This window comes from Pseudosulfitobacter koreensis, from assembly GCF_024733015.1.
Classification (GTDB): domain Bacteria; phylum Pseudomonadota; class Alphaproteobacteria; order Rhodobacterales; family Rhodobacteraceae; genus Pseudosulfitobacter; species Pseudosulfitobacter koreensis.
Genome location: NZ_JANKJG010000002.1, coordinates 168,207 through 393,347, shown reverse-complemented (window position 1 = coordinate 393,347; position 225,141 = coordinate 168,207). Strand labels below are relative to the sequence as shown.

Sequence of the window (225,141 nt, the reverse complement as noted above, 5' to 3'; positions counted from 1 at the left end):
ACCTCGCGGCCCATGCCCTTGAGCGTCACGTAATGCGGCACGGGGCCGTCCCTTTCGTATTTGGTCACCTGCGTCCAATAGCGGTTGCATTCCCATTCCTGGGTGTCGCCCTTGGGATTGGTGCGGGTCAGCTGCGCGGTGTCGCCCGACAGCGTCAGCACTTCGGTGATCTGGCGCATGCGGTGGTTGTGCTGGAGCGCGAAATACACACCCCAGAGCGCCAGCATGGTAAACGGAAGCAACCCCCAGAGCACCGGCGTTCCGAGCAGCGGCAGCGTCGGGATCAGCATCAGCGTGAACGTGCTGAGCACGAAGGCGGCCATACCGCGCGCGGGCAGCGATTGATGCGGCCACAGGTGCAGTTCCTGGGTCGGCGCGGTGGGGGCAGAGGTCCAGTTGTAAGGCATGGGGTGCGCCTTGAAGGTTGCGTGTCTGACCTACGATAGCACCACGGCGCGCCGGGGCAATGCGACATGCTGGTGTTGCGGGGTGGGGGATCAGAGGGGCGCTGCCCCTCGGCCTTGCGGCCTCACCCCGGAGTTTATCTGGCAAGATGAAGAGCGGGACGGCGGCACACGCAAAAAGGGCCCCTACCGCCGTAGGGGCCCCTTGATCTGTTGGTCTGGGACTGTCCGGTGCCTAGTGGCGCTGGTGATCCCATTCTTCCTGCTTGGGCAGGGTTTCGAACGTATGTTCTGGTGGCGGGCTGGGCAGTGTCCATTCCAGCGTGTCGGCATATTCGTTCCAGGGATTGTTTTCCGTGACGCGTGCGCCTCTGAACAGCGAGTAGAACACGATGCCGAAGAAGAACAGGAACGACGCGAAGGACAGGAAAGCGCCCCAGCTCGAGACATAGTTCCACAGCGAGAACGCCTCGGGGTAGTCGATGTAGCGGCGCGGCATGCCTTGACGACCCAGGAAGTGCTGCGGGAAGAAGGTGATATTCGCACCGATGAACATCATCCAGAAGTGCAGCTTGCCCGCCCATTCAGGATACATGCGGCCGGTCATCTTGGGGAAGTAGAAGTAGATCCCCGCAAAGATCGCGAACACGGCACCCAAGGACATCACGTAGTGGAAGTGTGCCACCACATAATACGTGTCGTGATAGGCGCGGTCGACGGCGGCCTGCGACAGCACGATGCCCGTGACGCCGCCCACAGTGAACAGGACCAGGAAGCCGAAGGCCCAGAGCATCGGTGTCTTGAACTCGATCGAGCCCATCCACATGGTCGCGATCCACGAGAACACCTTGACCCCAGTGGGCACCGCGATGACCATCGTCGCCAGCATGAAATAGGACTGCTGGTTCAGCGACATGCCGACCGTGTACATGTGGTGCGCCCACACGACAAAGCCCAGCACGCCGATCGCGATCAAGGCCCATACCATCGGCAGGTAACCGAAGATCGGCTTGCGCGAGAAGGTGGCGATGACGTGGCTGATGATGCCGAAGCCCGGCAGGATCACGATGTAGACCTCGGGGTGACCGAAGAACCACAGGATGTGCTGGTAGAGCACCGGATCGCCGCCGCCCGAAGGGTCGAAGAAGGTGAAGCCAAAGTTGCGGTCCATCAGCAGCATGGTGATCGCGCCCGCCAGAACCGGCAGGGACAGCAGGATCAGCCAGCTGGTGACAAAGATCGACCAGGCGAACAGCGGCACCTTGAACAGGGTCATGCCGGGGGCACGCATGTTCAGGAAGGTCGTGATCATGTTGATCGCACCCAGGATCGACGAGGCACCCGAGACGTGAACCGCGAAGATCGCGAGGTCCATGGCCATGCCGCCTTCGCGCACCGAGAGGGGCGGATAGAGCACCCAGCCCACGCCGGCACCCGTCTGTCCACCCTCGGAGGGGGCCAGAACCGAGCAGACCGCCAGCGTTGTACCGGCGACATACATCCAGAACGACAGGTTGTTCATCCGCGGGAACGCCATGTCGGGCGCGCCGATCTGCAACGGCATGAAGTAGTTGCCGAAGCCGCCGAAGAGGGCGGGAATCACCACGAAGAACATCATCAGGATGCCGTGGCCGGTGATCAGCACGTTCCACAGGTGTCCGTTGGGGGTGCACACGTCGGAGGATGCGATCAGACGCGCGCCTTCCTGACACATGAACTGAACACCGGGGTTCATCAGTTCGAGGCGCATGTAGACGGTGAATGCGACCGAGATGAAACCGGCAAGGGCCGATACGATAAGGTACAGAATACCGATATCTTTGTGGTTTGTGGACATGAACCAGCGGGTGAAGAACCCGCGTTCGTCGTGATGATCGTGCCCGTGAATGGCTGCGTCTGCCATGCGGTGCCTCCTGCTGAGATGTCTGCGGGCCATGCCATGAACGGCGGAAACCCGGATATGGAGGGGTTCTAATGTGTTGGTGCGGCTGCATCAATGGACGATGTTGCCGCAGGAGGGGAATAATTGTCGCGGGCGTGGCGTATCCGGGACCATCTGCGTCGAAAGTTTTGCATTCGGCGAGAATACCCTATTTCTTCGTCTTCTCTTGTGGACAGATGGGATTGATGTGGCTGAAGACTTGCAAAAGCGCCTGTACGGTGCGCTGACCGAAGGCGATGAACGAACAGGCTCGGGACAGGTGCGCGCCTTTGCCACGCATTTCACCGCTCTGACCGCGTCCAAGCTGGCGGGCGGTCTGGTCGATCCGAAACTGGTGCTGTCGTCGCTGCTGGTGGCGCTGGGGGCACCCGGCGCGCTGGTGGGCGCATTGGTGCCGGTGCGCGAGGCGGGCGCGCTGCTGCCGCAACTGGCGCTGGCCGCGTGGATCGAACGGTCGCGGCAGCGCAAGTGGTTCTGGGCCTTTGGCGCGGCGGGGCAGGGGGTTGCCGTTCTTGGCATGTCCGCGGCTGCACTGACGCTTGAAGGGGCCGCCGCGGGCTGGGCGATCCTGACCTTTCTCGCGGTGCTGGCCGTATGCCGGTCCGCAGGGTCCGCCAGTTACAAGGACGTTCTGGCGCGCACGCTCGACAAGGGCACGCGCGGCACGGTGTCGGGGCTGGCGGGCACCATCGGGGCCGTGGGCGTGCTGATCTTTGCGCTGCTGCTCAGCTTCGGGATCATTCCGGGCACGCCGCAGGCCATCGCTGTCGTGATCGCGCTGGCGGGGGCCCTGTTGATCCTGGCGGGGCTGGTGTTCAGCCTGCTGAACGAGCCGCAGGCCGATGTGCAGGACAAGCAACAGGGCCTGGGCGGTGTGCGCGCGGTCTTTGCCCCGCTGCGCGAGGATGGCCAGCTGCGCCGTTATATCGCGACGCGCACGCTGTTGATTTCGACCGCGCTTGCTCCGCCCTTCGTGGTGATGCTGTCGGCGTCGCAGGGCGACAGCGTGAGCCTGGGGCAGTTGGGGCTTCTGGTGCTGGCGTCCTCTGCGGCGGCGATCGTGTCGTCCTATGTCTGGGGGCGGCTGTCGGACCGGTCGTCGCGACGCACGCTGATGTTCGCAGGCATGGCGGCAGCGGCGGTGCTGGGGCTGGCGGCTGTGGTGGGGCTGGTGTCGGGCGGCCTGGGCGGTGCCTTCGGTGCTGCGGGTTTCGTCTTTGTGGCCAAGATTGCCTATGAGGGTGCGCGCGCCGGGCGCAAGACCTATCTGGCCGACATGGACGCGCATGGGCAAAAGGCGGTTTACACCGCGCTCAGCAATTCGATCCTGGGGGTGATGCTGCTGCTGGGTGGCGGTTTCGGGCTGCTGGCCGATCTGGTCGGACCTGCGCCGGTCCTGGGCATCTTTGCCGCGATGGCCGCAGGTGGTGCGCTGGTGGCGGCAGGGCTTCGCGAGGTTCAGGCAGGGGCGCAGGACCGCTGAGTGCCGAACACGCTGTCGAAACTGCGGCGCAGGGCGACGTCGACGTCGTCCATCGTGACCGGCAGGCCCAGATCTACCAGAGACGTCACCCCGTGGTCGGTGATGCCGCAGGGCACGATGCCGCTGAAATGATCCAGCTCCGGCTCGACGTTGATGCTGATCCCGTGAAAGCTGATCCATTTGCGCAGGCGGATGCCGATGGCGGCGATCTTGTCCTCCGCCTGTGACCCATCGGGCTGGCGCGGCTTTTCGGGCCGCGTGACCCAGACACCGACACGGCCATCGCGAATCTCGCCCCTGACGTTGAAACTGTCGAGCGTGTCGATCACCCAGGCCTCTAGGTCGCGCACGAAGCACCGCACGTCGCGGCCCCGTTCGCCCACGTTCAACAGCGTATAGGCGACGCGCTGGCCCGGCCCGTGATAGGTGTATTGCCCGCCGCGCTTGGTGGCATAGACCGGGAAACGTTCGGGATCGGTCAGATCGGCAGGCTTGGCCGAGGTTCCGGCGGTGTAGAGCGGGGGGTGTTCCAAGAGCCAGATACACTCATCCGCCGTGCCCGCCGCGATGCCGGCAGCGCGCTCTTCCATCCACGCCTCGGCGCTGCGGTAATCGGTCAGGCCGGGGGTGGTGATCCATTCAACCATCGGGTCATGCGGCCTCTTCAAGCGTCTGGCGCAGGATCTGCGCATAGTTTTCGGCACCTTGCGCGCCGGTGACCAGGTACTTACCGGCAAAGACCATCGAGGGCACGCCCGAAATTCCGCGCGATGTCCAGAATTGCTGTTTCTCGCGCACGCTCTCGACCAATGCGCCGCCCTCCAGCACCTCGCGGGCTGCGGCTTCGTCGAGACCCACGGAGGTCGCCACGTCGATCAGGACAGCCGGGTCGGACACATCGCGGTTGTCGGTGAAATGTGCCTGGAACAGCGCCATCTTCAGCGGGTGTTGCAGCCCCTGCGACAGGGCGAAGTCCAGCAGCTGATGCGCCTGGAACGAATTCACGATGCGGCTTTCGGGGGTAAAGTTGAAATCGAACCCCAGCGATTTGCCAAGGTCCTGCAACTGCTTGCGGTTCTGGGCGGATTGCTCGGGGCTGGCGCCGTATTTCTCGGCGATATGCTCGGCAGTGTTCTGACCTTCGGGCGGCATCTGCGGGTTCAGCTCGAACGGATGCCAGCGGATGCGCGCGCCGATGCCGGTGGCGGCCAGCGCCTGTTCCAACTGCTTGTAGCCGACGATGCACCACGGGCACATGACATCCGATACGATATCGACATCGACAACGGGCGGCTGATCTTGGGTTTCGGGGGGCGTGGACATGGAACGGGAACCTTTCTGCTTTGTCCATAGGTCGTATCTGCGGCGCCGAATTGCAACCCGCAGGCACATGTGCGCCCGCGTGGCGAAATTTCCACTTCACATCCGACCGGAGGCGGTCTATAGCCCGCTCACCAAGCGACTGGCGTGCGGCCGTGGCGGAATTGGTAGACGCGCAGCGTTGAGGTCGCTGTGGGGTAACACCCGTGGAAGTTCGAGTCTTCTCGGCCGCACCAATCGCCTGAGGGTCCGATGTGACCCCTGCCGCTGCCCCCCCCTGACATTGCACCGATAACCGCAGATCGCGCACCCGAGCCCGGTGTTTCATGTGGACAGGCCCGCCGTTCGCCATATCTGTGACGCGGCCTTGGGCATTTTCCCAAGACAGTGGTTGACGCAAAGCGCGTCACCGGGGTTGAGGGTCAGGCCGCGAAAAGGCATGGTGCCGCTATGTTTTATTAAATAGGTTACGGTTTGCCCCAGTCTGACACATCCGCCACCGAGCCAAAGCCCGGTGCATCGTTTTCACGCTGGGCCCAGTGGTGGCGCATCCTGACACGGGTTTGGTTCGATCTGGACGACAAGAACATGTTCCTGATCGCCGCAGGTGTCGCGTTCTACGGCATCCTGGCGGTGTTTCCCACGATTGCAGCCATCATCGCGATCTGGGGCATCGTCGCCGACCCCGAAGTCGTCGCGGTCGAGGTCGAGCGGTTTCGCCTGGTCCTGCCTGAAGAGGTCTACGACCTGATATCCCAGCAGATTTCGCAGCTGACCAGCGGGGACCGCACGACGCTGACCTGGGCGTCGACCCTGTCGCTGAGTGTGGCGCTCTGGACCTCGCGCGCCGGGGTGTCGGCGGTGATCCGGGGGCTGAACGCGATCTACGGGCAGTCCAACCGGCTGGGCCTGTCGCACTACGTGCGCGCGATGCTGCTGACGGTGACGCTGGTTGGCGTGGCGCTGGTGGCGCTGATCTGCGTGGTGGTGGTGCCCATCGTCATCCGGTTTGTGCCCTTTGGCATCGCCAACAGCGGGCTGATCGACCTTGTGCGTTGGCTGGTCATGGTGATCGTACTTTATACCGGGATTTCACTTCTGTACCGCATGGGCCCGGTCCCGCGCGAGGCGCGGATGAAGTGGTTCACCCCCGGTGCGCTCTTCGCGACGCTGGGCTGGACCGTGGCGTCCTACGGGTTTTCGATCTACCTGCAGAACTTTGGCAATTACAACGAGATCTACGGCTCGATCGGGGCGGTCATCGCCTTGTTGATGTGGCTGTTCATCAGCGCATTTCTGGTGCTGCTGGGCGGGTCGATCAACGCCCATTTTGAACGCGAGCGCTGGCACCGGCGGTCGCAGGACCCCGTCTAGCGTCAGATATGCGCGCCCAAGGCCACCAGCCACAGCCAGGCGGTGATCACCGACGCGCCCGTCGCCACCAGAACCGATGAGGCGGCGACGCGCCGCGCGCGCCCGTACATGTTGGCGAAGATATAGGCGTTGAACCCCGGTGCCATCGCCGCCGTCAGCACCGCAGAGCGGAAGAAGTCGGGCGAGATGTCCAAGGTTTTGCCCATCGTCCAGGTGATCGCGGGATGCACCCCCAGCGCCATCAGGCAGACCAATGCGATGGGCAGCTTGTCGCCCTCGGGCTTGTACTGGATCAGCACGCCGCCCAGGGCAAAGAGCGCTGCGGGCAGGGCGGCGCGCACGATCAGATCCAGCCCGTCGTTCAGCACGTTCGGGATCGGCACGTTCAGCAGGTTGACCGCAAAGCCCAGCATGATCCCGATCACCAGCGCGTTGCGAAACATCGCGCGGGTGACGGCGCGGGCCATCTTGACCGGGCTTTCGCCCCGGTTGCGGGCAATCTCCATCACCGTGATGCCCAGACCGTAGCAGAACGGCGAATGGATCGCGACGATGACAAAGTTGCCGGTCAGCGCCGCCGTGCCATAGGCGCGTTCGGTGATCGCGAGCCCCAAAAGGACCGAGTTCGAGAAGAGGCAACAAAAGCCGATGACGATGCTGTCTTCCAGATCGCGTTTCAGCAGGTAGAACGACACCAGCGTTCCAAGCGCAAAGCAGGCTCCGGCGCCGGAGTAGAAGGCGATCAGGATGCCGGGGTCGAAATTGGCCGACAGGTCCATGCGTGCGATGGCCTGAAACAGCAGGCAGGGGATCGCAAAGCTTTGGGTAAAGCGCATGACGCCGTCGATGCCCGAGACGGGAAAAGCCTTGGTCCAGACCGCGACATAGCCAAAGCCGATGACCAGAAAGACAGGCAGGATGACGTCGAGAAGCGTTTGCATGTGGCGGGCCTCGGCAGGGTCAGAGAGCGGCCCTTTGGTCTGGATGGTGAGAAGGCTTAGTCGGGAAAGCTGAGCGTCAGCCCGTCATAGGCCGGCTGGATGTGGTCGGGCGTCTCGTCGGCCAGCGTCTGGTAATCAAGGTCGATGTGCATGTTGGTCAGCACGGCCTGTTTGGGCTGCATTTGGTCGATCCATTCCAGCGTCTGCGCCAAGTGACTGTGCGTCGGGTGCGGGTCGCGGCGCAGGGCGTCGACGATCCAGCAGTCGAGCCCGCCCAGGTGCGCCCATGCCGCGTCGGGAATGGTCGCCACATCGGGCAGATAGGCGATATCGGCAATGCGAAAGCCCAAGGCGTCGATGGCCCCGTGGTTGACCGAGAACGGCGTAAAGGTGATGTCGCCACCGGCCCCCGTGACGGTGACGTCGCCGTCAATCGTGTTCATGTCCAGGATCGGCGGATACATCGACCCCTTGGGCTGCACGAACGCATAGTCAAAGCGTTGGACCAGTGCTGCCTGCGTGAAGGGATCGGCCCAGACGGGCAGGCGGGCGCGCATGTTGAACACGATCATTCGCAGATCGTCTATGCCATGAACGTGGTCGGCGTGGCTGTGGGTGTAAATCACCGCATCGAGGCGGCCTACGCCCGCGTCCAGCAACTGGCTGCGCAGATCGGGCGAGGTGTCGATCAGCACCGTCGTGGTGCCTGCGTCAGTGACACGCTCGACCAGCAGCGAACAGCGGCGGCGGCTGTTTTTTGGGTTTGCCGGATCGCAGGCCCCCCAGTGCCCGCCCAGACGCGGAACGCCGCCCGAAGAGCCGCAACCGAGGATGGTAAAGCGCAGCTCGGTCATCAGGCGGGGGCCTCGAAGCTTGCGACCTTGGTGAACAGGCGGTCGAAATTGCGTTGGGTTTGGGCGGCGAAATCTGCGTAGTCCATGCCGAACACTTCCGCACCGACCCGCGCGGTGTGCGCAGTATAGGCCGGCTGGTTGCGCCGCCCCCGGTGCGGTGGCGGGGCCAGATAGGGCGCATCGGTTTCGACCAGGATGCGCTCGACGGGGGCTGCGGCGAAGATGTCGCGCAACTCCTGGCTCTTGGGAAAAGCGGAAATTCCCGACATGCTGAGGTAGAACCCCAGGTCGAGTGCTGCGCGCGCCAATTCGGGTGAGGACGAGAAACAGTGCATCACGCAGGAATATGCGCCGTTTGCATGCTCTTGGGCCAGAATACGCGCCATGTCGTCGTCGGCATCGCGCGCGTGGATGATCAGGGGCAGGCCGGTTTGCCGCGCGGCGTCGATGTGGATGCGCAGGCTTTGCTGCTGCACCTCGGCGCTGTCGGCGGTGTAGTGGTAATCAAGCCCGGTCTCGCCGATGCCTACGAATTTGGGATGTTGTGCCAGTGCGACCAACGCGTCGACAGAGGCCAGCGGCTCGGTGGCCGCACTCATCGGGTGGGTGCCTGCAGCATAGAAGACCGAAGGGTATTTTTCAGCGATGGCGCGCACTTGCGGCTCATTCTTGAGCTTGGTGCAAATGGTGACCATGCGCGTGACCCCCGCCGCATGGGCGTCGGCCACGATCTGGTCGCGTTCGCCGTCGAAGTCGGGAAAGTCGAGATGGCAATGGCTGTCGGTGATCTGCGGTGTCTGCATTGGGCCCTTCAGGCGTTGGCCTGTTGTTGTAGCTTGAAAAACGTATCGAGCACCAGCGCGGCAGGGTCAAGGTTGACCGCCCGCCCGTGGGCTGCGCGTGCGCTGACGTGCTGTTGCGTGGTGGCCCAGCCGCGTGCGGCGCGGGCATCGGGGGCAAGGCGCGCCAGCACGGTGGATTCGTGTGGTGCCGCCTGCGTGGCGGGTGGCGCGCCGGTGGCCCCTGTGCGCGCCAGACGGCCAAGTGCAATGTCGAGCAGCACAAAGAGCAGGTCGAGTTTTTCGTCGGCCCCGCGCTGTGCTGCGGCCTCGGCCAGTTTCAGGGTGCGCGCACGGTCGAGATTGGGCAGCGAGCCGAGGATGCCGATAATCTCGGCATAGATTTGCAGGCCGCCCGACAGCGACAGGCGCAGCGCCTCGCCCACCGATCCGGCGGACAGCTCGGCCAGGGCTGCGGCGCTGTCTCCGGTCTCGATCCCCGCCTGCGACATTGCCTGCGCCATCTGGTCGGGGTCGAGCGTGCCCAGCCGCAGCGTGCGGCAGCGCGAGCGGATCGTCGGCAGCAGCCGCGACGGCTGGTGCGAGATCAGCAGGATGGTCGCGCGGGCAGGCGGCTCTTCCAGCATTTTCAGCAGGGCGTTGGCGGCCTGGGTGTTCATGTTGTCGGCGGCATCGACGATGACCACGCGGCGGCCGCCGTCAGTTGCCGACATCTGGAAAAATCCGGCCAGACGGCGGATGTCATCGACGACGATCTGATCGCGCATGCGCCCGGTTTTCTCGTTCACGGTGCGGGTGATGGATTTCAGCCCCGGCTCGGCGCGCGCGGCGATGCGGCGGGCAACAGGATGATCGGGGTCGATGCGCAAGGTTGCGGGCGGGGGCGGCGCGCCGAACATGCCGCCGTCTTCCGCAGGGTCAGGCGTGGCCAGCAGAAACCGCGCGATGGACCAGGCCAGCGTCGCCTTGCCCACGCCGCGCGGACCGGTGATCATCCACGCATGGTGCAGGCGCGCGCTGGCGAAGGCATCGAGAAAAGCGTGCTGCGCCGCGTCCTGGCCGATAAGATCGGTCGCCGCGCTGGGATGCGGGGCGCCCGTGACCTGATCGGCGGGCTGAATATCGGGTGTGGAAGTGGCCATGGCCTGTGGTCTAGCACTGTGTCGGGGCGGTTGGAATGGGGGTTGCGGCAACTGCCGGGTTTTGGGGGCTGTCTGCCCCCGACCGCCGCTGCGCGGCGCTCTCCCCCGAGGATCTTTTCAGCCAGAAGAAGCCAGGTGGTCCGACACGGTGCGGGTCACGTCGGCGGCGACGGCATCCATGGCGCGGTCACCGTCGATGGTGCGAAAGCGGTCGGGGAATTCGCGGGCCAGGCCAAGAAAGCCCGCGCGCATCTGCGCCTGCAGGTCGGTACCAAAATCCTCGAAGCGTTCTTCGGCGGTCTGGCGCGATTTGGCGCGGGCGAGCCCGGTGGCGGGGTCCATGTCGATCAGCACGGTCAGGTCGGGTTCGCGCCCGATCATGAGGGTGTGCAGCTGGTCGACGGTGGTGCGCAGATCGCCGCGCGACAGGCCTTGGTACATGCGGGTGCTGTCGGCGAAACGGTCGCAGATCACGATCTTGCCTGCGGCAATCGCAGGGTTGATTGTGCGCTCCAGATGGTCGCGTCGCGCGGCGGTGAAGAGCAGGATCTCGGTCTCGGCGGACCAGCGGTCAGGATCGCCCTGCAGAACCAGCGCGCGGATCTCCTCGGCGCCCGCAGAGCCGCCGGGCTCGCGGGTCAGGACCACATCGCGGCCTTCGCCGCGCAGATGATCGGCAAGCAGGCGGGCCTGGGTGGATTTGCCAGAGCCGTCGATGCCTTCGAAGGTGATGAATGTGCCGCGCGGCGGGCGCGGCTGGCTCAACTGGCGACCTCGGCTGCGGGGGCAGCTTCGGGCGCGTCCTCGGGGCCACGGTTGAGGCGATCCAGCAGGATCAGCGCCACGGCACTGACCTTGGCCACGAAGCCCGCAGGCGCCACCGAAGCCTCGGCCACCAGGGGCACTCGGATTTCGGGCAACCCTTCAGGCTTGAGGACGAGTTCGGCCAGCGTGTCGCCTTGGGTCACGGGGGCCTTGACGGGGCCGGTATAGACGACCTCGGCTGCGACTTCATCCCCGGCCAGGATCGGCAGCAGCACTGTCAGATCCGCGTCCAGCGTCAGGCCCACGGACGCGGCCTCGCCCATCCAGACATCGGCCTGCGCCACGCGCTGCCCTGCCTTGCCCAGAGGGCGCTGTGCGAATTGGCGAAAGGCCCAGTTCACGATTGCCTCGGCCTCTTCGGCGCGGGCGTTTGCGGTTTCCATGCCGGACAGCACGAAGATGATGCGGCGGTCGTCCTGAACGGCAGAGCCGGTGAGCCCATAGCCTGCCTCCTGGGTGTGACCGGTTTTCAGACCGTCCGCGCCGATGCCAAGACCCAGAAGCGGGTTGCGGTTATAGCGGTTCGACGCCTCGTTCGGGTCGAACAGATATTCCTTTTCGGCGAAGAGGGGATAGTATTGAGGGAAATCTGTGATCAGCCGGTTGGACAGCAGCGCCAGATCGCGCATCGACATCAGATGCCCCGCCTGCGGCCAGCCGTTCGAATTGGCGAAGGTGGAATTGGTCATGCCCATCTTAACCGCGCGTTGGGTCATCAATCGGGCAAAGCCCGCCTCGGTGCCATCGGGGCTGAGCGCTTCGGCGATGACTGCGCAGGCATCGTTGCCCGACAGCACGATGATGCCGCGGATCAGGCTTTCGACCGGAACGCGCTCGCCTGCCTTGAGAAACAGGGTGGAGCCCTTGTAGTCCATCGCATGCTGCGACACCGGCAGCTCTTCGTTCAGGGTCAGCCGCCCGTCGCCCAGGGCCTCGAACGCCATGTAAAGCGTCATCAGCTTAGACATCGAGGCAGGCGGCAGCGGCTGGTCCGCATTCTTGGCCAGCAGCACTGTGCCGGTGGTCTGGTCGATCACGAAGGCAGAGCTTGCCTTGGTGTCGAAGGCCTGCGCGGGCAGGGTCGTGAGGATCAGCGCGAAAGCGGCGGCGAGGGTGCGGATCATCATGTGGGGGAGTCCTCTAGTTGGTCACGGCATAGGCGTCGGAAAAGCCCTGCTCCTTGATCTTGGCAAGAAGCTGTCTGCGTTCGGATGCGGTTGCGGCGGGGCCTACGACCACGCGCCAGAAGGTTTTGCCATTGGCTTCGAATGTCTTGACGGTAGGCAGGACGCCCGCACCGCGCATCTGGTTGGCGGTGCGTTCGGCGTTGGCCTCGACCGAGAAGATGCCGATCTGGACATAGGGTTTGTCCAGCGACGATGTGCGCGGTTTTGGCGCCGGTGCAGGGGCTGCTGCGGGGGCAGGGGCTGCGGGTTCGTCCAGCGCGGTTTGCGCGACCGCAACCGGATCAAGCGATGTGGCCGCGATTTCCGAAGCCGGGGCAAGGGCGGCACCATCTGCGACTGCTGGCGCTGCTGCGGGGGCCTCCTCGGCGATCTCTTCCTTGCGCAGTGCCGTCACGTTCAGCTCGACCGGCGCGCCCGCCAGCATGCCGAGCGACGAGGCCGCGTCGGACGAGACCTGAAGCCTCGGGCCCGGGATGTCACGCTCGCGGCGGAACAAGGCACCGACGACGAACTGGCCATTGGACTGGTTGCGGATGATCACCCGTTCGGGGTCTTTCACATCCGGGTGTGCCACCCAGACGCCGCCCAGCGACGGGCGGCCGTCCCACAGGCCCGCTTCGGTGGCGGAAAACACGTCGGGGGCTTCGATGTCGCGCTCGACCGTCTTGCGGGTGCGCTTGGTGGCGCTGACCTGTTCGCTGCCCTGCGATTTGATGCCAAGACCCTGACCGAGGTTGAATTGCCCCCCGTCATCGCATCCCGCCAGCACTGCGGCTGCGCATGTGGCTGAGATCAAGCCCCTGGTGTGATTGGAAACATTTGTAAAGAAGACTGCCCAAGCCATCGTCATCAAGTCCTTGCCTGTCTCCGGCACCCCAATGGGCCGGCGCGTCCGGATTGCACGCAATTTGGCCCCTCTCGCGGGGGCGTTGCGCGCACAATAGCGCGGGATGGCCCCTGTGAAAAGCGCGCGCAGGGCGGATCGGCAATATTCCCCGCGCGCGCGGTGGAAATCGCGGTTTGCCGAATCGCGAAAGCCGCTCTATTCCACCCCGGTCGGAGGAGTGGCAGAGTGGTCGAATGCACCGGTCTTGAAAACCGACGAGGGTGTAAGTCCTCCGTGGGTTCGAATCCCACCTCCTCCGCCAGAACGGCAACCCTGATCAGGGTTTTGCGCCTGACGGGCTTTCACTCAGCCAGCAGCAACCGGCAGCACGATCAAATACGCATGTCCAGTCACGCCGACAGGGCAGTGACATAGGCTTCGCGGATCGAGGCATGCACGTCGCGGGATGCCACTGCGTCACCGATGAAATACAGTGCGCCGGAAAAGTCCGTGGACGCCTTCAGGTCGAGGTACAGTGTGTTCAGCGCCTTCGTTCCGCGTTCGACAACGATCTGGTCGGTCTCGATGCTGTGGGTGTGGCCGCTGAAGGTGTGGGTGAATGTCGCCACAAGTCGCGCGCCCGATTTCTCGACGCGGAGCAGGTCGAGGTCGCCTTGGATGCTGATGCCCTGTTCGGCAAACCGCTTCCGAAAGCCGGTCCCGTCCTGATAGGGCATTTCCTGACCGACAACGCCATCGCTGGTGGCAAAGGTCACCGTGCTGCCGGATTTGCGGGCCAAGAGCGCACAGGACGGCGCGGGCGCACGGCCGGTGCCGTCGTGGATCAGCACATCGGCAGCAGGGGGGACGGCGCCAGACAGAAAATCCCAGGTGTTCTGGCACAACTCGGCTCCATCGATCTGATCGAGATCGGGCAGGCCGCCCGTGGCCACAAAGACCGTATCGGGGTTTTCCGCCAGGATATCCTTCAGCTCGACATAGCAGTTGGTTCTGGTCTCGACACCCAGACGGGCCAGTTCGGCGATGCGCCAATCGACGATTCCGATCATGTTGGCCCGTTCGGGCGCGCGCGCGGCCAGACGCAACTGGCCGCCCAGTTGCGACGCCGCTTCCAGCAAGACGACATCGTGACCCCGAAGCGCTGCCACCCGCGCGGCCTCCAGCCCCGCGATACCGCCGCCGACCACCACGACGCGGCCCGGCGTGTCCGCCGGTGTCACGCTGTGCGGAATCGTCAATTCGTTACCGGTGGCGGCGTTGTGGATACAGGTTGCCTTTTTATACAGGCAATAAGACGACCCCACGCAGGGGCGAATGCGCTCTTCGGTGCCGTCCAGCAAGTGCTGCACCAGATGGGGATCGGTCAGATGGGCGCGGGTCATGCCGACCAGATCGACGATGCCTTCACGGACGGCATGGCGGGCGGTGGCGGTGTCGCGGATGCCGCCTGCGTGGATCAGCGGCAGGCGCACTTCCTTGCGGAACCGCGCGACGGAGGCAAGGTACGGCGCATCCGGCTGGAACATGCCGGGCATGTTGTCTTCGGACAACAGCAGGTCGCTGTCCATCCGCCCATAGATCGCATCGAAGAAGTCGACCAGCCCTTCACGCTGGAACATCTGCGCCAGTGCGATGCCGTCGTCTGCGCTCAATCCATCCGGTGTGCCTTCGTCGATGACCAGCCGGATGCCGACTGCAAAACCATCGCCCACCGTTTTGCGGATCGCTTCGTGTACCATCAGGCCAAAACGGGCGCGGTTTTCAAGAGAGCCGCCGAAAGCGTCGGTGCGGTGATTGGCCAGCGGCGACATGAACTGTCCGATCAGGTGGCCACCACAGAGGGTTTCCACACCATCCAGCCCGCCATCCTGCGCCCGTTTGGCAGCGCTTGCATAGTCGGCGATCACACGGTCGATGTCGCAGCGGTCCATCTCGCGCGGGAAACCACGGCTGCGCACCTCGCGGATGGGCGAGGGGGCAATGACAGGCGACCAGTCGCCGTGGAACGCGTTGGCGCGGCGACCAAGGTGGGAAATCTGGGTCATGACGGCGGCACCGTGGCTGTGCACGCGTTCCGAAAGCTCCTGAAGATAGGGAATCACGCGGTCGGTGCTGAAGTCGAGTTGCCCGCCGCCCCAACTGGAATCGCGTGACACCATCGCGCTGCCGCCGATCATCGTCATCGCCAGACCGCCGCGTGCCTTTTCCTCGTGATAGGCCTGATAGCGATCTGCCGGCATGCCCCCACTGTCGTTCATCGACGCGTGGCTGGTGCTGACGATCCGGTTGCGCAGGTTCAGTTTGCCCAGCTTGAAAGAGGTCAGAAGCGGGTCATTGGATACAGGTGAGGTCATGGCAGCGGTCCTTGCGTGGCTGCGGTATAGCATCAACCGTATGGGACATTTCACATAGCTTGAAAAATCGAGGGAAACCTATACGCTGAGCGTATGACAGAACTGGCGCGCAGCCTCACATCGCCCAAATCACTGCTGGTGTTCGAGGCCGCCGCGCGGCACGGCAGCTTTACCCGTGCGGCCAAGGATTTCAACATTTCGCAGCCCTCGATCAGCCGCAATATCGCGCAGCTGGAACAGGACATCGGACAACCTCTTTTTGTGCGGGGCGGCGGGGGCGCGCATCTGACGGATGCGGGGCGGCTGCTGTTTGCGGCCACAACGGACGGTCTGGGGCGCATCTCCGAGGCGGTCGATACCTTACGTGCGCAAAGCATGTCTTCGGACAGCGAGGTGGTCCTGTCGCTGTCCAACGCCTTTGTCACCAACTGGCTGGTGTCGCGTCTGGCGGCATTGTCCGAAGCGTTCCCCCAAGCGGTGCTGCGGTTCGATCTGGTGCCGGGCACGCGCACGTCCGTGGCGGGCGAGGTCGATCTGGCCACGTTGATCACCGATGCCGCACCGCATGGCATCGTTCTGGCCCCCGAAGTCATCGTGCCGGTGTGCAGCCCCGAGTACCTTGCCGCCCACGGTGGTGCGTTGTCGCCGGAGCCCGCAGGGGGGTGGGCCGGTCATACGTTCCTGCATTTGTCCGACCATCCGCGCACGATCTGGGACCCGATCCTTGGCGCAAGTTCCAAGGCGCGTGGCGAAGCCACCTGGCACGGGTTTTCCGATTATGCGGCGATCATTCAGGCCGCGACGGATGGGGCGGGCATCGCGCTGGGGTGGCTGAACGTGGTGGCGGACAGTCTGCGCAGCGGGCGTCTGGTGCCTGCGTGGCAGGGGCGGTGGATCGACACGGGGCGGGTTGTGCAACTGCTGTCGACACGACCCGGACCGATGCGCCCGGTGGCGCGCGAGATTGCCCAGTGGTTGTGCGAACGGATGGCCGAGGACCTGAATGCGGCCGCCCGTCTGGGTGCAGGGCCGGAAACCCTGCGCGGTCCTGCGGCAGAATGTGTCACGCAACGCGAGGATTCAGTAGAATAAACCATCGATTCCGGGCCATACTGGGGTTGGCACAGGTGATGGTGTTTGTGTCTTGGAGTTAAGATTCAGGAAGCGTTAAATGCAGCCCACAGGCAGCGACGCAAGCGTCGAGATAGCAAACACGTCTTTGGACGGGTCAGTCAGTGCCGCGCGGTATCAGACGTTTATGTCCCGTTCCACCCCTGCGGACGAGGAACGATTGCTGCTGGACACCTATGAGGCGACGATCCGGCCGATCACGCCCGCCGACCGACCCTTGCTGCACGAACTGACGGTTGCGGTGTTCTGGCCGCACCGGTCGCGTGATCTTGATACCTTTCTGGCGCTGGGGCAGGGCTATATCGCGCTGGACGAAATTGGCCGCCCGATCGGGTCTGCGATGTATTTCCTGATGGGGTCCGATTTTGCCATGTGCGGCATGATGGTGACCACGCCCCGCCTGCAGGCACTCGGCGCTGGGCGTCGGCTGTTGCGCCGTATTCTCAAGGATTGCGAAGGGCGTGATCTGAGACTTTCTGCCACGAAATCAGGCTTCTCGCTGTATGAATCCGCAGGGTTCGAGACTGTCTGCACGATCTGGCAGCAACAGGGCGTGGTACGTCCCATTCACCTTCCCGAGCCTGTTCCCGGTCTGACCCTGCGCGCGATGCAGGCGTCGGATCACGCGGCGGTTCTGGCGCTGGACAGTCAGGCATATGGTGCCAACCGGCACGAGGTTCTTGAGGTGGTGACCGACCTTTCCAAGCGCGGTGTCGTTGTGGAACGCGACGGTGCGGTCTGTGGGTTCGCGATGATGCGCCCCTTCGGCAAGGGCATCGTGATCGGGCCTGTCGTGGCAGAGGGTGACCAGATGGCGATGCAGCTGTGCGCCCCGCTGCTTCAGCACTGCGAGGGGTGCTTTGTGCGGCTGGACACGCCGCAACAAAGCGAACACTTCAAGGCGTTTCTATCGGCTGCCGGTCTGGGCGTTTTCGATACGGTGACCGAGATGCGCATCGGGCGGTTCCGCCGCGCGACCGAAGGCCCGCAGATCTACGGCATGGCCGCGCATTCGTTGGGATAACCGGGTGGGGGCCTTCGCAGGCCCTCGCGTGTTTCACGACAAACGGTCTTTCAGCCCGAACCACAGGCCCACCATCGGCAGGAACCACGGTTTGCCAGTGTGCAAGGGAATGGCGGGCCACTCCAGCCCGGCAAGCGGGTTGGTGTCCTGCCGTCCCATCGCCATGTCGGCCAGCGCCTGACCGATCAGCGTCGACATTTGCGCGCCGTGACCGGAATAGCCCATGCCGTAGATCATGCCATCAACCTCACCCGCGCGTGGAAAGCGGTCCTTGGTCATGCCGACAAGACCGCCCCAGCAATAATCGATCTGTATATCGGCCAGGTGCGGGAAGATCTGCGCCATGGATTTGCGCAGGATTTCACCCGATTTGGCATCCGATTGCTGGTCGGACACCGCCGAGAAGCGCGCGCGACCGCCAAAGATCAGGCGGTTGTCGGGGGACAGGCGGAAATAGTTCCCGATGTTCATCGACGTGACACATGTGCGGTTGCCGGGCAAGGTGGCCGCGATCTCGTCCTTGGTCAGCGGGCGCGTCGCGATGATGAACGAGCCGACCGAGATGATGCGGCGCCGGAAATGGGCCAGCGGCTTTTTCGCATAGGCGCCGGAATAGGCCCCGGTTGCGGCGATGACGCGGTCGGCGGTGATCTTGCCCTTGGGTGTGGTCAGTTCCCACCGCGTCCCGCTGCGTTTGCGCGCGGTGACCGGGGCGTGTTCCCAGATCATTGCGCCGTGGCGCTGCGCCGCAGAAGCCAGGCCATTCACATAGCGGCCCATGTGCATCATCGCGGACTTTTCGTAGATCATGGCACCATGGAAGGCGTCGCCGCCGATTTCGGCATTCAGATCGGCCTTGTCGACCCAGCGTGTCTCTGGATCGACCTCCTTGTGCAGCAGCTCGAAACTGGCGCGCAGGCCATCGACATGCGACGGCTTCGACGCCAGCTTCAGCTTGCCCGAGCGGCGAAAGTTGCAGTCGATGCCTTCTTCGGCAATGACATTCTCGATCATGTCTATCGAACGGTCGTAGGCTTTGTAGAGCGCATGGGCGCGTTCCGCACCGAAGTGGACCTTGGCGTCGGCATATCCATGGGCCATGCCATTGTTCAGGTGCCCGCCGTTGCGCCCTGACCCGCCCGCGCCGATGTGATCGGCTTCGAGCAGGGCGGTGCTGACACCTTCGCGGGCCAGTTTGCGTGCAGCGTTCAGCCCGGTAAAGCCGCCGCCGATGACGGCGACATCGACGTGTCCGGTGACCGGGCCGGTTTGCGCATCGGCGAAGGGCACAGCGCTGTCGTGCCAATATGACATGTATTTCATGATGTGCTCTGCCTTACAGGCCCACGACGGGGGCCAGCCCCGAGATGTCCTTGATTTCGGTATAGCCATAATAGGGGTTCGCGGGCTCGTGGCCCCGGTTTACCCAGACCTTGTTCTTGATGCCGAGGTCGTGCGCCGTCATCAGGTCATAGCGAAAGCTGGACGAGACGTGCAGCACGTCTTCGGGGCCGCAACCCAGCATGTCGAACATGTATTCGAACGCCTGCATCTGCGGCTTGTAGGCACCGGCGCTTTCGGCTGTGTAGACATGCGCGATGGGTGCGCCCAGCTTTTCGATGTTGTGGGGGATCTGATCGTTCATCGCATTGGTCAGCGCCACCAGGGGGATCTTGTCCGCAACTTTGGCCAGACCGGCGGGCACATCTGCGTGCGGGCCCCAGGTTGGAACGCGCGTGTAGATTTCGGCAGCAACCGCAGGGTCAAAGGTCACGTCATTGCGTTTGCAGGTCCGCTCCAGCGCATTGTGGACGATTTCGGCATAGGGCTTCCACGCGCCCAGCACTTCATCCAGCCGGTAGGCCGAGAAATCGGCGATGAACTTCTCCATCTTTTCCGGCGACAGCAGTTCGGCATAATGCGCGCGCGCAGCGCCGGCCATGTCAAAGAAAATCATGGTGCCGTGGCAGTCAAAGGTGATGAATTTGGGGCGAAAAGTCATTTTGGTCTCCGGACTTGGGTTCGGTCCATCCTCACCCGCATAACACCACAGCGCTTGCCGCGTTTGGGTTTTTCAAAGCACGAAATATCGAAAGTCACGGGAGTTGCGGCAGGTCCTGCCGCCGGGCGCGCATCTTTGGTCACGATGGTGGCAGCGTTGCGGGCACAGTGTCTGCAACACATCCAAACGCGCGTTTTCGCGCCCTATAAGAAAGCCTGACCCATGTCCCATATCGTTGCCATCGACAGCGCCCCCGATTTTGCCCCGCGCCGCGATACTGCCGCACCCGAGCGCCTGATTGAAGGGTCGCCTTCGTTCCAGACATGGGAATTGGACACGGCCCTGGCCGAAGCCGCCCAATGGGGCAAGGTGCGCACCGGCGTCTGGGAGGCAACCCCCGGAACCACAATTTCGATCAAGGGCGACACCTTCGAATTCTGCCACATCCTGTCGGGCCGTGTCGAAATCATCGAGGAGGGTGGCGATACATTTGCCTTTGGCGCAGGCGACAGCTTTGTCATGAAGCCGGGGTTTGTCGGGAAATGGAAAACCATCGAGACCGTGCGCAAGATCTATGTCATCGCGTCCTGAGCTGCGCCCGTGACACTGCAGCTTTCCCCCGTCGATCTTCTTGAGCGTCTTGTCGGTTTCCCCAGCGTCGTCGGCACCCCGAACGGCGCGCTGATGGACTTCGTCGTGGCCTATCTGTCGGCGCATGACGTGCCTTGTTCCCTGCTCAAAGGGCCGGAGGGCGACCGATACAATCTGTTTGCGACCATCGGTGATCCTTCGGTCCCCGGCTATGTCCTGTCGGGTCATGTCGATGTCGTGCCCGCGCAGGAGCCTGAGTGGAAAGCCGACCCGTTCACCATGCGGCGGGAGGACGGTCGGCTGATCGGGCGGGGATGCTGCGACATGAAGGGGTTTGTCGCGGCAGCCCTCGCGGCGGTTCCCGCATTGAAGCAGATGGACCTGCCCGCGCCGGTGCACATCGCCCTGTCCTATGACGAAGAGGCCGGATGCAAAGGCGTGCCGCACATGCTGTCGGCGCTGCCCGATCTGTGTGCAGCACCACTGGGGTGTATCGTGGGCGAACCGACAGGTCTGGTGCCGGTGCTGGCGCACAAGGGCAAGGCCGCGCTGCGGCTGCTGGCCGAGGGGCGTGCGGGCCACAGTTCGCGGCCCGATCTGGGGGCAAATGCGATCCATGCGCTGTTGCCCGCGCTGACGGCGGCCACCACGCAGGCCAGGGCGTTGCAGGCAGGCCCGCAAGACCCGCGCTTTGCGCCGCCCTATTCCAGCCTGCAGATCGGGACAATAAAGGGCGGGCAGGCGATCAACATCATCCCCGAGGCGGCGCAGGCCGAGATCGAAGCGCGCGCCATCGCGGGTGTCGATCCGCAGAGCCTGCTTGCCCCTGTTCTGGAGGCGTTGGGCGAAGGCGTGCGGGCCGAATGGATGTCGACATACCCTGCGCTTGCGCTGGATGCGGACCATCCGCTTGCGACGTTGGTGGCGGGCATCACAGGGCAAGAACCCCTGGGCGCTGTCAGCTTTGGCACCGAGGCCGGGTTGTTCCAGCAGGCGGGCGTGCCGTCGATCATCTGCGGCCCCGGCGACATTGCCCGCGCCCACCGCCCCGAAGAGTACCTGACAGAACACGAGTTGTCGGGGGCAGTCGACATGATCCTGGCGCTTGGCCGCGCACTGGCTGCCTGAACCCATGGGGGGGCGGCGGCATATCCTGCGGTGGCGCTGCGGGCGTTTGATTTAAACTGCCGCCTCTTCCCGGCAACAAGACGAAACTGCCTGCCGTATTTTTATAAGCTGAACCAGAACAAAACGGACAACCCTATGACTCTCGCCAAATCGGACAGCCTTTCGCTGTCGCGTGCCGACATCACTTTTGCGCCGTTCACGGCGGATCATCTGGCCGACGCGCTGCGCATGTCGCAGGCGGTCAGCTGGCCGCACCGTGCCGAAGACTGGGCGTTGACGCTGTCGGTGTCGAGTGGTGTCGTGGCCCTGGCCGAGGATCGGGTGGTGGGCACGGCGCTCTGTTCCAGTTTTGGCGGAGTTGCCACGCTGAACATGATTATCGTCGATGCCGCGCTGCGGGGCCGTGGTCTGGGGCGCGCCTTGATGGAGCGTGTCATTGCGATTGCCGGTGCGCGTGAACTGCGGCTGGTGGCGACGACGGACGGTTTGCCGCTCTATGAGAAGCTGGGCTTCGTGGCGACAGGGCAGATCCTGCAACACCAAGGCATTGCGCGTGCGGCGACGCCGGAGTTGCCCGTTGCCGTCGGCACGGTGGACGATATCGCGCGCGTCGTGGAGATGGACAGGGCGGCATCCGGCCTGTCACGCGACGCCTTGCTGGGCACCATCGTGAAGCAAGGCGCGCTTTTGACTGCAGATGCGGGATTTGCCGTGGTCCGCGACTTTGGGCGGGGCAAGGTTCTTGGCCCTGTCGTGGCCAGGGATGCCGCCATCGCGCGGGCATTGATGGCCGAGGCCGCCAGCCGCTGCGCGGGCCAGTTCCTGCGCGTCGACCTTGTGGAAGAGGGCGGGCTTGCCGAATACGCCGAAGCGCTTGGCATGGCCTCTGCCGGTGGTGGGGTGGTCATGCACTGCTGCGCCAAACCCGCCGTGCCATCTGAGTATAACACCTATGCCTTTGTGTCGCAGGCACTTGGCTGACCCAATCGGAGACTGACATGCTGACAAATTCCCTGGTCGAGCTGGACCGCCAGCACCTTGTTCACCCTGTATCATCGTTTCGTGGGCACGAAGCCCGCGGCGTGCGCGTTTTGCGCTCTGCCAAGGGCGCGACCGTGACTGACGTCGAAGGCCGCGAGTTGATCGACGGCTTCGCGGGGCTGTGGTGCGTGAACGCAGGTTACGGACACGAAAGCGTGGTCGAGGCCGCCGCCGAGCAGATGCGCCGACTGCCTTATGCCACCGGCTACTTCGATCTGGGGTCCGAAGCGCCGATCCGTCTGGCCGCCGCACTGGCCGAGCGCGCGCCGGGCGATATGAACCACATCTATTTCACCCTTGGCGGGTCGGACGCGGTCGACAGCACGATCCGCTTCGTGCGCTATTACTGGCACGCCAAGGGCCAGCCCGAGCGGGATCAGTTCATCTCGGTCGCGCAGGGCTATCACGGGTCGACGACGATGGGCGCGGGCCTCACGGCATTGCCGGGCTTTCACGACGGCTTTGGCGTGCCATATGCCTGGCAGCACAAGATTTCGTCGCATTACCTGTACCGCAACCCGCTGGGGGATGATCCGCAGATGGTCATCGACGCCTCGGTTGCCGAGTTGCGCGCGAAGGTGGCCGCGATCGGCGAAGACAAGGTTGCCGCCTTTTATGTCGAACCGATCCAGGGGTCGGGTGGCGTTCTGGTGCCGCCGAAGGGCTGGATCAAGGCGATGCGCGATGTCTGCAAGGAGCTGGGCATTCTCTTTGTCGCGGATGAAGTCATTACCGGTTTTGGCCGCACCGGCCCGATCTTTGCAAGCGCCGAGGAAGGCATTGTGCCCGACCTGATGACCTGCGCCAAGGGTCTGACCTCGGGTTATGTTCCGATGGGGGCTGTGTTCATGTCGGACCATGTCTATGACACCATCGCCGACGGGGCAGGGGCCAAGGCCGTTGGACACGGATTTACCTATTCGGCGCATCCGGTGTCTGCCGCTGTCGCGCTGGAGGTTCTGGCACTGTATGAAGGCGGGCTTTTCGACAACGGCATCAAGGCTGGCGCGCGTCTGATGGCGGGGCTGGAAAGCCTGCGCGATCACCCGCTGGTCGGGGATGTGCGCGGACGTGGGATGCTGGCGGCGGTCGAACTGGTGACCGACAAGGACAAGAAGACACCGCTGCCACCCGAGGTTCAGCCTGCCACGCGTTTGTTCGACCGCGCCTGGGATCAGGGTCTGATCGTGCGGTCGTTCGCCCAAGGCATCTTTGGCTATGCGCCGCCGCTGTGCTGCACCGATGCCGAGATCGACGCGATTGTCGAGCGGACCCGCGCGGTGCTGGATATCACGCTGGAAGACCCCGAAATCCGAGCGGCGATGCGCTGATGGCGCTGCTGTTTCTCTCAAGCCCCGAGCGGGCGGCAGTCTGGGGCCCGATGTTCGACGCGGCAGGCGAAGGGTTCGTCGTGGGCGAGGAGGCGGTGACCGATCCGGCGGAGATCACACATCTGATGTGCTGGTTGCCGCCAAAGGATCTGCGGCGCTATCCCAAACTGAAAGTCGTCATCGGCGCAGGCGCGGGTGTCGACCATATGCCACGAATGCCCGAAGGCGTCACCCTGGTGCGCACGCTTGCCCCCGGCATCGACGAGATGGTGCGCGACTGGGTGGTCATGGCCACGCTGATGGTGCACCGCGATATGCCGACCTACCTTCGGCAGGCACAGGCAGGCCAATGGACCGGACACGTGGTGCCCCGCGCGCGCGGCACGCGTGTGGGGATCATGGGCATGGGACGTATCGGCACCTTGGCCGCGCGGACGCTATCGCAGATGGAATTCGATTTGGTGGGCTGGTCGCGTTCGGGGCGGCCCGTCGACGGGTGCGACGTCTTCGGATCTGACAGGCTGGACGCGTTTCTGGCGCAATCCGAGATACTGATCTGCCTGCTGCCGCTGACCGATGAAACCCACGGCATCCTGAATGCCGATCTGTTCGCCAAGCTGCCGCAGGGCGCGCGTCTGGTCCAGGCGGGGCGCGGTGCGCAACTGGACATGGACGCGCTGAAACAGGCGCTGAATGACGGGAGGCTGACCTCGGCGATGCTGGACGTGACCAACCCCGAACCTTTGCCCGAGACGCATTGGGCGTGGCGTGATCCGCGCGTTGTCATCACGCCGCACGTCGCTGCGAACACCGACCATGCAGAGGGCGCACGTCATGCGCTGGAAGTGGTCCGCGCCAGCCGGGAAAACCGCGAACTGCCCGGTCGGGTGGATCAGGATCGCGGATATTAAGCGCAAAACAGCGGCACAGGGAAATGCCGCTGTTTTCGTGAATACAGTAGAATATGCCGAACCCCCGCCTGAATTCGGCGTTTTACAGACCCCGTTATGGGGGAGGCTGAGGTCAAGGAAAATCAAAGCCGGTCCCCCACCGTCTGCCCAAGCGCCGCAACGCCGTATCGCTGCGAACCGATTGGGCCAGATCGCAAGGCAGTGCCAGTGCAACGGCGCATTTGCGATGCTCAAGGGGCCTGCTTATGCGCATAAAGGACATCCGCGATGACGACGACCACCGATGTAAAACCGCTGACAGCGTTCAGCTACGTCAGCTTTGATGTGGTCGGCACGCTGATTGATTTTGAAGGTGCGATCACGGGCGGTCTTGCCGATATCGCGGCGAAAGAAGGCGTGGATCTGGACGGCGAAGCCGCGCTGGGCGTCTACCGCGATGCCCGCTATGCGCCGGACGCGGGCCTGTTTCCCGACGATCTGGGACGTTGCTATAGCCGGATTGCCGAAGCTTTCGGTCTGCCCGACACGCCGGAATATTGCCAGTACATGATTGACGCCGTGGGCGACGCCGAACCCTTTGCCGACAGCGCAGATGCGATGAAACGGCTCAAGGCGCGCTACAAGCTTATCGCGATGACCAATGCCCGCCGCTGGGCGTTTGACAAATACGCAGCCAAGCTGGGCCATCCATTCTGGGCCGGTTTCACCTGCGACGACACCGGCACGGAAAAGCCTGATCCGGCGTTTTTTCAGCACGTGTTTGACCACGTGGCCAAGGACGGCGGCACCAAGGCCGACATCCTGCACACGGCGCAAAGCCAGCACCACGACATCGGCATATCGCGCACGCTGGGCATGACCAACGCCTGGATCGAGCGCCGTCATGCGCAGGACGGATATGGTGGCACTATCGCGCCCGCGACGTTCACCGAACCGGATTACCACTTTCACGCGTTGATCGAACTGGCACTGGCGGCCGACGAAGCCTTCGACGCATGAGTTCACCCGCCCGAGGCGACGGCAAGATCGCCACGGCATCATTTTTCACAACCTCAGGGAAAATCAAAATGACCAAGACCCCAACAAACTGGACCAGCCGCGACGATGCAGCGGTCGAAGACATGATCCGCCGCGGCGCGTCGCGTCGCGAATTGCTCAAGATGCTGATGGCATCGGGCGTGGCCGTGGCCGCCGGAGGTTCTGTCCTGATGAACGCCACTGCCGCTGTTGCAGCGACCCCAACGGTCGGCGGCACGCTGAAAGCCGCAGGCTGGTCGTCATCGACCGCAGACACGCTCGACCCCGCCAAGGCGACACTCTCGACCGATTACGTGCGCTGCTGCGCCTATTACAACCGCCTGACATTCCTCAACGGCGAAGGTGTCGTGGAGATGGAGCTGGCCGATACCATCCAGTCCAGCGATGCCCAAACCTGGGAAATTAAGCTGAAGTCGGACGTGCTGTTCCACAACGGCAAGATGCTGAACGCGGATGATGTCGTTTATTCGATGAACCGTCACCTTGACCCGGCTGTCGGCTCCAAGGCGAACTCGCTGGCCAAGCAGATGACCGAGATCACCAAGGTCGATGACCTGACCGTCAAGATCGTGCTGGCAGAGCCCAACGCCGACCTGCCCACCATCCTGTCGCTGCATCACTTCATGATCGTGGCCGACGGCACCACGGATTTCAGCACGGCCAACGGCACCGGCGCGTTCATGAGCGAATCCTTCGAGCCGGGCGTGCGCTCCATTGGTGTCAGAAACCCCAACTATTTCAAGGCACAGGGCGCTTACCTCGACAGCTTCGAGTTCTTCGCCATTCCCGACAACAACGCGCGGGTGAACGCCTTGCTGTCCGGCGACATCCAACTGGCGGCGGCGGTGAACCCGCGTTCGCTGCGGATGCTGGAAGGCCACGATTCCGTGCGTACCGAGATTTCGACGGCAGGCAACTACACCAACCTGAACATCCGTCTCGACGTCCCCCCCGGCGAGCAGATGGAATTTGTCGAAGGCATGAAGTCGCTGATCAACCGCGAAGCGATCCAGCAGTCGGTGCTGCGCGGTCTGGCCGAGATCGGCAACGACCAGCCTGTGCCGCCCTCCAACCGCTATCACAACCCCAACCTGGCACCGCGGGCCTTTGATCCGGAAAAGGCCAAGTTCCACTTTGAAAAAGCGGGTCTTCTGGGCACCGAAATCCCGATGGTTGCATCCGATGCAGCCGGCTCTTCGGTCGATATGGCGACCATCGTCCAGCAGGCAGGTGCCCAGATCGGCATGAACCTGACGGTCGACCGCGTGCCGTCGGATGGCTACTGGTCGAACTATTGGCTGAAATCGCCGGTTCACTTCGGCAACATCAACCCGCGTCCGACGCCCGACATCCTGTTCTCGCTGCTTTACGCATCGCAAGCACCGTGGAACGAAAGCCACTACAAGTCCGAAAAGTTCGACAAGATGATGATCGAAGCGCGTGGCTCGCTGGACGAAGACAAGCGGACCGCGATGTATTGGGAAATGCAGGAAATGGTCGCCAACGAGGCGGGGACCATCATTCCCACGTACATCTCGAACGTGGACGGTGTCACCAACAAGCTGGGCGGCATGAAACCCAACCCGCTGGGCGGCATGATGGGCTATGCCTTTGCCGAGTATGTCTGGCTGGACGCCTGACCGCTCTGCAATTCACACCGGGGCCGTGCGCACGCCGCGCGGCCCTGACTGACGTTCCTTCACGGAAACGAGGTGCCTTTTGAACCGATCACTCCTGCCATACATCCTTGTCGCGCAACGGCTTGGTATCGCGTTGCTGACATTGATCATCGTGTCCTTCGCAGTCTTTTTCGCCACAGCCCTGCTGCCGGGTGATGTGGCCGAAATCCTGCTGGGTCAGGCCGCCACACCCGACGCCGTCGCCGGTTTGCGCGATGCAATGGGGCTGAACGAGCCGGCCCTGTCGCGTTTCGTGCACTGGCTGCTGGGACTTGCCCAGGGCGATATGGGCACGTCCTATGTCAACAACATGGAGGTCGCCGAACTGGTAGGCGGGCGTCTGCTCAACTCTCTGCGGCTGGCCGGCGTCGTCACGCTGGTGTCGGTGCCCGTTGCGCTGACGCTGGGGATCTGTGCGGCCATGTGGCAAGGGTCGATGTTCGACCGCGCGGTTTCCGTGTTGACGATTTCGGTCGTGTCGGTGCCGGAGTTCATGGTGGCGACGCTGGCCGTGCTGATCTTTGCCGTCTGGCTGGGATGGCTGCCGGCCCTGAGCTATGGCGTGGATCTCGACAGCTGGTCGGCCATGCTGCGGGCCTATGCGATGCCGGTGATTTCCCTGTCCATGGTGGTCTCGGCGCAGATGATCCGGATGACCCGCGCAGCGGTGATCGAAACGATCAATACCCCATATGTCGAGATGGCCCTGCTCAAGGGGGCGTCGTTGTCGCGGATGGTGCTGCGCCACGCGCTGCCCAACGCGCTGGGACCGATCGCCAACGCTGTCGCTTTGTCGCTCAGCTATTTGGTGGGCGGGGTGATCATCGTCGAGACGATCTTTAACTATCCCGGTGTTGCCAAACTGATGGTCGATGCGGTTTCGACCCGCGACCTGCCGCTGATCCAGTCCTGCGCCATGATCTTTTGCGTCAGCTACCTGTCGCTGATCACGCTGGCCGATCTGATTGCAATCCTGTCGAACCCGAGGCTTCGTTGAACATGACTGTTTCCGCTTCTTCCACCACTGCCGAAGAAACCGACGCGCCCGAGGGCCCGAAGTTCGTCTTTAACTGGGTGGGCCGCATCGGGCTGTCGGTGATCGTGTTCTGGGCCATCGTGGCGATCTTTGGTCCCGCGCTGGCCCCGCATCCGCCGGGCGAGATCGTCGACTGGGACTATTTCGGCCCCGTCACTTCTGAATTCTGGATGGGCACCGATTATCTGGGCCGCGATATCTTTTCGCGGATCATCATGGGCGCGCGCTATACCGTCGGCATCGCGCTGGCCGCGGTTACGCTGGCCTGTACCATCGGCGTGTTGCTGGGCATGGTCGCCGCCGTTGCCGGTGGCTGGTTCGACATGATCCTTTCGCGGTTCCTGGACGCTTATAACGGCATTCCGTCGTTGTTGTTCGGTCTGGTCGTCGTGGCGGCGGTGGGGTCGTCGATTCCAGTTCTGGTGCTGACGCTGACCGCGATCTACATGCCGGGGTCCTATCGCTTTGCGCGGGCGCTGGCGGTGAACATCAACACGATGGACTTTGTCACCGTCGCCCGCGCGCGCGGCGAGGCGACCCCCTATCTGATCCTGCGCGAGATTTTCCCCAACATCCTGGGGCCTGTCCTGGCCGACCTTGGCCTGCGCTTTGTCTTTATCGTGCTGGTGTTGTCGGGCCTGTCGTTCCTGGGACTTGGCGTGCAGCCGCCCAACGCGGACTGGGGCGCGCTGGTGCGCGAGAATATCGAAGGTCTGAGCCTTGGCGCGCCTGCGGTCCTGTTTCCGTCGGTCGCCATCGCATCGCTGACCATCTCGGTGAACATGTTCATCGACAACCTGCCAACCCGTATCCGCGACAGGAGCGAATGATGCCCCAGAAATCCAACGATACACCGCTTGTCACTGTCCGCGACCTCAAGATCGGCGCGGTCACCGATGCGAAACGCAAGGTCGAGATCATCAATGGCGTCGATTTCGACATTGCGCCGGGTGAAATTCTGGCGCTGATCGGGGAATCCGGTTCGGGCAAGACCACGATCGCGCTGTCGCTGATGGGGCATACGCGACCGGGCTGTTCGATCAACGGCGGCCAGATCCGTATCGGTGACAACGAAGTGACGGCGATGACCACCCGCCAGCGCGCGGCAATGCGCGGGACCGAGGTGTCCTATGTTCCGCAGTCGGCGGCGGCGGCGTTCAACCCGTCGCAGCGGATCATGGAGCAGGTGATCGAGATTTCGACAATCCACGGCCTGATGTCAAAGGCCAAGGCCCGCGAGAAGGCGGTCGAGTTGTTCCGCGCATTGGCGCTGCCGGACCCCGACACCATCGGCAATCGCTACCCGCACCAGGTGTCGGGCGGCCAGTTGCAGCGGCTGTCGGCGGCAATGGCGCTGATCGGTGACCCGCGTCTGGTGATCTTCGACGAGCCGACAACCGCGCTGGACGTGACCACGCAGATCGAAGTCTTGCGCGCGTTCAAGTCGGCAATGGCCGATGGTGGCTGCGCCGGTGTCTACGTCAGCCACGATCTAGCGGTGGTGGCACAGATCGCCGACCGTATCGTCGTGTTGCGGGGCGGCGAAGTGCAGGAGGTCGGCACCTGCGAACAGATCCTGAACGATCCGCAGCACCCCTATACAAGAGAGCTGATTGCGGCCTTTGAGCCTGCGGGCCGCACACCGCAACCGGTCTCGGCCGCGGATCAGAAGAAACCCATTCTCGAAGTTCTGGACCTGCACGCGGGTTACGGGACCATGCGCGACGGCGTGCCGTCGGCCAAGATCCTTGAGAACGTGAACTTTCGGCTGGAACACGGGCGCAATCTGGGCGTGATCGGTGAATCCGGCTCGGGCAAATCCACGCTGGCGCGCGCCATTGCCGGTATTCTGCCGCCCTACAGGGGCACCGTGCTGCTGGAGGGTCACGAGCTGAAACCCGACCTTGCCAGCCGCTCTAAGGAAGACCTGCGCCGCGTCCAGATCGTGTTTCAGCTGGCCGATACCGCGTTGAACCCCGGACATTCCATCGCCAACATCATCGGGCGTCCGCTGACCTTTTACCACGGGTTGCGGGGCAAGGCGCTGGAGGCGCGCGTGATCGAGCTTTTGGACATGGTTCACCTGCCTGCCAACATGCGCCACCGTCTGCCCAGCGAATTGTCCGGCGGGCAGAAGCAGCGGGTGAACCTGGCGCGTGCGTTGGCCGCCGAGCCTGAGTTGATCCTGTGCGACGAGATCACATCGGCGCTTGATACCGTGGTCGCGACGGCGATCCTTGAGTTGCTGAAAGAGCTGCAAAGCGAGCTGGGCCTGAGCTACATGTTCATCAGCCACGACCTGTCGACGGTCGAAGCGATCTGCGACGACGTTCTGGTGATGCACAAGGGCGTAGTCGTCGAGGCGCTGCCTGCAAGCCAGATGTCAGAGCACGCCACGCATCCCTATTCGCGTTTGCTGATCTCTTCGATCCCCAAGCTCGACACCGGCTGGCTGTCCTCGCTGGAACAGGACCCCGAGTTGGTCGCGCAATTCTCTGACCGCTGAGGCGGTCAGCAGGGCACTGTCAGATCCGGTCTGCGAACAGGTCGGTCAGGGGCAGCTGGGTCTTGACGAATGGCGTCTTCATCACGACGAAGCTGAAGTATTTGTCGATGCCGACATTGCGGTCGATCAACGCTTCGATCACGTTCTGATAGTCGGCGATCGACGAGGTGACGAATTTTGCCAGGTAGTCGTAACCGCCTGAAACAAGGTGACATTCGACGCAGGACGGGACCTTTTCCAGCACGTCCTGAAAGCGGGCGAAATCGGTCTGCCGATGGTTCTTGAGCGTGAATTCGGTGAAAACGGTCAGCGTATCGCCCAGTTTGGCCACGTCGATCTGGGCGGCGTATCCGATGATATATCCCGCCTTTTGCAGCTTTTTGACACGCATCAGACAGGGCGACGGCGACAGGCTGACCAGATCGGCCAGTTCGACGTTGGTGATGCGGCCATTGCGTTGAAGCTCGGCCAGAATCTTCAAGTCGATCCGGTCCAGCTTATAACGGGTTGTCATTTGCTATCCTTCGGAGTCTGAGCGCCTGATCTGTCAGTGTGAACGTGAGCCGCTCTTTATAGTCAACCGCATTCGATATGAAATGCTGTTTGCTGGGCAACATCCGGCACATGTGATCGGGCGAGGTGGCATAGGGTCTTGTTAAAATTCGGAGAATGACATGCCCGCGCCGTTGATGCAGATCGAGACAGACGAAACATTCCCCAAGGAGTCCGATTGCGTGGTGATCGGCGCAGGCATCGTGGGCGTCAGCACGGCCTATTGGCTGGCGCGCGGGGGCCTGCGCGTTGTGCTGCTGGAGAAGGGGCGCGTCGGGGCCGAGCAATCCAGCCGCAACTGGGGCTGGTGCCGCCAGCAGAACCGCGACGCCCGCGAACTGCCGCTGTCCACCAAGAGCCTCGCCTTGTGGGAGGATATGGCCGAAGACATCGGCGTCGATCTGGGCTTTCGCCGATGCGGCTTGCTCTATTTGTCCAACGATCAGGCCGAGCTGGACGGGTGGGCGAACTGGGGCAGGTTCGCGCGCGGTGAAGGGGTCGACACCCGGATGCTCGACAGGGCCGAGGCGACCGAACGCGGTGCCGCCACGGGCCAGAGCTGGGCCGGTGGCGTGTGGTCGCCAAGCGATGGTATCGCCGACCCTTCGCGTGCAGCCCCCCTGATTGCCCAAGGCGCAATCAAACATGGGGCAACCGTCGTGCAGGATTGCGCCGCGCGCGGGATCGAGACCACCGCCGGTGCGGTTTCGGCCGTGGTCACCGAACGGGGCACGATCAAGACATCGCGCGTCGTGCTGTCGGGCGGGGCCTGGGCGGGCAGTTTCCTGCACCAGTCGGGCATCTTTTTCCCGCAGGCGTCGATCCGCAGTTCGATCCTGTCGTTGAAGCCGGTGCCGAAAGATCTGCCCGACGCCCTGCACACGGCGGCGGCGTCGGTCACACGCCGACAGGACGGCGGGTACACCGTGGCCGTGTCGGGGCGCAGCCATTTCGATCCGACCCTGCGGATGATCGCGGGGGCCAAACACTTCCTGCCGATGTTTGCAAAACGCTGGAAATCGCTGTCCCCCGGCGGGCTTCAGGCATGGAAGGCCGCATTCGAGACACGTGCAATCTGGGCGCTGGACCAAGAGACCCCGATGGAGCGCACCCGAATCCTCGATCCGCGCCCGTCCAGGCGACATGTGGACGAAGCATTGCGTCGCGCCCGCGCGCTGCTGCCTGCGTTGAAAGACGTGCAGATGCAGCAAAGCTGGGCCGGGTACATCGACAGCACACCCGACGGTGTGCCGGTGATCGATTCCGATATCGGCATTCCGGGGCTTACGTTGGCGGCGGGCCTGTCCGGTCACGGCTTTGGCATCGGTCCGGGTGTGGGGCATATGGTGGCCGACATGTTGCTGGACCGCCAGCCCGTCACCGAAACCGCCCAGTACAAGCTGAGCCGGTTCGACGAATCCCAGTGGGGCAAGGTGTCGAAATTCTGATATCATGGCGCGAACCGTTTGATGTCGAAGGGGGCCAGCGGCGTCTCGCAGGTGCCCGTGGCGATCAGCTCGGCCATTGCATCGCCGACACCGGGTCCAAGCTGAAAGCCGTGGCCGCAAAAGCCGAAGGCGTGGAACAGACCGGGGGTGGTGCCCGACGGTCCCATGACGGGCAGATCGTCCGCAACATAGCCTTCGCAGCCCGACCATTGCCGGATCACCGCCACATCGCGCAAGGCGGGCAGCAGGCGGACAACCGTTTTCAATTGCGTGCGCAGCAGCTGCGGGTCTGCCTTGGCGTGGCCGGTCTGCGGATCGACCGGCGTGCGGGCGACCCCGCCGCCAAAGACGATATTGCCCCGCTCGACCTGACGCAGATAGGCCCCGATCTCTTGCGACCACATCCCGACAACCGGCAGCACGCGGTGCGGCAGCGGTTCGGTCACGCCCATCTGCGGGCCGTGCATGGTCAGCGGCACGTCTTCTCCGAATTGCGCGGCAATCGCCTTGCCCCAGGCGCCGACGCAATTCAGCAATACGGCGCTTTCCAGGGTGCCACGGCTGGTCTGCACGGCAAAGCCGCTGTCGGTCCTGGCGATCCCGTGAACCTTGGTGTGCGGCAGGATACGGGCCCCGATCCGCGCGGCAGCATCGGCAAAGGCGGGACCAACGAGGCGCGGGTTGGCCGATCCGTCCTGCGGCGAAAAGGACGCGCTGATGGCGTCCGCACCCAGACCCGGAAAGCGTCGGCGCAGGTCGGCCGCGTCCAGTTCCTCCAAGCTCAGGCCCCATGGGGCGGCGGCGTCGGCAAAGCGGCGCATGTCGGCGTGGCTTGCGGCATCGAAGATCAGGCGCAGGTGGCCGGTGGCGCGAAATTCCACGTCGCGGCCCAGCAGGTCTTTGGCTTGTCCCCACAGCGCACGGGACCGGTGGGCCAATGGCAGCTGCGGCAGAAACCGTCCTGTGCGGCGAATGTTGCCGAAGGACGCGGTTGTCGCCCCCGCACCGATCGCATTGGGGTCGATCAGCGTGACGGTGATCCCGCGACGGGCCAGGAAGAAGGCCGCGCTTGTGCCCATCAATCCTCCGCCCAATACGATCACATCCACGGCACGCCCCTTTTTGGTCTGATATTTCGAACACAAGACCGCACAGGGTGGCGTCGCGTCAAAGACCGGATACGCTATGGGTCATAAGTCAAGGTTATGGGGATGCCATGCGCGCACGACAGCTTGAAGTTTTTACCGCAGTGATGCGGGTGGGCACGGTGACCGGGGCCGCCCAGTCGCTGAACATCTCGCAGCCGGCGCTGAGCCAGATCCTGCTGCATTGCGAGGACGAGTTGGGGTTCAAACTGTTCTCGCGCGAAAAGGGGCGGCTGCGTCCGACCGCCGAGGCGCTGGAGATTCACGCCGAGGCCGAGCGCCTGTTCGCGGGGCTGGAGGGGTTGCGGCGCAAGACGCAGGATTTGCGGCTGGGGCAGGCAGGTCTGGTGCGGGTCGCGGCCTCGGTCCCGCCTGCGATGTCACTGCTGCCCGACATCCTGTCGCGCTATCGCAGCCGGTATCCGGATGTATTGCTGCGCTCGCACGTAGCTCCCATCGGGTCCCTCATCGCGCTTTTGCGCGCGGGCGACGCGGCGCTGGCGATGGCAATGGATGACCAGATGACGCCCGACATCGCGGTAGAGCGTCTGGGGGTCACGACCTTTTGCTGCCTGCTGCCCGAGGCGCATCCGCTTGCCGCCCAGGGCAGCGTGTCGTTCGCCGATCTTCAGGACGAAACCGTGATTTCCTACCGCGCGCCCACCCGCCCGCGCGAAGAGCTGGACAAGGCCGCCCGCCTGCAAGGGCTGGTGTTTTCCGCACAGCTTGAGATCGAGGTGTCGATTTCCGCAGTGGGCTTTGTGCAGGCCGGGCTGGGCGTGGCCGTGGTCGATGATCTGCTGCCCTGGCATCAGTTTCAGGGTGTCACGACCCGCCCGCTGGACAGCAGCCCGGACCTGCCGCTGTCGCTGTTGACACTGGCTGATAAAACCCTGTCGCGGGCCGAGGAAGGGATGCGCGACGAAATCCGCAAGCTTTGTGCCGTCAGGCTTGCCCCGAGGCCATAAGTTCGGCTTATGGATTGCCCCCGCATGGGTCTTGGACCCTTGCCGCGCTTTCTGATGGTTTGGGCAAGAACGCATCGAACCTGACGGAAGGACGTTAACATGGATGGTACAACGCAGCCCAAACCCGATTGGAAGATCGGGGTCGACATCGGCGGCACGTTCATGGATTTCTGTGCGCTGGAAACAGTGTCGGGCCGTGTGGCGTCGCTCAAGGTTCTGACGACGCCCGATGATCCCGGCGCGGAACTGCTGGACGGTATGCGCCTTTTGGCCGAACGCGAGGGGCTGGACCCCGAAGCGGTGACGCGGTTCGTCCACGGCACAACGGTCGGCATCAACACGATCATCCAGCGCAAAGGTGCCAAGCTGGCGCTGGTCACCAATGCGGGGTTCGAGGATGTGATCGAACTGGCGCGGTTGCGGATGCCGGACATGTATTCGCTGTTCTGCCACAGGCCCGATCCGCTGGTTTCGCGCGATATGGTCTTTGGCGTGCCGGTGCGGATGCGCGCCGACGGGTCGGAAACGCTGGCCCCTGATGCAGGGGCGGTGGCCGACGCCGCGCGTCAGGCCAAGGCCGCAGGCGCGGACGGCGTGATCGTGGCCCTGCTGCACAGCTGGCGCGACACGACCCAGGAGGCCGCCGTCAAGGCGATGATCGAAGCGGCCACGCCGGAAATGTTCGTCTTTACCTCCTCCGAAGTGTGGCCGGTGATCCGCGAATACGAGCGCACATCGACCGCGATCCTGAACGGATACGTGCACCCCCGCGTGGCGGGCTATCTGACAGCACTGGAAAGCCGCCTTGAAGCACAAGGCGTTCCGGCCAAGGCAATGCTGACACGGTCCAATGGCGGATTGATGAGCGCGGGCCAGGGGCGGCGCGACTGTGTGTCGATGCTGCTGTCGGGCACGGCGTCGGGCGTTATCGGCGCGTCGTGGCTGGCCCGTCAGGCGGGCGAAGCACGGGTGTTGACGCTGGATATCGGCGGCACCTCGGCGGACTTTGCGCTGATCGTCGACGGCGAGGTGCAATATGGCACCGATGAGCAGGTCGGAGAATTCCCGCTGCACATTCCGTCGGTTTCGGTCAGCTCGATCGGTATCGGCGGCGGGTCTATCGCGACGCTGGATGCACAGGGCGTGTTGCGGGTCGGCCCGGAGTCCGCCGGATCGAACCCCGGACCGGCCTGCTATGCGCGGGGCGGCACCCGTGCCACGGTGACGGATGCGCTGGCGGTCTGCGGATGGCTGGGCCACTCGGACATGGCGTATGGCCAATTGAAAATGGATGTGGGTCTGGCGCAAAAGGCTGTCGGCACGATTGCCGACCAGCTTGGCCGCAGCATCGAAGAGACGGCGCAGGCCATTCTGGACATCGCGGTGTCCGAAATGTTCGTAGAGGTCGAAAAGATGTGCTCGCGCGCCGGGGTCGATCTACGTGACTTTGCACTCATGCCCTTCGGCGGCGGTGGCCCGATGCTGGGGGCGTTTCTGGCGCATGAACTGGGCATGGCCCGCGTGATCGCGCCGCGTCGTCCCGGTGTGGTCTCGGCTCTGGGGGGGCTTGTCGCCGATCTGCGCGGCGATTTCATCCGCACGGTCTATGCGCCTCTCGCAGACGAGACGCTGCCGCAGCTGAGGGCCGAGTTCGACGCATTGGCCGAAGAGGGCCGCGATTGGCTGACGGCACAGGGGTTCAAGGGCACACCCGATCTGCGCCTTTCGGCCGACATGCGCTATGCCGGTCAAAGCTTTGAAATCGAGGTATCGCTCTCTCCCGACTGGCTGGATGCGACCGACGAGATCGCGGCGGCGTTCCACGAGACCCACAAGCGGATCTACGACTTTGAAGATCCGGACGGCAAGGTCGAGCTGGTCAACCTGCGCCTGTCCGCCCTTGGTGGCGGTCCAAAGCCGGAGTTTCCCGTGTCTCGGGCCGCCGAGGCCGAGGCCAAGGCGGTTCGTCATGTGCCGGTCTGGGTTGGCGACTGGTGCGACGTGCCGATCTATGACCGCGAGGACCTGGGGGGCGGTGCCGCCTTCGACGGCCCGGCGATTGTCGCGCAGGAGGATACGACCTTCGTGGTGCCTGCGGGCGCACGTGCGCAGGTCGACGCACATCTGAACATTCATCTTATTCTGGCGGAGTGACACCATGGCCGATCAAATGACCCTTCAGGTGCTGGCGAACCATGCCCGCGCCGCTGCCGAAAACATGGCACATACCCTGCACCGCACTGCGCATTCCGCCTTTGTGAAGGAAACGCAGGACTTTACCGTGCTGTTGATGGACAAGATCGGCGAGACCTTCGCCGTGCCGATGGATCTGGGGGCGACCTGGTATCCCGGTCTCAGCCATGGGTCGGCGATCGACATGGTAGACGACTATCGCCCCGGCGATGTGGCGTTCACCAATGATCCCTATTCTGGCAATGTCGCGACCCACACGCCAGACACGCATCTGTGGCGCCCTATCTTTGCGGGCGATGATATCGTGGCCTTTGCGGGCGGGCACATCCACAATACCGATATGGGCGGTGCCGTGCCTGCGTCGCTGTCCCGTTCGCTGACCGAAATTCACCAGGAGGGCATCCGCTTTCCCCCGATGAAGCTGGTGAACGAAGGCGTGTTCGATCAGCAGGTCTTGCGGATCATGGAAACCAACGTGCGCAAGCCTGCGCTGAACATCGGTGACATCAAGGCACTGGCCGGGGCGCTCAGCACCGGCGAGCGCAAGGTGCAGGCGATGATCTCGCGCTTTGGCAAGACCGGCTTTCTGCAAGGTGTCGCGGCGCTGAAAGACCAGTCCGAGGCACAGGCGCGCGATATCCTGTCGGCCATTCCGGACGGCGAATATGTCTTTGCCGATTATGCCGATGAGGACAGCGACGAGGCAAACCCCTGCCGCCTGAAGCTGACTTTGCGGATCACCGGAGACAGCGCCGTGCTGGACTTTACCGGGTCGGACCCGCAGCTGGCGTCGTCGCTGAACGTGCCCTCTGGCGGCAACCCGCGCCATACCATCCTGCTGGTGGGCGTCTACTACGTCCTTTACACGCTGAACCCGCGTTTGTTGCTGAACTCCGGCATGACGCGGCCCTTTACCTGCATTGCCCCCGAAGGCACCGTCTTGAACCCTGTGGAGCCGGCTGCGGTCGGTATGCGCTCGCTCACCTGCGCGCGGCTGCGCTCGGTGATCTTCGGTGCGTTTTCGCAGGCCATTCCCGACCGGATGCCCGCGGCACCGGCTGGCAACAACTGTATCGTCAACGTTATGACCCGCAATGAGCGGACGCAGAAGACCGTGATCGCCGCGGTCAACCCGGTGGTCGGCGGTGGCGGCGGGATGCCGCATCGCGATGGGTCGAACGGGTCGGGGGCCGATGCCGCCTATCTCAAGAACACGCCCATCGAGATCACCGAGACCGAGGTTCCGGTGGAGTTCGTCAAATACGGTCTGGCCCGCGACAGCGGCGGGGCAGGGTACTGGCGCGGGGGGCTTGCGACCGAAATGGCGTTCAGGGTTTTTGCGCCGGACACACGGATCACCGCCCGCAACCGCGACCGGTCGTTCTTTCGCCCCTGGGGGGTGCTGGGCGGCCATGCGGCGGGCCTGTCGGACATGATGATCAACCCCGGCACGCCGCAGGCGCGGCCCTTGGGCAATGTCGACACCGCGATCCTGGAACCCGGCGACGTTCTTGAAATACGCTCGGCGGGTGGCGGCGGGCGCGGCGATCCCTTGCTGCGCCCCACTGCGCGGGTCGCACGCGACGTGGTGGGCGGCTATGTCTCGGTCGAGGCCGCGCGCAGCGAATATGGCGTGGTGATCAGCGATGGCGAGGTCGACGAAGACGCGACCACTGCATTGCGCGCAACCATGACGCCCAATACCGAACACTTCCACTTCGGCCCCGAACGCGAGGGGTATGAGGCGCAATGGACGGATGCTGCCTATGATCTGCTGACGCAGATACTGGCAGGTCTGCCAATCCACTGGCGCTTTTTCACCAAGACCGAGATCTTTCGCCGGATGGACGGGCGCATGGGGCCCGAGGGTGTCACCGCCGCTTTTGCCGAGGTCTGCGCGCGTTTTCCCGCGCTGCCGCACGATACACCGCTTAAGGTTGCTGCGGAATGACAGCAAGGCTGGTCCGATTGGCAGAGGCGTCGCGCCTGGAGGTGCCTTTCACCTTCGACGGCGTGGCGCTGACGGGGTTGGAAGGAGACACCGTGCTGACTGCGGTGCTGCTGTCGCGCGGCGCTCTGCGACAGGCGGAATTCGGCCCCGAACAGCGGGCCGGTTTCTGTTTGATGGGAGCCTGCCAGGACTGCTGGATATGGCAGGAAGACGGTGCACGTCTGCGGGCGTGTTCGACCGAGTTGAAGCCGGGTATGCGGCTGCGGTCTGCCCCTGTCTCAAGCTGGCCTGCTATAGGTGATGCAACATGACACAGGTTCTGATCGTCGGCGCAGGCCCCGCAGGCATCCGCGCGGCAGAGCGGCTGGTCGCAGCCGGGGTGCATCCCGTGGTCGTCGACGAAGGCGCGCGCGCCGGTGGCCAGATCTATCGCCGCCCGCCCGCAGGATTCACCCGCACGCCGCGCGCGCTCTACGGGTCCGAGGCGGGCAAGGCGGTGGCGTTGCACCGATGTTTCGACATGATGCTGGAGGCGGGGCAGCTGACCTTTCATGCGCGCAGTTCTGTCATCAGCCTGAGCGGGCAGGTGGCGCAGGTTCTGTTGCCGGAGGGTGTGCACGGCATTGCCTATGACAGGCTGCTCCTTGCGACGGGGGCCACCGACCGGCTGGCCCCGGTGCCCGGCTGGCAAAGTGCGGGCGTCTATTCGCTGGGTGCGACGCAAGTTGCGCTGAAATCACAGGGTGTGGCGCTGGGGCAGCGTATCGTGCTTGCAGGCTCCGGTCCGTTGCTGACGCTGGTCGCGTCGCAACTGCTGAAAGCAGGCGCACGGGTCGAGGCGGTACTGGACACGGCACCGCTGACCACGCAGGCGAGGGGGGCGGTCGGCATGGCGCTGGCCCGTCCGTTCGTGACGGTGCGCGGGGCGCTGATGCGCGCGCAGTTGGGCCGCATCTATCATGCCGGGGTCAAGCTGGTCCGGATCGCGACCGATGACGCGGGGCCGACCGCGCTTTATTGGCAGGATGGCAGGGGGCGAGAGCAGTGCAGCACATGTGACATGGTGGGGTTGGGCTGGCACTTGCGCGCAGAGACACATCTTGCTGATCTTGCCGGAGTTTCAATGGTTTGGAACGACAGGTTTTGCCAATGGCTGCCTCACTCCGATGCGTTTGGCCGGGCCGGTGATGGCGTTTATCTGGCCGGTGACGGGCTGCAAATCCTGGGCGCGGAGGGTGCCGAGCTTGCGGGCAGGCTGGCTGCAAGCGCATGTCTGGAAGACGTCGGCCTGCCAACGCCCGACACGAAACCTGATTTGAAAAGACTGCGCCGGATGCAGCGCTTCGCCGCCGCCATGCAACGTGCCTTTCCCTGGCCTGCGCAGATGGTCCGCGATCTTCCCTCCGACACGGTCCTGTGCCGCTGCGAAGGCATCAGCGTGGGCGAGTTGCGCGAGACCTTGCCGCTGTCGGGTCCCGAGGCGAACCGGGCAAAATCGCTGTCGCGGGTTGGAATGGGCCGGTGTCAGGGGCGGTATTGCCAGTTGGCAGGGGCCGAAGTTCTGGCAGCCAAGGCAGGCGTTCCGGTGGCCCAGGTCGGCCACCTGCGCGGACAGCCGCCGGTGCGGCCTGCGCCCATCGGGGCCTATCTGGATGACTGGTCGGACTGACGCGCCAAATATTCTGCCGCTGATGCGGGCCCCGTGGCGTAAGATGCCGGGCAGCCGGAGCATTCAGTACCTTCTTGTACATATCCCGCGCGATTATGTACGCAACTCTTCCAAGTACGAGGTGTCCGATGTCCTTTGCCTATGACCGCAGTGGTTTGTCCCTTCCCGACGCGCATTATATCGGCGGCGCGTATGTCGCGGGCCCTGCGGCGATCCCGGTGGTGTCGCCGTCGACAGGTGCTGCCATCGGTGACATCCCCTGCGCTGACGCGGACATGGTCGACCAAGCAGTCCGATCCGCGCGCAAGGCGCTGGCTTCGTCGAACTGGGGCGGCATGCAGCCCCGCGACCGGACCCGTGCGCTGTGCGCCTGGGCTGACCTGATGGAGGCCGAAGCCGAGATGCTTGCGGCACTGGAAGCCATCTGCTCGTCGCGCCCCTACGCGCATGTTCTGACGGGCGACATCGTCGTGACCGCCGAGCAGATCCGGTTCTTTGCCGAATTCGCGGACAAGGAAGGCGGGGCGCTGGCACCGGTGTCCGACAATCACTTCGGCTATATCGCGGATGAACCTTATGGTGTGATCGGCGCGATTACGCCCTGGAACTTTCCGATCTCTATGGCGGGCTGGAAACTGGGGCCTGCGCTGGCGGCGGGCAATGCCGTGGTGTTGAAGCCGTCCGAGATGACGCCCTATTCGACGCTTTTCATGGCTGAACTGGCGGTGCGGGCGGGCATCCCTGCGGGTATCTTCAACGTCGTGCTGGGCGATGGTCCGACCACGGGCACCGCGATCACCGGCCATGCGGGCATCGACAAGGTATCGTTCACCGGATCGACCCGCGCTGGCGGCGCCATCATGGAGAACATCGCGCGCACCGGCATCAAGCCGATGACGCTGGAGCTGGGCGGCAAGAGCCCGATGGTGGTCTTTGCCGACGCCGATCTGGATCTGGCGACGGACTGTCTGGACCGTGGCATCATGTCCAACGCAGGCCAGGCCTGCGTTTCGGGGTCGCGCATGATCGTGGCGCAAGAGGTGGCCGATGCATTGGCGGACAAGCTGACGCAGCGGTTTGCGCGGTATCGCCCGGCCGATACATTCGCCACCGAGCCGGGGTTTTCCCCGATCATTTCAGAGACGCAGCTGGGCCGGATCGACAGCATCGTGCAAGCGTCCGCAGGGCAGGGCGCTCAGATGCTCTGCGGCGGCGCGCGGTTCGACTGCAAAGGCAGCTATTACCAACCTACGCTGATCGCGGGCGTGGATGACACCAACCCTGCGGTACGCGACGAAATCTTTGGCCCCGTCGCCACGTTCCAGACCTTTACCTCCGAGGACGAGGCAATGGCGCTGGCCAGCCATGCCACCTATGGCCTGTGCGCGGGCCTGTTCACCCGCGACCTGAGCCGGGCCATGCGCCTGACCCGCAAGCTTGAGGCGGGCACGGTCTGGGTCAACCGCTATGGCCGGTCGCGCGACCATATTCTGCCGACAACGGGGTGGAAATCCAGCGGGCTGGGCCATGATCTGGGGCGCGAAGCCTACCATGCCAACCGGCGCAAGAAATCGGTGCTGATCGACCTGTGACGGGGTCGCGCACCAGCAAGGAGAAAGACATGACCACTTACAAACTCGCGCTGATCCCCGGTGACGGCATCGGCGTTGACGTGACCGATGCGGCGATGCGCGTGCTGAACGTCGCCGCCGACCGCTTTGGTTTTGCGCTGGAACCGCAGAGCTTTCCTTGGTCGTGCGACTACTACGTCAAGACCGGTGCGATGATGCCCGCCGACGGGATCGACACGCTGCGCAGCTTTGACGCCATCTTTCTGGGCGCGGTCGGCTGGCCCGATACGGTGCCGGATGCAGTGTCGCTGCACGGGCTGTTGCTGCCGATCCGCAAGGCGTTCGACCAATATGCCAACATCCGTCCCCACCGCCTGCTGGCCGGGGTCGAAGGCCCGTTGAAAGCGTCGGAATTTGACATCCTGTGCATCCGCGAAAACACCGAAGGCGAATATTCCGGTGCAGGCGGGCGTGTGCATCAGGGCAAGGACAACGAGGTGGCGGTCGAGACGTCGGTCTTCACCCGCGTCGGCGTCGAGCGCATCCTGCGCTTTGGCTTTGAACAGGCGCAGGCGCGGCGCAAGCATCTGACGTCGGTGACCAAATCGAACGCGCAGAAATATTCGATGGTGTTCTGGGACGAGGTGACGCGCGAACTGGCCGCCGAATACCCCGACGTGACGGTCAGCCACATGCACATCGACGCGATGGCCGCCAAGATGGTGATGAACCCGCAGGATCTGGACGTGGTGGTGGCGTCGAACCTCTTTGGCGACATCCTGACCGATCTGGGGGCTGCCATTCAGGGGGGCCTTGGATTTGCCGCGTCGGCCAACATCTGCCCCGACCGGTCCGGCCCGTCGATGTTCGAACCCGTGCACGGATCGGCCCCCGACATCGCAGGCAAGAACATCGCCAACCCGATCGCCGCGATCTGGTCCGGCGCGCAGATGCTGGAACATCTGGGCGAGACGGACGCCGCCGCTGCCGTGTTGGCCGCGATCGAGGCCGCGACGGCCAAGGGCATCGGAACCCGACCGGGCCAGAACACCACGGATGACATCACAGCGGCTGTCTGCGCCGCGCTGGAGGATTGACCATGACCCTGCAAGACCAAATCACCGCCGATCTGCGCAGCACGTTGGCCGACCCCGATCTGTTCCGCGAAGCGGCGTTGATCAACGGGCAGTGGATTGCCCGCGCTGATATGCCCGTGACCAATCCTGCAAGCGGCGACGTCATGGGCCACATGCCCGACAGCACGGCGGAAGAAACCACAGCCGCCATCGACGCCGCCGACGCGGCGATGAAGGGTTGGCGCAAGCGCACCCATGCCGAGCGTGCGGACCTGCTGATGCGCTGGTATCAGTTGATGCTGGATCACGCCGACGATCTGGCGCAGATCCTGACCGCCGAGCAGGGCAAGCCGCTGGCCGAGGCCAAGGGCGAGGTCATGTACGGTGCCTCCTTCGTGCGCTGGTTCGCGGAAGAGGCGCGGCGGATCAACGGGCACATCATCCCCTCGCCGGTCGCGGGCAAGAAGCTGTTCGCGATGAAAGAGCCCGTGGGCGTCTGTGCCATCATCACCCCGTGGAACTTTCCCATCGCGATGATCACGCGCAAGGTGGCCCCCGGTCTGGCCGCAGGCTGCACGATGGTCATCAAGCCGTCGGACTTCACCCCCTATTCTGCGCTGGCGCTGGGTGTACTGGCCGAACGGGCCGGTATTCCCGCAGGTGTTCTGAACATCCTGACAGGCCGTCCCGAAGTGATCGGGGCGACGCTGACCGCCTCGCCGGTGGTGCGCAAATTGTCGTTCACCGGCTCGACCCGCGTGGGTGCGCTGCTGGCTGAACAATGTGCGCCGACGCTGAAGAATATGTCGCTGGAACTTGGCGGCAACGCGCCGTTCATCGTCTTTGACGATGCCGATCTGGACGCGGCAGTCGAAGGGGCGATGCAGTCGAAGTTCCGCAATGGCGGGCAGACGTGCGTTTGTGCCAACCGCATCCTGGTGCAGTCGGGCATTCACGACGCTTTTGTCAGCGCGCTGGCGGCACGTGTCGACGCGCTGACAGTTGGGCCCGGCACGGCAGAGGGCACGATGATCGGCCCGATGATCAATGCCGCCGCGATCGAAAAGATCAACGCGCATGTCGCGGATGCGTTGTCCAAGGGCGCGCACCGCGCGACGGCGACGCGCGATCTGGGCGCGCATTATGCCGATCCGGTCGTGCTGGTCGGTGCCACGACCGAGATGCAGCTGGCGGGCGAGGAAACCTTTGGGCCCGTCGCCCCGATCTTCAAGTTCGAGACCGAGGCCGAGGCGCTGGACATTGCCAATGGCACGCCCTTCGGTCTGGCGGCCTATTTCTTTACCACCAACATGGCCCGCGCCTTCCGCTTTGGCGAGGCGCTGGAAGTGGGGCTGGTGGGGCTGAACACCGGTGCCGTGAGCCACGCAGAGGCGCCGTTCGGCGGGGTGAAGGCATCCGGGCTGGGGCGTGAAGGGGCGCAGGAAGGGATCGAGGAATACCTTGAAACCAAGGCGTTTCACTTTGGCGGGTTGGATGCGTGATGGCTGAATTTCGCGGACACCATGTGATCTAGCGGTGGGGGGCGGCCTGCACGCGGGCGTTTGGGTCTGGCCGGATCAATCGCCTGTCACCGGGATCAGCACCTCGTTGCGACGCCAGGGTGGCAGGGTCCAGGGCGGGTTGTATCCCGCCACTTCCGCCGTGCCCTGTGCTGTGAGGTTCCTGGCCGCCATCCAGTCGCGAAGGCGGGCTTTCTGGGTTGCCGCTGACCGCGCCATGAACCCCGAATACCGCACCACCGCGACCCGGCGCGGCGGAATGGTGCGCAGGGTAACGGCGGGGTCGGTCGGCACGGGGGCGGCGTCCAGCGTCATCCCCGTGGGCAAGACAAAGATCATCTCGCGCGCGGCGTCGCGGCTTTGCAGGACCGGCGCTGTCATGGCAATCTTCGATCCCTCCGAAAGGTCAGCATTCAACACGGGGGCGGTCATGGCGATGTCGCGTGCCCCCGCATTGGCCCCCGAGATATAGTCGAACAGACGCCCAAAGGCCGCGCGCGATCCGTCGTCCATCGGGGTCTTGACCACAACCAGTTCGCCGTAGTCCCGCACCTCGAACGGTGGCTCTGACAGGGTCACGCTGTATTCTGGTTCTGGCGCGGCCGCGCTGCCGAACACCGAACAGGCGTTAAGGAACAGCAAACTGGCGAGGGCTGTGATTGCCCGTCCTAGGCGTGAAAACATCTCTTGCCCCTTCACATCAAAATCTTCGCCTCCGGGCGGGACGCACGCGCATCACGTGTTCAAGACGCCGTGGCGGCGTACTGCGTTGAACCTTGATGTCGGCGCCCGCACAAAGTCGGTTGCGGCCCTGCATAGATAGCTCAAAACGGTTCGGGACCAGCACGTATGACCCGGCGGCAGGCTGTCTTGTCCTAGAACCTGAAGTCGAAGCTTTGAAAATCGCGGATATACGCCTCGAAGAACTCGGTGAAGGTGGCGACCAGCGGCGGCAGGGCGTCGTAGGGGGGATAGTAGAGCATCAGGTTGAGGGGCGTGACCTCGCAATCTTGCAGCACTTCGATAACCTTTCCGCGGTCGATGGCGTCCTGCACAAGGAAACGGGGCAGGTTGACCATGCCGTTGCCAGCCATCGCCAATGCCAGCAGCAGTTCGCCGTTGTTGGAGACGACCTTGGTTCCGGCGCGCACCGTGCGGGTCGCGCCGGTGCCGCCGAACACCCAGGTTTCGGGCTGAAGACCGCGCCCGTAGGACAGGCAAAAGGCGGGATCAAGCTCTGCGGGGGTCTGGGGTCTGGTGATCCGGTCGAACAGGGCAGGCCCTGCCACGATGGCGCGCGGCACCATGCAGATCCGCCGCCAGATGGTCGATTTGTCGGTCGGCGGGCCGGAAATGCGAATGGCCAGGTCGCAGCTTTCCTCGAGGATATCGACCAGCGTGTCGGTCAGTTGCACATCGACCTCGATCTGCGGATAGGCGAGGCGAAAACTGTCGATCAGCCCCGGCAACATGCGCATGCCGAACGACAGCGGCGCGTTGATCGCAAGGCGTCCCTTGTTGGGTTGCGTGGCACGGGTGATCTCTTGGGTGATGCGATCGAACTCATCCAGCACCGGACGGTAGCGCGCGGCCACGACCGCGCCCGCGCCGGTCAGGGAAATCTGCCGCGTGGTGCGTGTCAGCAGTTGTTGGCCCAGATCGTCCTCAAGCTGTGCCACGATGCGGGTGATCGACGCGGGCGTCATGTGCAGGCTGCGCGCGGCACCGACAAAGCTGCCTTGGGCCACGATTTCGAGAAAGACGCGGATCGGCTTGAGGGTCTGCATGGCGTCCACTCTGTTGATTTGTGGCAATAGTAAATGAAGCTAGATTTCTATTTTTAGCAATGAAGAAAGCCCCTATCTTGGGGCCATGACAGCCAAAAGGACGATGGAGATTAAAATGATCAAGGACATCAAAGGCCTGCACCACGTCACTTCGATGGCAGCGGACGCCCGGCAAAACAACAGTTTCTTTATCGACACCCTCGGCCTGCGCCGGGTCAAGAAGACGGTGAACTTCGACTCGCCCGAGGTCTACCACCTCTATTACGGCGACGAGATCGGCACCCCCGGTTCGGTGATGACCTATTTTCCCTTCGGCCAGATGCCACGCGGCAAACGCGGCACCGGCGAGGTTGGCGTAACCGAATTTGCGGTCGCAAAGGGGGCGCTGCCCTATTGGAAGGACCGTCTGGCTGCGAAAGGCGTCAAGGGTCTGAGCGAGGGCAGCTTTCTTGGCGAGGATCGTCTCGCGTTCAGCGGCCCTGACGGCGACGGCTTTGCGCTGGTTGAAACCGAAACACGCGACCGGACGCCCTGGACCGGGGCGGGGGTGCCGCAAGAGGCGGGTATACTGGGCTTTCACGGTGCGCGGATGCGCCTGCGCGATGCGGCCGCCACGGCCGAGCTTTTGGGTTTCATGGGCTATCAGAAGGATGAAACCGACGGTGCCGTTACACGTTACCGGATCGAAGGCGGCAATGCCGCCGATACGATTGATCTGGAACAGCAAGACGATGCGCGCACCGCGTCGCAGGGCGCGGGGTCGGTGCACCACATTGCCTTTGCGGTCGAGGACCGCGCAGCACAGCTTGAGGTGCGCCGCGCGTTGATGGACACAGGCTATCAGGTGACGCCGGTGATCGACCGCGATTATTTCTGGGCGATCTACTTCCGCACCCCCGGTGGCGTGCTGTTCGAAATTGCCACCAACGAGCCGGGCTTCGACCGCGACGAAGACACCGCAAATCTGGGGCAGGCGCTGAAACTGCCCACACGGTACGAGCCGCACCGCGCCCAGATCGAACGCTTCTTGCCCAAACTCGACGCCTGAGGAGACCGGAAATGTCGCTGACCAGCTATCATGCCCTGACGCGCGCCCCTGAACAGGGGGCACCGCTGATCTTTGCCTTTCACGGCACCGGCGGGGACGAACATCAGTTCTTTGACCTTGCCCGTCGGGTGCGGCCCGATGCGGGTGTTGTGTCGCTGCGCGGCGATGTCCTCGAAGGGGGGGCTGCGCGGTTCTTTCGGCGCACGGGCGAAGGTGTTTACGACATGGACGATCTGGCCATGCGCACCGCACGGATGGGGGCCTTTGTGGCGGCCCACAAGGACACGCATCCGGGCGCGCCTGTCTATGGGTTCGGTTATTCCAACGGGGCGAACATCCTTGCATCGGTCGTGATGGAGCGCCCCGATCTGTTCGACCGTGTGGGCCTGCTGCATCCGCTGATCCCGTGGTCGCCGGGTCCGGTCGATCTGACCGGTCGCTCCGTGTTGATCACTGCGGGGCGGCAAGACCCGATCTGTCCGTGGCCGCTGAGCGAGGCGTTGATCGACTGGGCCAATGCACAAGGGGCCGGGGTCACGACACACATCCACGAAGGGGGGCACGAATTGCGTCCCGGCGAGGTCGAGGCCCTGTCGAAACTGTTGTCGCGATGACCCTCTTGCTGGCGCATGCCAAGGGGCGGCTGCAATGACCGGGTGCGACAGTGGAACAGTCCGGTTCTGACGTCTTGATCTGCCTTGTCTTTGCCTCGGCCTATCGGGCGCTGTAGCCGCTGATCGCGCGCAGTGCCGAGGGTGGCGGCGCCACGCTTTGCGGCGCACTCGTGGCGCTGATCGGAGCGGGCGCTGTGACACCCGGCCCGAGGATGACGGCGCGCCTGAGACCTCGTTCAAACGCGGGCGTCCCCTTGCATCAGAATCTTGCCGACGTTGCGCAGCTTGGCGCTGATCAGGGGTGTTATATCGTCGAGGGTCATGGCGTCGTCCATCGCCCATATCATCACGGCCTCGGTCAGCGCATGGGTGGCCAATTCCGCCAGAAGCCGGGTCTCCGATGCCATATCCGGTCCAAGCCGTGCGTCCAGCAGCGTTGCGAGCGAAAGCGATGTCTCGTCCACCTTGGTGCGAAAGAGATCCTGCAGAGCCGGGTTTGCATCTATGACAGAGATGATCTTGCGCAGGACGGCGCGGTCCAGCGGATTGTCCTTCAGCCCCTGGCCCATAAGCCTCGCAAGGTCGTCTGTCAGCGCGCCCTCGGAGCTGGCAAACCAGCCCGCGCCCGCCACGTCCAGCCTGACCGCCTCGCCAAGGATCGCAGCCTGCTTGTTGTTGTAATAGTTAAAGAATGTGCGCGTGCTGATGCCTGCTTCGGTGGCGATGGCCTCGGTCGTCATTTGATCGAAGCCATCGCGCAGGGCGACGGTGACTGCGGCCATCTGAATGTCCCGGGCCGTCTGCAAACGACGCCTTTGGCGAAGACTCATGCCCATTCTGTGCGCACCTGTTTGTTTCCCTGAAAGTAAACATTGCATAGTATGCAAGTTTCTGCAATCAGCCAGCAACATTCGCACTTTCTCTGCCCAACTGGATTGCCCCACATCATGAACAAGTTCACGCTCTCATTGCTCGCCATTCTCGCCGCTGCGATCACGTTGACCGGTTCGGCAAGGGCGCAGGGCATGCCACCCAAACAGGTCGGCGTGGTTGACGCGACCCTTCAGGATGTGCCGCGTATCGTGACGCTGCCGGGGCGTGCGGTTGCGGCATCGTCCACCGCGATCCGGCCACGGGTCAGCGGTGTGGTGACGGAAATCCTGTATGATCCGGGCCGTCCCATCACAGCCGGCGCGCCGATGTTTCGGATCGACGATACGACCTATCAGGCCAGTGTCGCGGGCGCTGCCGCCCAGGTGTCCAGTGCGCAGGCGCAAGTGACCGAAGCGCAGGCGGCGTTCATCCGCACCGAACGTCTGGTGGGGTCGGGCAGCACGCAGGCGCAGCTTGAATCCGCGCGTGCAGCACTGGATCAGGCAGGTGCGGCTGTGACAGCGGCCCAGGCCGAACTGACACTGGCCAAGGCGCAGCTGGGCTGGACCACGGTGGCCAGCCCGATTTCCGGTGTCGCCAGTGTGGCTTCGGTCTCGGTCGGTGATCTGGTGACGGAAGGGCAGGCCGATGCGATGGCCACGGTCACCCAGCTTGATCCGATAGAGGTGGACATGTACGAGCCGTCCTCGCGGTTCCTGAGCATCATGGACGAGATCAACGACGGCACCTTGCGTCTGAACGAGGCGTTGAAGGCGACGCTGACACTGGAAAATGGCCGGACCTATCAGGGCAGCGGCACGCTTGTCGCGCCGGGTGTGACGGTCTCGACCTCGACCGGGTCCATCGACACACGGTTTCGCTTCGACAACCCCGACAATCTTATCCTGCCCGGCATGTTCCTGCGTGGGCAGATCGACCTCGGCACCACGCGCGCGATCCTGGTGTCGCAATCCGCCACCAGCCGTGACAAGCTGGGCAATCTGTCGGCCTGGGTCGTGGCCGATGGCAAGGTCAGCCAGCGGGATCTGACCGAAAAGGGCAGTTACGAGCAGCAATGGATCGTCACCGACGGGCTGGAGAGCGGCGACAAGATCGTCGTGGATGGGCTGGCCGGACTGTCCGAAGGGATGGACGTCGTGTCCGTCCCTGTCACATTCGACGCCAACGGCGTCGTGCGCGACCCCGCGCCGACACCGACGCCCTCCGACGCGTCCGCGACGGAGTAACCACATGGCACGTTTTTTCATTCACCGTCCGGTTTTTGCCTGGGTGATCGCACTTGTCGTCATGCTGGTCGGGGCACTTGGCCTCAATTCTCTGGCGATCGAGCAATACCCGCAGATCGCGCCCACGACGGTGCGCATCACCGCAAGCTACACGGGCGCTTCGGCGGAGATCGTGGAATCCTCGGTGACGACGGTGATCGAGGATGCGATGACCGCGCTTGATGGCTTGACCTACATGACGTCGAACTCGACGCCCGGATCGGCGTCGATCTCGCTGACCTTTGATGACACCGTGGACGCGGACATCGCGCAGGTGCAGGTGCAGAACAATCTGCAACTGGTCACCTCGCAATTGCCCGACGTGGTCCAACAGCAAGGCGTGCGGGTGGCGCGGTCGACCAGTTCGATTTTGCTGGTCGGCGCGCTGACCACCACGAACGAGCGCCTGACGACGGTGGAACTGGGAGACCTGATCGCCCAGCTGATCGAGGACCCGGTCAAGCGGACCCCCGGCGTCGGTTCAATCAGCACCTTCGGCTCGGGCTATGCGATGCGGATCTGGATGGACCCGATGAAGATGGTCCAATACCAGGTGACGCCCGCAGACGTGACTGCGGCGGTGGCAGCGCAGAACACCAACGTCACCGTAGGCGAACTCGGTGCGCAACCCAGCGCCATGGGCCAGCGAATGACGGTGCCGATCTCGGCGCAGTCGCAACTGTCCTCGGTCGATGAATTCGAAAGCATCCTGTTGCGCGTCGATCCCGATGGCTCGACCGTGTTTCTGGGCGATGTGGCCGAAATTGAAATCGGTCAGGAAAGCTATGGCGGGGCCGCGCGGCACAACGGCAACCCGGCGGCAGGCTTTGCGGTCAACCTTGCGACGGGGGCGAATGCGGTCGATACCGCCGCCGCGGTGCGCAAGACGATTGACGGCATTGCGGGTGCGCTGCCTGCGGATGTCGATGTGGTCTATCCCTACGACACCTCGCCCTTCGTCGAGGAATCCATCTCGCAGGTCTATCACACCCTGATCGAGGCTGTGGTTCTGGTCTTCTTCGTCATCCTCGTCTTCCTGCAAAGCTGGCGGGCCACGCTTATTCCGGTCATTGCCATTCCCGTGGTCCTGCTGGGCACGTTCGCCGTGCTTGCCGCAGCCGGGTTCACCATCAACACGCTCACGATGTTCGCGCTGGTCCTGGCCATCGGCCTCTTGGTCGACGATGCGATCGTGGTGGTCGAGAACGTCGAGCGCGTGATGGAGGAAGACGGGATCGGCCCGGTCGAGGCCACGGAAAAAAGCATGGACGAGATCACCTCGGCGCTGGTTGGTATCGTGCTGGTGCTGTCTGCGGTGTTCCTGCCGATGGCCTTTATGGGCGGTGCGACCGGCGTGATCTATCGCCAGTTCTCGATCACGATCATTACCGCCATGGTCCTGTCGCTGGGCGTCGCGGTCATCCTCACACCCGCAATGTGTGCGAGCCTTCTCAAGCCACGCGCGCACGGCGATGGAATTGCACCGGCGCGCTGGTTCAACCGCAATCTCGACCGCGCGACCAACGGATACGTCAGCGTCGTCACCCGCTATGTCAAACGCCCCATGCGCACCCTGCTGGTGCTGGTCGCGGTGGTCTTTGGCGTGGTTGTCCTATTCGACCGGTTGCCGGGATCGTTTCTGCCCAACGAGGACCAGGGTGTGGCGCTGGTGATCATCCAGGGCCCAGACGGGTCCACCACGGAACAGACCAAGGCATTGGTCGAGAAGGTCGAAGGCTATCTGCTGAACGCCGAAAGCGATACGGTCGAATCCGTCTTTGCCGCACTTGGCTTCAGCTTTGGCGGCAGTGGCCAGAACAACGCGATGGTCTTCGTCAAACTGCGCGACTACGCGGAACGTGACGGGTTTGACATCGGCGGGCTGGTAAACCGGGCCAACGGCTATTTCTTCACTACCAACCGTCAGGGCAACATCTTCGTTCTGCAACCGCCTGCGATCCAGGGTCTGGGCAGCTCGTCGGGCTTTACGATGTTTCTGACCGACAATGGCGGGCAGGGGCAACAAGCGTTGGCCGCAGCCGCGAACCAACTGGTCGCGAATGCGCAGGCCGATGGGCGTGTCACCTCGCTGCGCGGCAATGAGGCGGCGACGCAGACCGCGCTGCGTCTGGATATCGACCAGCAAAAGGCCGCGGCCTTCGGCCTGTCGATCACCGAAATCAACGCGATGCTGTCGGTGATCTTTGCCGGTCGCGAGGTCAACGACTTTGCCCTGGGCAACGATCTGCGTCCCGTCATCGTGCAGGGTCAGGCCGAAACGCGGTCGCAGCCCGAGGACATCAACCGCTGGTACGCGCGCAACAGCCAGGGTGAGATGGTCTCCTTCGCCGCCTTCTCCGAACAGAACTGGACGCAGGAACCGCAGGCCGTCGCACGCTTTGGCGGCACGCGGGGGATGGAGCTGAGCGGGGCCGCAGCGGCGGGTCTGTCGTCAAGCGACGGCATGGACGCGATGGAAGAGCTGGTCGCAGAACTCGACGGCAACTACGGCACCGCCTGGACCGGCCTGTCCTATCAGGAACGGCTGTCTGGCAATCAGGCGCCGCTGCTCTTTGCGCTGTCGGCTCTGGTCGTGTTCCTGGCGCTGGCAGCCTTGTACGAAAGCTGGGCCGTGCCGCTGGCAGTGATGCTGACCGTGCCGGTCGGAATCCTGGGTGCACTGGCCGCGGCCTATTTCATGGGACAGTCGAACGACGTGTACTTCAAGGTGGGTCTGCTGACGACCATCGGCCTTGCGGCGCGCAACGCCATTCTGATCGTGGAATTTGCCCAGTCGCAGGTGCACGAGGGCAAATCGGTGATCGACGCGGCGCTGGTCGCATCCCGCCAGCGGCTGCGTCCGATCCTGATGACCACCTTCGCCTTCATGCTGGGGGTTTTGCCGCTGGCCCTCGCTTCGGGTGCGGGGGCAGGGGCGCAGAACTCCATCGGCATCGGTGTGCTTGGGGGGATGGCGTCATCGGCGGTGATCGGGATTTTCCTTGTCCCGGTGTTCTACGTCGCGGTTCTGAAGCTGCGCGGGTTCATGTCGCGGTCCTGAAACCGCGCGTTTTTCCGCCCCTGATGGAACTCTTTCGGTGTCTGAAACATTTTTCCGGCAACTGCCCGCCCGTTTCAAACACCGATATTTCCTCAAGGAGCATTCATGTCTGCCCGTACCTTTCGCACCTATCGCACCACGACTGCACTTGTCGCTGTCTTCACCTCTGCCGGTTTTGCCGCCGCGCAAGACCAAAGTGACGCGCAGACCAGCCCCGCGCCGAGCGACGCGCAAATCGTGTCGTCAACGGACGACACCGCCGGGGAGGTGATCAGCGCCATCGCGGCCACCCCCGAACAGGATCAGGCCATAGGCCAAAGCTTTCGCGTCGATCTGGCCGATCTGCCCGAACCCTATCAGGGTCCGCCGGTGGCCAACGCGCCGCTGCGCGCCAGCGAAGTTTCGGACGAGTTGGCGCTGCCCGACGGATTTTCGGCCACGCTTTTTGCCGAGGGGCTTGAGGCACCGCGGCAGGGCCATGTCCTGCCCAACGGCGATCTGCTGGTGTCGATGCAAACGGGCGGCTATATCACCCTGCTGCGCGACACGGACGGCGACGGGGTGGCGGACATCATCTCGCGCGCGTTCGAGCCATTTACCGCGCCCTATGGCATCACGCACCGGGCGTGGACCGGCGAGGGTGATTTCGACTATGAAATCCTGATTGCCGATCTCGAAGGCATCTGGTCGCAGCCCTATAAATCGCCCAACATCCGCAACGTCGGCGCGCGCAGCCAGACCGTCGATGCCACGCCCGTCGAGAACCGCAAGCCGCTGTTCGATTTCTCCGGTCAGGATCTGCTGACCGAAAGCGGTGTGTTCGGAGCGATGAACGGCCATGTGAACCGTGACATCGAAATCGGACCGGACGGGCGGCTTTATGTCGGGGTCGGCTCGCTTGGCAATATCTCGGTCGAGCCTGAACCGAAGGCCACGATCCAGAGCTTTGCCGCCGATGGTTCCGACCAGCGGACCCTTGTGACGGGCGTGCGCAACCCTGCGGGTCTTGACGTGCACCCAGAAACCGGCGCGATCTTTGCCGTGGTGCAGGAGCGGGACGGGGCAGGGGACAATCTGGTTCCTGACTACCTGATCCGCGTGGACGAGGGCGAATTTTTCGGCTGGCCCTACAGTTATATGGGCACCAACCCGCAACCGGGGTTTGCGCAGCTTGAACCGGAGCTGGTGGAGACCACCCAAGTGCCCGACCTGATCTTTAACCCGCATTCGGCGGCGATGGATATGGCGTTCTACGAGGGCGAGATGTTTCCCGAACGCTTTCGGGACGGGGCCTTTGTCGCGCTCAAGGGGTCGTGGAACCGGACGCAGCCGACGGGCTACAAGGTTGTCTTTGTGCCCTTTTCGGACGGGTTGCCCGTCGGGACCTATGAGAATTTCATGACGGGTTTCTGGGCGCGCGGCACCGACCGCGCCGAAGTCTGGGGGCGGCCGGCCGATGTGACCGTTGCACCCGATGGTGCGATGTACGTGGTTGACGACACGGGCGGCACGATCTGGCGGGTCACCTACGATGGTTAGGTCAACATTGCAGAAGAAGCGCGGCGAAAGTGACTGGCAAGGAGCCCGTGCGTCAAGGTTATGGAATCTCGATCAGAGCGGGGTATAGGAATATCCCGCGATCTCCATTGAGGTCGCTGTTTCCTTGTCCTTGTACCCGCCCCAACCCTGAACACTGTCATCATTCGCCCACAAGTTTGCAAACAGACGCTGGGGGGTACTGGGAATGTCATAACCGTCGCTGGCATTGAATTGGTGAACCATCACGTCGTTCACATACCACGTGATTGAATCCGGCGCCCATTCGAATGCGTAGTCGTTAAAGCCTGCGGACGAGTCAAAGCCCAGATCAATCATCGTCAGTTCATGTTGCCCGTCTCGGAACATGCCGACCTGCGCGGTGGTCGGGTCCTTGCCCATGATTTCGATGTCGATTTCGTCGTGCTCGTTTCCTTCGCTTTCACCGGTGTATGTGAACATGGTGGAAAGAACACCCTCCTGGTCGGAGGCACGGATACTCATCTCGTACCTTCCGTAAAGGACCGGCTCGGCACTGCTGATTTCAGCGCCCGTGAAATTATACTCCCCGCCCGGATTTGGCAGCAGTTCCATCAACATGCTGCCGTCGTCGCGCACGGTGATGTTGTCGGACGTGAATTCGGTGTCGAATGCCCCGTCGCTCGGTTTCATGTTGGAATCTCTCCATGTCACGGGGGAGTCCGGCCCAAACCCTGACATCGTCGAATTGGTACCAACATTGTCCACGCTCTGTTCCCCGGAGGCGGTCGTCAGGTCGGTTAGTTCTGTGTCCATATCGGATTCATCATCGTTCAGCTCGGTTCCATCGGACGTCTCTGTGCCATCGTAAGTATCTGTGCCGTCGTAAGGATCTGTGCCGTCGTAGCTGTCTGTGCCGTCAGACAGCATCATGTCTTCGTCGGTAAGCTCAGTTTCTTCCACATCGTCGGACTGTTCGCTTGCTTCGCCGGACCCGTCGGTGCCCAGAGTGCCGGTCGTGCTGCCAGAACTTTCGCCGGCTTGCAGCAGCCATGCCATGTAGTTTTCCATGGTGATCGAAATTCCAGGTTCAGTCGCCAGCGAAGACATCAATACGGCGTCCGCCTCGGCCTCGGTCAAACCCATCGCCAGGAGGGACATCCGGCCAAAATAGCCGTCGCCGGTCTGAGCGTAGGCGATATCGTCTATTCCGGCAGCGTAGGTATCCAGTTGAGTGGGAGCGATTGCATATGCCATATTTACACCTTCGTTTATAAAATTGAGCTTTTTTAAATCAACAAACAGGCTTCTTGACCGGGGGTTATGGCCCGCACACAGCTGCCCGGAAGCTAGAAAAGGAACTGTCTTCAGATGCCATGCAGAAGAGCTTTGCGTGATCAAAACTGAAATAAGTTTTCGAGATAATCACATAAGTAGTCACGTAATGCTCTGCGGTCCGTCCTCTGGCCGTGTCGGTCCGGCTTTCGGTCTCCCTTGCCCCTCGGTGCTCTTGGCAACTTGGGCAAGATGACCCGCAGATGTGCGCGCGCGAACGGTTGATCGCCCCACAGATGTATGATGTCACAACAAAATTTTTTCACGGGCGCGAGTGTTACAGTCCGGTGAAAACGTGATGTATCACCTGTCCGGCTCAGCATGGACATTCCTTCGCAACACTGTTTATCAACACACAGAAGTATGTCCGGCAACAGGCTGGGCACGCTTTATGACATTTCACATTCGGGAGGATACAATCGTGGATCGTCGTTCATTTATTCGTAATGCAGGTGTGATCGGGGCGGGTGCTGCGGCATCCACGCTGGCAGCACCGGCAATCGCGCAGGGCAACATCACCTGGCGCATGGTCACCACCTGGCCCAAGAACTTTCCCGGCCTGGGTGTCGGCGCGCAGCGTCTGGCCGACCGCGTCACCGCGGCCTCGGGTGGTCGTCTGACCATTCAGGTCTATTCGGCAGGCGAACTGGTGCCGCCACTGCAATCGCTGGACGCCGTGATCGACGGCACCGCCGAGATGAGCCACGGCGCCGCCTATTACTGGCAGAACAAATCGCCCGCGCTGTCGTTCTTTACCGGCGTTCCCTACGGCATGACCACGCCAGAACTTACGGCCTGGGTCCGCTTCCTGGGCGGTCAGGAAATCTGGGACGAAATCTATGACCAGTTCGGCGTTCAGGGCTTCTTGTCGGGCAACACCGGCACGCAGACCGGCGGTTGGTTCCGCGACGAGCTGAACAGCGTCGAGGACGTTAAGGGCGTGCGGTTCCGCACACCGGGCCTGGGTGGCCGGGTCTGGGAGAAACTGGGCGCAACCGTCACCAACATGGCGGCTGGCGAAATCTTCCAGGCGCTGCAATCGGGTACGCTGGACGCGGCCGAATTCGTCGGTCCCTACAACGATCTGGCGCTCGGCTTCCATCAGGTCGCCAAGAACTACTACATGCCGTCCTTCGTCGAATCCGGTCTGGCGACCGAACTAGTCGTGGACAAGAAGAAGTATCAGGAACTGCCCGACGATCTGCAGGCGATCATCCGCGACGTCAGCCAGGCGGAATACGATCAGGTTGCGGCGGACTTCTACGCCAACGACCCACGCGCGCTGCAAACGCTGGTCAACGACCACGGCGTGATCGTGCGCAACTTCCCCGACGACATCATGGAAGCGGGTGCCAAGGCATCGGTCGAAGTGGTCGAGGAACTGCGTGCCAGTGACGATCCGCTGGTCAAGAAGACCACCGAGAGCTTCATCGAGGCGCTGAACCTGGTGCGCAACCGCACCGAAAAGATCGACGCACCCTATGTGGCCGCGCGCGAGAAGTACCTGAAGTACTGATCGTTTCGATCCGACAAAGGAAAAGGCCCGGTGGAAACACCGGGCCTTTTTTCTTGTCTGCTGTGCGTCGGCCTTGGATCAGCCCGCAATCAGACGTGGCAGCCACGTGACCAGCTGCGGGAAGGCGAACAGGATGGCAATTGCCACGATCTGCAAGAACACGAAGGGGATGATCCCCTTGTAGATCGCACTGGTCGGAAGCTCCGCCGGGGCGACGCCGCGCAGGTAGAACAGCGCAAAGCCGAAGGGCGGCGTCAGGAACGAGGTCTGCAGATTCACGCCCACCATCACGCCCAGCCAGATCGGATCGACGTCCAGTGCCAGAAGCACAGGTGCGGTGATCGGGATCACGATGAAGATGATCTCGAACGTGTCGAGGATGAAACCCAGAAAGAACATGATGACCATCACCACGGCCACCGCAGCCAGGCTGCCGCCGGGCAGGTTGCTGAGGAATTCGTGCACCAGATTGTCGCCGCCCATCATGCGGAACACGACCGAGAAGACCGAGGCACCCAGCAGGATCACAAAGACCATGCTGGTGATTGTCGCGGTTGCCACGACCGTTTCGCGCAGCACGCCAAACGACAGGCGCCAGCGCAGGGTGGCCAAGACCATTGCACCGACAGCACCCACAGACGCGGCCTCGGTCGGGGTGGCGATGCCGCCAAGGATCGAGCCGAGCACGGCCAGGATCAGCAAGAGCGGCGGCACCAGTGCCACGACCACTTCGCGCAGCAGGTCCTTTTTTTCGTCCGCAGGCACAGGCGTTGCGGGGCAGGACGCAGGGTCGGTCACCGCCTTGAACAGCACATAGGACAGATAGAGCCCGATCAGCAGGAAACCGGGCAGCAAGGCGCCGGCAAAGAGATCGCCGACCGAGACTGGCGTGGGGGCAAAGTTGCCCTTGGCCATCTGCACCTGCGAGTTGATGCCCGACAGCATGTCGCCCATGAAGATCAGCACGGTCGAGGGCGGCACGATCTGGCCCAGCGTGCCGCTGGCGCAGATCACGCCCGTCGCAAGCTTGGGGTCATAGCCCGCCCGCAGCATCGCAGGCAGCGAGATCAGGCCCATCGTGACCACGGTTGCGCCGACCACCCCGGTCGAGGCGGCCAGCATCGCGCCCACCAGCACCACCGAAAAGCCCAGACCGCCGCGCATGTTGCCGAAAAGCTTGCCCATCGTCAAAAGCAGCTGCTCGGCGATCTGGCTGCGTTCCAGCATCACGCCCATGAAGATGAAGAGCGGCACCGCGACCAGCACCTCGTTGGTCATGAAGCCGATATAGCGGTTCGGCAGAGAGCCGAAGTTCGACGGATCGAAGACCCCGAACGCCATCCCCAGGCTGCCGAACAGCAGGGATGTGCCCGCAAGGGTGAAGGCCACGGGAAAGCCCAGCAGCAAAAAACCGATGACGCCAAAGAACATCAGTGCGGCGAGCAACTCGCCAATCAAGACCGGGTCCATCAGACGGCTCCCTCGGGGTGGTCGGCCGCGATGCGGTCGGGATTGTATTGGATCGACTTGGGAACCAGTTCGGCATTGCCGCTGAGGATCAGGATCGAGCGGATGATCATCGCAACACCCTGCAAGGCGATCAGCGCCGCAAAGGCGATGATGAATGATTTGAGGATATAGAGACCGGGCATGCCGCCGACGTTGGCCGACGCTTCCTGATAGCTCCAGGCGCGTTGGACGAAGGGCATGGAGTACACATAGACGATCCAGGTGAAGGGCAGCAGAAAGAGGAACACCCCGATTAGATCCGTCAGCGCGCGCGTTTTCATCTTGGCGGGGCGATAGAAGATATCGACACGCACATGATCGTCACGCAGCAGCGCAAATCCCGCCACTGCCGTGAACATCGCACCGTTCAGCCAGATATAGAGATCCTGCATCCACACGTAACTGGTCGCAAAAAGATAGCGTTGAACGACCACCGTGAAACACACGACAACAATCGCAAGCGCCAGCCAGGCGAATGTTTTGCCGACGATCAGGTTCACCGCACAAATCAGCCTGGCAATTCCAGCAAGAAATCGCATCTTCTCCCCCCTCCCCATTTTCAGGTTCGCGTTTATCCAAGCCGTCAATCGAAGTGAAGCGGGGGAATGTCAAGGTGCCGAAGTATTTCGCGTGGACTATGGTGCACCGCTCCGGAGATACTCAGGGGGGCAAAGCAGCCTCAGATCACCGAACGGATCAGCAAGGCCACCACGCCCAGGGCCGCGACGCTGGCGATCCAGATCACGACAAACCACAGGATGCGGCGCAGGCGGGGCGGCATCAGTGATAGCCTTCGTCGGGATCGACCTTGCCGCGGAATACCCAATAGGCATAGGCGGTATAGATCAGGATCAGCGGCACCAGAACCACCGTGCCGACCAGCGCGAACTTCAGGCTGCTGTCAGGGGCAGCTGCCTCGACGATGGTCAGGCTGGGGGGGACGATGTTGGGGTAAAAGCTGATGCCGATCCCGATGAAGCACAGCACGAACAGCCCCAGTGCGGCCATGAACGGCAGCAGTTCCTTGCCGTCGCGCAGACCGGTGAACAGCGCATAGGCACAGACCAAAAGGGCGGCGGGCACGATCACGCTGAACATCACGCCCGGAACTTCAAACCAGCGGTGAAAGTACTCGACATCCTGAAACGGCGTCAGCAGGCTTGCGATCCCGATAAAGCCCAGCGTGGCAAAGCCCAGGGGCCGCGCATAACGGCGCATCCGTTCCTGCAACGCGCCCTCGGTCTTGAGGTTCAGCCAGCATGCGCCCAGCAGAGTGTAGCCCACCACCACGGCCATGCCCGTCAGCAGGGAAAACGCACTCAGCCAGTCCCACCAGGCGCCCGAATAGGCGCGGCCCTCGACGTCGATGCCCTGCACCAGCGCGCCGAGTGCTATCCCCTGCATGAATGCCGCCACGATAGAGCCGCCGAAAAAGGCGTGGTCCCAGATGTGTTTCCACCGCTCGCCGCGCCAGCGGTATTCGAACGCGACACCGCGAAAGATCAGCGCCAGCAGCATCAGGATGATCGGCATGTAAAGTGCTGGCATAACGATGGCATAGGCCAGCGGAAACACCGCCAGCAGCCCGCCGCCGCCCAGCACCAGCCAGGTTTCGTTGCCGTCCCAGATCGGCGCGATCGAGTTCATCATCGTCGCGCGTTCCCGTTCGGTGCGGGCTGTGGGGAACAGGATGCCGACGCCCAGATCGAAACCATCGAGGATGACATAGACCAGCACCGCGAAGGCGATGATTCCCGCCCAGATGAAAGAGAGTTCAAACATCGGTATCGTCCTTTGTGATGTCGCCGGTTTGTGGGGCCGGTGTAATGCCCGCGGTGCGGATCGGCCCGTCCTGCAGTTCGTGGGTCGGCGCGGTGACAAATTTGTTCATCATCACCAGCAGATAGAGCGTGCCCGCCCCGAAGATGAAGAAGTAGACCACGATGAACGCCACCAGCGAGGCCGCGACCGCAGGCGCATCCACCGGCGACAGGCTGTCCGAGGTACGCAGCAATCCGTAGACGGTAAAGGGCTGGCGACCGACCTCGGTGGTGATCCACCCCGCAAGGACGGCCACAAAGCCCGCAGGCCCCATTGCCACCGCCGCGCGGTGCAGCCACGGCGCGTCGTAGAGATGCCCGCGCATCCGTCGCCACAGGCTCCACAGACCCAGGCCGAGCATGGCAAAGCCAAGGGCGATCATCACCCGGAAACTCCAGAACACGATCGACACGGGCGGCTCGTCCTCGTCTGGAATGGTGTCCAGCCCGTCAAGCGGCGCGTTCAGGTCGTGTTTCAGGATCAGGCTGGACAGCTTGGGGATTTCAATCGCGTAATCAATGCGCTTTTCCTCGGGGTTCGGAATGCCGAACAGGATCAGCGGCGCGCCCTCGGGGTGGCTGTCATAGTGACCTTCCATCGCCATCACCTTGGCCGGTTGATGTTCCAGCGTGTTCAGCCCGTGAAAGTCGCCCGCGAGGATTTGCAGGGGCGCCACCAGCGTCAGCATCCACATCGCCATCGAGAACATGCGCCGTGCCGGTGCGTCTTCGCGGTTGCGCAAAAGGTGCAGCGCACCCGTGGCCCCCACGACCAGCGCCGTGGTCAGGAACGCCGCCAGCACCATGTGCACCAGACGGTAGGGGAACGAGGGGTTGAAGACGATCTGCCACCAGTCTTCGGGTACGAACTGGCCGACCTCGTTCATCGCAAAGCCCGCAGGCGTGTGCATCCAAGAGTTCACCGACAAGATCCATGTGGCCGAGATCAGCGTGCCGATGGCCACCATGCCCGTGGCGAACATGTGCAGATTGTCCCCGACACGGTGGCGGCCAAAGAGCATGATGCCCAGGAAGCCCGCCTCGAGGAAGAAGGCCGACAGCACCTCATAGGCCATGAGGGGCCCAAGCACCGGGCCGGTCTTGTCCGAGAACACGGCCCAGTTGGTGCCGAACTGATAGGCCATGACGATGCCCGACACGACCCCCATGCCGAAGGCCACGGCAAAGATCTTTTTCCAGTAATCGAAAAGCTGGAGATAGGTCTCGTTGCGGCTGCGCAGCCACAGTGCGTTCAGCACCGCCAGATAGCTGGCGAGCCCGATGGAAAACGCCGGAAAAATGATGTGAAACGAGACCGTGAATGCGAATTGCATCCGGGCCAGCGTTTCGGCTGTCAGTCCATCGAACATGGGGCTGCCCTACCTTTTTGCTGTGCCGTCAGGCGTTAACCTAAGATTGCAGCAAATCAAGGCAACTCCAATGTGACATCGGCGTCGCCGGGGTGCGGCATGCGGTCCCTGTGCGGGACTGCGCAGGGCGGCGCATGATGCAGCCGCCCCCTTGCGCCGCGCATTATCCCGCGCGCTTGACCGCCGCGCGGTCTTGCCCGCCCGCCGATTGCGGCAGCATGAACCAGCCGCCGTCTTGGGGCGTGCTGCTGGTACGGATGTCGCAGCCATAAGCACGCGAGACCTGTGCGTCGGTCAGCACCTCTTGCGGGGCGCCGTGGCCGATGATCTGCCCTGCCTGCATCAGCACGAGCTGATGCGCGAACATCGCGCTGAGGTTCAGATCGTGCATCACCGCCACCACGCCGCCGCCCGCACGGGCAAAGTCGCGGGCGATGTGCATCACGGTCAGCTGGTGGCCGATGTCGAGACTGGAGACAGGTTCGTCCAGAAACAGCCAGCGCGGGCTGCCGCTGACCACGGGCCGCCAGACCTGGCAGAGCACGCGGGCCAGTTGCACGCGCTGCTGCTCGCCGCCCGACAGTTCCTGGTAGAAGCGGTTGGCATAGCCCTCCAGCCCCACGCGCGACAGCGCCGTCAGGGCCAGCCGGTCGTTGGTCTCGATCCCGCCGCGCAGGCCCAGACGCACGACCTCGACCGCCTGAAACGGAAAGGCCAGCGGCGTTGCCTGCGGCAGTACCGCGCGCTGGGCGGCCAGATCGTAAGGTTTCGCCGTCGCGATGTCGGTTTCGCCCAGCCGGATGGTGCCGTCAAAGGCCACATCGCCCGTCAGCGCGCGCATCAGCGTGGTCTTGCCCGACCCGTTGGGGCCGACAATGGCGGTCAATGTGCCTGCGCGGGCGGTCATGTTTAGACCATGCAGCACCTGCGTGGGGCCATAGCTGACCGAGATGTTTGTCGCCTTCAGCATCACATATCCACCAATCCGCGTTTGCGCAGCAAGATCCAAAGAAACACCGGCGATCCCAAGAGCGCGGTCAGGATGCCGATGGGCAGTTCCGCCGGCGCCACGACCACCCGCGCAACCATGTCTGCGGCCAAGAGCAGCGATGCCCCCAACAGGCCCGCGTTGATCAGCAGCCCGCGATGGTCCGGCCCTGTGGCTAGCCGCAGCAGGTGCGGCACCACGATGCCGATAAACCCGATCCCGCCCGAGACGGCGACGGCGGTGCCTGTCGCTGCCGAGACGGCCAGAATGGCGATGGTCTTGGTCCGTTCGACCGGAATGCCCATGTGATGCGCCGCTGCTTCGCCCAAGGCCAGCCCGTTCAGACCCCGGCCCAGCGAACTGGCCAGTACCAGCGACAGCACGATTACCGGCGCAGCAATGCTCAGCTTTGCCCAGGACGCACCGGCCAGCGAGCCGAGCGACCAGAACGTCAGCTCGCGCAGTTGCATGTCGTCGGCGAGAAAGATCAGGATGCCCGAGAAGGCAGCGAAAAGCGCGCCGAGCGCAATGCCCGCCAGCAGCATCGTCGCCACCGACGTGCGCCCAGCACGGGTCGAGACACGGTAAAGCAGCAGCATCGAAGCCCATGCGCCGAGGAACGCTGCCACCGGCAGCAACCCGGCCCCCAGAGTTGTCTGTACCCCGGCGGGCAGGGCGGCGCCCAGCACGATGATCGTCACCGCGCCCAGCGAGGCACCGGATGTCACGCCCAGAATGCCCGGATCGGCGAGCGGGTTGCGAAACAGCCCCTGCATGACCGCGCCGGACACGGCCAGCGCGCTGCCGACGCAGATGCCCATGACCAGTCGCGGCGCGCGGATGTCCCACAGCACGACGCGTTCGGTCAGCGTCAGGGCATCGCCCTGCGCCAGTTTCATCAGCGCGCCCCACAGCGACGTGCCGGATGCGCCCACGGCAAGGCTGGCCAGCGACACCAGCACCAGAAGCGCGCCCAGCACCAGATGCGCGCGCCGCGCGGTATTGCGCCTGTCGATGAACGGCAGGGCGGTGGCGGCGGTGTCGCTGGCCATCATCAGCCTTGCCCCTGCAACACGTCATGCAGCGCCTGTGCCGCCTGCGGTGTGCGCGGGCCAAAGCCCAGCAGCAGCAGCCCGTCCATCTTGACCAGCGCACCCGATTGCGCGGCGGGGGTGGTGGCGATCTCGGGCATCGCGAACAGGGCCTCGGCACTGGCGGAATGATCGCCCTCGCGGTCCATCATCAGCACCACGTCGGGGGCCGCGACCGAAATCGCCTCGGCGGTCAGCTGGCGGTAGCCCTCGAACTGGTCGATGGCGTTGATGCCGCCCGCCATGGCGATGATGCCGTCCGCCGCCGTGTTGGTGCCCGACGCCATGATCCGCCCGCCCTGGGTGCTCAGCACGAAGAGAACCCGCTTGGGCGCTGTCTCGTCACTGGCCACTTGCGCGGCCACGTCGTCGAGGGCCGCACGCACGTCGTCTGCCAGCACCTGTGCCTTGTCCGGCACGCCAAGCGCATCGCCGATGGCGGTGATCTTGGCGATGATTCCGTCCGCAGAGTAGGGCGCGGGCACCACGACCATCGGCACCGATGCCGCTTGCAGGACCGATATCGTCTCGGGCGGCCCGGCGCCCGGTTCGGTCAGGATCAGCGTCGGCTCCACGCTCAGCACACCCTCGGCGGCCAGCGCGCGCATATAGCCGATGTCGGGCAGATCCAGCGCCTCAGCCGGATAGGCCGAGGTCGAATCGCGGGCGACCAGACGGTCGGCTTCACCGAGCGCATAGACGATTTCGGTCGTGGCCCCGCCGATGCTGACCACACGAGCCGTGTCATAGGGCTGGGCAGTAGCGACCAGTGGCAGCGCGCAGGCCACTGCCAACCCCTGCAACAGGTTTCTGCGGGTCATGAAGTCTCTCATAAAGTCCCTCATACTGCTGTCTCCAGCTCCAGCGCGGGCAGGTTGTCCACGATCTCGCGCCATGCAGGGCGGCTGTCGTAGTCTTCCCTGCGCACGCCGAAGACCTGGAAGATCAGCGCGCCGTCGGCGCCGAATGCCTCGACCGACACGGCCTTGCCGCGCTGGGTGGGCTTGTCGACGGCATAGACCTCGGCCACGTGATCCAACCGCAGGTGCAGGTTGAAACCGGGGTCCATCACGTTCTGCCAGGGGCCCATCGGTTTCAGCGTCTCGATCGGGCCGGTGTGGATCTGGATGCAGCCGCGGTTGCCGACGAACACCATCACTTCGATGCCAGCCGCCTGCACGTCGTTCAGCATCCGGTCGATGGCGTCGGTCGCCAAGGGCCGCACGAAGGGCGCGCCGACGATGCGGTAGGCCCCCAGACGGTTCATCCGCAGTTTCGACGTCAGGCGCATGAACTGGTGGGTGTCGGTCATCTTGGACCATTCCGATTGCAGCACGTCCAGCTTTTCGCGGTTGGTCTTGGCGGCCTCGGGGGCGGTGCGCTCGGCCAGGTCCAGCTGGGTCGGCTGATCGGGCAGGGCGGATGCGAACTTGGCCGCGTCCCATGCGGCAAGATGGGTTTCGCCGCGCATGAAGATCTTGTGCACCGCGTCGCCCGCCGCATCGAACACCTGAAGGCTGCGGCGCACGCCTGCGTCGGTTTCCTTTTCGACCATGAAGGCATGGCACCAGTGGATCGGGAACATGCGCAGGTCGATCTTGTCGTTCAGAACCATCGCCGCATGGGCGCCGGAGGTATAGTTGCCATAGCTGCCGACCTTTTCGTTCACGCAAGAGATGTTGCGCGTCAGGGCCATGACCTCGCCCAGGCTGCTGGCGATCTCGATGATGGTGTCGGGATGTGGTGCGATGTGCGTGACGCCCTGACCGGTGTGCGCGGCAAGCAGCTGCGCCTCGGTGATGCCCAGCTTGTCGGCCAGGTCGCGCTCGCGCAGGTTGGCATGCTCGATGCGTGCCGCGCGGATGGTTTCGGCGGATGGTGAAGTGGTCTGGCCCATGATGTTCCCTCGGTTAATGCTCAGCTGTGATTGGATGAACTGGCTGCGGCCCGAGGTTCGGGGGACGTGGCTGGGCAGGATTAAAACCTCTGCCATTAATTCTTGACAGTTTTAGTATGTTTATTTAGGTGCCTGCAATAGACAAGTTTTGAACTTGCAGAAAAATCAAAAAACAAACGCCAAGCCAGCACTTTCGCAAGCCTAAGGCCGTTGCCACGCCACTGCGAAGGGACACCCCCAAAGATGACATTCCGATTTAACCGATCTACCAGATCAACCAGGGCACATCTTTATGCCTCAACCGCTGCACTGATCACGATCGGTGCCGCCTCGGGTGCTTTTGCCCAAGATGCCGAAGACAGCTATCTGGGCACGATCGTGCTGGGCGAGGGCAAGCGCGCGGTGCAGACCGACACCGCCGTGCCCGTCACCGTCGTCGACCGCGAAGAGATCGAGGACCGCCAGGCAGGCACCGTCGCTGAGCTGATCGACACCGTGCCCGGCGTCACGCTGGTCAACGGCACCACGGCTGCCGGGTCGGGCATCAACATTCGCGGCTATGGCGCCAACAGCACCTATGGCACGGACGGCAAGGTTCTGGTGCAGATCGACGGTGCGACCAAGGGCAGCGAAGAGTTGTACAGAATTGGCTCTCAGTTGTACACCGATCCGTTCCTCTACCGCGAGATCGAAGTGCTGCGCGGCTCTGTCGGCTCGTTCGAATACGGCTCTGGCGTGTTCGGCGGCGTGGTTCGGCTGGAAACCATCGACGCAAGCGACATGACCCGCGGCGAGGTTGGCTTTGTCGGGCGTCAGACGCTGGAGTTTTCCACCAACGGCGACGGGCTTGCCTCGTCCACCACGCTGGCATGGCAACCCGACACGCAGTTCGAGGTTCTGTTCAACTACACCCGCCGCACCCTTGGCGTGCGTACGGATGGCGACGGCAACCCGATCAACCCTGATGCAGGTGACATCGACGACCCGTCGGGCCTGCTCAAGGCAAAGTACACGTTTGGCGCGGGCAATGACCAGTTCGTCGAGTTCAGCTATTCCAAGACCCAGCAGGAACAGTTCGATGTGCCCTATGACCAGTTCGGCACCACCGCCTTCGGCAATGTAGACCGCTATATCGAGAACGAAGTCGCCACGCTGCGCTACAACTACAACCCCGCCGACCGCGCCTGGCTGAATGTCACCGCCGAGCTGCTTTATTCCGACGAGCTGGTCGAAAGCGAAGCCATCGCGGCCCCCAATCCGCTGCTGGACGCCGACAACCGCTATCGCACAACCACACTGCGGGTGAAGAACGAGGCACTGTTCGTCACCGGCACGGTCGATCACACGCTGCGCACCGGCATTGAGTTTGCCACCCGTGACCGCACCGACGCCACCGCAGGCTCTGCCCCCGGTGGCACCAAGGATTCGGTTGCGGTCTATGCCGTGGATGAGATGCGGATCGGCGACCGTTGGACGATCACGCCCGCCCTTCGCTATGAAAGCCAGAAGATCACGCAGGACCCGATCAACGGCAACGCATCCTATGACAAGGACGCGCTGATGGGCGGCGTTTCCGTGCTCTATGCCTTCGACAGCGGCTGGTCGGTGTTCGGATCGGCGTCCTATACCGAGAACCTGACGATCATCGACGATCTGGATGATCCTGTTTACATCGGCCAGTCGGAAAAGGGCGAAAGCTTCGAGATCGGCGTGGCCTATGATGCCGTCGACGTGTTCCGCAGTGGCGACAGCCTGGCGCTCAAGGTCAACTATTACAACGACCACTTGACGGACCTGACCACCTATGTGGGCCGCCCGGCGATCAACACCGTCGAAGGTGTGGACCGCGAAGGCATCGAGCTAGAGGCCGCCTATGCCATGGCAAACGGCTATTACCTGGATGCCAACGCGCATGTGTCCAAAGGCACCGCCACGCTTGCGACGGGCGCGCGCACCGACTGGGTGCAGAACCCGCAGGACAACATCCGCCTGACGCTGGGCCGCAAGTTCAGCGACGAGCTTGACCTCAGCTGGGAGTTGGAAGCGGCCAAACGTTACGACGAAGGCGGCGCCGTCTCGCCGGGTTACGGCGTGCACAACCTGCGGGCCACCTATGTGCCGCAGCAAGGCGTGCTTGAGGGAACCACCATGCGCTTTGGCGTCGAGAACCTCTTTGACCAGACCTACCAGCCGCGCCTGTCCACCCGCAACGCAACCGGGCGCACGTTCAAAGTGACCCTGTCCACAACCTTCTGACTTCTGAGCAAAGGAAAAGACCCATGCAGCCATATCGCCACATAGGCGCCTCTCTTGCCACCGCTGCCGTGCTTTTTGCCACGGCGGCGCAGGCCCAGGATGCGACACCGCCCGCCGGTGTCTCATTGGAACTGAACGCGGCGGATCTGGTGGGCGAAGCCTGCCGGATCACCTTCGTCGCAACCAACACCAGTGCGGCTCCGATCGACCGCGCGGTCTACGAGACGGTGCTGTTCAACGCGGACGGCGGGGTGATGATGCTGACGCTGTTCGACTTCGGCGCATTGCCCGTCGATGTGCCCCGCGTGCGCCAGTTCCAGATCGCCGATACAGCCTGCGGGCGGATCGGGTCGCTTTTGATCAACGGGGCAGGGACCTGCACCGTGGACGGCGAAGCGTCAGACCTCTGCACCACCGGGCTGGCCGCGTCCAGCCGTCTGGACATCGGATTGCAGGGGTAAGAACATGTTTGATCTGTCGCGGCTTCAGGGCCTTTACGATCTTGGCGGACCCGTCGTCGCCGTTCTGGCCGGTGTCTCGGTCCTGACGCTGGCCGTGGTTCTGTACAAACTGTGGCAATTTCGTGCCGCACGGGTGGGCCAGCACGCCGCGATCCGGCGCGCACTGGCGCATTGGGACGCAGGCGCGCGTGACGCTGCCCTGCGCGATCTGCAAAGCTCACGCAGCTATCTGGCGCCTGTGGTTGCGCGCGCCATGTCCGCCCCCGCAGGCCCCGACCGCACCGCGCGCCTCTATGCCGAGGCCGAGGCGCAGTTTCTGGCACTTGAGCGTGGCTTTCGCGTGCTCGACAGCGTGGCGCAGCTGGCACCGCTGATGGGCCTGTTCGGCACCGTTCTGGGCATGATCGAAGCGTTTCAGGCGTTGCAGAATGCAGGCTCCTCGGTCGATCCCTCGCTGCTGGCGGGCGGGATCTGGGTGGCGCTGCTGACCACTGCCGTGGGCCTGGCCGTGGCGATGCCCACATCCATCGTGCTGTCGTGGTTCGAGGCCCGGATGACGGCCGAGCGCGTCTTTGCCGAACAGGCGCTGACCACCATTCTGGCCCCGGCCAAAGGGGCGGTCGAGCAGGTGCGCGATGCCGCTTAGGCCCGCCTCCCGCCGCCGCAGGCTGTCGATGACGTCGCTGATCGACGTCATCTTCCTGCTGTTGCTGTTCTTCATGCTGTCCTCGACCTTCTCGAAGTTCGCCGAGGTCGAGGTGCGCGCGGCATCGGGCGGCAGCTCTGCGTCTGGCGATCAGACGCTTGCGTTTCTGCGCGCCACGGCTGCGGGCATGACGCTGAATGGCACCTCGCTGGGCGTGGACGATTTGCCCGCGCGTCTGGGCGATCTGCAGGCGGACAAGCCTCTGGTCCTGCTGGTGAACCTGGCAGCGGACGTGGACGCGCAGGCAATGACCGACATTCTGGTCGCGGTGCGGGGCGTGCCCGATCTGACCGTCAGCGTGATGGGGGCATCATGAGAACGACGCGACAGAAATCCGAACGCGAGCCGACGATTGCGCTGATCAACGTGGTCTTTCTGATGCTGGTGTTCTTCATGGTGGCAGGGACCTTGGCCCCTCCGCTGGACCCTGACCTGAAGCTGGTCGAGACCGCCGACCTGAAAGGCGAGGCCCCGAGCGATGCGCTGGTGATCGGTGCCGACGGCACGCTGACCCATCGCGGGCAGCCGGTCGATGTGGCGGGTTTCGTGGGTGCGGTGCCCGTCGCCGACGCCACCGCGCGGCTGATCCCCGACCGTGCAGCCCCCGCGCATGTGGTTATCGAGACCGCGCGTGCCCTTAGGGCCGCCGGGGCTGGCCGTGTCGTCATCGTAACCGAGAAGGCATTGCAATGATCCGAAGGTCCTGGAAAATCGCCCTGCTGTTCCTGGCCTGCTCTGTTGCGGCCCATGCCGCGATGCTGAGCCTGACCGACAGCCCGGACACAGCCCAGATCGAGGGCGGTGCGCAGGCGACGGTCGCCGAACTGGGCAACAGCTTTGCCGATATGGCGGCGGGCGTGATGACATCCGAGGCCGTCGAGACGGTGCAGGAGATGGTCGAGCCGCCTGCACAGCAGCCTGAGACCCCGCAGGAAACGCCGACAGAGCCGGTCGAGGTCGCGCGCGCCGCTCCGGTCGAGGCGACGCCTGCCGAGGTCGCACCTGCCGAGGTGCAGCCGCAGATGGCGGTGCCTGTCGCGCCGGAACCCACCACACTCCTGCAGGCGCAGGAGACGCCGCCCGAGGTGGTGCCCGTGACGCCGCCGCAAACCACAACGGTAACGCCCGAGGTGGTGCCCGCGACACCGCCGCAGACGACCGCAGCGCTGACGCCGGAGGTGCAGCAAGCCTTGCCCGAAGAGCCGGCGACCCAAGTGTCGCGCCGTCCCGCGCTGCGGCCAAAGTCGATCGAGGCGATGGCCCCGAAGCCTGCCCCCAAACCTGCGCCAAAGCCAAAATCCCAGCCCAAGCCACAGCCAAGGGGCAACGCCCAGACAGCCGCCAGGGCGGGTTCGAACGATGGTCAGGCCGAAGCCAAGGCCAAGGCCGCTGCGGCCCGTCAGGCAGCCGAGGCCGCAGCCGGTGCGAATGCCGCCGCCAGCAATTACCCCGGTCAGGTCATGGCGCGCATATCCCGTCTGAACCGGCCACGCACCAGCTCTCGCGGATCGGCGACCGTCGCCTTCACCGTGGCGGGCAATGGCGGGCTGGCGGGGGTGCAGCTTGCGGCCAGCTCCGGCTCGGCGCAGCTGGATCAGGCGGCAGTGGAACTGGTGCGCCGTGCCAGCCCGTTTCCGGCGCCACCGCCCGGCGCGCAGCGCAGCTTTTCGATCCGCATCAAGGGGCGCTAGGCCCGCATGCCCCCCCGCCCGCAGATTTCACGCGCCCGGCCCCTGACAGGTCGGGCGTTGCCGTTTGTCACGCCAGAAGGTGCATTGTTTCAGGGCAAACCGCTTTACGCATTTGACAATTCCGATAAAATCACTCAGGTATTGAGGGAGGTCCAGCCACCCCGAGTCTCGCATCGGGCCAGCCCGACGGTTGCAAGACAAAAGGGACAGAGACATGCGTATGGAAACCAATATCAATTCAACGTACCGCGCCGCCGACACTCCATCGGGCAAGCCTGAAGCACATGACAAGACGCCGGGGGTCACCGACACCGTGCCCGCCCACGACGCGCGCAGGCTGACCGAAGGGGCCGATCAGGCGCGGATCGTTCTTGACGGACAGGTCTATACCCTGCGCATCACCCGCGCGGGCAAGTTGATCCTGACAAAATGAGCGGCCCGGAAAACCGGCGTGGCGGTGCTGCCGTCGGAATGCTCAGCGAATTGGACGGGGTAGAGGCCGCATCGGTCATCTACCTGCGCCTGTGGAGCGACGGGCCGGACGGGCAGGCGATGCTGTGGAGCGACCTCAGCCGCTCTTTGGGGCATGATCGCGGCAGGCACACCTTGCAGGCCTTCGAGCAGCTTTGCACCCTGTGCGCGCGCCACGGACGTCGCCCGCTGATGCGGCACGCGGTCGAATGCAAATGTCTGGGCGCGGACGAGGCCTGTTTCGCCAACTTCATCGCCTGTGCCGCGACCGGTGATCATGAAGATGCGATGCTGATTGCCACATTGCTGGTGCGTGCGGATGTGGCGTCGCAGCTGACGGCGCTGGCCACCAGCTTTGGCCTGGGGCTGCAACGGATGCGGCCCGCAGCGCCCCGCGATCTGGACCTGGCCAGACCGCAGAGCACTACGCTTCACTAGGCGGCATAGGCGGTCAGCGCCGCCTCTGCCCCATCCTGCCAGATCATCCGCAACCAACGGTCAAAGGCTGCGGCAAAGGCGGGATGGTCGGCCAGATCACCATAGACCTGCTGCTGCGAAAGCCAGGCGCCGGGATTGTCCCGCGCGGCCTTGGCGGCGGCCTGCAAGGTGTCCCAATGCGGATCGTTCGGCGCAATCTCGGTGCCGTCTTCGCGGGTGCCTTCGCACATCCGCGCCCAGAGCGCCTCGGCCAGCGCCAGCCCGTCGATCGGCGTGCCCGCTGCCAGCCCGTCGCGCAGGGTGGGCAGAATAAATCCAGTGTGCCGCGACGATCCGTCGAAGGCGACACGGCGGCTGGTGTCCACGATGGCGGTGTTGGCAAAGCGTGCCGTGATCAGGGCCAAATAGCTTTCGGGTGTGATCCCCGGCACCGCATCGACGTGCGGTGCGATCTCGGCACGCTCGACGCGGGCAAAGAAACCGGCGATGCCTGCATGTTCCATACACCCCGAGATGGTCGGCACCGACAGGATCTCGCCTGCGTTGGCGATCAGCTGGTGACCTGCGTTCAGCATGCGGATCTTCATCGCCTCATAGCGGTGCACCGCGTTCGAGAATGTGGCACCGGCCTGATCCCAGTCGGGGCGGCCTGCGCAAAAGTCATCCTCGATCACCCACTGGCGGTAATTCTCGTGGGCCACGGGTGCGGCGTCGTCCACGCCTTGCGCGCGCGCGAGGGCCAGTTCGGCAGGGCCGGTGGCCGGCACGATGCAATCGACCATCGCATTGGGAAAGCTTGCGTTCTGGTCGATCCAGTCGGCCAGTGCCGGATCGCTGAGCCGTGCCAGCGACACCACTGTTTGCCGCAGGATTGCGCCGTTGCCCTGCAGGTTGTCACAGCTTTGCCCCGCGAAGGGGCCGATGCCCGCGTCGCGCCGCTGTCGCAGCGCTGCGATCATCGCCCCGAAGGCGGTGCGCGGGGTGTCGGGATGCGCCTTGTCGTGCTGCATGTCGGGGTGCATCGCGTCAAAGCCCCCGGTGACCGGATCGACGTAATAGCCGCCCTCGGTCACGGTCAGCGCCACGATGCGAATGGCAGGGTCCGCCATCTGCGCGATCAGGGCTGCATTGTCGTCCTCGATGGGCAGGTAGCCGATCATCGACCCCACGACTTCGGCAGAGATGCCCGAAGGGTCCAGTTCGATCAGCGTGGTCAGGCAATCCTGTGCCAGCAGCCGGTCGCGCTGGGGCGCGTCGGCCTGCCGCACGCTGGCGCCGATGATGGCCCAGTCGTGCGCGATACCGTATTGCATCAGGCGGTGCAGATACCACGCCTGGTGGGCGCGGTGAAAGTTGCCCAGACCGATGTGAACGATGCCGGGTGTCAGGGCCTTGCGGTCGTAGACGGGCACGGAGACGCTGTCGGGAAGACAGCCAAGTTTTGCATTGCGCAATGGCATCAGCTCATCCATTGGCCACCATCCACGTTATAGGTTTGTGCAAGGATATAGTCTGCGTCGGAACTGGCCAGAAACACTGCCATGCCGGTCAGATCGGCAGCGGTGCCCATGCGCCCATGGGGCACTGCGGCGCCGACTTCGCGCTTTTTCTGGCCGGGTGCCTTGCCTTCATGCTTGGCAAAGAAGGCATCGACCCCGTCCCAATGTTCGCCGTCGACCACGCCGGGTGCGATGGCGTTCACGTTGATGCCGTGCTCGATCAGGTTCAGCGCCGCCGATTGCGTCAGGCTGATGATCGCGGCCTTGGTCGCGCAATAGACCGCGACAAGGGGTTCGCCGCGTCGGCCTGCCTGGCTTGCCATGTTGATGATCCGGCCACCTTTGCCCCGCGCGATCATGTGTTTCGCCACGGCCTGCAGGGTAAAGAGGGTGCCCGCCACGTTGATGTCGAAAGTGCGCGCGTAATCGGCACGGGTGATCTCGGTGATGGGGGCGGCGCTGAAGATCGCCGCGTTGTTGATCAGGATGTCGATCTTGCCCAGCTTTTCGACGGTCTCGGCCACGGCCGCGTCGATGCTGGCCTGGTCGGTCACGTCCATATGCACGGCAATCGCAGCCTCGCCGATGGCGGCGGCGGCGTTGCGGGCACGGTCGATGTCGATGTCCGCGATGGCCACCCGTGCGCCTTCGGCCACGTAGGCCTGCGCAAAGGCAAGGCCAATGCCCCGCGCCGCCCCGGTGATCAGGGCGCATTTCTCATGTAGTCGGGTCATTGGATGCGCAGGCCCTTGTCGTCGAAGCGGTGGATCTGGTCGGCACGCGGGTTCAGGTGGATGCGGTCGCCATGCCGCAGGTTGACTTCGCCTGCCACGCGCACGGTCATCATCTCGGCAAGGCCGGTGTCGTGGACGTGAAAGAACGTGTCCGAGCCTAGGTGCTCCGCCACGCCGACGCGGCCTTCCCACAGGCCGCCGCTTTCGACCACGTCGATGTGTTCGGGGCGGATGCCGATGGTGTGGGCATCGTGCTTGGCGGCTTCGGGGCCTTCGATCAGGTTCATCTTGGGCGAGCCGATGAAACCTGCGACAAAGACGTTGCGCGGGGTGCGGTACAGGTCGAGCGGGCTGCCGACCTGTTCGATATGGCCTGCACGCAGCACCACGATCTTGTCGGCCATGGTCATCGCCTCGACCTGGTCGTGGGTGACGTAGATCATCGTGGTCTCAAGCCGCTTGTGCAGCTCGGAGATTTCCAGCCGCATGCCGACACGCAGAGCCGCATCCAGGTTCGACAGGGGTTCGTCGAAGAGGAACGCCGCAGGTTCGCGCACGATGGCACGGCCGATGGCGACACGCTGGCGCTGTCCGCCCGACAGCTGGCCGGGTCGGCGGTCAAGATAGTCGGTCAGGTTCAGCGCGGTGGCCGCCTGTTCGATACGACGGTCCTGTTCGGCCTTGTCGATGCCTGCCATCCGCATCGGAAACGCGATGTTCTTGCGCACCGACATATGCGGGTAAAGCGCATAGGACTGGAACACCATCGCCAGGCCGCGTTTGGCAGGCGAGATTGCGGTTGCGTCCGCACCGTCGATCAGGATGGTGCCCGACGTGATGTCCTCAAGCCCTGCGATCAGGCGCAGAAGCGTTGACTTGCCGCAGCCAGAGGGGCCGACGAAGACGGTGAATTCACCGTCCTCGATTGTCAGGTCCAGCGGCGGAATGACCTGCACGTCACCGAATTTCTTGGTGACCTGTTGAAGTGTGATCTGTCCCATTTTCTTTTTCCTTATTTCACGGCGCCGAAGGTCAGACCGCGCACCAGCTGTTTCTGGCTGAACCAGCCCAAGATCAGGATCGGTGCGATGGCCATGGTCGATGCCGCAGAGAGTTTGGCGTAGAACAGCCCCTCGGGGCTGGAATAACTGGCGATGAAGGCGGTCAGCGGGGCCGCCTTGGCGGCGGTCAGGTTCAGCGTCCAGAACGCTTCGTTCCAGGCCAGGATGATGTTCAGCAACACGGTGGACGCGATGCCGGGGATCGCCATGGGCGTCAGCACATAGATGATCTCTTCGCGCAGGGTGGCGCCGTCCATCCGCGCCGCTTCCAGGATTTCACCGGGGATTTCGCGGAAATAGGTGTAAAGCATCCAGATGATGATCGGCAGGTTGATCAGCATCAGCACGACCGTCAGGCCGACGCGGCTGTCGAGCAGGCCCATCTTGATGAAGATCAGATAGATCGGATACAGAACACCCACCGCCGGCAGCATCTTGGTCGAGAGCATCCACAACAGGATGTCCTTGGTCCGCGCCGACGGCACGAAGGCCATCGACCAGGCGGCAGGGACCGCGATCAGGATGCCCAGGAACGTCGAGCCGCCCGCGATGATGACCGAATTCCACAGGAACCTCATGTAATCCGAGCGTTCCTGCACCACGCGGTAGTTCTCCAGCGTCCAGTCGAAGAACAGGAACACCGGCGGATCGGCGATGGCGGTCGCTTCGGTCTTGAAGCTGGTCAGGATGGTCCAAAGGATTGGAAAGAAGATCAGCAGACCCACTGCCCATGCGGCAACGGTGTTGATGAATTTGCGTTGGTTGGTAACTGTGCGTGCCATGATCTACCTCAAGCGTCCAGATTTTTGCCGACGATGCGCATCAGGAAGATGGCGATGATATTGGCGAGGATGACGGCGAATATGCCACCCGCCGAGCCCAGTCCGACGTTCTGGCTTTCCAGCACGCGCTGGTAGATCAGATAGGTCAGGGTCTTGGTGCCGAACGACCCTTGGGTGGTCACGAAGATCTCTGCAAAGATCGACAGCAGGAAAATGGTCTGGATCAGCACCACCACCGTGATCGCACGGCTGAGGTGGGGCAGGGTGATGTAGCCAAAGCGCGACAGGGGTGGAGCGCCGTCCATCTCGGCGGCCTCAAGCTGTTCGCTGTCCAGCGACTGGATCGCGGTCAGCAGGATCAGCGTGGCAAAGGGCAGCCACTGCCACGACACGATGATGACCAGCGAGGTCATCGAGGCCTGGCTCAGCCATTCGATCGGCGTGGCGTCGAAGAATTTCCAAAGGTGGGCAAACAGCCCGTTCACGGGGTCCATGAACATGTTCTTCCACACCAGCGCAGATACGGTCGGCATCACGAAGAAGGGCGCGATGACCAGAATGCGCACGATGCCCTGGCCCCACATCGGCTGATCCAGCAGGATCGCCAGCAGGATGCCGAAGACGATGGTGATGACAAGAACGCCGCCCACGATCACCAGCGTCGCCTGGACCGATGGCCAGAAGGCGGACGAGCTGAAGAAACGCACGTAGTTTTCAAAGCCGACCCAGCCCAGATCACCGCCGCGCAGGGGCAGGTATTTCTTGAACGAAAAGTACAGGGTCATGCACAGTGGCACCAGCATCCAGCCCAAGAGCAGGATGACTGCGGGGGCCATCATCAGGCGTGCGGCGGATCGGGAAGCTTTGGTGGCCATTGAATCTCTCCTCGCCGGTAGGAAGCCCGAAGGTCCGGCGTTGCGGTCATGTTGTTTTTGGGGGGCGACCGTTGGTTCGGTCAAGCCTCGGCCCCGAAGGGCGGTCAGATGACCGCCCCCCGAGACCTTGGGGAGGAGCGCTTAGTAGCCTGCGGCTTCCATCTCGTCGGTGGTCAGAGCCTGCGCCTTGGCAAGCGCTTCTTCTGCGGTCTGCTGGCCTGCCAGGGCAGCCGAGAATTCCTGACCCACCTGTGTGGCGATGCCTGCAAACTCGGGGATGGCGACGAACTGCACACCGGTATAGGGCACGGGGTCCACGGTGGGGTTGGTCGGATCGGCCGAGTTGATCGAGTTCAGCGTCATGTCGGCAAAGGGTGCCGCCGATGTATAGTTCTCGTTCTCATAGAGCGAGATACGCGTGCCGGGAGGGACGTTTGCCCAGCCTTCGTTCTCGGCGACCAGAGCGGTGTATTCCTTGCTGGTGGCCCAGGCGACGAACTTCTTGGCCGCATCTACGGAATCCGAACCGGCGGGGATCGCCAGCGACCATGCCCAGAGCCAGTTGCCGCGCTTGCCCAGGCCCTTGTCGGGTGCCAGTGCAAAGCCGACCTGATCGGCCACGGTGGAATCCTGCGGGTTGGTCACGAAGGACGCCGCAACCGTGGCGTCGATCCACATGCCGCATTTGCCCTGCTGGAACAACGACAGGTTTTCGTTGAAGCCGTTGGTGGACGCGCCCGGAGGGCCGTAGTTGTTCATCAGGTCCAGATAGTCGGTCAGCGTGGCCTTCCATGCGTCCGTGTCGAACTGCGGTGTCCACTCTTCGTCGAACCAGCGCGCGCCATAAGAGTTGGCCATGGCACTCAGGAACGCCATGTTCTCGCCCCAGCCGGCCTTGCCGCGCAGGCAGATGCCGTAGACTTCCGCGTCCTTGTCCGTCATCGCGGCGGCTGCGGCCTTGATTTCGTCCCAGGTGGGGGCGTCGGGCATTTCCAGGCCTGCGGCTTCCATCAGGTCCTTGCGGTACATCACCATCGAGCTTTCGCCGTAGAACGGTGCTGCATAAAGCTCGCCATCGACAGTCAGACCGCCGCGCATCGCGGGCAGGATATCATCGGCGTCCCATTCTGCGGGCAGGTCGTTCAGCGACACCAGCCAGTTTTGTGCGGCCCAGATCGGAACTTCGTAGGTGCCGATGGTCATCACGTCGAACTGACCGCCGTTTGCGGCGATGTCCTGGGTCACGCGCTGACGCAGCACGTTTTCTTCCAGAGTGACCCACTCGAGGGTGATGTCAGGGTTTGCTGCGGTGAAATCTTCGGTCAGGCCCTGCATGCGGACCATGTCGCCATTGTTCACTGTCGCGATTGTCAGTGTCGTGGCGTGGCCATCGGCATAAGCGCCTGTGCCCGCGACCAGCGCAATCGCGCTCGCCGCACAAAATGCGGTTTTGAAGTTCATCCGGTTTCCTCCCTGGTGTTTGGATGTTCGTAACGGAGTGAAGCAAAAAACCGGACGCGGTGTCAATCAAAACTTTACGCGCGTAAACTAAAATGGAGTGTTGGAACCAGCTCAGGCAGAGGCACGCATGACGAGTTTGCCCTTGAAAAGCCTGTCTATCCTTGGCCCGTCCGAACGTCCGCCCTCGATCAGCGCGAACAAGGCCTCGACACTGGATTCCGATATTTTTTCGTAATCTTGCGCGATGGTCGTCAGCGTCGGGCTGCCGAATCGCGAGAACGGATGATCGTCGTGGCCTGCCACGCGCAGGTCGCAGCCCTTTGCGTGACCCACCCGCAGGCCACGTTCGTAGCAGGCCGCTAGAAACCCCATGGCAAGACGGTCGTTGCTGCACAGCACGGTATCCGAGGTCAAAAGTCCCTTGCTCAGGATATCAAGACCGCCGTGATAGCCCACTTCCTCAAAGCCCCATCCCGTGCCCTCGACGCGGATCACCTGCGGCTCAAGCCCGTTGGCCTCCATCGCCTGAATATAGCCGTTGCGCCGCTTGTTGGCGTTCGGGTTCACGGGCGGCATTTCGAAAAAGCACGGCGCATCGCCGGTGCGGCACAGGTAATCCACGCTTAGCCGCACGATCTGCGTGTTGTCCGACCCGATGAATGCGTCGCCCACGCCCTCGATGTTGCTGTCGAACAGGATCGTCGGCACATCGTCGCAGAACTTTTCGATCGCGGCCCGGTCCGAGGCACGGCCCAGCGGGGCCAGCAGAACCCCCGCAGGCTTGAGCGAGCGCAGGCTGTCGAGGATCTCGACCTCCAGCGTGCTGTCGCCATGGGCGCTGAACAGCGTCGGCCAAAAGCCCGCCTGCATGCACCTCTGTTCGATGTTGCGCGCAATCTCGGCAAAGAACGGATCGGCCAGATAGGGCACCACGATCCCCACGTTCTTGGTCAGGCGGCGGTTCTGGTTCACCGCGAACATGTTGGGGCGGTAATCGTAACGCTCCAGCGCCTCTTCGATCCGCGCGCGGGTCTTGGGGCGCACGCTGCCGGGGTCGTTGAAATACTTGGAGACAGTGGGCCGCGAGATGCCGCTGACGCTGGCAAACTGTTCCATGTTGCGGATCTTGCTGTCGTCCATGTTCCGGTGTCTCCCACGGTGGCGCGGTTCAAATTTGTCGCGCGCAAAGGTTTGTTCTTTACACGAAAGTAAACGGATGCAGGGGCGCAGAGCAAGGGTGCGCAGGGTCACGGGCCAGCGCTTTGTGCCTGCGATGACGATAATACCGCAGCGTCACGCACCACCTGAGGGTGTTTGCCCGTCTGGACACTGCCGCCCCGATCAAGGCACCATGCGCCCGCTGGCAGGAGGAGCCTTTGCATGACCAAATCCCTGAATTCGACATTTTTCGCCGTCTCGGTGATGGATGGCGTGGCCCATATCGAGATGGACAACGCCGCCAAGGCCAACAGCATGACGCCCGCCTTCTGGGAGGATCTGCCGCGCATCGCCGCAGACCTCGACAGTGATCCGGGCGTGCGCTGCGTCGTGCTGTCGGGGCGGGGCAAGCATTTCACCGCCGGCATGGACCTGGCCGCGTTTCAGGGAATCATGGAACTGACCGGGAAGGAGCCGGGGCGCGCCGCCTATGCGATGCGCAAGCTGGTCCTGAGCCTGCAGGCATCGCTGAGCGCATTGGAAGAGATGCGCGTGCCGGTGATCGCCGCGATCCACGGCGCCTGTCTGGGCGGTGGGATCGACCTGATCACCGCCTGCGACATCCGGCTGTGCACCGCCGATACATCGTTTGGCATCGAGGAGATCAACATCGGCATGGCCGCCGACGTGGGCACCCTGCAGCGCATGCCCAAGCTGATGGCCCCCGGCGTGGTGCGCGAGTTGGCCTATACCGGGCGGCGGTTCTCGGCGGACGAAGCGAAGGGCTGGGGCATCGTCAATGCCATCCACGCCGACCGCGATGCGGTGATTGCCGCAGCCCTCGACATGGCGCAGACCATCGCCGCACGCTCGCCGCTGGCCATTGCAGGCATCAAGCAGTCGGTGACCTTTGTGCGCGACCATTCGGTTGCCGACGGGCTGGACCAGATCGCCACATGGAACGCAGGCATGCTGCGCCCTGACGATCTGACCCGCGCGATGGGCGCAAAGATGAAACAGCAGCAGGCCCTGTTCGACGACCTGCTGAAAGACGCAGGATAATCCGATGACACCCTTTACCTTCAACACCACCCCCAGCATCCGCATGGGCGACGGCCTGCTCGACAATCTGGGCGACATGGCCCGCGCCACCTGTGGCGACAGTGTGCTGCTGGTCACCGATCCCGGCATGATGGCCACGGGCATCATCGACCGCGCGCTGGCCTCGCTTGAGGCGGCAGGCGTGACCGTGACCGTGTTTGCTGACGTCAAGGCCGACCCGCCCGAGGCGGTGATCCTCGACGCCGTCGCCGCCGCCAAGGGCAAGGACGGCGTGATCGGTCTGGGTGGTGGGTCGTCCATCGACGTGGCGAAGCTGGCGGCCCTTCTGGCCTGCTCGGGCGAGACGCTGGCCGATTGCTATGGCGTGGGCATGGCCAAAGGACCGCGCCTGCCGCTGATCGCGGTGCCGACGACATCGGGCACCGGGTCCGAGGTCACTCCGATCAGCATCGTGACCACCGGCGCGTTGGAAAAGATGGGCGTCGTCAGCCCGCTGATCATCCCCGATGTGGCGCTGCTGGACCCCGAACTGACCCGCGATCTGCCTGCGCACGTGACGGCGGCCACCGGCATCGACGCGATGGTGCATGCCATCGAAAGCTATGCCAGTGCATCCCCGAACAACAACCCCGTCAGCCGCGCGCTGGCGGTCGAGGCGCTGCGTTTGATGGGCGGCGCACTGGAACGCGCGGTGAAGGAACCACACGACATGGCCGCGCGCGGCGACATGCTGCTGGGCTCGTTACTGGCGGGGCAGGCGTTCGCCAACAGCCCGGTGGCGGCGGTGCATGCGCTGGCCTATCCCATCGGCGGTCATTTCAAGGTGCCGCACGGGTTGTCGAACGCGCTGGTGCTGCCGCATGTGCTGCGTTTCAACGCGGTCAAGGCACCGACGCCCTATGCCGAGCTTGCGGGCATCGCATTTCCCGATCTGGCCGGGTTGCAGGGGCAGGAGGCAGCATCCGCCTTTGCCGACGCGCTGCAGGATCTTGCCACCCGCTGCGGCCTGCAAAAGGGCCTGCGCGAGGTTGGCATCGGGCAGGACGATCTGCCTAAGCTGGCGCGCGACGCGATGAACCAGACCCGCCTTTTGGTCAACAACCCGCGCGCGGTCGCCGAAGCCGACGCACTGCAGATCTACGAGGCCGCATGGTGAGCCGACCGAAACCCGGCACGCGGGCCGAATACACCGCGTTTTCGATCATCACGACGCGCTGGCTGGACAACGACATGTACGGCCACATGAACAACGCGGTGCATTACCAGCTGTTCGACACGGCCGTGAACGGACACCTGATCGAAAAGGGCATTCTGGACCTGAAATCCAGCGAGAGGGTGTTTCTGGTGGTCGAGACTGGATGCGTCTACTTCGGCGAGCTGGCCTTTCCCGACGTGGTCCACGCAGGCATCCGCGTGGCGCGCCTGGGCGGGTCGTCGGTGCACTACGAGATCGGCCTGTTCCGCAACGACGAAGACACCGCCGCCGCCGAAGGCCGCTTCGTGCACGTGAACGTCGACCGCGTGACCCGCAGGCCGGTGGTGATCGCGGACGAGACACGGGGCGTGCTCGAGGCGCTGGTCAAGGCGGGGTGAGGTAGGCGGTTGGTGCCGGGGTCAGGACGTGGGCTGAGCGGGACAAAGCTAGCTTTCGCTGCGATTGCGCCAGCGTACGGATTGAGTCACAGTTAGTGAATATACATCCTCAAATATTGTACTGTACGAACTTTTGCACCGCTCTCTACCCATAATGAACTTGTCGTATTGAAAGGTGTTGTTTTGAAGAATGAGATTGGTCGTATTGTTGAGAGCGATAGCCTAGATGAACTTGCATCACTAACACCTCTTGATGCGGAGACTGTCGCAGATATACAAGTTCGCCATCCGAATATATCCGTTCAGTATTTGGATTTTATTCGAACCATCGGTGTCGGAACAACAACCAATGAAATGCATATTTATCAGCCGCAGCCTATTGCTGAGCTAAGCAAGTACACCTCGTTCAAGATATACAATTCAAAATCAGCGCGTCAACTTTTTGGCTTAGCTTCAAAGAAAGCTGTCTTCCCGAGTGACGCTGTGGTTGTAGCGGATAGCGGAGCATCATGGCGGTACTGCCTACGTTTGTCTGACCCAGATACCGTATTTGTTGCAGATATGATGGGTCCTACTTTTGAGCCGGAGGCCTCTGATTTCTTCACATTCGTACGCAAAACACTTATTCTTGGCTCTTAGGTTAAGCGGACATTTGCGCCAAACGCAGCATCATGCACTTTGGGCTCGAAGCTGCCGTTCGCGGCAGCAGCATCAAGCCGAAACCCACCACCTGGCACATAATCGCACCCCTTAACATCGCCCCCTATCGCTTCCGCCCCTTCTGCGCCGCCTTGACCATCTTGTGAAACGAGCGGTCGTGCGCCTTGCGTGCGGACAGGCTTGACGTGTTGAACCGCTCCTCTGCTGCCAGCTTGCGCCAGCGGGCCAGACGGGCCGCGTCTATCACGCCACTCTCCAGCGCCTGTTGCACGGCACAGCCCGGTTCGGTCTCATGGGCGCAATCATTGAACCGGCATTGCCCCGCCAGCGTCACCAGATCGTCGAAGACCTCGGCGATGCCGTCCTCGACGTCCGTCAACTGCAATTCGCGCATGCCAGGCGTGTCCAGCACCGCGCAGCCGTCGGCGGTAAAGTGCAGCTGGCGGTGTGTCGTGGTGTGCCGCCCGCGATTGTCGTCCGCGCGCACGACACCGGTGTCGGCCACGCTGCTTTGGAACAGCGCGTTGACCAGCGTGGATTTGCCCACGCCGGACGAGCCCAGGAAGGCGACGGTCTGACCCGGCTTGCACCAGGGGGCCAGTCGGGCGAGGGGCTCTGTGCTCTTGGCATTCAGCGCCTCGACGACCACGCGGTTCGAAATCGCGCGGGCGTCGTCCAGATAGGGGCCGGTGTCGTCGCACAGATCGGCCTTGGTCAGCAGGATCACGGGCGTCACCTGCGCCTCGAAGGCCAGTGCCACGAACCGCTCCAGCCGCGCCACGTTGAAGTCGCGGTTGCACGAGGTCACGATGAACACCGTGTCGACATTGGCCGCGATCATCTGGCGCTTGCGGTCATGCCCCGCGGCGCGGCGCTCGAACAGGCTGATGCGATCCAGAAGGGTGCTGTTGGCAGGGTTGGCATGGTCCAGCAGGAACCAGTCGCCCACCGTCGCCTCCGGGCCCGGCGGAATGGTGGTGTCAATGCCGTCGCCCAGCACCGTTAGGCCCGACCGGTGCACTTCGGTCACACGCACGGGCGTGCTGTCGGCCAAGTCCTCGATCGGGATCTGTCGGCTGAAGAACGGCTTCCAGCCCAGCCGCTCCAGCGGGGTCGGCGCAGGTTTGGTCACGGGCCCGGTGGCCAGGAATTTGGAATAGTCTCGTGTCATCGTGGTGAACTCTCATGTTCGAAGCGGCGGGGCATGCCCGCACAAGAATATAGTCTGACGAGATCGCAAGTCTGCTTGCGCCCCCGAACAAAGGGGTTTCGCGTGGGCCGAACTTGCATCGGGAAGGGCGTCGTGCCTCCCCCACTTCAACAGGTCATAAACTCTCCATGAGCGTGCAGTGACGATAGGCGCTTGAAGGGGGTTCAGCAAGAAATTTCGGGAGGCACGCAGCGCTCAGCCTTTGTGCACCGCCAAACTAATTTGCCGATTACTTCATGCCTAAAATATTTTTGCTTGAAATAAAATGGAATCGCTCCTAGCCTCGATCTGACAACGATCTTTGGGGAGAGATGTTATGCGCGCTATATGCCTTGGAGGTGGCCCTGCGGGTCTCTATTTCGCAATCTCGCTCAAACTGCGCGACCCGAACGCCGAAGTCACGGTGATCGAGCGGAACAAGCCCGACGACACCTTTGGCTGGGGCGTGGTTCTGTCCGATGAAACGCTGGGCAATCTGGCCGCGAACGATCCCGTCAGCGCCGACACCATCCGTGAGCATTTCGCCTATTGGGACGACATCGCGTTGCACCACAAGGGGCAACGGATCGTCAGCACCGGCCATGGGTTCTGCGGGATCGGGCGCAAGACGCTGCTCAGCCTTTTGCAGTCGCGCGCCCGCGATCTGGGTGTCGATCTGCAGTTTGAAACCGAAGTCGCCAGCGCCAGCGCCTATATGGATGACTATGATCTGGTCGTCGCCTGCGACGGTCTGAACTCGAAAACGCGGCTGGAGTTTCAGGACACGTTCAAACCCGACATCGACGTGCGCCGCTGCCCCTTCGTCTGGCTGGGCACGCATCAGAAATTCGATGACGCCTTCACCTTCATCTTCGAGAAGACGGAACACGGCTGGGTCTGGGCGCACGCCTATCAATTCGACCCCGACACCGCGACGTTCATCGTGGAATGTTCGCAGGCGACCTATGACGCTTTCGGCTTTGAGGGCATGAGCAAGGAAGACAGCATCGCCACCTGCGAGCGTATCTTCGCGGCCCATCTGGACGGTCATGCGCTGATGTCCAACGCCAACCACGTGCGCGGATCGGCATGGATCAAGTTCCCGCGCGTGCTGTGCGAAACATGGCACCACGAAAACGTCGTGCTGCTGGGCGATGCCTCTGCCACGGCCCATTTTTCGATCGGGTCGGGGACCAAGCTGGCGTTGGAATCTGCCGCCAAACTGGCCGAGGCGGTGGTGAACGAGCCTGATCTGGACAAGGCTTTCGTCGATTACGAAGCGGCCCGCCGACTGGAAGTGCTGCGCCTGCAATCGGCGGCCCGCAACTCGCTGGAATGGTTCGAGGACGTGGAGCGTTACCTGGAAATGGACCCGGTGCAGCTGAACTATTCGATGCTGACACGGTCGCAGCGGATCAGCCACGAAAACCTGCGGGCGCGCGACCCCAATTGGCTGGCCGATGCCGAAAGGTGGTTCATGGCACAGGCCGGGGCGCAGGCGGATGCAGGGACCAACGAGGCGCCCCGCGCGCCGATGTTCGCACCGTTGCAGTTGCGCGATCTGACGCTGGCCAACCGCATCGTGGTCTCGCCCATGGCACAGTACAAGGCGGTCGACGGCTGCCCGACCGACTGGCACCTGATCCACTACGGCGAACGGGCCAAGGGCGGCGCGGGGCTGGTCTATACCGAGATGACCTGCGTCTCGGCCGATGGCCGCATCACGCCGGGTTGTCCGGGCCTTTATGCGCCCGAACACGAGGCCGCGTGGACGCGGCTGGTGAACTTCGTGCACGCCGAGACCGACGCCGCGATCTGCTGCCAGATCGGCCATGCTGGCCGCAAGGGCTCGACACAGGTGGGCTGGGAGGTGATGGACGCGCCGCTGCCTGCCGACAACTGGCCGCTGATCTCGGCCAGTGCGGTGCCCTGGTCAGATGCCAATGCCACACCCCGCGCGATGACGCGCGACGATATGGACGTGGTGCGCGACGCGTTCGTGCAGGCCACCGAAATGGCCGCGCGCGCAGGCTTCGACATGATCGAACTGCACGCAGCACACGGCTATCTGATCTCGTCGTTCATCTCGCCGCTGTCGAACATCCGTGAGGACGCCTATGGCGGATCGCTGGAAAACCGCCTGCGCTATCCGCTTGAGGTCTTTACTTCCATGCGCGCCGTCTGGCCCGAGGGCAAACCGATGGCCGTACGCATATCCTCGACCGACTGGCACGACATGGGCGTGACCCCCGAGGAGGCCGTGGATATCGCCCGTGCCTTCACTGAGGCCGGGGCCGATATCATCGACGTCAGCGCAGGTCAGACCAGCACCGACGCGCGCCCGGTCTATGGCCGCATGTTCCAGACGCCGATGTCCGACCGCATCCGCAACGACGCGGGCGTCAAGACGATGGCTGTGGGCAACATATTCGAGGCGGATCACGTCAATTCGATCCTGATGGCGGGGCGCGCCGATCTGGTCTGCCTTGCGCGGCCGCATCTGGCCGACCCTTACTGGACCCTGCGCGAGGCCGCGCGGATCGGTGACAGACAGGCCAACTGGCCATTGCCCTACGGGCCGGGCCGCGACCAGCTTTGGCGGCTGGCTGATCGTGCCGCAGAGACAGAGGAGCGCGTATGAGACAGGTTTTGATCACCGGCGGCGGGTCTGGCATCGGGCGCGGCATAGCTCGCGCCATGGCCGACGCAGGCGATGCGGTGACCATCGCAGGCCGCCGGATGGACGCACTGCAAGAGACCGATGGCGGGCGCGGCATGACCTGCCTGACTTGCGACGTGACCGACGAGGCATCGGTCAACGCCTTGTTTTCGCGGGATTATGACGTGGTGATCGCCAACGCGGGCGCGGGCAAGTCGATGAAGATGCGCGACATGCCTTTGGACGTTTTCAAGAGCACGGTTGACGTGAACCTGACGGGCACCTTCCTGACCTTTCGCGCCGCCTTGCAGGGCATGAAACGCGGCGGGCGGCTGATCGCCATCGCGTCGACTGCAGGCTTGCAGGGCGGGCCCAACATCTCGGCCTATGTGGCGGCAAAACACGGTGTCATCGGGCTGGTGCGCGCGCTGGCCCAGGAGGTCGCGCGCGAGGGCATCACCTGTAACGCGGTCTGCCCCGGCTTCGTCGATACGCCGATGGGCGACGCGGCGGTGCAAGGCGTCGCCGAACGGTTCAAGATCAGCGCCGAGGAAGCGACCGCGCGGATCACTTCGGGCAACCCGATGCGACGGATGATCACCGTGGACGAAGTGGTTGCAGCCGTTACATTTCTGGCCTCCGAAGGGGCTTCGATGGTCAATGGCCACACGCTGTCGGTTTCGGGCGGCGAGATATGACCACGTCCAAGGATCGCTTGCGCCTGTGGCTGCGCCTGTTGAAAGTCACCCGTGGCATCGAGGCCCGCCTGCGCGACGCCCTGCGCCGCGAGTTCGAGACGACCTTGCCCCGTTTCGACATGATGGCCGCCCTGTCGCGCCATCCCGAGGGGCTGAAGATGAGCGCGCTGTCGGGCGTGCTGCGGGTGTCGAACGGCAATGTCACCGGCATCGCCGACCGTCTCACCGCCGAGGGGCTTGCCGAACGGGTGCCCGTGCCCGGTGACCGCCGTGCGATGATGGTGCGCCTGACCGATGCGGGCGTGGCCGAATTTACCCGGCAGGCACAGGCCCACGAGGGCTGGATCGACGATATGCTGGGCGATTTCAGCGCCGACGAGGCCCGCACCCTGGCCACTCGCCTGATGCGTCTGGCCGAGACACAAGACAAGGAGGAGATGACCAATGCGCTCTGACGTAACCCATTTCGAATGCGAGATTTCCGACGGCATCGCCACCGTGCGCCTCAGCCGACCGGACCGCAAGAACCCGCTGACCTTCGACAGCTACGCCGAATTGCGGGACTGGTTTCGCGACCTGCACTATGCTGACGACGTGCACGCGGTGGTCTTTGCGTCGAACGGGGGCAACTTCAGCTCCGGCGGAGATGTGCATGATATCATTGGCCCTTTGACCGATATGAACATGAAGGAGCTGCTGCGGTTCACCCGGATGACCGGCGATCTGGTCAAGGCGATCCTGGGCTGCGGCAAGCCCGTCATCGCCGCCATCGACGGCATCTGCGTCGGTGCCGGCGCGATCATCGCGATGGCATCCGATCTGCGGATCGGCACGCCCGAGGCCAAAACCGCGTTCCTGTTCACCCGCGTCGGGCTGGCAGGCTGCGACATGGGCGCCTGCGCGATGCTGCCCCGCATCATCGGTCAGGGACGTGCTGCGGAATTGCTCTATACCGGGCGCTCGATGAGCGCGGATGAGGGCGAAAGATGGGGATTTTTCAACCGGTTGGTGGATGCCGATGCGCTTGAGGGGGCTGCCCGTGACCTTGCCACGCAAATCGCGGCGGGCCCGAATTTTGCCCACATGATGACCAAGACGATGTTGGCGCAGGAATGGTCGATGTCGCTGGACCAGGCGATCGAGGCCGAGGCGCAGGCACAGGCGATCTGCATGCAGACAGCGGATTTCGAGCGTGCCTACCGTGCCTTCGTCGGCAAGGAACGCCCCGTCTTCGAGGGGGACTGAAGATGTCTGATCGCGGCGCGGATAGGGTGGTGCACAGAACGGGAGCCTGTGGATATGTCTGACAGATCATTTCTGGACTGGCCGTTTTTCCAGCCGCACCACAAGGCATTGGCCGACGATCTTGATGCGTGGTGCGCCGAGCATCTGCCTGTGGATCATTCCGACGTGGACGGCGCCTGCCGCGCGCTTGTGGCGGCAATGGGCGATGCGGGATGGTTGCAGCATTCGGGCGGCGATCTGGACGTGCGCACCCTGTGCCTGATCCGCGAGACATTGGCGCGCCATGACGGTCTGGCCGACTTTGCCTTTGCCATGCAGGGGTTGGGGACGGGGGCGATTTCGCTGTTCGGCACCCAAGCGCAGAAAGACGCCTGGCTGCCGCTGACACGGACGGGGCAGGCGATTTCCGCCTTTGCACTGACCGAACCACAATCAGGTTCGGATGTGGCAAGATCGACCATGTCTGCGCTTCTGGATGGCGACGAATTTGTTCTGAATGGACAAAAGACCTGGATCAGCAATGGCGGTATTGCGGACGTATACACCGTCTTTGCCCGGTCCGAGGATGTGCCCGGCGCGCGCGGGCTCTCGGCCTTTGTCGTGCCTGCGGATACGCCGGGCCTTGAGATCACCGAGCGGTTGCAGGTGATCGCCCCGCATCCGCTGGCCACGCTGACCTTCACCGATTGCCGCGTGCCTGTGTCGGCTCTGCTGGGCGAACGCGGCAAGGGGTTTGGCATCGCGATGTCGGTACTCGACGTGTTCCGCTCGACCGTGGCCGCCGCCGCCCTGGGCTTTGCCCGCCGCGCGCTGGACGAGGCGCTGGAGCGTGTCACGACCCGGCAGGTGCAGGGGTCGGCACTGGCGGAATTGCAACTGGTTCAAGGACATATCGCCGAGATGGCGGTCGATGTCGATGCATCGGCCCTGCTGATCTACCGCGCCGCCTGGACCAAGGACAGCGGCGCGCCGAGGGTCACGCGCGAGGCTGCGATGGCCAAGCTCTTCGCAACCGATCAGGCGCAAAAGGTGATCGACGCGGCCGTGCAACTGCACGGCGGCGACGGCGTGCGCAGCGGCCAGATGGTCGAAAGCCTCTACCGGGAAATCCGCGCCCTGCGCATCTACGAGGGGGCCTCGGACGTCCAGAAGGTGGTGATCGCGCGGCAGACCCTGGCCGATTTCGCAGGAGGTAAGTGATGCTCAGCCCCTCGGCACATGTCGATACGTTCTCGCGTGACAACCTGCCACCGCAAGCGCAGTGGCCCGAATTCGAGACGTCGGGGTTCGACTACCCTGAGGTTCTGAATGTCGGGGTTGAACTGACCGATGAGATGGTCGCCAAGGGCTTTGGCGATCACACGGCGCTGATCGGGAACGGGCGGCGACGGACCTATAAGGAACTGGCGGATTGGACCAACCGGCTTGCTCATGTTCTGGTTGAGGATCTTGGTGTAAAGCCGGGTAATCGCGTGCTTATCCGATCCGCAAACAATCCGGCGATGGTGGCCTGCTGGCTGGCTGCGACCAAGGCGGGTGCGGTCGTGGTGAACACCATGCCGATGCTGCGCGCGGGCGAATTGCGCGCGATCGTAGACAAGGCGCAGATCAGCCACGCCCTGTGCGACACGCGCCTGATGGACGAAATCACCGCCTGCGCCGAAGGATCGGAATACCTGAAATCGGTCGCGGGGTTCGACGGCACATCGAACCACGAGGCCGAACTGGACCGTCTGGCGCTGGAAAAGCCGGTGAAATTCGACGCGGTGCAGACGGGCCGTGACGACGTGGCGCTTCTGGGGTTCACCAGCGGCACCACCGGCAGCCCAAAGGCGACGATGCATTTTCACCGTGATCTTTTGATAATCGCGGACGGCTATGCCCGCGAGGTTCTGGGCGTCGTGCCGCAGGATGTCTTTGTGGGCTCGCCGCCACTGGCGTTCACCTTCGGGCTTGGTGGCCTTGCGATCTTTCCGCTGCGCTTTGGCGCTGCGGCGACATTGCTGGAAACCGCGTCACCGCCGAACATGATTGAGATCATTGAGAAATACCGCGCCACCGTCTGCTTTACCGCGCCCACCGCCTACCGCGCGATGCTGCGCGCGATGGACGAGGGCGCGGACCTCAGCACTCTGCGCGCCGCAGTGTCCGCAGGCGAGACGCTGCCCGCGCCAGTCTACGAGGAGTGGATCGCCAAGACCGGCAAGCCGATGCTGGATGGCATTGGCGCGACCGAGATGCTGCATATCTTCATCTCGAACCGCTTTGACGATCACCGCCCCGCCTGTACCGGCAAGCCGGTGACGGGATACCGCGCGCGGGTCGTGGATGCGGACGGCGCGGAAGTGCCGCGTGGCACCGTGGGCAGGCTCGCGGTGCAGGGGCCGACCGGGTGCCGCTATCTCGCGGACTCGCGCCAAGCCGATTACGTGCAGAACGGCTGGAACATCACCGGCGACAGCTTCACGATGGACGAGGATGGCTATCTGCATTTCGCCGCGCGCAACGACGACATGATCGTCAGCGCGGGCTACAACATCGCCGGACCCGAGGTCGAGGCGGCGCTGCTGTCCCATCCAGACGTGGTGGAATGCGCCGTGGTCGCCAAGCCTGACGAGGCACGGGGCCAGATCGTGCAGGCGCATGTGGTCATCTCTGGGGATAAGTCCGGGGATTCCATTCTGATCAAGGCCTTGCAGGACCATGTGAAAGCTACCATCGCCCCCTATAAATACCCGCGCGAGATCCTGTTCGTGGATGCGCTGCCCAAGACGGCGACGGGAAAAATCCAACGCTTTGCCCTGAGAGACACCTGAATGACCGATCACCACGGCGCGAAACTCGATTTTTCCAAGGACATGTCCTATGGGGATTATCTGGGCCTAGACGCGATCCTGACCGCGCAGCATCCGCGCTCAGATGCCCACGACGAGATGCTGTTTATCGTGCAGCACCAGACGTCCGAGTTGTGGATGCGGCTGGCGATCCACGAATTGCAGACGGCGCGTGCCCGCGTGGCAGAGGGCGACTTGCAGCCCGCGTTCAAGATGTTGTCCCGCGTGGCGCGGATTTTCGAGCAGTTGAACGGCGCGTGGGACGTGTTGCGCACGATGACGCCCAGCGAATACACTGCCTTCCGTCCGTCCTTGGGCAATTCCTCCGGGTTTCAGTCGCACCAGTACCGCATGGTCGAATATCTGCTGGGCAATCGGCAGGTGGCGCTGAAAAAGGTGCATGAACACCGCACCGAGGCTCACAAAGCGCTGGAAGCCGAATTGGCACAACCCAGCCTCTATCAGGTGGCCGTGGCTGTCGTGGCCGAGCGGTTGAATGTCACCGCCCCCGATCCGGTCCCGTCGCAGTCGGCGTGGGCCGCAGATCCTGCGGTGCAGGACATGTGGAAAACGATTTACCAGGACCCCGCAACCCACTGGGAACTTTATGAACTGGCGGAAAAGCTGGTGGACCTTGAGGATTACTTTCGCCGCTGGCGTTTCAACCACGTGACCACGGTCGAGCGGATCATCGGGTTCAAACGCGGCACCGGTGGCACCTCTGGGGTGGCGTACCTGCGCAAGATGCTCGAAGTTGAACTGTTTCCAGAGCTTTGGCATGTCAGAGGAGAGTTGTAATGGTGCTGCGCAAAGAGATGTTCGACCTGCCCGAGGGCGTGCTCTATCTCGACGGTAACTCCCTGGGCCCATTGCCGAAAGCGGCTGGCACGCGGGTTGCAGGCATGATCACCGACGAATGGGGCCAGATGCTGATCCGCGGCTGGAATGATGCCGGATGGATGGCGCAGCCCGCAATGATCGGCGACAAGGTGGGCCGCCTGATCGGCGCGCCCGAAGGGTCGGTCGTGATGGGCGATACGCTGTCGATCAAGGTCTATCAGGCGGTCGCGGCGGCCCTGAAAATGCGCCCCGGGCGCAAGGTGATCCTCAGCGACACCGGCAATTTCCCGACCGATCTTTATATGGTGCAGGGGCTGATAAACACGCTGGAACAAGGGTTTGAGCTGAAGACAGTCGCGCCCGAAGATGTCGCGGCAGCCATTGACGATCAGGTCGCCGCCGTGATGCTGACAGAGGTGGATTACCGCACGGGCCGGATGCACGACATGAATGCGGTCACCAAGTTCGCCCATGACAGTGGCGCCGTGATGATCTGGGATCTGGCGCATTCCGCCGGTGCCGTGCCCGTCGATCTGGCGGCCAGCGGCTGCGAAATGGCGGTCGGCTGCACCTACAAATACCTCAACGGCGGCCCCGGCGCGCCTGCGTTCATCTATGTACGGCCTGACCTCGCGGGCGCGGTTCAGCCCGCGCTGGCCGGTTGGCTGGGCCATGATGCGCCGTTTGACTTTGACCCCGATTACCGCCCCGCAGGCGGGATCGAGCGGATGCGCGTGGGCACGCCACCGATCATTCAACTCGCCGCCCTCGACGCCGCGATGGACGTCTGGGAGGGCGTCGACATGGCGGATGTGCGCGCCGCCTCGGTCGAGCTGCAAGAGCTGTTCATCCGCGAGGTCGAGGCCCGCGCCCCCGACCTGACGCTGGCCAGTCCCCGCGATGCGCAGGCGCGCGGCAGCCAGGTGTCGTTCCGCTTCACCGAAGGCTATGCGGCGATGCAGGCGCTGATCGCGCGCGGTGTGATCGGGGATTTCCGCGCGCCGGACATCATGCGCTTTGGCTTCACGCCGCTTTATCTGGACGCGGACGACGTGATGGCCGCCGCCGCGCATATCGAAACCGTGATGCGTGACAAACTGTGGGATGATCCGCAATATCGCAATCGCGGCAGGGTGACCTGAAAACGGGCATCCGGCAAGAAAGACCAAGGAAAACAACAGGGGCGCAATGACCCCGTCACCAAGGGAGACGTTCAAAATGAAAATGAAATCACTGGTAGCAGCCGCCTGCATGGCGCTTGCGGGCACGGCAGCACTTGCCGATGGACATGGCGGCAAGCTCAAGGTCGGCATGATCACCACGCTGTCGGGCGGCGGTGCGGGCCTGGGCATCGACGTGCGCGACGGCTTTTTGCTGGCGGCCAAGGGCAGCGACATGCTGGACATCGTCATCGAGGACGATCAGCAAAAGCCGGACATCGCGGTGCAGCTGGCCGACAAGATGATCCAGTCGGAAAAGGTCGACGTGCTGACCGGCATCATCTGGTCGAACCTTGCGATGGCCGTGGTGCCGTCGGCAACGGCGCAGGGCAAGTTCTACCTGTCGCCCAACGCCGGGCCGTCCGCGCTGGCGGGGCAGGGCTGCAGCCCGCTCTACTTCAACGTCGCATGGCAGAACGATGCCTTCTACGAGGCGGGCGGGCTCTGGGCCAACGACAATGACATCGAGAAAGTCTTCCTGATGGCGCCCAACTATCCGGCGGGCATCGACGGCATGACCGGGTTCAAGCGCACCTTCGAGGGCGAGATCGTGAACGAGGTCTACACCAAGCTCGGCCAGACCGATTACGCCGCTGAAATCGCGCAAATCCGCGCGTCGGATGCCGACACGGTCTATTTCTTCCTGCCGGGCGGCATGGGCATTTCGTTCATGAAGCAGTGGGCGGGTTCCGGTGTCGACAAGAACGTGATGGGCCCCGCCTTCAGCTTTGACCAGGGCATCCTGGGCGCCATCGGCGAGGCTGCGTTGGGCGTCAAGAACACCGCGCATTGGGCCAAGGATCTGGACGTGCCCGGCAATGCCGAGTTCGTGCAGGCGTTCCAGGACGAATATGGCCGTCTTCCGTCCCTCTACGCAGCCCAAGGCTATGACACGGCGCTGCTGCTGATGTCGGCGATGGGCAAGGCGGACGTGAACGATCAGGACGCATTCCAGGCGGCCCTGAAAGAGGCCGACTTTCAGTCGGTGCGCGGCGATTTCGCCTTTGCGGACAATCACCACCCGATCCAGGACATCTACATGCGCGAAGTGGTCAAGGAAGGTGACGTCGTGACCAACAAGATCATCGGCGTCGCGGCCAGCGATCACTCGGACGTCTATGGCGCCGAGTGCAAGATGTAAGATCCATTGGCCCTGGCGGGTGTGCTGCCAGGGCCGACTTTCTAAAATATTCCTAATTTTAAGGGCTTGCCTGTGCGTTGCGCGGGGCAGGGGTGGCAGATGACACCAATTTTGTTGATCGAACAGGTCCTGAACGGGCTGCAATCAGGGATCACGCTGTTCCTGATGGCGGCGGGTCTGACGCTGATTTTCGGGGTCATGGGGCTGATCAACCTCGCGCACGGCTCGCTCTACATGGTCGGTGCTTTCGCGGCGGCGGCTGTGGCGGGGTGGACCGGATCGTTCGTGCTGGCATTGGGCGCGGCTCTGGCTGCTGCGGCTGCGGCGGGCATGATCATCGAAATGGTGGTAATCCGCAGGCTTTATGACCGCGACCATCTCGATCAGGTTCTGGCGACATTTGCACTGATCCTGATCTTTTCCGAAGGCACGCGGTGGGTGTTCGGATCGTTCCCGCTCTACCTTGATGTGCCTGCCGCGCTGTCGGGGCCGGTGACATTGCCGGGCGGCATCCTCTATCCCTCTTACCGCCTCTTGATCATCGTGATCGGCCTGCTGATCGCCTTGGGGTTGTTCCAGCTGATCGCGCGCACGCGCATCGGCATCCAGATCCGCGCGGGCGAAAGCGACCGCGAGATGATCGCAGCACTCGGCGTCGATATCAGCCGACTTTACACCATCGTTTTTGCCCTCGGGGCGGCGCTTGCGGGCCTTGCCGGCGCACTGGTGGGCGCGATCCAGTCGGTGCAGGTCGGCATGGGCGAGCCTGTGCTGATCCTCGCCTTCGTCGTCATCGTGATCGGCGGCATCGGCTCGATCAAGGGCGCGCTGGTGGGCGCGCTGCTGGTCGGGCTGACCGACACGCTGGGCGGGGTGCTGTTGCCGCTGCTATTTGGTCTCTTCATGGACCCCTCTAGTGCCACGACCATCGGATCGGCGCTGGCGTCGATGTCGATCTATATCCTGATGGCGCTGGTTCTGCTGTTCCGGCCCACCGGCCTGTACGGAGGGGCGTGAAGATGCGACGCGAAACCATACTGAACACGCTGCTCTATCTGGCGATGCCCGTTGCCGCCGCGCTGGCGCTGGCGCTGGACGAGCCGTTCCTGATCACGCTGATCACCCGTGCCGCGATCTTTGCGCTGGCTGCTGTCGGGCTGAACCTTGCCCTTGGCCTCGGTGGGCTGGTCAGCCTTGGCCATGCAGCGTTCTTTGGCATCGGCGGCTATGCGATGGGCATTCTTGCGCATCACGCGCAGACCTACACGCCCGTCATCGACAGCTGGATCGTGCTTGAAGGCACGAAGTCGATGCCGGTGATCTGGCTGGTGGCGATTGTCTCCAGCGCGCTGGCGGCGCTGGCCATCGGGGCGCTGTCGCTGCGCACTTCGGGCGTTTACTTCATCATGATCACGCTCGCCTTCGGGCAGATGTTCTATTATTTCGCGATCTCCTGGCCTGCCTATGGCGGCGAGGACGGGCTGAGCATCTATGTGCGCAATGATTTTCCGGGGCTGAACACGCTTGACCCGATGCAGTTCTTTGCGCTGGTCTTTGCCATCCTGTCGGCGGTGCTGTGGTGGATGGGCCGTCTGGCCCGCGCGCCCTTTGGGCTTGCCTTAAGTGCCGCGCGCCAGAACGCCGAGCGGGTGGAGACCGTGGGCCTGGGGCCGTTCCGGCTGCGGCTGGTGGCTTTCGTGATCTCAGGCGCCGTGACTGGGCTGGCAGGGGCGCTCTTTGCCGATCTCAACCGGTTCGTCAGCCCGACGATGTTCAGCTGGCAGATGTCGGGCGAATTCATCGTCTTCATCGTGCTGGGCGGCGTGGGCCGTCTGTTCGGCCCCGTAGCAGGCGCGATGCTCTTTGTGTTGCTGGAGCATCTGCTGTCGCCGGTGTCGGATTTCTGGCTGATCTATGTGGGGGCGATCCTGCTGCTGGTGGTGCTGTTCGCACGCGGCGGGCTGATCGGATCGCTCGCGGGGCGGGAGGTGGCCCATGGCTGAACCCATGTTGCATGTGGACGGGCTGCAAAAGGCGTTCGGCGCGTTGCAGGCCACCGACGGGGTGACGCTGACGCTTATGCCCGGTGAAATCCACGCGCTGATCGGGCCGAACGGCGCGGGCAAATCGACGCTGATCAAGCAGATTGCGGGCGGGCTGGCCCCGGATGCGGGGCGCATCTGGTTCGACGGGCGCGAGGTGACTGCCCTTGGCACCCCGGCGCGCGCGCGGGCAGGGCTGGGGCGGACGTTTCAGATCTCGTCACTGGCGATGGAGGCGACGGTGCTGCAAAACGCGGTGCTTGGCGCGATGGGCCGCGCCGGATCGGCCTGGCGGTTCCTGCGCCCGGTGATGCGCGATGCTGAACTGGTGGAACAGGCACAGGCGGCATTGCAGCGCGTGGGGCTGACCGATCACGCCGCCACCCGCACTGCGGAACTGAGCCACGGGCAAAGGCGATTGCTCGAAGTCGCGGTCGCGCTGACGCTGCAACCAAAGGCCTTCGTCATGGACGAACCGATGGCGGGCCTCGGTGCGTCGGGATCGAAGCGGATGACCTCGTTCCTTGACGGGTTGCGCCGCGAGGCCCCGATCCTGCTGGTTGAACACGACATGGATGCGGTATTCGCGCTGGCCGATCGGATCAGCGTGCTGGTCTACGGCAAGATCATCGCCACCGGCACCGCCGACGACATCCGCGCCGATCCCCAGGTGCGCACCGCCTATCTGGGCGAGGAGGACGCGGCATGAGCCTGTTGGAACTGGAAGGCGTGCAGGCGTCTTATGGCCCGTCGCAGGCGCTGTTCGGCGTCGATCTGGATGTGGCCGAGGGCGAGCTCGTGGCGCTGATGGGGCGCAACGGGATGGGCAAGTCCTCGACGATCAAGGTAATCAGCCGCCTGCTGAAACACAAATCCGGCAGCGTCAGGCTGGACGGGCGCGACATCGCCGCCCTGCCACCGCACAAGGCCGCGCGCGCGGGGCTGGGGCTGGTGCCCGAGGGGCGGCGCTGTTTCGCCAAGCTGACGGTGCGCGAAAACCTGATTGCGGCGGCACGCAGCGGCCATTGGGACATGGCGCGGGTCTGCGCGCTGTTCCCACGGCTGGAGGAACGTCAGACCCAGCTTGCCGCGTCGCTGTCGGGCGGCGAGCAACAGATGCTGGCAATCGGGCGCGCGCTGATGACCAATCCGCGCCTTCTGATGCTGGACGAGGCGACCGAAGGGCTGGCGCCCGTGGTCCGCCAGGAGATATGGGCCGCCGTGCGCACGCTGAAATCCCAGACGGGTCTTGGGCTGCTAGTGGTCGACAAATCGCTGGCCGAACTGCGCCAGATCGCGGACCGCGCGGTGATCCTCGAGCGGGGCAAATCGGTGTGGCGCGGCGACATGGCGACGCTGGACCGCGGCATTGCGGACAAATTTCTGGGCGTCTGACGTCCCCTTTTTACAAACGGAGGTGGCTTATGGCCCATCGCATCATTCAACCCGAGGGCTGGAAACCGGCCAAGGGATATGCCAACGGCATCCTGAGCAGATCCGGCACGCTTTACGTGGGCGGGCAGATCGGCTGGACCGCCGATCAGGTGTTCGAAGTGCATGATTTCATCGGCCAGATGCGGCAGGCGCTGATGAACATCCGCACCGTGGTCGAGGCGGCGGGCGGCACCTGCGCCGACATCGTGCGCCTGACGTGGTATGTCACCGACAAGGCCGACTATCTGGCGCATCAGGCGGAAGTGGGCGCGGCCTACCGCGAGGTGCTGGGCCGCAACTTTCCGGCGATGACGATGGTGGTGATCGACGCGCTGGTCGAGGACGAGGCCCTGCTGGAGATCGAAGCCACCGCCGAGATCGGCTGAGACCGTCGGTGTCGCCCCAGTGACGGCGTTTCGGTGTTTTGTGGGTTGAACGGGTTTTGCGCAAGAACTAGCAGGACCCATCAAGCCACGCCCCGGAGAGACGATCATGATCCCCAAGACAGCTTTGGCGCTGGTGTTCGGCGCAACCGCCGCAGGGGCGCAAGCGCCGCAGGTGGCGGTCGATATCGCACCGGTGCACGCGCTGGTGGCGCAGGTCATGCAGGGCGTCGGCGCGCCCGAACTGATCGTGCCGCCGGGGGCGTCGCCCCACGGTTATGCGTTGCAGCCGTTGCAGATGCGCAGCCTGTCGCAGGCCGATGCGGTGATCTGGGTTGGCCCCGCCCTTACACCTTGGCTGGACGCGCCGCTGGACGTGCTGGCGAGCGATGCGTCGCAACTGGTTCTGATGGACGCGCCACAGATGCTGAAGCTGAAGGTGCGCGAGGGTGCAGGCTTTCACGGTCGCGATCCGGGCGATGGGGTTGAGGAGGTCGGCACCGATGCGGCCCTGCCGGACGCGACAGCCGGCAACATTGATCCGCACGCTTGGCTCGCGCCCGAAAACGCCGCCTTGTGGATGCTGGAAATCGCGGTGGTTCTGGGCGCGCTCGACCCCGACAATGCCCTGACCTACGAGGAGAACGCCCGCGACGGTGCCGCGGCACTGGCGGGGCTGACCAGCGAGGTCAACGCGATCCTTGAGCCTGTGCGCAGTCGGCCCTTCGTGGTCAGCCACGATGCGTTCCAGTATTTCGAGCGCAGCTTTCACATGCCCGCAATCGCCGCGCTGAGCGGTGGGGATGGGCAGGACCCGGACCTGGTGGGCGCCGCCCAGATCCGCGAGGTGATCCAGACCGCTGGTGCCACCTGCGTGCTGTCCGAGCCGCAGCTCGACTCCGGCCTGGCCGATGCCGTGGGGGCCGCGCGGATGGGTGTCGCCGATCCACTGGGGGCCACGCTGGACCCCGGCCCTGCGCTTTATGGTGATCTGTTGCGCGGACTGGCCACCGCGCTGGCCGCGTGCTTGCGGAACTGATCCGTGCTGAAAATGTGACCCCACGCTCTTTGCTTTCTCTCGCTTGCGCCATCTGGACGCTGCGCAACATTCCCGTCAGTATGTTTTGCAAAGGGAGAGACCACCGTGACAAACACCACGCAAGCCGATAACGCCCCCTGCGCCGCCCTCGATCCTGACCACGCCGTTCTGCGTGCGATGATCGACAGATATGCGTCCGAGCGTCCCGATGCGCCCTTCGTCACGTTCTATCAAGGCGAGACCTGGGATTTCACTGAATTGCGCGCCCGTGTGCGCTGCCGTGCCGCCCTGCTGGCCAGCGTCGGCGTGGCGCAGGACGATACGGTTCTGACCTTCCTTGGCAACGGTCCCGATCTGTTGGTGACATGGTTCGCGATCAACTATCTGGGCGCGGTCTACGTGCCGGTGAACACGGCCCTTCTGGGCGATCCGCTGGCGCATATCCTTGAGGACGCGGGCGCGGCGGTCATGGTCGCTGCGCCGGAACTGGCCGCACGCCTTGCGGATGTGCCTGCGGGCGCGGTGCAGACCGTGCTGCTGACGGAAGACGGCGCTGCCCCCGATCTGCCCGGTCTGGATTGCCGTGCACTGGTCGATCCCGCAGACGACTCGGGCCTGCCGGACCTGCAGCGCCCCATTGCGCCGTGGGACACGCAGGCGATCATGTATACCTCGGGCACCACGGGCAAGGCCAAGGGCGTGCTGTCGTCCTATACCCAGCTTTACACCATGGGCCCTGACGCCTTCGACGACGTGCGCGCCGATGACCGCTGCCTGATCTGCGGGCCGATCTTTCATTGCGGATCGACGCTTTATGTCTACGCGATGCTGGCGCGGGGCCTGCCCATCGGCATGATGGCCGAGTTCAAAACGGACCGCTTCTGGGACGCGGTGCGCGAAACCGGCAGCACCTATTGCCTGCTCCTGGGCGTCATGGCGAGCTTCCTGCTGAAATCCCCCGCGACACCCCGCGACCGCGATCATTCGCTTCGCAAGGTGTTCATCGTACCCTTCGGAGAAGACGGCCCCGCCTTTGCCGCGCGGTTCGGCACGCAGGTCTGGACCATCTATAACATGACCGAAGTCGCCAGTCCGCTGCACGCAGGCCCCGATATCACCGACAAGGGGCTGGCGGGCACCCCGCGCGACTGGTGGGAGTGCAAGGTCGTAGACGAGAACGACATCGATGTGCCGCGCGGGCAGGTGGGCGAGCTGGTGGTGCGCTCGCAGCGTCCCTGGGCGTTGATGAAGGGATACCATAACGCGCCCGAAGCAACCGCGCAGGCGATGCGCAACGGCTGGTTTCACACCGGCGACAGTTTCCGGCAGGATGCGGACGGGCGGTTCTTTTTCGTGGACCGGCTAAAGGACGTGATCCGGCGGCGCGGCGAGAACATCTCGTCCTTCGCGCTTGAGGGGCAGGTGTTGCTGCACCCCGACGTGCGCGAATGTGCGGCCATCGCGGTGCCCAGCGAACACGGCGAGGACGAGGTGCTGATCTGCGTCACCCCGGTCGAGGGGCACAGCATCGACGCGGACGCGGTGCTGGAGGATCTGACAGGGCGCTTGCCACGTTTCATGGTGCCACGCTATCTGCGGGTGATGGACACGCTGCCCAAAACCGCATCGGGGAAGGTGCAAAAGCACGTCATGCGCGCCGAAGGTGTCACGCCGGACACCGTTGACCGCGCGGCGGCACGGCGCCGGGCAGGCTGAGGGGGGCTGCGGATGGCACAGACACCGGTGTCTGTCGGCGCCCGCTCCGTCGCCACGACCGGCACGCGCAAGACTGGCCCCCGCAAGAAGGGCTGGCGCAAGGACGAGATCATCTGCGCCGCTGCCGAATGCTTTATGGAACATGGCTATCAGGCGACGACGGTGGACAATGTGGCGGCGCGTCTGGGCTGCACCAAGGGCCGGATCTATCACCACTATGCGTCAAAGTCCGACCTGTTCTTTGACGTGCACCGCGAAGGGATGCAGCGGCTGTTTCGCGCGCAGGAACCGGCGCTGGCGACCCAAGGTGACGGGCTGGCGGTGCTGCGCGCCATGTGTGTGGCCCACGGGGTCGCGATGCTGGAACATCACACCTTTGAAAACGTGGTGGCGCAGGGCGTTAACGTGCACCGCTTCAACAGCGCCTCGCCCGAGCATAAATCGACCGTGCAAGAGCTGATCGACAGCCGCGATGCCTTTGAGGGAATGTTCAAGAAAGCGATTGCGCGCGCCATCGCAGACGGCTCGCTGCGCGCCGTCGATGTGGCGGTGACGGCCAAGGTGATCCTGGGCGCATTGCAGTGGACGATCTTCTGGTATCGCCCCGCCAAGGGCGATTCCGCAAAGACCCGCGCGGCCCTCGCCGAAAGCATGGTCGATCCGCTGATCGAGGGTCTTCGCAAGCGGACGTGACGTCGCGGCGTCATTATCACCACCACCTTAGGCAGAGTGTTGACAGTCCGTTACCCCAGGCCTAACGTCCGGAAAAACATACCAAAGAGTATGGGTTGGTCTCGGGGAGGGGGTCACGGTTTGAAACATCAAAATCACCAGAACAGTGTCATCGCGGTGTCCGCATGAGCGCGATGTTGCAGGCATCGGGGCTGACCAAGGAATTCAAGGGTTTCGTGGCGGTCAACAACGTCGATCTGACGGTCGAGCGTGGTACGATCCATGCATTGATCGGCCCCAACGGCGCAGGAAAGACCACGTTTTTCAACTTGTTGACCAAGTTTCTTCAACCGACGCGCGGCACGATCACCTATGACGGAAAAGACATCACGTCGAAATCGTCGGCGGATATCGCGCGGCTGGGTCTGGTGCGGTCATTCCAGATTTCGGCGGTCTTCGACGATCTGACCGTGCTGGAAAACGTGCGCATCGCGATGCAGCGGCGGCGCGGGGATTCCTATGATTTCTGGCGCTCCGAAGCCGTGCTGGGACAATATGACGACGAGGCCCGCGGCTATGTCGAAAGCGTCGGTTTGGGCGAATTCATCAACCACCGCGCAGCCGAGCTGTCCTATGGCCGCAAGCGCGCGCTGGAGATCGCGACGACCCTGTCGCTTGAGCCCGACATGCTGCTGCTGGACGAGCCGATGGCCGGCATGGGCCAAGAGGACGTCGAGCGTATCTCGGCGCTGATCAAGCGGATCAGCGAAGGGCGCACCATTCTGATGGTCGAACACAACCTTTCGGTCGTTGCCGACCTGTCGGACCGGATCACCGTTCTGGCACGGGGCGAAGTTCTGGCCGAGGGCGATTACGACACCGTGTCAAAGTCGCCCGAAGTGATCGAAGCCTATATCGGAGCAGGCCATGACTGATGCACAGGTGAACACCGCGAGCGCGGGCAAGCCGCTGTTGCAGGTCGACGGTCTGGAAGGCTGGTATGGCGAAAGCCACGTTCTGCACGGCATGGATTTCCACGTGAACGACGGCGAGGTGGTGACGCTTCTTGGCCGCAACGGGGCGGGCAAGACCACGACGATCAAGGCGATCATGGGCCTGCTGAACAAGCGTGCGGGATCGGTCAAGGTCGGCGGGACCGAAACGATCAACCTTCAGGCGCGCCACATCGCGCGACTGGGCGTCGCGATCTGCCCCGAGGAGCGCGGTATCTTCTCGTCGCTGTCGGTCGAAGAGAACATGAACCTGCCGCCGAAACTGGCCGAGGGCGGGCTGTCGCTTGAGCGGATCTATGATCTGTTCCCCAACCTCAAGGAACGCCGCCGCAGCCAGGGCACCAAGCTCTCGGGCGGCGAACAACAGATGCTGGCCATCGCGCGCATCCTGCGCACGGGGTCGAAATTTCTGCTTCTGGACGAGCCGACCGAAGGCCTTGCCCCGGTGATCGTCCAGCAGATCGGGCGCACCATCGCCGCGCTCAAGCAGGAAGGGTTCACGATCGTTCTGGTGGAGCAGAACTTCCGTTTCGCAGCCTCGGTGGCCGACCGTCACTACGTGGTGGAGCAGGGCAAGATCGTGGACATGATCGAGAACGAAGCCCTCGATGCGAACATAGACAAGCTGCACGCCTACCTGGGCGTGTAGCCAAACGTGATCGGCGCGGATCTACCGCGTCACAATGGGAGGAATTGTAACATGATCAAGAGAATAGCACTTTCAACGGCCGCCGTGTCGGCGCTGGTTGCGGGCCCCGCACTGGCCACCGACATCACGCTGGGTGTCCTGAACGACCAGTCCGGCGTCTACGCCGACCTGTCGGGCCAGGGCTCGGTTGTTGCCGCGCAGATGGCCGTGGCGGATTTCGATGCCGCAGGCAAGGGCATCAACGTCAACATCATCTCGGCTGATCACCAGAACAAGCCCGACATCGCGTCGAACATTGCGCGCCAGTGGTACGACCAGGACGGCGTCGATGCGATCCTCGACGTGCCGACATCCTCGACAGCACTGGCCGTGGCCGACGTGACGGCGGAATTCGGCAAGGTCTTCATCAACTCGGGTGCCGCGACGTCCGACCTGACACGCGCCAACTGCCAGCCGACCACGATCCACTGGACCTATGACACCGCAGCACTCGCCAACGGCACCGGCAAGGCCGTGACCGAAGCAGGCGGCGACACATGGTTCTTCCTGACGGCGGACTATGCCTTTGGCCACGCGCTCGAGCGTGACACGACCGCAGTGGTCGAAGCCAGCGGCGGCGAAGTGCTCGGCTCGGTCGCGCATCCGTTCCCCGGCACCGACTTCTCGTCGTTCCTGCTGCAGGCGCAAGCCTCGGGTGCCAAGGTGATCGGCCTGGCCAACGCCGGTGCGGATACCGTCAACTCGATCAAGCAGGCGTCGGAATTCGGCATCGTGCAGGGCGGGCAAAAGCTGGCCGGTCTGCTGCTGTTCATCAACAACGTCCATTCGCTGGGCGCGCAGACAGCACAGGGCCTGCAGATGACCACGGCGTTCTATTGGGACATGAACGATGACACCCGCGCCTTCAGCGAGCGGTTCAAGGAAGAGATGGGTTCGCCCCCCTCGATGGTGCAGGCCGGTGTCTATGCGGGCACGCTGCATTACCTCAAGGCGGTCGAAGCGGTTGGCAGCGATGACGCCGAAGCCATCGTCGCCACGATGAAGGAAATGAAAACCGACGATCCGCTGTTTGGCGAAGGCTACATCCGCAAGGATGGCCGCGTGATTCACGACATGTACCTGATGGAAGTCAAATCGCCCGAGGAATCGACAGGCGAGTGGGACCTGCTGAAAGAGGTCGCGACGATTTCCGGCGAAGACGCCTTCCTTCCGATGGAAGATGGCGGCTGCGCATTCGCACTGGCCGACTAAGCTGACCTAATCGGGCGCGGCGGCATCAGATCGCCGCGCCCCCTTCTTCGAGCTGACAGGGAAACACATGTTCGAACTTCTGGGCATACCGCCACAAGTCCTTCTGGGGCAGCTGCTGATCGGGCTGATCAACGGTTCGTTCTATGCTGTGCTCTCGCTGGGGCTGGCCGTGATCTTCGGCCTGCTCAACATCATCAACTTCGCCCATGGCGCGCAGTACATGATGGGTGCCTTCGTGGCGTGGATGTTGCTGAGTTACGGCGGCATCGGCTACTGGCCCGCGCTGTTTCTGGCCCCGGTCATCGTCGGGGTCATCGGCATCGCGCTGGAACGGGTGCTGATCGCGCGATTGTACAAGCTCGACCATCTCTACGGGCTGCTGCTGACCTTTGGTCTGGCGCTGATCATTCAGGGTCTGTTCCGCAACTACTACGGCGTCAGCGGATTGCCCTATCAAATTCCATCGGCATTGCAGGGGGGCCAGAACCTGGGCTTCATGTTCCTGCCGAACTATCGCGGCTGGGTGATCGTCGCCTCGGTCATCGTGTGCTTCGGCACATGGTTCATGATCGAAAAGACCCGTCTGGGCGCCAACCTGCGCGCTGCCACCGAAAACCCTGAATTGGTCGGTGCCTTCGGCGTCAACGTGCCGCGCATGATCACGCTGACCTACGGGTTCGGTGTCGCACTTGCGGCCTTTGCTGGCGTGCTGGCGGCTCCGATCTATTCGGTCAACCCCAACATGGGCGCCGATCTGATCATCGTGGTCTTTGCCGTTGTCGTCATCGGCGGCATGGGGTCGATCATGGGGTCGATCCTGACCGGCTTCGGCCTTGGTGTGATCGAGGGGCTGACGCGGGTGTTCTACCCCGAAGGGTCCGCCGTCGTCATCTTCGTGATCATGGCCATCGTGCTGATGATCAAACCCGAAGGTCTGTTTGGAAAGTCTGCCTGATGTCCACCAACGAGAATACCAAGACAGCAACTCCGGCCATGCACCGGTCCGTCGGCATGCCCGGACACATGAAGATCATCTTTGTGGTCCTGCTGGCCGTGTTGATCGCGCTGCCTTTCATGGTCTATCCGGTCTTTGCGATGAAGGTGATGTGCTTTGCGCTCTTTGCCTGTGCATTCAACCTGTTGCTGGGCTTCGGCGGTCTGCTCAGCTTTGGTCACGCGGCCTATTTCGGCATGGCAAGCTATGTCTGCGCCCACGCAGCCAAGGTCTGGGGCCTGACGCCGGAACTTGCGATCCTTGCGGGCACCGTCACGGCGGCCCTGTTGGGTCTGCTGATCGGGTCGCTGGCGATCCGGCGGCAGGGCATCTATTTCGCGATGGTCACGCTGGCCTTCGCGCAGATGGTCTATTTCTTCGCGCTTCAGGCCGAATTCACGGGCGGCGAAGACGGCATCCAGACGGTGCCGCGCAACGATCTGCTGGGTCTGTTCCCGATGGGCGACGACATCGTGTTCTATTTCTTCGTGCTGTTCATCACCTTTGGCGGCATCCTGTTCATCTACCGCATCACCCATTCGCCCTTCGGCCAGGTGCTGAAGGCGATCCGCGAGAACGAGCCGCGCGCGATCTCGCTGGGCTATCACGTGAACCGGTACAAGCTGACGGTCTTCGTGCTCTCCGCCACCTTTGCTGGACTGGCGGGGGCGACCAAGAGCCAGGTGTTCCATCTGGCGTCGCTTACGGACGTGCACTGGTCGATGTCGGGTGAAGTGGTGCTGATGACGCTGCTGGGCGGCATGGGCACCGTGCTTGGTCCCATTGTCGGCGCGGTCATCGTGGTCACGATGCAGAACTACCTGGCCTATCTTGGGGCCTGGGTCACTGTCATCCAGGGCGTGATCTTCGTCATCGGCGTGTTGATGTTCCGCGAAGGGATCATCGGGGTTCTGTCGAAGATCTTCAAAAAGCCGCTCTGACGGTTCGCCAGATTTGGCTTCATCTACAGGCCCGCGCACTTATCAAGGTGCGCGGGCTTTTTGTTGCTTGACGAAAAAACATACCGAGTAGTATGTTTTTACATGTCAGGGAGGACGCCAGATGCACCAATTTATTCAAAAGATACTTCACAGATGACCCGCGTCCTGATCACAGGCGGTGCCGGGTTTCTGGGCCAGCGGCTGGCGCGGGCGTTGATCGAAGCAGGCGCGCTGACGGACAGTGACGGCGTTCGCCGCGAGGTCACGCAGATCTGCCTGACCGACATCGCAGAGGCCGCCTTGCCCCCGTCCTTGCCCCCGTCGGACGGGCCGCAGATTGTCCAGCGGCAAGGGGATCTTTCCGATGCGGGCTTCACCGCCGCGCTTGCCGAGGAAGGGTTCGACAGCATCTTTCACCTCGCCTCTTACCTCACGCTGCAGGCCGAACAGGCCCCCGCCCGCGCCTATGCGGTGAACGTCGAGGCGCTGCGCCGTCTGGTCGATGCGGCACAGAACCGGCCCAAGGTGGTCTTTACCTCGTCCATCGCCATCTTCGGCGGCACGCTGCCCGATGAGGTCGGCGACGATTTGAACCCGGTGCCCACCACGACCTATGGCATCCACAAGGCGATCAACGAATTGCTGATCGCCGATTATTCCCGCCACGGACGCATCGACGGACGCGCGCTGCGCCTGCCCATCGTTCTGATCCGCCCCGGTGCAGCCTTGCCCGCCGTGTCCGACAGGGTGGCCGCCATCGCGCGCGCGCCGATGAACGGGCAGGACATCGCCGCCCCGCTGCCGCCCGACCTGCAGATGCCGGTCGTGTCGGTGGGCAAGGTGGTCGAGGCGCTGCTGCGCATACACGATCTGCCCGCCGACGCGCTGCCCCCGAAACGGGCGTTCAACCTGCCTGCGCTGACAGTCAGCGCAGCCGACATGGCCGAGGCCGTGGTACGGATGGGCGGCACCGGACGAGTGAGTTTCGCCCCCGAGCCGGGCATGTCCGATATCGTCGCAGGCTGGCCGCGCCGCTTCGTGTCGGCCACGGCGACCGCGCTTGGCATCGGGCCGGATGCGGATTTCGACGCGATCATCGCCGATTATCTTGTACATAAAGAGGGCTAATGTGAACAACATCTGCATTATCGGTGCCGGATCGTCCGGCGTGACCGTCGCCAAATCCCTGCGCGACAAGGGGCTGACCTTCGACATGTTCGAAAAAGGCAGCGATATCGGGGGCATGTGGCGCTATGAAAACGACAACGGCCAAAGCTCGTGCTACGCTTCACTGCACATCGACACCTCGCGGCCCAACCTGGGGTATTCCGATTTCCCGATTGATCCGTCTCTGCCCGATTTCCTGAGCCACGCGCAATTCCTGCGCCATCTCGAAGCCTATGCCGATGCCAACCACATCCGCCCGCTGGTCACCTTCAACACCGAGGTGACTGCCGTGACGCCCAAGGGCGAAGGCTGGGAGGTGACGCTGTCCACCGGCGAGACGCGCGACTATGCGCAGGTGATTGTCGCCAACGGCCACCTGTCCGACCCGCGCACGCCCGAGTTTGCAGGGCAGTTCGATGGCCCGCAGACCCATTCGCACCACTACCGCACTGCCGCCCCCTTCGAAGGGCAGCGCGTGCTGGTGGTGGGGCTGGGCAACTCTGCGGTGGATATCGCGGTCGATCTGGCGCGCCGGGCGGCGCATGTGACGGTTTCCACCCGGCGCAGTGCGTGGATCATGCCCAAGTACTTGATGGGTGTGCCGATCGACCAGTGGTCGGGCTTTCTGGTGCGCCGCATGAAACTGCCGGTGACATGGGCACGCCGCGTGATGGCGCGCCTGATCCGGCTGGGGCAGGGCGACCAGCGCCGTTTCGGCCTGCCGCGCCCGGCGCATCCGATGTGGCGCGAACATGCAACGCTCAGCCAGGAACTGCTGCCCTACATCGGGCACGGCTATATCGACGTGAAACCGGATGTGGCCGAACTGCGCGGAGGCAAGGTTGCCTTCACCGACGACAGCGAGGCGCCCTATGACGCGATCATCTACGCGACGGGGTACAACATCACCTTTCCGTTTCTGAACAAGGACGTGTTCGATCCGGGCGAGGACGCGGGCAATCTCTATCGGCGCATGGTGTCGCCTGCGCATCCGGGGCTGATCTTTGCCGGGTTGGTGCAGCCCGTTGGCCCGACCATTCCGCTGGTCGAGACCCAGGGCAAATGGATCGCGTCCTTGCTGGCGGGAGAGGTCGCGCTTCCCGACCGGCAGGGGATGCTGCAAGAAATAGCAGAGCACCGCGAAAAGCAGCGGCGCACGTACCTGGGGACGGCGCGCTATGTGCTCGAGGTTGACTACAGCCACTATACCAAGCAGATGAAAGGGGACATGGCGCGCCAGGCTTAGGCTGAATGCGTCCTGACGCGATGCGCGGCGCAGGTGTGCCGCGCACGCCGCAAGAGGAGCGCACCATGCCGAACCTGACCGACAGCCCGCACCGCTATGGCCTTGTCAGCCGCTGGCTGCACTGGGGGATGGCGGCGCTCTTTGCCGCACAGTTCCTGTCGGCCGCCGCACATTGGGCGCTGCCGCGCGAGAATGCCCTGCGCGATCTTTTGTGGGGCTATCACCCGACATTGGGCACTTTGCTGTTTCTGCTTGTCCTGCTGCGCGGGGCTTGGGGGCTGGCCAATATCCGGCGCCGCCCGGCGCATCTGGGCAGGCTGGGACAGGCGGCGACCCTTGGGCATCTGGCGATCTATGCGCTGATGGTGATCGTGCCCGGTGTCCGCCTGCTGGCCGCTGCGGGCAGCAAGGGCGGGCTGAGCGTGCTGGGGCTGGTGATCTCGCCCGCACGCGAGGCCGAGATTGCATGGATGCGCGCGCCTGCCGCCTGGCATGGCGAAATGGGCTGGGTGCTGGCGGCGCTGATCCTGGGGCATATCGCGATGGCAGTGCTCTGGCACCGGCTGATCCGGCGCGATGACACCCTCAAACGTATGGCCAGATAGGCCTGCGCCCCCGCAGGTGACTGCGAGGGCGCGATGTTAGGTCAGACGTGCACTGCCGACTCAGGTGGCGATTTTGCCGCCGCCTTGTTTCGTGACCACCAGCACCGCAGGGCGCGGTGGCATGGCGGGGTCAAAGTCGGGCCAGCGGGTCGCCGGATCTTCAAAGGTCGAATCGCGTTCGAACCCGACCAGATCCTTGGTGCCGTCCGTACCGGGGTGCTGGACGGCCAAAAACAGCGTGTCCATCGCGTCGGTAAAGTAGGGACCGCAGAGCTCTCCGCCCACCGGGCAGCGGAAGAACAGCCGCGACGTGCCGCGCGCTTCGCCTTCGGTTTCCAGCGCATAGAGCCCGTCGGATTTGCCGGTCTTGCCCCAGCTTGATCCCTGATCGGTGGAAATCCACAGACGGCCATCGGCGTCGATCGCGGCGTTGTCGGGCGACCCGAACCAGCCGCTTTCCGATGTCTCGGGGTTCCACTGCGCGCCCACTTCGGTCACGGCGGGGTCGCCGCATTTCACCAGGATCGACCAGGTGCCCTTGGTGGCCGAATGCAGGCCGCCGTCTTCCTTGATCTCGATGATGTGGCCAAAGCTGCTTTCGGCGCGCGGGTTGGCCGCGTCGACCTGATCGGCTTTGCGGCGGGTGTTGTTGGTCAGCATGATGTAGGCGGTGCCGTCGCCGCGCGGCTGCGCGTCTTCGGGACGGTCCATCGGTGTGGCCCCCAGCGCGTCGGCGGCAAGGCGGGTGTCGATCATCAAGTCGGCCTGGCTGGCAAAACCGTTTTCCGCCGTCAGCGGGCCCTCGCCATGCACCAGCGGCAGCCACGTCACGGTGCCGTCTTCGTCAAAGCGCGCGACATAGAGCGTGCCGTCCGACATCAGCGACGAGCCGAACGTCTCGTTGCCCGTCACGGTGCCGTTCGAGACGTATTTGTACTGATAATCAAAGCGGTTGTCGTCGCCCGAATAGATCACCAGCTTGCCGTCTTCCGACACGCAGGTCTCGGCGCCTTCATGGCGGAAGCGGCCCAGGGCCGTGTGCTTGATCGGCATGGCGTCGGGATTGCGCGGATCAACCTCGACGATCCAGCCCCAGCGGTTCGGCTCTTGCGGCTCGAGGTCGAGGTTCCAGTGATCGTGCACCTTGCCCCAAGCATACCAGCGGCCCGGCACGCCGTAGCGTTCCAGCTTGGCGGCTTCGGGGTGGGCAGAGACGTCGGGGTTGCCGTCGGCGTCCAGCTTGTCGGTCCAGAAATAGCCGTGGAAGTTTTCCTCGGCCATCAGGTAGGTGCCCCAAGGCGTCATGCCACCGGCGCAGTTGTTGACGGTGCCCATCACGGTCATGCCTTCGGGGTCGGCATTGGTCTGCATGCGGGCGTGGCCTGCTGCCGGACCGCTGAAGGTCATCTTGGTGTTCAGCGGCGTGATGCGGCGGTTGTACTGGCTGTCGCGCACCAGTTCCCATTTGCCATTCGCATTGCGGGCAATCTCGACCACGGTGCCGCCATGGGCGGCCATCTCGATGTCGATCAGCTCGGGCGTCATGCCCGCGAATTCGGCGCTGTCCTGACGGCCAAGACCGGGGAACATGACCTCTTCGTTGGTGTATTCGTGGTTGACGCAGAGCAGGCCGCGGTCGGGGTTGCCGTCCAACGGGGTAAAGCCCACGTAGTCGTTGTTATAGCCGAACTGCTGCAGCTGCGCGGCAGCGGTCTGGTTCATCACGTCGAATTCGGGCGCATCGGCGGTGATCGGATCGCCCCAGCGCAGCAGCACATCGGCGTCATAGCCTTCGGCGATGTGGTGGGTCGCGTCGTTGCCCCATGCCAGTTCGTCGAACACATAGCGCGAGGCGGTTGTGGCGCGGGCCGGTTGCGGCGCGATCATCGCGGCGGTGCCGAAGAGGGCGGTGGTCGCTGTCACGCCAAGCGTGCCGCGCAGGATGGCGCGGCGCGAATAGCGCGCGGCGATCACATCGCCGATGGTGCGGCTGAGGTTGGGGTTGGTGGGGATGTCGTCAAAGGCCTCGTAGGCTTCGGCCTTGTTGCCGATATCGGGGGCGTTGATGATGTCGCGGCGATTCATTTGGGTATGTCCTCACAGGGGGGTGACGATGGAGTGTGCACCGGATGCCGCAAAAGTGTAACGGGGGCGTGACTGGCGGATGGAATGTGCAAAATCACGCCTGTGACCGATGCAAAATCAGGCTTCGGTCTGTGGGCTGGGGGCCAATGCTGCGAAGACCGTAGACCCGGGAAACGCGCAGCGGCGAAGGTTTCGGCGGGTCTCGGGGTTGCAGGTCGGAAATGGCGATACTAAGACTCGGGTAACACCTTTGCAGGTATGGTCCCGCAAAGACTGACGAGGCAGGAACCCATGCACGATCCCATCGACACATACATGAACACTCTGGTCCCCATGGTGGTGGAACAGACAAGCCGCGGCGAACGCGCCTATGACATCTTCTCGCGCCTGCTGAAGGAGCGGATCATTTTCCTGTCCGGTCCGGTGCATGACGGCATGTCGTCGCTGATCGTGGCACAGTTGCTGCACCTTGAGGCGGAGAACCCCAGCAAGGAAATCAGCATGTATATCAACAGCCCCGGCGGCGTTGTGACATCTGGCCTGTCGATCTACGACACCATGCAGTACATCAAGCCCAAGGTCAGCACGCTGGTCATCGGACAGGCGGCCTCGATGGGCTCCCTGCTGCTGACGGCCGGCGCCGAAGGCATGCGCTTCTCGCTGCCCAACAGCCGCGTGATGGTGCACCAGCCCTCGGGCGGCTATCAGGGTCAGGCGACCGACATCATGATCCACGCACAGGAAACCCAGAAGCTGAAAACGCGTCTGAACGAGATTTACGTGCATCATACCGGTCAGACCCTGGAAAAAGTCGAGGCGGCGCTTGAGCGTGACAACTTCATGTCCCCCGAAGAGGCGAAAGACTGGGGCCTGATCGACGAGATCGTGGCCAACCGCGACAAGGCCGAAGAGGCCAAGGACGACGCCAAGTAAGGTGCCGTAAAGCACGGGACACAAGGTGCCCGAGCGCCACCAGCAGGCATTCGGGCATTTTGACATTGTGGACGGTCTGGGGCTGGCTTAAACTGGCCCCAACATCCTCGAAACAGGCTGCGACGTCATCGGGCGGGGCAGTGACAAACGGCAAAAACCTGAAAGGGTGGACATGGCGAATACTTCCGGCGGCGACAGCAAGAATACGCTTTACTGCAGCTTTTGCGGCAAAAGCCAGCACGAGGTCCGCAAGCTGATTGCGGGACCGACCGTTTTCATCTGTGATGAATGCGTTGAACTGTGCATGGACATCATCCGCGAAGAGACCAAGGCCAGCGGGCTGAAATCGACCGACGGCGTGCCCACGCCCAAAGACATCTGCGGCGTGCTGGACGATTATGTGATCGGTCAGGCGATGGCCAAGCGGGTGCTGTCTGTGGCGGTTCATAACCACTACAAACGGCTGAACCATGCCCAGAAGGGCGGCGACATCGAGCTTTCGAAATCCAACATCCTGCTGATCGGCCCCACCGGCTGCGGCAAGACGCTGCTGGCGCAGACGCTGGCGCGCATCCTGGATGTGCCGTTCACGATGGCGGACGCAACGACGCTGACCGAAGCGGGATACGTGGGCGAGGATGTGGAAAACATCATCCTCAAGCTGCTGCAATCGAGCGAATACAACGTCGAGCGGGCGCAGCGCGGCATCGTCTATATCGACGAGGTCGACAAGATTACACGCAAGTCCGAAAACCCGTCGATCACCCGCGACGTGTCAGGCGAGGGCGTGCAGCAGGCGCTGCTAAAACTGATGGAAGGCACCGTCGCATCGGTGCCGCCGCAGGGCGGGCGCAAGCATCCGCAGCAGGAATTCCTGCAGGTGGATACGACGAACATCCTGTTCATCTGCGGCGGTGCCTTTGCCGGTCTGGACCGGATCATCGCGGCGCGCGGCAAGGGCTCGGCGATGGGGTTCGGTGCGGATGTGCGTGACAACGACGCGCGCGGCATCGGCGAGATTTTCACCGACCTCGAGCCAGAGGATCTGCTGAAATTCGGTCTGATCCCGGAATTCGTCGGCCGTTTGCCGGTTCTGGCGACGCTGGAGGATCTGGACGAGGACGCGCTGGTCACCATTCTGACCCAGCCCAAGAACGCGCTGGTCAAGCAATACCAGCGTCTGTTCGAAATCGAGGACACGGTGCTGACGTTTACCGACGACGCGCTGACCGCGATTGCCAAACGCGCGATTCAGCGCAAGACCGGCGCGCGGGGCCTGCGGTCGATCCTGGAAGACATCTTGTTGAACACCATGTTTGAACTGCCGGGTCTCGACAGCGTGACTGAAGTGGTCGTGAACGAGGAGGCGGTAAATTCCGACGCCGCCCCACTGATGATCCACGCCGATGCGGAAAAGACCCCTGCGACTGCAGGCTAAGGCAGATGCCTTGGGATAGTATGACAAAGGCGGCGCTTTTCGGGTGCCGCCTTTTTTCGTGAAACAGTGGGAAACAACATGACGATCAAGCGGATACATTCAGGCGGCGCATTCGAGGCCAAAATCGGCTATTGCCGCGCCGTGGTTGCGGGCGGCTTTGTCCATGTGGCGGGCACCGTGGGGCAGGGCGACACCGTCGAGGCGCAGTGCGCCGACGCACTGGCCACCATCGGCAAGGCGCTGACCGAGGCGGGCAGCGGGTTCGAGAACGCCGTACGCGTGACCTATATGCTGCCCAAGGCCGCTGATTTCGAAGCCTGCTGGCCGGTGTTGCAGGAGGTGTTCGGTGAAAACCCGCCCGCTGCGACGATGATCGAATGCGGTCTGATTGACCCGAAGTATCTGATCGAGATCGAAGTGACGGCCCTGGCGGGCGCGTAATCGCCCGAATAGCCAACTGCGCGCACCTGTCCACTGGACCTTGGACGCGCGATGCGGCATAGACAGGACAAAGCTTTCGGAGGCCGAAATGGGTATTCTCAAATCAATGTTGCGCGCGGTGACGTGGTGGAACGGGCAAACCCTGAACACGCAGTTGTTCACTTGGCGCAAGGGCAGCAAGGTCGGCGAGGATGCCGAGGGCAATATGTTTTACCGCAATGCGGACGACAGCAAGCGCTGGGTGATCTTCAACGGCGAGGCGGAAGCGTCGCGGATCGACCCCAGCTGGCACGGTTGGCTGCACCGCACCTGGGACGAGCCCCCGACCGACAAGCCGCTGATCCACAAGGTCTGGGAAAAGCCGCATCAGGAAAACCTGACCGGCACCGCGCTGGCCTATGCGCCCGCAGGGTCGATCCGGCGCGTACAGCCCGCCGAGCGGACCGATTACGAGGCGTGGAGCCCCGAATAAATGTCTGAGAACACAACAGAAGTTCTGGTGGGCGGGGTCGTTCTGGCCGCCGCCGTGGCCTTTGGCATCTATGCGGCGCAGGCGGCAGGGCTAAGTACGGGTGGCGACAGCTATCCGTTGCAGGCCAGCTTTCGCAGCCTCGAGGGGATCAGCGTCGGGTCAGACGTGCGGCTGGCGGGCGTGAAGGTCGGGACCGTGTCCGGCGTATCCCTGAACCCCGAAACCTTTCGCGCCGACACCACCGTGGCGCTGGCAAACACCATTGAAATCCCCGACGACAGTGCCATCGTGATCAGCTCCGAAGGGCTGCTGGGCGGCAATTTCGTCGAGATCGTGCCGGGCGGATCGCCTTTCGCTTACGAGCCGGGTGACGTGATCACTGACACCCAAGGGGCCGTTTCCCTGATTTCGCTGCTGTTGAAGTTCGTTAGCGGCGGCGACGGAGCATCAGAGTGAGAGGCCCGATCGTGGCCCTCTGCGCGGCGATGTTTGCGCTGCCCCTCTCGGCGCAGGAAACCTCGCAGGCGGGTGGCGCGGTTCTGCGCGGGCTGGATACGTTCAACGGCCATGTGACTGACATGGAAGTGGCCACCGGCCAAGGCGTCGAATTTGGCCGCATGAACATCGTGGTACGCGATTGCCGCTATCCCGTGGGCAACCCGTCGGGCGATGCGTTCGTCTCGCTTGAGATCAGCCAGACAGGCCGCGAGGGCGTGATATTCTCCGGCTGGATGATCGCCTCGGCCCCGGCGCTGAGTGCTATGGAACACCCGCGCTATGACGTCTGGGTGCTGCGCTGCACCACATCGTAAAGCGTGGGTGGCGGCAGCATCGTAAAGCTTGCATTGTCTTTCAACGCCGCCTCAAGCATCCGGTGATAGCCCGCGCGTGACACCTCGACACCGCCCAGCGACGCCAGGTGATCGGTCAGGAATTGCGTGTCGAACAGGGTGAACCCACACCGCCGCAGGTGATCGACGCAGGCGCCCAGCGCCATTTTCGACGCATTGGTGCGCCGCGAAAACATGCTTTCGCCAAAGAATGCGCCGCCCAAGGTCACACCATAGACGCCTCCGATCAGCGCGTCGCCTTCGTATAGTTCGAACGAATGGGCATGCCCACCCCGGTGCAACGCATTGTAAAGCCCTCGGATTTCAGCGTTGATCCAGGTCTCTGATCGGTCGGCGCAGGCGGCAACGGTGCCGTCGAAGTCTGTGTTGATCGCAACCCGCCAGTCGCTGCGGCGCATGGCGCGGGCAAGGCTGCGGGACATGTGAAACCCGTCCAGCGGCATCACCCCGCGTTTGCGCGGATCGACCCAGAAAATCTCCGGGTCGTCGCGGTGTTCGGCCATCGGAAAGATCCCGATGCTGTAGCCGTGCAAGAGAATCTCTGGCGTGAGATCCATCAGGCAGGCTGCAGATGCGTCTCCAGCCAGTGTTCCAGCCAGTGAATGTTGTAGTTGCCGGAATGGATGTCGGGCTCTTGCAACAGCGCATCGAACAGCGGGATCGTGGTGTCGACGCCATCGACGATCAACTCGCCCAAGGCACGCTGCAGACGCGCCAGCGCCTCGGGCCGGTCGCGTCCGTGCACGATCAGCTTGCCGATCAGGCTGTCATAGTAGGGCGGGATCGAATAGCCGTCATAGAGCGCGGAATCCATGCGCACGCCCAGACCGCCGGGCGCGTGGTACTGCGTGATCCGACCGGGGCAGGGCGCAAAGTTGGGCAGACGCTCGGCGTTGATGCGGACCTCGATGGCGTGGCCGTTGATCTTCAGGTCTTCTTGGGTGAACGACATCGGCAGGCCCGACGCCACGCGGATCTGTTCGCGCACCAGATCGACGCCGAAAATCCCTTCGGTGACGGGGTGTTCGACCTGAAGCCGGGTGTTCATCTCGATGAAGTAGAACTCGCCGTTCTCGTACAGGAACTCGATCGTGCCGGCACCGATATAGTTGATGTTGGCGCAGGCGTCGGCGCAGATCTTGCCGATGCGGTCGCGTTCTTCCTGGGTGATCGTGGGGCCGGGGGCTTCTTCGAACACCTTCTGGTGGCGGCGTTGCAGCGAACAGTCGCGCTCGCCCAGGTGGACCGCGCGGCCCTTGCCGTCGCCGAACACCTGAATTTCGATGTGACGGGGCGTGGTCAGATATTTCTCGATATAGACTTCGTCGTTGCCGAAGTTCGACTTGCCCTCGGCGCGGGCCGTCATGAAGGCGCGTTCCATGTCGGCTGCGGTCTGAGCGACTTTCATGCCTTTGCCGCCGCCGCCGGCGGTCGCCTTGATGATGACGGGATAGCCCATCTCCTCGCCGATGCGCTTGGCGTCTTCGAGCGTGTCAACGCCGCCCTCCGAGCCGGGAACGCAAGGCACGCCGAGCTTTCTCATCGTGTCCTTGGCGGTGATCTTGTCGCCCATGACGCGGATGTGGTCGGCGGTGGGGCCGATGAATGTCAGGTCGTGGTCCTGAACGATCTGCACGAAGGCCGCGTTTTCGGACAGAAAGCCATAGCCGGGGTGGACCGCTTCGGCACCGGTGATTTCGCAGGCCGCGATGATCGATGGGATCGACAGGTAGGACTGTGTGGACGAGGGCGGGCCGATGCACACGCTTTCGTCGGCCATGCGTACGTGCATCGCGTCGCTGTCGGCGGTCGAATGCACGGCGACGCTGCGGATGCCCATTTCGCGGGCCGCGCGGATCACGCGCAGGGCGATCTCTCCGCGGTTGGCGATCAGAATTTTATTGAACATGCTCAGACCCTTATTCCAGGATCACAAGCGGTGCGCCAAATTCGACCGCAGCGCCATCATCAACCAGGATACGCTTGACGGTGCCGGCGCGGGGGGCCGGAATGTGGTTCATGGTCTTCATCGCCTCGACGATCAGCAGCGTGTCGCCTTCGGCCACGGTGGTGCCGACAGAGATGAACGAAGGCGCGCCGGGTTCGGCCTGCATGTAGACCGTGCCGACCATCGGCGAGGTCACAGCGCCGGGGTGGTCGGCGGGGTCTTCGTCGGCGGCGGGCGCGGAGGAGGCCGGAGCCGCAGAGGCGGCAGCAGCAGCCGGGGCCGCGGAATATTGTGCGGGCGCGGGCGCATAACCTGCGACGGGCGGGTGTTCGCGCGTGACGCGCACGTTCAGGCTGTCGTCTTCGGCATAGTCGCGTTTGACCTGAAGCTCTGTCAGGTCGTTTTCGCGCAGAAGCTCGGCCAGCGCCTTGATAAAGGCCACGTCGTCATCGTGTTTGTTCTTTGTCATTGTCGTCCTCGACCTCTTGTCAGGGGCTTCGGGCGCCCCCTGTTCTGGGGGCAGGTTATAGGCCAGAAGTGGCGCATTGGAAAGCATGGCTTTGCCAGATTGAAGCAGGCCCGCCTGCGCGCCATAGTGCGCGCCAAGGGATGCGAGGAGATGACATAAAATGAACTTGGCAACATGGCTGGAACGCACCGCCGCCGCGACACCGCGCGCGCCCGCGTTGTTCGAGGGGACCGAAGGCGTCGCCGATTACGGCAGGTTCGACAGATTGGCACGCGAACTGGCCGGCTGGCTGGGCGCACAAGGCGTGGCACCGGGCGACCGCGTGGCGATCTTCATGGCGAATGTGCCCGATTACCTGGTGGTGATGTGGGGCTGCTGGTACGCAGGGACCGCCGTGGTGCCTATCAACGCCAAGCTGCACGGGCGCGAGGCGGCGTTCATACTTGAGGATTCCGGTGCGCAGGTGGTTTTTGCCACCGCGGCGCAGGCTGACGCGCTGCGCGCCGCCAAGGTCGGCGCGCGGATCGTCACGGATCTGCCGCAGGGCACTTCGCTGGTGCGCCCCGTGCGCCGTGCCGAACATGATCTGGCGTGGCTGTTCTATACCTCGGGGACCACGGGCAAGCCCAAGGGCGTGATGCTGTCGCACGGCAACCTGATGGCGATGGCGCTGAGCTATTTTGCCGACGTCGATCAAGTGTCAGCCAGTGATGCGGCCCTCTATGCCGCCCCGATGAGCCACGGTGCGGGCCTCTATAACCTGATGCACGTGCGGATCGGCGCGCGGCATGTCTGCCCGGCGTCGGGCGGGTTCGATCCGGCGGAAATCCTTGATCTGTCAGAACATTTTGGTGGGGTGCACATGTTTGCGGCACCGACGATGGTGACGCGGCTGACCAGTTACGCCAAGGCGTCTGGCCGCGCGGGCGAAGGCCTGCGCACCGTGGTCTATGCGGGCGGGCCGATGTATCTGGCCGATATTCTGGCCGCGCGCGAGACCTTTGGCGATGTGTTCGTCCAGATCTATGGGCAGGGCGAATGCCCGATGGCGATCACGGCGCTGTCGCGGTGCGATGTTTCGGGTGACGACATGGCGCGGGTGGCGTCGGTGGGGCGCGCGCAATCCTGCGTCGAGGTGGCGATTGCCGACAGTGACGGCGCGCCCCTGCCCACGGGTGCGGCGGGCGAGATCATGGTGCGCGGCGCGCCGGTGATGCTGGGCTATTGGAACAATCCACGCGCCACCGCCGACACGCTGCGCGACGGCTGGCTGATGACGGGCGACATCGGTGTGCTGGATGCGCAGGGATATCTGACCCTGCAGGACCGGTCCAAGGATGTGATCATCTCGGGCGGCAGCAACATCTATCCGCGCGAGGTCGAGGAGGTGTTGCAAAGCCATCCGCAGGTCAGCGAAGTGTCGGTGGTGGGGCGTCCGCATGCCGACTGGGGCGAAGAGGTCGTGGCCTTTGTCGTGGGCACCGCGACCGACGGCGAGCTGGACGCGCTGTGTCGCGCGCAGATCGCGCGGTTTAAGGCGCCCAAGGCCTATGTGCATGTCGACGCATTGCCCAAGAACAACTATGGCAAGGTGCTGAAGACGGAACTGCGGGCGCTGCTGTAAGGCGCGCGCCCGCCTGACGGATCAGATCGCGAGGTATTCTTCGCGCAGTTCCTTGTTATCGAGCACTTCGGCGGCGGTGCCGTCGAAGACGATGCCGCCGGTGTCGAGAATCACCGCACGGTCCGCCAGTTGCAGCGCGCGCACCGCGTTCTGCTCGACGATCACTGTGGTGATGCCCTGATCCTTGATGATGCGCAGGGTCTTTTCGATCTCGTCCACGATCACCGGGGCCAGCCCCTCATAGGGTTCGTCCAGCAGCAGCACCTTGATGTCGCGGGCCAGCGCGCGGGCAATCGCCAGCATCTGCTGTTCACCGCCCGACAGGGTCACGCCCTCTTGCATCCGCCGCTCACCCAGACGGGGGAACAGGTCGTACAGACGCTCGATCGACCAGCCGATGGGCGGCGCGATCTGGGCCAGCTTCAGGTTTTCCTCGACCGTCAGCCCCTGGATGATCCGGCGATCCTCGGGCACCAGCCCCAGACCCGCCTGTGCTGCCTCATAGCTTGACATGGTGTGCAGCGGCTTGTGATCCAGCCAGATCTCGCCCTTGCGCACCTCTGGGGTCCCGATGCGCGCAATCGAGCGCAGGGTGGATGTCTTGCCCGCACCGTTGCGGCCCAGCAGGGCCAGGATTTCGCCCTCGTGGACGTTAAAGCTGACGCCTTGCACGATGTAGCTTTCGCCGTAATAAGCGTGCATGTCCCAGACTGACAGAAAGGCGGGGGCTGTTGCGGCGTGGTTAGCGTTCTTCGAGAAGTCGGGTTTGGTGTTCATCTGTCCCGTCCTTATGCGGCTTGGGTTTCGCCAAGATAGGCTTCGCGCACCTTTGGGTGCCCCTTGATCTTGTCGGGTGTGTCTTCGACCAGCGGAGTGCCCTGCGCCAGAACGGTGATCCGTTCGGCGAGTGAAAATACCACGTGCATGTCGTGTTCGATGATCACGATTGTGATGTCGCGCTGGTCCCTGATCTGCTTGAGCAGGTCGATGGTGTTGTTGGTGTCGGCGCGCGCCATGCCCGCGGTGGGTTCGTCCAGCAGCAGCAGGCGCGGTTCCTGGCTGAGGCACATGCCGATTTCCAGCCGCCGCTTGTCGCCGCGCGACAGCGATGCGGAATGCATGTGCCGCTTGTCGGCCATGTTCATCTCTTCCAGCATGTGCTCTGCCCGCTCAACGATCTCGCGGTCTTTCAGCATGTTGGTCATCGCGTTCAGCCCGAACGACCCGTCGCGCTTGGCAAAGCAGGGGATCATCATGTTTTCCAGCACCGACAGATCGCCAAAGATTTCCGGCGTCTGGAACACCCGGCTGATGCCCATCTGGTTGATCTGGTAGGGTTTGCGCCCCAGCACCGATTGGCCGTCGAACAGCACCGACCCGGTGTCGGGCATCAGCTTGCCGACCAGACAGTTCAGCAGCGTCGACTTGCCCGCACCATTGGGCCCGATGATGGCATGCACGCTGTGCTCCGCGATGCTCAGGTTCACGTCTCCCAGAGCCTGCAACCCGCCGAAGCGTTTGTTCACATTCTTGACTTCGAGAATACCCATCGTCGCTCTCCTATTCGGCTGGATGGTTGCGTTGCTTGGCTTCGGCCTTGGCCGACCGTCTTGTGCGGCCGGTGATCATGCCGCCCAGACGTTTGCCGCCCTCGACCAGCCCGCCGGGCAGGAAGATGATGACGATCATGAACAACAGACCCAAGGTCAGATGCCAGCCCTTGCCCACGAAGGGATGAATGATCGTGACGAGGAAATCCTCGATCCCGTCGGGCAGGAAACCCAGCCATTGATGCAGCACGCTGTCGTTGATCTTGCTCAGGATGTTCTTGAAATACTCGTTGAACCCGGCGCCCAGGATCGGGCCGATCAAGGTGCCGACACCGCCCAAGATCGCCATGATCACGATTTCGCCCGATGCGGTCCAATGCATCCGCTCGGCCCCGGCCAGCGGGTCCATCGACGACAGCAAGCCACCCGCCAGACCGGCATAGACGCCCGAGATGACAAAGGCAGCCAGCGTATAAGGCTTGGTGTTCAGGCCGGTGTAGTTCATCCGCTGCTGGTTCGATTTCACCGCCCGCAGCATCATCCCGAAAGGCGAGCGGAAGATGCGGATCGAGATGTAGAACGAAATTAGCATGATGATGCCGCACAGGTAATAGCCGGCGTTGAAGGTGAACAGCCAGTCACCCAAGCGCAGTTCGTAGCTGTCGCGCATCGCGATCCCGAAGAAGTTGGTCACCGGCAGCGATCCATCGGGCGTGGTCGATTGCCCCAGAATGCGCGGGTCGGTCAGCAGCAGTTGCAGGCCGGTCTCGCCATTGGTCAGGTTGAAGTTTGACGACGGGTTGCCCAGCACCGAATAGGCCAGATTGTACGACATCTGTGCAAAGGCCAGCGTCAGGATCGAGAAATAGATGCCCGAACGGCGCAGGCTGACATAGCCGATGGCCAGCGCAAAGATGCCCGCCACCACCATCGAAAGCAGGATGCCGGGGATCACGTTCATGCCCAGCAGCTTGAACATCCACACGGCGGAATAGGACCCCACGCCCAGGAACGCCGCGTGGCCAAAGCTGAGGTAGCCGGTCAGGCCGAACAGGATGTTGAACCCGATCACCAGGATGCCGAAGATCACGAACCGCTGCATCAGGTCGGGGTAGCCCGCGTTGAACATCTGCGCGAGGCTGGACCCCTGTGGAAAGGGGTTCAGAAGGAAGGGCGCAAGTGCGACCATCACGATGACCACCACGAACAGGGTAAAGTCTTTTTTGGTCAGTCCGAGCATGTCTTATTCCTCCATCACGCCCTTGCGGCCCATCAGGCCGCGGGGGCGGGTCAGAATGATGATGATGGCAACCACGTAGATGATGATCTGGTCGATGCCGGGGAAGATCGCCTTGACCTCGTTCATCGAGGCGAAGGCTTCGAGGATGCCCAGCAGGAAGCCTGCCAGCACCGCGCCGGGCAGCGAGCCCATGCCGCCGACGACGACCACCACGAAGCTGAGCACCAGAAAGTCCATGCCCATGTGATAGTTGGGCGAATTGATCGGCGCATACATCACACCCGCCAGCCCTGCGACGGCGGCGGCGATGCCGAACATGATGGTAAAGCGGCGGTCGATGTTGATGCCCAGAAGGCCCACGGTTTCTCGATCCGCCATGCCCGCGCGCACGACCATGCCGAAGGTGGTGAATTGCAGGAACGCAAAGACCGCGCCGATGATGACGGCAGCAAAGGCAAAATAGACCATGCGCCAGTAGGGGTAGATGATCGCGTTGGGATCGAACCCGATCAGCACGCCGAAATCGAACGATCCGCGGAACACTTCGGGCGCGCCGGTGGGGATCGGGTTGGCGCCGTAGAATGCCTTGATCACTTCCTGAAGCACGATGGCGAGGCCGAATGTGACAAGGATCTGGTCCGCGTGGGGGCGTTTGTAGAAGTGTTTGATCAGGCCGCGTTCCATGATGAAACCCAAGGCGACCATGATCGGAATTGCAAATACGATGGCCAGCGGCACCGACCAGTCGATCAGGGCGGCCCCCATTTCGGGGCCAAACCAGCTTTCGACGTAGGGCGTGCTGATCTTGGCGGGATTGCCGAGGAAATCGGTCTTGGTCGGGTCCTCGACGACGGTGGACAGCGTCAGGATACGCTGCACGGTCACGGCGCAGAAGGCGCCGATCATGAACAGCGCCCCGTGGGCAAAGTTGACCACGCCCAGTGTGCCAAAGATCAGGGTCAGGCCAAGGGCGATCAACGCATAAGCGGAGCCCTTGTCGAGACCGTTGAGAAATTGAAGGATTATCTGATCCATCGTCCCACTCGTTTATGTTCAGGAAAACTGCCTGCGCCGCGCGGCAGGGAATGCGGGGCAGGCTGGTGCCCGCCCCGCATGGCTGACCGGTCTTAGGCGCCGGGGTTGCACGAACCCAGCGCACCGCCCGAGAACATCGGGTGATCGACGGGGTATGTGACCTGCTCGGTCGGCGTGACTTCGACGATTTCCACGAGATCGAATTCGTTCTCGGGGTTTTCCTTGCCACGCACGACCACGACGTCCTTAAAGCACTGGTGGTCGCCTGCACGGTAGAGCGTCGGGCCGTTGCCCAGACCGTCGAATTCGAACCCTTCCAGGGCCTCGACGACGGCGCAGGGGTTGAACGATCCGGCGCGCGTGACGGCGTCAGCATAAAGCAGCGTCTGCGCATAGCAGGTCTGAGCGGCCTGGCTGGGCGGGAAGCCGTATTTTTCGCCGAAGGATTTGACGAAAGCGTTGGTGCCCGCGTAACGGTCGCCCTTTTCGTTCTCCAGTTTCCAGTCCCAGTTTTGCGAGCCCACGATACCGGCGATGTTTCTGCCTGCACCCTTGGCCATCAGCTCGGAATAGAGCGGAACGACAATCTCGAAGTTCTTGCCGTTGGCTTGTTTTTCACGCAGGCCAAACTGCACGGCGTTGGTCAGCGAGTTGACCATGTTCCCGCCGTAGTGGTTCAGAACCAGAACATCTGCGCCCGAGTTCAGAACCGGCGCGATATAGGACGAAAAGTCGGTTGCGGCCAGCGGCGTGCGGACCTTCTCGACGGTATCCCAGCCCAGTGCTTCGGTCGCGGCTGCGATCGATTCTTCTTGCGTCCAGCCCCAGGTATAGTCGGCCGTCAGGTGATAGGCGCGGCGATCTGTCCCGTAAAGCTGCTCAAGCACGGGTGCGAGGGCGGCGGCGGACATGTACGCGTTGAAGAAGTGGCGGAAACCGTTGGCTTTCTTGTCCTTGCCGGTGGTGTCGTTCGAGTGGGTCAGACCCGCCATGAAGATCACGCCGGCCTCTTGGCAAAGGCCCTGCACAGCCACGGCCACGCCCGAGGACGAACCGCCCGAGATCATGATCGCGCCGTCTTTTTCGATCATCGACTTGGCCGATGCGCGGGCTGCGTCCGATTTCGTCTGCGTGTCGCCGGTGACGAAATCGACCTTCTTGCCCATGATGCCGGTGCCGTCCAGAACCTTGGACGAGAACGTGCTCATCATGCCGCCGTCGCCCTGACCGTTCAGGTGTTCGACCGCCAGCTCGAAGGCGCGCAGCTCGTCCGCGCCTTCGTCTGCGTAGGGTCCGGATTGGGGTACGTTAAAGCCCAGCGTGACCGTGTCGCCGGTGGGCGCGTTGGTAAAGCCGGAATGGGCCGCCGCACTCAGATACGTCGGCAGCGCAAGGCCCGCGCCGGCGATGCTGCCGGTCTTGAGCACGCCGCGGCGTGTAAAGTTCGAATTGGACATGAAAATCCTCCCAGTTGTTGAAAAGCGCCCGCCGACTCCTCCGTCCGCACGACCGCATGCACCACGCCTGTTGGTGCACAGTGCAAAGATGTTATCGCCTGCTTTTGGAAAATTGCGCAATAACCCCCTTGAAAATCACAACTATTTTGTAAACAACTGAACAGAATACAGGTGCATACTGTAAATTAACTTATGTCGCGGCGCAGAAAGCCATTGAAAAAGCCCAACAATGCTCGAGAGGTTGACGATGATCCGGGACACTCTGACAGGCAGCCGCATCCGGGAGCGCCGGGTGATCGCAGGACTGAAACAGGCGGATCTGGCGCGCCAGATCGGAATTTCGGCCAGCTATCTTAACCTGATCGAACACAACCGGCGCAGAATCGGCGGAAAACTGCTGTTGAACATCGCGCATGTGCTGGGGGTCGAACCTTCGGCGCTGACCGAAGGGGCAGAGGCCGCTTTGATCGCCTCCTTGCGCGAGGCGGCAAACGACGTGGGCAAGGGCGTGGCCGAGGTCGAGCGGGTGGAAGAGTTCGCAGGCCGCTTTCCCGGTTGGGCCGAGGTGCTGGCAGGCGCGCACCGCCGCGTGCTTTCGCTGGAACGCACGGTCGAGACCCTCAGCGACCGGCTGACGCACGATCCGCAACTGGCCACCTCGATGCACGAGGTTCTGTCGACCGCCGCCGCGATCCGCTCGACTGCGTCGATCCTGGCGGATGACACCAACATCTCGCCCGACTGGCAGGCGCGGTTTCATGCCAACATCGACCAGGACAGCCGCCGTCTTGCCGACAGTGCCAAGGCGCTGGTGACTTATCTCGACGCCAACACAGAAGAGACCGGCAATGCCTCACCGCAGGAAGAGGTCGACGCGTTTCTCGATGCGCAGGGTCACGGGTTCGACGGGCTGGAGGCTGGCACGCAAACGGTCGACGCGGTGCTGGCCGGTGCGCCGCAACTGGCGTCAGTCGCGGCACAGCATTTGGCGCGGCAGGTTCTGGGCCAGATCGAGGCCGACGCCCGCGCGGTCAGCCGCGATGCCCTGGCAGAGGCTCTGACAGAGACGGGCATGGACCCGGTGGCCCTTGCCCAGCGGTTCGGGGTGTCCGTCGCGCGCATCCTGCGCAGGCTTGCGGCACAGCCCGACACCCAGCGCGGTCTTGTGGTCAGTGACCGCGCGGGCAGTCTGGTGTTCCGCCGCCCCGTCGAAGGCTTTTCGATCCCGCGTTTCGGGGCGTGCTGCCCGCTCTGGCCGCTGTTCCAGGTGCTGATGCATCCCGGTCAGGTGCTGCGCGAGCGGGTCCAGCAGCAGGGCCGCCGCGTCGCAACCTTCGACTGTTTCGCGGTGGCCGAGCCTGTGGGGCCTGCGCAATACAACGCGCCGCAGCTGGTTCATGCGACCATGCTGATCCTGCCCGTGACCGCACCGGATCAAAGCCAGCCACCGGGCCGCCCCGTCGGATCGACCTGCCGCGTCTGCCCGCGCGAAGCTTGCGCAGGCCGCCGCGAGCCGTCGATCCTGAGTGTTGGCTTTTGAAGGGGGCTTTTGACAGGCACCGCTTTTCGATCAATAGTCTGCGATCAAGGGGGAGTTCCACGCGCAGCGATGCCGCGTGGGGTCGTCGCAGATGACAGCGACGGGGGCCGTTCGGGGAGGAATGGACGCCAATGGACAAGCATGTTTTGCTGGTCGAAGACGAAGTGAACATCATCGAGGCCATGAGTTTCTTGCTGAAACGCGAAGGCTGGAAGGTGGACACGCATTCGGACGGGGCCACTGCCGTGTCGGCGATCCGCGACGCGCGGCCCGACCTGGTGGTGCTCGACTATATGCTGCCGGGCAAGAGCGGCATCGCGATCCTGACCGAATTGCGCGCCTTGCCGGATTTCGCCGCCCTGCCGGTGCTGATGTTGACTGCACGCGGGCAGTTGCGCGACCGCGAAGAGGCGGAACGGGCCGGGGTCAACCGTTTCATGACCAAGCCGTTCTCCAACACTGAAGTGTTGAACGCCGTGCGCGATCTGGTGCGGGTCTAGGTCATGGCGCGCGGCCCGTCCTCTCCGGTGTTTCTGGAACGACGCAGCTATCGCCGCCGCCGGATGCAGGACGCGCAGCGGCTGTTGCCGGTGTTGGGACTGATGCTGTGGATGGTGCCAACGCTGTGGCCGTCGGGCGACGAGGCGGGGCATGTTGCGATGTCGGGCGTGATCTACTACATCTTCGGCGTGTGGTGCGTTCTGATTGGGCTCAGCGCATGGCTGTGGCGCGGGCTGCGACGCAGTGCCGAGGACGCGGCATCTGATCCGAAGCATGATCCGTGACCGCCTCGCTGAACCTGCTGATCGGCGTCAGCCTGATCTATGTGGCGTTTCTCTTTGCCGTGGCCTTTGCCGCCGAACGCGCCGCCGTGCGCGGACGCAGCGGCTGGTTGCGCACGCCGCTGGTCTACACGCTGTCACTGTCGATCTATTGCACCGCCTGGACGTTCTACGGCGCGGTAGGATACGCGGCGCGGTCGGGCATGGAATATGTCACCATCTACCTCGGCCCGTCGCTGGTGATGATCGGCTGGTGGTGGGTGCTGCGCAAGCTGGTGCGCATCGGTCGCAGCCAACGGGTGACGTCGGTCGCCGACCTGATTTCGGCGCGCTATGGCAAGTCGAACACGCTGGCGATCGTGGTCACGGTGATGGCCGTGGTCGGTGTGACACCCTATATTGCGCTGCAATTGCAGTCGGTTACGCTGGCCTTGTCGGCCTTCGCCGGGCCTCCCGCTGCGGATGGAAGCGCAGGCCTCAACATGCTGTCCTCGGGCTTTTGGGTGGCTGCGGGACTGGCCGTGTTCACCGTTCTGTTCGGCACGCGCAACCTGAACGCGAACGAGCGTCACGACGGTGTGGTCATCGCCATCGCGGTCGAGGCCGTGGTCAAGCTGGTGGCGCTGATAGCCGTGGGCATCTTCGTGGTCTGGGGCATCGCGGGCGGGGTTCGTCCGATGATGGAACAGATCGACGCAAGTGCCTTGGGCACATGGCAGGTCGACCGCAGCCGTTGGGCCGCGCTGACCGTGCTGTCGGCGGCGGCGTTCCTGTGCCTGCCGCGCATGTTTCAGGTGCTGGTGGTCGAGAACGACGACGAGCGCCACGTGCAGATCGCAAGCTGGGCCTTTCCGGTCTACCTGATGCTGATGAGCCTGTTTGTGGTGCCGATTGCAGTGGTGGGCCTGAACCTCTTGCCGCCGGGATCGAACCCCGATCTTTTCGTGGTCAGCGTGCCGCTGGCCGAAGGGCGCACCGGGCTTGCCGTGCTGTCGTTCCTGGGCGGTTTCTCCTCGGCCACGTCGATGGTGATCGTGGCGACGCTGGCCCTGTCGACGATGGTGTCGAACCACGTGGTGATGCCGATCTACCTCAGCCTCAAACCGGGGGGGGCCAGCATGTCAGGCGATGTGCGCAGCGTGATCCTGCGCGCGCGGCGGCTGTCGATTTTGCTGATCATCGCACTTGGCTATCTTTACTACGTTCTGTCAGGCGGCAGCGGTGCGCTGGCTGCCATCGGGCTGATTTCCTTTGCCGGTGTGGCACAGTTCCTGCCCGCGATGCTGGGCGGCATCTTCTGGCGCGGGGCGACGCGAGTGGGCGCACTGTCGGGGCTGTGCCTGGGCTTTGCAATCTGGGTCTATGCCTCGCTCTTGCCCAGCTTCGGCCAGGGCGCGGTGCTGCCCGCATCGTTCTTCGAGGTCGGCCCCTGGGGCATCGGCTGGCTGCGCCCCTATGCGTTCTTCGGGATCGAGGGGATCGACCCCACAGTGCATGCGGTGCTTTGGTCGCTGTTGCTGAACACCTGCGTCTTCGTGGTAGGCTCGTTGCTGAGCTTTCCCAAGCCGTTGGAGCGATTGCAGGGCGCGCAATTCGTCAACGTCTTCGACCATTCGGGGCAGGCGCGCGGCTGGCATGCGTCCGTCGCTGCGTCGGAGGATCTGATGATCATGGCGCAGCGTATCCTGGGGGCCGCCGAAGCGCAGGCGCTGTTTCGTGCTGCTGCGCGCGAGCAGGGGATGATTGGCCATCTGCCCGAACCGAACCCTGCGTTTCTGGAACGGCTGGAACGCGAACTCTCGGCTTCGGTCGGGACCGCGACTGCGCATGCGATGGTCAGCCAGATGGTCGGCGCGGCCTCGGTCTCGGTCGAGGATCTGCTGGCGGTGGCGGACGAATCCGCGCAGATGCTGGAATATTCCAGCCAACTCGAAACGAAATCTGCCGAGCTCAGCCGCACCGCCGGGCAATTGCGCGAGGCCAACGACAAGCTGACGCAATTGTCGGTGCAAAAAGACGCATTTCTGGGCCAAATCAGCCACGAATTGCGCACGCCGATGACCTCGATCCGCGCCTTTTCCGAGATCATGCGCGATGCCGAAGGGCTGAGTGCGGCGGAAAAGACCAAATACGCCTCGATCATCCACGTCGAGGCGATCCGGCTGACCCGCCTGCTGGACGATCTTCTGGACCTCAGTGTGTTGGAAAACGGTCAGGTCAGCCTGAACCCCGCCACGGGGCGGCTGGACGCGGTGCTGGATCACGCGGTGATCACGGCCGGGGCCAGCGGCGACGGGCGGCTGCGGATCGTGCGGCACAAAACGACCGCCGACACCATGCTGACCACCGATATGGACCGGCTGGGGCAGGTGTTCATCAACCTGATCACCAACGCGCAGAAATATTGCCGGGCCGAGGCGCCGCAGCTGGAGATTTCGGTGCGCGCCACGCCTGACATGCTGAGGGTCGAATTTCGCGACAATGGAACGCCGATCCCCGATGCCGCGCGGGCGCTGATCTTCGAGAAATTCGCCCGCGTGGCCGAAGGCGACGGGTCGGGCGCGGGTCTGGGGTTGGCCATCTGCCGCGAGATCATGGCGCGCCTGGGGGGCGATATTTCCCATGTGCCGCAGGCCTCGGGCAATCTCTTCGTGGTACAGATGCCGCGCGCGGCGGCGCTGGCTGCGCAATAGGCGTGGCCTGGGGGGGGGCTGGGCCGAAACTGGGCGATTTAAAGGCTATGGTAACCAATACTGCCTAGGACAGAGGTATCCTTTCGCAGGGCAGGGGTGCCATGAGCGCTAACGACCCGACATTATCAGTGCTGCATCGCAAGACGGCGGCCGGACAGCAGCAGCATCAGGCGCGGTCGGTGACCGTCGCCAAGGCGATGCGGCTGTCGATTGCCAAGGTGGCGAAGGATGTCTTCAACATGGCGATGCAGGCGATTGGTCTGGTCGTCGAGGAACGCAGCCAGGAGGCGTGCATCGAAATGATGGATGATATCGCCCTTCTTGTGCTGCTTGACGGGCCGCAAGGCCGCGTGGGTGCCGCGATGATCGACGCGGGGCTGGTCGGCGGGCTGATCCAGCAGCAGACCATGGGCCGCGTATTGCCCGCCATGGACGATCCGCGCCCGATGACCGAAACCGATGCCGCGATGTGCGCCCCGATGCTGGACGCGCTTTTTGAAAGGGCGGCAAACGCTGTCGAGGACGAGGCCGACAGGGCGCTTTTGCAGGGCTATAGCTTTGGCGTCCGCGCGGAAGAGCCGCGCCTTGTCGGCATGGCGCTGGAAGAACCTGTGTACCGCGTGATCCGCCTGACACTGGACCAGGCGCGGGGCGCGCGGCAGGGCGATCTGGTGCTGTTCCTGCCGCCCGTGGCCGACCCTGATGACGGCACACGCAGCATAGCGGACCATGCCGAAGTTTCTGCCGAGGGGGCCACGGCCAATCTGACGGATGTGGTGATGCACCTGGAGGCGGAGTTGATGGTGCAGCTGTGCCAGTTGCGGATGAACCTTGCGGATCTGACAGGGCTTGCCGCCGGTGATACGCTGTTGTTGCCGCTGGGCACCTTCCCCAAGACGCGGATCATCGCGCAGTCGGGCAAATGTCTGGGGACGGGCACGCTGGGGCAGGTGGACGGGCTGCGCGCGCTCAAGCTTGACCGCGAACCGTCGCATGCCGACAAACCGCTCAGGCGTGCATCTGATCAGGCCGACGTCGAGATGCCGCAGGTGTCGCAGATCACGGTGGGGCAATCGGCGGTGCCCAACCTGCCTGCGCTTGCGCCGCTTGCCGAACTGGGCGGGGCGCCGATGGCAGCCATGCCCAATTTCGATGATATGAAACTGCCCGAACTGGATGATCTGCCGGACCTGAGCGATCTGCCAGACCTGAATGATCTTCCGACGCTGAACGATCTAAATGACCTGCCGGATCTGAAATCTGCCTGAGGTGGTCTCAGGCCCCCGAAAGTGCTGTCAGGGTGGGCCGCAGTCCTTCCAGATCATAGCCGCCCTTCTGTGCGGTCGCCAGGATGTCGTCCACGCTTTGCGTGCCCGCCTGACCCAGCGCCCAGATCACCGTGCAGCGGGTGCCGGATGCGCAATAGGCCAGAACCTTGCCCGGTGCATCGGCGGCAAAGCCCATCTGCGCCGCGACATTGTCAGGGGTCATCGTCTGGTGGGTCAGGGGCAATACCTTGAACGCAAGCCCCGCAGCCTCTGCCGCCTGGGCCATCACGTCGGCATGGTGGCTGGGCGGAATCTCACTATCGGGCCGGTTGCAGATCACGCAAGTAAAGCCGGCCTCGGCGATTGCGGGCATGTCCGCCGGATCAATCTGGGGCGAGACGAAATAGTCGGGGGTGATTTGACGTATATCCATGGCAAAACGTCTAGGCCGATGCCGCGCGCCTGTCCAGTATCCGCGATGCGGCACGTCGCGCCAAATTCCACTGCGGTGCGCCGTCTCAGCCCAGGATGATGCCCATCACGACCATCATCAGCCCAAAGGCCGAAATGAACAGCGCGCCCAGGTTCAGCGGCACCACGCTTTTCAGCACGGCGCGCATGGCGTCGTCGTCCAGCCCCGCCCGTTTGGCGCGCGTCACGCGGACGATGCACCAGACCAGCCCGACAAGGCCCACGAAGGAGATGCCCACACCGGCCCAGATCAGCAGGTCGAACACCGTGATTGTCGAAGTTTCTTCTATCATGCGCCTGCGCTACTGCATTGCCGGACGCAGGGCAAGTCAGCCGTTGAAATCCAGCGCGATGGTGAACGTGTAGGCCGGTTTGCTCAGACCATTGGGCGCGCGGGCAAAGCGGCGGGCGCGTTTGACGGCGGAAATCGCGGCGCTGTCCAGCGCGGCGTTGCCCGACGAGGCGACGACCTGCACCGATTGCAGCACGCCCGACGCGGCGATGGACAGCGCAAGCTTGGTACGCCCCGCGCCCGATCCCGCCGGGGCCGCGGCATTGCGGCGCACCTTGGCCTGGATGGCAGCCCCCCATTCGGCCTGTAGCGCATTGGCGCGGGCCGAAGACACGCTTTGCGTTTTTGCCGCGCCGCCGGTTCCCGCGTTGGGCGCGGCACGCGCGGTGCCTTTGGCGGTGGATTTCGCCTTCGGGGCCGACGCACTTTGGGCTTGTGGCTTTGGCTTGGGCGTCGGTTTGGGTTTCGGCGCAGGGGCCAGACCCGCCGGGCGCAGCATCGGGCGTTTCGACGTGCTGCCCGGCGTCGTCGGGTCGATCTGCGGCAGCGCAGGCGGTGGCGTGACAGCGACCAGTTGTTGCGGTGGCTTTGGCGCTGCGGGCGTATCGGGCTGCGTGGTCGGTGCTGCCGCATCGTCGGTTTGCGGGGGCGCGGGCTGCGCAATTTCGGTTTGCGGGCGCACTGGTGCCGCAGGCTCTGGCACCTCGGGCAGGGCGGGTGCGGCGATGTCGAACCGCGGCGCTTGCGGCAGGGCCGTGGGCATCGCGGGCGCCTCGGCCACCGGGCGCGCGGGCGCCGTGTCGGCCGGGGTGGCGGCTTGCGGCATCGCCACTTCGGTCAGCGGGGCGGGGGGCCTTTCCCAAGCCTCGGCCAGTGCCGCGACCGCCGCCGATGCCGGTGCGACCGTCGCCGCATCGTTGCCCGTATCGCCAGAGGATGCAGCCCCCTGCGGTGCCGGGACCACGGCCCAAAACCCGACATGCGCGCTTGCGGCCAAGGAAAGGAACACGGCGGCTTCGATCAGGCGCATCAGTCTGCCCCCGTGATCAGCTCGACACCCGAGACACCTGCCGCCGCCAGCTGTGGCAGCAGTGCGGCAAGCTTGGCCGCAGGCAGCGTGGCATCGGCGCGCAGGGCCAGCACGCCCTCATGTGCGCTCAGCGCTGCCAATGCCGCGTCGCCCGTCGCACCGCCATAGGCCAGCGTGCCATCGGCTGCGACATAGAGCGCGTTGGGGTCCATCGGTGCCGCGTCCGACGTACTGTCGGGCACGGTGACATCGATGGGATCGGGCGGGGCGATCTGCGCGCTCATCAGGAAAAAGATCAGCAGCAGGAACACCACGTTGATCATCGGCACGATGTTTTCGGCGGCGCGGCGTGGCGGGGTGGGGGGCGAGAAATCCATCAGGCTCATTCGACCACCACCAGTTGCGTGAGCCCGGCACCGCGCAGAGCGTCCAGCGTGCGTACCAGATCCTGCAGCGTCGCGTCGCCGCGCGCGCGCAGCACCACGACATCGTCCGGGGCCGACATCAGCGGCGCAAGAGCCACCGCCAGATCGCCAACGGGCACGCCGTTCAGCGTCACGCCGTCGGATGCGATTTCCACGAGACGCGGGGGCCCGGAATAGGCCGCACCGCTGCCCGCCGTCTGCAGGGGCAGGGCGAAATCGGTGCCAAATCGCGCGGCCAGCATGAAGAACACCAGCAGCAGGAACACCACGTCGATCATCGGCGTAAGACTGGCCCTGCGCGCGGGCCGTATGGGGCCAAAGGCGAACATCAGCGCACTTTCGGCCCACGGGTAAAGACGCGGGTGGCGGCGGTTTCCATGTCGCCCTGCAGACGTGCGGCGATGCTTTCGAACCACGTCAGCGCGACGCCTGCGGGGATTGCCACGGCCATGCCTGCGGCGGTGGTCAAGAGCGCCTCCCAGATGCCACCGGCAAGGGCTGCGGGGTCGGCGCGGCTGCCTGCCTCTTGCAGGGCCTGGAACGCGTCGATCATACCCACAACGGTGCCCAGCAGACCCAAGAGCGGTGCCGTGGTTGCTATCAGCTCCAATGCGCGCAGGCCCGTGCGGGCACGGGCCAGATCAATGCGGGCGTGGGCGGTGGTTTCCTCGCGGGCCTGCGCCTCGGTCAGGGCAGGGTCGTGGCGGGCGGTCATCGCCGCCAGCGCCATGCGGGCGCGGATAGAGCGGCGGCCTTCCAGCTTGGCGCGCGCGGCATCAACATCGCCCTGCGCCCAGTCGTCCAGCGCTGCCGCCGTCGCCGCCCCCGACCATGCGCCGAGGCGTGCCAACTGCCACAGCTTCCACAGAATCAGCGCCAGCGTCAGCACCGAAAGCGCTGCGATCAGCCAGAGCACCGGGCCACCGCGTTCCAGAAAGGCGATCAGCGAGGGTGGCAGCATCATGGTTTTTCTCCCCAAAGAGCAGTCAGGATCGCGTCGAGGCCCTCGGTCAGGGCCGCAGGGCCCGGTTGCAGGATCAACGGCGATTTGATCTCGGTGATGCGCCCGTTGGCAACCGCCGGGATCACCTCCCAGCCGGGGCGGGCGGCGATGCGCTCGGGGCGGACCTTCTTGCCGCACCACGAGGCGATGATGATATCGGGGGCGGCTTCGATCACCTGCTGCGGGTCCAGAATGCGGGCGCGCGCACCCTGTTCGGCCTGCAGATGCGCGAAGACATCCGCGCCGCCTGCAATCTCGATCAGCTCAGACGCCCAGCGGATGCCGGAGATGGGCGGATCGTCCCATTCCTCGAAGTAGACGCGCGGGCGCGACGGGCGCTGCGTGGTGCGGATGCTCTCGATCCGGCGGGCATAGCCATCAGCAAGTGCATCGGCCTCTGCCGCACATCCCGTCAGCGCGCCCAGCGTGCGGATCATGTCGAGAATGCCCGCGACCGACCGTTGATTGAAGCCATGCACGGCGATGCCCGCGCGGATCAGATCGGCGGCGATGTCGGCTTGCAGGTCAGAGAAGGTCAGCACCAGATCGGGCTGCAGCTCCAGTATCTTGGGCACGTCCGCCGATGTGAACGCGCCCACACGGGGCTTTTCGCGGCGCACCTGGCTGGGACGCACGGCATAGCCGGTGACGCCCACAATGCGGTCGGACTGGCCCAGCAGATACAGCGTTTCGACCGTTTCTTCGGTCAGGCAGACGATGCGCTGATAGGGAAAGGCCATCAGCAGACCTCCGGGCGGCGAACGGTTTGCATCCAGGTCTGCGCACCTTCCAGCACGGCGGTGTGGACGGCGCGGCCCACGGCCTCGCCCAGATCGGTGTGCATGCCTGCAAATGGCGCCGCGCCTTCGCGGGCCGCCACGGCAATGCAGTCGGTGCCGGTGCCGGTGGCCAGCCCGGTGGGCAGTTGGTGGCCCACTTGCATGACGGCCACGGTGCGGGCCTGTGCGGCAATTGCCAGCATCTCGATCAGCGCAGGCTCGGCAAGCGCCTGATCGGTCTGCACCGCCACGTTGATCGTGCCCCAATCCCTGCCCGAGCGGTCCAGTCGCGTGCCGATATGTTCGGCGTTCGACAGGCCCACGGTCGCCACGGCGCGGGCGGTTGCGGTGCCCGCAGTCGTGGTATGTTCGGTTACGGCGCGAATATCGCGCGAGGTCAGGAAACACACGTCGTCCGGCGTGCCACGCAGAGCAAGCTGGCCGGTCAGCCAGTCCAGCACGTCCAGATCCTGCGTCAGGTCGGCATTGCGCACTTCGCGCCACGAAATCGCTTCGGCAGTGACAAAGCCGGGACGGTTCAGCGCCCAGCTCAGCACGCGGTGCGGCCCGCCGAGATCAAAACGCAGCCAGGGGCGGTCGAGGGTCAGCGGCACATTCATTCCAGCGTGTCCAGCGTCTGGAACACCGGCCCGCGGTCGGTCATCTCGTAATGCGCCAGGATGCCGAAGACCTGCGCGAGGTTCTCGGGTGTCATCACTTCGGCGGGTGGGCCATCCGCGACGATGCCGCCCTGATGTAACATGATCACCCGCGAGCAGTGGCGCGCCGCCAACCCAAGATCGTGCAGCGAGGTCAGCACCGTGCGCCCGGAGGCTGCAAGGGCGGAAAATACCCGCATCGTGGCAATCTGTGCGGCCGGATCGAGGCCCGCAATCGGCTCGTCCGCCATCATCAACGGCGTGTCCTGCGCCAGCGCACGGGCGATCAGGACGCGGGCCTGTTCACCACCCGACAGCTGCGTCGCGGTGCGCTGGGCATAGGCCTGCAGCCCCATCTGCGCCAGCGCGTCCGCGACAGCGGCTGTGTCCTCTGCCTTGGTGCCGGAATGGGGCAGGCGGCCCAGACGCACCAAACGCTCCACGCTGACGGGCCAGGCGATTTCCCGCGCTTGCGGCAGCCAGGCACAGGCGCGAGCACGCTCCATGCTGGTCATCTGCGCCAGCGACGACGTGCCGTCATGCGCGAGCAGTCCGAGGGCCGCGCGCATCAGAGTGGTCTTGCCCGCACCATTGGGGCCCAGCAGGCCAACACATTCGCCGGGGTGCAAAGTCAGCGACACGTTTTCGATCAACGGGCAGGCACCGCGTTTGACGGACAGGTCTTGCAGGGTCAGAACGGTCATTGCAGTGTGCCCCGCGTCTTGTAGATCAGGTGCAGGAACAGGGGTGCTCCGACCAGCGCCATCAGCACGCCCAGCTTCAGGTCGCGGTCGGGCAAGGCCACGCGCACCGCGATGTCCGCCGCCAGCACCATCGCTGCCCCGCCAAGCGCCGAGGCCCAGAGCAGCCGCGAGGGTTGTCCGCCGACGAAGGGGCGCAGCACGTGCGGCACGACCAGCCCGACAAAGCCGATGGAGCCTGCAACGGCTGTGCCCGCGCCGACGCAGGCGGCGGTGCCGATCACCAGCGCCAGCCGCAGCCCCGACAGGCGCACGCCCATCGCGGCGGCAGCGTCCTCGCCCAAGGTCAGTGCATCCAGACCGCGCCCAAGCGATCCCAGCAGCAGCCAGCCGACCGCCATGAAGGGCAGCGCCAGCCAGACATGCGCGAACGACCGGTCCGCCAGCGATCCCAGCATCCAGAACACGATTTCGGCTGCGGCGAACGGGTTCGGCGACAGGTTCAGCACCAGCGAGGTAAAGGCCGAGGCGAGTGCTGAAATCGCGATCCCGGCAAGGATCAGCGTCAGCGCGGCACCACGCGGCCCCGCCAGCGTCAGGATCATCGCCACCGCGATCAGCGCCGCCAGCAGCGCCGACAGCGGCAGCGCCAGCGCGAAGGCTGCGGCCAGCCCCGTTTGCAGCGCCAGCACCGCCCCGAGGCCCGCCGCCGCCGACACGCCGATCAGCCCCGGTTCCGCCAGCGGGTTGCGCAGGTATCCTTGCATCGCAGCCCCCGAGACGCCCAGAGACGCGCCGATCATCACCGCGAGTAAGGCGCGCGGAAGGCGGATCTGCTGCATCACCACGCTCATCGGGCTGCCGTCGGTGGCAAACAGGCTCGCGAACGAATGCCAGACCGACACGGGCGTGGTGCCGGTGACCAGCGAGATCACGAACAGCACGAGGCACAGGCAGATCAGGAAAGCGGTCAGTTTCATTGGCGCGCCTCGACGTCGCGGCGCAGGTCCACCATCGTGCGGACCGCGTTCAGCACGGTTGGCGTGCCGCAGACCCAGTCGCGGTCGGTCAACTCTCCCGCGAGATAGGTGCCCTTGAGCGATGACAGCGCCGGGTGGTCCAGATTGTCCTCGGCGCGGGCCGCTCCGGGATAGTTGCGCCCCTGGATGATGACGTCGGGCGCCAGCAGCACCAACTGCTCCAGCGGCAGCACCCCGACCGAGCCGAGGCCCGCTTCTTCGGCCACATTGTCGAAACCGGCTGCAAAAAGCACATCTCCCGCCAGCGAATGACGGCCAGAGGAGTAGTTGTTCACATAGGTCAGCGCTGCACGGGGGCGCTGAGCGGGGGCAGCCGACAGCGCCGCCAGATCGGCGTTGAAGCTGTCGATCATCGCGGTCGCTTCTGCCTCGCGTCCCAAGGCCTCGCCCATCTGGGCCAGACGGTCGGGCACATCCGACAGTGCGCGGGCCGGGGCGAACTGCACCACCTCGATCCCGAGATTGCGCAGCATCGAAATCGTTGCCATCGAGGTGAAGGTGCCGGCAAGCACCAGATCGGGCTTGAGCAGATAGACCTCTTCGGCGCCCGAGCCGTTTGCAGGCAGGGCGCGGGCCTGATCGCCCATCACAGAATCCGTATCCTCATGCGACAGCCGGGTGACCGACACCAGCTGACCGGGCGCGGCCAGCAACAGCGCAAGCTGATCGGTGCACAGGTTGATCGACACCACGCGCTGCGGGGCATCGGCCAGGACCAAAGCGGCACTGACCAGCAGTGCCGCCACGGAGGTTATGAGATCAGAACGACGCACGGACGCCGAAATAGACTGCGCGGTCCGATGTGCCGTAGCCGAACGAAGTCTGGTATTCTTCGTTGGTCAGGTTTTCAAGCCGCATGTACCCTTGGGTGGTGTCGCTGAAATCATAGGTCGCCGAGACATTGACCACTGTGTAATCCGCCATGGCACTGCCGCCGTCATCGGCGCGGCCCGCGACATGGTTCAGCACCAGTTGGCCCGACAGCCTGTCGGTCAGGTCCGCCTCGACGCCCAGCACGAAATCATGCTCTGGCACGCGGATCAGCTGGTTGCCGTTCGCGTCCTCGGCATCGGTATAGGTGTAGGAGCCGAACAGATCGGTGCCCGCCGCCAATGCCACACGGCCTGCCAGTTCCACGCCCTGCGACGTCGATGTGCCGGGCACCTGGTTGTAGCCGCCGCCCGAGAACTGGATCAGGTTGTCGATCTCGGTGTAGAACGCCGTTGCCTTGATCTCGGCGCCCATGGCCAGGCGGTGTTCGACGCCGATCTCGGCGCTGCGGCTTTCCTCTTGCTCAAGCGTGGGGTTGCCATAGACGGGGTGGAACAGCTCGTAGAGTGACGGCGCGCGAAAGCCGGTGCCGATGGCCGCGCGGAGGGTCGTGTCAGTTGTCACGCGCCAGTTGGCCGCCAGACGGCCCGTGGTGAACCCGCCGAAGGTCGAGTGATCGTCGTGGCGCAACGCAAAGCTGACGTCGACGTCTTCGGAGGCTGCATATTGCGCTTCGCCGAAGATCGACGCGATTTCGTAGGTCCCACTGATCGTGTCGACCGCGAATTCCTCTTGGGAATAGCCTGCGCCGAACGCCAGTTCGACCGCGCCGACCTGCGTGATGCCCTTGTAAGTGGCCTCGGTCCGCTCGCCCTTGAAGTTCTGGTTGAAGCCCACGGGATATTCCCGCTCGGTCGTGGAGTAGTTCAGCGCCACGGTGTGGTCGATGGCGTCGCCTGCGATCTCGGCATAGACCCGCGCGCCCAGCCGGGTCGAGAATTCCTGCGCGGTCAGATCGTCGACCCGGAAACCGTCCTGATCGGTCTCGCTGTCCAGATAGTTCAGCGCAAAGCCTAAGGTAACCGTGTCCGTGGCGTCATAGGCGCCCGTCAGGAACAGCGTCGTGCCGCGATAGCCGTCTGCCTCTGGGTTGCCTGCGTCTTCTTCGGCGGCAGAGAACCCGTTTGTGTCGATGTGGCTGAAGGTGAACGCCAGTTCGCCGCGCTCGGATTTGGTGGCAATGCCGAAGGTGGCGGCATAGGTGTCATAGCTGCCCGCCTCGAAGGCATAGCGCAGTTGCGTGCCCATCTCGGTGGCGCGTGCGGTGGTGATGTTGATCACGCCGCCGATCGCCTCCGAGCCATAGAGCGCCGATTGCGAGCCCTTCAGCACTTCGATCCGGCCGATGCCCGCCGTGGTCAGCCCGCCGAAGTTGTACGAGGTCTGCGTGCTGGCCGGGTCGGTCATGTCGATGCCGTCGATATAGACGGGGATGTAGCGGTTCGACAGGCCCCGGATGCGCAGTGTAGACGACGCGCCCAGACCGCCGTTGCCCGAAAGCGAAATGCCCGGCAACGTGTCCAGCGTGTCGTCGACCGTGAAACTGCTGCTGTTCTCGATCTCTTCCTTTTCGACGACCTCGACCACGGTGCCAGTGCGCGCGGTCTCGACCGGCGTCTGGCTGGCCGACACGGTTATCGTGCCAAGGTCAAAGGCGTCGTCCTGCGCCAAGGCGGTGTGCGGAACTGTCGCCAATGCCAATACGGATGCCGAAGCAAGCAGATGTTTCATATTATATCATGTCCCTTTGCGGACGGGCCGGTTGTTTCCGGTCCTTTGGTCGTCAATATGGGAAAGGGCACATGCGCCTTCCGCCGGTGAAACGCCACCAAAGCGGTCAGGCCGCCGACACATGCGCACCCCGCGCGTGTATCCGGGTGATCCCTCTGGCAGGTCTCCTGACTTGCGGGTCGATGCCCGGCCGCGCCTTCCCGGGGTCGGTTGACCCTAGTGGCATATGACGGCCGCGCTCACCGCTTACAGTTGCGGGGGCAGTCACGGATTTAAGGATGGCTCCCCGCACCGTGTTCCCTTTAACGGCGAGTCGCCCCGCCGAACCAAAGTAGTCGAGGCTTAGACCCTGTGCCGCCGCCGATCAAGGCGCGAATGCGACGTGGTGTGAAGGCCGCGCGTCAAAGTGGTCTTGCAGCGCGCAGGGCTGGCTTGTATCGGTTGGGTTTGCCAGACCGAACCGAACCGGCCCGAATTGACCCCGGAAAAGCCGGGAATTTGCCCCCCACTCAAGGATGCCTCTCTCATGACCGACACCGCCACCAATCTTGACAGCTACCGCGTGACCGCAGACGAACTGCGCCAGTTCATCGAGAGGATCGAACGTCTGGACGCCGAGAAAAAAGACCTCGCCGAGCAGCAAAAAGAGGTGATGGCCGAGGCCAAGGGACGCGGTTATGATACCAAGGTGATCCGCAAGGTCATCGCCCTGCGCAAACGCGAACCCGATGACATCGCCGAAGAAGAAGCGGTTCTGGAGATGTACAAAGAAGCGCTGGGCATGTCCTGACGCCATCAGGGCAGGGCGCGGACGGTTGCCCTGCCTGTTTTCAAGCCCGTCCTTGGGCCGCGTGTCCCGGACGACGACTGCTGGTCCCGACATGATCGATAAAAGACTGCCGCATGCGCGGTGTGCGTGGCACCGTCCGACTCGGACAGCCTCGGATCGCGCGCTGTAGGCGCATTCGCAAGATGCTGATCTTCAAAAGAAAATGGTGCCCCCACACGGACTCGAACCGCGGACCTACTGATTACAAATCAGTTGCTCTACCAGCTGAGCTATAGGGGCACTCGGGCGCTCGTTTACTGTGCCGTTACACAACGCGCAAGATCAAAATGCACAGAAAGTCGAGATTGCCTTTGCAGGTTTTCCCGCGCGACAATTCAGATATAACAAAGCCATATCCAGATCGTGACAGGACCCGGCACCCACAGATGCAGATTGTTTTTCACACAGGCGCACATTTCACCGAGGAAGAGCGGCTGGTAAAGTGCCTGCTGCGCAACAAGGAGGACTTTGCCGCCAAGGGGGTCTCGGTTCCGGGGCCGTCGCGGTATCGCAAGCTTTTGCGCGAAACATTCTCGGCGATGCAGGACAATCAGCCCGCCGAGGGCGCGCGCGATGTGTTGCTGGATGCGATTCTGGATGCGGAAACGCCCGACCGCATCATTCTGAGCCATTCGCATCTGTTCGGCGCGCCGCGCGCCTCTGTGCGGCACGGGCGGCTTTATCCCAATGCGACCGAGCGGATGGTGCAGATCAGCCAGCTGTTCCCCCATGACGAGATCGAGATGTTCACCGCCCTGCGCAATCCGGCGGCGTTTCTGCCTGCGGTGTTCGGCGCGTCTCCGCATCAGACGGTCGACGGGTTCCTGGGCGGCGTCGACCCTGCGGATGTGCGGTGGTCGGACATGCTGGCCGAGGTTCGCGCGGCTGCGCCGAACGTCAACATCACCGTTTGGTGCAACGAGGACACGCCGCTGATCTGGACCGAGGTGCTGCGCGAGATGGCCGGGCTGGAGCACAACGAACCGGTGATCGGCGGCTTTGACGTGCTGGCGGACATCATGTCGGACGAGGGGATGCTGCGGCTGGAGGCCTATCTCAAAAGCCATCCGGTGATGACCGAGATGCAAAAGCGGCGGGTGATCGCGGCGTTTCTGGACAAATACGCATTGCCCGGCGAGATCGAGGAAGAGCTGGACATGCCTGGCTGGACCGACGATCTGGTCGAAGAACTGACCGAGGTCTACGACGAGGACATGGCGCGCATCCAGCGGATGCCGGGTGTCACGCTGATCGCGCCCTGAGGGGGGGCTGTGGTGGGATCTTGGTAACCAGGGCCACCACCATTCAATATTGCTCTGCGCGTAATGGTATATCGGAATGTGGTTGGCGGTTAACGAAGGTCGGCTGTGCGGGACAAAGTTGCCATAGCTAACGAAACCTTGTACGCACAATCCCTGCGATTGAGAACGCCGGGGCGCGAGCCGATGGAGCTTTCGTAATTTCCCAGATATCGGAGCTAAGCATGGGGCGGCGAAAAGAACTTAAAGGCATATGCAATGATCTGCTGGACAGCTTCGTAAGTCGATACAACGATATTGATGGCTATTGGGCCTTGGGAAAGTTTCAGGCGTTCCTACAGACGACGCAAAAAGAGCGGCTCCAGTTTCATTTGACGCGCGAAAAGAGCGAGGAAAGTGTTTTTGAACAGACGCTTGGCTATTATCGGTTCGCCTTCCAGCGGCATTTGAGAGCCCGAAAGCTCACCGACGCATGGGTGGATCGTGCGGTGATAACGGTTGAGCCTCAATCATCTTCACAATTGAGCTGTGTATTTGAAATCGATGCCAAAAATGGCCCAAAATTCGAGGCCAAAAGACTAATTGCAGTGCGTCCGCACAAGCCGGAGCGTGAGTTGCAGCGACGTATCGAAGACCATGGGCCAAGTAACCAAAAGGGCGCTTAGAATGCACTAAGTCTTCTAGACACAATCGGCTCATACCTGCCGTTCGCTGCCGTAAGTTCAGGCACCGTCTCCGGCAATCCTCGCTCAGATGTGAACGCCGATGCCAATCAACCTGCGCCGACCTCAACGCTCCAGCTGCGCTGCCGCGCGGGCCAGTGACGTGATGCCGTCCCAATCACCCGAGAGCACCATGTCCGCCGGGGCGACCCATGAGCCGCCTGCGCAGATCACGTTTGGAAGGCTCAGGTAGTCGGCGGCATTTGCGGGGCTGACGCCGCCGGTGGGGCAGAACATCACCTGCGGGATCGGGGCGCCGATGGCCTTGATCGCGGCGGCACCGCCCGAGGCTTCGGCGGGAAAGAACTTCAGCATCGTATAGCCGCGTTCCAGCAACCGCATCGCCTCGGAGGCGGTCGCGGCACCCGGCAGCAGGGGCAGGCCCGCTTCTTCGCAGGCATCCAGCAGCCGGTCGGTCGCACCCGGCGAGACGCCGAATTGCGCGCCTGCGTCTTTGGCGTCCTGTACGTCCTTGGGGGTAAGCAACGTGCCGGCCCCGACGATGCCGCCCTCCACGCCTGCCATCTCGCGGATCACGTCCAGGGCGGCGGGGGTGCGCAATGTCACCTCGAGTGCGGGCAGCCCGCCCGCCACCAGCGCGCGGGCAAGGGGGGCTGCGCGGCTGGCGTCGTCGACCACCAGAACCGGAATGATCGGGGCCATCTGTGCAATGCGCAAGGCGGCGGCGCTGGCGTCTTGGGGTGTCATCATCTGTCTCCTGTTCAGTCTTATACGACCACGGCAGCGCCGGTGTCGGCCCCGCCCACATTGGCGCGGAACATTGCGAAAAGTTCGCGGCCGATGCCGTTGGTGTTGCCGCTCAGGTCGGCAACGGCGGGCGCGCGGTCCTCTACTCCGTCGGTCAGAACGTGCAGTGTTCCGGCCTTGGCGTCCAGCCGGATCATGTCGCCGTCGCGCACTTTGGCGATCAGGCCGCCATCCAGTGCTTCGGGGCTGACGTGGATCGCGGCAGGGGTCTTGCCCGAGGCACCGGACATGCGGCCATCGGTGACCAGCGCCACCTTTTGCCCGCGTCCCTGCATCACCGCCATAAGCGGGTTCAGCGCGTGCAGTTCGGGCATGCCGTTGGCCTTGGGGCCCTGAAAGCGGACCACGATCACGCAGTCTTCGGTCAGGGTGCCCGCCTTGAACGCGGCCTTGACCTCTTCCTGATCGTGAAAGACGCGGGCAGGGGCCTCGACCAGTTGGTGCTCGTCCGCGACGGCGGAAATCTTGATCACCCCGCGCCCGAGGTTGCCGGTTAACTGTTGCAGCCCGCCCTTGGGGGCGAACGGATTGCTGGCGGGGCGCAGGATACGCTCGTTCTGGCTTTGGCGGGGCGCGTCCTGCCAGCGCACTTCGCCGTCGATCAGCTTGGGCTCTTGCGTATAACTTTGCAGCCCGTCGCCCATCACCGTCACCGTGTCGGGGTGCAGCAGACCTGCATCCAGCAGCTCGCCGATCATATAGGTCAGACCGCCCGCCGCGTGGAAATGGTTAATGTCGGCCAGCCCGTTGGGATAGACCCGTGCCATCAGCGGTGTCGCGTCCGAGATGTCCGACAGGTCCTGCAGGTCAAGCTGCACACCCGCCGCGCGGGCCATCGCGATGATGTGGATCACCAGGTTGGTCGATCCACCTGTCGCCATCAGCCCCACCAGACCGTTCACGAATGTCCGTTCGTCCAGAATATCGCAGACCGGGCGGTAGTCATTCCCCAGGTTGGTGATCTCCAGCGCGCGCTTGGCGCCTGCATGGGTCAGCGCGTCGCGCAGGTCGGTGTCGGGGTTCACAAAGGACGCACCGGGCAGGTGCAGGCCCATGAACTCCATCAGCATCTGGTTCGAGTTGGCAGTGCCGTAAAAGGTGCAGGTGCCCGGTCCGTGGTAGGATGCCATCTCGGCCTCCATCAGCTTGTCGCGGCCCACTTCGCCCGAGGCGTGCAGCTGGCGGACCTTGGATTTCTCTTCGTTCGGCAGGCCCGAGGGCATCGGTCCCGCAGGCAGGAAGATCGAGGGGATATAGCCAAAGGTGGCCGCCGCGATGATCAGCCCCGGCACGATCTTGTCGCAGACGCCCAGATAAACGGCGCTGTCGAAGGTGTTGTGCGACAGGGCCACGCCCGCCGCCAATGCGATCACATCGCGCGAGAACAGCGACAGCTCCATGCCGGTCTGCCCTTGGGTCACGCCGTCGCACATCGCGGGCACGCCGCCTGCCACCTGTGCGGTGCCACCGTTGGCCAGTGCGGTCTGCTTGATCAGATCGGGAAAACGCTGGAACGGCTGGTGCGCCGACAGCATGTCGTTATAGGCGGTGACGATGCCGATGTTGGGGCTGATCCCCTCGACCAGCGCGCCCTTTTCGGCACCCATCGCGGCAAAGGCATGGGCCTGATTGCCGCAGGTCAGGTGCGCACGGCGCGGGCCGTCTTCGGCGGCGCTGCGCATCCGATCAAGGTATTGCGCGCGGCTGTCTGCCGAGCGTTTGATGATGCGGGCTGTAACGTCCTGGATCTTGGGATGGATATTGGGATTGAGGGCCATGTGCGGCGTTCCCTTCGCGGATATGGAGCGTTTGGCTATGATGTACGGCTTTGTTAGCGCTAACGGGCACAAAATTCAACCCGTAGAATGGCCGGGATGCGCTACAGGCGCGCAAGCCACTGATATCTTGGCCATGCTGCGCGGGAAAAGCAAAATCATGGATGGCAGAGGCCGAGAGAAACCCGTTCCGGGTTTGCTCATTTTTTTCGCAATCGGGTTGACGGGCAGGGGGTTTTCAGTAATTGACTGTTTTAATCAGAATTGATTTGTAACAGGAGAGACCCCATGCGTTTTGCACATCCTTTCACCCTGGCCTTCGCGACCGTGCTGGCCGTTCCGGCCTTTGCCGAAGGCGAGTTGAACCTTTATTCCTCGCGCCATTACGACACTGACGAGCGGCTTTATTCCGATTTCACCGACGCCACGGGCATCACCATCAACCGCATCGAAGGCAATGCCGACGAGCTGATCGCGCGGATGCAGGCCGAGGGCGAGAACTCGCCCGCCGACGTGCTGCTGACGGTTGACACCTCGCGTCTGCAACGGGCCAAGGACGCGGGCGTTCTGCAAGCGGTGGACAGCGACGTTCTGGAACAGCGCATTCCGGCCTACCTGCAGGATGCTGACAACCAATGGTTCGGCTTTTCGCAGCGCGCGCGGATCATCTTCTACGACAAGACCGAAGCGACCAACCCGCCGCAGACCTATCTTGATCTGGCCGATCCTGCCTACGAGGGCCAGGTGTGCCACCGCTCGTCGACCAACGCCTATTCGCAGACGCTGCTGGCCGCGATGATCGAGAACTTTGGCGAAGAAGATGCGACCGCTTGGGCGCAGGGCGTCACCGACAACTTTGCGCGCGACCCGCAGGGCGGTGACACCGACCAGTTGCGCGGTCTGGTGTCTGGCGAATGCGATATCGCGGTCTCCAACACCTATTACTTCGCCCGCGCGCTGCGCACCGAAGTGTCCGGCCTCGAAGACGAAGCGCTGGAAAACATCGGCTGGGTGTTCCCCTCGCAGAACGCCGAAGGCGCGCACATGAACCTGTCGGGCGGCGGCGTCGCGGCCCATGCGCCCAACCGCGACAATGCGGTGGCTTTCCTGGAGTATCTGGCGTCGGACAGCGCGCAGCAGTATTTCTCGGCCGGCAATGACGAATATCCGGCAGTTCCCGGTGTGGGCCTAAGCCCCTCGGTCGCAGCTTTGGGCATGTTCAAACCCGATGATGTCGATCTGTCTGCAGTTGCCGGAAACGTGCCTGCCGCGCAGAAGATCTTTGATCAGGTCGGTTGGAAGTGATCAGCTGATATCAGCATCGAAACGACAGCAAATGGCGCGGGAAACCGCGCCATTTCGCGTTTCAGAATGTGCGGGTCAAAATGCCTTGAAGCGCCCGTAAAGCCCCTGGTCAAAGGCAAGGCCTGCCCCTTCGCCCAGTGCCACCTGCGTGACGCGGCCCACGATGATGCTGTGATCGCCCGCCGGGTGGGCGGCATAGTGGGTGCAATCGAACCGTGCCAGGCAGTCGCGCAACAGCGGCACGCCGTGCGCGTCGGTCTCATGCGGGTACACGTCAAAGCCATCGCCCTTGGTCGCGAAATGCAGCGCCATATCCGCCTGTTTGTCGGTCAGCACGTGGATGCTGTAGTGCGCGGCCTTGGCAAAGGCGTCATGGCGGCGCGACGCGTTGGCCAGCGACCAAAGCACCAGCGCAGGGTTCAGCGAGACCGACGAAAACGAATTGGCGGTGAACCCCAGCGGCCCTATCTCGGACCGTGTGGTGATAACGGTCACGCCGGTACCAAAGCGGCCAAAGGCGTGGCGCAAGGCCACGTCGGTGTCGGGGCCGGGGGCGAATATCTGATCGTTTGCGCTCATTCTTGAACGGGTGCCATGTTCCGCCGGTGGTGTCCATATCCGAACGGGCGATGATCGCGCGGCCAAAGCCCGCTGCCGCACCGACAGCGGGGCACTTTCATGGGGTGCGCTCAGCCTTTGGTGGCTTTCGACACCGCGCGGCTGACGGTCGTGGCGATCTCGTCGATCGGGCCCATCGCGTCGATCCGTTGCAGCGCGCCGCGTTTCTCGTAGTAGGTGATCAGCGGTGCGGTCTGCCTGTGATAGGCCGCCAGCCGTTCGGCCACGGTTTCGGCATTGTCGTCGGCGCGCCGCTTCATGTTGCTGGCGCCACAGACGTCGCAGACCCCCTCGACCTGGGGCTGTTTGAAGCTGTCGTGATAGCCCTCGCCGCAGGCCGCACAGGCATAGCGCCCCGCGATGCGGTGCACCATCGCCTCGTCGTCAACCTCGAGGCTGATGGCCGCGTCGATTTGCTGGCCGCTTTCTGCCAGCAAGTCGTCCAGCGCCTCGGCCTGCACCGTGGTGCGCGGGAACCCGTCGAGGATTACGCCCTTGGCGGTGTCGGGGGCGGCCAGTCGGTCGCGCAGGATGGCGATGACGATGTCGTCACTGACCAGACCGCCCGATTTCATCACCTTGTCGGCGGCCTTGCCGGCTTCCGACCCTTCGGCCACGGCGGCGCGCAGCAGATCGCCGGTGCTCAGCTGCACCAGCCCATAGCGCTTTTGCAGCATGCGCGCCTGCGTGCCCTTGCCCGCCCCCGGAGGGCCCAGCAGGATCAGCACGGGAGGGGCCAGCGTGGCCCCGTCGGTCTTGGTCTCGGTCATCGGTCTCAACCCTTGTTCATGCGGTTGGCGATCAGGTCATCGACAACGGACGGATCGGCCAGCGTCGAGATATCACCCAGAGCGCCGTAATCATCCTCGGCGATCTTGCGCAGGATGCGGCGCATGATCTTGCCCGAGCGTGTCTTGGGCAGGCCCGGTGCCCACTGGATCAGATCCGGCGAGGCGATGGGCCCGATCTCGGTGCGGACCCAGGTGCGCAGCTCCTTGCGCAACTCTTCCGATGGCTCATCGCCGCTCATCAGCGTGACGTAGCAATAGATGCCTTGTCCCTTGATATCATGCGGATATCCCACGACCGCAGCTTCCGCGACCTTGGGGTGGGCGACCAGCGCGCTTTCGACCTCGGCGGTGCCCATGCGGTGCCCCGAGACGTTGATCACGTCGTCGACCCGGCCCGTGATCCAGTAATCGCCGTCTGCGTCGCGCCGGCAGCCGTCACCGGTGAAATAGTAGCCCTTGAAGTCGCTGAAATAGGTCTGCTCGAACCGCTCGTGATCGCCCCAGACGGTGCGCATCTGGCCGGGCCAGCTGTCGCGGATGCACAGGACGCCCTCGACGCCGTTGCCTTCGACGACCGATCCGTCGGTGGGGTCCAGCACGACGGGCTCAATGCCGAAGAACGGCTTTTGCGCCGCACCCGGCTTGGTCGCGTGCGCGCCGGGCAGGGGGGTCATCAGGTGGCCGCCGGTTTCGGTCTGCCACCAGGTGTCGACGATGGGGCAGCGCCCGCCGCCGACCACGTCGTTGTACCAGTTCCACGCCTCGGGGTTGATCGGCTCGCCCACGGTGCCCAGCAGCTTGAGGCTGCTCAGGTCGGCCTTCTTCACGAAGTCGTCGCCTTGGCCCATCAGCGCGCGGATCGCGGTGGGCGCGGTGTAGAACTGCGCCACTTTGTGCTTTTCGCAGATCTGCCAAAAGCGGCTGGCGTCGGGATAGGTCGGCACCCCTTCGAACATCAGCGTTGTGGCGCCGTTGGCCAGCGGGCCATAGACGATATAGCTGTGGCCCGTGACCCAGCCCACGTCGGCGGTGCACCAATACACATCCTTGTCGTGGTAGTCGAAGGTGATCTGATGCGTCATCGCCGCATAGACCAGATAACCACCTGTGGTGTGGACCACGCCCTTGGGCTGGCCGGTCGAGCCTGAGGTATAGAGAATGAACAGCGGGTCTTCGGCGTTGACTTCCGCAGGCGGGCAGTCGTCCGAGGCGGTCGCGGCCAGCGCGTTATAGTCGTGATCGCGGTCGCTCCACGGCACATCCGCGCCCGTGCGCCGGACCACCAGGGCCTGAACGCTGTCGTCGCAATGGGCCAATGCCTTGTCGGCGTTGGTCTTCAGCGGCGTGTTGCGCCCGCCGCGCGGGGCCTCGTCGGCAGTGATCACCACCTTGGCGCCGCAGCCGTTCACGCGCGCTGACAGGGCGTCGGGGGAGAAACCGGCGAAGACGATGGAATGAATGGCTCCGATCCGCGCGCAGGCCAGCATGGCATAGGCGGCCTCGGGGATCATCGGCATGTAGATGACGACTCGGTCGCCTTTTTCGACGCCCAGACCTTTCAGGACGTTGGCCATCTTGCTGGTGGCCTTGTGCAGGTCGCGGTAGCTGATGTGCAGCGCCTCGTCGTCCGGGCTGTCGGGTTCCCAGATTATCGCGGTCTGGTCGCCACGCGCGGCCAGATGCCGGTCGATGCAATTGGCGGCGACGTTCAGGGTGCCGTCGTCGAACCATTTGATCGACACGTTGCCGAACTCATAGGAGACATCCTTGACCCGAGTGTAGGGTTTGATCCAGTCGATACGCTTGCCGTGATCGCCCCAGAACTTCGTCGGATCGGCGATGGATGCGGCATACATCTTGTCATAGTCGGCTTCGGTGACATGCGCGTTTGCCGCCATATCGGCCGGCGGGGCGTAGGTTTTCGACATCGGTGGCTTCCTCCCTTGCGGTCTTGAACGATCAAGGGAAGGGGGCGGTCACGTCGATACGCGCCCTGCTGGTCCATCCTCCCTGATGTGATCGTGATCATACCGTGAAGTGAAAAGAAGGGAATAACTTACGGTAATATAACGCTTTCGCTGTAAATGTTTTTCCGGTGCCGTTAACATCTTGTAAATCTGAGCGGGCCAATCGGCATTTTTCCCCTGTTTTCGGGCGATTGCCTGTCAAACGCGCATGGCAGGGCGCGACCGGGTTGCGTGCCAACCGACAACACGGGACCGCCGGGGTGCCCGCGATCACCGTGCCCGATGGCCGCACCTGCCGCCAAAAGCCAGAATCACGCAAGATTATGTCGCATGCCCCTGTTGCGAAAAAGGTTGAGGGGTCACTGGGTCTTGGCAAAAGGGGCAATCGCGGGTTAGCCTGTCCTCAAGCGTGTCATCTTAGACGCGCATAAGGGAGAGTATCATGAACAAATTTACGCTGGGCGCCGTTGCAGGCGCGCTGACATGCACCTTTGCACTCGAGGCTGCCGCGACCGAATGGAACGTAAGTGTCTGGGGCAAACGCCGCGCATTTACCGAACACGTCGAAAAGCTGGCCGAACTGGTGTCGGAAAAGACAGACGGCGAATTCACCATGAACATCAGCTACGGTGGTCTGTCCAAGAACCGCGAAAACCTTGACGGCATCAGCATCGGTGCGTTCGAGATGGCGCAGTTCTGCGCGGGCTATCACCCCGACAAGAACCGCGTGATCACCGTGCTGGAACTGCCGTTCCTGGGCGTCGAGAACCTGCAGCAAGAGGTTGCGGTGTCGAATGCGGTCTATGCCCACCCCGCCGCCGTCGATGAAATGGCGCAGTGGAATGCCAAGCTGCTGATGACCTCGCCCATGCCGCAGTACAACATCGTCGGCACCGGCACGCCCCGTGACGAGCTGGCCGAATTCGACGGCATGCGCGTGCGTGCAACGGGCGGCATCGGCGAAGCGTTCGAACTGGTCGGTGCTGTGCCTACCTCCGTGACCTCGGCTGAAGCCTATCAGGCGATGGAATCAGGTGTCGTCGACACCGTGGCCTTTGCCCAGCACGCGCACCTCAGCTTCGGTACGATCAACCAGGCCGACTGGTGGACCGCCAACCTGAACCCCGGCACGGTGAACTGCCCTATCGTGGTGAACATTGACGCCTACGAATCCCTGTCGGATTCCGAGCGTGAAGCGCTGGACAGCTCGGTGCCCGAGGCAATTGACCACTACCTTGCCAACTATGGCGAGTTGCTCAAGCGCTGGGATGAGGTTCTGGCAGAGAAAGAGGTCGAGAAGGTGATGCTGAGCGAAGACGCAATCGCCGCATTCCGCGAGACCGCAGCCGGTCCGATCCGCAGCGCGTGGATCGCGGACATGGAAAGCCAGGGCCTGCCGGGTCAGGAGCTTTACGATCTGGTCGAGCAGACGCTGGCCGACGCCAAGGCCTCGGGCAGCTAAGCCGATCAGAGGGCCGCGCCAAGGGCAGCGGCCCCCGACCGAAACCGTCAAGCCACCGCAGCGCGTCTTGCGGTGGCTTTTCAGCCTTCGGGCCAGACAGCGTCGCAATCGGGACTGAACACCGCAGACGTGGATACCAACAAGGGGGATAGACATGGCAGGAACGTCATCGGTTCTGGAAGACAACAGTGTGCTCAGCAGGCTGGACCGGGCTTTGGTGCCCGTCGAATGGTTCTTTGCGCTGATCAGCGGCATCGCGGTGTTTTCGCTGATGTTCCTGGCCGTGTGGTCGGTGATGGGGCGCAAGTTTTTCGGCAGCCCGCTGATGGGCTATGTCGATTATATCGAAGCTGCAATGCCGCTGATCGCGATCATGGGCGTGTCCTATGTGCAGCGCACCGGCGGGCACATCCGCATGGACATGCTGGTGGGCGCGCTTTCGGGCCGGGCCAAGTGGCTGTTCGAGCTGATCTCGATTCTGCTGATCCTTGTGCTGATCATCGCGCTGATCTGGGGCAGCTGGGCCCACTTCGACCGCTCGTTCGATTGCGCGCGTCCCCTGTGCAGCCGTGACAGTTCCATCGACATCGGCATTCCGATCTGGCCCAGCAAGCTGATCGTGCCGATGGCGTTTTCGGTGCTGGCCCTGCGGCTGGTGCTGCAGGCCTGGGGGTACGCCCGCGCGCTGGTGCTGGGGCTGGAAAACCCGGTGGCGGTGCCGCTGATCCTGACCGTGGCCGAGCAGGCCAAGATTGAAGCCGACGCGCTGGGAGACGACTGATGGACCCGATTACAATTGGCCTGTGGACCACCGCAGGCATGCTGGTGATGGTCGTTCTGGGCATGCGCGTGGCCTTCGCCGCAGGTCTGGCGGGCTTCGCCGGGCTGTTCTGGCTGCGTTGGAACGGTTTCGACTACGATCCTGCCCGCATCGGCAAGGCGCTGGAAATCAGCGTCAAGATCGCAGGGCAGGTGCCCCATTCCAAGGTGTCGTCGCAGGCGCTCAGCCTGATCCCGACATTCATTCTGATCGGCTATCTGGCCTTCTACGCGCGGCTGACCACGGCCTTGTTCGAGGCCGCGAAACGCTGGGTCGCATGGGTGCCGGGAGGCTTGGCCGTCTCGACCGTCTTTGCCACCGCAGGCTTTGCCGCCGTATCGGGCGCGTCGGTCGCCACGGCTGCGGTCTTTGCCCGCATCGCCATCCCCGAGATGCTGAAAGTCGGATATAACAAGCAGTTCGCCGCAGGTGTCGTCGCCGCTGGCGGCACGCTTGCCTCGCTGATCCCGCCCTCGGCGATTCTGGTGATCTATGCGATCATCGTGGAACAGGACGTGGGCAAGCTGCTGCTGGCGGGCTTTGTGCCCGGTGCATTCTCGGCCGTGGTCTATGCCATGCTGATCATCGGCATCGCGGTGGTGTTCAAGAACGTCGGCCCGCCCGTGACCGGCTTCACCTGGCGCGAACGCTTTGCGGCGCTGCCACCCGCGCTGCCCATTGTGGCCGTGGTCGTGATCATCATCTTCTTCGTCTACAACCCCTTTGGCGATGCCTGGGGCACCCCGACCGAAGGCGGTGCCGTGGGCGCGTTCATCGTGTTCCTGATGGCGCTCTATCGCGGCATGCGGCTGAGCCAGCTGAAAGAGGCGTTGATCGAGACTGCCAAGCTGACGGTGATGATCTTCACCATCATCTGGGGCGTGCTGATCTATGTGCGTTTCCTGGGCTTTGCCGAACTGCCTTCGGCGTTTTCCGACTGGATCACCTCGTTGGAGATGGCGCCGATGCTGATCCTGATCTGCATCCTGCTGGCCTATGCGGTTTTGGGCATGTTCATGGACGCGATCGGGATGCTGCTGTTGACGCTGCCGGTGGTCTATCCTGCCGTGATGGCGCTGAACGGGGGCGAAATGGTCTCGGCTGCCGACAGCGCGTTCGGCATGTCGGGTCCGATGTGCGCGATCTGGTTCGGCATCCTGGTGGTGAAGATGGCCGAGTTCTGCCTGATCACGCCGCCCATCGGCCTTAATTGCTTCGTGGTGGCGGGTGTGCGCGATGATCTGACCGTGCAGGACGTGTTCAAGGGTGTCACACCCTTCTTCATGGCGGATGCGGTGACCATCGCGCTGCTGGTGGCCTTCCCCGGCATCGTGCTATGGCTGCCGTCACTGGCGGGCTGACTGGAAACGCCCCCGCCAAACCATTGATGGAGCACGGATATGTCTGACCCAACCGGCCCGCTGACAGGCGTGCGCATCGTCGAGATGACGGGCATTGGCCCCGTGCCCTATGCCGCGATGCTGTTGGCGGACATGGGGGCCGACATCATCCGCATCGACCGGCCCGGCGGCTATCCGGCGCTGGACCCCGATCTGGATTTCAGCGCGATGGACGCGGCGTCGGTTTTCTACCGCTCGCGCCCGGTGGTGCAGGTCGATCTGAAATCGGACGCAGGCCGCGCGGCAGTGCGCGGTCTGATCGACAAGGCGGATGCCGTGATCGAAGGCTATCGCCCCGGCGCGATGGAGGCGCTGGGTCTGGGCCCGCAGGACTGTCTGACGCGCAACCCCAAGCTTGCATTTGTGCGTGTGACCGGCTGGGGGCAGGACGGTCCGATGGCGCGGCAAGCGGGTCACGATCTGAACTATATCGCCAAATCCGGCGCGCTGTCGCTGTTTGGCCGGGATGGCAAACCGCCCGTGGGTTTGCCGCCGCTGGTCGGCGATATGGCCAGCGGCGCACTGATGGCGGTGATCGGGCTGTTGTCGGCGGTGCTTTGCGCGCGCGCAGGCGGGCGGGGGCAGGTGGTCGATGCCAACATCGTCGACGGCTCAGCCAGCCTCTATACGCTGCTGACGGCACTTTCGGCGATGGGCGCGCACAACGCGGGCGCGGGCGGCAACGTGCTGGATGGCGGGCGCTATTACTATCGCACCTACGCTTGCGCCGAGGGCGGTGCGGTGGCCGTGGGCGCAATCGAGCCTGCCTTTCGCCGCATCCTGCTTGAACGGTTGAACCTCGCCGATGATCCGCTGTTCCAGAACGACGATCCCAAAGACGAGGCCGCCCGCGTGGCCCGCTTCAGCCAGATTTTCGCAAGCCAACCCAAAGAGCATTGGGACCAGCTCTTTGACGGCACGGACGGCTGCGTGACCGCCATACTGACCCCCGACGAGGCCCGTCGTGATCCAGGCCTCGCCGCGCGCGAAACTTTCGTTCAGATCGACGAGGTCTGGCAATCGAACGTCACGCCACGCTTCTCCGAAACACCCGGCAGCATCCAGCGCACCGCCCGCGAAGCAAGCCGCGATGATCCGGGTGCCCTCAGCCGCTGGGACTGACCGGCCGCATCGCCAATCCCTGCGACAAATGGTGCGAAAGGTTGCACTCGGGACGCAAACCGGGGCAAAGGGGCTGGCGACTCAGGAAACCGGACAGATGACCCAGTTGGATAACCCGTCACCCCCCCGCAAATCAGACGTGGCCCGCGCCGCGCGCCTGTCCGTGGCACCGATGATGGATTGGACCGACCGCCATTGCCGCTACCTGCACCGGCTGCTGTCGCGCAACACGTTGCTCTATACCGAGATGGTCACCTCGCCCGCGCTTGTGCGCGGGGGCGCGCTGCATTTGCTGGACCACCATCCCGACGAACACCCCGTGGCGCTGCAACTGGGCGGGTCCGATCCTGCAGAGTTGGCGCAGGCGGCGCGGATCGGGGCGGCGGCGGGCTATGACGAGATCAACCTGAACGTCGGCTGCCCTTCGGACCGCGTGCAGTCGGGCACGTTCGGGGCGGTGCTGATGCGCCAGCCCGCGTTGGTTGCCGACTGCGTCCGTGCGATGCAGGAGGCGGTCGACGTCGAGGTGACGGTGAAATGCCGCATCGGCGTGGACGAGCAGAACCCGCAGGAGGTGCTGCCAGAGTTCCTGTCGCGCATGGTCGGTGCCGGTGTCGAACGGGTGTCGATCCACGCGCGTAAGGCTTGGTTGCAAGGGCTCAGCCCCAAGGAAAACCGGGATATTCCGCCGCTCGACTACGATCTGGTCCGACAGATGAAGGGGCTGTTTCCCAATCTGCACATCTCGGTCAACGGCGGGATTACCACGCTGGATCAGGCGGTTGCGTTCCTTGAGGGCGGTCTTGACGGTGTGATGGTGGGCCGCGCAGCTTACCACCAGCCTGCCGATATCCTCTGCGCGGCGGATCGGCGGATATTTGGCGCCGAGAACGACACCACCGCCGAGGGGGCCGTCGCTGCCATGCTGCCTTATATCGAGGCGCATCTGTCGCAGGGCGGGCGTCTGCACCAGGTCACGCGACACATGCTGGGGCTGTTTGCGGGGCGTCCCGGCGCGCGCGGCTGGCGGCGCGCGCTGTCCGAAGGGGCGCACCGGCCCGACGCGGGGCCAGCGCTGGTCGAACAGGCGCTGACCCACATCACCGACGGCCCCGAGACGCAGAGCGCCTGAGGCTTACGCAAGCACCCGGCGCGGCAGGGTAAAGAGCGTAAAGCCCATCGCTGCCACGCCGCAGATCGCGATCGCCGCCAGCATTGGCAGCACGGTCCCGTCAAAGAACGGCCCCGTCGCCGCGATCATCAGCCCGCCCGCCATCATCTGCAACGTGCCCCCCAGCGACGAGGCAAGCCCCGCGCGTTCGCCGTGGGCATCGAGCGCCAGCACCATCGTGGTCGGGATCACCACGCCCAGACAGGCGTTGGCGCAGAACAGGCCGACAATCACCACCGGCAAGGTCTCGAAGCCTGCCGCCACGACCAGCAACAATAGCAGCACGCAGATGGTAAAGCCGGTCACACCGATCCGCACCAGCGGGCGCATCCCCAGACGCTCACCCAGAGGGGCCGCCATCTGCGAGGACGAGAAAAAGCCGATGGCATTGACCGCGAAGGCCAGCGAGAACTGCGTCGGCGTCAGGCCGAACTCCTGCACATAGACAAAGGGGGCCGAGGCGATGAAGACGAAAAAGCTGGCCATGCCAAAGCCGCCAATGAGGGTGAGCCCCATGAAGCCCCGGTCGCGGAACAGGATACCTGCGTTGTGCAGCAGCGATTTCACCCGCACCGGGGTGCGTTTCTCGGGCGGCAGGGTCTCGCCCAGGGTCAGGCCCATGACCAGCGCCGCCAGCAGGGCAGCACCTGCCAGCACCGCAAAGACCGTGCGCCAAGACCCCAGCGCGATCACGAAACTGCCCGCCAGCGGCGCCAGCATCGGCGAGACCGACATTACCAGCATGATCATCGCCATCAGGCGTGTGGCTTCGTTGCCAGTGTGCAGGTCGCGCACGATGGCGCGCGGCATCACCATCAGGGCGGCACCGCCCAAGCCTTGAACGGCACGCCATCCGGCCAGCGCCTCGACCGATCCGGCCAGTGTCGCGCCGACCGAGCCGACAAAGAAAACGCCCAGACCCATGAAGACCGGCAGGCGGCGCCCCGTCTGGTCCGACAGCGGACCATAGACCAGCTGCGCCACGCCCAGGGCGAGGAAATACGAGGTCAGCGTCATCTGCACCGCAGGCTCGTCCACGCCGAACTCGGCTGCGATGTTGGGCATCGCGGGCAGATACATATCAATAGCAAAGGGGCCGATCATGACCAGCAGTCCAAGGACCAATGCGATGCGCAACATGGGGTTCTCCGTTCCTGAAAAAGGGGTGCGGCGGCCTTGCTGCGTCGCGGCACCGGCTTACGCCTGCACATTCCGAATGCCAAGCGGGGCTTTCACCTTGTGACTGCGCGCCACCTGCGGTCTAGATGTGCGCGAACACACAGAGACCAAGGAATTACCACATGCCGGACACAATGCTTTTGTTGCAGATGCTGATCATGCTGATGATCATCGGAGCCTTTGCGGGCGTTCTGGCGGGTCTTCTGGGTGTGGGCGGCGGCATCGTTCTGGTGCCTGCGTTTTTCTATGCGTTTCAGACGCTTGGCTATGACGGGCCGCAGTTGATGCAGATGTGTCTGGCGACGTCGCTGGCGACCATCATCGTGACCTCGGTGCGCTCGGTGCTGAGCCACAACAAGAAGGGCGCGGTCGACTGGACCATCCTGCGCGGCTGGGCGCCGGGCATCGTGATCGGCGCGGTCCTGGGCATGTTGCTGGTGGCGCAACTGCGCTCGGGCACCCTGCAGCTGATCTTCGGCGTGCTGGCGCTGATCGTGGGTCTTTACATGGGCTTCGGCCGGTCGCACTGGCGGCTGGGGCAGGCGATGCCCAAAGGTCCGCGCCGCTGGGTCCTGTCGCCGCTGGTCGGCTTCATGTCAGTGCTGATGGGCATCGGCGGGGGCAGCTTCGGCGTGCCGCTGATGAGCCTTTACAACACACCGATCCACCGCGCGGTGGCGACGGCGGCAGGCTTTGGCGTGCTGATCGCGGTGCCCTCGGTGATCGGGTTCCTGCTGGTTGACATGACGATGCCTGTGCCGCCGCTGACCATCGGCGCGGTCAATCTGGTGGCCTTCGGCATCATCATCGCGATGACGCTGATCACGGCCCCTTGGGGCGTGAAGCTGGCGCATGCGATGGACCCCCAGCCGCTGAAACGGGTGTTCGCGGTGTTCCTGGTGCTGGTCGCGCTCAACATGCTGCGCCGCGCGATGGGGTACTGACGGGCAGGGAGGCCTGCACAGGTCAGGCCTCCCCGTTCAAGCGTCATCCGGCAGCTTGAAGATCCGGTCATAGGCCCAGTTGAACACGAAGGCGTAGAGCAGGTAGAACACCACGATGGCCAGATCCATCACCAGCGCCTGCCACAGCCCGATGCCCAGGTAGAGCGCTATCATCGGAAGCGTCACCGCAAGCAGGCCAAGCTCGAACATCAGCGCATGCACGATCCGCAAGGCGAGGGTCTTGTGCACGGTGCCCCGCCAGCGTTTCAGGGCACGGTCGAACAGCAGGTTGTAGACATAGTTCCACAGCGTCGCCAGCGTGGCGACGGCGATGGCAATGACACCGATATGCCGCGCGTCCATGCCAAAGCCCACGGCCCCCAGTGGCACGACCAGCAGGATGCCGATGATTTCAAAGCTGATCGCGTGACGCAGGCGGTCCGGGGTGGTGCGCATGATCTTCTCCCTCCAATCGCCGGGCCGTCCCGGATGTTGGCCACCTTGCTGAATGAAAGGCGGGAGGTCGTCCTCGCGACGTGGTATCTAGCTGGGTTGCATAGGTGCTGCAAGTCCGGCGGGGCGCGCTGCTAGCGCTTCAGCCGCGCGGCACGTCCACCGCGACGGCCCTTGGGGGCCACCTCGCGCCCCGGCAGTTCCGCCATGATCGCCGCGCGCTCTTCGCTGCTCATCCGCGACCAGCGCCCGATCTCGTCGATGGACCGCGCGCAACCGGTGCACAGGCGTGTTTCGGGGTGGACCACGCAGATCCGCACGCAGGGGCTTTCGATCTCGTTTCGGGTCCAGAGCGGGTCGGTCATTGCGGTCTATCCTCAGCCTTGGGCGCGCAACACGCGCAGACGATCCAGCAGTCCCTGCAGGATATAGGCTGCCGCCACGTGGTCGATCACCTCGGAGCGACGCTTGCGTGTCGTATCCGCCTCAAGCAGCGCGCGTTCGGCGGCAACGGTCGACAGCCGTTCGTCCCAGAAGGTTACAGGGCCATCCCACAGCTTGGTGAAATTGCGGGCAAAGGCGCGGGTCGACTGACAGCGCGGTCCTTCCGAGCCGTCCATGTTGCGCGGCAGGCCCAGCACGATGCCGCCCACGGTGCGGTGCGCGATGATCTCCTGCAGGCGGGCGGCATCCAGCCCGAACTTTTTCCGCCGCACGGTTTCCAGCGGTGTCGCCACCGACAGGAACGTGTCCGAGACTGCGACGCCGATTGTCTTGTCGCCCAGGTCCAGCCCGATCAGCGACCGCATCGGGGGCAGGGCGGCCAGAAATTCCGTGGCGTCGTCAAAGATCATTCCAGCACTGCCTGTTCTGCGGCACGGCTCAGGACGTCCAGTGCGGTGGGATCATCGTTGAAGGTTGCGCGGGCATTGTCCAGCACCGCGCGCGCATCGTCCTGCCGGCCCAGCACCGCCAGCGCGGTGATCAGCTGCGCCCAGTCCGACACGGGGCCGCCCTCGGCTCCCAGACGGTCCGACAGCGACGCGACCATGCCTTCGATCATCTGCATCCGCTCTTGCGGCGACATGCCTGCGGCATTTTCGATGTCCTGCTGGCTGGGGCCGCGCGGCGCGTCGGGCTGCGGCATGCTGTAGTTGTTCACGCCCGCCAGTTCCGCCAGCTCCGGCATGCGGGCACGGATTGGCGCCATCCACGGCGCGCCTTCGGGGCCTGCGCGCAGCAACCCGTCCCAGATGCGAAAGCCCAGGTCGGGGCGTCCAGTCTGGATCAGCATCTCGCCCCAGTAGAACCGCGCCGACGGGTCGGTGTCGTCGATGTTCAGCGCTCGGCGCAGCGCATCCTCCGCCTGCGGCGAGACATAGCCGCCTGCCGCAAAGATCAGCAATTCGGCCTGCGTGGTCAGATCGGCCACCCCTGCGGCGTCGCCCTTAAGCCGCAGCACGACCTCCTGTGCGGCGGCAGCCTTGGCAAAGTTGCCCAATCGCGCCTCGGTCTGGGCCAGCAGCACGTGACCTTGCAAATCGTCGGGCCGCTGCGCCACGGCGGCGCGCAGCTGGTCGATCAGGGCGGCGTATTCGGAATTCGCATCCTCGCTCGTACCCGGCCCCGGCTGCGCCGCCTCGGCCTGTGCCTGGGTGGGCCGGTCGGCGCGGCGCTCTGCGGCCATCTCGATGCGTGTCTCCAGCGCCAGATCGCCATAGCCCAACGCGCCAAGCTGCCAGTAGAGCACACCACTGCCCGCCAGCAGCGCCACGGTCAGCACGGCGGCCAACACCACGCCACCGCGTCCGCCGCCCCGCAGGGCGGGGGCGCGCGCGTCAGCATCGGCGGTCAGGATGCGGCGCGAGACTTCCGTGCGCACACGGGCTGCATCCTCGGGGGCGATGGTGCCGCGTGCCAGGTCGCGCTCGACCTCGGCCAGCTGGTCGCGGTAGACCTGCACGTCGTAAGATGCAGCCGACCGTGCCTGCATACGACCCGCCCGCAATGCCGCCGCCAGCAGTGCGGACACCACCAAAACCAGTGCTGCCGCGATGATCCCGAAACCCCAGATGTCCATATCAGCCTGTTCTCCTGTGAGTGCGGGTGTATCCAAGCTGCCCCGCCAGAAAAAGGGGCAAAAGGCCGCGCCTGTCCGACACTTGCCCCCAATTGCGGTGCGTGTCGCAAATCTGATAAAAAGTGCCGCGGCGGTTATCCTGTTACACTGCACTCTCCACCAATACAGGGACCAGTCGACTGCCCATCCCGAATCCTGTCAGGACCCGTGCCCATGAAACGTTATTCTGCCTTTGCCATCGCCCGCGAGGCCGCCCGGCACCACACCGGATGGGACCGCGCCTGGCGCGATGCGCAGCCCAAGAAGAAATACGACGTCATCATCGTCGGGGCGGGCGGCCACGGGCTTGCGACGGCGTTTTACCTGGGCAAGAATTTCGGCATCACCAACGTCGCGATCCTGGAAAAGGGTTGGCTGGGCGGCGGCAACACCGGACGCAACACCACCATCATCCGCTCGAACTATCTGCAGGACCCATCGGCCGCGATTTACGAGAAATCGCGCAGCCTCTACGAGACGATGAGCCAGGACCTGAACTACAACGTCATGTTCAGCCCGCGCGGCGTCATCATGCTGGCCCAGACCCAGCACGAGGTGCGTGGCTATCTGCGCACCGCCCACGCCAATGCGTTGCAGGGCGTGAAGACCGAATTCATCGGCCCCGCGCGGGTCAAGGAACTGGTGCCGATCATCAACATCGACGGGCCGCGCTATCCCGTGCTGGGCGGCCTCTATCAGGCGCGCGGCGGCACCGCGCGTCACGATGCGGTGGCCTGGGGCTATGCGCGGGCCTGTTCTGACATGGGCATGGACGTGATCCAGCGCTGCGAAGTGACCGGCGTGCGCACCGAGGGCGGCAAGGTTACGGGCGTCGATACCTCGCGCGGGCCCATCGACTGCGACAAGCTGGGCGGCGTGGTCGCGGGCCACTCGGGTCATTTGTGCGACATGGCGGGCTTTCGGCTGCCCATCGAATCTGTCGCGCTGCAGGCGCTGGTCTCCGAGCCGATCAAACCCTGCATGGACGTGGTGGTCATGGCCAACACCGTCCACGGTTACATGTCCCAGTCGGACAAGGGCGAGATGGTCATCGGCGGCGGCACCGACGGCTACAACAACTACACCCAGCGTGGTAGCTTCCACCACATCGAGGAAACCGTGCGCGCGCTGGTCGAGACCTTCCCGATGGTTTCGCGCCTCAAGATGCTGCGCCAGTGGGGCGGGATCGTCGACGTGACCGGCGACCGCTCGCCGATCCTGTCCAAAACCCCCGTCGAGGGCATGTTCATCAACTGCGGCTGGGGCACCGGCGGGTTCAAGGCGATCCCCGGCTCGGGCTGGGCGATGGCCGAACTGATGGCCAAGGGACATTCGCCGCTGACGGACGAGTTTTCCATGCACCGCTTCCGCGAGGGCAAGTTCATCGACGAAAGCGTCGCAGCCGGGGTGGCGCATTGATGCTGCCCGTCATCTTCCCTGTGGCGACTTCCCGCCAGCGCGCCACGGTGCGCCGGAACCGCGCTGCCGTGCGCGACGTTCCCCTTGCAATCTTCAACATGCAAGGAGCCTTCTCATGGCCGACCCCAGAGCTACACGCACAACAGCAAACGACCCCGCCCGCACACCCACGCCAGCCGCACGCAAACGCGGCGGCAGCGGCATCGCCTTCATCGTCGGCGGTCTTGTCGTCGTTGTCGCCATCCTCGCCTTCGTGCTTTACGGCGGTGACGTCGATCCCGTCGGCACTGCCGGTGATCCCAACGACATCAACGTCACCGTCGACGGCGTGGGCGATGCTGCCGAAGACGCAGGCACGGCAATCGAAGGCGCTGCCGAAAGCACCGGCCAAGCCGTCGAAGGTGCTGCCGAAAGCATCGGGAACGCAGCCGAGAACACTCTCGACAACAACTGATATCGCCACCGGCGACATCATTCCGATAGACATCACCAAGGGCGTGCGCAGCTTTGCGTGCGCCTTTGGCATGTCTGCAGGCACCGCTCCCCAATATCACCCCGCACATCACAACGAGGCCCGCCCATGCTGATCCTGACCTGCCCCTGTTGCGGTGTGACCGGTGAAGAGACCGAATTTCACGCAGGCGGCGAAGCGCACCTGAAACGCTTCGGCCCCGGCTCCTCCGAGGATCAGTTCGAAGAATACCTCTTCATGCGCGAAAACCCCAAGGGCGTGCACTTTGAACGCTGGCGGCATGTCAACGGCTGCGGCAAGTGGTTTCACGCCGCGCGCAACACCATGACGCTGGAAGTCTACGGCACCTATTCCGCGCAGACCCACACGCCGCCGCAGGACCTGCGCGACAGGATCTCCGAGAAAGTCCCCGGCTGGTCCTGGAGAGAATTCCAGTGACCGTGCTTCATCTTGCCCTGAAAACTCCCGCCGGAGGCTCCGCCTCCTTCCGCCCGCGCAAAGGTCCGAACACATGAGCACACGTCTTGCCACAGGTGGCCGCCTGCTGAACAAATCCCGCGCCCTGACCTTTACCTTCAATGGCAAATCCATGAAGGGCTTTGAGGGCGACACGCTGGCTTCGGCATTGCTGGCCAACGACCAGATGCTGGTCGGACGCAGTTTCAAATACCACCGTCCCCGCGGCATCGTCGCGAGCGGTGCGGAAGAGCCGAACGGGCTGGTGAACCTCGGGCAGGGGGGGCGGTTCGAGCCGAACCAGCGCGTCACCACGACCGAGCTTTTCGACGGGCTGACCGCCAAGAGCCAGAACCACTGGCCCAGCCTCGATTTCGACGTCGGCGCGCTGAACTCCAAGATGTCGCGCTTCATGCCTGCGGGATTCTACTACAAGACGTTCATGTATCCGCGCCCCTTGTGGAAGCACGTCTACGAGCCGTTCATCCGCAAGGCCGCAGGTCTGGGTGCCGCGCCCAAGGACCGTGATGACGATACTTACGAGCATTTCTATGCGTTCTGCGATGTCTTGGTGATCGGCGGCGGTGTCGCCGGACTGCAGGCGGCCAAGGCTGCCGCCGACACCGGTGCGCGGGTGATGCTGATCGAACAGACGGCCCATTGGGGCGGACGTGCGCCCGTGGACGGCGGCGAGGTTGCTGGCAAGTCTGTGGATAACTTCGTGGATGAAACCGTTGCGGCCCTCGAGGCGATGGAAAACGTCACCCTGCGCCGTCGCATGATGGGCGCGGGCGTTTACGACCACGGCTATGTTCTGGGCTATGAGCGGCTGACCGACCACGCGCCCGACGCTGTCGGCCCGCGTCACCGCCTGTGGCGTATCCGTGCCGCGCAGATCGTGACCGCGACGGGTGCCATCGAACGCCCGCTCAGCTTTGCCGGAAACGACATTCCGGGCGTCATGCTGGCCTCGGCGGTCCGCGATTACGTGACTGATTTTGGTGTGTCGCCGGGCGACCGCACCGTCGTCGTGACCAACAACGATAACGCTTACCTTACGGCAATTGCACTGAAAAATGCGGGCCTCGACGTGCCCGCGATCCTTGATGCGCGGGTGCTTCCCACCGACAGCGCGCTGATGGCGCAGGCCAAGTCACTGGGCATCCGCGTGCTCATGGGCCACGGCGTGTCCAAGGTGCAGGGCGGCAAGCGCGTAACCGGTGTCGCAATCTGCTCGCAGGCGGGCGAAGGGTCGGTTCTGGAAGAGATCGCCTGCGACGTGGTCGCCATGTCGGGCGGCTGGTCACCGGTCGTGCACCTGTGGTCGCATTGCGGCGGTAAGCTGGTCTGGGACGCGGGTCAGGCCGCGTTCAAGCCTGATGTGGACAAAGCGCCGACAGGTGCGGACGGCAAGCCCTTCGTGACGGCTGCGGGCACGGCAAGCGGTGCCTTGCTGCTGGGCGATGTGCTGGCGGACGCCGATGCCGCAGGCAAGGCGGCAGCGACTGCTGCGGGTCACGCACCGGCGAAAGGCGCCGCACAGGCCCCCGACGCCAGCCACGCGCCCGAGGCCCCGATGGCCCCCGTCTGGCTGATGCCGCAAGGGGCCGGGATCGCGCTGCGCAACAAGGCGTGGCTGGATTATCAGAACGACGTCAAGGTCAGCGACGTGCAACTGGCCGCCCAGGAGGGCTTTCAGTCGGTCGAGCACGCCAAGCGCTATACCACGCTGGGCATGGCGACGGATCAGGGCAAGCTGAGCAATATCAACGGTCTGGCGATCCTGTCGGACAGTCTGAACCAGCCGATCCCGCAGACCGGCACCACCACCTTCCGCCCGCCCTATACGCCCATCTCGATGGGCTCCATCGGCGGCGAGGCGCGTGGCGACGTGTTCCAGCCCGTGCGCCGCACGCCGATGCACGCCTGGCACGCCGAGAACGGTGCCGAATGGGAACCCGTCGGCCAGTGGCGCCGCCCCTATGCCTATGTGCGCAGCGGCGAAAGCAGCCATGATGCGGTGATGCGCGAGACCAAGAACGCGCGCGACAACCTGGGCCTTCTGGATGCCAGCACGCTGGGCAAGATCATCGTGCGCGGGCCGGACGCGGGCAAGTTTCTCGACATGATGTACACCAACATGATGTCGACGCTGAAGCCCGGCAAATGCCGCTATGGCCTGATGTGCGACGAAAACGGCTTTTTGATCGACGACGGTGTTGTGGCCCGCATCGACGATGACACCTGGCTCTGCCACACCACCACCGGCGGCGCCGAGCGTATCCATAGCCACATGGAAGAATGGCTGCAGACCGAATGGTGGACCTGGCAGGTCTATGTGGCCAACGTCACCGAGCAATATGCGCAGATCGCTGTGGTCGGCCCCAAGGCCCGCAAGGCGCTTGAACATCTGGGCGGCATGGATGTCAGCGCCGAGACCATGGGCTTCATGGACTGGGCCGACGGCACGCTGGGCGGCTTTGACGTGCGCGTCTTCCGCATCTCTTTCTCGGGCGAGCTGAGCTATGAGATCGCGGTGAAAGCCTCGCAGGGGCAGGCGCTGTGGGATGCGCTGATGGCTGTGGGTGCCGATCTGGGCGTGATGCCCTATGGCACCGAATGTCTGCACATCCTGCGCGCCGAAAAGGGCTTTATCATGATCGGCGATGAAAGCGACGGCACGATCATCCCGCAGGACCTGGGGCTGCACTGGGCCATCTCGAAGAAGAAAGAGGACTTTATCGGCAAGCGCGGCCAGGAACGCAGCCACATGGTCGATCCGACCCGCTGGCAGCTTGTGGGTCTGGAAACCGTCGACAAATCGACGCTGCCTGACGGTGCCTATGCCGTGGCCGAGGGCACCAATGCCAACGGCCAGCGCGCGACCGAAGGGCGCGTAACCTCGACCTATCATTCGCCCAACCTCGACCGGGGGATCGCCATGGGTCTGGTGCTGAACGGCCCCGACCGCATGGGCGAGGTTCTGACCTTCCCCGGCACCGATGGCAAAGCGTACAAGGCCAAGATCGTCAGCCCCGTATTCTATGACCCCGAAGGGGAGAAGCCGAATGTCTAAGTTTGTCAGTGCATTGAACAACGAAGCTTATGCAGGCGGCATCGCCGATGTGCGCGAGATCGGCTTGCAGGGGATGATCACCCTGCGCGGCGATCTGAGCAGTGCGGCGGTGAAATCCGCAGCCACGTCCGTCGCCAGCCTGTCCATGCCCGAGGCCGGTCAGGCCAGCACCGACGGCCAGCACGGCCTGTGCTGGATGAGCCCGGATGAGCTGTTGGTGCTTTGCCCGCATGATGCGGTTGCTGCGAACCTTGAGAAGATGGGCCAGAGCCTTGGTGATGCGCATGCGCTCTATGTCGATGTCTCCGACGCTCGTGCGGTGTTCGAACTCAGCGGGCCCCATGCGCGCGAGGTGCTGGCCAAACTGGTGCCAGTCGATCTGTCGCCCGCAGCTTTCACCAGCGGCATGTTCCGCCGCTCGCGCATGGCGCAGATCCCTGCGGCCTTCTGGCTGCATGCGCCGGACACCTTCCGCATCGTGACCTTCCGCAGCAACGCGCAATATGCGTTCGATCTGTTGAAAGTCGCGGCGCAGCCGGGGTCGGAAGTGGGCTATTTCTAGGACTGGGCGACGCCAGTTGAAGTGGCTGAAAACGATATATATCAAAGGCTTGGCGCGCGTTCTTCACGCACGCGCCAGGCCGTTCAGGCTCCCGCGAGGGATGAGTTAACGCTTTTCCGCGCGGTTTGGATGCCTGACAACCTGCATTTTATTGGAACATTTTTGCGTCTCGGGCCTTGTTATTGCAGACGCTGGCGCTTTCTGTCAGTCAGAGGACATTCAATATTAAAAGGGGGCCCCAACCATGGCTTTTCAACTTCCCGACCTTCCTTATGCACACGACGCACTTGCCGCCAAAGGCATGTCCGCCGAAACACTGGAATTCCACCACGACATTCACCACAATGCCTATGTCACCAACGGCAACAAGGCGATTGAGGGCACCGAATGGGACGGCAAGTCTCTCGAAGAGATCATCAAGGGCACCTACGACCCCAAGGCCGTCGCCCAGTCGGGTATCTTCAACAATATCAGCCAGTTGTGGAACCACAACCAGTTCTGGGAAATGATGAGCCCCGACGTCAGCGCCATGCCAGGCGAGCTGGAAAAGGCGATCAACGACAGCTTTGGTTCGGTCGACAAGTTCAAGGACGAGTTCAAGGCCGCAGGCGCGGGCCAGTTCGGTTCGGGCTGGGCATGGCTGGTGCGTGACACTGATGGCGGCCTGAAGGTCACCAAGACCGAAAACGGCGTGAACCCGGTGTGCTTCGGCCAGACCGCGCTTTTGGGTTGCGACGTGTGGGAACACTCGTATTACATCGATTTCCGCAACAAGCGTCCCGACTATCTGACCAACTTCCTCGACAACCTGGTCAACTGGGAAAACGTCGCCTCGCGCATGTAAGCGCGAATGTGGACGCCGCGCATGTAGGCGCGGTTGTAGACGAACGGTAGAGACGCCTCGCAGCCAACTGCGGGGCGTTTTGCGTATCATGGTCCGTTTGCCCCTTGCAGGCCCTGCGCAATCGCGGTCTTGATACCGCCATGAGCCGCGCCCCCATGATCCTGTCCCCCCAGACCAAAGGTGTGCTGGCCGGTATCGGTGCCTGCACCATCTGGGGCCTGTCGCCGATCTTTTACAAACAACTCGCCCATGTGCCCGCCATCGAGGTTCTGGCGCATCGCACGCTGTGGTCGCTGGTGTTCTTCGGCGGCGTGCTGGCGGTGCAAGGGCGGCTGGGGCAGGTCCGCAACGCTTTGAATACGCGCACTAAACTTGCCACGTTGGCGTTCGCCTCTCTGATGATCGCGACCAACTGGTTCCTGTTCATCTGGGCGGTCGGGGCAGGGCGCACGACCGAAAGCAGTCTGGGCTATTACATCCTGCCGCTGGTCGCGGTGGTCATCGGTCGGGTGGTCTTTGGCGAGGCTTTGTCGCGCCTTCAGTGGGGTGCTGTTGCGCTGGCCACGGGGGCGGTGGTGCTGCTGACCGTGGGGTTGCAGGCGCCGCCGTGGATTGCGCTGACGTTGGCGTTCAGCTTTGGCCTCTATGCGCTGATCAAGAAGCGGCTGGATGTGGGGCCCGTGGTCTCGGTCACTGGCGAAGTGTTGCTGTTGCTGCCGATCGCGCTGATCGTGCTGTTGCATTCGGAACACAGCGGCGGGTCGGCCTTTCACGCGGGCGCATGGACGATGGGCGTGCTGCTGGTCTCGGGGCCGGTGACCGCGCTGCCGCTGATCCTGTTCAGCTATGCGGCAAGACGGGTGCGGATGACCTCGCTGGGGCTGGTGCAATACCTCAATCCCACATTGCAGTTCTCCTGCGCGGTCTTCGTGTTCTCCGAGCCGTTCACCGGCTGGCACATGATCGCGTTTGGCCTGATCTGGATCGCGCTGGCGCTTTATGCGGCCAGCATGTTCGCTCAGGACAGGGCGGCGCGCAGGGCCTCGGTGGCGGCGGCGGTGTCGCGCACCGGCGTGATGTAATCCAGCAGGGTGGCATCGGCAAAGCCGTGGTCCACGACGTGCTGCAAAAGCTGCATGAACGGGTCCCAGTAACCATTTGAATTCATGACGATTACCGGCTTTTGATGCAGGCCGAGCTGGCGCCATGTCAGCACCTCGAAAATCTCGTCCAGCGATCCCGCGCCACCGGGCAGCAGCACCACCGCGTCGCAGTTCATGAACATGACTTTCTTGCGTTCGTGCATGGTTTCGGTGACGATATAGCGGGTCAGATCGACCTTGCCGACCTCCCATGCCACCAGATGTGCGGGGATCACGCCGAAGGTTTCGCCGCCTGCCAGTTGGGCGGCCCGCGCGACCGTGCCCATCAGTCCGACATCGCCCGCGCCGTAGACCAGACGCCAGTCGTTTTCGGCCAGTGCCGTGCCCAATGCGGTGGCTTGAACCGCATATTCGGGATCGTTTCCGGGGCGGGAGCCGCAGAAGACACAGACGGATTTACGCATGTTTTACCCCAGAGGTTTGAAAATAAACGGTGTTGTCACACCTAGACTTTTGACCGGTGTTAGCGCGCTTGATATGTAACCTCAATGGCACTTGGGCCAACTGGGGGGCGCTGTCCGGGCGCGTGTGCGACATGAGCAAGTATTCATCATTTTCAGGTGCGCCCGCAGGTGTGGCGGCTGCCGTCGGGGTGGCCGTGGTGCTGGCAATCGGGGCTTATATCTTTCAGCCGGATGCGGTTGAGACCGCTGAACCTGTGGAAGTTGTACAAGACAAGGCCGATGTTGTACCGAATGTTGCCCTGCCGGATGGGGCCTCGGGGCCCGAAACTGCGGAAGTTGTACCAGACTCGGGCGATGTTGTACCGAATGTGGCCGAGACCACTGAAGAGGCCGCAGAAGAGGCCGCAGAGGCGCGTCCGCCGACCATCGACGAGGTGCGTCTGGAGGCCGATGGCATTTTTGTCGTCGCGGGCCGTGCCGCCCCCGACAGCATGGTTGCGGTGATGCTCGACGGGTTGGAGAACACGACGACCAAGGCCAGTGGTCAGGGTGCCTTTGCCGCGATCACCATCGTCGCCCCCAGCACGGCGCCGCAGGTTCTGACGGTGATCCAGCGCGGACCTGACGGCGATGTCGCGGGCATGGAGGAGATCGTGCTGGCCCCGATGGTCGCTGCGGCCGAGCCGAAGGCGGATGATGTGGATGTGGCCGATGCAGCGGCGGGTGCCGAGGATGATCCGGCGGCGCAGGTATTGCCTGCCGCAGCCGATGCACAGGGTGGGGTGTCTGATACCGAACAATCGTCGGACACCGTGGTTGCGGTGCTGACGCCGTCCGAGACCCGGAGCGGCGAGGCTGCTGCGACCGGGGGCGCGGATGCCGATGTTGCTGCGTCCGGGGGAACGGACGCCGATGTTGATCGTGTGGCAGAGGGCAGCGCCGAGAGTGTGCCGCAGGGTGGGGCGACTGAGGGTGATGCGACTGAGGGTGATGTGGCGGTGCGTGACGCTGAGCCTGTGACGCAGACCGCCGACGGTGGTGCGGGGGCCGGTGTTGCAGCGGAGGGTGCGGAAACTGCGCAGGCTGCGCCTTCGGTGTCCGAGCCTTCTGTCGCGTCGTCCGAGGGTGCTGTGGTGACGGGTGCGACGACTTCGACGACTCCGACTTCACCGACGACCATCCCAACGACGCCTGCTGCTGGGGTGGAGGCCGCATCCGCCGACAGCGGGCCGGCTGCGCCTGCGCCCGACGCTGCGGCGGATGTACCTGCCGCGACGGATGTTGCGAGGGACACCGAGACGGAGACTGCGGCCAACTCTGAGGCGGGCGCTGCGACGCCTGACGCGGTGGCCGAAACTGCCGAGGTTGACGGTGCGTCCGATGCGCAAACTATTGCCACTAAAACTGCCACTGCCACTGCCGATGCTGGTGCTGCGCCAGAGGCCGACACAACGGCACCGGCAGCACCCGCACCAGCCCGGCCTGCAGAGACCGATCTGGCGCAATCGGGTGCCGTCGCGGGGGGCACCGCTGAGCTGCCCGAGTCCGAGTCTGTGCCCGAGTCTGTGCCGACGCCGCCCGCGCCAAACCAGGTGGCCATCCTGAAATCCGATGCGACGGGCGTGGAACTGGTGAACAGACCCACAGCGCAGACCGAGATGAACGTGGCCATCGACACCATCGGCTATGCAGAGGACGGGGGCGTGCAACTGTCGGGCCGCTCGACCGGGCGCAGCGGGTCGGTGCGCGTCTATCTGGACAATGACGCCGTGATCGAACTGCCTGTGGATGCGCGCGGGCGCTGGCGCGGCGATCTGCCGGATGTCGACAAGGGCATCTATACGCTGCGCGTGGACGAGGTGAACCCGCAAGGCGAGGTCGTGAGCCGCGTCGAAACCCCGTTCAAGCGCGAGGACCCCGAAGAACTGGCGGCGCAGACGGGGGCACAGGATGCGCCGGTCAAGGCCATCACCGTGCAGACCGGCAACACCCTGTGGGCGATTGCGCGCGAACGCTATGGCGAGGGCATTCTTTATGTGCGGGTCTTCGAGGCGAACCGCGACAGCATCCGCGATCCCGATCTGATCTATCCCGGTCAGGTCTTTGCCTTGCCTGACTGAGAGGCCGACTGAGGGCCCGACTGAGGGCCCGACTGAGAGGCCGAAGGGGGCCTGGCAGCACTGGCAACCGGATGGTGCAGGGGCTATGTAGGGGGCCAACAGAACAGGACCCTTCATGCCAGCCGATACAGCCAGCCCCGCCGAGCAGACCGATGCCGCGGATCAGACCGAAGTTGACCAGACCGAAGTTGACGGCGAGGACGCCGAGCGCCGCTCGGGGTGGCGCACCATCCGCAAGGTCATGCCGTATCTGTGGCCCGACAACTTGCCTTGGGTCAGACACCGCGTGGTCTGGTCATTGGTGGCGCTGCTGGCGTCGAAGCTGATCTCTGTCTATATCCCGGTGCTGTTTCGTGACGCGGTCAACGTGCTGTCGGACGAGGGCGTGTCGGTGCTGGCGCTGGGGGCGGTCGGGCTGACCGTTGCCTACGGTGTTGCGCGTCTGATGAACGTGGGCTTTCAGCAGTTGCGCGATGCGATCTTTGCCCGCGTCGGGCAGCGCGCGCTGCGGATGCTGGCGCTGGAAACCTTCGAGCATATTCACCGCCTGTCGATGCGCTATCACCTGACGCGCAAGACCGGGGGCCTGAGCCGGATCATCGAGCGCGGTGTGAAGGGCGTGGATTTCCTGCTGCGGTTCCTGCTGTTTTCCATCGGGCCGCTGGTTCTGGAACTGCTGCTGATCGGGATCATCCTGACGGTGCTGTTCGACTGGACCTATCTGGCCATCGTCGCCTTTACCATCGCACTTTATGTCTGGTTCACCTTTGCGGTCACCGAATGGCGCGTGAAGCTGCGCCGCGTGATGAACGATCAGGACACCGACGCCAACCAGAAGGCGATCGACAGTCTGCTGAACTATGAGACGGTGAAGTATTTCGGTGCCGAGGCGCGCGAGGCGGGGCGCTATGACACGGCGATGGCGGGGTATGAGAGTGCTGCGCTGAAGACGTCGTATTCGCTGGCGTTCCTGAACTTTGGCCAGTCGTTCCTGATCACCTGCGGGCTGGTCGGGGTGATGGTTCTGGCCGCTGTCGGTGTGCAGAACGGCGATCTGACGGTGGGCGATTTCGTCATGGTCAACGCCTATATGATCCAGATCACCATGCCGCTGAACTTTCTGGGCTCCGTCTATCGCGAGATCCGACAGGCGCTGGTCGACATGGGCGAGATGTTCGACCTGCTGGAGCAGCCTGCCGAGGTCGAGGACAAGCCGGGTGCCAAGCAGCTGAAGGTCAGCGGCGGGCGGATCGAGCTGGACGATGTGCACTTTGGCTATGATCCCGAGCGGATGATCCTGAAGGGCGTCAGCCTGACGGCGGAGCCGGGGCAGATGGTGGCGATCGTGGGGTCCACGGGGTCGGGCAAATCGACCATCGGGCGGCTGTTGTTCCGCTTCTACGATGTGGGCAAGGGGGCGCTGCGGATCGACGGGCAGGATGTGCGCGATGTGACGCAGGACAGCCTGCACGATGCCATCGGCGTGGTGCCGCAGGACACGGTGCTGTTCAACGACACCATCGGCTATAACATCGCCTATGGGCGCGGCGACGCCACTCAAGACGAGATCGAGGCCGCGGCGAAGGCGGCGCAGATCCACGAGTTCGTCCTGAGCCTGCCCGAAGGGTACGACACGCCGGTGGGCGAGCGCGGGCTGAAGCTGTCGGGCGGCGAGAAGCAGCGGGTGGGCATTGCGCGGACATTGTTGAAGGACCCGCCGATCCTGTTGCTGGACGAGGCGACAAGCGCGCTGGACAGCGAGACAGAGCAGGAGATCAAGTCGGCGCTGATGATGGCGGGACGGGGGCGCACGGTGCTGACCATCGCGCACCGGCTGAGCACGATTTCAGAGGCTGACCGCATCATCGTGCTGGAAAAGGGCAAGATCGTCGAGCAGGGCACGCATGAGGCGCTCTTGGCGCAATCGGGCCGCTATGCGCAGCTGTGGAACCGCCAGCAGTTCGAGGAGGCCTGAGCCACGGTGCCGCCGAAGGATTATCCGCAGACGCCGGACGGGCGTTATTTCGTGTCGAAGGGGCGGCTGTGGCGGACCACTGACCCTGCGTTGCCGGATGACGTGCGCAGGGCTGCGATCAAGCGGCTGATGCGGGCGCGGATGGATGTGCGCCGGGCTGGGGATGATGACGAGGCGCTGCGCGAGGCGCGGGGGCGGGTACAGGAGGCCAAGGAGGCCCTGGGCGAGCGTGGTCCGGTCTGGTGGGATGACGGTGCGCCGGACGAGACGCAAAGGGCGCCGTGGAATTCGAGCTATGCGGACTGGTGGGCCGGGTTGGATGCGGAGGCGCGTGAGAAGGGCGGGCAGGATTTTTAGTCGCTGTCGGTAACGCGCCCGGAGTCAAGGTGCGTGAGAGGCAGCGCCCGACCGCCCGTTATGCCGGAGGCGTGCTTTCAGCATGCTCGTTGTGGAGGCGTGCTTTCAGCACGACGGTCTGGCGCTGCCCTATGAAGCTCTGTTGACTGTGACCGATACGATCGCGCCTCAGTCTTCGGCCACCGCTGCGCTCGTCAGCTTGTCAAGCGCGCCTGCGATCTGATCGAGCGGGGCGTTGTCGGCGTTGACGTCATAGCGATCCGCCAGCGACATCGGGTGTGCGTAGACCAGGTGCACCACGCCTTCGGCGTCGGCATAGGCCAGGGCGCGCAGGGGCAGGTCGAGGCCCGCAAGCTGGTCGGCCTGCATCACCGGGGTGCCGAGCTTGGGATTGCCGAAGATCAGCAATTCTGTCGGGCGCAGGTCCATGTCGACGGAGGATGCTCCTTCGGCGTGATCGACGCGGGCGAAGACTGTGGCGCCTGCGGTCTCGACTGCCTCTTGCAGGCGGTCGATGGTGCCGGAGACAGAGTGCGGGCTGACCTTGCTGACCATTTCCTGCGCTGTGGCGGGCAGGGACATCATCAGGGCGGGCAGGGCGATTGCTGTGGCTGCAAGGGAGCGTTGGAACATGCGCATGGGAAAACCTTTCGTTGAAATCTTGTGCCTCTCAACGCGCATGAGGGCGGATCGGGTCCGCCCTCATGCGATCACGTTTGCGTCGGCGCCCCTTCGGCGGCGCGCTCTGTTCAACCGCGCGCTATTCGGCGGCGCGCAGACCGCTTTGCAATCTGGGGTCCTTGGGGAAACCGGCCCCGGCGGCGGGTGACGTGTCGGTGATCCCCTCGTCCCAGATGATCTCGTGCAGGTCGGCGCGTTTGGCCTGGCGTTGCAGGGCCCAGTCGCGGGCGGCGGCGCTGGCGCGGCCAAGGCTGAGCTTGGCCAGAAGATGCGACAGCCACAGCACGTAGGTGCCGAGCCAGACGCGGATCGCCAGCAGCGAGGGGGTGATCACCAGCGTCAGCACCGTGGCGATGCCCAGACCGAAGACCACCGCCGTTGCCAGCTGTTTCCACCACAGCGCGGTGGGGCTGTCGATGGTAAAGCCGCCGTCGATGAAGTTCAGCGACAGGCCGAACATCATCGGGGCGAGGCCCGCCATCGTGGTGATCGTGGTCAGCAGCACGGGGCGGATGCGGTCCTGAGCGGTGCGGATGATCGCCTCGATCCGCGGCATGTAACGCTCGTATTCCTGATAGGTGTCGATCAGCACGATGTTGTTGTTCACCACGATCCCGGCGAGTGCGACGATGCCGGTGCCGGTCATGATGATCGAGAACGCCTGATCCATCACCATCATCCCGATCAGCACGCCGGCGGTCGACAGGACCACCGCGCCCAGCACCAGCAGCGAATTGTAGACGCTGTTGAACTGCGCCAGCAGGATGATGAACATCAGGCCCAGGGCGGCGGTGAAGGCGGAACTGAGGAAGGCCTGGCTTTCGGCCTGATCCTCTTGGTCGCCGGTCCATTCCCAGTCGATGCCTGCGGGCAGGGGTTTGGTGTCGAGCCATTTGGTGATTTCCGCGATCCGCTCGTTGGCGTTGACCGGGACCATGTGCAGGCTTTCGTCGTCCAGTGCCGCCTGCAATTCGGAGAGGGGCATGGTGCCGTTGAGCACGGAATAGCGCGTGCCATCCTCGGCGCGCAGGGCGCCGTCCGGGGCGAGGCCGAGCGTGGCGATGGCGTCGGCGGTGGTGGCGTCGGCGCCCGTGATCTCGGCGGGCACCAGCTTTTGCAGGCCGGGCAGCACGCCTGCCTTGACGTCGAAGTATCGTTTCTGGCCCACGCGGCTGATTTCGGCCAGTTTGGGGACGGGGGTGCGGGTGATGAAGTTCGACAGCGGCACCAGCCCGTCCGAGGTGCGGACCTTGAGCGAATCCAGTGTGCTGAGCAGCCGGTCCTGTTCGGGCAGGCGGACACGGATTTCGATTTCCTCGTCCGAGCTGTCGACGCGCATGGTGTCGAGCAGCAGGCCGCGTGTCACCAGTTGCACCATCGCACCCACGGTGGCGACATCGGCGCTGTAGCGGCCGGCCTTTTCGACGTCGACGTCGATTTGCCAGTCGATGCCGGGCAGCGGGCGGGTGTCTTCGATCAGGCGCAGACCGGCGGTGCGGTCGAATTCGGAGCGTGCAGCGCCGGCGGCGGCGACCAGATTTTCCCAATTGTCGCCCTTGAGACGCAGGTGCACCGGTTTGGCCGAGGCGGGGCCCATCGCCAGATTGAGGATCTCGACGCGGATGCCGGGGATCTGGCTGAGCTGGTCGGTCAGGTCCGCGATCACCGCGTCACCGTCGAATTCGGGGTTCTGCACGGCGCGGGTAAAGGTGTAGTCGATCAGCGGAATGGTGAAGACCGGTTCGCTGTGGCTGGGGCGGTCTTCCCACGGGATGGTTTCGATCTGGACCTGACCGATGCTGTCCTTGGGCGATTGCGCGCCGCCGGTGTTGGCGTTCAGCCCGCCCGTTCCGGCAAAGGCGAAGGCGGTGGCGACGCCGGGGTGCTTGAGGATCACCGCTTCGGCCTGGCGCACCAGATCGTCTTTTTCCTCGAGGCTGAGGTTGCCGCGTGCCATCACGTAGACGATGGCCTGTTCGGGTTCGGATTCGACGAAGAATTCGACGCCGTTGTTGTTGTTGGTAAAGGTGATCAGCGTGGTGCCGACAAAGACGAAGACCGCGCCCACCATGACCAGCGGCATCACCGGATTGCCCGCGATGAAGGCCATCAGGTGCCCGAACGGCGAGCGCTGGTAGCCTGCGCGCACACGTTGGCGGCGGTTTCCGATGGCCTTGGACGCCAGCCATTTGCCGCCGCGCCCGAGCCGCGCGAAGACCGCGACCAGGGCCAGCAACAGCACGCCGATGCAGCCCAGCACGATGCCGCCCGCAGCGGCGGCCAGCACGATCACGCCGAAGGCCGCAGCGAAGGTGGTCATGATGGATTGCAGGCTGGTCTGGTCGAGATTGGCAAAAACCTCGCCCAGCAGGGCGAAGACGGGCGGGGCGGCTTCGGCGGTCTGGCCTTCGGTCGGTTGCGGTACGAAGGCCAGCGCCATCACGAGGGCGGCCAGTGCGGCGAAGCCCATGAACAGGCCGATGTGGGCGAGCACGGGCAAGGATGCGATGCGGCCCACACCCTGCGAGACCCAACGTTCAAGCCGTCCGGTGACGCCGCCCATGACGGGCAGATAGACCAGCGCCACGATCAGCGAGGCGGACAGCACGAAGATGATGGTCACGGGCAACATGCCCATGAATTCACCGGGCACGCCGGGCCAGAACAGCATCGGCAGGAAGGCGCAGAGGGTGGTGGCGGTGGAGGAGATGACGGGCCAGAACATCCGCTTGGCGGCGTCGACATAGGCCTGCATGGGGCCGACGCCCTCGGCCTGGCGCTTGTCGGCGTATTCGACCACCACGATGGCCCCGTCGACCAGCATGCCGACGGCGAGGATCAGGCCGAACATCACGATGTTCGAGATCGAGATGCCCATCAGCGCCAGCAGCACGAAGCACAAAAGGAACGAGGTGGGGATCGCGAAGCCGACCAGCAGCGAGGCGCGCAGGCCAAGGGCGGCCAGAACCACGATCATCACCAGTGCGATGGCGGTGAAGACCGAGCCCTGAAGCTGCTGGACCATCGAATTGACCACGCGGCTTTGGTCGTTCGAGGTGCCGACGGTCACGGCGGCCTTGAGCCCGTCGGGCCAGTCGGCGGTCTGTTCGGCCACGGTTGCCTTGACCAGATCGGCGGTGTCGATCAGGTTGAAGCCCTTGCGCTTGACCACCTGCAGGGCGATCGTGTCGTCGCCGTTGAAGCGGGCGGTGCTTTCGCGGTCTTCGAAGGTCAGGTTGATTTCGGCCAGATCACCCAGCGTCACGACGCGGTCGCCGTTGGTCTTGACCGGCAGGGCGTAGACATCGCGCGCGTCGTCGAAGGACGAGGGGATCTTGACCGAGAAGCTGCCGGTGGCGGAGGTGACTTCGCCCGCCGCGATCAGCAGGTTGTTGTTTTGCACCACGTTCACCAGTTCGGCGGCGGTGACGTTGTAGGCCTCCAGGCGCAGGGGGTCGATCACGACCTCGAGCATCTCGTCGCGGTTGCCGGAAATCGGCGCTTCGAGCACGGCGTCGAGGGTTTCCAGCTCGTCCTGCAGGTCCTTGGCGACGCGGGCCATGGTGCGTTCGGGCACGGGGCCGGAGAGGTTGACGATGATGATCGGGAATTCGGAAAAGTTGAATTCCTCGATGGTGTATTGTTCGGCGCCGTCGGGAAATTTCGCCTGTGCGTTGCCAAGGGCGTCGCGGGCGTCGGCCATCACTTCGGTCTTGTCCCAGCCGAATTCGAATTCCAGCACCACGTTGGCATAGTTTTCAGCCGCCGTGGCGGTCATCTTTTTCAGGCCGGGCAGGTCGGCCAGTTCGGTTTCCATCGGCTTGACCAGCAGCGTCTCGCTGTCCGCCGCCGAGATGCCGGGGAAGGTGACGCTGACGATCAGCATCGGGATTTCGATGTCGGGCTCGCCCTCCTTGGGCAGGCTGATGTAGGCGAACGCGCCGACGGTCAGCGACAGCACCACGAAGGCCAGAACCATCCGCGCCCGAGACGCGGCCCAATCGACGATACCGGTCATTGCGATGCCTCCCGGAAGGTCGGCTCGACGGTGACGCCTGCGGTCACGTATTCCTGCCCGACCACGATCACGTCGACGGTTTCGGGCAATCCGGTCAGCCAGACGCCCTTGGGCGTGTCGCGCACGATCTTGACGGGCTGGAATTCGACCACGCTGTCGGGGGACAGGGTGCGCAGGCCCAGCGTGCCCTCGTCGTTGAGGGTCAGCGCCGATTGCGGCAGCAGGTGCGCGGGCGCGCCGTCGGTTGCGATCAGGATCTCGACGGTCTGGCCGTCGCGCAGGCGCAGGTCGGGGTTGGGGATCTCGATTTCGACGCGGAAGGTGCGGGTGGTGGGATCGGCGGCGCGCGACAGGAAGGTCACACGGCCCTGAACGTCGCCGCCCGCGGCCAGCCGACCGCCGCCGATGGCGCCCACGTGCACGCGGTCGACGTCGGTTTCGGGGACGAAGGCCACCAGCTTGATCGGGTCGAGCTGGATCACGGTGGCGCAGAGCGCGCCGGGTTGCAGCAGGGTGCCGAGTTCGGCGGTGTCGCTTTCCAGAAGGCCCGCGAAGGGGGCGTGGATTTCGAGACGTTCGATTTCGGTTTCGGCGGCGGCAACGGCGGCCTGTGCCGATTCAATGCCCGCATCTGCCGATTGCAGCCCGGATTTGGCGGCCTGCACGCCCGAACGGGCCGATTCCACGCCCGCCCGTGCGGAGGCAACGGCGGCATCGGCGCTCTTGACGCGGGTTTCGGCGGCAAAGCCGCCTTCGCTGAGCTTGGTCGCGGCGTTCTGGTTGACCATGGCCTCGTCCAGACGGGCCTCGGCCTCGGCGACGCGGCTTTGGGCTTCGGGCACGCGGCTTTCGGCTTCGGATTTGCCTGCGCGGGCTTCGGACAGGCGCGCCTGCGCCTCGGCCAGTGCGGCACCACGGGTGCCGGGGGAGAGTTTGCACAGCAACTGGCCTGCGTCGACGAAGCTGCCCTTGGGCAGGGGTTCGGACATCACGGTCGATGTGGTTTCGGCCCTGACCTCGACCTGACGCTGGGCCTGGGTCTGGCCGCGCAGGATCACCGCGCTGTCGATTTCCTGGGCGGCGGAATGCTGGGCGACGATGCGGATGCGCGGGGTTGCGGCGGCGGCGGCACCTGTGGGCGCGGGCTCTTGCTGCTGGGCTGCGGCCTGTTCGGTTTGCGGATCGCCGCGCAGGAAGGCCAGTGTGGCCTCCCGTTCGATGGTGAAAGCCAGTACGATGATTGCGACCAGAATTGCCGCCAAAACAGAAAAAATACGCATATGCGCCCCGATTCGAATTCGTCCGGTCGCACATGTGGTGCGGCCGCTGACGGGTATATGCACTTAAATACACTGAACTGACCAGTTCAGATCAAAAAATTTTCGGGCGCTGATGTAAAAATCCGTGCCCTGGTGCACCGCTTTGGGCACTGGCTGGGGCAAAGGCCCGTTTTCCGTGCCCCTTGGCTTGTGGTCATGTGCGCGTTAAGAGGGGCAAAACCGTGCCCCGTCAGAGGGCCGGACCCTGTGACAGCCGAGGCCGCGCCATGAGCAACAACGACAGTTTCATCGACGAAGTGAACGACGAAGTCCGCCGTGACCGTCTGTACGGGATGATGCGCCGCTATGGCTGGATCGCTGTGCTGGTGATCGTGCTGATCGTGGGCGGGGCGGCGTTTACCGAGTGGCGCAAGGCACAGGCGCGCGCCGAGGCCGAGGCCCTGGGCGATGCGATGCTGAGCGCGCTGAGCCTGGAGGACACTGCCGCGCGCGCGGATGCCTTTGCGGGCATCGAGGCGGGGCAGCCGTCGGCGCGTGCGGTGCTGAACTTTCTGACCGCCGCCGAGCAATACGAGGCCGGTGACGTGGACGCGGCGACCGCGCGTCTGCAGGAGGTGGCCAACAACAACGAAGTGCCGCTGATCTACCGCCAGATCGCGTCGTTCAAGATCCTGGGACAGGGCGCGGACACCATGCCCATCGAAGAGCGCCGCGCCGGATATGAGGCATTGGCCCAGCCGGGCGTGCCGCTGCGGCTGCTGGCCGAAGAGCAGCTGGCGATGATCGAAATCGAGAGCGGCGACGCCGATGCGGCGATTGCCCGCCTCAAGACGATGCTGGACGACAGCGAAGTGACGCCGGACTTGCAACAGCGCGCGCTACAGGTGATTGTGGCGCTGGGTGGGGAGCCCGACCTTGGTGCAAGCGGCGCCAACGGCAACTGAATACACGACCAATTTGCCTCGGGACACTGAACCACAATGAGCACAGCCATGAGATCGAAACCCATTTTCGCGGCACGTCTGCCCTTGGCCCTTGCGCTGGGTGGCAGCCTGATCCTGAGCGCTTGCACGGAACCCGAAGTGATCCTGGCAGGCGAGCGCCAGCCGGTGCGGTCGGTGTTGCAGAACCCTGATCCCGCCGATCTGGAGGTCGCTGTCGCCCCTGCCAACACCACGCGGGCGATTGCGCTGCCTGCGGCACAGAACAACGCGTCGTGGACGCATTCCATCGGCACGCCTGCCTATCGCACCGTGCACCCCGCGCTGTCGGCCACGCCGCAGCGGGTCTGGAGCGCCAACATCGGGGACGGCGACAGCCGCCGCCAGCGTATCACGGCCGATCCTGTGGTCGAGGCTGGGCGCATCTTTACCCTCGATGCCGATTCGACGGTGACGGCGACATCGACTTCGGGTGCGACGCTGTGGCAGGCCGATGTGCGCCCGCCGCGTGACAGCGCGGGGGCTGCGACGGGCGGTGGTCTGGCGGTCAAGGACGGCACGCTTTACGTGTCGTCAGGCTACGGCGTGCTGACCGCACTTGATGCCAGCACCGGCGGCGTGCGCTGGACGCAGCAACTGGACGCGACAGGCTCGGGCGCGCCGACGGTCTATGGCGATCTGGTCTATGTGATGGCGGGCGATGACGCGGGCTGGGCCATCGAGACGGCGACGGGCCGGGTGCGCTGGCAGGCGACGGGCCCCACATCGGTGTCGAACATTCTCGGCGCGCCTGCGCCCGCGCTGACCGACGATCTGGCGATCTTTGCCTTTGGGTCGGGCGAGTTGCAGGCGGTGTTCCGCAAGGGCGGCCTGCGCCGCTGGGATGCGTCGGTGCTGGGCGAACGCCCCGGACGGGCGCTGTCGAAGGTGGATGACGTCACGGGCTCTCCGGTCGTGGTGGGCGATACCGTCTATGCAGGCAACCAGGCGGGCCGGATGGTCGCCATCGACGCGGTGTCGGGGATGCGCGCGTGGACGGCCAACGACGGTGCGATCGACACGATGTATCCCATCGGCGGCAGCATCTTCGCGATCACCGACCGCAACGAGCTGGTGCGTCTGGACGCATCGGACGGCAGCCGGATCTGGGGCGTGCCGCTGCCCAACTACGTCAAGGACCGGCCCAAGAAGATCGTCGAAGTCTATTCGCACAACGGCCCTGTGGTGGCTGGTGGCCGGGTCCGCGTGGCATCGTCCGACGGGCTGCTGCGCAGCTTTGATCCGGTGAGCGGCGCGCTGGTCGGCACGGTCGAAATCCCCGGCGGTGCGACCACGGCACCGGTCGTGGCGGGTGGTACGCTCTATGTTGTCGGCAGCAACGGGCAATTGCACGCTTTCCGTTGATGCGGAATTGCGCTAGGGCGTGCTCTTTGGGGCGCGCATCGCGGCGCCTGACCTGAACCGGAGACTGTCATGTCTTTCACCCTCGCCATCGTGGGGCGGCCCAATGTGGGCAAGTCCACGCTGTTCAACCGCCTTGTGGGCAAGCGTCTGGCGCTGGTCGACGACCAACCCGGCGTGACCCGCGACCTGCGCGAAGGGGCGGCCCGTCTGGCCGACCTGCGCTTTACCGTGATCGACACGGCCGGTCTGGAAGAGGCCACCGACGAATCCCTGCAAGGCCGGATGCGCAAGCTGACCGAACGTGCGGTGGACATGGCCGACATCTGCCTGTTCATGATCGACGCGCGGGCGGGTGTGACGCCGACCGATCAGGTCTTTGCCGAGATCCTGCGCAAGCGGTCTTCGCATGTGATCCTGGCCGCCAACAAGGGCGAGGGGGCTGCCGCCGACGCCGGTGTGATCGAAGCCTATAGCCTGGGACTGGGCGAGCCGATCCGGCTGTCTGCGGAACATGGCGAGGGGCTGAACGATCTTTACACCCACCTGATGCCGCTGGCCGACAAGTTCGCGGAACGTGCCGCCGAGGATGCGCCCGAAGTCGACGTGATCGTGGACGAGGACGAGGACGACATGGATGTCGTGCCGGTGCCGACCAATGCAAAACCCCTGCAGGTGGCCGTGGTGGGACGCCCCAACGCGGGCAAATCGACGCTGATCAACAAGATCCTCGGGGACGAGCGTCTGCTGACCGGTCCCGAGGCGGGGATCACCCGCGATGCGATTTCGTTGCGGATCGACTGGGCGGGCGATGACGGTGTCGCGGTGCCGATGCGGATTTTCGACACCGCCGGCATGCGCAAGAAGGCCAAGGTTCAGGGCAAGCTGGAAAAGCTGAGCGTGGGCGACGGGCTGCGCGCGGTGAAGTTTGCCGAAGTCGTGGTGGTGCTGCTGGATGCCGCCATTCCGTTCGAGCAGCAGGATCTGCGGATTGCCGATCTGGCCGAGCGCGAGGGCCGTGCGGTCATCATCGCGGTGAACAAATGGGACATCGAGGACGAAAAGCAGGACAAGCTGCGCGATCTCAAGGAAAGCTTCGAGCGGCTGTTGCCGCAGTTGCGCGGTGCGCCGCTGATCACCGTGTCGGCCAAGACGGGCCGGGGGCTGGACCGTCTGCATGCCGCGATCATGAAGGCCTATGACGTGTGGAACCGCCGGGTGCCCACCGCCGCGCTGAACCGCTGGCTGAGTGGCATGGTCGAGGCGCACCCGCCCCCCGCGCCGCAGGGCAAGCGGATCAAGCTGCGCTACATGACGCAGGCCAAGACGCGCCCGCCGGGGTTCGTGGTGATGTGTTCGCATCCCGACAAGGTGCCGGAAAGCTATTCGCGCTATCTGGTGAACGCGTTGCGGGTGGATTTCGACATGCCGGGCACGCCGATCCGGCTGTATATGCGCGGGCAGAACGATTCGAACCCCTATAAGGGGCGCAAGAAGGCGCCGCCGTCGAAGCTGCGCAAGCACACCGAGGGGCGGCGCAGCTAGGGCCGGATCGAGAGTAAGGCCGGAACGAGGGTAAGGCGGAACGAGGGTAAGGCCGGGGCGCTGCCCCGGACCCCGGGATATTTGTGGCCAGAAGAAGCCGGGGGGCGGGGCCTGCGGCGTGCGTTACAGGCGGGCGCTGCGCACCACCGGGATGACCATCAGCACCGCGCCGATCAGCGCCAGCCACGCAACGCCGGTGGCGGTGCCCCAGTTCTGCACCGCGACCGCGATCAGCGCCCAGATCACGGCAAGGCCGTAGGTCGGGGCGCGTTTCAGACGGCTTTGCACCAGAAGCGGCAGCAGGATCGCGAGGCCCACGAAGACGTAAGCCGCCGTGCGTCCGCTCATCCAGCCATAGCCTGCCGCGACCAGCCCCAGCGACACGCAGGAGGCGGCGCTGAGCCAGCCCGCGTAGAGCCCCACGGGCCAGGCGGCCCAGGGCGCATCCTGATGCGGCGCGCGAAAGAGCGCGATCACTGCGGTGATCAGCATCGCCCAGATCAGGACCGTGGCCCAGACCGGGCTCATCACCGCCACATGCAGCCAGGGCACCCCGATGGCCAGCGACAGGGCGAGCGTCTGGCGCATTGCGGACCATTCCGGAACCCGGCGCAGCCCGTAAACCGCGCTGACGATCAGCCACAGATAGATCGGGCCCCAGATCGAGAAGGCATAGCCCGCGGGCTGTACCGGCGGATTTTCCTGCGGGATCGGGAACTGGGTGGGGTCGAAGCCGCCAAAGCCCGGCACCAGCAGGGGCGAGACGGCGAAGGCGATGCTGAGAATGGCGACGAGAATGGCGAGAGGCATGGTATTCACTACTTATGGTGGCAGGGAGGATGTGTCACAGTCACCTAATACATTTCATCTGACTGCCAAGGACTTTTGCCATGACCCGTATTGCCGTTTTCTGTGATGGTACGTGGAATTCGCCCACCATCAGCGAGCCCACCAGTGTTCACAAGCTGCATCTGACCATGATCAACGACCCGGCACAGGGGCAGGTGTCGGCCTATTTCAAGGGGATCGGCACCGACGAGCGGTTTGACGGGCCGGTGCGGAAGTTTTTCAACAAGTATGGCGGCGGGGCGTTCGGCTGGGGCCTGGATGCCAAGGTCAAGCAGGCCTATCAGTTCATCGCCGAAGCCTATCGTTCCGGGGACGAGATTTACCTCTTCGGGTTTTCACGCGGGGCGTTTACCGCGCGGTCGGTGGCGGGGATGATCCGCAAGTGCGGGATCGTCACCGACACGTCGACGGAAGGGATCAACGCGGCGTTCGAGCTTTACCGCAAGCCGGGGGATCAGAACCACCCGGACAAGCGGCATATCCTGGAGGCGCGGCGCCGTCTGTCGCCGGAGTTCGCCACCTCGCAGGAGGATCTGGACTGGCGCGCGGACGGGTCGGAGATGGTCAACATCGCCTATATCGGGGTCTGGGACACGGTGGGCGCGCGCGGCATTCCGGTGTCGATCCTGGGGCCGGTCGCGTCGCTGTGGAACCGGCAGTACAAGTTTCACGACATGGCGCTGTCGAGCCTGGTGCGCAGTGCGCGGCACGCGGTTGCGGTGGACGAGCGGCGGCTGTTCTATCGGCCTGCGAAATGGGATAATCTGGATGATCTGAAGGACAAGCCGGGGTTGAATGGGGGCGATACCGGGCCGGATCGCAAGTACCAGCAGGTGTGGTTTGTGGGCACGCACAGTATGGTCGGGGGAAGTGCCAAGGACGAGCAGGCGCTTGCGGTCTATCCGCTCCTGTGGATTTTCGAGGGGGCGCGGGGGCTTACGCAAGGCACCGGTATACGCTTTCCGCATGTGAACGGGGATGCGTTGGTAAATTCGAAAGGCGTGGTGCCCGAGGAAGGCTGGCTGCGCAACAGGTTCCTGCGGTGGCGCGAAGGCCCCCTGCAAAAGTGGGAGTTGCATGACAGCACGGATGCGCGGTGGCGCGGGCGTGAAGATTACCGCCCGCGCAGTCTGCAAAAGCTGTTTCCCGGTTAGGCCCCGATCAGACCGCCCCGATCAGATCAGCGTGCCGTCGGCGGCGAGGGTGGTCTTGCCGCCCAGATAGGGGGCGAGCACCTGCGGCAGAGCGACGGAGCCGTCGGCCTGCTGGCCGTTTTCCAGCACCGCGATCAGGCAGCGTCCGACGGCGAGGCCGGAGCCGTTCAGCGTGTGCACGAACTGCGGCTTGCCGCCGTCTGCGGGTTTGAACCGCGCGTTCATGCGGCGCGCCTGGAAGTCGCCGGTGGTCGAGACCGAGCTGATCTCGCGGTAGGCGTTCTGACCGGGCAGCCATGCCTCGATGTCATAGGTGCGCCGCGCGCCGAAGCCCATGTCGCCGGTGCACAGGATCACCGTGCGGTAGGGGATTTCGAGACGCTCCAGCAGATCCTCGGCGCAGCGCAGCATGCGTTTTTGTTCGGCGTCGGAGTCTTGCGGCAGGGTGACGCTGACCATCTCGACCTTTTCGAACTGGTGCTGGCGCAGCATGCCCGAGGTGTCACGGCCCGCGCTGCCTGCTTCGGAGCGGAAACACAAGGTGTGGGCGGTGTAGCGGCGGGGCAGATAGCTTTCGTCGATCACGTGGCCTGCGGCGATGTAGGTCAGCGGCACCTCGGAGGTGGGCACCAGCCATTTGCCGTCGGTGGTCTGATAGCTGTCTTCGCCGAATTTCGGCAACTTGTCAGTGCCGTACATGGCGTCGGAGTTGACCAGCACCGGGGTGTTGACCTCGGTCAGGTCGTTCGCGTCGACATGGGTGTCCAGCATGAACTGCGCCAATGCGCGGTGGATGCGCGCGACGGCACCCGACAGCAGCACGAAGCGGCTGCCTGAGATTTTCGCCGCCGTCTCGAAGTCCATCGACGGGGTGACGGAGGGCAGGTCGTAATGTTCGCGCGCGGTGAAGTCGAAGCTGCGCGGGGTGCCCCAGCGGGTGACCTCGACGTTGTCGGCCTCGTCCTTGCCGTCGGGGACGTCGTCGGCGGGCAGGTTGGGGATGCGCGCGAGGGTGTCGGTCAGCTGGGCGTCGAGCGCCTTGGCGGCTTCGTTCATCTCGGCGATCTCGGCTTTTTTGGCGGAGACCAGCGCGCGCAGGCGCTCGAACTCTGTGTCATCGCCGCGCGCCTTGGCGGCGCCGACCTCCTTGCTGGCCTTGTTCTGTTCGGCCTGGGCGGTTTCGGCGGCCAGAATTTTTGCGCGCCGCCCTTCGTCCAGCGACAGCAGATCGGACGACATCGGTGCATCGCCCCGGCGGGCGAGGGCTGCATCAAAAGCGGCTGGATTTTCGCGGATGGCGCGGATGTCGTGCATGGTCTTTATCCTCTGAGCGATGTGCTGGCTTTGAGTCGCGGTGCGCGCCTTATGGCGCATCGCGGGCGCGAAAGGTAGCCTCTGGATCGCGCCAAACGGGTCCAGATGCCGCAGATTAGTGCCGGATTGCACCTTGCGCCCATGCCAGCGCGCCCATAGGTTCTGCCAAAATCGACAGCAGGCCGATCGAGGCCGACAAAAGGACCTATCTCCATGGAAGCAATCGGCCAATTCGTACCGCTCATTCTGATCTTCGGGATCATGTATTTTCTGCTGATCCGTCCCCAGCAGAAAAAGGTCAAGGATCATCAGGCGATGGTACAGGCGTTGCGCCGGGGCGATCAGGTGGTGACGCAGGGCGGGATCATCGGCAAGGTGGTCAAGGTCAAGGAAGACAACGAGCTTGAGATCGAGGTTGCCGATGGCGTCAAGGTGCGCGTCGTGCAAAGCACCATCGCTCAGGTGATTTCGAAAACAGAACCTGCCAAGTAAATGCTACAGATCGGTTTCTGGAAGCGGCTGTTCATCTGGGGCCTTGTGGCCCTGGGGTTGCTGCTGGCACTGCCGAACGCGTTTTATACGCGGGTCGAGCAGTCGAATGACGCGGTTGCCGCCATCGAGATCGGTGCCGATACCCCTGAAAATCAGGCGGTGGCGGGACAGTGGCCGTCGTGGATGCCTTCGTCTCTGGTGAACCTGGGGCTGGATTTGCGCGGTGGCGCGCATCTGCTGGCCGAAGTGCAGGTCGAGGATGTGTACGAGACGCGGATGCAGGCCAGCTGGCCCGAGATCCGGGATGCCCTGCGCCCGGAGCGTGACGCCGTGGGCACCGTGCGGCTGCTGGACAGCGACCCCGGCACGCTGCGCATTCGCATTGGTGAGGCGTCGGGCATGGCCCGCGCGCTGGAGATCGTTCGCGGATTGGCGCGCCCGGTGCAGACGCTGACCGGGGCCGGTTCGACCGATATCGTGGCCAGCGGGCAGGGCGATGTCATCACCGTCACGCTCAGCGACGCGGAAACCCAGGCGACCGACGAGCGCACGTTGCAGCAATCGCTGGAAATCGTGCGCCGCCGCATCGACGAGGTCGGCACGCGCGAGCCCACCATTCAACGGCAGGGTGCGGACCGCATTTTGATCCAGGTGCCCGGCATCGGGTCGGCGGCAGAGCTGAAGGCGATCATCGGGACCACGGCGCAGTTGACGTTCAACCCCGTGATCACCCGCACCACAGACGCCAACACGTCCGTTGGCCCCGGCGAAAAGCTGGTGCCGTCGCTGGACGAGAGCGGCGTGTTCTACGTGATCGAAACCGCAGCCGTCGTGACGGGCGAGGATCTGGTCGATGCGCAGCCTGCCTTTGACCAGAATGGCGGCCCTGCGGTCAATTTCCGGTTCGATTCGACCGGTGCGCGGCGGTTCGGGGATTACACGGCGGAGAACATCGGCAGCCCCTTTGCCATCGTGCTGGATGACGAGGTGGTCAGTGCCCCCGTGATCCAGAGCCATATTCCCGGCGGATCGGGGATCATCACCGGGCGTTTCGACGTCGAGGAAACCACCAACCTTGCGGTTCTTTTGCGCGCGGGTGCCTTGCCCGCCGAGCTTACGTTCCTTGAAGAACGGACCATCGGGCCGGAACTGGGCGCGGACAGCATCGAGGCGGGCAAGATCGCGACCATGGTCGCCTTTGCCGCCGTGCTGGTGTTCATGGTGCTGAGCTATGGGCTGTTCGGGCTGTTTGCCAATATCGCGCTGATCATCAACATCGCGCTGATCTTCGGGCTGCTGAGCTCCATCGGGGCGACGCTGACGCTGCCGGGGATTGCGGGGATCGTGTTGACCGTCGGCATGGCGGTGGACGCCAACGTGCTGGTGTTCGAGCGTATCCGCGAAGAGCTGAAGTCGGCGCGTGGGCCTGCGCGGGCCATCGAGCTGGGGTATGAAAAGGCGTTGAGCGCCATTCTGGACGCCAACATCACCACATTCATCACCGCCGTCATCCTGTTCGTCATGGGGTCCGGCCCGGTGCGCGGCTTTGCCATCACGCTGGGCCTGGGCATTCTCACATCGGTCTTTACCGCCGTCTTCGTGACGCGGTTGATGATTGTGATGTGGTACGAACGCCGCCGCCCCAAGCAGATCGAGGTTTGATATGCGTCTGAAGCTGATACCCCAGGAAACGAACGTTGATTTCTTTGGCCGCTGGAAACTGTGGCTGGGCATTTCCGCCCTGATGGTGGTGATCGGGTTCGGGTCGTTCCTGTTGCAGGGCCTGAACTTTGGCATCGACTTTCGCGGCGGCACCACGATCCGCACGCAGAGCACGCAACCGGTCGACATCGGTGTCTACCGCGACGCCATCGCGCCGCTGGGTCTGGGGGATATTTCGATCACCGAAGTGTTCGACCCCAGTTTCGAAGAGGATCAGAACGTGGCGATGGTCCGTATCCAGGCGCAGGGCGACGAAGAGGCGGTGACCACGGAAACCATCGAGGCGGTCGAGGGTGCGCTGTCCGCCGTCGTGCCGGACATCAGGTTCATCTCGGTCGAATCCGTGGGGCCCAAGGTGTCGGGCGAGCTGATCCAGACGGCAGCGCTGGCTGTGATCCTCGCGATTGCGGCGGTGCTGGTCTATATCTGGCTGCGGTTCGAATGGCAGTTCGCCCTGGGTGCCGTCGCGGCGCTGGTGCATGACGTGGTGCTGACCATCGGCGTGTTCTCGGAATTGCAGATCCGGTTCGATCTGGCGATCATCGCGGCGCTGCTGACCATCGTGGGCTATTCGCTGAACGATACGGTCGTGGTCTTTGACCGCGCCCGCGAGAACCTGCGCAAGTACAAGAACCGCCCGCTGAAAGAAGTGCTGAACCTGTCGATCAACGAAACGCTCAGCCGGACGCTGATGACATCGGTGACCACGCTGATTGCGTTGATCGCGCTGTTCGTGCTGGGCGGCGACGTGATCCGCGGGTTCGTCTTTGCGATGATCTGGGGCGTGATCGTGGGGACCTATTCGTCGGTCTTCGTGGCCTCGACCGTGTTGCTGTACCTGGGCGTCAAGCGCGACTGGACCAAGCAGGACGGCGGGTCGGGCACGCAGTTTGCGAACATAGATGCCTGAGATCCTGTCAGAGGCCTTGGCTCTGCCGGGCCTCTGGCTGTTGGGTCTTGGCGCGTTGATCGCGGGGATCGTGCGCGGGTTTTCCGGGTTCGGGACCGCGATGATCTACCTGCCCATCGCCGCACAGGTGATGCCGCCGATCTGGGCCATCCTGTCGCTGGTGGTGATGGATGTGTTCGGCCCGATGCCCATCGTCCCCAAGGCGCTGCGTCAGGCGCATCGGCGCGATCTGGTCCTGTTGCTGGTCGGCACGCTGTGCCTGTTGCCCGTGGGGCTGGCGCTGCTGATGCTGATGACCGGCGATACCTACCGCTATATCGTGTGCATCCTGTCGCTGGCGCTGGTCGCCTGCCTGGCGCTGGGGGTCCGCTATACCGGGCGGCTGACGCCGCCGATGGTGGGCGGGATCGGCGCACTTGCCGGGTTCTCCGGCGGGCTGATCGGGGTGCCGGGGCCGCCGGTGATCCTGTTCTACATGGCCAGTGCGCTGCCTGTCGCGGTGGTGCGGGCGAATGTGCTGCTGTATCTGTTCGCGTTCGATTTCCTGCTGGTCGGCGTGCTGGCCTTGCGCGGTGATCTGGTCCTTGTGCCCATCGTCATCGGCCTGATGCTGGCGGTGCCCGCGATGATCGGGAATATGATCGGTGCGGCCATTTTCAACCCGGACAAGGCTGGCGTATACCGGGGCGTGGCCTATGTGGTTGTGGCAAGCTCTGCGATCATGGGGCTGCCTGTCTGGGGGAATTGATATGCGCCTGAACGAAGTGACCTATAACGACGCCAAGCCCATCGAGGGCTATGGCCCCGGCTTTTTCCGCATCGGCGGCGAGGTGTTCGAAAGCGCGGTGCTGACCGGGGCCGACGGCACGCACGCCTGGGGCGGTTTCGAGGATCGCGACATGCTGCTGGCGCTGGCGGGGCAGGTCGATGTGCTGTTCATCGGCACGGGGGCCGAGATTGCGCATATTCCGAGCGCCCTGCGCGATCCGCTGGAAGAGGCGGGCGTGGGGGTCGAGGTGATGTCGTCGCCTGCGGCGGCGCGGACCTATAACGTGCTGTTGAGCGAAGGCCGCCGGATCGCGCTGGCGATGCTGCCGGTTTGAGTTTCGCCGGGTGAGTTTCTTGCCTGAGGTTTGCCGTGTGAGTTTTCCCGCCTGAAGTTTGCCGCCTGAAGTTTCCCAAGTGAGCGCGCCTGTGACCCCGCTGAAAGGGGTTTTCCGCATGGCATCCATCCGCTAGGTCTGCGGGATGGAATTAACCCTTGTCGATCTGTCCGTGGCGCGTGGTGGCGTGCCGGTGCTGGCCGGTGTGAGCCTGTCGCTGGCACCGGGGCAGGCGCTGGTGCTGCGCGGGCCGAACGGGTCGGGCAAGACCACGCTGCTGCGCACCATCGCGGGGTTGCAGCCCGCTTTGTCGGGGCAGGTGACGGGGGCAGAGGACCGCATCGCCTATGCCGGTCACGCCGACGGGTTGAAGGCGATGCTGAGCGTGCGCGAAAACCTGACGTTCTGGGCTGCGGTGTTCGGGATGCGCGATGTGGAGCAGGCGATGCAGGCCTTTGCGCTGCTGCCGCTGGCGGATCGGTTGGCGGGCACGCTGTCGGCGGGGCAGAAGCGGCGGCTGGGGCTGGCACGGCTGCTGGTCACGGGGCGCCCGATCTGGGTGCTGGACGAGCCGACCGTGTCGCTGGACGCGGATGCGGTGGCGCTGTTTGCGGGTGCCGTGCGCGCGCATCTGGCGGCAGGTGGCATGGCGCTGATCGCCACGCATATTGATCTGGGGCTGGACGCTGCCGTGCTGGACGTGACGCCCTATCGCGTGGCGCTGAATGGTGTTGGATTTGGGTCCAGTGACGAGGCGTTTTTGTGAAGGCGCTGCTGGTGCGGGATCTGCGTCTGGCGCTGCGGGCGGGGGGCGGTTTTGGCCTTGGCCTTGCGTTTTTCCTGATCGTGGTGGTGCTGGTGCCGTTCAGCGTCGGTCCGCAGCCCGAGTTGCTGGGACGGATCGCGGCGGGCGTGCTGTGGCTGGCGGCGCTGCTGGCTTGCCTGTTGTCGCTGGACCGGATACTGGCGCTGGATTTCGAGGATGGCACGCTGGATGTGCTGGCGACGGCGCCGCTGCCGCTGGAGGCGGCGCTGAGCGTCAAGGCGCTGGCGCATTGGCTGACCACGGGGGTGCCGCTGGTGGTTGCGGCCCCGGTGCTGGCGGTGCTGCTGAACCTGCCTGTGGCGGGCTACGGCGGGCTGGTGCTGTCGCTGGCCCTGGGCACGCCCGCGCTGTCGGTGATCGGCACCTTCGGGGCGGCGCTGACCGTGGGGATCAAGCGCGGCGGATTGCTGTTGTCGCTGCTGGTGCTGCCGCTCTATGTGCCGACGCTGATTTTCGGGGCCGAGGCCGCGCGGCGCAGTGCCGAAGGGCTGGACGCCACCACGCCGATGCTGATGCTGGCGGGGATCAGTGCGGGGGTGCTGGCGCTGATGCCCTTTGCCAGTGCCGCGGTGCTGCGCGTAAACTTGCGGTGAGCGCATTGCCGCAGCGCGCTGTCGGGGATTGAGCCTGCGCGGCCAACAGATTAGGAAAACGCCATGTCACTCTGGGAATACGCCAATCCGGTCAAGTTTCTGCGCCTCAGCGAACGGGTTCTGCCGTGGCTGTGGGGGCTGGCTGTGCTGTGTCTGGCGGGCGGTCTGATCTGGGGGTTCTTCGGCACGCCGGATGATTATCGCCAGGGGTCGACCGTCAAGATCATCTATATCCACGTGCCTGCCGCGCTGATGGCGATCAACGGCTGGTTCATGATGCTGGTGGCCTCGTTGGTCTGGCTGATCCGTCGCCACCATGTGAGTGCCTTGGCCGCGAAGGCCGCAGCGCCCGTGGGCGTGACGATGACGCTGATTGCGCTGATCACCGGGGCGGTCTGGGGGCAGCCGATGTGGGGCACCTGGTGGGCCTGGGACCCGCGCCTGACGTCGTTTCTGATCCTGTTCCTGTTCTATCTGGGGTACATGGCGCTGTGGTCCGCGATCGAGGACCCCGACACCGCTGCCGACCTGACATCGGTGCTGTGCCTGGTGGGATCGGTCTTTGCGGTGCTGTCGCGCTATGCGGTCAACTTCTGGAACCAAGGGTTGCATCAGGGCGCGTCGCTGTCGCTGGACGCGGAGAAGAACGTGGCGGATGTGTTCTATCACCCGTTGCTGTTGTCTATCGCGGGGTTTGTGCTGCTGTTTCTGGCGCTGGTGCTGTACCGCACGGGCACCGAGATCCGCGTGCGGCGCACCCGTGCGTTGCGAGCCCGTCAGGGTAGCGGGGCCGGTCAAGGGGCGGGGGCACCTCAGGAGGGAAGCGCATGATGCCGGAATTGGGGAAATACGCGGTTGCGGTGCTGTCGGCCTATGGGGCGACTGCCGTGCTGCTGGTGGCGTTGATCGCGGTGACGCTGCTGCGCGGCCGCCGGGTGCGCGCCGAGATGCAGCGCACCGAAGCCAGAGGACGCACCGATGCCTAGACTGTCACCGATGATGATCGCGCCGCCGCTGATCTTTGCCGCCTTCGTGGCGCTGGCGGCGTTCGGGATGTTTCGCGACGATCCCGAAGGGTTGCCCTCGACGATGGTGGGGCGGCAGGTGCCGCCGATCACCACGGACACGCTGGCGGACTATCCCGGTGTCACGCCTGAGATGTTCACCCGAGGCGAGGTGACGCTGGTGAATTTCTGGGCCAGCTGGTGCCCGCCGTGCCGTGCCGAACACCCGCGCCTGTTGCAGATGCAGCAGGACGGGCTGACGATCATCGGGGTCAACTACAAGGACCAGAAGGGCACCGCGACGTCCTATCTGGAGGATGACGGCAACCCCTTTGCCGCCGTCGCCTTTGACCCTGCGGGGCGCACCGGCATCGACTGGGGTGTGACCGCGCCGCCGGAGACGTTCATCGTGGGCGGCGACGGCACCGTGCTGTTCCGCTTTGTCGGGCCGCTGGTGGGCAGCGATTACGAACAGCGGTTCCTGCCCGCGCTGGAGGCGGCGCTGGCGGAGTGAGGTTGGGGGGGTGTACGGGGTTGCCTGGGGTCTGGGAGATAGGTCTTGCGCGGTGGCGCGCTGAGGGGGCGCTGTGGGGGATAGGATGGGTTTACGCTGTAGAAACCCGAATGTCGGCTTTCAAGCAGGCGTTAAGCAAACGGTCGTTGATGGGGCGGGTGTGTCTGAGAATATTGATTGCGCTGACAGGCTATAGGAAATCTAATGAGGATGGCCGTAAGGCTTTCCAGTTTAGGAGCCCTTTGTGATAGATAATACCGACCTTTTCATTTTTTATTTGCGGAGGCATCTGGAAGTTCTTGACGCGGAGATCGCGGATATTTTGTCTAAAATAGACGCATCCGATAATCCCGAGGGGAATGGCTACTACGACTCTGGCGAGTACTTTATGGGTGCTGGACTTGCTGCGGTGCAAAAATACATGACAGAGACATTTTATTTCTTTGATGTTGACCAAAAGAAAGCGCTTGATGCAGGGCCTAAGTTAGCCGGAGGCGTTTCATTTGCAAACGTCGTTTGGTCTGCTGCAAATTATTGGAAACATGATGCTGAATGGTGGGAAGGGGCCCTCGAGGCTGGTCCGCAAGATTCTGATGGAATGAGCCCAATCAGTATTTCATGGCCTATAGGCGGAAAATCCAAGAGCAGCGTCGCCTTTCTTGAAGGTTCTGGTAGGTTTGGACATGACTACATTTGCTCTATTGTCTTGGCCGCGCTTGTCAACGGCGCTGAGGACGTAAGGCTGCAATTAGTCCTACCCTACTTAGAGTCTTGGCGAGCTGACGTGAAACAAATGGCAGTCGGCAATTTTTGATATTAAACCGCTGCAAAGATGCTCTGATGCCATTTCCTTAATTGCTCACATGCGAGGAAGGCCCTGCACAGCCGCCATTCGAGGGCATTCAGCAAACACTCCTTTTTTGCATGTCCGCGAAAAGAGCATTTTGATGCTTCCACAAACTCGTTCCGAGCCCTAGTGGTCGCTGCAGCAGCACCACACTTCCCACATCCACCAAGCCCGGAATCAAGGCACGCAGTGCCGCCGGGCAGCGCCCGACCGCCCCATGGGCGGGCGCTTTCTCACCGTCTTGCACGTCTTCATCGGCGCGCCAAGGCTGAGAGATAAAGTGGCATGAACGGAGGTATGGGCGCCCACCCGCGGTCGGGCGCTGCCCTTTGGGGCGGAGGTGGCGCGTGTCGAGCACGGCGGTCGGGCGCTGCCCTTGTGTTGCAGGGGGCATGCGGGTGTTGGGCGGGGGTTGCGCTGCCTCGCACCCCAGCAGTCCCGCCAACAAAAAGCCCCCGGCGCTTTCGCGCGGGGGCTTTTCCGTTTCACCAACTTGCGCGGAAATTACTCCGCCGCGATGGGCTGGTCCTTGGCGAGGTTGCGCAGCACGTAGTGCAGGACGCCGCCGTGTTCGATGTATTCGATCTCGATCGCCGTATCGATCCGGCATTTGATCTTGATCTCTTTCACCGAGCCGTCCGCCATCGTGATGGTGCAGGGCACCTCCTGCAGCGGTTTGATGGTGTCCAGACCGCTGATCGACACGGTTTCCTCGCCGGTCAGGCCCAGCGATTTGCGGGTGTCGCCGCCGGTGAATTCGAACGGGATGACGCCCATGCCGACGAGGTTCGAGCGGTGGATACGCTCGAAGTTTTCGGCGATCACCGCCTTGACGCCCAGCAGGGCCGTGCCCTTGGCCGCCCAGTCGCGCGAGGAGCCTGCACCGTATTGTTCGCCGCCGAAGATCACCAGCGGCGTGTCGTTCTTCTGGTGCGCCATCGCCGCGTCGAAGATCGAGGTCTGTTCGCCGTCGGGGCCCTTGGTATAGCCGCCCTCGACGCCGTCGAGCATCTCGTTCTTGATGCGGATGTTGGCGAAGGTGCCGCGCATCATCACCTCGTGGTTGCCACGACGCGAGCCGTAGGAGTTGAATTCGCGCACGGGCACCTGACGTTCCACCAGATACTGACCGGCGGGCGTGCTTTCCTTGAACGAGCCTGCGGGCGAAATGTGGTCGGTGGTGATCATGTCACCGAGGACCGCCAGAACCTTGGCATCCTTGATGTTGGTGATCGTGCCCGGTTCCTTGCTCATGTTCTGGAAGTAGGGCGGGTTCTGCACGTAGGTCGATTGCGGCGGCCAGTCGTAGGTCATGCTGTCGGTGACTTCGACGTCCTGCCATTTCTCGTCGCCCTTGAAGACGTCGGCATATTTGCTCTGGAAGGCGTCGCGGGTCACGGTCTGTTCGACCAGTTCGGCGACCTCTTGCGTGGTGGGCCAGATGTCCTTGAGGTAGACGTCATTGCCGTTCTGATCCTGACCCAGAACGCCGTTGGCGACGTCGACGTTCATGTCGCCGACCAGCGCATAGGCCACGACCAGCGGCGGCGAGGCCAGGTAGTTGGCGCGCACGTCGGGTGAAATCCGGCCTTCGAAGTTGCGGTTGCCCGACAGGACGGATGTACCGATCAGGTCGTAGTCGTTGATCGCCTTGCTGATCGGTGCCTCAAGCGGGCCCGAGTTTCCGATGCAGGTGGTGCAGCCGTAGCCCACGAGGTTGAAGCCGATGGCGTCGAGATCCTCTTGCAGGCCGGCCGCTTCGAGGTAGTGCGAGACGACCTGCGAGCCGGGGGCGAGGGATGTCTTGACCCAGGGCTTGCGGGTCAGGCCGAGTGCGCGTGCCTTGCGCGCCACCAGACCGGCGCCGATCATCACGTAGGGGTTCGACGTGTTGGTGCAGGACGTGATCGAGGCGATCACGATGGAGCCGTCGTGCAGCTGGTAGTGGCCGTCATCGGTCTTGACGTAGCCGCGCTTGTGGTTGCCCTCGTCGCCGGGGATGTCCTGTGGCTCGGGCTGGCCGCCTTCGCCTTCCCAGCGGATTTCGGAGTTGGCCGAGGTGTCCTTGCCCTCGCGCACGCCCTTGACGTATTCGGCGAAGGCGGTGTGGGCCTGCGTCAGCGCGATATAGTCCTGCGGGCGTTTGGGGCCGGAGATGGCGGGGACGATTTCGCCCATGTCGAGGTGCAGGGTGTCGGTGTAGATCGGCGCATAGTCCGCGTCGCGCCAGAAGCCGTTTTCCTTGGCGTAGGCTTCGACCAATGCGATGCGGTCCTTGTCGCGGCCGGTGTTGGTGAGGTAGCGCAGGGTTTCGTCGTCGATCGGGAAGAAGCCGCATGTCGCGCCGTATTCGGGTGCCATGTTGGCGATGGTCGCGCGGTCGGCGAGCGGCAGATGGTCGAGACCTTCGCCGTAGAATTCGACGAATTTGCCGACAACGCCCTTTTCGCGCAGCATTTCCACGACCTTGAGCACCAGATCGGTGCCGGTGGTGCCTTCCATCATCCGGCCTGTCAGCTCGAAGCCGACGACTTCGGGGATCAGCATCGAGATCGGCTGGCCCAGCATCGCGGCCTCGGCTTCGATGCCGCCCACGCCCCAGCCCAGAACGGCGGCGCCGTTGACCATCGTGGTGTGGCTGTCGGTGCCGACCAGCGTGTCAGGATAGGCCACCATGTCGCCGTTCTGGTCGGTGTCGGACCAGACGGTCTGCGCCAGATATTCGAGGTTCACCTGGTGGCAGATGCCGGTGCCGGGGGGCACCACGCGGAAGTTGTTAAACGCCTTCTGGCCCCATTTCAGGAAGACATAGCGTTCCATGTTCCGCTCATATTCGCGGTCGACGTTCATCTGGAAGGCACGCGGGTTGCCGAATTCGTCGATCATCACCGAGTGGTCGATGACCAGATCGACGGGGTTCAGCGGGTTGATCTTTTGCGGATCGCCGCCGAGCGCCTTGAGACCGTCACGCATCGCGGCGAGGTCGACCACGGCGGGGACGCCGGTGAAGTCCTGCATCAGCACGCGGGCCGGGCGATAGGCGATTTCGCGGGGGTTGTTGCCGCCCTTGGTCGCCCATTCGGCGAAGGCCTTGATGTCGTCCGTGGTCACGGTCTTGCCGTCCTCGAAGCGCAGCATGTTTTCCAGCACCACCTTGAGAGCGGCGGGCAGCCTGGAGAAATCGCCCAGGCCTGCCTCGGTCGCGGCGGGGATCGAGTAATAGGCGACCGACTGGTCGCCGACGGTCAGGGTCTTGCGGGTCTTGGATGTGTCATGGCCAACAGTGATGGGCATGGGTGGCTCCTTTGGCTGAATGTGCCCCGATCTTTGGGCGAGGCAGGTGGCAGGGGGCGGGTGTTGCGCCTGATTTGCATCTAAATGTGGTTCGGATCAACAGGATTCCAACCTGAAGTGTCACTTTAGTATACCATTGTGTACCGAATTTTAGGGAACGCCGCCGGATGCGGCGCTTTGAATGGCATCCTGCACCCTGGCGTGTCAGGTTTCAACAAAGCTTGATTGGTCATTACACGGCTGCAAGGTTAGGTGTGATCCACATTGAAAGACCCAAAAGGCCCCACTTCATGAAATCTGTCCTGTCTGTCATGACCGCAGCGCTGCTGTCCGTTGCCTCTCCCGGCGCGGCAGACCAGCCCGTGGTGGTCGAGCTTTTTACCTCTCAGGGGTGCTCGTCCTGCCCGCCGGCAGACAAGATTTTTGCAGAACTGGCCCACCGTGACGACGTGATCGCATTGGCCCTGCACGTGGATTACTGGGACTATATCGGCTGGAAAGATGAATTTGCCGTTCCCGCCTATGCCGAGCGCCAGCGGGGATATGCCATCGCTGCCGATCGGCGGTCGGTCTATACGCCGCAGATGGTGGTGAACGGGCTGACCGATATCGTGGGCGCGCGCCCCATGCAGCTGTCCGAGGCGATTGCGCAGCATGCGGCACTGCCGTCGCTGGTGGCGCTGGATGTCGCGCGGGACGGCGATGCGCTGAAGATCTCTGCCCGGAACCAAGGTGCTACGGGCGGGATGGTGGTGCAACTGGTGCGCTATGAACCCAAGCGCGAGACCAAGATCACCCGTGGCGAGAATGCGGGTCTGACGCTGGAATATGCGAACATTGCTCATGACTGGCAGGTACTGGGCACCTGGGACGGCAAGAGCGATCTGGAGATGACTGCGCATGTGACCGGCGATGCGCCCGTTGTGGTGCTGATCCAGAAGGAGGCGCATGGTGCCATTCTGGCGGCCGAGGCGCTGCGTTAAGCTTTTGCGGCTTCAGGCGGGCTTTAGCCGTCGTAGGCGCGCCAGCGGCGGTGCACCCAGAACCATTGGCCGGGATGGGCGCGGACGCGGGCGGCGAGGCTGTCGTTGAGTGCCTGCGTCATCGTCTCGGGGTCTGAATGGGCGATGGGCGCTTCCAGAACCGTCTCGAAGCTGAGGCCGTCGGGCTGCCGGATGCCGTAGAACGGGATCAGAAGCGCGTCGAAGCGCAGGGCCAGTTCCGCCGCCGACAGGGCGGTTTTTGCGGGCTGACCCATGAAATCCAGCACCGTGCCCTCGAACACGTGCTGGTCGAACAGCAAGACCAGTTGCCCGCCGCCGCGCAGGTGGCGCACGAAGCCGGAGGTGCCGCGGCGTCCCTGGGGGAAGACCGGGCCGCCGAAAGCCTGCATCGTCTTGACGTAATGCGCATTGAAATAGGGGTTCGCCATGTCGCGGTAGAGCCCGCCGACGGCAAAGCCTTGGGCCACGAGGGCGGCGCGGGTGGCCTCGTAATTGCCGAAGTGGCCGGTGACCAGGATCACCGGGCGGTCGGCGGCATCGGCAGCGCGCAGGGCGTCTATGCCTGCGCCCTCAAGCGGCTGGTTTTCCATCCGGGTCAGGAATTCCTCGGAGGAGTAATTCTCGATGATGCTGCGGCCTGCGTTGTTCAGGCAGGCGCGGGCGAGGCGGCGGCGCTCGGAGGTGGGCATGTCGGGGTAGATCAGCGCCAGGTTGGCTTCGGCCCGGCGGCGGTAGCCCACGAGCGGGCCGACGATGCGTTCCACCAGACCGCCCAGAAGGGCGACGCGGGTGGCATAGGGCAGGGCCAGCGCCAGCCGGATCAGCGTGTAGATGATCGCGTTGGACACGTAATGGCCCGCGCGTTCGCGCAATGGCATGGTCGATGGGTCGGCTTTGGGCATGGGCGGATCACACCTGAGGCAGGGTCGGCGCGCGCGCCAGACGGGTTTCGCGGTGCCAGACATACAGACCTGCCCCCACGATCACAAGCGCACCCACCAGCGTCCAGAAATCGGGGAATTCGTTGAAAAACACCACGCCCCAGAGCACGGCGAGCACCAGCCCGGTGTAGTTGAAGGGGGCGAGCAGCCCCGCCTCGGCCTGCGACAGGGCGCGGATCAGCATGAGCTGGCCTGCGGTGCCGAAACAGCCGATCATCACCATCAGGGTGGCGGATTTCGGTGTCAGCGGGGTCCAGTGGAAGGGGGCGAGGCAGCTGAGCACGACAGACCCCACGAGGCCGGTGTAGAACAGCGAGGTCCACACGTCCTCGTCTGCGCCGAGGCGGCGGGTGATCAGCGTGTAGGAGGCGAAACAGACCGCCGACCCCAGCGGCAACAGGGCGGCGGGGGCGAATACGTCCGACCCGGGGCGGATCACGATCAGCGCGCCGATCAGGGCTGCGGCGATGGCGAAAATGCGACGGGGCCCGAGGGCTTCGCCGAGAAACAGCGCGCCGCCGAGGGTGATCAGCACGGGGTTCAGGCTCATCACGGCGGTGGCTTCGGCAAGGCCGATCTGGCCCAGGGCGGTGAAGAAAAAGGCGGTGGCGATCATCAGGAGGAGCGAGCGCGTGATCTGCAGCTTGGGGTACTGGCTGCGCGCGACCGAGCGCAGGCGGGGGGCCACGAGGATCAGGACCACCAGCATTTGTCCGCCATAGCGTGCCCAGAGTGCTGGAATGGTGCCGGTCAGCGGGCTGATCGCCTTGACGCTGGCGTCCATGCCGCCAAAGCAGGCGATGGCGAGAACGGCCAGCAGGATGGCGCGGGCGGGGTTGGCGGCGGTGTTCGGCTGGATCATCCCATGCGCTTACGGTGCGGTGCGGGGGCTGTCCAGAGTGCAGTGCCGGTTGTGCAGGCGGGTGCTATTTCGTGCCCTTGTCGTCGTCCTCGGCCATCAGGATCAACTCTCCCTGGGTTTCAAGCTTGCGGATGGCGGCGATCATGTTGGCGGCGGCGGTGTCGTGGTCGGCGGGTTTGGGCGGGGTCAGCTCCTGCATCTCTTCGCGCAGGGAGTCTGCCATGCGGCCCGACATGTTTTCGAGGATGAAGTCGGCGGTGGCTTTCATCCCTGCGGCTTCTGCGCCGGCCATGGCGACCAGCATGTCGTTGGGATCGACCTCGCGCAGGACGCGGGGAATGTCGCGCGGGGCGATGCGTTTGGGGATGTTGGCGAAGGTGAAGATCGCCTTGCGGACCGCGTTGGCAAAGCCCTGGTCGGAGGCATCCAGCCCCTCGAGCATGTCGTCGCGGGTGATCGAGGTGGAGGAGTTCAGGATCGCGCCCACACGTTCCACCGGATCGCTGTCGAAGGCCCCGAGCGGCTTGGCGCTGAGTTGCATCGCCAGCGAAATGCCGATGCGTTCCACCGCGTCGGGCGTGACCGAGCCGGTCAGCGACACGGCATAGGTGATCTGGCGCGCGCGGGGTCCCGGCAACATGCTGAGCAGGGCGGCTGCCTTTTTCACCTCGAGTTTCGACATCATCACGGCGGAGACCTCGATGCTTTCGCTTTTGAGGATCGGCAACAGCTTTTCCGCGCCGATCTCGCGGATGCGGCCCCAGGGATCGCCCGCGTGGCGCACGCCCGCTTCCTTGCGCAGGCGGGCGGCGGTTTGGGGGTTGATCTTGCCGTCGAGCGCGTCGAGCGCGCCCGCGATGCCGCCGGGAAAGCGCAGGCCGATGCGTTCGACTTCGGCGGTGAATTCCTCGATGACGGCGGACAGCGTGTCGCGGTCGACGGTGCGCATCTGGCCCATCGCCTTGGTCAGGTGGGATTGCAGTTCCTCGGGCAGATCCTCGAGCGGGATATCGGCCCCTTCGTTCAGCAGCAGGCGCACGACCACTGCCGCCTTGGCGCGGCGGCTGAGTTTGGCGGGGGCGGACGTGGTCAGGGACATCCCCGGCAGGGGGGAGGAAAGAATCAGATCGTTCACCGGGCAGCCTCAACATGCAGGGGAAAAGAGCACCTGCATGTTGTGACACCCAATGGTGAACAAAGGCTGAAATCAGTAGTTGTAGGTCACGCCGGTTTCGATCGCGGTGCGCAGCGATGTGGCGGCCCATGTGTCGGCCCCGCCGCGCGCGTTGATCTCGCGCAGTTGCGTCAGGGCGGCGACGCTGTCGCCCTCGGCCACGAGGCCCTGACCCATGTAACTGCGGGCCAGCAGGTTGTCGGGGTTCGCCTCAAGCGCCTGTTGGTAGAAGGCCATCGCCACGTCCATCTGGCCCAGCTTGCGGGCGGTGAAGCCACGATAGGTCAGCACGCCGTCATCCGACTGGTCGGACATCGCGTCGAGCACGCCGATGGCATCCTGATAGCGCCCGGCATAGGCCAGTTCGCGCACGGCCTGGTAGAGTTTGCCATCGTCCAGCCGCGATTCCTTGGGCCGTACGCAGCGCTGTTTGTCTTCGTCCCAGACGCGCACGCCTTTGCAGTCCTTGCTGGTCTGCGTCGGTTTGGGGGCCGTCTCGTTGCCGCTGCCTGCCGCGTAAAGCGGGGCCGCCACGGAAAGCGGCAGGGTAAGTGCCGCTGCCAAAAGGGTAATGCGCATCTGAAATCTCCTGTTACTCGTACGCGGCAACAAATAACGCATTTGAGTGAAACGCGAGAGAATTTCTTATCAACAGGTCGTGAACGCCCGGATCAGGTGGTCACGGGCACGCATGTTCCGGTTGCATGGTCAAAATTTGACCCTTCTGCACAGCTCATGGCCTGACGGCCCTGGCTGCACCCTTCGGCTGCGACGAGTGCAGGGGCAAGTGCGAGGGCCAGCGTGGCGGCGACAAGTTTGATTTTCATCTGTTCGTCTCCTTGATTGCGTTGGTGTGCGATCAATGTACGACAGGCAGGTGCGACGGACCTAATGAAAAATCCGTCGCATTCAGTTTGCAGAGGTTATGCGCCGAAAACGCGGGCAAAAATCGTGTCGACGTGTTTGGTGTGGTAGTCCATGTCGAACTTTTCGTTGATTGCGTCCTTGCCCAAGGCGGCGACCACATCGTCGTCGGCCAGCAGCTGTTCGCGGAAATCGACGCGCTCTTCCCAGACCTTCAGCGCGTTGCGCTGGACCATGGCATAGGCGTCCTCGCGGCTGACGCCGGCCTGTGTGAGGGCCAGAAGCACCCGTTGGCTCATCACCAACCCCGGGAATTTGTTCATGTTGTCCAGCATGTTCTGCGGGAACACCAGCATCTTGTCGATGACGCCGGTCAGGCGGGCCAAGGCGAAATCCAGCGTGATGGTGGTGTCGGGGCCAATCGCGCGCTCGACGGAGCTGTGCGAGATGTCGCGCTCATGCCAGAGGGCCACGTTTTCCATCGCGGGGATCACCGACATGCGCACCAGACGGGCCAGACCGGTCAGGTTTTCGGTCAGCACGGGGTTTTTCTTGTGCGGCATCGCGGACGAGCCCTTTTGACCCATCGAGAAGAATTCCGCCCCCTCAAGCACTTCGGTGCGCTGCATGTGGCGGATTTCGATGGCGACGTTTTCGATGGACGAGGCGATGACGCCCAGAACGGCAAAGAACATTGCGTGGCGGTCGCGGGGGATGACCTGGGTGCTGATCGTCTCGGGCGTGAGGCCCAGCTTGGCGCAAACGTGTTCCTCGACCGCCGGGTCGACGTTGGCGAAGGTGCCGACCGCGCCGGAAATCGCGCCGGTTGCGACCTCGGCGCGCGCGGCGCGCAGGCGGTCGCGGTTGCGGTCCATTTCGGCGTAGAAACGCGCGAAGGTGAGGCCCATCGTCGTGGGTTCGGCGTGGATGCCGTGGCTGCGCCCGACGCGCACGGTGTTCTTGTGCTCCAGCGCGCGTTTTTTGAGGGCGGCGAGCAGATCGTCGAGGTCGGCCAGCAGGATGTCGGCGGCGCGCACGAGCTGGACGTTCAGGCAGGTGTCGAGCACGTCGGACGAGGTCATGCCCTGATGCACGAAGCGCGCCTCGTCGCTGCCGACGTGTTCCGCCAGATGCGTCAGGAACGCGATGACGTCATGTTTGGTCACCGCTTCGATCTCGTCGATGCGGGCGACGTCGAACTCGACGTCCTTGGCCTTCCACACCGCATCGGCGTTTTCGCGCGGGATCACCCCCAGATCGGCCATCGCGTCGCAAGCGTGGGCTTCGATCTCGTACCAGATCTTGAACTTGGTGGCTGGTTCCCAGATCGCAACCATATCGGGACGGGAATAGCGGGGGATCATGGGCGCACCTTTTCATGGCTGTTCAGCAGTTGCTGCGGCTCATAAACTGCGCGGCGATGCACCACAACCTTTGGAATGAACGAAGCTGCCATGACCGACATTCGAGCACGTACCTTGAGCGATTTCGAAGGCCGTTGGCGGCTGGAGCGCGAGATCGTGCATGACGACGGGATGCAGGCGCAGTTTTCCGGCACGGCGGTCTGGCAGCCCGAGGGCGGTTTCCTGCGCTGTATCGAGGAAGGCACGATGCGAATCGGGGAAAGTGCGCCGATGGTGGGGCAGCGGGTGTATCTGTGGGACGCGGCGTTGCAGGTGTTTTTCGAGGATGGGCGGCTGTTTCATCAGGTGCCGCCCGAGGGCGGAGACACCGGCCACTGGTGCGATCCCGACCAGTATGACGGGCGCTATGATTTCGCCGCGTGGCCCGCGTTTGTGGTGACATGGTCGGTGCGTGGCCCGCGCAAGGCCTATCGGATGGTCAGCCGCTATTCCCCGCTTTAGCGGTAACAGGGCCGTTGAGCCGCATTTCGCACTTGCGGAAAACGCCCCGGCTTGGCACCATTGGTGCTGAAATTTTTAGCAACGAACGGAGATGCTAAGTGGATAAGACAATGCAAAACAGAGTGTTGGGCGACCTTCTTAACTCGGAAGATCAACTGACCCTGCGCGTGCGTCAGGTGATCATGGTGGCCGCAGGCATTCTGTTGCTTGCAGTTGCCGCAAAAATCCGGGTGCCGATGTGGCCGGTTCCGATCACGATGGGCACGTTCGCCGTGCTGACGGTGGGGGCCGCCTATGGCGCGCGTCTGGGTCTGGTGACGATCCTGGGCTATATGCTGGTCGGCGCATTGGGCATGGACGTCTTTGCGGGCTCTTCGGCGGAGGCCAACGGGCTGAGCTATATGATGGGCGGCACCGGCGGGTATCTGGTGGGCTATGTTCTGGCGACCGTGATCCTGGGCCTGCTGGCGCAGCGCGGCTGGGACCGGTCGATCGGCTGGATGGCGCTGGCGATGGTGATCGGCAACGTGGCGATCTATGTGCCGGGTCTTGCGTGGCTGGGTCAGCTTTACGGTTGGGATCAACCGATCCTGGCATGGGGCGTGACGCCGTTCCTGGTGGGCGACGCGGTCAAGCTGGCGCTGGCGGCATTGCTGCTGCCGGGCATCTGGAAGCTGCTGGATCGCGCACGCGGCTGATCTGCAGGCGATATGATTTCAAAGGGCGCGTACCATGAGGGTGCGCGCCCTTTTTCGTTTGCCTGGGGCAGTGGGGCGGATCAGCTTGGGTCAATCACCATCTGGGGCTGACCGCCTGCGAATTTGTGCGGGCTGTTGCCGCACGCATCCACGGTGCAGTTCACCTGTCGGCGGAAGTTGCTGAAATGCTTCGACGTTACCACGTCGATGGCGCGGTCGAAACGCAAGGTCAGCTGCCAGTGACCCTGTGCCATCTTGCGCGCGGCGGTGACCTCGGCGGTGAAGCGGTGACCGAGATAGCGGCCGGTGACGGCCATGCCGGGGGCGAAGCCTGTGGGCGCGTCATTGCCCAATCGGGCAGAGAGCGTGTTCCAGTCGCGCATGCCCCATTGATGGGCAAGGGTTTCGAGGGCCTGGGCGTGGGTGATCGGCGTGCCACGGGCCGCAAGGTCGGCGCGCAGGCGTTTGGCCTGTGCCTTGAGGGTGTCGCGTGAGGGTAGGGCGTGTTCCATGTCTTCAATCCTGTCAGGATCGCAAGGGGGTGCCGGGTGCCTGCATTGCCGGGGTCCGGTGCGATCAAGAGGGGATCAGACGGGACTGTCGCGCCAGAGCTTCACCCTATGCAGGCGGCAGGGGCTCTGGACCCTTGGGCGTGCATATGGCGCAGGTTTCGGTTCGGTTCAAGAGACGCAGGCAGAGGTGCCGCTGGGGTGCGGCATCGCTGCATCACCCGTCGATATCACCGTCAATATCACCCGTCGATGCGCGCGCCCATGATCGCGATGGCCTGCTGATAGACGGTCGCGGCGTTCCATTCCTTGATCACCGCAAAGTTGGGCTGGCCTTCCTGATAGCCCTGACCGGGCTGCCAGCCCTTCGAGCGCAGGTAATTCGCGGTCGAGGCCAGCGCGTCGGTCTGGTTGTAGAAATCCACACGCCCGTCGCCGTTGGCGTCGATGCCGTAGCGCAGCGCGTTGCCGGGCAGGAACTGGGTGTGCCCAAGCTCGCCGTGCTTGGCCCCTTGGGTGGCACCGGTGATGGCACCCTGATCCACCAGCATCAGCGCGCCGATGGCGTGAGGCTGGAAAAACGCGGAGCGGCGGCAATCATAGGTCAGCGTGGTGATCGCCGACACGACCGAGGTGTTGCCCATGAAGCTGCCGAAGGCGGTTTCCATGCCGTGAATGGCGATCAGCACGCCAGCGGGCACGCCGTATTGCCGCTCGAGCGCCTGGTAGAATGCGGGGCTGGCCGCCTTGCGCTTGCGCCCCTGGGCCACGATCGTGTCGGCACCGCGGATCTGCATGAACTTCGGCAGGGAATACCGGAACGACTTTTGGTTGCGGTCCGCCGAGATGGTCGATGTGGCATAGCGGGCCTGCGCCAACGCGTTCAGACCGGGCTGTCTGACGCCTGCGCGCTGCGCCTCGGCGGCAAATTCGCGTTTCCAGGCATCGAACCCCGCGCCGGTATTGCCGCAACTGGCCGCGTGGGCCGCAGGGACCACGGCGAAGGCGGTCAGGGACAGGATGAATGGGCGGACGAGGGATTGGGCGATGCGGCGAACTGACATGTGTGGCTTCCCGAAAACGACAAAAGACATCCCAGTATTGCGTCAATCGAGGGGCTGGTAAAGTGCGAGCCTTGGGCAGCGTTCAGTCCTGCGCGGTTCCTTGCGTGGGGGTCGTGGCGGCGGGGATGCTGGTTTGTTGCACCATCTCGACGCGGGGCAGGTAGCCTTCCATGCTGTTCATCGTCGTGGTGATGCTTGAGGTCAGATAGGTGACCAGCAGCACGAGGGGCAGGCCAACGGCCATTGCCACCAGCGGCGTGTTGAGGCCCGAGTTGCGGTGACCCGAAGCGCTGCGCCTGCGAGGGCCGGCGTCGGCGTTGACCTTGTCCCCGATCTCGGTGGCGAGCTTGGGTGTGTGGTTCGCATTGCCCTTCAGCCGCGATATCCGGTCATTGAACCCCGCAGCGTCTGTCGTCGGTGGAACGCGCTTGTGCGGCGGGTTCGGCCCCACGCAGATGCGACCGGGTTTGTCGGCAGAGGCAGGCTTTTCGTGCCGCACATGGAGGACAGTGCCATCGGTCAGCTCGAGGCTGTCGCCATGGTCCAGCTGGATACGGCCCTGGTGGTGTTCCTTCAGCATCGACGCCAGCTGACGAAACCCCGCAGCCTGATCGCGTGGCATCGGGTCCAGTTGCAGGGTCTTGCCCAGCAGATGTTCGGAATGGACCGCGATCATGCCCAGACGCGCCGTGCCGTCGGGTTCGGGGCGCGCGGGCAGGGGCAGCGGGTGCATCACCAGCGCGAACGGCAGGTCGTTGCCGCGCCACAGCGCAAGCTCGGACGGGGCAAAGACCATGTCCGATTGTCGCCAGTGCAGCAGCGTGACCGGGGCAAGATCGATCAGCGCATCCAGTGCGGCCTTGAGGACGCGCAGACGCAGGACCAGCGGCAGCGGGGCCGTAGGGGGTGTGTCCGGCGTGGCCCCGTGGCCCACGGTCAACGTGGTCGTATAGCGGTGGTCGTCATAGAGCCTGTCGTAATCGGGGGTGCGCGCCTTGGTGATCGGGCTGGCCATCGCCCCGGCGATGATGCCGCGCGGCAGTCTGCGCCGTTGGCTGGTGATCGACAGATGCAACTGCGGATGGCTGAACAGGATATGCCCGCGCCGCTGGTTGCCGGTCTTTGTCAGGGTCATGCCGGTGTCGCGGATTGCGGCGTTCACGCGGGTGCAAAGTTCGGCAAGGTCGGGACGCAGGCCGCGCGCGCTGAGCGCGTGGGCACATGCTGGCACATCGGCATGCAGGGGCAGGGTCTCGACCATGTGAACTCCGGCGGGGCTGTTGTCGCTTCTACCTGTGATGGCATGGAGAAACGGCAAGATTAGGGCAGAGACGGTGTGATTTTGCGAATCGACGGGAGTGGAAACGAAAAAAGGCACCCTCGAAAGGGTGCCTTTTGCGGTCTTGTCGGGTGCGGGCCGAAGCCCGCAGCCCGGATCAGCAGGAATAGTACATTGCGAACTCGACCGGGTGGGGCGTGTGTTCGTAACGGTGCACTTCTTCCATCTTCAGCGCGACATAGCCTGCGATCTGGTCGCGGGTGAACACGTCGCCTGCCAGCAGGAAGTCCATGTCCTTTTGCAGCTCGTCCAGTGCTTCGCGCAGCGATCCGCACACTGTGGGGATGCCTTCGAGCTCTTCGGCGGGCAGGTCATAGAGGTTCTTGTCCATGGCTTCGCCTGGGTCGATCTTGTTCTGGATGCCGTCGAGGCCGGCCATCAGCAGGGCGGAGAAGCACAGGTAGGGGTTCGCCGAGGGATCGGGGAAGCGGGCTTCGACGCGCTTGGCCTTGGGGCTTTCTGTCCACGGGATACGCACGCAACCCGACCGGTTGCGGGCCGAATAGGCGCGCAGAACGGGGGCTTCGAAGCCGGGGATCAGACGCTTGTAGCTGTTGGTGCCGGGGTTGGTGAAGGCGTTGAGCGCCTTGGCGTGGGACAGGATACCGCCGATGAAATACAGCGCTTCCTGGCTGAGGTCGGCGTATTTGTCGCCTGCGAACAGGGGCTTGCCGTCTTTCCAGATCGACATGTTCACGTGCATGCCGGTGCCGTTGTCACCCGCGATGGGCTTGGGCATGAAGGTGGCGGTCTTGCCGTAGGCGTGGGCCACGTTGTGGATCACGTATTTGTATTTCTGCAGCTCGTCGGCCTGTTTGGTCAGCGTGTCGAAGATCAGGCCCAGCTCGTGCTGGCACGACGCGACCTCGTGGTGGTGCTTGTCGACCTTCATGCCCAGACGTTTCATCGTCGACAGCATTTCCGACCGCAGGTCCTGCGCCTCGTCCGTGGGGTTCACGGGGAAATAGCCGCCCTTGACGCCGGGACGGTGGCCCATGTTGCCCATCTCATATTCGGTGTCGGTGTTCCAGGCTGCGTCGGATGCGTCGACCTGGTAGGAGACCTTGTTCATCGAGACCTGGTAGCGGACGTCGTCGAAGAGGAAGAATTCCGCCTCGGGGCCCATGTAGGCCACGTCGCCGATGCCGGTCGATTTCAGGTAGGCCTCGGCCTTCTGGGCGGTGCCGCGCGGGTCGCGCTCGTAGGCTTCGCCGGTGTCGGGCTCGACCACCGAGCAGTGCACGCAGATGGTTTTCTCGGCGTAGAAGGGATCGACGTAGGCGCTGTCGAGGTCGATCATCAGTTTCATGTCCGATGCTTCGATCGACTTCCAGCCTTCGATCGACGAGCCGTCGAACATGAAGCCTTCTTCGAGGAAGTCCTCGTCAACCTGATCGGCGATCAGGGTCACGTGCTGCAATTTGCCACGCGGGTCGGTAAAGCGGATGTCGACGTATTCGGCGCCCTCATCCTTCATCATGTCGAGAACTTTGTTTCCCATGAGTGTCTGTCCTTCTTGTGCAGTGTTGTACGTTTAGAGCGCGTCCGAACCGGATTCGCCGGTGCGGATGCGAATGGCTTGTTCGACGGATGTGACGAAGATCTTGCCGTCGCCGATCTTTTCGGTCTTGGCGGCATCGACGATGGCCGCGATGGCCCCGTCGACCTGATCGTCGTCCAGCACCACTTCGACTTTTACCTTCGGCAGGAAGTCGACGACATATTCGGCGCCGCGATACAGCTCCGTATGTCCCTTCTGACGCCCGAAGCCCTTGACTTCGATGACGCTCAAGCCCTGGACGCCCACTTCCTGGAGCGCCTCTTTGACTTCATCAAGCTTGAATGGCTTGATGATGGCTTCGATCTTTTTCATGCGGGCCTCCCTTTCCGTGCCGTTGATGGGCGTCAGACCATCTTGCATAAGATGCGTCCATGAGGGGCGGGCGGAATGCAAGGGCAGGCGACCGTTTTGGAAATGAGGAGGCTGTTTTTTGTGCGAAGTGATTAAAAAGTAATCATATTGAGAAAATCCCGCCCGATGATGACATCCCGCGGCACAGGTTTACGTATTTGGCGAACGCGCGCCTGATTTCTTTTGGCCAAAAATATCCCCGCCGGAGGCTCCGACCATGACAATCCAGACCATCACCCGCGACAGCTTGCCCGACCTTGGCAAAGCCCTGGGGCACAAGTTCGACGCAGGCCACGCGCTGGTGCTGAGTGGCGGGCCGGGGCGCACAGGTGCCGCGCGCATGGCGGCACGCGGCGCGTTGCGGGTGGGGGCCGGGCTGGTGACGCTGGGGGTGCCGCCCGCGGCACAGCTTGAGGTTGCGACGCAGGTCACGGCGATCATGTTGCGGCGCGCAGGCGATGGTGCGGGCTTGCGCGCGCTGCTGGAGGATGACCGTCTGAACGCGCTTTGCGCGGGGCCGGGGCTGGGGCTGGATGACGATGCGGCCCAAAAGGTGCGGGTGGTCGTGCAAAGTGGGCGCGCTTGCGTGCTGGACGGCGATGCCTTGACGTTGATTGCGCGGGACAATTCCCTGATGGACGCCCTGCACGCGGGCTGTGTCCTGACCCCGCACGGCGGCGAATTTGCCCGGCTGTTTCCGGGGATTGCGGATGATCTGGGCGCTGACCCAGCCGTGGAGGCCAAGGCCGAGGCGACCCGTGCGGCGGCGGCGCGGTCGGGGGCTGTGGTTCTGTTCAAGGGGCCCGAGACCCTGATCGCCCATCCGGACGGGCGCTCTGCGCTGCACGCGGCGACGGGAGAGCGTGCAGTTCCATGGATGGCCACGGCTGGGGCGGGGGATGTGCTGGCGGGGATCATCACCGGGCTTTTGGCGCGCGGGTTTGATCCCATCGAGGCGGCAAAGGCCGCGACGTGGTTGCATGTATCTTGTGCGCTGCACTTTGGCCCCGGCCTGATTGCCGAGGATTTGCCGGAAACCCTTCCGGCGGTGCTGCGAGAGCTTGGGCCTTAGGCGGCCAGTTCGCGCACGGTCACCATGGCGGGCACCGACAGTTCCAATCCGTCTGCGTAGATCACATGCGGTGCGTCAAAGCCCAGCTGGATCAGCGTCATGGTGCGCACGCCCAGATCGGTGATGAATTCGCCGTCGATCAGGCATCCGGCAGGCAATACCGCCTGCGCGGCACCGGCCAGTGCGCGGGCGCGCCAATCGCGGATCAGCACCTGGTGGGCGGCGGGCAGGATCACGTTCGTCTCGGGGCGTCGTTGGCCCAGAGAGCCCGCGGCGATGGCCACGGCGGCGGATCTGATCTGCGTGGTGGCGACGGCCTTCAGCGTGACCAGACCCGCGTTACGGGTGATGATCCGGTCACCGGCGGACAGATATTCCACCGGAATTTCACCATCGGATGTCAGAAGGATGGTGCCGGCAACAAGGCCGACATGAATTATTTCTGCGCGCAACTGCGGTATATTCCCGCTTTCGACGCGCCCGACCGTTTTCGGTTTCATGGGCGTCTCTCTTTTACACAACCTGCCTCAAGGTTGACACAATGTACCCCAACAAACCGTTAATGTCGCCAAAATAATGCCCTGACAATTTTACGCGACTTTTGTGGTGATTTTGGTCTCGCCTAATCCGCAGGGCTTTGGTATCTGACGCGCCAGCGTCTTGCGAAGCAGGGCGCGCGTGCGGGTGTGGCGGAATTGGTAGACGCACCAGATTTAGGTTCTGGCGCCTTTGGCGTGGGGGTTCGAGTCCCTTCACCCGCACCATTTTCCCACCCGAGATTAACCTCGCTTTCACATCTTTCGCGCTAAGACCCTCTCGGGATTGATCGCCGAAGGCCTGGAATGAATGTAGTGCGCGCCTTGATGCTGTTTTTGTGTGGCTGGGTTACGGTGTTTGCGGCAACGGGCGCGGGCGCGGTTGACGGTCGGGCGCTGGCCAGGCGCATTGATGTCGCGGGGCAGCAGCGGATGCTGGCGCAGCGCATGGCGATGGCTGCGTGTTTTGTCATGGGCGACATTGATGCGCGCGCCAATGCCGGTGTCGCGGTCGAAGCCCATGACATGCTGATCACAAGACAGCTGGCCTTGCGGGTTGGAGACGCCGGGGGCGGCCTTGAACCTGCGCGCGATCCCGATGTTCTGCGGCTTCTGGACGGGGCGGACCAGACCATCGCCACCTTCGGCCCGGCAGTCTTGCAGGTCAGCCATTCGGACCTGCAATCCGTTGTCGTGGCGCAGGTCGTTGATCTGGATCTGCCATTGCTGGAGCAGCTGAACCTGACCCTGGCGGGCATCGCGGGGCGGGTTCCGCCGGGCGCGCAGGGCGAGGCGCTGGGTCACACCATCGACATTGCGGGGCGGCAAAGCGTGTTGTCGCAAAAGGTGCTCAAGGAGTTCTGCTATGTCTTTCTGAAAGTGGACACCGCGCGTCAGCAGGCGCGTCTGGTCGAGACGATTGATCTTTTCGAGAGCACATTGGCCCTGTTGGAGACGGGAAGTGATGCGCAGGGCGTGCTGCCGCCGCCCAATTCTCGGGCTGAAAGCCGTCTGGCACGGCTGCGCGGCATCTGGGAGCGGCTGTCGCCGATCCTGCGCACTGCGGTTTCGGGCGCTGATCTGGACCCCGCCGATTTGCAACGGGTCGCCGCGTTCGGGGATGATCTGCTCAGGGCGTCGGATCACGTCGTGGCAAGCTATGTCAAACGGTGATGGGTCTGCAGCAAGGGGGATATCGTATACTTCAAGTTGATTTCGTCCTTTCGACGTTAGGTCGCGATCAAAAAGAACGGTTGAGCGGCGGGGCTTTCCAAGCCACACTTGGGCTTCAGGAACGCGCCCGGAAAAGGTGCGCGATATCGGTTGATCTGCAAGGTCTGCAAGGAACGCCGAAGCCATTCTTTTGGGAGGAAGATGACGATGAAATCACAAGGTATGAATCGCCGCGCCATGTTGCGCGGAGCCGCTGTCGCTGCTGTTGCCACACCCGCGCTGGTGGGCAAGGGGATCGCGCAAGGCGAAGTCACCTGGCGCGTCCAGGCACACTGGCCCAAGGCGTCGAGCTCGTTTACCGACAGCCTGGGCGTGATCGCCACGGCGCTGGAAGAGCGCACCGAAGGCGCGTTCAAGCTGGAACTGCTGGGTGCGGGCGAGTTTGCCAAGGGCCCCGACATCTATAACATCGTGCGCAAGGGCGTGGTGCCGATGGGCACGATCAGCCCGTCGTACATTCTGGACAATGCCCAGGCGGCGTCCTTTGCCTATGGCATTCCCGGCACGCTGCGCCAAGCATGGGAAATGGAACATGCGATCAAGAACCTCGGGATCGAGGATCTGGTGAACGAGGATCTGGCGTCGGACGGCGTGCGTCTGATGTCGGAAAAGGTTCTGCCGACCGAGATGGTCGTGTCGAAAAAGATCGAATCCGCCGCCGATTTCCAGGGTCTGAAGATCCGCTCGTCGGGCAAGATGCTGGATTACCTGGCCGCTGCCGGTGCAGCACCGCAGTTCGTGCCCGGATCGGAGCTCTATCAATCCCTGTCCTCGGGCGTTGTGGACGGCGCGCATTGGGGTGCGGCCATCGGCGCGCAGTCGATGTCGTTGTGGGAAGTCTGCAAATATCACTACAAGCCAGTGCTGGCGCAGACCACCGATGCGTTCATCATGAACGAGGATGCGCTGGCGGAACTGCCGGACGAGCTGCGCACGGCGCTGGTCGATCTGGTGCAGAACCGTTTCTTCCTGCGCTCGGCCGAGTACCAGCACAAGGAAGCCATCGCGCTGTCCGAAGGCGTGGCCAACAATGGCGTCGAAGTGATGCAGCTGCCGCAGGACGTGCTGGACATGCTGGCCGAAGCGTCGGCGCGTATTCTTGAGGAAGAAGGCCAGAAGGGCGAAAGAGCAGCCAAGGCGGCTGATATCTATCGCACGCTGATGTCGGATCTGGGCTACGCCTAAATCAAAGCTTTGCGGATGCCCGAGGGTTCTTTGACCTCTGCCGGGCGTCCGATCTCATGACGCCTGCGCTGCCCTGATCGGCGGCGCAGGCGCTTTGCCCCCCAATCAGGAGACAGTGACATGTTTCAACTGGCCCGCGCCGTCACGCGCGTGAACAGGTTTATCGGGAAGTGGGCCTCGCTGGCCGTTCTGGTGATCTTTGCCCTGCTGCTGGCCGATGTGGTCATGCGCTATCTGGTCGGCAGTCCGGCGATCTGGACCGCGGAGCTGGCGACGCTGATCTTTGGCGTCTATGCCGTCATCGGCGGTGGCTACCTGCTGATCGAGCGTGGGCACGTCAATGTCGACATCATCTATGGCGCGCAAAGCCTGCGGCGGCGTGCGATGCTGGACATTCTGACCTGGCCGCTGTTCGCGCTGTTTGTCGGGGTGCTGCTGTGGCAGGGCTATGACATCGCCGCCGAAGCGGTGGAGGATTGGGAGCGGTCGCAGTCGATGTGGCGCGCGCCGCTGTGGCCGACCAAGATCATGATCCCGGTGGCGGCGGCACTGCTGCTGTTGCAGGGTTTTATCCGGCTTTGGTCCGACATTCGCGTGGTGCGCGGCCTGCCGGTGCCCGACGACGTGTTCGGCAAGCCCGGCGCACCTGACCCCGATCACGAAGATGCCAAGGAGATGCAGCGATGAGCGTCGAACTTCTGACCCTGCTGTTTTTCGGCAGCCTGCTGGTCTTTTTGCTGCTGGGCACGCCGCTGGCCTTTGTGCTGGGCGGTGTTTCGGTGGTGTTCCTGTATTTCGAGATGGGCGATATCGGGTTTTACCTGCTGGCCTCGAAGATGTGGGAGACGATGCAGAACCCCACGCTGATGGCGATTCCGCTGTTCGTGTTCATGGCGATCCTGTTGGAAAAGTCGGGGGTTGCAAATGATCTTTACGATATGATGCACCAGTGGTGGGGTGGGCTGCGCGGCGGTCTGGCCATCGGCACGGTGCTGATCTGCGTGATCTTCGCCGCGATGTCCGGCATTTCGGGAGCTGCGGTGGTGACGATGGGCACCATTGCGCTGCCCAAGATGCTGGAGCGGGGGTACGACAAGAAGCTGGCGTTGGGGGCGATCAACGCGGGCGGGGGCTGGGGCATCCTGATCCCGCCGTCGATCCTGATGGTGCTTTATGCGTTGCTGACCGAGGTGTCGGTGGGGCGTCTGTTCGCCGCCGGTGTGGGGCCGGGCCTGACGCTGTTCGTGCTGGTGTCGCTTTATATCGGCATCCGCTGCTGGTTGCAGCCTGACCTGGGCCCGGCGCTGCCGCCCGAGGAGCGGGCGAGCTGGGGGCAGAAGTTCCGGTCGCTGCGCGCGGTGATCCTGCCGATCCTGATCGTGACGATCGTTCTGGGCGCGATCTTTGGCGGGTTCGCCACGGCGACCGAGGCTGCGGCCATCGGTGTGTTCGGCGCGCTGTTTGCCACGGGTGTGAACCGGCAGCTGTCGTGGAAGGTGATCCACGAGGCGTCGATTGCCACGCTGAAGCTGACGGCGCTGATCATCTGGATCCTGTTCGCGGCTCATGCGTTTTCCACGGCCTATACGGCGCTGGGGGCAAGCAGCCTGATCGGCGATCTGATGTCCTATATTCCGGGCGGTCGCTGGGGGGCGCTGGCGTTCATGCTGGTGGTGCTGTTCTTCTTCGGGATGGTGCTGGACCCTGTGGGGATCATGCTGATCACGCTGCCGGTGTTCCTGCCGGTGGTGCAGCAAGCAGGGTTCGATCCGATCTGGTTCGGTATCTTGTTCATCATCATGATGGAAGTGGGTTATATGACGCCGCCCTTCGGGTTCAACCTCTTTTACCTCAAGGGGGTGGCACCGGCGGGCGTGACGATGGGCGATATCTATGTGTCGGTGATCCCTTATGTGATCGTGACGCTGGTGGGGGTCTTCCTGATCATCCTGTTCCCGAACATCGCGCTTTATCTGCCGAACCTGTTTTACAACTGATCGCGGCGCGGGCGCGCCTCAGATCACTTTAATCCGCGCAGCTCTGTCGGGCTGCGCGGATTTGCACCCTCAACCCCTTGCGCCCGGTCCGATGGGCCAATAGAACGGCGCAAATTTTGCCACGCACCCCACACCGGGGGGCGAATATGCTATGGAGCACACATGCAGGTCACCGAGACGCTGAACGAAGGTTTGAAACGCGGCTATGCCATCACGATCACTGCGGCCGAGATCGAAGCCAAAGTGAACGAGAAACTGGCCGAGGCGCAGCCCGAAGTCGAAATGAAGGGCTTTCGCAAAGGCAAGGTTCCGATGGCGCTGCTGAAAAAGCAGTTCGGCCCGCGCATCATGGGCGAAGTCATGCAGGAAAGCGTCGACGGCGCGATGGCCAAGCATTTTGAAGACAGCGGCGATCGTCCTGCGATGCAGCCCGAGGTCAAGATGACCAACGAGAACTGGAAAGAGGGCGACGACGTCAACGTCGAGATGTCCTATGAAAAGCTGCCCGAAATCCCCGAAGTGGACCTGAGCACGATCAAGCTGGAAAAGCTGGTGGTGAAATCGGACGACGCGGCTGTGGACGAGGCACTGGGCAACCTGGCCGAAACCGCGCAGGATTTCAAAGACCGCAAGAAGGGCTCGAAAGCCAAGGACGGCGATCAGGTCGTGATGGATTTCGTCGGCAAGGTTGACGGCGAAGCGTTCGAAGGCGGTTCTGCCGAAGATTACCCGCTGGTTCTGGGCTCCAACAGCTTTATCCCCGGTTTCGAGGATCAGCTGGTCGGCGTGAAGGAAGGCGAAGAGAAAGCCGTGACGGTCTCCTTCCCCGAGGATTATCAGGCCGAAAACCTGGCAGGCAAAGAGGCCGTGTTCGATTGCACGATCAAAGCCGTCAAGGAGCCTGCGAAAGCCGAGATCAACGACGAGATGGCGAAGAAATTCGGTGCCGAGGATCTGGACGCGCTGAAAGGTCAGATCGCCGAGCGTCTGGAAGCCGAATACGCCGGAGCCGCACGTGCGGTGATGAAGCGTGGCCTGCTGGACGAACTGGACAAGGCCGTGAGCTTTGATCTGCCGCCGTCGCTGGTGGATGCCGAAGCCGGTCAGATCGCGCACCAGCTGTGGCACGAGGAAAACCCCGACGTCGAAGGCCACGATCACCCCGACGTGACGCCCACGGACGAGCACAAGGCACTGGCAGAGCGCCGCGTGCGTCTGGGCCTGTTGCTGGCCGATCTGGGTCAGAAGGCCGAGGTCGAAGTGACCGATGCCGAGATGAGCCAGGCGGTGATGAACCAGGCGCGTCAGTACCCCGGTCAGGAACGCCAGTTCTTTGAATTCGTGCAGCAGAACCCGCAGATGCAGCAGCAGCTGCGCGCGCCGCTGTTCGAGGACAAGGTCGTCGATTACGTGTTCGACAAGGCGTCGGTCACCGAGAAGGAAATCTCGAAGGACGAGTTGCAGAAAGCCGTCGAGAAGCTGGAAGACGAATAAGTCTTTCGCGGGGCCTTTCGGGGTCTGGAATTGGAAAAGGCCGCCTTTCGGGGCGGCCTTTTTGCTTTTGGGGTGACGCTCAGATCACCACACAGGGCAGCGCCTGACCGCGGGGGGGCGCCTATACGTTCGTTCGTGCCACTTTATGTCGCCGCTTTGGCGTGCGGATGAAGAGGTGCAATGCGGTGAGAAAGCGCCCGCCCATGGGGCGGTCGGGCGCTGCCCGGCGGTGCTACGCACCTTGATTCCGGGCTTTGGTGCTGTTTTCTCAGCCCTTGCGCAAACCAGTCTCGACCAGCATGCCGCGCTTCTTGGCTTCGTAGTAGTAGCCACGGGCGTACCAGTGGATTGCGGTGCTCATGTCGCCGTCGGACAAAAGCCACGCGCCGCGCAGGTATTTGACGCCGTATTTGAGGTTGGTTTCCGGGTCCAGAAGGTCGCTGGCGGACCCCTTGTGGCCCATGCTGCGGGCTGTGGCAGGCAGGATCTGCAACAGGCCGTAATAGGGGCCGTTTCGTGCGCCGGGGCGGTGGGTGCTTTCGCGGATGGCGAGGCGGTGGACCAGCGGGCGCGGGACTTCGTAGGTGTCGGCGTACTGGTTGATCAGGCGGCGCAGCTGGGGCGTCTCGTTGGGGTAGAGCGGCGGCTCCATGAAACCGGGGGCTTTGGGGTCCGGAGTGCCCGCGCTGCAGGCCGACAGGGCGGGGGTGCAGAGCAGCATCATCAAGGCGGTGCGGCGTGTGAGTGAAGGCATGTTTATACCGTGAACAGTTAATCTGCCGGTGATGTAGACCCGTCTGCGTGATTCAGGCCATAGGCTTGGCCCGGGATGCGCGCGAAGGCGCCTATGGGGCGGCGGAGAGGCGCGGGGGGCCCGCCAAAGGGGACATGTGGCCATAAAAAAAGACCGCCCCGGAGGGCGGCCTTGTGTGCTGTGCTGTGCGCGGGTGGCGCGATCAGTTGGAAGCGGTCTCGTCGTCGCCTTCGGAGGCGTCGTTGGAGACGGATTCTGCCAGATCGTCGTCGTCGGATGCCGCGGCACCGATGTCTTCGAACAGCTCGGAGATTTCGAAATCGGCTGCGGCTTCTTCTTCCGCTGCCAGTTCCTGGATCGACTTGCCCGAGGCCTGAAGTTCAGCTTCTTCGACCGAACGTGCGACGTTCAGCTCGATTGTCACTTCGACTTCGGGGTGCAGGGTCACCTGGACTTCGTGCAGGCCCAGCTGTTTGATCGGCTGAACGATGACGACCTGTTTGCGGTCCAGCGAGAAACCTTCGGCGCTGGCGGCTTCGGCTGCGTCACGGGTGGTGACCGAACCGTAGAGGTTGCCGCCGTCCGACGCCTGGCGAATCACGACGAACTGCTGTCCGTTGAGTTTGTTGCCAAGCGCTTCGGCTTCTTTCTTGGTCTCAAGGTTCTGCGCTTCGAGGACGACCTTGCGGGCTTCGAAGTCTGCGATGTTACGCTCGGAAGCGGACAGCGCCTTGCCCTGGGGCAGAAGGTAGTTGCGCGCGAAACCGGCTTTGACGTCGACGACGTCGCCCATCTGGCCCAGTTTGGCCACGCGTTCGAGAAGGATCAGTTGCATGTGCTTGGCTCCTTATTTCACTGCGTAGGGCAGCAGGGCGAGGAAGCGGGCGCGTTTGATGGCACGGGCCAGTTCGCGTTGCTTCTTGGCCGAAACGGCGGTGATGCGCGAGGGCACGATCTTGCCGCGCTCGGAAATGTAGCGTTGCAGCAGACGCGTGTCCTTGTAGTCGATCGCGGGCGCGTTCTCACCCGAGAAAGGGCACACTTTGCGACGGCGGAAAAATGGTTTTGCAGCCATGGGTTAGCTCCTCTTTTGCTCGGGGTTCAGCGGCGTTCGCGACGGGTGTCGCGTTCGTCACGTTTCTGCATCTGGACCGACGGGCCTTCCTGGTGCGCGTCGACCTTGATGGTCAGCACGCGCATGACGTCGTCGTGCAGACGCATCAGGCGTTCCATCTCTTGCACGGCAGAGGCCGGTGCGTCGGTGCGCATGAAGGCGTAGTGGCCTTTGCGGTTCTTGTTGATCTTGTACGCCATCGTCTTGACGCCCCAGTATTCGTTTTCAACCAGGGTGCCGCCGTTGTCGGCGAGGACGGTGCCAAAATGTTCGATCAGGCCTTCGGCTTGTGTGTTCGACAAGTCCTGGCGTGCGATCATGACATGCTCGTAGAAAGGCATGTATGCTCCATTTATATCAAGGCGCATTTCATAGACGAAGCGTTCAAGTCCCTTTGCGGCTTCGGCACGAGAGTCTGCGCGGTTCAGATGAGGTGCAAAAGGAAGTGCCCATATACACGGTTTGGGCGGGGGCGCAAGCGGCGCGGTCCTGTGCAGGGGGGGGGCGGCTGCGTCGGTACAGGGCGCAGGGCGCCGGGCGGTACAGGGCGCATTGCGCCGGATCGTCAGGCTGATCGCCAGATTGCCCTGCGCTGGTCCGGTCCGTGCCGCATTGCTGCCCACTTCGCAGCACACAGATGAGGCGGGGCAAATCATGTCCTGACAGCAGCAGGGCCTATCATGACCGCAACACCCGACTATCTGTGCAACCATTCCGAGACAAGCCGCGCGATCCTGAACGCACCGATCCGATCATTGGACGGGGCCTGCATGGTGGCGCGGATGCTGTTGCGGATCGTGGGCGCGGGACTGGTTCTGGCGGCTGCGGGGCTTTGGATTTCACCCGGTGGCGGGATGACGGCGGATCTGGCGCTGATCAAGCTGGTCTTGTCGCTGGTGGCGGGGTTTGTCGGTCTTGCGCTGATCCAGTGCTGGGCGACACCCGATGCGCCCGAGGCAGAGATCGACGTGATGCGCAGCCGCGTGCGGCTGGTGCGGCGCGGGCGTGGGCGTGCGCAGGTGCTGCACGAGTGCAGCTTTGCCGAACTGGGCCGAGTGGAGCGGCGCGACGACACGGTGACGCTGTGGGATGCGGGCGGCAGGCTGCTGGCGGAAGTGGCCCCTGCGGACCCCGGCACGCTGCGGTTCCTGGTGGCGGGTCTGCGCGACGCGGGCAAGCTGTAACAGGGTGATGTCTGCGCCCGCCGGAACGCAAGGTTGCGGGCCCGCACAGGTCCAGTGTTCAGTTGCGCGCACGAGGTGTTGATCTGTGCCGAGTTGATCGCGTGCCCGAAAGTGCGACATGGTGGGGCAGAGTTCAATCAACACGGAGTATCACCGATCATGAAATCCCTTCTGCTTGCCACAGCGCTTTCCACCGCAGCCACCATGTCCCTTGCGGCAGAGAGCTATACGCTTGACCCCAGCCACAGCCAGATCGTGTTCAGCTATGAGCACCTTGGTTTCTCGACCACCTATGGCATGTATTCCGGGTTCGAGGGCGACATCAGCTTTGACCAGGAAGACCCCGCGCAATCGTCCGTGTCGGTGTCGTTTCCGGCCAACAGCCTGATCACCGGCTGGGACCCGCGTTTCGAACACTTCATGACCGGTGATTTCTTTGGCGCCGAAGACAGCGACACGATCAGCTTTGCATCCACCGGCATCGAAGTGACGGGCGACGACACGGCGATGATCACCGGCGATCTGACGATCAATGACATCACCAAGTCGGTGGTGCTGGACGCGACGCTGAACCAGGTCGGTGAACACCCGCAAGCGGGCAAGCCTTGGGCCGGGTTCAGCGCGACGACAACCGTGCTGCGGTCGGAGTTCGACATGGGCATGTTCGCGCCCTTCGTCAGCGACGAAGTTCAGATCATGATCTCGGTCGAGGCGATGAAGGCCGAATAAGCGTACACTTTACGTGAAGGTAGAAAGGCCGCCGGAGTGATCCGGCGGCCTTTTTGCGTGTTCGAGGGGTCGCAAGAGGAAGAGACGCCTCCGGCGGGGATATTTAAGGCCAGAAGAAATCAGTTTCGCGTGGCGGTCAGTTCGATCTGGACGTCGACGGGAAATTTGAGGCTGCTTTCGTCGTTCATGGTGTCGCCGATGTTGAAATCGCGGCGGTCGAGCGTGGTGCTGCCGCGCATCACGGCGGTCATGCCGTCGATGGTGAGGTCGAAGGGCAGGTCGAGCGGGACGGACTGGTCCTTGATCGTGAGGGTGCCGCGGGCCACGGTGGTTTCCGAGGTGCTGGTGATTTCGGCGATGTAGGTGGCGGTGGGGAAGGCGTCGACGTTGAAGAAGTCGGGGCCCATGGCCTGATTGGTGACGGAGCCCAGGGTGAGCGAGCCGATGGAGATCGTCGCCTCGACCGCGCCGGAGATGCCGTTTTGCACGGTCTCGTCAAAGGTGATGTCGGCGGTCCAGTCGGCGAAGCTGCCGGTGACGTCGGAGCCGAACTGGTTGACCACGATGGAGAGCGTGCCGTCCTGGACCTGCCAGTCGGATTGCACGTCGGCGAGGGCTGCGGGGGTGCCGGGGCGGGCGTCTTCGCCTGCGGAGAGGCCAAGGCCTGCGCCGAATGCGATGGCCACGGCCCAGATCGCGGTGGCGGCGAGGGCGGAGCGGTGGGCGACAGGTGCGCCGCCCGGCGACGTCGCGGTCGTGGTGCCGAACCACATGCGGCGCAGGGTGCTGTCGCGGTCGATGAAGTGGTGTTTGAGCGCGCCGAGGATGTGCAGGGCAAGTGCGGCTTCCAGCACGTGCGTGGCGATTTCGTGAATTTGCGCGAAGACGTGGCTGAGGCTTTCGGATTTGGGCACCAGCGGCAGGTCCTGGCCGATGGGCAGCCACATCGGGGCAAAGCCCGAGGCCGCGGCGTGGTGTATCCAGCCCGAGAGCGGCACGATGACGAGGCTGGCGTAGAGCAGCCAGTGCACGGTTTCGGCGGCGAAGGTTTCAAGCTTGCGTTCCGGGTGCAGGTGCGTGGGTTTGGTCTGGGTCACGGCCCAGAGGATGCGGGCGACGGCCACGGCGAAGGCGGTGACGCCCAGCGTCTTGTGCAGGGAAAACAGCCATGCCTTGGTCGCGAGCTGCTCGGATGTCTCGTAGGGGAGGTAATTGGCGATCAGGCCCAGCGGGATCAGGGTGAGGATCAGCAGCGCGATCAGCCAGTGAAATGTCTTGGTGACGGCACCGTAGCGGTCGCGGGCGTTGGTCAGGGGCATGTCTGTCTCCGGGGGGCTGGCGGATGAAGGTTTGCCCTGCGGCGGGCTTGGTCGATGTACAATGTGATGTATAAGACAGGTCTTTGTAACTGCAAATTGTCGCACAGCGGCAGTGCGCAGAGTGTAGGGCGGCTTGTGCAGGGGGCGCAGGCTCTCTAAACCGCGCGGAACGACAAAGAGGGAGGGCATGGGCCCATGAGCATAGCATTTGTATTTCCCGGACAGGGCGCGCAGACCATCGGCATGGGCCGCGATCTGGCGGAGGCCTATCCGGTGGCGCAGGCTGTTTTCGACGAGGTTGACGAGGCCCTAGGCGAAAAGCTGAGCGCGTTGATCTGGGAGGGCGACATCGAGACGCTGACCCTGACGCAGAACGCGCAGCCTGCGCTGATGGCCACGTCGCTGGCGGCGCTGCGCGTGCTGGAGGCCGAAGGGTTTGGCATGTCGGTTGCGTCCTATGTGGCGGGGCATTCGCTGGGCGAGTATTCGGCGCTGGCGGCTGCCGGTGCGATTTCGGTGGCGGACACGGCGCGGCTGCTGCGGGTGCGTGGTGCTGCGATGCAGGAGGCCGTGCCGGTGGGCGTGGGTGCCATGGCGGCCTTGCTGGGGCTGGATTTCGCCACGGCGACGCAAGTTGCGGCCGAGGCTGCGCAAGGCGAGGTCTGTCAGGCGGCCAATGACAACGATCCGGCACAGGTGGTCGTGTCGGGGCACAAGGCGGCTGTGGAACGCGCCATCGAGATTGCCAAGGCCAAGGGCGCCAAGCGGGCGCTGTTGCTGCCGGTGAGTGCGCCGTTTCATTGCGCGTTGATGGAGCCTGCGGCGCACAAGATGGCCGAGGCGCTGGACAAGGTGGAGATCGGCGCACCTGCGGTGCCGCTGGT

At 63.8% G+C, this 225,141-nt stretch carries 217 protein-coding genes, 4 tRNA genes and 1 riboswitch (2 of these 222 running past the window's edge); of the genes, 128 read left to right on the top strand and 93 right to left on the bottom strand.

Annotated features, from left to right (window positions below; genetic code table 11):
- Together NTA49_RS05010 and ctaD are read right to left on the bottom strand one after the other, a co-directional pair.
- Nucleotides 1–407, bottom strand: partial view of a DUF2244 domain-containing protein gene (locus tag NTA49_RS05010; protein ID WP_258293561.1) — the 5' portion only. Its footprint begins 76 nt before the window's first position; the window shows 407 of its 483 coding nt (coding positions 1–407); the start codon lies at nt 405–407; its stop codon lies off the left edge, out of view.
- Between the two features lie 232 nt (nt 408–639).
- The gene (gene ctaD / locus NTA49_RS05005; protein ID WP_258293560.1) at nt 640–2,307 is read right to left on the bottom strand and encodes a cytochrome c oxidase subunit I; all 1,668 of its coding nucleotides are present in this window, start codon (nt 2,305–2,307) and stop codon (nt 640–642) included.
- 226 nt (nt 2,308–2,533) lie between these two features.
- Between ctaD and NTA49_RS05000 the strand changes: the two genes are divergently transcribed.
- Nucleotides 2,534–3,829 (top strand): hypothetical protein, encoded by a 1,296-nt coding sequence (locus tag NTA49_RS05000; RefSeq protein WP_258293559.1) that lies wholly within the window; start codon nt 2,534–2,536, stop codon nt 3,827–3,829.
- Here the strand turns inward: NTA49_RS05000 and lipB are convergent.
- The gene (gene lipB, locus NTA49_RS04995) at nt 3,805–4,476 is read right to left on the bottom strand and encodes a lipoyl(octanoyl) transferase LipB (protein WP_258293558.1); all 672 of its coding nucleotides are present in this window, start codon (nt 4,474–4,476) and stop codon (nt 3,805–3,807) included. The genes NTA49_RS05000 and lipB overlap by 25 nt on opposite strands.
- A gap of 4 nt (nt 4,477–4,480) precedes the next feature.
- Nucleotides 4,481–5,152 (bottom strand): DsbA family oxidoreductase, encoded by a 672-nt coding sequence (locus tag NTA49_RS04990; protein WP_258293557.1) that lies wholly within the window; start codon nt 5,150–5,152, stop codon nt 4,481–4,483.
- A 146-nt stretch (nt 5,153–5,298) separates the two neighbouring features.
- On the opposite strand from NTA49_RS04990, the gene NTA49_RS04985 reads away from it, so the two are divergent.
- Nucleotides 5,299–5,385: transfer RNA gene (locus NTA49_RS04985), tRNA-Leu, on the top strand.
- A 238-nt stretch (nt 5,386–5,623) separates the two neighbouring features.
- Nucleotides 5,624–6,523 (top strand): YihY/virulence factor BrkB family protein, encoded by a 900-nt coding sequence (locus NTA49_RS04980; RefSeq protein ID WP_258293556.1) that lies wholly within the window; start codon nt 5,624–5,626, stop codon nt 6,521–6,523.
- A gap of 2 nt (nt 6,524–6,525) precedes the next feature.
- Here the strand turns inward: NTA49_RS04980 and NTA49_RS04975 are convergent, their stop codons facing one another.
- From NTA49_RS04975 to NTA49_RS04945, 7 genes are all read right to left on the bottom strand, one after another.
- Nucleotides 6,526–7,464: an AEC family transporter gene (locus NTA49_RS04975; RefSeq protein WP_258293555.1), complete on the bottom strand. Its 939-nt coding sequence runs from the start codon at nt 7,462–7,464 to the stop codon at nt 6,526–6,528.
- A 56-nt stretch (nt 7,465–7,520) separates the two neighbouring features.
- A complete protein-coding gene (locus NTA49_RS04970) occupies nt 7,521–8,318 on the bottom strand; it encodes an MBL fold metallo-hydrolase (RefSeq protein ID WP_258293554.1) in 798 nt (265 codons plus the stop codon).
- A complete protein-coding gene (locus NTA49_RS04965; RefSeq protein WP_258293553.1) occupies nt 8,318–9,121 on the bottom strand; it encodes a TatD family hydrolase in 804 nt (267 codons plus the stop codon). The genes NTA49_RS04970 and NTA49_RS04965 overlap by 1 nt, the downstream gene beginning before the upstream one ends.
- 8 nt (nt 9,122–9,129) lie before the next feature.
- On the bottom strand, nt 9,130–10,260 hold the full coding sequence (locus tag NTA49_RS04960) for a DNA polymerase III subunit delta' (protein ID WP_258293552.1): 1,131 nt from the start codon (nt 10,258–10,260) through the stop codon (nt 9,130–9,132).
- A gap of 117 nt (nt 10,261–10,377) precedes the next feature.
- Complete coding sequence (gene tmk, locus NTA49_RS04955; RefSeq protein ID WP_258293551.1) at nt 10,378–11,025, bottom strand: dTMP kinase; 648 nt, start codon at nt 11,023–11,025, stop codon at nt 10,378–10,380.
- Complete coding sequence (locus tag NTA49_RS04950; protein WP_261368156.1) at nt 11,022–12,209, bottom strand: D-alanyl-D-alanine carboxypeptidase family protein; 1,188 nt, start codon at nt 12,207–12,209, stop codon at nt 11,022–11,024. The genes tmk and NTA49_RS04950 overlap by 4 nt, the downstream gene beginning before the upstream one ends.
- A gap of 16 nt (nt 12,210–12,225) precedes the next feature.
- Nucleotides 12,226–13,068 carry an SPOR domain-containing protein gene (locus tag NTA49_RS04945; RefSeq protein ID WP_258293549.1) on the bottom strand — a complete coding sequence of 281 codons (843 nt, stop codon included), beginning with the start codon at nt 13,066–13,068 and terminating at the stop codon, nt 12,226–12,228.
- 262 nt (nt 13,069–13,330) lie between these two features.
- On the opposite strand from NTA49_RS04945, the gene NTA49_RS04940 reads away from it, so the two are divergent.
- A tRNA-Ser gene (locus NTA49_RS04940) sits at nt 13,331–13,420 on the top strand.
- A gap of 88 nt (nt 13,421–13,508) precedes the next feature.
- Here the strand turns inward: NTA49_RS04940 and NTA49_RS04935 are convergent.
- On the bottom strand, nt 13,509–15,473 hold the full coding sequence (locus NTA49_RS04935; protein WP_258293548.1) for an FAD-dependent oxidoreductase: 1,965 nt from the start codon (nt 15,471–15,473) through the stop codon (nt 13,509–13,511).
- Between the two features lie 93 nt (nt 15,474–15,566).
- Between NTA49_RS04935 and NTA49_RS04930 the strand changes: the two genes are divergently transcribed.
- A complete protein-coding gene (locus tag NTA49_RS04930; protein ID WP_258293547.1) occupies nt 15,567–16,565 on the top strand; it encodes a LysR family transcriptional regulator in 999 nt (332 codons plus the stop codon).
- A 166-nt stretch (nt 16,566–16,731) separates the two neighbouring features.
- Nucleotides 16,732–17,628, top strand: coding sequence for a GNAT family N-acetyltransferase (locus NTA49_RS04925; protein WP_258293546.1), 897 nt, complete (start codon nt 16,732–16,734; stop codon nt 17,626–17,628).
- A 33-nt stretch (nt 17,629–17,661) separates the two neighbouring features.
- Here NTA49_RS04925 and NTA49_RS04920 read toward each other — a convergent pair whose 3' ends face one another.
- Entirely contained in the window at nt 17,662–18,951 is a 1,290-nt protein-coding gene (locus NTA49_RS04920) for an NAD(P)/FAD-dependent oxidoreductase (RefSeq protein WP_258293545.1), read from the bottom strand.
- 13 nt (nt 18,952–18,964) lie between these two features.
- Nucleotides 18,965–19,630, bottom strand: coding sequence for a haloacid dehalogenase type II (locus tag NTA49_RS04915; RefSeq protein ID WP_258293544.1), 666 nt, complete (start codon nt 19,628–19,630; stop codon nt 18,965–18,967).
- Between the two features lie 222 nt (nt 19,631–19,852).
- Between NTA49_RS04915 and NTA49_RS04910 the strand changes: the two genes are divergently transcribed.
- The 10 genes from NTA49_RS04910 (at nt 19,853) to NTA49_RS04865 (ending at nt 30,891) form a co-directional block, all read left to right on the top strand.
- Nucleotides 19,853–20,221, top strand: coding sequence for a cupin domain-containing protein (locus NTA49_RS04910; protein WP_258293543.1), 369 nt, complete (start codon nt 19,853–19,855; stop codon nt 20,219–20,221).
- A gap of 9 nt (nt 20,222–20,230) precedes the next feature.
- Nucleotides 20,231–21,349: an acetylornithine deacetylase gene (gene argE, locus NTA49_RS04905; protein ID WP_258293542.1), complete on the top strand. Its 1,119-nt coding sequence runs from the start codon at nt 20,231–20,233 to the stop codon at nt 21,347–21,349.
- A gap of 135 nt (nt 21,350–21,484) precedes the next feature.
- Nucleotides 21,485–22,330: a GNAT family N-acetyltransferase gene (locus NTA49_RS04900; RefSeq protein ID WP_258293541.1), complete on the top strand. Its 846-nt coding sequence runs from the start codon at nt 21,485–21,487 to the stop codon at nt 22,328–22,330.
- A 17-nt stretch (nt 22,331–22,347) separates the two neighbouring features.
- Complete coding sequence (locus NTA49_RS04895) at nt 22,348–23,721, top strand: aspartate aminotransferase family protein (protein ID WP_258293540.1); 1,374 nt, start codon at nt 22,348–22,350, stop codon at nt 23,719–23,721.
- Entirely contained in the window at nt 23,721–24,632 is a 912-nt protein-coding gene (locus tag NTA49_RS04890; RefSeq protein WP_258293539.1) for a 2-hydroxyacid dehydrogenase, read from the top strand. The genes NTA49_RS04895 and NTA49_RS04890 overlap by 1 nt, the downstream gene beginning before the upstream one ends.
- A gap of 267 nt (nt 24,633–24,899) precedes the next feature.
- The gene (locus tag NTA49_RS04885; protein WP_258293538.1) at nt 24,900–25,631 is read left to right on the top strand and encodes an HAD-IA family hydrolase; all 732 of its coding nucleotides are present in this window, start codon (nt 24,900–24,902) and stop codon (nt 25,629–25,631) included.
- A gap of 68 nt (nt 25,632–25,699) precedes the next feature.
- On the top strand, nt 25,700–27,310 hold the full coding sequence (locus tag NTA49_RS04880) for an ABC transporter substrate-binding protein (protein WP_258293537.1): 1,611 nt from the start codon (nt 25,700–25,702) through the stop codon (nt 27,308–27,310).
- Between the two features lie 79 nt (nt 27,311–27,389).
- Entirely contained in the window at nt 27,390–28,346 is a 957-nt protein-coding gene (locus NTA49_RS04875) for an ABC transporter permease (protein WP_258293536.1), read from the top strand.
- Nucleotides 28,347–28,348: 2 nt separating this feature from the next.
- Entirely contained in the window at nt 28,349–29,215 is an 867-nt protein-coding gene (locus NTA49_RS04870) for an ABC transporter permease (RefSeq protein WP_258293535.1), read from the top strand.
- Entirely contained in the window at nt 29,215–30,891 is a 1,677-nt protein-coding gene (locus NTA49_RS04865) for an ABC transporter ATP-binding protein (RefSeq protein ID WP_258293534.1), read from the top strand. Before NTA49_RS04870 ends, NTA49_RS04865 begins: the two co-directional genes overlap by 1 nt.
- Nucleotides 30,892–30,910: 19 nt before the next feature.
- Here NTA49_RS04865 and NTA49_RS04860 read toward each other — a convergent pair whose 3' ends face one another.
- Entirely contained in the window at nt 30,911–31,405 is a 495-nt protein-coding gene (locus NTA49_RS04860; protein WP_258293533.1) for an Lrp/AsnC family transcriptional regulator, read from the bottom strand.
- Nucleotides 31,406–31,580: 175 nt separating this feature from the next.
- Between NTA49_RS04860 and NTA49_RS04855 the strand changes: the two genes are divergently transcribed.
- Nucleotides 31,581–32,891 carry an NAD(P)/FAD-dependent oxidoreductase gene (locus tag NTA49_RS04855; RefSeq protein ID WP_258293532.1) on the top strand — a complete coding sequence of 437 codons (1,311 nt, stop codon included), beginning with the start codon at nt 31,581–31,583 and terminating at the stop codon, nt 32,889–32,891.
- A gap of 2 nt (nt 32,892–32,893) precedes the next feature.
- Here the strand turns inward: NTA49_RS04855 and NTA49_RS04850 are convergent, their stop codons facing one another.
- Complete coding sequence (locus NTA49_RS04850; RefSeq protein WP_258293531.1) at nt 32,894–34,000, bottom strand: NAD(P)/FAD-dependent oxidoreductase; 1,107 nt, start codon at nt 33,998–34,000, stop codon at nt 32,894–32,896.
- 107 nt (nt 34,001–34,107) lie between these two features.
- On the opposite strand from NTA49_RS04850, the gene NTA49_RS04845 reads away from it, so the two are divergent.
- The 8 genes from NTA49_RS04845 to NTA49_RS04810 all read left to right on the top strand — a co-directional run bounded on the left by NTA49_RS04845 (nt 34,108) and on the right by NTA49_RS04810 (nt 44,966).
- Nucleotides 34,108–35,004 carry a LysR family transcriptional regulator gene (locus NTA49_RS04845; protein WP_258293530.1) on the top strand — a complete coding sequence of 299 codons (897 nt, stop codon included), beginning with the start codon at nt 34,108–34,110 and terminating at the stop codon, nt 35,002–35,004.
- Nucleotides 35,005–35,103: 99 nt separating this feature from the next.
- On the top strand, nt 35,104–37,158 hold the full coding sequence (locus NTA49_RS04840) for a hydantoinase/oxoprolinase family protein (RefSeq protein WP_258293529.1): 2,055 nt from the start codon (nt 35,104–35,106) through the stop codon (nt 37,156–37,158).
- Between the two features lie 4 nt (nt 37,159–37,162).
- Entirely contained in the window at nt 37,163–39,148 is a 1,986-nt protein-coding gene (locus NTA49_RS04835) for a hydantoinase B/oxoprolinase family protein (RefSeq protein WP_258293528.1), read from the top strand.
- A complete protein-coding gene (locus NTA49_RS04830; RefSeq protein ID WP_258293527.1) occupies nt 39,145–39,459 on the top strand; it encodes a (2Fe-2S)-binding protein in 315 nt (104 codons plus the stop codon). The genes NTA49_RS04835 and NTA49_RS04830 overlap by 4 nt, the downstream gene beginning before the upstream one ends.
- Nucleotides 39,456–40,817, top strand: coding sequence for an FAD/NAD(P)-dependent oxidoreductase (locus NTA49_RS04825; RefSeq protein WP_258293526.1), 1,362 nt, complete (start codon nt 39,456–39,458; stop codon nt 40,815–40,817). Before NTA49_RS04830 ends, NTA49_RS04825 begins: the two co-directional genes overlap by 4 nt.
- A gap of 128 nt (nt 40,818–40,945) precedes the next feature.
- Nucleotides 40,946–42,409: an aldehyde dehydrogenase family protein gene (locus NTA49_RS04820; RefSeq protein ID WP_258293525.1), complete on the top strand. Its 1,464-nt coding sequence runs from the start codon at nt 40,946–40,948 to the stop codon at nt 42,407–42,409.
- A gap of 29 nt (nt 42,410–42,438) precedes the next feature.
- Complete coding sequence (locus NTA49_RS04815; protein WP_258293524.1) at nt 42,439–43,485, top strand: tartrate dehydrogenase; 1,047 nt, start codon at nt 42,439–42,441, stop codon at nt 43,483–43,485.
- 2 nt (nt 43,486–43,487) lie between these two features.
- Nucleotides 43,488–44,966, top strand: a complete 1,479-nt coding sequence (locus NTA49_RS04810; protein WP_284700559.1) for an NAD-dependent succinate-semialdehyde dehydrogenase — start codon at nt 43,488–43,490, stop codon at nt 44,964–44,966.
- A 75-nt stretch (nt 44,967–45,041) separates the two neighbouring features.
- On the opposite strand, the gene NTA49_RS04805 is transcribed toward NTA49_RS04810, so the two are convergent.
- Nucleotides 45,042–45,668 (bottom strand): SOUL family heme-binding protein, encoded by a 627-nt coding sequence (locus NTA49_RS04805; RefSeq protein WP_258293523.1) that lies wholly within the window; start codon nt 45,666–45,668, stop codon nt 45,042–45,044.
- 191 nt (nt 45,669–45,859) lie between these two features.
- Nucleotides 45,860–46,771 carry a LysR family transcriptional regulator gene (locus tag NTA49_RS04800; RefSeq protein ID WP_258293522.1) on the bottom strand — a complete coding sequence of 304 codons (912 nt, stop codon included), beginning with the start codon at nt 46,769–46,771 and terminating at the stop codon, nt 45,860–45,862.
- Nucleotides 46,772–46,886: 115 nt separating this feature from the next.
- Here NTA49_RS04800 and NTA49_RS04795 point away from each other — a divergent pair, with 115 nt between their 5' ends.
- A complete protein-coding gene (locus NTA49_RS04795) occupies nt 46,887–47,819 on the top strand; it encodes a VOC family protein (RefSeq protein ID WP_261368154.1) in 933 nt (310 codons plus the stop codon).
- Nucleotides 47,820–47,830: 11 nt separating this feature from the next.
- Nucleotides 47,831–48,433, top strand: coding sequence for an alpha/beta hydrolase (locus NTA49_RS04790; RefSeq protein ID WP_258293520.1), 603 nt, complete (start codon nt 47,831–47,833; stop codon nt 48,431–48,433).
- A gap of 236 nt (nt 48,434–48,669) precedes the next feature.
- Here the strand turns inward: NTA49_RS04790 and NTA49_RS04785 are convergent, their stop codons facing one another.
- Nucleotides 48,670–49,215 (bottom strand): TetR/AcrR family transcriptional regulator, encoded by a 546-nt coding sequence (locus tag NTA49_RS04785; protein ID WP_258293519.1) that lies wholly within the window; start codon nt 49,213–49,215, stop codon nt 48,670–48,672.
- Nucleotides 49,216–49,380: 165 nt separating this feature from the next.
- Here NTA49_RS04785 and NTA49_RS04780 point away from each other — a divergent pair, with 165 nt between their 5' ends.
- The 3 genes from NTA49_RS04780 to NTA49_RS04770 all read left to right on the top strand — a co-directional run bounded on the left by NTA49_RS04780 (nt 49,381) and on the right by NTA49_RS04770 (nt 55,192).
- Nucleotides 49,381–50,553 (top strand): efflux RND transporter periplasmic adaptor subunit, encoded by a 1,173-nt coding sequence (locus NTA49_RS04780; RefSeq protein ID WP_258293518.1) that lies wholly within the window; start codon nt 49,381–49,383, stop codon nt 50,551–50,553.
- 4 nt (nt 50,554–50,557) lie between these two features.
- A complete protein-coding gene (locus NTA49_RS04775; RefSeq protein ID WP_258293517.1) occupies nt 50,558–53,653 on the top strand; it encodes an efflux RND transporter permease subunit in 3,096 nt (1,031 codons plus the stop codon).
- Nucleotides 53,654–53,758: 105 nt separating this feature from the next.
- A complete protein-coding gene (locus NTA49_RS04770; RefSeq protein ID WP_258293516.1) occupies nt 53,759–55,192 on the top strand; it encodes a PQQ-dependent sugar dehydrogenase in 1,434 nt (477 codons plus the stop codon).
- Nucleotides 55,193–55,264: 72 nt separating this feature from the next.
- Here NTA49_RS04770 and NTA49_RS04765 read toward each other — a convergent pair whose 3' ends face one another.
- Complete coding sequence (locus NTA49_RS04765) at nt 55,265–56,425, bottom strand: family 16 glycosylhydrolase (RefSeq protein ID WP_258293515.1); 1,161 nt, start codon at nt 56,423–56,425, stop codon at nt 55,265–55,267.
- A 499-nt stretch (nt 56,426–56,924) separates the two neighbouring features.
- Here NTA49_RS04765 and NTA49_RS04760 point away from each other — a divergent pair, with 499 nt between their 5' ends.
- Nucleotides 56,925–58,019 carry a TRAP transporter substrate-binding protein gene (locus NTA49_RS04760; protein ID WP_258293514.1) on the top strand — a complete coding sequence of 365 codons (1,095 nt, stop codon included), beginning with the start codon at nt 56,925–56,927 and terminating at the stop codon, nt 58,017–58,019.
- Nucleotides 58,020–58,097: 78 nt separating this feature from the next.
- Here NTA49_RS04760 and NTA49_RS04755 read toward each other — a convergent pair whose 3' ends face one another.
- The 9 genes from NTA49_RS04755 to NTA49_RS04715 all read right to left on the bottom strand — a co-directional run bounded on the left by NTA49_RS04755 (nt 58,098) and on the right by NTA49_RS04715 (nt 66,694).
- A complete protein-coding gene (locus tag NTA49_RS04755) occupies nt 58,098–59,489 on the bottom strand; it encodes a TRAP transporter large permease (RefSeq protein WP_261368129.1) in 1,392 nt (463 codons plus the stop codon).
- Nucleotides 59,489–60,067: a TRAP transporter small permease subunit gene (locus NTA49_RS04750; RefSeq protein ID WP_258293513.1), complete on the bottom strand. Its 579-nt coding sequence runs from the start codon at nt 60,065–60,067 to the stop codon at nt 59,489–59,491. Before NTA49_RS04750 ends, NTA49_RS04755 begins: the two co-directional genes overlap by 1 nt.
- Before the next feature lie 140 nt (nt 60,068–60,207).
- Nucleotides 60,208–60,309, bottom strand: coding sequence for a DUF2474 family protein (locus NTA49_RS04745; RefSeq protein ID WP_258293512.1), 102 nt, complete (start codon nt 60,307–60,309; stop codon nt 60,208–60,210).
- Nucleotides 60,309–61,310, bottom strand: coding sequence for a cytochrome d ubiquinol oxidase subunit II (gene cydB, locus NTA49_RS04740; protein WP_258293511.1), 1,002 nt, complete (start codon nt 61,308–61,310; stop codon nt 60,309–60,311). Before cydB ends, NTA49_RS04745 begins: the two co-directional genes overlap by 1 nt.
- The gene (locus NTA49_RS04735) at nt 61,303–62,718 is read right to left on the bottom strand and encodes a cytochrome ubiquinol oxidase subunit I (RefSeq protein ID WP_258293510.1); all 1,416 of its coding nucleotides are present in this window, start codon (nt 62,716–62,718) and stop codon (nt 61,303–61,305) included. Before NTA49_RS04735 ends, cydB begins: the two co-directional genes overlap by 8 nt.
- A gap of 163 nt (nt 62,719–62,881) precedes the next feature.
- Nucleotides 62,882–63,688 carry a heme ABC transporter ATP-binding protein gene (locus tag NTA49_RS04730; RefSeq protein WP_258293509.1) on the bottom strand — a complete coding sequence of 269 codons (807 nt, stop codon included), beginning with the start codon at nt 63,686–63,688 and terminating at the stop codon, nt 62,882–62,884.
- Nucleotides 63,688–64,758 (bottom strand): FecCD family ABC transporter permease, encoded by a 1,071-nt coding sequence (locus tag NTA49_RS04725; protein ID WP_261368152.1) that lies wholly within the window; start codon nt 64,756–64,758, stop codon nt 63,688–63,690. The genes NTA49_RS04730 and NTA49_RS04725 overlap by 1 nt, the downstream gene beginning before the upstream one ends.
- 2 nt (nt 64,759–64,760) lie before the next feature.
- Nucleotides 64,761–65,618, bottom strand: coding sequence for a heme/hemin ABC transporter substrate-binding protein (locus tag NTA49_RS04720; protein ID WP_258293507.1), 858 nt, complete (start codon nt 65,616–65,618; stop codon nt 64,761–64,763).
- 20 nt (nt 65,619–65,638) lie between these two features.
- Entirely contained in the window at nt 65,639–66,694 is a 1,056-nt protein-coding gene (locus tag NTA49_RS04715; protein ID WP_258293506.1) for a hemin-degrading factor, read from the bottom strand.
- Nucleotides 66,695–66,937: 243 nt separating this feature from the next.
- Here NTA49_RS04715 and NTA49_RS04710 point away from each other — a divergent pair, with 243 nt between their 5' ends.
- The 8 genes from NTA49_RS04710 (at nt 66,938) to NTA49_RS04675 (ending at nt 72,717) form a co-directional block, all read left to right on the top strand.
- Nucleotides 66,938–68,950, top strand: a complete 2,013-nt coding sequence (locus NTA49_RS04710; protein WP_258293505.1) for a TonB-dependent receptor domain-containing protein — start codon at nt 66,938–66,940, stop codon at nt 68,948–68,950.
- Between the two features lie 23 nt (nt 68,951–68,973).
- Nucleotides 68,974–69,411, top strand: a complete 438-nt coding sequence (locus NTA49_RS04705) for a hypothetical protein (RefSeq protein ID WP_258293504.1) — start codon at nt 68,974–68,976, stop codon at nt 69,409–69,411.
- Nucleotides 69,412–69,415: 4 nt separating this feature from the next.
- Nucleotides 69,416–70,057 (top strand): MotA/TolQ/ExbB proton channel family protein, encoded by a 642-nt coding sequence (locus NTA49_RS04700; RefSeq protein ID WP_258293503.1) that lies wholly within the window; start codon nt 69,416–69,418, stop codon nt 70,055–70,057.
- A complete protein-coding gene (locus NTA49_RS04695) occupies nt 70,047–70,433 on the top strand; it encodes a biopolymer transporter ExbD (RefSeq protein ID WP_258293502.1) in 387 nt (128 codons plus the stop codon). Before NTA49_RS04700 ends, NTA49_RS04695 begins: the two co-directional genes overlap by 11 nt.
- Nucleotides 70,430–70,810, top strand: a complete 381-nt coding sequence (locus NTA49_RS04690; RefSeq protein WP_258293501.1) for an ExbD/TolR family protein — start codon at nt 70,430–70,432, stop codon at nt 70,808–70,810. Before NTA49_RS04695 ends, NTA49_RS04690 begins: the two co-directional genes overlap by 4 nt.
- A complete protein-coding gene (locus tag NTA49_RS04685) occupies nt 70,807–71,808 on the top strand; it encodes an energy transducer TonB family protein (RefSeq protein WP_258293500.1) in 1,002 nt (333 codons plus the stop codon). The genes NTA49_RS04690 and NTA49_RS04685 overlap by 4 nt, the downstream gene beginning before the upstream one ends.
- Nucleotides 71,809–72,121: 313 nt before the next feature.
- Nucleotides 72,122–72,241, top strand: coding sequence for a hemin uptake protein HemP (gene hemP / locus NTA49_RS17175; RefSeq protein ID WP_332844279.1), 120 nt, complete (start codon nt 72,122–72,124; stop codon nt 72,239–72,241).
- On the top strand, nt 72,238–72,717 hold the full coding sequence (locus NTA49_RS04675) for a hypothetical protein (protein ID WP_258293498.1): 480 nt from the start codon (nt 72,238–72,240) through the stop codon (nt 72,715–72,717). Before hemP ends, NTA49_RS04675 begins: the two co-directional genes overlap by 4 nt.
- Here the strand turns inward: NTA49_RS04675 and NTA49_RS04670 are convergent.
- The 7 genes from NTA49_RS04670 to NTA49_RS04640 all read right to left on the bottom strand — a co-directional run bounded on the left by NTA49_RS04670 (nt 72,714) and on the right by NTA49_RS04640 (nt 80,269).
- A complete protein-coding gene (locus NTA49_RS04670; protein WP_258293497.1) occupies nt 72,714–74,189 on the bottom strand; it encodes a mannitol dehydrogenase family protein in 1,476 nt (491 codons plus the stop codon). The two genes, NTA49_RS04675 and NTA49_RS04670, sit on opposite strands and share 4 nt — an antisense overlap.
- Nucleotides 74,177–74,950, bottom strand: coding sequence for an L-iditol 2-dehydrogenase (locus NTA49_RS04665; RefSeq protein ID WP_258293496.1), 774 nt, complete (start codon nt 74,948–74,950; stop codon nt 74,177–74,179). Before NTA49_RS04665 ends, NTA49_RS04670 begins: the two co-directional genes overlap by 13 nt.
- Nucleotides 74,947–75,951: an ABC transporter ATP-binding protein gene (locus NTA49_RS04660; RefSeq protein ID WP_258293495.1), complete on the bottom strand. Its 1,005-nt coding sequence runs from the start codon at nt 75,949–75,951 to the stop codon at nt 74,947–74,949. The genes NTA49_RS04665 and NTA49_RS04660 overlap by 4 nt, the downstream gene beginning before the upstream one ends.
- A gap of 11 nt (nt 75,952–75,962) precedes the next feature.
- Nucleotides 75,963–76,793: a carbohydrate ABC transporter permease gene (locus NTA49_RS04655; RefSeq protein ID WP_258293494.1), complete on the bottom strand. Its 831-nt coding sequence runs from the start codon at nt 76,791–76,793 to the stop codon at nt 75,963–75,965.
- 8 nt (nt 76,794–76,801) lie between these two features.
- The gene (locus tag NTA49_RS04650; RefSeq protein ID WP_258293493.1) at nt 76,802–77,668 is read right to left on the bottom strand and encodes a carbohydrate ABC transporter permease; all 867 of its coding nucleotides are present in this window, start codon (nt 77,666–77,668) and stop codon (nt 76,802–76,804) included.
- Between the two features lie 141 nt (nt 77,669–77,809).
- Nucleotides 77,810–79,129 (bottom strand): ABC transporter substrate-binding protein, encoded by a 1,320-nt coding sequence (locus NTA49_RS04645; protein ID WP_258293492.1) that lies wholly within the window; start codon nt 79,127–79,129, stop codon nt 77,810–77,812.
- Between the two features lie 111 nt (nt 79,130–79,240).
- A complete protein-coding gene (locus NTA49_RS04640; protein WP_258293491.1) occupies nt 79,241–80,269 on the bottom strand; it encodes a LacI family DNA-binding transcriptional regulator in 1,029 nt (342 codons plus the stop codon).
- Between the two features lie 240 nt (nt 80,270–80,509).
- On the opposite strand from NTA49_RS04640, the gene NTA49_RS04635 reads away from it, so the two are divergent.
- The 4 genes from NTA49_RS04635 (at nt 80,510) to NTA49_RS04620 (ending at nt 83,581) form a co-directional block, all read left to right on the top strand.
- Complete coding sequence (locus tag NTA49_RS04635) at nt 80,510–81,349, top strand: crotonase/enoyl-CoA hydratase family protein (RefSeq protein ID WP_258293490.1); 840 nt, start codon at nt 80,510–80,512, stop codon at nt 81,347–81,349.
- 4 nt (nt 81,350–81,353) lie between these two features.
- Nucleotides 81,354–82,505, top strand: coding sequence for an iron-containing alcohol dehydrogenase (locus NTA49_RS04630; protein WP_258293489.1), 1,152 nt, complete (start codon nt 81,354–81,356; stop codon nt 82,503–82,505).
- Entirely contained in the window at nt 82,499–82,942 is a 444-nt protein-coding gene (locus tag NTA49_RS04625; RefSeq protein ID WP_261368128.1) for an acyl-CoA thioesterase, read from the top strand. The genes NTA49_RS04630 and NTA49_RS04625 overlap by 7 nt, the downstream gene beginning before the upstream one ends.
- Nucleotides 82,943–83,110: 168 nt before the next feature.
- Nucleotides 83,111–83,581, top strand: coding sequence for a hypothetical protein (locus tag NTA49_RS04620; RefSeq protein WP_258293487.1), 471 nt, complete (start codon nt 83,111–83,113; stop codon nt 83,579–83,581).
- A gap of 124 nt (nt 83,582–83,705) precedes the next feature.
- Here NTA49_RS04620 and rsgA read toward each other — a convergent pair whose 3' ends face one another.
- On the bottom strand, nt 83,706–84,773 hold the full coding sequence (gene rsgA, locus NTA49_RS04615) for a ribosome small subunit-dependent GTPase A (protein WP_258293486.1): 1,068 nt from the start codon (nt 84,771–84,773) through the stop codon (nt 83,706–83,708).
- A 355-nt stretch (nt 84,774–85,128) separates the two neighbouring features.
- Between rsgA and NTA49_RS04610 the strand changes: the two genes are divergently transcribed.
- From NTA49_RS04610 to NTA49_RS04490, 25 genes are all read left to right on the top strand, one after another.
- Nucleotides 85,129–87,432, top strand: coding sequence for a bifunctional salicylyl-CoA 5-hydroxylase/oxidoreductase (locus NTA49_RS04610; RefSeq protein WP_258293485.1), 2,304 nt, complete (start codon nt 85,129–85,131; stop codon nt 87,430–87,432).
- Entirely contained in the window at nt 87,429–88,148 is a 720-nt protein-coding gene (locus tag NTA49_RS04605) for an SDR family NAD(P)-dependent oxidoreductase (protein WP_258293484.1), read from the top strand. The genes NTA49_RS04610 and NTA49_RS04605 overlap by 4 nt, the downstream gene beginning before the upstream one ends.
- Entirely contained in the window at nt 88,145–88,603 is a 459-nt protein-coding gene (locus NTA49_RS04600; protein WP_258293483.1) for a MarR family winged helix-turn-helix transcriptional regulator, read from the top strand. Before NTA49_RS04605 ends, NTA49_RS04600 begins: the two co-directional genes overlap by 4 nt.
- Nucleotides 88,593–89,393, top strand: a complete 801-nt coding sequence (locus tag NTA49_RS04595; protein ID WP_258293482.1) for an enoyl-CoA hydratase family protein — start codon at nt 88,593–88,595, stop codon at nt 89,391–89,393. The genes NTA49_RS04600 and NTA49_RS04595 overlap by 11 nt, the downstream gene beginning before the upstream one ends.
- Nucleotides 89,394–89,447: 54 nt before the next feature.
- A complete protein-coding gene (locus tag NTA49_RS04590) occupies nt 89,448–90,593 on the top strand; it encodes an acyl-CoA dehydrogenase family protein (protein WP_258293481.1) in 1,146 nt (381 codons plus the stop codon).
- Nucleotides 90,593–92,209 (top strand): AMP-binding protein, encoded by a 1,617-nt coding sequence (locus NTA49_RS04585; RefSeq protein WP_258293480.1) that lies wholly within the window; start codon nt 90,593–90,595, stop codon nt 92,207–92,209. The genes NTA49_RS04590 and NTA49_RS04585 overlap by 1 nt, the downstream gene beginning before the upstream one ends.
- Nucleotides 92,210–93,025: a tryptophan 2,3-dioxygenase gene (locus NTA49_RS04580; protein ID WP_258293479.1), complete on the top strand. Its 816-nt coding sequence runs from the start codon at nt 92,210–92,212 to the stop codon at nt 93,023–93,025.
- Nucleotides 93,025–94,209 carry a kynureninase gene (gene kynU / locus NTA49_RS04575; RefSeq protein ID WP_258293478.1) on the top strand — a complete coding sequence of 395 codons (1,185 nt, stop codon included), beginning with the start codon at nt 93,025–93,027 and terminating at the stop codon, nt 94,207–94,209. Before NTA49_RS04580 ends, kynU begins: the two co-directional genes overlap by 1 nt.
- A 76-nt stretch (nt 94,210–94,285) precedes the next feature.
- A complete protein-coding gene (locus tag NTA49_RS04570; protein WP_261368127.1) occupies nt 94,286–95,428 on the top strand; it encodes an ABC transporter substrate-binding protein in 1,143 nt (380 codons plus the stop codon).
- Between the two features lie 99 nt (nt 95,429–95,527).
- The gene (locus tag NTA49_RS04565) at nt 95,528–96,445 is read left to right on the top strand and encodes a branched-chain amino acid ABC transporter permease (protein ID WP_258293476.1); all 918 of its coding nucleotides are present in this window, start codon (nt 95,528–95,530) and stop codon (nt 96,443–96,445) included.
- Nucleotides 96,446–96,447: 2 nt separating this feature from the next.
- Nucleotides 96,448–97,431, top strand: coding sequence for a branched-chain amino acid ABC transporter permease (locus NTA49_RS04560; protein ID WP_258293475.1), 984 nt, complete (start codon nt 96,448–96,450; stop codon nt 97,429–97,431).
- Nucleotides 97,424–98,179, top strand: a complete 756-nt coding sequence (locus NTA49_RS04555; RefSeq protein ID WP_258293474.1) for an ABC transporter ATP-binding protein — start codon at nt 97,424–97,426, stop codon at nt 98,177–98,179. Before NTA49_RS04560 ends, NTA49_RS04555 begins: the two co-directional genes overlap by 8 nt.
- Nucleotides 98,176–98,865: an ABC transporter ATP-binding protein gene (locus NTA49_RS04550; RefSeq protein ID WP_258293473.1), complete on the top strand. Its 690-nt coding sequence runs from the start codon at nt 98,176–98,178 to the stop codon at nt 98,863–98,865. Before NTA49_RS04555 ends, NTA49_RS04550 begins: the two co-directional genes overlap by 4 nt.
- Before the next feature lie 29 nt (nt 98,866–98,894).
- Nucleotides 98,895–99,290, top strand: a complete 396-nt coding sequence (locus NTA49_RS04545; RefSeq protein ID WP_258293472.1) for a RidA family protein — start codon at nt 98,895–98,897, stop codon at nt 99,288–99,290.
- A 106-nt stretch (nt 99,291–99,396) separates the two neighbouring features.
- Nucleotides 99,397–100,326, top strand: coding sequence for a zinc ABC transporter substrate-binding protein (locus NTA49_RS04540; RefSeq protein ID WP_258293471.1), 930 nt, complete (start codon nt 99,397–99,399; stop codon nt 100,324–100,326).
- 105 nt (nt 100,327–100,431) lie between these two features.
- Nucleotides 100,432–102,042, top strand: coding sequence for an AMP-binding protein (locus NTA49_RS04535; protein ID WP_258293470.1), 1,611 nt, complete (start codon nt 100,432–100,434; stop codon nt 102,040–102,042).
- Nucleotides 102,043–102,054: 12 nt separating this feature from the next.
- Nucleotides 102,055–102,735: a TetR/AcrR family transcriptional regulator gene (locus tag NTA49_RS04530; RefSeq protein ID WP_258293469.1), complete on the top strand. Its 681-nt coding sequence runs from the start codon at nt 102,055–102,057 to the stop codon at nt 102,733–102,735.
- A 164-nt stretch (nt 102,736–102,899) separates the two neighbouring features.
- Nucleotides 102,900–103,649 carry an ABC transporter ATP-binding protein gene (locus NTA49_RS04525; protein ID WP_258293468.1) on the top strand — a complete coding sequence of 250 codons (750 nt, stop codon included), beginning with the start codon at nt 102,900–102,902 and terminating at the stop codon, nt 103,647–103,649.
- Nucleotides 103,642–104,376, top strand: coding sequence for an ABC transporter ATP-binding protein (locus tag NTA49_RS04520; RefSeq protein WP_258293467.1), 735 nt, complete (start codon nt 103,642–103,644; stop codon nt 104,374–104,376). Before NTA49_RS04525 ends, NTA49_RS04520 begins: the two co-directional genes overlap by 8 nt.
- 51 nt (nt 104,377–104,427) lie before the next feature.
- A complete protein-coding gene (locus NTA49_RS04515) occupies nt 104,428–105,627 on the top strand; it encodes an ABC transporter substrate-binding protein (RefSeq protein WP_258293466.1) in 1,200 nt (399 codons plus the stop codon).
- A gap of 67 nt (nt 105,628–105,694) precedes the next feature.
- Complete coding sequence (locus tag NTA49_RS04510) at nt 105,695–106,582, top strand: branched-chain amino acid ABC transporter permease (RefSeq protein ID WP_258293465.1); 888 nt, start codon at nt 105,695–105,697, stop codon at nt 106,580–106,582.
- A complete protein-coding gene (locus NTA49_RS04505) occupies nt 106,582–107,562 on the top strand; it encodes a branched-chain amino acid ABC transporter permease (RefSeq protein WP_258293464.1) in 981 nt (326 codons plus the stop codon). Before NTA49_RS04510 ends, NTA49_RS04505 begins: the two co-directional genes overlap by 1 nt.
- A 153-nt stretch (nt 107,563–107,715) precedes the next feature.
- Nucleotides 107,716–108,690, top strand: coding sequence for an NAD-dependent epimerase/dehydratase family protein (locus tag NTA49_RS04500; protein ID WP_258293463.1), 975 nt, complete (start codon nt 107,716–107,718; stop codon nt 108,688–108,690).
- Nucleotide 108,691: 1 nt separating this feature from the next.
- On the top strand, nt 108,692–109,975 hold the full coding sequence (locus NTA49_RS04495; protein WP_258293462.1) for a flavin-containing monooxygenase: 1,284 nt from the start codon (nt 108,692–108,694) through the stop codon (nt 109,973–109,975).
- Between the two features lie 5 nt (nt 109,976–109,980).
- The gene (locus tag NTA49_RS04490; RefSeq protein ID WP_258293461.1) at nt 109,981–110,580 is read left to right on the top strand and encodes a cytochrome b; all 600 of its coding nucleotides are present in this window, start codon (nt 109,981–109,983) and stop codon (nt 110,578–110,580) included.
- Between the two features lie 60 nt (nt 110,581–110,640).
- On the opposite strand, the gene NTA49_RS04485 is transcribed toward NTA49_RS04490, so the two are convergent.
- Entirely contained in the window at nt 110,641–112,665 is a 2,025-nt protein-coding gene (locus NTA49_RS04485) for a PhoX family protein (RefSeq protein WP_258293460.1), read from the bottom strand.
- A 291-nt stretch (nt 112,666–112,956) separates the two neighbouring features.
- Between NTA49_RS04485 and NTA49_RS04480 the strand changes: the two genes are divergently transcribed.
- The 6 genes from NTA49_RS04480 to NTA49_RS04455 all read left to right on the top strand — a co-directional run bounded on the left by NTA49_RS04480 (nt 112,957) and on the right by NTA49_RS04455 (nt 116,761).
- Complete coding sequence (locus NTA49_RS04480; RefSeq protein ID WP_258293459.1) at nt 112,957–113,598, top strand: ATP-dependent Clp protease proteolytic subunit; 642 nt, start codon at nt 112,957–112,959, stop codon at nt 113,596–113,598.
- Nucleotides 113,599–113,770: 172 nt separating this feature from the next.
- Nucleotides 113,771–115,036: an ATP-dependent Clp protease ATP-binding subunit ClpX gene (gene clpX, locus NTA49_RS04475; RefSeq protein WP_258293458.1), complete on the top strand. Its 1,266-nt coding sequence runs from the start codon at nt 113,771–113,773 to the stop codon at nt 115,034–115,036.
- Nucleotides 115,037–115,114: 78 nt separating this feature from the next.
- On the top strand, nt 115,115–115,477 hold the full coding sequence (locus NTA49_RS04470) for a RidA family protein (protein ID WP_258293457.1): 363 nt from the start codon (nt 115,115–115,117) through the stop codon (nt 115,475–115,477).
- A gap of 88 nt (nt 115,478–115,565) precedes the next feature.
- Nucleotides 115,566–115,949: an NADH:ubiquinone oxidoreductase subunit NDUFA12 gene (locus NTA49_RS04465; protein ID WP_258293456.1), complete on the top strand. Its 384-nt coding sequence runs from the start codon at nt 115,566–115,568 to the stop codon at nt 115,947–115,949.
- The gene (gene mlaD / locus NTA49_RS04460) at nt 115,950–116,405 is read left to right on the top strand and encodes an outer membrane lipid asymmetry maintenance protein MlaD (RefSeq protein WP_258293455.1); all 456 of its coding nucleotides are present in this window, start codon (nt 115,950–115,952) and stop codon (nt 116,403–116,405) included.
- Nucleotides 116,402–116,761 (top strand): DUF2155 domain-containing protein, encoded by a 360-nt coding sequence (locus NTA49_RS04455; RefSeq protein ID WP_258293454.1) that lies wholly within the window; start codon nt 116,402–116,404, stop codon nt 116,759–116,761. Before mlaD ends, NTA49_RS04455 begins: the two co-directional genes overlap by 4 nt.
- On the opposite strand, the gene aat is transcribed toward NTA49_RS04455, so the two are convergent.
- The 3 genes from aat to accB are packed head-to-tail and all read right to left on the bottom strand — an operon-like array spanning nt 116,725 to nt 119,217.
- The gene (gene aat / locus NTA49_RS04450; protein ID WP_258293453.1) at nt 116,725–117,357 is read right to left on the bottom strand and encodes a leucyl/phenylalanyl-tRNA--protein transferase; all 633 of its coding nucleotides are present in this window, start codon (nt 117,355–117,357) and stop codon (nt 116,725–116,727) included. The genes NTA49_RS04455 and aat overlap by 37 nt on opposite strands.
- Nucleotides 117,357–118,709 (bottom strand): acetyl-CoA carboxylase biotin carboxylase subunit, encoded by a 1,353-nt coding sequence (accC, locus tag NTA49_RS04445; protein ID WP_258293452.1) that lies wholly within the window; start codon nt 118,707–118,709, stop codon nt 117,357–117,359. The genes aat and accC overlap by 1 nt, the downstream gene beginning before the upstream one ends.
- 10 nt (nt 118,710–118,719) lie before the next feature.
- Nucleotides 118,720–119,217, bottom strand: coding sequence for an acetyl-CoA carboxylase biotin carboxyl carrier protein (accB, locus tag NTA49_RS04440; protein ID WP_258293451.1), 498 nt, complete (start codon nt 119,215–119,217; stop codon nt 118,720–118,722).
- 160 nt (nt 119,218–119,377) lie between these two features.
- On the opposite strand from accB, the gene NTA49_RS04435 reads away from it, so the two are divergent.
- Nucleotides 119,378–120,841 carry a class I adenylate-forming enzyme family protein gene (locus NTA49_RS04435; RefSeq protein ID WP_258293450.1) on the top strand — a complete coding sequence of 488 codons (1,464 nt, stop codon included), beginning with the start codon at nt 119,378–119,380 and terminating at the stop codon, nt 120,839–120,841.
- Nucleotides 120,842–120,862: 21 nt separating this feature from the next.
- Here the strand turns inward: NTA49_RS04435 and NTA49_RS04430 are convergent, their stop codons facing one another.
- The 5 genes from NTA49_RS04430 to NTA49_RS04410 form a co-directional block, all read right to left on the bottom strand.
- Nucleotides 120,863–121,618, bottom strand: coding sequence for an ABC transporter ATP-binding protein (locus NTA49_RS04430; RefSeq protein ID WP_258293449.1), 756 nt, complete (start codon nt 121,616–121,618; stop codon nt 120,863–120,865).
- Between the two features lie 11 nt (nt 121,619–121,629).
- Entirely contained in the window at nt 121,630–122,391 is a 762-nt protein-coding gene (locus NTA49_RS04425) for an ABC transporter ATP-binding protein (RefSeq protein ID WP_258293448.1), read from the bottom strand.
- A 10-nt stretch (nt 122,392–122,401) separates the two neighbouring features.
- Entirely contained in the window at nt 122,402–123,631 is a 1,230-nt protein-coding gene (locus NTA49_RS04420) for a branched-chain amino acid ABC transporter permease (RefSeq protein WP_258293447.1), read from the bottom strand.
- Nucleotides 123,632–123,634: 3 nt separating this feature from the next.
- Nucleotides 123,635–124,666 carry a branched-chain amino acid ABC transporter permease gene (locus NTA49_RS04415; RefSeq protein WP_258293446.1) on the bottom strand — a complete coding sequence of 344 codons (1,032 nt, stop codon included), beginning with the start codon at nt 124,664–124,666 and terminating at the stop codon, nt 123,635–123,637.
- Between the two features lie 92 nt (nt 124,667–124,758).
- On the bottom strand, nt 124,759–126,123 hold the full coding sequence (locus NTA49_RS04410; RefSeq protein WP_258293445.1) for a substrate-binding protein: 1,365 nt from the start codon (nt 126,121–126,123) through the stop codon (nt 124,759–124,761).
- Between the two features lie 247 nt (nt 126,124–126,370).
- Between NTA49_RS04410 and NTA49_RS04405 the strand changes: the two genes are divergently transcribed.
- From NTA49_RS04405 to NTA49_RS04385, 5 genes are all read left to right on the top strand, one after another.
- Nucleotides 126,371–127,663 carry a helix-turn-helix domain-containing protein gene (locus NTA49_RS04405; RefSeq protein WP_261368149.1) on the top strand — a complete coding sequence of 431 codons (1,293 nt, stop codon included), beginning with the start codon at nt 126,371–126,373 and terminating at the stop codon, nt 127,661–127,663.
- A 131-nt stretch (nt 127,664–127,794) separates the two neighbouring features.
- Nucleotides 127,795–128,163, top strand: a complete 369-nt coding sequence (locus tag NTA49_RS04400; protein ID WP_258293443.1) for a response regulator transcription factor — start codon at nt 127,795–127,797, stop codon at nt 128,161–128,163.
- Between the two features lie 3 nt (nt 128,164–128,166).
- Nucleotides 128,167–128,448: a hypothetical protein gene (locus tag NTA49_RS04395; protein WP_258293442.1), complete on the top strand. Its 282-nt coding sequence runs from the start codon at nt 128,167–128,169 to the stop codon at nt 128,446–128,448.
- Nucleotides 128,445–131,138, top strand: coding sequence for a sensor histidine kinase (locus NTA49_RS04390; RefSeq protein WP_258293441.1), 2,694 nt, complete (start codon nt 128,445–128,447; stop codon nt 131,136–131,138). Before NTA49_RS04395 ends, NTA49_RS04390 begins: the two co-directional genes overlap by 4 nt.
- A gap of 101 nt (nt 131,139–131,239) precedes the next feature.
- Entirely contained in the window at nt 131,240–132,406 is a 1,167-nt protein-coding gene (locus NTA49_RS04385) for a FliM/FliN family flagellar motor switch protein (protein ID WP_258293440.1), read from the top strand.
- Between the two features lie 7 nt (nt 132,407–132,413).
- Here NTA49_RS04385 and NTA49_RS04380 read toward each other — a convergent pair whose 3' ends face one another.
- The 12 genes from NTA49_RS04380 to NTA49_RS04325 form a co-directional block, all read right to left on the bottom strand.
- Entirely contained in the window at nt 132,414–132,839 is a 426-nt protein-coding gene (locus tag NTA49_RS04380) for a TIGR01244 family sulfur transferase (RefSeq protein WP_258293439.1), read from the bottom strand.
- A gap of 85 nt (nt 132,840–132,924) precedes the next feature.
- On the bottom strand, nt 132,925–133,170 hold the full coding sequence (locus tag NTA49_RS04375) for a hypothetical protein (protein ID WP_258293438.1): 246 nt from the start codon (nt 133,168–133,170) through the stop codon (nt 132,925–132,927).
- Nucleotides 133,171–133,206: 36 nt separating this feature from the next.
- Entirely contained in the window at nt 133,207–134,199 is a 993-nt protein-coding gene (locus NTA49_RS04370; protein ID WP_258293437.1) for a TonB family protein, read from the bottom strand.
- On the bottom strand, nt 134,199–134,585 hold the full coding sequence (locus NTA49_RS04365) for an ExbD/TolR family protein (protein WP_258293436.1): 387 nt from the start codon (nt 134,583–134,585) through the stop codon (nt 134,199–134,201). Before NTA49_RS04365 ends, NTA49_RS04370 begins: the two co-directional genes overlap by 1 nt.
- On the bottom strand, nt 134,582–134,953 hold the full coding sequence (locus tag NTA49_RS04360) for an ExbD/TolR family protein (protein ID WP_258293435.1): 372 nt from the start codon (nt 134,951–134,953) through the stop codon (nt 134,582–134,584). The genes NTA49_RS04365 and NTA49_RS04360 overlap by 4 nt, the downstream gene beginning before the upstream one ends.
- Nucleotides 134,953–135,588 carry a MotA/TolQ/ExbB proton channel family protein gene (locus NTA49_RS04355; RefSeq protein ID WP_258293434.1) on the bottom strand — a complete coding sequence of 212 codons (636 nt, stop codon included), beginning with the start codon at nt 135,586–135,588 and terminating at the stop codon, nt 134,953–134,955. The genes NTA49_RS04360 and NTA49_RS04355 overlap by 1 nt, the downstream gene beginning before the upstream one ends.
- Nucleotides 135,585–136,367, bottom strand: coding sequence for a cobalamin-binding protein (locus NTA49_RS04350; RefSeq protein ID WP_258293433.1), 783 nt, complete (start codon nt 136,365–136,367; stop codon nt 135,585–135,587). The genes NTA49_RS04355 and NTA49_RS04350 overlap by 4 nt, the downstream gene beginning before the upstream one ends.
- Entirely contained in the window at nt 136,367–137,026 is a 660-nt protein-coding gene (locus tag NTA49_RS04345) for an adenosylcobinamide amidohydrolase (RefSeq protein WP_258293432.1), read from the bottom strand. Before NTA49_RS04345 ends, NTA49_RS04350 begins: the two co-directional genes overlap by 1 nt.
- Nucleotides 137,023–137,769 carry an ABC transporter ATP-binding protein gene (locus NTA49_RS04340; RefSeq protein WP_258293431.1) on the bottom strand — a complete coding sequence of 249 codons (747 nt, stop codon included), beginning with the start codon at nt 137,767–137,769 and terminating at the stop codon, nt 137,023–137,025. The genes NTA49_RS04345 and NTA49_RS04340 overlap by 4 nt, the downstream gene beginning before the upstream one ends.
- Entirely contained in the window at nt 137,766–138,746 is a 981-nt protein-coding gene (locus NTA49_RS04335) for a FecCD family ABC transporter permease (protein WP_258293430.1), read from the bottom strand. Before NTA49_RS04335 ends, NTA49_RS04340 begins: the two co-directional genes overlap by 4 nt.
- Nucleotides 138,743–139,552 carry an ABC transporter substrate-binding protein gene (locus tag NTA49_RS04330; protein WP_258293429.1) on the bottom strand — a complete coding sequence of 270 codons (810 nt, stop codon included), beginning with the start codon at nt 139,550–139,552 and terminating at the stop codon, nt 138,743–138,745. The genes NTA49_RS04335 and NTA49_RS04330 overlap by 4 nt, the downstream gene beginning before the upstream one ends.
- A 13-nt stretch (nt 139,553–139,565) precedes the next feature.
- Nucleotides 139,566–141,368: a TonB-dependent receptor plug domain-containing protein gene (locus NTA49_RS04325; RefSeq protein ID WP_258293428.1), complete on the bottom strand. Its 1,803-nt coding sequence runs from the start codon at nt 141,366–141,368 to the stop codon at nt 139,566–139,568.
- A gap of 140 nt (nt 141,369–141,508) precedes the next feature.
- A riboswitch (cobalamin riboswitch) is annotated at nt 141,509–141,714 on the bottom strand.
- Nucleotides 141,715–141,894: 180 nt separating this feature from the next.
- Between NTA49_RS04325 and NTA49_RS04320 the strand changes: the two genes are divergently transcribed.
- Entirely contained in the window at nt 141,895–142,158 is a 264-nt protein-coding gene (locus NTA49_RS04320) for a DUF2312 domain-containing protein (protein ID WP_258293427.1), read from the top strand.
- Nucleotides 142,159–142,361: 203 nt separating this feature from the next.
- Here NTA49_RS04320 and NTA49_RS04315 read toward each other — a convergent pair.
- Nucleotides 142,362–142,437: transfer RNA gene (locus tag NTA49_RS04315), tRNA-Thr, on the bottom strand.
- 146 nt (nt 142,438–142,583) lie between these two features.
- Here NTA49_RS04315 and NTA49_RS04310 point away from each other — a divergent pair.
- A complete protein-coding gene (locus NTA49_RS04310; protein ID WP_258293426.1) occupies nt 142,584–143,459 on the top strand; it encodes a hypothetical protein in 876 nt (291 codons plus the stop codon).
- 221 nt (nt 143,460–143,680) lie between these two features.
- Entirely contained in the window at nt 143,681–144,121 is a 441-nt protein-coding gene (locus tag NTA49_RS04305) for a hypothetical protein (RefSeq protein WP_258293425.1), read from the top strand.
- Nucleotides 144,122–144,244: 123 nt separating this feature from the next.
- Here NTA49_RS04305 and eda read toward each other — a convergent pair whose 3' ends face one another.
- Nucleotides 144,245–144,889 carry a bifunctional 4-hydroxy-2-oxoglutarate aldolase/2-dehydro-3-deoxy-phosphogluconate aldolase gene (gene eda / locus NTA49_RS04300; RefSeq protein WP_261368125.1) on the bottom strand — a complete coding sequence of 215 codons (645 nt, stop codon included), beginning with the start codon at nt 144,887–144,889 and terminating at the stop codon, nt 144,245–144,247.
- Between the two features lie 17 nt (nt 144,890–144,906).
- Complete coding sequence (gene edd, locus NTA49_RS04295; protein ID WP_258293423.1) at nt 144,907–146,724, bottom strand: phosphogluconate dehydratase; 1,818 nt, start codon at nt 146,722–146,724, stop codon at nt 144,907–144,909.
- Nucleotides 146,725–147,009: 285 nt separating this feature from the next.
- Between edd and NTA49_RS04290 the strand changes: the two genes are divergently transcribed.
- Complete coding sequence (locus tag NTA49_RS04290; protein WP_258293422.1) at nt 147,010–148,026, top strand: Fe(3+) ABC transporter substrate-binding protein; 1,017 nt, start codon at nt 147,010–147,012, stop codon at nt 148,024–148,026.
- A gap of 75 nt (nt 148,027–148,101) precedes the next feature.
- Here the strand turns inward: NTA49_RS04290 and NTA49_RS04285 are convergent, their stop codons facing one another.
- The 3 genes from NTA49_RS04285 to acs all read right to left on the bottom strand — a co-directional run bounded on the left by NTA49_RS04285 (nt 148,102) and on the right by acs (nt 151,363).
- Entirely contained in the window at nt 148,102–148,605 is a 504-nt protein-coding gene (locus tag NTA49_RS04285; RefSeq protein ID WP_258293421.1) for a flavin reductase family protein, read from the bottom strand.
- 110 nt (nt 148,606–148,715) lie between these two features.
- On the bottom strand, nt 148,716–149,414 hold the full coding sequence (locus NTA49_RS04280) for an adenylate kinase (RefSeq protein ID WP_258293420.1): 699 nt from the start codon (nt 149,412–149,414) through the stop codon (nt 148,716–148,718).
- Between the two features lie 5 nt (nt 149,415–149,419).
- Nucleotides 149,420–151,363 (bottom strand): acetate--CoA ligase, encoded by a 1,944-nt coding sequence (acs, locus tag NTA49_RS04275; RefSeq protein WP_258293419.1) that lies wholly within the window; start codon nt 151,361–151,363, stop codon nt 149,420–149,422.
- A 481-nt stretch (nt 151,364–151,844) separates the two neighbouring features.
- Here acs and NTA49_RS04270 point away from each other — a divergent pair, with 481 nt between their 5' ends.
- From NTA49_RS04270 to dusA, 5 genes are all read left to right on the top strand, one after another.
- On the top strand, nt 151,845–152,864 hold the full coding sequence (locus tag NTA49_RS04270; protein ID WP_258293418.1) for a C4-dicarboxylate TRAP transporter substrate-binding protein: 1,020 nt from the start codon (nt 151,845–151,847) through the stop codon (nt 152,862–152,864).
- 154 nt (nt 152,865–153,018) lie between these two features.
- Nucleotides 153,019–153,645 (top strand): TRAP transporter small permease subunit, encoded by a 627-nt coding sequence (locus NTA49_RS04265; protein ID WP_258293417.1) that lies wholly within the window; start codon nt 153,019–153,021, stop codon nt 153,643–153,645.
- On the top strand, nt 153,645–155,045 hold the full coding sequence (locus tag NTA49_RS04260) for a TRAP transporter large permease (RefSeq protein ID WP_258293416.1): 1,401 nt from the start codon (nt 153,645–153,647) through the stop codon (nt 155,043–155,045). Before NTA49_RS04265 ends, NTA49_RS04260 begins: the two co-directional genes overlap by 1 nt.
- A 39-nt stretch (nt 155,046–155,084) precedes the next feature.
- Complete coding sequence (locus NTA49_RS04255) at nt 155,085–156,206, top strand: CaiB/BaiF CoA transferase family protein (protein WP_258293415.1); 1,122 nt, start codon at nt 155,085–155,087, stop codon at nt 156,204–156,206.
- A gap of 97 nt (nt 156,207–156,303) precedes the next feature.
- Nucleotides 156,304–157,338 (top strand): tRNA dihydrouridine(20/20a) synthase DusA, encoded by a 1,035-nt coding sequence (gene dusA / locus NTA49_RS04250; RefSeq protein ID WP_261368124.1) that lies wholly within the window; start codon nt 156,304–156,306, stop codon nt 157,336–157,338.
- 3 nt (nt 157,339–157,341) lie between these two features.
- Here dusA and NTA49_RS04245 read toward each other — a convergent pair whose 3' ends face one another.
- The gene (locus NTA49_RS04245) at nt 157,342–158,517 is read right to left on the bottom strand and encodes a multidrug effflux MFS transporter (protein WP_258293414.1); all 1,176 of its coding nucleotides are present in this window, start codon (nt 158,515–158,517) and stop codon (nt 157,342–157,344) included.
- A gap of 161 nt (nt 158,518–158,678) precedes the next feature.
- On the opposite strand from NTA49_RS04245, the gene NTA49_RS04240 reads away from it, so the two are divergent.
- Entirely contained in the window at nt 158,679–159,500 is an 822-nt protein-coding gene (locus tag NTA49_RS04240) for a sulfite exporter TauE/SafE family protein (protein WP_258293413.1), read from the top strand.
- A 36-nt stretch (nt 159,501–159,536) separates the two neighbouring features.
- Here the strand turns inward: NTA49_RS04240 and NTA49_RS04235 are convergent, their stop codons facing one another.
- The 4 genes from NTA49_RS04235 to ccmI all read right to left on the bottom strand — a co-directional run bounded on the left by NTA49_RS04235 (nt 159,537) and on the right by ccmI (nt 162,033).
- Entirely contained in the window at nt 159,537–159,956 is a 420-nt protein-coding gene (locus NTA49_RS04235) for a PACE efflux transporter (protein WP_258293412.1), read from the bottom strand.
- A gap of 131 nt (nt 159,957–160,087) precedes the next feature.
- Entirely contained in the window at nt 160,088–160,318 is a 231-nt protein-coding gene (locus tag NTA49_RS04230; protein ID WP_258293411.1) for a DUF1289 domain-containing protein, read from the bottom strand.
- Between the two features lie 12 nt (nt 160,319–160,330).
- Nucleotides 160,331–160,807 (bottom strand): Holliday junction resolvase RuvX, encoded by a 477-nt coding sequence (gene ruvX, locus NTA49_RS04225; RefSeq protein ID WP_258293410.1) that lies wholly within the window; start codon nt 160,805–160,807, stop codon nt 160,331–160,333.
- Nucleotides 160,804–162,033, bottom strand: coding sequence for a c-type cytochrome biogenesis protein CcmI (gene ccmI / locus NTA49_RS04220; protein ID WP_258293409.1), 1,230 nt, complete (start codon nt 162,031–162,033; stop codon nt 160,804–160,806). The genes ruvX and ccmI overlap by 4 nt, the downstream gene beginning before the upstream one ends.
- A gap of 213 nt (nt 162,034–162,246) precedes the next feature.
- On the opposite strand from ccmI, the gene NTA49_RS04215 reads away from it, so the two are divergent.
- From NTA49_RS04215 to rarD, 7 genes are all read left to right on the top strand, one after another.
- Nucleotides 162,247–163,491, top strand: coding sequence for a sarcosine oxidase subunit beta family protein (locus NTA49_RS04215; protein WP_258293408.1), 1,245 nt, complete (start codon nt 162,247–162,249; stop codon nt 163,489–163,491).
- A gap of 115 nt (nt 163,492–163,606) precedes the next feature.
- Nucleotides 163,607–163,945 (top strand): hypothetical protein, encoded by a 339-nt coding sequence (locus tag NTA49_RS04210; protein WP_258293407.1) that lies wholly within the window; start codon nt 163,607–163,609, stop codon nt 163,943–163,945.
- Between the two features lie 126 nt (nt 163,946–164,071).
- On the top strand, nt 164,072–164,401 hold the full coding sequence (locus tag NTA49_RS04205) for a sarcosine oxidase subunit delta (RefSeq protein ID WP_258293406.1): 330 nt from the start codon (nt 164,072–164,074) through the stop codon (nt 164,399–164,401).
- A gap of 73 nt (nt 164,402–164,474) precedes the next feature.
- Nucleotides 164,475–167,495 (top strand): sarcosine oxidase subunit alpha family protein, encoded by a 3,021-nt coding sequence (locus tag NTA49_RS04200; protein ID WP_258293405.1) that lies wholly within the window; start codon nt 164,475–164,477, stop codon nt 167,493–167,495.
- A complete protein-coding gene (locus tag NTA49_RS04195) occupies nt 167,488–168,057 on the top strand; it encodes a sarcosine oxidase subunit gamma (RefSeq protein WP_258293404.1) in 570 nt (189 codons plus the stop codon). Before NTA49_RS04200 ends, NTA49_RS04195 begins: the two co-directional genes overlap by 8 nt.
- A gap of 244 nt (nt 168,058–168,301) precedes the next feature.
- The gene (locus NTA49_RS04190) at nt 168,302–168,901 is read left to right on the top strand and encodes a superoxide dismutase (RefSeq protein ID WP_258293403.1); all 600 of its coding nucleotides are present in this window, start codon (nt 168,302–168,304) and stop codon (nt 168,899–168,901) included.
- Nucleotides 168,902–169,041: 140 nt separating this feature from the next.
- Complete coding sequence (gene rarD / locus NTA49_RS04185; RefSeq protein WP_258293402.1) at nt 169,042–169,983, top strand: EamA family transporter RarD; 942 nt, start codon at nt 169,042–169,044, stop codon at nt 169,981–169,983.
- Here the strand turns inward: rarD and NTA49_RS04180 are convergent.
- Nucleotides 169,920–170,468, bottom strand: coding sequence for an LOG family protein (locus NTA49_RS04180; RefSeq protein WP_258293401.1), 549 nt, complete (start codon nt 170,466–170,468; stop codon nt 169,920–169,922). The two genes, rarD and NTA49_RS04180, sit on opposite strands and share 64 nt — an antisense overlap.
- Before the next feature lie 131 nt (nt 170,469–170,599).
- On the opposite strand from NTA49_RS04180, the gene NTA49_RS04175 reads away from it, so the two are divergent.
- The 3 genes from NTA49_RS04175 to NTA49_RS04165 all read left to right on the top strand — a co-directional run bounded on the left by NTA49_RS04175 (nt 170,600) and on the right by NTA49_RS04165 (nt 174,920).
- A complete protein-coding gene (locus NTA49_RS04175; RefSeq protein WP_258293400.1) occupies nt 170,600–172,588 on the top strand; it encodes a LysM peptidoglycan-binding domain-containing protein in 1,989 nt (662 codons plus the stop codon).
- A 115-nt stretch (nt 172,589–172,703) separates the two neighbouring features.
- Entirely contained in the window at nt 172,704–174,563 is a 1,860-nt protein-coding gene (locus NTA49_RS04170; protein ID WP_258293399.1) for an ABCB family ABC transporter ATP-binding protein/permease, read from the top strand.
- A gap of 6 nt (nt 174,564–174,569) precedes the next feature.
- Entirely contained in the window at nt 174,570–174,920 is a 351-nt protein-coding gene (locus NTA49_RS04165; protein ID WP_258293398.1) for a hypothetical protein, read from the top strand.
- A gap of 168 nt (nt 174,921–175,088) precedes the next feature.
- Here NTA49_RS04165 and NTA49_RS04160 read toward each other — a convergent pair whose 3' ends face one another.
- From NTA49_RS04160 to NTA49_RS04150, 3 genes are all read right to left on the bottom strand, one after another.
- A complete protein-coding gene (locus tag NTA49_RS04160) occupies nt 175,089–175,553 on the bottom strand; it encodes a DUF302 domain-containing protein (RefSeq protein ID WP_258293397.1) in 465 nt (154 codons plus the stop codon).
- A gap of 127 nt (nt 175,554–175,680) precedes the next feature.
- On the bottom strand, nt 175,681–179,619 hold the full coding sequence (locus NTA49_RS04155; RefSeq protein ID WP_258293396.1) for an efflux RND transporter permease subunit: 3,939 nt from the start codon (nt 179,617–179,619) through the stop codon (nt 175,681–175,683).
- Nucleotides 179,616–180,899 (bottom strand): efflux RND transporter periplasmic adaptor subunit, encoded by a 1,284-nt coding sequence (locus NTA49_RS04150; protein WP_258293395.1) that lies wholly within the window; start codon nt 180,897–180,899, stop codon nt 179,616–179,618. Before NTA49_RS04150 ends, NTA49_RS04155 begins: the two co-directional genes overlap by 4 nt.
- A 266-nt stretch (nt 180,900–181,165) precedes the next feature.
- Here NTA49_RS04150 and NTA49_RS04145 point away from each other — a divergent pair, with 266 nt between their 5' ends.
- The 3 genes from NTA49_RS04145 to der all read left to right on the top strand — a co-directional run bounded on the left by NTA49_RS04145 (nt 181,166) and on the right by der (nt 184,786).
- Nucleotides 181,166–181,843, top strand: coding sequence for a tetratricopeptide repeat protein (locus tag NTA49_RS04145; RefSeq protein WP_258293394.1), 678 nt, complete (start codon nt 181,166–181,168; stop codon nt 181,841–181,843).
- Nucleotides 181,844–181,891: 48 nt separating this feature from the next.
- Nucleotides 181,892–183,244, top strand: coding sequence for a PQQ-like beta-propeller repeat protein (locus tag NTA49_RS04140; protein ID WP_258293393.1), 1,353 nt, complete (start codon nt 181,892–181,894; stop codon nt 183,242–183,244).
- 69 nt (nt 183,245–183,313) lie between these two features.
- Nucleotides 183,314–184,786 carry a ribosome biogenesis GTPase Der gene (gene der / locus NTA49_RS04135; protein WP_258293392.1) on the top strand — a complete coding sequence of 491 codons (1,473 nt, stop codon included), beginning with the start codon at nt 183,314–183,316 and terminating at the stop codon, nt 184,784–184,786.
- Nucleotides 184,787–184,909: 123 nt separating this feature from the next.
- On the opposite strand, the gene NTA49_RS04130 is transcribed toward der, so the two are convergent.
- The gene (locus tag NTA49_RS04130) at nt 184,910–185,596 is read right to left on the bottom strand and encodes a tryptophan-rich sensory protein (RefSeq protein WP_258293391.1); all 687 of its coding nucleotides are present in this window, start codon (nt 185,594–185,596) and stop codon (nt 184,910–184,912) included.
- Nucleotides 185,597–185,676: 80 nt separating this feature from the next.
- Between NTA49_RS04130 and NTA49_RS04125 the strand changes: the two genes are divergently transcribed.
- Nucleotides 185,677–186,789 carry a DUF2235 domain-containing protein gene (locus NTA49_RS04125; protein ID WP_258293390.1) on the top strand — a complete coding sequence of 371 codons (1,113 nt, stop codon included), beginning with the start codon at nt 185,677–185,679 and terminating at the stop codon, nt 186,787–186,789.
- A gap of 21 nt (nt 186,790–186,810) precedes the next feature.
- Here NTA49_RS04125 and serS read toward each other — a convergent pair whose 3' ends face one another.
- Nucleotides 186,811–188,103 (bottom strand): serine--tRNA ligase, encoded by a 1,293-nt coding sequence (gene serS, locus NTA49_RS04120; protein WP_258293389.1) that lies wholly within the window; start codon nt 188,101–188,103, stop codon nt 186,811–186,813.
- Between the two features lie 213 nt (nt 188,104–188,316).
- Here serS and yajC point away from each other — a divergent pair, with 213 nt between their 5' ends.
- The 11 genes from yajC (at nt 188,317) to NTA49_RS04065 (ending at nt 196,081) form a co-directional block, all read left to right on the top strand.
- The gene (gene yajC / locus NTA49_RS04115) at nt 188,317–188,595 is read left to right on the top strand and encodes a preprotein translocase subunit YajC (RefSeq protein WP_258293388.1); all 279 of its coding nucleotides are present in this window, start codon (nt 188,317–188,319) and stop codon (nt 188,593–188,595) included.
- A complete protein-coding gene (gene secD / locus NTA49_RS04110) occupies nt 188,596–190,257 on the top strand; it encodes a protein translocase subunit SecD (protein WP_258293387.1) in 1,662 nt (553 codons plus the stop codon).
- Nucleotide 190,258: 1 nt separating this feature from the next.
- Complete coding sequence (gene secF, locus NTA49_RS04105; protein ID WP_258293386.1) at nt 190,259–191,227, top strand: protein translocase subunit SecF; 969 nt, start codon at nt 190,259–190,261, stop codon at nt 191,225–191,227.
- The gene (locus tag NTA49_RS04100) at nt 191,220–191,975 is read left to right on the top strand and encodes a sulfite exporter TauE/SafE family protein (RefSeq protein WP_258293385.1); all 756 of its coding nucleotides are present in this window, start codon (nt 191,220–191,222) and stop codon (nt 191,973–191,975) included. Before secF ends, NTA49_RS04100 begins: the two co-directional genes overlap by 8 nt.
- A 1-nt stretch (nt 191,976) precedes the next feature.
- A complete protein-coding gene (locus NTA49_RS04095) occupies nt 191,977–192,330 on the top strand; it encodes an Mth938-like domain-containing protein (protein WP_258293384.1) in 354 nt (117 codons plus the stop codon).
- Between the two features lie 145 nt (nt 192,331–192,475).
- The gene (gene ccmA, locus NTA49_RS04090) at nt 192,476–193,096 is read left to right on the top strand and encodes a heme ABC exporter ATP-binding protein CcmA (protein WP_258293383.1); all 621 of its coding nucleotides are present in this window, start codon (nt 192,476–192,478) and stop codon (nt 193,094–193,096) included.
- Entirely contained in the window at nt 193,093–193,749 is a 657-nt protein-coding gene (gene ccmB, locus NTA49_RS04085; RefSeq protein WP_258293382.1) for a heme exporter protein CcmB, read from the top strand. The genes ccmA and ccmB overlap by 4 nt, the downstream gene beginning before the upstream one ends.
- Before the next feature lie 63 nt (nt 193,750–193,812).
- On the top strand, nt 193,813–194,580 hold the full coding sequence (locus NTA49_RS04080; protein ID WP_258293381.1) for a heme ABC transporter permease: 768 nt from the start codon (nt 193,813–193,815) through the stop codon (nt 194,578–194,580).
- Nucleotides 194,577–194,735: a heme exporter protein CcmD gene (gene ccmD / locus NTA49_RS04075; protein ID WP_258293380.1), complete on the top strand. Its 159-nt coding sequence runs from the start codon at nt 194,577–194,579 to the stop codon at nt 194,733–194,735. The genes NTA49_RS04080 and ccmD overlap by 4 nt, the downstream gene beginning before the upstream one ends.
- Nucleotides 194,728–195,267, top strand: coding sequence for a DsbE family thiol:disulfide interchange protein (locus NTA49_RS04070; protein ID WP_258293379.1), 540 nt, complete (start codon nt 194,728–194,730; stop codon nt 195,265–195,267). The genes ccmD and NTA49_RS04070 overlap by 8 nt, the downstream gene beginning before the upstream one ends.
- Nucleotides 195,268–195,511: 244 nt before the next feature.
- The gene (locus NTA49_RS04065; RefSeq protein ID WP_258293378.1) at nt 195,512–196,081 is read left to right on the top strand and encodes a hypothetical protein; all 570 of its coding nucleotides are present in this window, start codon (nt 195,512–195,514) and stop codon (nt 196,079–196,081) included.
- A gap of 537 nt (nt 196,082–196,618) precedes the next feature.
- Here NTA49_RS04065 and acnA read toward each other — a convergent pair.
- The gene (gene acnA, locus NTA49_RS04060) at nt 196,619–199,408 is read right to left on the bottom strand and encodes an aconitate hydratase AcnA (RefSeq protein ID WP_258293377.1); all 2,790 of its coding nucleotides are present in this window, start codon (nt 199,406–199,408) and stop codon (nt 196,619–196,621) included.
- Nucleotides 199,409–199,698: 290 nt separating this feature from the next.
- Between acnA and NTA49_RS04055 the strand changes: the two genes are divergently transcribed.
- Nucleotides 199,699–200,391: a DUF1223 domain-containing protein gene (locus tag NTA49_RS04055; RefSeq protein ID WP_258293376.1), complete on the top strand. Its 693-nt coding sequence runs from the start codon at nt 199,699–199,701 to the stop codon at nt 200,389–200,391.
- A 23-nt stretch (nt 200,392–200,414) separates the two neighbouring features.
- Here the strand turns inward: NTA49_RS04055 and NTA49_RS04050 are convergent, their stop codons facing one another.
- The 6 genes from NTA49_RS04050 to purB form a co-directional block, all read right to left on the bottom strand.
- Complete coding sequence (locus NTA49_RS04050; protein ID WP_258293375.1) at nt 200,415–201,314, bottom strand: lysophospholipid acyltransferase family protein; 900 nt, start codon at nt 201,312–201,314, stop codon at nt 200,415–200,417.
- 7 nt (nt 201,315–201,321) lie between these two features.
- Complete coding sequence (locus NTA49_RS04045; RefSeq protein ID WP_258293374.1) at nt 201,322–202,215, bottom strand: DMT family transporter; 894 nt, start codon at nt 202,213–202,215, stop codon at nt 201,322–201,324.
- Between the two features lie 64 nt (nt 202,216–202,279).
- A complete protein-coding gene (locus NTA49_RS04040) occupies nt 202,280–203,314 on the bottom strand; it encodes a flagellar motor switch protein FliG (RefSeq protein ID WP_258293373.1) in 1,035 nt (344 codons plus the stop codon).
- 108 nt (nt 203,315–203,422) lie between these two features.
- Nucleotides 203,423–203,968: a hypothetical protein gene (locus tag NTA49_RS04035; protein ID WP_258293372.1), complete on the bottom strand. Its 546-nt coding sequence runs from the start codon at nt 203,966–203,968 to the stop codon at nt 203,423–203,425.
- 92 nt (nt 203,969–204,060) lie between these two features.
- On the bottom strand, nt 204,061–204,216 hold the full coding sequence (locus NTA49_RS04030; protein ID WP_258293371.1) for a hypothetical protein: 156 nt from the start codon (nt 204,214–204,216) through the stop codon (nt 204,061–204,063).
- Between the two features lie 96 nt (nt 204,217–204,312).
- Nucleotides 204,313–205,617 carry an adenylosuccinate lyase gene (gene purB / locus NTA49_RS04025; protein WP_258293370.1) on the bottom strand — a complete coding sequence of 435 codons (1,305 nt, stop codon included), beginning with the start codon at nt 205,615–205,617 and terminating at the stop codon, nt 204,313–204,315.
- 90 nt (nt 205,618–205,707) lie between these two features.
- On the opposite strand from purB, the gene NTA49_RS04020 reads away from it, so the two are divergent.
- Nucleotides 205,708–206,118: a DUF6314 family protein gene (locus NTA49_RS04020; protein WP_258293369.1), complete on the top strand. Its 411-nt coding sequence runs from the start codon at nt 205,708–205,710 to the stop codon at nt 206,116–206,118.
- 110 nt (nt 206,119–206,228) lie between these two features.
- Complete coding sequence (locus tag NTA49_RS04015; protein ID WP_258293368.1) at nt 206,229–206,816, top strand: biotin transporter BioY; 588 nt, start codon at nt 206,229–206,231, stop codon at nt 206,814–206,816.
- Nucleotides 206,817–206,896: 80 nt separating this feature from the next.
- Here the strand turns inward: NTA49_RS04015 and NTA49_RS04010 are convergent, their stop codons facing one another.
- From NTA49_RS04010 to NTA49_RS03990, 5 genes are all read right to left on the bottom strand, one after another.
- Nucleotides 206,897–207,328, bottom strand: coding sequence for a glyoxalase superfamily protein (locus NTA49_RS04010; protein WP_258293367.1), 432 nt, complete (start codon nt 207,326–207,328; stop codon nt 206,897–206,899).
- 239 nt (nt 207,329–207,567) lie between these two features.
- A complete protein-coding gene (locus NTA49_RS04005; RefSeq protein WP_258293366.1) occupies nt 207,568–208,389 on the bottom strand; it encodes a lytic murein transglycosylase in 822 nt (273 codons plus the stop codon).
- An 82-nt stretch (nt 208,390–208,471) separates the two neighbouring features.
- Nucleotides 208,472–209,650, bottom strand: a complete 1,179-nt coding sequence (locus NTA49_RS04000) for a hypothetical protein (RefSeq protein WP_258293365.1) — start codon at nt 209,648–209,650, stop codon at nt 208,472–208,474.
- Nucleotides 209,651–209,825: 175 nt separating this feature from the next.
- Nucleotides 209,826–211,229, bottom strand: a complete 1,404-nt coding sequence (gene glnA / locus NTA49_RS03995) for a type I glutamate--ammonia ligase (RefSeq protein WP_258293364.1) — start codon at nt 211,227–211,229, stop codon at nt 209,826–209,828.
- 33 nt (nt 211,230–211,262) lie between these two features.
- Nucleotides 211,263–211,601, bottom strand: coding sequence for a P-II family nitrogen regulator (locus tag NTA49_RS03990; protein ID WP_258293363.1), 339 nt, complete (start codon nt 211,599–211,601; stop codon nt 211,263–211,265).
- Between the two features lie 256 nt (nt 211,602–211,857).
- On the opposite strand from NTA49_RS03990, the gene NTA49_RS03985 reads away from it, so the two are divergent.
- The gene (locus tag NTA49_RS03985) at nt 211,858–212,712 is read left to right on the top strand and encodes an NAD(P)H-hydrate dehydratase (RefSeq protein ID WP_258293362.1); all 855 of its coding nucleotides are present in this window, start codon (nt 211,858–211,860) and stop codon (nt 212,710–212,712) included.
- Here NTA49_RS03985 and NTA49_RS03980 read toward each other — a convergent pair.
- Nucleotides 212,709–213,212, bottom strand: a complete 504-nt coding sequence (locus tag NTA49_RS03980) for a Hint domain-containing protein (RefSeq protein WP_258293361.1) — start codon at nt 213,210–213,212, stop codon at nt 212,709–212,711. The two genes, NTA49_RS03985 and NTA49_RS03980, sit on opposite strands and share 4 nt — an antisense overlap.
- A gap of 180 nt (nt 213,213–213,392) precedes the next feature.
- Between NTA49_RS03980 and NTA49_RS03975 the strand changes: the two genes are divergently transcribed.
- From NTA49_RS03975 to tig, 6 genes are all read left to right on the top strand, one after another.
- Nucleotides 213,393–213,476, top strand: a tRNA-Leu gene (locus NTA49_RS03975).
- Between the two features lie 78 nt (nt 213,477–213,554).
- Entirely contained in the window at nt 213,555–214,421 is an 867-nt protein-coding gene (locus NTA49_RS03970) for a type IV pili methyl-accepting chemotaxis transducer N-terminal domain-containing protein (protein ID WP_258293360.1), read from the top strand.
- A 207-nt stretch (nt 214,422–214,628) separates the two neighbouring features.
- Nucleotides 214,629–215,666 carry a TRAP transporter substrate-binding protein DctP gene (dctP, locus tag NTA49_RS03965; RefSeq protein ID WP_258293359.1) on the top strand — a complete coding sequence of 346 codons (1,038 nt, stop codon included), beginning with the start codon at nt 214,629–214,631 and terminating at the stop codon, nt 215,664–215,666.
- A 120-nt stretch (nt 215,667–215,786) separates the two neighbouring features.
- A complete protein-coding gene (locus NTA49_RS03960; RefSeq protein WP_258293358.1) occupies nt 215,787–216,353 on the top strand; it encodes a TRAP transporter small permease subunit in 567 nt (188 codons plus the stop codon).
- Nucleotides 216,350–217,663 (top strand): TRAP transporter large permease, encoded by a 1,314-nt coding sequence (locus NTA49_RS03955; protein ID WP_258293357.1) that lies wholly within the window; start codon nt 216,350–216,352, stop codon nt 217,661–217,663. Before NTA49_RS03960 ends, NTA49_RS03955 begins: the two co-directional genes overlap by 4 nt.
- Nucleotides 217,664–217,825: 162 nt before the next feature.
- Entirely contained in the window at nt 217,826–219,157 is a 1,332-nt protein-coding gene (tig, locus tag NTA49_RS03950) for a trigger factor (RefSeq protein ID WP_258293356.1), read from the top strand.
- Between the two features lie 268 nt (nt 219,158–219,425).
- On the opposite strand, the gene NTA49_RS03945 is transcribed toward tig, so the two are convergent.
- From NTA49_RS03945 to rpsF, 4 genes are all read right to left on the bottom strand, one after another.
- Nucleotides 219,426–219,911 (bottom strand): lytic transglycosylase domain-containing protein, encoded by a 486-nt coding sequence (locus NTA49_RS03945; protein ID WP_258293355.1) that lies wholly within the window; start codon nt 219,909–219,911, stop codon nt 219,426–219,428.
- Nucleotides 219,912–220,113: 202 nt separating this feature from the next.
- Nucleotides 220,114–220,746: a 50S ribosomal protein L9 gene (rplI, locus tag NTA49_RS03940; RefSeq protein WP_258293354.1), complete on the bottom strand. Its 633-nt coding sequence runs from the start codon at nt 220,744–220,746 to the stop codon at nt 220,114–220,116.
- Between the two features lie 12 nt (nt 220,747–220,758).
- Complete coding sequence (gene rpsR / locus NTA49_RS03935; RefSeq protein ID WP_028957713.1) at nt 220,759–220,986, bottom strand: 30S ribosomal protein S18; 228 nt, start codon at nt 220,984–220,986, stop codon at nt 220,759–220,761.
- 26 nt (nt 220,987–221,012) lie between these two features.
- Nucleotides 221,013–221,366 (bottom strand): 30S ribosomal protein S6, encoded by a 354-nt coding sequence (rpsF, locus tag NTA49_RS03930; protein WP_258293353.1) that lies wholly within the window; start codon nt 221,364–221,366, stop codon nt 221,013–221,015.
- 339 nt (nt 221,367–221,705) lie between these two features.
- On the opposite strand from rpsF, the gene NTA49_RS03925 reads away from it, so the two are divergent.
- Both NTA49_RS03925 and NTA49_RS03920 read left to right on the top strand, forming a co-directional pair.
- Nucleotides 221,706–222,209 carry a hypothetical protein gene (locus NTA49_RS03925; RefSeq protein WP_258293352.1) on the top strand — a complete coding sequence of 168 codons (504 nt, stop codon included), beginning with the start codon at nt 221,706–221,708 and terminating at the stop codon, nt 222,207–222,209.
- A 159-nt stretch (nt 222,210–222,368) separates the two neighbouring features.
- Nucleotides 222,369–222,938 carry a YceI family protein gene (locus tag NTA49_RS03920; protein ID WP_258293351.1) on the top strand — a complete coding sequence of 190 codons (570 nt, stop codon included), beginning with the start codon at nt 222,369–222,371 and terminating at the stop codon, nt 222,936–222,938.
- Between the two features lie 119 nt (nt 222,939–223,057).
- On the opposite strand, the gene NTA49_RS03915 is transcribed toward NTA49_RS03920, so the two are convergent.
- Nucleotides 223,058–224,257: a cytochrome b/b6 domain-containing protein gene (locus tag NTA49_RS03915; RefSeq protein WP_258293350.1), complete on the bottom strand. Its 1,200-nt coding sequence runs from the start codon at nt 224,255–224,257 to the stop codon at nt 223,058–223,060.
- A 195-nt stretch (nt 224,258–224,452) separates the two neighbouring features.
- Between NTA49_RS03915 and fabD the strand changes: the two genes are divergently transcribed.
- Nucleotides 224,453–225,141, top strand: the 5' portion of a protein-coding gene (fabD, locus tag NTA49_RS03910) for an ACP S-malonyltransferase (RefSeq protein ID WP_258293349.1). It continues 247 nt past the right edge of the window; only the first 689 of its 936 coding nucleotides appear in the window; its start codon is at nt 224,453–224,455; the stop codon falls past the right edge of the window.

Bases quoted from the DNA above. Each gene is read 5' to 3' on its own strand.
- NTA49_RS04885 (WP_258293538.1), top strand. From the start codon at position 24,900: ATGACGACGACCACCGATGTAAAACCGCTGACAGCGTTCAGCTACGTC.
- NTA49_RS04610 (WP_258293485.1), top strand. From the start codon at position 85,129: ATGCGCGCTATATGCCTTGGAGGTGGCCCTGCGGGTCTCTATTTCGCA.
- NTA49_RS04715 (WP_258293506.1), bottom strand. From the start codon at position 66,694: ATGGGCCAGACCACTTCACCATCCGCCGAAACCATCCGCGCGGCACGC.
- NTA49_RS04965 (WP_258293553.1), bottom strand. From the start codon at position 9,121: ATGCAGACACCGCAGATCACCGACAGCCATTGCCATCTCGACTTTCCC.
- NTA49_RS04855 (WP_258293532.1), top strand. From the start codon at position 31,581: ATGCAGATCGAGACAGACGAAACATTCCCCAAGGAGTCCGATTGCGTG.
- NTA49_RS04210 (WP_258293407.1), top strand. From the start codon at position 163,607: ATGGCCGACCCCAGAGCTACACGCACAACAGCAAACGACCCCGCCCGC.
- NTA49_RS04195 (WP_258293404.1), top strand. From the start codon at position 167,488: ATGTCTAAGTTTGTCAGTGCATTGAACAACGAAGCTTATGCAGGCGGC.
- NTA49_RS04895 (WP_258293540.1), top strand. From the start codon at position 22,348: ATGCTGACAAATTCCCTGGTCGAGCTGGACCGCCAGCACCTTGTTCAC.
- NTA49_RS04190 (WP_258293403.1), top strand. From the start codon at position 168,302: ATGGCTTTTCAACTTCCCGACCTTCCTTATGCACACGACGCACTTGCC.
- NTA49_RS04070 (WP_258293379.1), top strand. From the start codon at position 194,728: ATGCCTAGACTGTCACCGATGATGATCGCGCCGCCGCTGATCTTTGCC.
- NTA49_RS04400 (WP_258293443.1), top strand. From the start codon at position 127,795: ATGGACAAGCATGTTTTGCTGGTCGAAGACGAAGTGAACATCATCGAG.
- NTA49_RS04200 (WP_258293405.1), top strand. From the start codon at position 164,475: ATGAGCACACGTCTTGCCACAGGTGGCCGCCTGCTGAACAAATCCCGC.
- ccmI (WP_258293409.1), bottom strand. From the start codon at position 162,033: ATGGACATCTGGGGTTTCGGGATCATCGCGGCAGCACTGGTTTTGGTG.
- NTA49_RS04870 (WP_258293535.1), top strand. From the start codon at position 28,349: ATGACTGTTTCCGCTTCTTCCACCACTGCCGAAGAAACCGACGCGCCC.
- NTA49_RS04800 (WP_258293522.1), bottom strand. From the start codon at position 46,771: ATGCAGACCCTCAAGCCGATCCGCGTCTTTCTCGAAATCGTGGCCCAA.
- NTA49_RS04435 (WP_258293450.1), top strand. From the start codon at position 119,378: ATGAACTTGGCAACATGGCTGGAACGCACCGCCGCCGCGACACCGCGC.
- NTA49_RS04485 (WP_258293460.1), bottom strand. From the start codon at position 112,665: ATGAATCGCCGCGACATCATCAACGCCCCCGATATCGGCAACAAGGCC.
- NTA49_RS04240 (WP_258293413.1), top strand. From the start codon at position 158,679: ATGCCGGACACAATGCTTTTGTTGCAGATGCTGATCATGCTGATGATC.
- NTA49_RS04280 (WP_258293420.1), bottom strand. From the start codon at position 149,414: ATGACCGAGACCAAGACCGACGGGGCCACGCTGGCCCCTCCCGTGCTG.
- NTA49_RS04230 (WP_258293411.1), bottom strand. From the start codon at position 160,318: ATGACCGACCCGCTCTGGACCCGAAACGAGATCGAAAGCCCCTGCGTG.
- NTA49_RS04795 (WP_261368154.1), top strand. From the start codon at position 46,887: ATGATCAAGGACATCAAAGGCCTGCACCACGTCACTTCGATGGCAGCG.
- NTA49_RS04960 (WP_258293552.1), bottom strand. From the start codon at position 10,260: ATGGCCACTTCCACACCCGATATTCAGCCCGCCGATCAGGTCACGGGC.
- NTA49_RS04180 (WP_258293401.1), bottom strand. From the start codon at position 170,468: ATGCGTAAATCCGTCTGTGTCTTCTGCGGCTCCCGCCCCGGAAACGAT.
- secD (WP_258293387.1), top strand. From the start codon at position 188,596: ATGCTACAGATCGGTTTCTGGAAGCGGCTGTTCATCTGGGGCCTTGTG.
- NTA49_RS04825 (WP_258293526.1), top strand. From the start codon at position 39,456: ATGACACAGGTTCTGATCGTCGGCGCAGGCCCCGCAGGCATCCGCGCG.
- NTA49_RS04565 (WP_258293476.1), top strand. From the start codon at position 95,528: ATGACACCAATTTTGTTGATCGAACAGGTCCTGAACGGGCTGCAATCA.
- NTA49_RS03990 (WP_258293363.1), bottom strand. From the start codon at position 211,601: ATGAAAAAGATCGAAGCCATCATCAAGCCATTCAAGCTTGATGAAGTC.
- NTA49_RS04900 (WP_258293541.1), top strand. From the start codon at position 21,485: ATGACTCTCGCCAAATCGGACAGCCTTTCGCTGTCGCGTGCCGACATC.
- NTA49_RS04880 (WP_258293537.1), top strand. From the start codon at position 25,700: ATGACCAAGACCCCAACAAACTGGACCAGCCGCGACGATGCAGCGGTC.
- NTA49_RS04975 (WP_258293555.1), bottom strand. From the start codon at position 7,464: ATGCAAACGCTTCTCGACGTCATCCTGCCTGTCTTTCTGGTCATCGGC.
- NTA49_RS04345 (WP_258293432.1), bottom strand. From the start codon at position 137,026: ATGAATGTGCCGCTGACCCTCGACCGCCCCTGGCTGCGTTTTGATCTC.
- NTA49_RS04015 (WP_258293368.1), top strand. From the start codon at position 206,229: ATGCAAAACAGAGTGTTGGGCGACCTTCTTAACTCGGAAGATCAACTG.
- dctP (WP_258293359.1), top strand. From the start codon at position 214,629: ATGAAATCACAAGGTATGAATCGCCGCGCCATGTTGCGCGGAGCCGCT.
- NTA49_RS04545 (WP_258293472.1), top strand. From the start codon at position 98,895: ATGGCCCATCGCATCATTCAACCCGAGGGCTGGAAACCGGCCAAGGGA.
- NTA49_RS04020 (WP_258293369.1), top strand. From the start codon at position 205,708: ATGACCGACATTCGAGCACGTACCTTGAGCGATTTCGAAGGCCGTTGG.
- NTA49_RS04490 (WP_258293461.1), top strand. From the start codon at position 109,981: ATGCGTCCTGACGCGATGCGCGGCGCAGGTGTGCCGCGCACGCCGCAA.
- NTA49_RS04745 (WP_258293512.1), bottom strand. From the start codon at position 60,309: ATGCCGCCCCGCCTGCGCCGCATCCTGTGGTTTGTCGTGATCTGGATC.
- ruvX (WP_258293410.1), bottom strand. From the start codon at position 160,807: ATGATCTTTGACGACGCCACGGAATTTCTGGCCGCCCTGCCCCCGATG.
- NTA49_RS04465 (WP_258293456.1), top strand. From the start codon at position 115,566: ATGGGTATTCTCAAATCAATGTTGCGCGCGGTGACGTGGTGGAACGGG.
- NTA49_RS04245 (WP_258293414.1), bottom strand. From the start codon at position 158,517: ATGTTGCGCATCGCATTGGTCCTTGGACTGCTGGTCATGATCGGCCCC.
- NTA49_RS04640 (WP_258293491.1), bottom strand. From the start codon at position 80,269: ATGGACGACAGCAAGATCCGCAACATGGAACAGTTTGCCAGCGTCAGC.
- NTA49_RS04270 (WP_258293418.1), top strand. From the start codon at position 151,845: ATGAACAAATTTACGCTGGGCGCCGTTGCAGGCGCGCTGACATGCACC.
- NTA49_RS03970 (WP_258293360.1), top strand. From the start codon at position 213,555: ATGAATGTAGTGCGCGCCTTGATGCTGTTTTTGTGTGGCTGGGTTACG.
- purB (WP_258293370.1), bottom strand. From the start codon at position 205,617: ATGATCCCCCGCTATTCCCGTCCCGATATGGTTGCGATCTGGGAACCA.
- NTA49_RS04305 (WP_258293425.1), top strand. From the start codon at position 143,681: ATGGGGCGGCGAAAAGAACTTAAAGGCATATGCAATGATCTGCTGGAC.
- NTA49_RS04500 (WP_258293463.1), top strand. From the start codon at position 107,716: ATGACCCGCGTCCTGATCACAGGCGGTGCCGGGTTTCTGGGCCAGCGG.
- NTA49_RS04405 (WP_261368149.1), top strand. From the start codon at position 126,371: ATGATCCGGGACACTCTGACAGGCAGCCGCATCCGGGAGCGCCGGGTG.
- NTA49_RS04080 (WP_258293381.1), top strand. From the start codon at position 193,813: ATGTCACTCTGGGAATACGCCAATCCGGTCAAGTTTCTGCGCCTCAGC.
- NTA49_RS04750 (WP_258293513.1), bottom strand. From the start codon at position 60,067: ATGCGATTTCTTGCTGGAATTGCCAGGCTGATTTGTGCGGTGAACCTG.
- acnA (WP_258293377.1), bottom strand. From the start codon at position 199,408: ATGCCCATCACTGTTGGCCATGACACATCCAAGACCCGCAAGACCCTG.
- NTA49_RS04480 (WP_258293459.1), top strand. From the start codon at position 112,957: ATGCACGATCCCATCGACACATACATGAACACTCTGGTCCCCATGGTG.
- NTA49_RS04335 (WP_258293430.1), bottom strand. From the start codon at position 138,746: ATGAAACTGACCGCTTTCCTGATCTGCCTGTGCCTCGTGCTGTTCGTG.
- NTA49_RS04705 (WP_258293504.1), top strand. From the start codon at position 68,974: ATGCAGCCATATCGCCACATAGGCGCCTCTCTTGCCACCGCTGCCGTG.
- NTA49_RS03960 (WP_258293358.1), top strand. From the start codon at position 215,787: ATGTTTCAACTGGCCCGCGCCGTCACGCGCGTGAACAGGTTTATCGGG.
- NTA49_RS03945 (WP_258293355.1), bottom strand. From the start codon at position 219,911: ATGCCTTCACTCACACGCCGCACCGCCTTGATGATGCTGCTCTGCACC.
- yajC (WP_258293388.1), top strand. From the start codon at position 188,317: ATGGAAGCAATCGGCCAATTCGTACCGCTCATTCTGATCTTCGGGATC.
- NTA49_RS04350 (WP_258293433.1), bottom strand. From the start codon at position 136,367: ATGGCCTTTCCCTATCAGCGCATCGTCTGCCTGACCGAAGAAACGGTC.
- NTA49_RS04835 (WP_258293528.1), top strand. From the start codon at position 37,163: ATGGCCGATCAAATGACCCTTCAGGTGCTGGCGAACCATGCCCGCGCC.
- NTA49_RS04755 (WP_261368129.1), bottom strand. From the start codon at position 59,489: ATGGACCCGGTCTTGATTGGCGAGTTGCTCGCCGCACTGATGTTCTTT.
- NTA49_RS04125 (WP_258293390.1), top strand. From the start codon at position 185,677: ATGACCCGTATTGCCGTTTTCTGTGATGGTACGTGGAATTCGCCCACC.
- NTA49_RS04805 (WP_258293523.1), bottom strand. From the start codon at position 45,668: ATGTTTTCACGCCTAGGACGGGCAATCACAGCCCTCGCCAGTTTGCTG.
- NTA49_RS04155 (WP_258293396.1), bottom strand. From the start codon at position 179,619: ATGACCGGTATCGTCGATTGGGCCGCGTCTCGGGCGCGGATGGTTCTG.
- secF (WP_258293386.1), top strand. From the start codon at position 190,259: ATGCGTCTGAAGCTGATACCCCAGGAAACGAACGTTGATTTCTTTGGC.
- kynU (WP_258293478.1), top strand. From the start codon at position 93,025: ATGGTGCTGCGCAAAGAGATGTTCGACCTGCCCGAGGGCGTGCTCTAT.
- NTA49_RS04685 (WP_258293500.1), top strand. From the start codon at position 70,807: ATGATCCGAAGGTCCTGGAAAATCGCCCTGCTGTTCCTGGCCTGCTCT.
- NTA49_RS04785 (WP_258293519.1), bottom strand. From the start codon at position 49,215: ATGGCCGCAGTCACCGTCGCCCTGCGCGATGGCTTCGATCAAATGACG.
- NTA49_RS04625 (WP_261368128.1), top strand. From the start codon at position 82,499: ATGGTGAGCCGACCGAAACCCGGCACGCGGGCCGAATACACCGCGTTT.
- NTA49_RS04415 (WP_258293446.1), bottom strand. From the start codon at position 124,666: ATGGATCAGATAATCCTTCAATTTCTCAACGGTCTCGACAAGGGCTCC.
- NTA49_RS04505 (WP_258293464.1), top strand. From the start codon at position 106,582: ATGTCCACCAACGAGAATACCAAGACAGCAACTCCGGCCATGCACCGG.
- NTA49_RS04730 (WP_258293509.1), bottom strand. From the start codon at position 63,688: ATGCTGAAGGCGACAAACATCTCGGTCAGCTATGGCCCCACGCAGGTG.
- edd (WP_258293423.1), bottom strand. From the start codon at position 146,724: ATGGCCCTCAATCCCAATATCCATCCCAAGATCCAGGACGTTACAGCC.
- NTA49_RS04380 (WP_258293439.1), bottom strand. From the start codon at position 132,839: ATGGATATACGTCAAATCACCCCCGACTATTTCGTCTCGCCCCAGATT.
- NTA49_RS04365 (WP_258293436.1), bottom strand. From the start codon at position 134,585: ATGAGCCTGATGGATTTCTCGCCCCCCACCCCGCCACGCCGCGCCGCC.
- NTA49_RS04010 (WP_258293367.1), bottom strand. From the start codon at position 207,328: ATGGAACACGCCCTACCCTCACGCGACACCCTCAAGGCACAGGCCAAA.
- NTA49_RS04425 (WP_258293448.1), bottom strand. From the start codon at position 122,391: ATGGGTATTCTCGAAGTCAAGAATGTGAACAAACGCTTCGGCGGGTTG.
- NTA49_RS04325 (WP_258293428.1), bottom strand. From the start codon at position 141,368: ATGAAACATCTGCTTGCTTCGGCATCCGTATTGGCATTGGCGACAGTT.
- NTA49_RS04470 (WP_258293457.1), top strand. From the start codon at position 115,115: ATGACGATCAAGCGGATACATTCAGGCGGCGCATTCGAGGCCAAAATC.
- cydB (WP_258293511.1), bottom strand. From the start codon at position 61,310: ATGTTTGAACTCTCTTTCATCTGGGCGGGAATCATCGCCTTCGCGGTG.
- glnA (WP_258293364.1), bottom strand. From the start codon at position 211,229: ATGGGAAACAAAGTTCTCGACATGATGAAGGATGAGGGCGCCGAATAC.
- NTA49_RS04420 (WP_258293447.1), bottom strand. From the start codon at position 123,631: ATGCTCGGACTGACCAAAAAAGACTTTACCCTGTTCGTGGTGGTCATC.
- NTA49_RS04710 (WP_258293505.1), top strand. From the start codon at position 66,938: ATGACATTCCGATTTAACCGATCTACCAGATCAACCAGGGCACATCTT.
- NTA49_RS04865 (WP_258293534.1), top strand. From the start codon at position 29,215: ATGCCCCAGAAATCCAACGATACACCGCTTGTCACTGTCCGCGACCTC.
- ccmD (WP_258293380.1), top strand. From the start codon at position 194,577: ATGATGCCGGAATTGGGGAAATACGCGGTTGCGGTGCTGTCGGCCTAT.
- NTA49_RS04780 (WP_258293518.1), top strand. From the start codon at position 49,381: ATGAACAAGTTCACGCTCTCATTGCTCGCCATTCTCGCCGCTGCGATC.
- NTA49_RS04525 (WP_258293468.1), top strand. From the start codon at position 102,900: ATGAGCGCGATGTTGCAGGCATCGGGGCTGACCAAGGAATTCAAGGGT.
- NTA49_RS04035 (WP_258293372.1), bottom strand. From the start codon at position 203,968: ATGCGCATTACCCTTTTGGCAGCGGCACTTACCCTGCCGCTTTCCGTG.
- NTA49_RS04820 (WP_258293525.1), top strand. From the start codon at position 40,946: ATGTCCTTTGCCTATGACCGCAGTGGTTTGTCCCTTCCCGACGCGCAT.
- NTA49_RS04695 (WP_258293502.1), top strand. From the start codon at position 70,047: ATGCCGCTTAGGCCCGCCTCCCGCCGCCGCAGGCTGTCGATGACGTCG.
- NTA49_RS04935 (WP_258293548.1), bottom strand. From the start codon at position 15,473: ATGACCTCACCTGTATCCAATGACCCGCTTCTGACCTCTTTCAAGCTG.
- NTA49_RS04410 (WP_258293445.1), bottom strand. From the start codon at position 126,123: ATGTCCAATTCGAACTTTACACGCCGCGGCGTGCTCAAGACCGGCAGC.
- NTA49_RS04555 (WP_258293474.1), top strand. From the start codon at position 97,424: ATGGCTGAACCCATGTTGCATGTGGACGGGCTGCAAAAGGCGTTCGGC.
- NTA49_RS04355 (WP_258293434.1), bottom strand. From the start codon at position 135,588: ATGATGCTGCCACCCTCGCTGATCGCCTTTCTGGAACGCGGTGGCCCG.
- NTA49_RS04170 (WP_258293399.1), top strand. From the start codon at position 172,704: ATGCCAGCCGATACAGCCAGCCCCGCCGAGCAGACCGATGCCGCGGAT.
- ctaD (WP_258293560.1), bottom strand. From the start codon at position 2,307: ATGGCAGACGCAGCCATTCACGGGCACGATCATCACGACGAACGCGGG.
- NTA49_RS04925 (WP_258293546.1), top strand. From the start codon at position 16,732: ATGTCCCGTTCCACCCCTGCGGACGAGGAACGATTGCTGCTGGACACC.
- rplI (WP_258293354.1), bottom strand. From the start codon at position 220,746: ATGCAACTGATCCTTCTCGAACGCGTGGCCAAACTGGGCCAGATGGGC.
- NTA49_RS04675 (WP_258293498.1), top strand. From the start codon at position 72,238: ATGAGCGGCCCGGAAAACCGGCGTGGCGGTGCTGCCGTCGGAATGCTC.
- NTA49_RS04775 (WP_258293517.1), top strand. From the start codon at position 50,558: ATGGCACGTTTTTTCATTCACCGTCCGGTTTTTGCCTGGGTGATCGCA.
- NTA49_RS04920 (WP_258293545.1), bottom strand. From the start codon at position 18,951: ATGAAATACATGTCATATTGGCACGACAGCGCTGTGCCCTTCGCCGAT.
- NTA49_RS04660 (WP_258293495.1), bottom strand. From the start codon at position 75,951: ATGGGACAGATCACACTTCAACAGGTCACCAAGAAATTCGGTGACGTG.
- NTA49_RS03920 (WP_258293351.1), top strand. From the start codon at position 222,369: ATGAAATCCCTTCTGCTTGCCACAGCGCTTTCCACCGCAGCCACCATG.
- NTA49_RS04095 (WP_258293384.1), top strand. From the start codon at position 191,977: ATGCGCCTGAACGAAGTGACCTATAACGACGCCAAGCCCATCGAGGGC.
- accC (WP_258293452.1), bottom strand. From the start codon at position 118,709: ATGTTCAATAAAATTCTGATCGCCAACCGCGGAGAGATCGCCCTGCGC.
- aat (WP_258293453.1), bottom strand. From the start codon at position 117,357: ATGGATCTCACGCCAGAGATTCTCTTGCACGGCTACAGCATCGGGATC.
- NTA49_RS04840 (WP_258293529.1), top strand. From the start codon at position 35,104: ATGGATGGTACAACGCAGCCCAAACCCGATTGGAAGATCGGGGTCGAC.
- NTA49_RS04050 (WP_258293375.1), bottom strand. From the start codon at position 201,314: ATGCCCAAAGCCGACCCATCGACCATGCCATTGCGCGAACGCGCGGGC.
- NTA49_RS04285 (WP_258293421.1), bottom strand. From the start codon at position 148,605: ATGAGCGCAAACGATCAGATATTCGCCCCCGGCCCCGACACCGACGTG.
- NTA49_RS04670 (WP_258293497.1), bottom strand. From the start codon at position 74,189: ATGGATGAGCTGATGCCATTGCGCAATGCAAAACTTGGCTGTCTTCCC.
- NTA49_RS04370 (WP_258293437.1), bottom strand. From the start codon at position 134,199: ATGCGCCTGATCGAAGCCGCCGTGTTCCTTTCCTTGGCCGCAAGCGCG.
- clpX (WP_258293458.1), top strand. From the start codon at position 113,771: ATGGCGAATACTTCCGGCGGCGACAGCAAGAATACGCTTTACTGCAGC.
- NTA49_RS04515 (WP_258293466.1), top strand. From the start codon at position 104,428: ATGATCAAGAGAATAGCACTTTCAACGGCCGCCGTGTCGGCGCTGGTT.
- NTA49_RS04260 (WP_258293416.1), top strand. From the start codon at position 153,645: ATGGACCCGATTACAATTGGCCTGTGGACCACCGCAGGCATGCTGGTG.
- NTA49_RS04000 (WP_258293365.1), bottom strand. From the start codon at position 209,650: ATGGTCGAGACCCTGCCCCTGCATGCCGATGTGCCAGCATGTGCCCAC.
- NTA49_RS04290 (WP_258293422.1), top strand. From the start codon at position 147,010: ATGCGTTTTGCACATCCTTTCACCCTGGCCTTCGCGACCGTGCTGGCC.
- NTA49_RS04890 (WP_258293539.1), top strand. From the start codon at position 23,721: ATGGCGCTGCTGTTTCTCTCAAGCCCCGAGCGGGCGGCAGTCTGGGGC.
- NTA49_RS04915 (WP_258293544.1), bottom strand. From the start codon at position 19,630: ATGACTTTTCGCCCCAAATTCATCACCTTTGACTGCCACGGCACCATG.
- NTA49_RS04735 (WP_258293510.1), bottom strand. From the start codon at position 62,718: ATGTTCGATGGACTGACAGCCGAAACGCTGGCCCGGATGCAATTCGCA.
- NTA49_RS04340 (WP_258293431.1), bottom strand. From the start codon at position 137,769: ATGACCGTTCTGACCCTGCAAGACCTGTCCGTCAAACGCGGTGCCTGC.
- NTA49_RS03925 (WP_258293352.1), top strand. From the start codon at position 221,706: ATGACCGCAACACCCGACTATCTGTGCAACCATTCCGAGACAAGCCGC.
- NTA49_RS04140 (WP_258293393.1), top strand. From the start codon at position 181,892: ATGAGATCGAAACCCATTTTCGCGGCACGTCTGCCCTTGGCCCTTGCG.
- mlaD (WP_258293455.1), top strand. From the start codon at position 115,950: ATGTCTGAGAACACAACAGAAGTTCTGGTGGGCGGGGTCGTTCTGGCC.
- NTA49_RS04045 (WP_258293374.1), bottom strand. From the start codon at position 202,215: ATGATCCAGCCGAACACCGCCGCCAACCCCGCCCGCGCCATCCTGCTG.
- NTA49_RS04665 (WP_258293496.1), bottom strand. From the start codon at position 74,950: ATGACCCGACTACATGAGAAATGCGCCCTGATCACCGGGGCGGCGCGG.
- NTA49_RS04720 (WP_258293507.1), bottom strand. From the start codon at position 65,618: ATGACCCGCAGAAACCTGTTGCAGGGGTTGGCAGTGGCCTGCGCGCTG.
- NTA49_RS04375 (WP_258293438.1), bottom strand. From the start codon at position 133,170: ATGATAGAAGAAACTTCGACAATCACGGTGTTCGACCTGCTGATCTGG.
- NTA49_RS04055 (WP_258293376.1), top strand. From the start codon at position 199,699: ATGAAATCTGTCCTGTCTGTCATGACCGCAGCGCTGCTGTCCGTTGCC.
- NTA49_RS04430 (WP_258293449.1), bottom strand. From the start codon at position 121,618: ATGAACACCAAACCCGACTTCTCGAAGAACGCTAACCACGCCGCAACA.
- NTA49_RS04635 (WP_258293490.1), top strand. From the start codon at position 80,510: ATGACCAAATCCCTGAATTCGACATTTTTCGCCGTCTCGGTGATGGAT.
- NTA49_RS04265 (WP_258293417.1), top strand. From the start codon at position 153,019: ATGGCAGGAACGTCATCGGTTCTGGAAGACAACAGTGTGCTCAGCAGG.
- NTA49_RS04215 (WP_258293408.1), top strand. From the start codon at position 162,247: ATGAAACGTTATTCTGCCTTTGCCATCGCCCGCGAGGCCGCCCGGCAC.
- NTA49_RS04700 (WP_258293503.1), top strand. From the start codon at position 69,416: ATGTTTGATCTGTCGCGGCTTCAGGGCCTTTACGATCTTGGCGGACCC.
- NTA49_RS03915 (WP_258293350.1), bottom strand. From the start codon at position 224,257: ATGCCCCTGACCAACGCCCGCGACCGCTACGGTGCCGTCACCAAGACA.
- NTA49_RS04690 (WP_258293501.1), top strand. From the start codon at position 70,430: ATGAGAACGACGCGACAGAAATCCGAACGCGAGCCGACGATTGCGCTG.
- NTA49_RS04930 (WP_258293547.1), top strand. From the start codon at position 15,567: ATGACAGAACTGGCGCGCAGCCTCACATCGCCCAAATCACTGCTGGTG.
- NTA49_RS04205 (WP_258293406.1), top strand. From the start codon at position 164,072: ATGCTGATCCTGACCTGCCCCTGTTGCGGTGTGACCGGTGAAGAGACC.
- NTA49_RS03980 (WP_258293361.1), bottom strand. From the start codon at position 213,212: ATGAAACCGAAAACGGTCGGGCGCGTCGAAAGCGGGAATATACCGCAG.
- eda (WP_261368125.1), bottom strand. From the start codon at position 144,889: ATGATGACACCCCAAGACGCCAGCGCCGCCGCCTTGCGCATTGCACAG.
- tig (WP_258293356.1), top strand. From the start codon at position 217,826: ATGCAGGTCACCGAGACGCTGAACGAAGGTTTGAAACGCGGCTATGCC.
- rpsR (WP_028957713.1), bottom strand. From the start codon at position 220,986: ATGGCTGCAAAACCATTTTTCCGCCGTCGCAAAGTGTGCCCTTTCTCG.
- NTA49_RS04910 (WP_258293543.1), top strand. From the start codon at position 19,853: ATGTCCCATATCGTTGCCATCGACAGCGCCCCCGATTTTGCCCCGCGC.
- NTA49_RS04790 (WP_258293520.1), top strand. From the start codon at position 47,831: ATGTCGCTGACCAGCTATCATGCCCTGACGCGCGCCCCTGAACAGGGG.
- acs (WP_258293419.1), bottom strand. From the start codon at position 151,363: ATGTCGAAAACCTACGCCCCGCCGGCCGATATGGCGGCAAACGCGCAT.
- serS (WP_258293389.1), bottom strand. From the start codon at position 188,103: ATGCACGACATCCGCGCCATCCGCGAAAATCCAGCCGCTTTTGATGCA.
- NTA49_RS04650 (WP_258293493.1), bottom strand. From the start codon at position 77,668: ATGGCCACCAAAGCTTCCCGATCCGCCGCACGCCTGATGATGGCCCCC.
- rsgA (WP_258293486.1), bottom strand. From the start codon at position 84,773: ATGACACGAGACTATTCCAAATTCCTGGCCACCGGGCCCGTGACCAAA.
- NTA49_RS04510 (WP_258293465.1), top strand. From the start codon at position 105,695: ATGTTCGAACTTCTGGGCATACCGCCACAAGTCCTTCTGGGGCAGCTG.
- NTA49_RS04320 (WP_258293427.1), top strand. From the start codon at position 141,895: ATGACCGACACCGCCACCAATCTTGACAGCTACCGCGTGACCGCAGAC.
- NTA49_RS04395 (WP_258293442.1), top strand. From the start codon at position 128,167: ATGGCGCGCGGCCCGTCCTCTCCGGTGTTTCTGGAACGACGCAGCTAT.
- NTA49_RS04725 (WP_261368152.1), bottom strand. From the start codon at position 64,758: ATGGCCAGCGACACCGCCGCCACCGCCCTGCCGTTCATCGACAGGCGC.
- NTA49_RS04970 (WP_258293554.1), bottom strand. From the start codon at position 8,318: ATGACCGAGCTGCGCTTTACCATCCTCGGTTGCGGCTCTTCGGGCGGC.
- NTA49_RS04645 (WP_258293492.1), bottom strand. From the start codon at position 79,129: ATGAACTTCAAAACCGCATTTTGTGCGGCGAGCGCGATTGCGCTGGTC.
- lipB (WP_258293558.1), bottom strand. From the start codon at position 4,476: ATGGTTGAATGGATCACCACCCCCGGCCTGACCGATTACCGCAGCGCC.
- NTA49_RS04765 (WP_258293515.1), bottom strand. From the start codon at position 56,425: ATGGCATATGCAATCGCTCCCACTCAACTGGATACCTACGCTGCCGGA.
- NTA49_RS04005 (WP_258293366.1), bottom strand. From the start codon at position 208,389: ATGTCAGTTCGCCGCATCGCCCAATCCCTCGTCCGCCCATTCATCCTG.
- NTA49_RS04255 (WP_258293415.1), top strand. From the start codon at position 155,085: ATGTCTGACCCAACCGGCCCGCTGACAGGCGTGCGCATCGTCGAGATG.
- NTA49_RS04040 (WP_258293373.1), bottom strand. From the start codon at position 203,314: ATGTCCCTGACCACGTCCGCCCCCGCCAAACTCAGCCGCCGCGCCAAG.
- NTA49_RS04580 (WP_258293479.1), top strand. From the start codon at position 92,210: ATGACCGATCACCACGGCGCGAAACTCGATTTTTCCAAGGACATGTCC.
- NTA49_RS04175 (WP_258293400.1), top strand. From the start codon at position 170,600: ATGAGCAAGTATTCATCATTTTCAGGTGCGCCCGCAGGTGTGGCGGCT.
- NTA49_RS04600 (WP_258293483.1), top strand. From the start codon at position 88,145: ATGACCACGTCCAAGGATCGCTTGCGCCTGTGGCTGCGCCTGTTGAAA.
- NTA49_RS04540 (WP_258293471.1), top strand. From the start codon at position 99,397: ATGATCCCCAAGACAGCTTTGGCGCTGGTGTTCGGCGCAACCGCCGCA.
- NTA49_RS04520 (WP_258293467.1), top strand. From the start codon at position 103,642: ATGACTGATGCACAGGTGAACACCGCGAGCGCGGGCAAGCCGCTGTTG.
- NTA49_RS04150 (WP_258293395.1), bottom strand. From the start codon at position 180,899: ATGCGTATTTTTTCTGTTTTGGCGGCAATTCTGGTCGCAATCATCGTA.
- NTA49_RS04585 (WP_258293480.1), top strand. From the start codon at position 90,593: ATGCTCAGCCCCTCGGCACATGTCGATACGTTCTCGCGTGACAACCTG.
- NTA49_RS04845 (WP_258293530.1), top strand. From the start codon at position 34,108: ATGCGCGCACGACAGCTTGAAGTTTTTACCGCAGTGATGCGGGTGGGC.
- NTA49_RS04570 (WP_261368127.1), top strand. From the start codon at position 94,286: ATGAAAATGAAATCACTGGTAGCAGCCGCCTGCATGGCGCTTGCGGGC.
- NTA49_RS04130 (WP_258293391.1), bottom strand. From the start codon at position 185,596: ATGCCTCTCGCCATTCTCGTCGCCATTCTCAGCATCGCCTTCGCCGTC.
- NTA49_RS04950 (WP_261368156.1), bottom strand. From the start codon at position 12,209: ATGATCCGCACCCTCGCCGCCGCTTTCGCGCTGATCCTCACGACCCTG.
- NTA49_RS04630 (WP_258293489.1), top strand. From the start codon at position 81,354: ATGACACCCTTTACCTTCAACACCACCCCCAGCATCCGCATGGGCGAC.
- NTA49_RS04530 (WP_258293469.1), top strand. From the start codon at position 102,055: ATGGCACAGACACCGGTGTCTGTCGGCGCCCGCTCCGTCGCCACGACC.
- dusA (WP_261368124.1), top strand. From the start codon at position 156,304: ATGACCCAGTTGGATAACCCGTCACCCCCCCGCAAATCAGACGTGGCC.
- NTA49_RS04595 (WP_258293482.1), top strand. From the start codon at position 88,593: ATGCGCTCTGACGTAACCCATTTCGAATGCGAGATTTCCGACGGCATC.
- NTA49_RS04100 (WP_258293385.1), top strand. From the start codon at position 191,220: ATGCCTGAGATCCTGTCAGAGGCCTTGGCTCTGCCGGGCCTCTGGCTG.
- NTA49_RS04360 (WP_258293435.1), bottom strand. From the start codon at position 134,953: ATGTTCGCCTTTGGCCCCATACGGCCCGCGCGCAGGGCCAGTCTTACG.
- NTA49_RS04030 (WP_258293371.1), bottom strand. From the start codon at position 204,216: ATGAAAATCAAACTTGTCGCCGCCACGCTGGCCCTCGCACTTGCCCCT.
- NTA49_RS04590 (WP_258293481.1), top strand. From the start codon at position 89,448: ATGTCTGACAGATCATTTCTGGACTGGCCGTTTTTCCAGCCGCACCAC.
- NTA49_RS04655 (WP_258293494.1), bottom strand. From the start codon at position 76,793: ATGGCACGCACAGTTACCAACCAACGCAAATTCATCAACACCGTTGCC.
- accB (WP_258293451.1), bottom strand. From the start codon at position 119,217: ATGACAAAGAACAAACACGATGACGACGTGGCCTTTATCAAGGCGCTG.
- ccmA (WP_258293383.1), top strand. From the start codon at position 192,476: ATGGAATTAACCCTTGTCGATCTGTCCGTGGCGCGTGGTGGCGTGCCG.
- NTA49_RS04560 (WP_258293475.1), top strand. From the start codon at position 96,448: ATGCGACGCGAAACCATACTGAACACGCTGCTCTATCTGGCGATGCCC.
- NTA49_RS04810 (WP_284700559.1), top strand. From the start codon at position 43,488: ATGACCCTGCAAGACCAAATCACCGCCGATCTGCGCAGCACGTTGGCC.
- NTA49_RS04385 (WP_258293440.1), top strand. From the start codon at position 131,240: ATGAGCGCTAACGACCCGACATTATCAGTGCTGCATCGCAAGACGGCG.
- rpsF (WP_258293353.1), bottom strand. From the start codon at position 221,366: ATGCCTTTCTACGAGCATGTCATGATCGCACGCCAGGACTTGTCGAAC.
- rarD (WP_258293402.1), top strand. From the start codon at position 169,042: ATGAGCCGCGCCCCCATGATCCTGTCCCCCCAGACCAAAGGTGTGCTG.
- NTA49_RS04235 (WP_258293412.1), bottom strand. From the start codon at position 159,956: ATGCGCACCACCCCGGACCGCCTGCGTCACGCGATCAGCTTTGAAATC.
- NTA49_RS04310 (WP_258293426.1), top strand. From the start codon at position 142,584: ATGCAGATTGTTTTTCACACAGGCGCACATTTCACCGAGGAAGAGCGG.
- NTA49_RS04145 (WP_258293394.1), top strand. From the start codon at position 181,166: ATGAGCAACAACGACAGTTTCATCGACGAAGTGAACGACGAAGTCCGC.
- NTA49_RS04815 (WP_258293524.1), top strand. From the start codon at position 42,439: ATGACCACTTACAAACTCGCGCTGATCCCCGGTGACGGCATCGGCGTT.
- NTA49_RS04550 (WP_258293473.1), top strand. From the start codon at position 98,176: ATGAGCCTGTTGGAACTGGAAGGCGTGCAGGCGTCTTATGGCCCGTCG.
- NTA49_RS04860 (WP_258293533.1), bottom strand. From the start codon at position 31,405: ATGACAACCCGTTATAAGCTGGACCGGATCGACTTGAAGATTCTGGCC.
- NTA49_RS04990 (WP_258293557.1), bottom strand. From the start codon at position 5,152: ATGTCCACGCCCCCCGAAACCCAAGATCAGCCGCCCGTTGTCGATGTC.
- NTA49_RS04830 (WP_258293527.1), top strand. From the start codon at position 39,145: ATGACAGCAAGGCTGGTCCGATTGGCAGAGGCGTCGCGCCTGGAGGTG.
- NTA49_RS03955 (WP_258293357.1), top strand. From the start codon at position 216,350: ATGAGCGTCGAACTTCTGACCCTGCTGTTTTTCGGCAGCCTGCTGGTC.
- der (WP_258293392.1), top strand. From the start codon at position 183,314: ATGTCTTTCACCCTCGCCATCGTGGGGCGGCCCAATGTGGGCAAGTCC.
- NTA49_RS04770 (WP_258293516.1), top strand. From the start codon at position 53,759: ATGTCTGCCCGTACCTTTCGCACCTATCGCACCACGACTGCACTTGTC.
- NTA49_RS04160 (WP_258293397.1), bottom strand. From the start codon at position 175,553: ATGTTCCAACGCTCCCTTGCAGCCACAGCAATCGCCCTGCCCGCCCTG.
- NTA49_RS04605 (WP_258293484.1), top strand. From the start codon at position 87,429: ATGAGACAGGTTTTGATCACCGGCGGCGGGTCTGGCATCGGGCGCGGC.
- NTA49_RS03985 (WP_258293362.1), top strand. From the start codon at position 211,858: ATGACAATCCAGACCATCACCCGCGACAGCTTGCCCGACCTTGGCAAA.